We start from the raw sequence: 230,686 nt of genomic DNA, 5'->3' as shown, positions 1-230,686 counted from the left end.
ATTCTGCAACTCGGGGAAACCCTTGAGCGGCTGCAGGCTGAGGGTAAGACGACGGCGGTGGTGGCGATAGAAGGCATTGCCTCCGCGGTTTTTGGTATTGCGGACACCATCAAAGAGCATTCGAGCGAAGCGGTGCAGAGGCTGAAAGACATGGGAATCGAGGTGTGGATGATTACCGGAGACAGCCGCCGCACAGCCGAATCAGTGGCTGAGCAGGTCGGGATAGAACGAGAAAAGGTTTTGCCCGAAGTTTTGCCGGAAGAAAAGGCCAGGGAAGTAAGGCGGCTACAAGCCCAAGGCCGAAGAGTGGCCTTTGTTGGCGACGGCATCAATGATGCTCCGGCCCTGGCCAGTGCCGACGTGGGAATAGCCATGGGTACGGGAACCGACATTGCTATGGAAGCGGCGGACATCACCCTGGTCAAAGGAGACCTGTGCGGGTGTCCACGGGCTCTGGTGTTGAGTCGAGCTACCATGCGTAACATCAAGCAGAACCTTTTTTGGGCTTTTATCTACAACCTAATAGGGATTCCGGTAGCAGCTTTTGGATTCTTAAACCCGGTATTTGCGGGAGGGGCTATGGCTCTGAGCTCCGTGTCAGTGGTAACCAACGCTTTGAGGCTGAAAAGGGTGAAGGTTTACTAGTGACAGCCGTTTCAGGATTACTCGTTTGGTTCAAGCAATTCATTCAGGCTTCCGGTGCGATAGCCTTCGAGATCTACCGCTACGTAGCGAAAGCCGGTCGCTTTGATGGCCCGCACGATGTCATCAATTCCGGGTTGCTGGAACAAGCGCACAAGGTCCTGGCGCGGAACCTCGATCCGAGCTACTTCACCGTGATGTCTCACGCGACATGGGGAAAAACCGGCATCCGACAATACCTTTTCGGCTTTTGCTACTTGCTGCAGGGCAAGGGCTGTGATCCTCTGTCCGTAAGGAATGCGCGAGGCGAGACAGGCTTGAGCCGGGCGGTTCCAAGTGGGCAGATCCAGTTTGAAGGAAAGGGCTCGTACATCGTCCTTGGTCAATTGAGCTTCCTGCAATGGGGATTTAATTCCGAGTTCCAGAAGAGCTTTAATTCCGGGGCGGTAGTCAGCAAGGTCGGAGTAATTAGAACCATCGATAACGTTACGAAACTGCCGCTCGGCTGCCAGGCTCAAGAGCTGACGATAGCGCCGCAGCTTGCAGTAGTAACAGCGGTCGGGGGGATTAGTGACAAAAAGGTCGTTTTGGAGCTCGTTGCCTTCGATCACCAAGTGTTGAGCGTCCATTGATTGAGCAAGCTGCAGGGCGTGGGTCAGCTCGTTTTCCGACTGGATTTCCGAATGGAAAGTGACTGCCAATACCTTAGTTCTCCCCAAAACGTCTAAAGAGACCTTTAAGAGTAAAGTGCTATCTGCTCCCCCCGAAAACCCGAGGACAACGCTTTCCAATGATCCAACGATCTCCTGTAATCTTGCTAACTTGGTTTCAAGGATGTGCATACTGCAACAGCTCCTCACATGTACGCAGCAGGATCAGAGTAGCTCGATGGCAAACTTCGAGACTCTTCGTATTTGTGCTTAATTTCAATATCAAGGTATCATGGACAACATCATTTAGACAAGGTGAACACCAAAAACTCAAGGCTCCTTAAAAGGCAGGGTAGAAAGGCAATCCTGGGCTTTCGGGTGACTTAAAACTACTTGTTCTTATTCTTACAGCAATACTTGTTGAACTTTTCGGTAAGGAGCCGTATGTGTTCTTTTTCATCTTTTATGATTCTGGCGAGGATTGCCCGAACGTATTTATCATCTATAGCGTCCAGGTGGCGATGGTACTGAGAGATAGCGTCCTTTTCTCCTTGTATGTCGGCTGCCAACATGTCGCAGATGCCGCATCCATAGTAAATGCGGTCTCCTTTCCACCAACTGATAGTCTGGTTACAGGGTGCTCCGAACTTAGGCTTGCCTCCCAACCTGATAATAGCCTCTGCCAGCATTTCCATGTGGGTCATTTCGACCAAGGCGATACATTCCAAGAGGCTTGCCAGGTCTGGGTAATGTTCATTCAACAGGTGATGGTGATATAGATACTGAGTTATGGCCGACATCTCGCTTATGCGGCCGGCGTGGTCTTCCATTAAGAGTGTGGCATAAAAAGGATTGGGATTTTCGACCATGACCGGCGGATAAGGCAAATGCTCGGCGCACCACCTAGGCTTGTGTTTTTGGGTTTCAACATTCTCATGATCCTGCCTGCTACCGAATCCTTCTGTAGCGGTTGCATATTCTATGCGTATCACCACGACCTTTCCTCCTCTCAACAGTTCTCCTGCAGTAATCTATGTTAAGAGGAAAGAAGAGGTGACAATACCAAAGATTATCAGGAGGTGCTGGTTCTTAAAAAACTAAAAAACCTGTCTTGGTGACAGGTTTTCTCATAAAAATGATTCTGAGCTGAGATTAAATGACTATCCTTTGCCCGCTTCTTAATCGGTTCCCGCTGCGGACTTAAAACGCTTGGCTAACCTAGACTTCTTTCGAGCCGCCGTGTTCCGGTGGATAATTCCTTTAACTGCGTTCTTATCAATAACGGAAATAGCCTTCTTCAGCTTTTCCTGGGCCAGCTCCAGGTCCTTGCTAGCTAGAGCCGCTTCGAATCTTTTGATGGCGGTTTTCATGGCCGATTTGTTGGCAGCATTGCGAAGGCGGTTTTCTTCAGCTTTGCGGGCCCTCTTAGCCGGAGTCTTGCTTTTGGCCAATTTTCCACCTCCTTTTTATCCAAAAGTCAACAAGTTCACTATAGCATTCCTTCACCCAAAATGCAACTGAGGTTGCATAGTTTTTTGACGGTTAAGGAAATCTATGAGTGTAAGAAGGCGAGCAAGTAGTTGACCAATGCCATAATGATGAGTCTGCGAGGACTGTCAGGGTGAAAGGAGGTGAGTTTAGTGAATTGGCTCGGTGCTGTCGTCCGTTTCGTGGTATCAGCCTTGGTTTTGATGGCAGTCGGTTGGTTGCTTCCAGGAATAAAGGTTAACGGGTTTATAGGAGCCTTGATCGCCGCGGCTGTAATCGCTATTCTCGGGTACATCGTGGAGTTGATACTGGGAGAACGGATTTCCCCGCGCAGTCGAGGTATAGTAGGGTTTATTACTGCGGCCGTGGTAATCTATGTGGCCCAGTTTATCGTTCCGGCCTATCTTTCTGTCTCTCTGGTAGGAAGTTTGCTGGCCGCGTTTGTCATAGGTTTAATCGATGCATTCGTGCCTACCGAACTAAGGTAGCACATATATAAGTTCCAACTCGGGTTGGAACTTATACATAACTTGTCCTTCGAAAGCCGGACCTGTATCCGGCTTTTATTCTGGCATGGAGCTGTCCAACTTTTCGTAATATTGATGATGTTCCTACAATAAGATTTATTGAATGCGGGCATAAGGGGGAGGGGAAGATGAACAGAACCCATTTTTGGCATCTGGTTAAGGGACTAGTTTACGTGCAAGTGTTGGCAGCGGTCATAATCGCCGGGATAACTTTTAACCCTAATCGAGGGTTGACCCAGCTGTTCGACTGTGCGCTCGCTCTTATGAAAACCCTGCACACTGCTTACGGACTCAACCTGACAACAGAAACGGCTGAAACCGTGTTTTCCCAGTCCAGCATCGTGTTAGCGTCTCCTTCACCTTTAGTACCACCTGGGGTTTATGGATGGTTACGCGTATTCTTTGCAGGTCCAGAAGACATGCTCTTTTCCCATATTCAGGCTATGGCCAACGTTCAAGGGTCTAAGCTCGATTCAATATCTAAAAGTGAGAACAATGTTGATTCTCCACCTCAAGCTGTTTCCAATGACGAGAGTGTCAATAAGGAAGAGGCGGCTGACTTGAAGGGAACAAAATTGGCTTTTTACTGTACTCATAACGGGGAATCGTATCGCCCCGACTGCGGTGAATCGCGGCTCGAGGGGGAAAAAGGCCATGTCAATCTGGTAGCAGCCGCCCTTCAAGCCGAGACAGCGAAGCGGGGTTTTACCTCATTTCACGTGAAAACTGTGCACGATTACCCGGATTTTGCAGCTTCCTATGCCGAGTCCCGACAGACCGTCCGGAGTCTATTAGAGAAACACCCAGATCTTGCTGCGATCTTCGATGTGCACAGGGACGCTTATCCCCAGGCCCGCCCCGACTCTATAGAGATCAACGGGAAGAGCGCGGCTCGAATACTTATAGTGGTAGGCACTGACGAGAGGAAACCTCACCCTAACTGGAGGAAGAACGCAGAGTTTGCGCAGGTAATCTATGAAAAAGGGGAAACTATGTATCCGGGCTTAATTAAACAAGTGCGATTCAAAGCCGGAACCTATAACCAGGAGTTCCATCCCCACGCGCTTCTCATAGAGTTCGGAAATGACCAGAACTCATTGAGCGAGGCTCTTTATTCGGCTCAATTGTTTGCAGACATACTATACGAGGTGTTCAAGGAGGGTGAACGGTAACGTGCAACTCGTCATCCGGTTTTGTTTGGTACTGGTTATTGTGTTTCTGTGTATTGAAGGGCTCAACGTGGCGGCACAGGGGATATCCGCGATGACTTTAGAGAAAGAGGGCCCGATACTGGCGTGGTCGATAGGGCAAAAGGGGGAGGTGGTATTCACTTGTCTTGGCGAGAACCGGAGCTTAGAAACCGGCGAGATAAGAGGAGTATACAGGAGGCTGGAAAGGGTATTATCTCATTGACCGTGGCTGGGACGAATCTCGGTCACGGTTTTTGCTGATCAAAAGGTTGAGGGAGGATTGTTAACGGTCATGGAAGGATGATAGATTGAAGACAGTAGCCGAAATTAGGTATAATTGACAGCGTAACCTGAAGTCAGCGGCTGATACCGAATGTTTTGGGGGTCTAAGCTTGCGAGAGAGGATAAGGAATTTCTGTATTATTGCCCATATCGACCACGGAAAGTCCACTCTGGCTGACCGCTTGTTGGAGTTTACCGGAGCTTTGTCGGGAAGGGAAATGCGAGACCAGTTTCTCGACCAGATGGACTTGGAACGGGAGCGTGGTATAACTATCAAGTTACAGCCGGTTAGGTTGCGCTATGTAGCGGACGATGGGCAGGAGTATATTCTAAATCTTATTGACACTCCCGGTCACGTGGATTTCACCTACGAGGTGTCGAGAAGCCTGGCTGCCTGCGAAGGCGCTTTGCTGGTAGTGGATGCTTCGCAGGGTATCGAGGCGCAAACCCTGGCCAACGTGTACCTGGCCATGGACCAGAACCTGGAGATAATCGGAGTTATAAACAAAATAGACCTGCCAAGTGCCGACCCGTCCCGTGTTGCCCAGGAAATGGAGGACGTATTGGGGCTTGATAAAGAGGAGGTTATACTGATTTCGGCCAAGATGGGAATCGGCATCAAGGAAGTGTTGGAAGCAGTGGTGAATAAGATCCCGGTTCCCAGCGGAGAGCCTGAACAGCCATTGCGAGCGCTTATCTTTGACTCTTATTTCGATCCTTACCGCGGAGCTATTTCGTATCTGCGGGTTTTTGAGGGTACGGTGAAGCGAGGAGACCGTATCCGCATGATGTCTACCGGCAAGGAGTTTGAGGTCACCGAGGTCGGTGTATTTTCACCCTTTATGAGGCCGGTGGAAGGGCTAGGACCCGGTGAGGTGGGCTACCTGGCAGCCGGTATCAAGAATGTTCGAGATACGCGGGTCGGTGATACCATAACCTTGGCCGAAAACCCAGCGTCAGAAGCTTTGCCGGGGTACCGCCAAGTGAAGCCGGTGGTGTTTTGCGGTCTGTATCCCGTAGAAAACAGCCAATTCGAGCATTTGAGAGATGCCCTGGAAAAGCTGCGGCTCAACGATGCTTCTCTCCATTTTGAACCGGAAACATCAGAGGCGCTGGGCTTTGGCTTCCGTTGTGGGTTTTTGGGTCTGTTGCATATGGACATTGTAAGAGAGCGTTTGGAAAGAGAATATGACCTGGAGCTGATTGCCACGGCTCCCAGTGTTGTATACCAGGTTCACCTGACCAGCGGTGAGGTGGTAGGTGTCGAGAACCCGGCCAAATGGCCAAATCCTCAGTTTATTGTCAAAGTGCAGGAGCCGGTAGTCAGGGCGGTTATTATGATGCCTGATGACTATATTGGCGGGGTTATGGAGCTTTGTCAGGAGAGGCGCGGGCTGTTTAAAAACATGGAATACTTGTCCCCACACCGGGTTATGCTTACCTACGAGTTACCTCTGGCTGAGATCATCTACGATTTCTTCGATGTGTTGAAGTCACGAACCAGGGGATACGCATCGCTTGACTATGAAGTAATAGGCTACCAAGACTCTGACCTGGTGAAACTAGAAATACTGCTGAACGGGGAACCGGTTGATGCTCTTTCGGTTATCGTTCACCGGGAAAAGGCGTATATGCGGGCAAGAGGGTTGGTAGAGCGGTTACGGACTATCATACCGAGACAGTTGTATGAAGTTGTTATTCAGGCGGCCATCGGCAGCCGGGTAATCGCCCGCGAATCCATCAAGCCCAAGCGCAAAGATGTTTTGGCCAAGTGCTATGGTGGTGACGTCACCCGCAAGAAAAAGCTATTAGAGAAACAGAAAGAAGGAAAGAAGAAGATGAAGCAGATTGGCCGGGTGGAAGTTCCGAAAGACGCTTTTATGTCTGTTTTAAGCGTTGAATCTGAGAAGAAATAAACGGGCTTCGATGCTGGCAAGAGACCTAAGCCGGGCAGTTGTTTCGTCGGGTGTAGATGTTATGGAGGAAGGTATCGGATTTGCCTGCAAGCATCTATGTGCATATTCCGTTTTGCGTGAGAAAGTGTCGCTATTGCGATTTCTATTCCGTGTCTTACCACGAAGAATTGGTTGCTCGATACGTTAAGTGCTTGTGTGCGGAGATAGAAGAAAGAGCCCGGGATCTGCAACAGGCTGAGGCCGTCAGAACATTGTATCTAGGGGGAGGAACTCCTAGCCTGTTGGATCCGGCTTGCGTGGCCACGATTATCGACAAGATAGGGTCGGTTTTCGGGATACTGCCGGAGGCAGAAATAACCCTGGAGGTTAATCCTGGTACCGTCAACTTGAAGAAGATGGCCTCGTACCGGCACGCTGGTATCAACCGGGTGTCCTTGGGTGTGCAAAGTTTCTTCGACGACATCCTTCAGTGGCTAGGGCGTTTGCACAGCCGACAGGATGTAAAAACGGCTTTTGATGTATGCTTGAAAGCCGGTTTTGACAACATCAGCATCGACTTGATGTATGGGGTGCCTGGGCAAGACTTAAGCCGATGGAGGGAGGGCTTGGACAATGCTCTAGCTCTGAATCCTCAGCATGTGTCGGCCTATCTTCTCCAGCCGGAGGCAGACACCCCGTTGGGCCGTTCAGTAGCGGCAGGGGAAGTGGAGCTGCTTTCCGAGGAAGAGGAGCTGGCCCAGTACGAGTTGGCGGTCGATGTTCTCACCGGGGCGGGATATCGACATTACGAATTATCGAACTTCGCCCGGCCTGGATACGAATGTTGCCACAACTTGAATTATTGGCAAGGGGGACAGTACCTCGGAATAGGCGCAGGAGCGGTTTCTTTCTTGAAGTTAAATAGATACCAAAACGACCCAAACGTAGACGCTTACATCCAGAGCTTGAGCGCAGCTACTCAGCCCCCGAGGTCAGTGCTGGAATGTTTGAACGAAGAAGGTATTGTGCGCGACCGGATTGTGCTCGGTTTGAGGTTAATGGACGGAATTGATGTTGAAGGATTGAAGCGTTCATACGAAGTTGACTTTTCTTTGCTGTTCGGATCTTCAGTCGACAGGCTTATAGAACTGGGATTAATAAAAAGGAAAGGCAGCAAATTGTGCCTTTCAAGAAAAGGTTATTTCCTTTCGAACGAGGTTTTTCGCGAGTTTCTCTAAAAAGGAGCTGCCTTGACAAATAAAGGCTTGGGTGTTATTTTGAGAATAGCAGTGTTTAGCACTCAACTAACGAGAGTGCTAACAGAGGTGAACTGGTATGGTGTTAGATGAGCGAAAAAAGCTTATTTTAGAGGCGATTATCAAAGATTACGTGGAAACCGCAGAACCGGTAGGTTCCCGGTCCATCGTTCGCAAGCACCAGCTAGGGGTTAGCCCTGCTACCGTAAGGAATGAGATGGCGGATCTGGAAGAGATGGGTTTTCTCGAGCAGCCTCACACTTCAGCGGGCAGGATACCTTCTCAGTTGGGGTTCCGGTATTACGTGGACTGCATGATGGAAAAGGAAGAATTGGCGGAAAACGAAAAGGAACTGCTGCATAGGGTTTTATCCGATAGAATAAACGATATCTTTGAGGTAATAAGGCGTACCGGGGTTACTCTTTCTCAATTCACTCGTTATGCATCGTTTGTCATCAGTGGTCCTATCAAGGTGGCTGAGATAAAGTCGGTGCAGTTGGTGCGGATGCAAAAAGGCACTGCTCTGGTGGTACTGGTAACGTCTAGCGGGGTTATTCTTCATAAGTTAATTGACACGCCGGAATCGATTCAGGCCCATGATTTGGAAAAGATATCAGCCTTTTTCACCCGAGGCCTAGCCGGGGTCAAACTGGGTGAATTGAGTCGAACCAGTTTAAAATCACTGCGTGATGAACTGTTGAGCCAGAGGAGGGCCATTGATCGGGTTCTGGAGGCAATAGATGAGCTGCTGCAAGCTTCGGATGAAGAAAAGGTGCTCATCAGCGGTGCCATTAACATGTTGAACGAACCCGAGTTCAGAAACCCGGATAAGTTAAAGACGGTGCTGGGCATTTTGGAGGAAAACAGCCTGTTTAAGAAGGTTCTGAATGATCCCGGGCCCCAAGAGGTCAGGATCAAGATCGGGCGCGAAAACGAAGTGGAGGAGATTCAAGAGCTGAGCCTGGTGTTTACCAGCTATGAGATAAACGGCCAGGAAATGGGCAAGATAGGCTTGATCGGGCCGGTAAGGATGCAATACTGGAGGGCAGCAGGGCTGGTGGAGTCTTTTCGAGATGTCGTGGAGGACGTAATTCGCAAGCTGATGATGTAGTCGAGAGCGTGCAAAGTGAGCTTCTTAATATCAGGGCCCTGCTTTGTGCTGGCCCTGATTATGGTTTTGAACAATAATGTTGTATCGGTGCTTTGATTCAGGCAGGAATCAGCCCGTTTAAATTCGGGTTTCCATATCAATTAAAGGGTATCACTACTGTTGGAGTGAGGTGAAACTGGGTGAATTGGTTGGAGAAAGAGCCGGGGCACGAACTAGAAAAGAAAGATGAGTTCGGTAACGAGGATACGGAAAAACTTATTAATGATAATGAAGCCGGGGGAGGGCCGCCGGATCCGGGACACGCTGACCAGGCGACGGAAACCGAAACCGTTTATGAGATCGACAAACTGGGGCAATTGGAAAAAGAGCTAGAAGAAAAAACCCGTGAAAGCAGCGAAAACTACGAGAGGTTTTTGAGGGCTTTGGCAGACATGGAGAACATGAAGAAGCGGTTTCAGAGAGAAAAGGAAGAGTTGCTTCGTTTTGCCGCCAGGCCTTTAATCGAAAAGCTGTTGCCCGTAATAGACGACTTTGCGAGGGCTGTTAACGCGTCAAAAACAACCCAGGATTTCGACGGGTTGTGCCAGGGAGTGGAAATGGTTCAAAAGAAACTGCTGGAAGTTCTGAGGAGCGAGGGAGTAACTCCGATTGAAGCGCTGAACCAGCAGTTTGATCCTCAATATCATGAATCGCTGGTTGTGGAAGATAATCCCAACCTTCCGGATAATGTGGTGATAGAAGAATTTCAGAAAGGCTATATGATGAGGGGGCGCCTGCTCAGGCCTAGTCTGGTGAAGGTGGCGCGCAACCGGGACAACACTGAAGAGCCAGCAAACAACGAATAGGCTATAGTGTCATCTAATCTTCATCAAATGGAGGTGCAATCTATGGGTAAAGTTGTCGGAATCGACTTAGGTACTACAAATTCAGTTATAGCGGTTATGGAGGGAAATGATGTAACCGTAATTCCCAACGCTGAAGGAGAGAGGATCACGCCTTCAGTCGTGGGATTTGCAAAGAACGGAGAAAGATTGGTTGGAAGGGTAGCGAAGCGCCAGGCGGTAACTAACCCCGACCGAACAGTCCTTTCAATCAAAAGACATATGGGTACGGATCACAGGGTAAAGATTGATGACAAGAATTACACTCCGCAAGAGATTTCAGCTATGATATTGCAGAAACTCAAGACCGATGCGGAAAGCTATCTGGGTGAACCCATCACTAAGGCGGTCATAACCGTACCTGCTTATTTTACCGATTCCCAGCGGCAGGCTACCAAAGATGCCGGTACCATCGCTGGTTTGGAGGTGCTGCGGATTATAAACGAGCCTACCGCGGCAGCCCTGGCCTACGGCCTGGATAAAGAAGGAACCCAAACCATCCTGGTCTTTGATTTGGGCGGTGGGACTTTTGACGTTTCCATTCTAGAGATAGGAGACGGCGTTTTCGAAGTTAAAGCGACCAGCGGCAATAACCGCTTGGGCGGTGACGATTTCGACGAGCGCATCATTCAGTACCTGGTAGAAAACTTCAAGAAAGAATACGGAGTCGATCTGCGCAACGATAAAATGGCGATGCAGCGGTTGAAAGAGGCAGCCGAAAAAGCCAAACACGAACTATCGACCTTGATGACCACTAACATCAATATTCCGTTTATCACCGCTACCTCTGAGGGGCCTCTACACCTGGATACCAACTTGACCCGGGCCAAGTTTGAAGAGCTGACAGCCGACTTAGTCGAGAAGACCATGGGACCCACTCGTCAGGCTCTCCAAGACGCTGGCTTGACACCTGATAAAATTGACAAGGTCATCCTGGTAGGCGGTTCAACCCGCATTCCGGCGGTACAGAAAGCCATCCGGGATTTTATAGGCAAGGAACCGTACAAAGGGATTAATCCCGATGAGGTTGTGGCAGTCGGGGCTGCAATCCAGGCTGCGGTGCTGGCAGGAGAGGTTAGGGACGTGGTTCTTTTGGATGTGACGCCGCTTTCTCTCGGTATTGAAACCCTGGGAGGGGTGTTCACCAAGATCATAGATCGAAATACCACGATACCTACCTCTAAGAGCCAGGTATTCACGACTGCGGCCGATAACCAGACTTCGGTAGACATACACGTTTTGCAGGGCGAGCGGGCGATGGCCAAAGATAACGTAACCCTAGGCAGGTTCCAGCTAGTTGGTATCCCACCCGCACCGCGAGGGGTCCCGCAGATCGAGGTTAAGTTCGATATAGACGTGAACGGTATCGTGCACGTATCGGCTAAAGACCTGGCGACAGGCAAAGAGCAGAAGATTACGATTACGTCTTCCAGCGGACTGAGTAAGGAAGATATTGAGAAAATGGTTAAGGATGCGGAAAAATACGCAGAAGAGGACAAAAAGAAACGGGAAGAAGCCGAGATTAAGAACCAGGCTGACAGCATGATATACCAAGCCGAGAAGACCGTTAAGGACTTTGGGGATAAGGCAGACCGGGCGGACGTGGACCGGGTCAAAGCTGCCAAGGAGGAACTGCAAAAGGCTCTTGAGGGGGGAGACCTCGAAGAGATTCGAAAGAAGACTGAGAACCTGACGACAGCAGTCTACGAGCTGAGCTCGAAGATGTACCAGCAAGCTGGTCCCAATCAGCCGGGCAAAGACGATGTAGTCGACGCGGATTACAATGTAGGAGAAGAGGCAAAATGACTTGGGTTTGTTGCCAAGGGTATCTAAGATGATGCAAGGCGGACAGCTATCTGTCCGCCGCTTGTTCTAGATGGTATAATAACTTGATGAATCTTGTGTGAATTCCCACGCGCGGAAAGGTGTGGTCACATGACCAGTAAGCGTGACTATTACGAAGTGTTAGGGGTTTCTCGAGACGCGTCGCAGGAAGATATCAAAAAAGCCTACCGCAAGTTAGCTTTAAAATATCACCCGGACGTTAATCCGGATAAAAAAGAGGCCGAGGAGAAGTTCAAGGAAATCAATGAAGCTTATGAGGTCTTGAGTGATCCTGAAAAAAGAGCCACTTATGACCGGTACGGGCATGCCGCTTTTGATCCCACCCAAGGCCCAGGCGGCTTCGGAGCAGGGGGATTCGATTTTGGTGGGATGGGCGGTTTTGAAGATTTGTTCGATATGTTCTTCGGCACCGGAACCAGGGGTTCCCGCCGGCGGGGGCCGACTCGGGGACTGGACCGGGAGATGGAGTTAGAAATCGATCTAGAAGACGCGGTTTTCGGTGCGGAGAAAGAGATACAGGTATCGAGGTTAGAAACATGCGATACCTGTAACGGTTCGGGGGCACAGCCCGGCACAGAGATAAAGTCGTGCCCCAACTGTGGCGGAACAGGCCAGGTTAGGAACGTTCAGAGCACGCCTTTTGGACGTTTTGAGACTGTGAGAACCTGTCCTCGTTGCGGAGGACAGGGCAAGGTTATTGAAAAGCCTTGTATGAAGTGCGGGGGTTCAGGGAGAGTCAGGAAAACGCGCAAGGTGACTCTGAGGATTCCAGCGGGAGTGGACGCCGGCTCCAGGTTACGAATGGCGGGAGAGGGTGAACCGGGCCAGTACGGAGGCCCCCCGGGGGATCTTTACGTATACATCACCGTAAGACCTCATAAGGTTTTCGAACGGCAAGGAAACGACTTGGTATGTGAAGTGCCGATTTCCATGGTTGAAGCCGCTTTGGGAGCAGAAATCACAGTACCAACTATCGAGGGAGAACATAAATTGACTGTTCCTGAAGGAACCCAAACGGGTACGGTCTTTAGAATAAAAGGGAAAGGGGTTCCCAATCTCCGTACACACCGCCGCGGCGATGAATTAGTAAAGATAAAGGTCAAGACTCCTACTGGTTTGTCAGAAAGACAAAGGGAGCTTCTACAGGAGTTTGCCCGGGAAGAGCACCGGGAAAAAGAGCTGCCCAAAAAGGAAAAAGGTTTTTTCGATAAATTTAAGGATGCTTTCGGCGGTTAGCCGCTTGCAACGCCAGGGAGTATTAATCGAATACGCGGGGTGGTATTTTGAACTGGAAAGAAATCCGGGTAATGACTGATGAGGCTTGTGGCGAAGCGATAGCTGGACTTTTTCACGAGCTCGGTTGCGGAGGGGTCGTGATCGAGGATCCTTATCTGGCCCGGAGAAAAATCGAAAGCGGAGACTGGGATGCCTATGAACTGCCTCTTGAATTTATTAACCGCGATTTTATCGTGATAAAGGCTTATTTTCCTGAGGATCGGCATATCACGTCGCGGCTCATAGAAGGACTGGAACGGATAGAGAAATGCTTTGGACTTGAATGCCGTTTTTTAGTCGAAGATGTTAACGAAGAGGACTGGGCTAACTGTTGGAAAAGCTATTATCATTCTTTAAAGATTGGGAAACGTTTGGTGATAAAACCGAGTTGGGAAGATTACCGAGCAGAACCTGGAGAGGTGGTTATCGAAATAGATCCTGGGATGGCATTCGGAACCGGCACCCATGCAACTACCAGGTTTTGCCTGGAACTAATCGAGAAATACGTTAGCAAAGACATGACGTTGATAGATATAGGGACCGGTTCGGGGATACTTGCCATCGCGGCTGCAAAGCTTGGAGCAAGAAGGATCATAGCCTTAGACCTCGACCCCGTGGCGGTTCAAGTAGCAAAAGAGAATGTTGCGCGTAACGGGGTCGAGGAGCAGGTCGAGGTATGGAACCTCGATTTTAGAGAGATGCCTGAAACGAGGGCGGACCTAATCGTCGGCAATTTGACGGCTGAACTGGTGAAGGAGTTAGCGCCTAAGATAAGGACCATGTTGGTTAGGGGTGGACACTTCATAGCTTCAGGAATAACCGCAATACAATGGCCACTTGTGGAGGCGGCGATGGAAAGTGCAGGGTTCACGGTGCAGGAACTGACCGAGAACGAAGAAGAGTGGGTAGCGGTGGTGGTTCAGAAGGGATGGTAAGCTTGCACCGCTTTTTTGTTGCTCATGAAAGGATCAAAGATGGGTATGTAATAATCGAGGGGGATGAAGCGAAGCATCTCAGCAAAGTATTACGATTAGGACCAGGTGACGAAGTTCTGGTTTGTGATGGTTCGGGCAAAGAATTGCTGGTGAGGCTGGAGACAGCAGAAAAAGGCCTGATTAAGGGCCGAGTAGTAAACCAAAACCATCCAGAACGCGAGCCAGGCCTGACAGTCGGTTTGGTGCAGGGTGTCGGAAAAGGCGAGAAGATGGATTTCATCGTGCAGAAAGCAGTGGAACTGGGAATAAGTCGAATTTATCCGGTAATGACCGACCGCGGTACCGTAAGGTTGGACGGTGAACGTGCGTTTCACCGGGTCCAAAGGTGGGAGAAGATTGCCAAGGAAGCTTGCAAACAGTGTGGCCGAACAGTTGTGCCTGAAATTAAGGGCATTACGGATTTGACCGTTGTCATGGATGAATGCAGGGATATCCCGGGTCTTTTCTTTTACGAAGGGGAATGGAAGCGGCCGTTGAAGACGATTCTGAGAGAAAATGCCCGGATTTTGCGTGACAGGGGGGTTATCTTGTACATAGGAGCTGAAGGAGGGTTCAGCCTTCGGGAAGCAGAGACAGCTCGCAAAAGGGGAATACTGATGGCGGGGCTAGGACCGCGCATCCTTCGGACTGAGACTGCTGCTTTGGCTGCTATCACCGCGGTTATGTATGAACTGGGGGACTTAGGAGGGAATTGACATCAAGGCTAGGGTCACAGTTTACACTTTGGGTTGCAAGGTGAACCAGGTAGAAAGCGAAAACATAAAACAACAATTCTCAGATTACGGTTACCAGATACTCAGTGGAGACGAAGTGGCAGATGTTTACGTGGTGAACACCTGCGCGGTTACCCACGTTAGTGAGCGCAAGTCCCGGGCAATGCTTCGGAGGGCTAAGCGTAAGAACCCCAAGGCGGTAGTGGTAGCCACCGGTTGCTTAGCCCAGGTGGCGCCAAACTTGCTGGCTGCTATGCCTGAAGTAGATCTGGTTATCGGCAATAGCTCTAAGGATAGGATAGCCGAACTGGTACAAAACCACAGGGGTCAATCTTCAAAGGCGGTAGTTGTGGGTGAACTGTCCAAAGAACCGCTGCGTCGGGGAGCCTGGTGCCTACCTGCCTACGAGAGGACGCGTGCCTTCGTAAAGATTCAGGACGGTTGTGAAAGCTACTGTTCGTATTGTCTGGTTCCTTATGCTCGCGGGCCGGTCAGGAGCAAGCTCCCAGAAGACGTTGTGCGAGAGATAGACTGGTTAGTAAGCGCTGGATTCAAGGAAATAGTCATAACTGGAATTCATACTGGGATGTATGGAAAAGACTTGGCCGATTGGGATCTTGTCAGGTTGTTAGAAACGGTTCTGGTCAAGGTGCAGGGAGATTACCGTTTGCGACTGAGTTCAATCGAACCGACAGAAATCACGAAAAAGCTGATTGAGTTAATGGCTAGTGAAAAGAAGCTATGCCGGCACCTACACATTCCTCTGCAAAGTGGAAGCGACCGGGTGCTGAAACTGATGAACCGGCGCTACACTCGCGGTTTCTATCGGGATCTAGTTATGATGGTAACCGGCCGAGTCCCTGGCACGGCCGTGACTTCGGATGTTATGGTGGGGTTTCCAACTGAGTCAGAGGAGGATTTTCTTGATACTCTGAAGCTGATAGATGAACTGCCATTTGCAGGACTGCATGTTTTTCCCTATTCTCCACGGCCAAACACTGCGGCTACCGACCTTTACCCTCGGGTCGAGAATCAGGTAAAAGAACAAAGGAGCAAAGCCTTACTAAAACTGGCCCGGCACAAACAGCAACGGTTTATTGAAAGTTGTTCAGGCCAGACCTTAACCGTGTTGGTGGAAGAGGTTAAGGAGAACAGCAGGTGCGAGGGGCTAACCGACAATTACCTCAGGGCCGAGTTTTACGGCGGTCAGTTGGACCCAGGCCAGTTCGTATCCGTCAGGCTGGTGACATCATCAGGAATCCCTTCATGGGAGGTTGTGTCCGACAGGGTATCTTCCCATTTTGGGGACTAGTAGGTTTGCCGTGTTTGGCGGTACTGCTACTCTGGATTGTTGGTTTTGCTGCGTTCGGTGGAGAAGTTGAACAGGGTGTAGAGGGGACAGTAGGAGACGGCAGCAGTTATTAGGACAAACGCAGCCAGCAGCAGCATTATTGTGCTCCATGCAGGGCTAAGACTTGGTGAAAGGCCGATAAAGAGAAATACAACTCCTACGACAGCGCGAACAACGCGCTCAGCTTGACTTAGGTTTTTCGCCAATCTGTTCATAGGTTAATAACCTCCTTTGTGTCGTTGGTGTCCGTTCAATTCGCTGTTCCTCGAGATGGCAGAAATTGCCTGTCTTTAAAATAATTGCTTGATAAGTTTCTTTTGTAATTATTATTTGTTAGAATAGAAGAAAATATTTATCGCTAGTTCCGGCGGTTCTCTACATCATCCCTAAGTGTAGAAAATATTGAGGTTCTAACCTTTCATATTCGAAAAGCAGCTTCTGCCCGCATAAATCCTTCGGTAAATCTTTGTTTCAAGGAGGTGAAAGCTTGGAAAACTGTCTGTTTTGCCGAATTGCCGCTGGCGAGATCGAATCTAACAAGGTTTATGAAGATGAGCGAGTTTTAGCCATTCACGACATCAATCCTGTGGCCCCGGTCCACATACTTCTCATACCAAAAGAACACATAAGTTCTTTGCACGAGGTTGATGAGAGCCATACCGAGTTGATGGGGTACGTCCAGGTTATTGCGGCTCGACTGGCGAGGGAACTGGGGCTTGAAGGTTTCAGGGTGGTTAACAATTCCGGCGCTACTGCCGGTCAGAGCGTGTTTCATATTCACTACCATCTATTAGGTGGAAGGGATTTCAGGTGGCCTCCGGGCTAAACTTGACGCTGTTCACCTGAGTAAAGTAAAATAAGAAGGTGTGCTGTATGGTGATGGCTGACGGAGGGGAGGGAAAACGTGAGCGAAGTTAGAGTGGGGAAAAACGAATCTCTGGATTCGGCTTTAAAAAGATTTAAACGCTCTTGCCAGCGGGCTGGAGTTATGCAAGAGATTAGAAAACATGAGCACTATGTCAAACCCAGCGTGAAGAGAAAAAAGAAATCGGAAGCGGCTCGTAAGAAACGTAAATGGAGTTAGGCTTTTGAGGCAGGAATTGGATAACGAAGATTAAAGTCTGGTAGTTGAGTTACCAGGCTTTAGTTTTTTAGCGCCAACCTGTTCGAGGTTTGTTTTGCCGTATTTCGGTGACACTGTTGTTCAGGAGGAGCCTGAACAGTTTGAACTCTTTTCCGGTCAGTATCTTGACTATCTGTATATGCCGTTCTTGGGACAAATCGATTTTGAGCGCCGGGCACAACAGGCTTCCATCGGCATCCACAACTATGGCTATTTGTGGCCGGTAAGGATTGGCTTTGTTTGTAGACAAGACGACAGCAACCTGCCCGTTATTGAGCTTGACCATGCCTCCTACAGGGTAGGGGGCAATGTTGGACATGAATATGTCCAGGATATAAGGATCAAAGTAAACATCGGACAACTTGCGCAAGATAGTAAAGACGTCATCGATTGCGTAACCCTCGCGGTAAGGTCGGTCAGACACCAACGCTTCAAAAACGTCGGCTACGGCTACAATCCGTGCGTACTCCAGGATGTCATTCCCCCTCATTCCCCTAGGATAACCGGATCCATTCCATCTTTCGTGATGTTGGAAGGCCACGTGCGAGGATCGGAGGGGGATCTCTCCCTGGGCTCGCAGCACATTGAACCCGTTTTCCGGGTGCTTCTTCACCAATTCCGAATCGGCTGGAGTTAACGGTCCGGGTTTGTTAAAGACGTCAGGTTTCAGGAATGCCATTCCGATGTCATGAAGTAAGGCACCTACTCCCAATTCCATCAAGCTGAGTTCGTTGTATCCGAGAGAAATGCCGGTCATAATGGCCAGAATGCACACGTTGACTGAGTGAAAAAACAGGATATCGCTGTGGGTAGAAACATCATACATACCGAAAAGGACATCCCGGTTGCTCATGATATCATCAGCCAGTAGACTAACGCTCTTCTTGAGAGCCCGGGTATCTAACTGACCTTTACTGGGTAAGTTTTGGAAGGTATTCTTAAGAGTTTTGGTAACCGAAATGCGAACCGTGGATGAAACAACTTCGGGGATTTCTACGTCGCTCAGGTCATTCTTAACGTAAATCGATGTTAACCCCAAGGTTTTCAGTCGACTTATATAATGTTCGGTAAGGGCAGTGTTCTTAACAAGAAGCGGTTTGCCTTCGCTGTTTACAATGGTGCGCCCCACCAACATTCCCGGTTCCAATTCCTCTATACTGAGCCTCTGCATGAACGATTCTCCCCAGTGCTACTTTTTTTGTGTCACTAAGCCTACAAAAAAATAATATCGTTTTGTGAACCGAGAATAAAGTCCTAAATTTACTGTAAACAACATCTTAGTATAAACTGGTCGGTTGTGGAAGGTCGATGAATTCCGGTTCGTGCCTTGGCATACATTTGTATATGAACAACGTGGTTTCATTTTGGGAGCTGGGCGGGAGGGTACTATGGATAACCGGAGAGAAAAGCTGAACCAGGCTGTTACCGAATTACTCGAGATGCCTCGAGACCTGGTGATGGACCTGCCTAAACTTACGGTCATTGGCCAGGAGGAGCTTTATCTTGATAACCACAAGGGGATAATGAGCTTTGATGGGAACCTAGTTAGGATAAATTTGCCAAGAGGTTTTATCGAAATAGAGGGATCTAACCTTGAGATTAAGACGATTCTTCCCGATGAATTGAGCATTTGTGGGCTTATCCGGGCTATCAAGTATTTCCAGTGAAGGGGGAGCTGGAATGCTTAATGCCAGGTGGGGCAACTTCCTGGGGGGCTTTCTTACCGTAGCGGTCAAAGGTAAGTACCCCGAAAAACTCATGAATCTAGCTTTAGCCCGCGGGATATTTTTGTGGGACGTAAAACGGACTCCAGAAGGAATATGCTTTAGAATCAGAAACAGTGCTTACCAGGCTCTCCAAAACTTGACCGAGGAACATGGATTCGAGTTAGAAGTCATCAACACAGAAGGGTTTCCCTTTTACCGGCAGGTATTGCAGCGCAGAAGAATGTTAATGTGGGGCGCAGGGCTGTTCGTGTTGGCCCTATATCTGTTATCATCTTTCATTTGGGTAATCGAAGTCAACGGGAACGTCAACCTCTCTACTGAGACAATTCTCAAGGCCGCGGCCAGGCACGGGTTGTACGAAGGTGCGATGAAGTGGAACTTGGCTAAGACTGACGTCGAAGACGGTATATTGAAGGATTTACTTCAGCTTTCGTACGTCGAGGTTAACATCAAGGGGGTGAAAGCCCAGATCAAAGTAGTGGAAAAGGTTTTGCCTAACCAACCAGAGGGGCCCTGCCATATAGTTGCCCGGAAAGACGGAATTATTGAGAGTGTATTGGTGCTGAAAGGGCAGGCCCTGGTCAAGGAAGGAGAGACCGTAGCCAAAGGAGATGTCCTCATTTCGGGCATTGTATTTCCGGAAACGAGGTTAGATGGAGAGGATGGACAGGGCGTTATGCACCCGCAAATAGTCACCGCCCAGGGGCAGGTCAAGGCCAGGGTGTGGTATGAGGGTTACGGAGAATGCGGGTTGACCACCCAAAAATCAGTTTTCACAGGAAGATCAGCGGAGAGAATAGTCTTGGTGACTCCATGGGCTCGTTATACTTTGCGTGAATGCGGGGAGAAGTTTAATCAATCCGTGCGTAATCAAAAATCGTATACATTGCAATCTCCTTGGGGAAAGTGGGGGTGGGTGACTACCGTCAGCCGGGAAAAAGAGACCATTACTTTGTCTCATTCTCCTGACGAGGCTTTAGACAAGGCTCGAGGCCAGGCCTTAGAACGGCTAAAGCGAAAACTCGGTTCTGGCGGCAAAGTTGTTGATACTGGTATGAAGACTCTGTCATGTCCTGCCGACTCGGTAGTCAGGGTCAAAGCCTACGCCGAAGTAGTAGAAGAAATTGGGGTGCCGCAGCCCATCAACCTGGAGGCAAATGCACGTTAATGCAGGATTTTAAATATGATATAATGTTTTACGTCGATAAACAAAGTGCCCGGATCGGGCCGGCGGGAGGTCGAGTTTTTGTCCGAAAAAGAAGCCCGGATTAGTATTGTGGATAACCAGGATGCTGCCATATTCTTTGGAGCAAAAGATGCCAATTTTAAGTACCTAGCCAGTATATGTGGTGCTGGAGTCAGTGCCAGGGGTGCTGACATTATTATCAAAGGCCAAGAAGAAGAGGTGGATGATACCTTTGCCCTTATTCACAGCCTTTTGGATATTGTTAAGAACGAGAAACAGCTGACGATTACGGATATAAACTATATGCGTGAGCTCTTAAAGAGGGGTGAACAGCCCAGACATTTGGACATTGTTTCCGGGACTATATTGACAACCGCTCGGGGCAAGGCAGTGAAAGCTAAAACAGTAGGGCAGAAAAAGTATCTTCAGGCTATTATGGACAACGATATCGTTTTTGCTATAGGGCCGGCTGGTACGGGTAAGACGTATCTTGCCGTAGTCATGGCAGTTCGCGCACTACGCAACAAAGAGGTAAGCCGGATTATTTTGGTGAGACCAGCAGTAGAGGCGGGGGAAAAGTTGGGGTTTCTTCCCGGGGATCTGATCGATAAAGTAAATCCTTATCTGAGGCCTCTGTACGATGGTCTTTTTGATATTTTGGGGGTGGATGTGGCCCAGCGTTATATGGACAAGAACATCATCGAAATCGTTCCTTTGGCTTATATGCGGGGAAGGACGTTAAACGACGCCTTTATTATTCTGGATGAAGCCCAAAACACCACGCCCCAGCAAATGAAGATGTTCCTGACCCGGCTTGGGTTTGGTTCTAAAGCTGTAATTACCGGGGATGTCACTCAGGTTGACCTTCCTCGGGACAACTTCTCCGGGTTGATTGAGGTACAGAAGATACTCAAAGGGATTGAGGGTATTGCGTTTCAATACCTGACTAAAGAGGACGTGGTGAGGCATCCGTTGGTACAGCATATTATAGATGCTTACGAGCAGTACGAAGCTTCGATCGACGGGGCGGCTTCTCCGCGGGAGGAAGGCTGACGATGAGTTTATTTTCACGGGGCAGGGACTGGGCGTGGGGAAAACTGATAGGGGTTCTTCGCAGTACTACCACCCGCCGTGCCGTCGGGTACCTGTTTTTTTTCGTCTTATTGACCTTTATCTTATTTACTAATTTTCGTACTTATGGAGTACAGCTGCGACCGGGGCAGATCAGCCCTCGTGACATCAGGTCTCCCGTAACCAGAGTCATTGTAGACGAAAACCGGACCCAGGAACTCAAGCGACAAGCAGCACAGCGGGTCAAGAATGTTTACCAGGAAGATACAGAGGCATTGACCCGGGCTTCAGGGGATATAGATACTTTTTTCGGACAGGTAACTGATTTGAGAAACCCGGTAGAAGTTACTCAGACTCGGAAAGTGGAGGAGCTAACAAGTTTACTTCAGGGGGTTGTTGCGGAAAGAAACCTCAAGCAAGTTAACCCGAAGCAATTGGCTACCTATATTTTAAACGCAGGAGACGATGACCTGGAAAGGATACGGCAACAGTCTCACAAGATACTGGCTGATGTTATGGATAAACCCATAACGGAGGATGCTCTACCGTCGGTTTACCAACAGGCGTTTGAGCAGGCTCGTTCTCTTCAGTTTGCTTCTGAGGCTGAACAAATAATAGCGATAGCTGTGTGTCAAGCCGTAAGACCCAACATGATATTCGATGCCGAAGCCACTCAAAAAGCGGTAGATGAAGCGGTAAAAAAGGTTCTGCCGGTACAGAGAACCATCAAACAAAACCAGATTATTGTTAGAGCCGGGGATCCGGTGACCGAAGAGCACATCGAGATCCTGGAACAACTGGGGTTGCAGCGGAGCGGAAACTTAGGAATGGTTCTAGGGGGAACCGGTTTATTTGTGCTGCTAACCTTTTGGCTCGGAATCGAGTACCTGCGGCGCTATCACCGGGACATTTTGAAGGAAGACCGCTTAATGCTGCTCCTGGGCTTGGTTATACTGATCGTAGTTTTGTTGGCTAAGGTTGTGAGCATCCTGAACATTGGTGGTAGAACCGACGTAAATGCTCTCAATGGCTACCTGATTCCGGCTTCAGTCGGGCCGATGCTAGTAGCAGTCCTGCTTGATAGCCGTCTCGCTTATATGGTGGCGATGATCCTGGCCTTCTACGTGGGGATGATGACCACGGGAAACCAGTTAGGTTTTGCTCTGACCGCTTTTGCCGGGGGTAGCGTAGGCGTTTTCGGCATATCACAATTGAGCCATACCTCCGACCTGGCGAAGTCAGGGGTCTACGTGGCACTTGCCAATGTGGCTAGTTTGTTGACTGTGGGAGTGAGTTCTGGTAATCCGGAAATCAGCACTCTTTTAATCGGGAGCATCATGGGGGTTTTGAACGGTTTTCTTTCGGCTGTGCTGCTAATAGGTTTCTTACCTTATTTGGAGTCCGTGTTTTCCATAACCAGTATGATAAAGCTCTTAGAGTTGTCAAATCCGAACCAACCCTTGTTGAGAAAGCTGCTGGTTGAAGCTCCCGGGACCTATCATCACAGCTTGATCGTAGGTAACTTGGCTGAAGCGGCGGCCGAGGCGGTCGGAGCCCAATCTCTCTTAGTACGAGTGGGGTCGTATTACCATGACATAGGCAAATTGAAACGCCCGTACTTCTTCATTGAGAACCAGATCGGCTTTGAGAACCCTCACGAAAAGATAGCTCCTAGCCTCAGCGCTTTGATCATAACCTCCCACATTAAAGACGGTGTAGAAATGGCCAGAGAGGCTCGCTTGCCCAAGGTTATCGTGGATTTTATTGAGCAACATCACGGAACGAGTCTGGTAAAATACTTTTACAGCCGCGCCTTGGAAGAAGACGGGATTCAAAGAGTCAACGAAGAAGCTTTTCGTTATGAAGGACCTAAGCCCCAGAGTAAAGAGGCTGCTCTTATTATGCTGGCCGATGCCGTGGAGGCCGGGGTTCGCTCACTGACTGACGCCACTCCAGGCAAAATTGAGGGAATGGTCAGAAGAATCATCAAGGACAAGTTAAACGACGGCCAGCTGGAGGAGTGCAACCTGACCTTCCGGGACCTTGCCGTTATAGCCGAGTCGTTTGGTAAGATACTGAACGGGATCTACCATGCCCGCATCGAATACCCGGACAACCTGGCTGAGCAGATTGCAGCGAAGGAGGCTCGACGTGGAAATAACGGTAATAAACCGTCAGACGAAGGTTGATTGGGATCCTGGCCTCGAGATCAAGGTGATTCAGGCCTTGCAAAGAACGGGCCAGATACACGGTTTGCCTCCGGAGACGGAAGTGAGCCTGGTGCTGGTTGACGAAGAGGAAATACGTTCATTTAATCGAGAATACAGAGGGGTAGACAGACCTACCGATGTGTTGTCCTTTGCCTTAAACGAGGGTACCTCGGACGAACCGGGTTATGAGGCTCCTGAAGAGATGGAGCCTGTGCTCGGAGACATAATCATTTCCTTGGAAACGGCTGAAGACCAAGGAAGAGATTACGGGCACGGCCTGGCTCGGGAAGTGGCGTATTTGGCGGTTCACGGGATGTTGCACCTGTTGGGGTACGATCACCAGGATGAGGAAGCGAGGACCGAGATGAGGTTGATGGAGGAGAGAGTTCTCAAAGATGTAGGGCTGGACAGGTTATGAAAAACCGGAATCTGAAGGAAAGCTTTAACTGTGCTTGGGCCGGCATTATCAGTGCATTTCTCACCCAGCGTAACATGAGGTGGCATGGTTTGGCTGCAGTAGCGGCGGTAACATTGGGTTGGGCCCTGCATATCGAGCGTTGGGAATGGGGGTTGCTCTCATTTACTATTTTTCTCGTGTTGATCGCAGAAGTGATGAACACGGCAGTAGAGAAAACGGTTGACCTATATACTGATGCCTACCATCCGGTGGCTCGAGAGGCCAAGAACATCGCAGCCGGGGCCGTACTGCTGGCTGCAGTTGCGGCAGTGGTAACAGGTATCATTATTTTTGGCCCAAGGTTCATAGATTACCTGTCTTAAGGGGGCACTACGGTTGCAGGGAGAAGCCGGCACTGAACAGCTTTGGTTAATTAATATGGCGAGGAAGGCACAAGAGCGGGCATACGCGCCATACTCCGGTTTCAGGGTGGGTGCGGCATTACAGGGCATTTCGGGTAAGGTGTACACTGGGTGTAATGTGGAAAACGCATCATACGGGTTGACTATATGCGCGGAAAGAACAGCAGTGGCCAAGGCCGTTTCCGAAGGCGAACAGCAGTTTAAAGCCCTGGCTTTGGTTGGGGACGGGCAAGGGTTTGTCTTTCCTTGCGGAGCTTGTTTGCAGGTCATGGCAGAATTTGCACCTGATCTGGTAATACTTCTGAGCGATAGAAAAGGTCACGTTGCTACGTTTTCTCTGAAGGAACTGCTCCCGCACACTTTTGCTTTAGACAACAGGGAGGAAAGTAATGGAGACTAAGTCTGGATTTGCAAGCATAGTCGGCAGGCCCAATGTGGGTAAGTCAACCTTCTTAAACACTGTCATCGGGCAAAAGGTGGCGATCGTGTCGGAAAAACCCCAAACCACCAGGAACCGGATACAGGGGATATATACCTGTGAACAGGGTCAGATAATCTTTATCGATACCCCAGGGATTCACAGGCCGCGCCACAAACTAGGCGAATACATGGTTCGCACTGCCCACGCGACGGCGAGAGAAGCAGACGTGGTGCTGTATATGGTGAGCGCCAAAGACGGCATGGAAAAGGGAGACGAGGAAATCATCGAGTTTCTGACCAAGACGAGTGCCCCCGTGTTTCTAGTGGTCAACAAGATAGACCTGGTCGACCAAGATGAGGTATCGAGGTGTATAGGGTCTTTTCATTCAAGATTCCGCTTTGCGGAGACATGGCCTATTTCAGCTATCATGGGGACCAATGTGCATGCCCTTATCAGAAAAATACTCGATTATCTTCCGGTTGGACCCTACTACTACCCTCCGGACCAAGTTACTGACCAGCCGGAGCGGTTCATAGTAGCTGAGCTTATCCGGGAAAAGGCTTTGTATTTCACCCGGGAAGAAGTGCCGCACTCGCTGGCAGTCGAAGTGGAGGAGATGAAGGAACGCAAGGGTAACACCGTTTACGTAAGAGCGGTCGTGTTTACCGAAAGGGATTCGCAAAAGGCCATCGTGATAGGGAAATCCGGGTCTATGCTGAAGAAGATTGGGGAAGCTGCCCGCCTGGATATCGAAAGTTTACTGGGGGTCAATGTATATCTTGACCTCTGGGTTAAGGTTAGAAAAGGCTGGAGAAACGCAGACGCCTACCTGCGGGGTTTTGGGTATAAGTGAGGGGAGATAAAGTGCTGACCCGTAGTGAGATGAGCCGTTATATCGATTCGACGCTGCTCAGGCCGGACGCTACGGCCGAAGAGATAAGGAGGTTGTGCGAAGAAGCTGCGCGCTACCGGTTTTTTGCGGTTTGTGTCAATCCCGGACGGCTAGAGCTGGCAGCTCGCTGTTTGGAAGCTGAAGAGGTAAAACTGTGCACGGTCGTGGGATTCCCTTTAGGGGCGAATGCGACGGTGATTAAGGTAAAAGAAGCTGAAACGGCAATGGAAGCAGGAGCTACTGAGCTCGATGCGGTAATGAATATAGGTTTATTTAAAGATGGCAATTACCGGGCGGTTGAAGAAGAAGTGCAGGGCTTGGCCCGGTTGGTACACGATAGGGGTGGCATACTCAAGATAATAATCGAAACCGGGTACCTTAATCCTGAGGAGATACGACTTGCTACTAGATTGGTGGCCGCTGGCGGGGCTGATTTCGTCAAAACCTGTACGGGATTCGGGCCCAGAGGAGTTGCAGGCGATGATATTATCTATATCCGCAGTTCTGCACCGCCTTCTTTAAAAATAAAGGCCTCGGGGGGGATAGAGAGTTACCAACAGGCTCTGGGACTGATTGAACTGGGGGCAGATCGTATCGGAACTAGTCATGCCCGTTCCATAATATCGGAATTGATGGAGATATAACTTCAGATCACGAATATCTGGAACTGAATTTTGGGAGCATAACTTGGGGAATAATACAGCCATCTTAGCGGGAAAGGGGTTGGCGATGTGGCCATGCGAAGGGCAGTGGCCTTGACTTTCTTGGCTATGATGGTTGTTTTGTTGATCGGTTTGGGGTGGGAGCTTCATGCTAGAGCCGAGGTAAGGAAAGCTAGGGGCGACTATATTGCGGCCCTTCAAAGGTTTGAACAGAAAGCAAAGACCCCCGCAGAAATGGAACGCCTGCCGTGGGCGGCGCAGTACCTGTACCTGAAGTCGAAGGTCTATCCCCAACGGCAGGAAGACCTGGATGCTGCTGACCAGGCCTTGAAGCGGGTAAAGCAATACAAGGGGAAGATACTAGAGCCAGGATTGCGTTCAAGGTTGGGGGATTACATCGGGGTTGCAAACCGGTTGCTTACCTGGACCGAGGAAATGTGGGCCAACGAGAAGGAGATTGACGCGGCCTATTTTGCGAGGGATTGGGGGAGAAGACAGGAGCTGGCGTTGGACCGATCCGCTCTAGGAGAAAAAGGGCAGGAGCTGGTGGAGGCGGAGAGGCGGAAGTGGGAGAAGACGGGGCTGTAGGAAATCAGTTGGCCCAATCCTGCGCGGGACAGGTGTGTTATAGAAGGGCTGTAAGAGGAGGCGAAGCTGTGGGAAAAAGGTTCTTTTGTGGATGATACTGGTCGCGGGGTACGCGTACTTAGCCATAAACACCGACTGGTCGTGGGTGAAGAACAAGGCGTATTATAACATACTGGGGTGCTATGGGCGGGTAGTAGCCAGTCATGCACGGCTACAAATCGTATTCAATCCGGGCTTGAGAGAAGAGGTCGTGCCGGCTCAGGTGACCGGGCTGTTAAAAAACGGTCAGCTTAGCATCCTAGGCTGGGAAGACGTGTCCAAGCCCGGCATACCACGGCCTGGCCTGACAGTCGCGGCCATAACGCCGGAAGCCAGGGCCGATAGCCTGACTTTGGTCAACGGGGTGGTACAACGCCGGGTTCAAGTGCTAGTCGAGTGTTCTAAAATGGACAAATGGCACACGACATCGGAAGGATGGGAAAGCTTAAAACAGCTAAGACGTACCTGCTTGCGGGTGGTGGTATTCGACGGGGGGCACCATCTTTCTACGATCGGTACTTGTCCCGATATTATCCTGGTCCCGGTAGTCAACGGTTATGCTGCTCATTCATACATGAAGGATGGAATAAGGGTTGAGAAGCTTAAACGGTTACTGGTTCAAACAAGGGCTCCCAGCGCCATAATAGCGGTGCCCCGCTGGGCAGTAGTAAAATCGCCTTCGTGCTTAGGAGTGCTCGCGGCAAGGGCCTACCTGCAGCTTGTCAGGGAAGGGAAACGATGCGGAGTAGAATTCTCTCGGCCTGTAACGTCGCCGGGAATGAGCAAACTAAACGGGACGGTATTTTGTTACGTGAACGGGGAATCCGCCGAAGAGTTCTCGGGCAAACTTAGGTCGCTCGGTTTGAGAGATGTAAGAAGGGTTTATATTGCTCTTAATTACAGCCGCCTTGACCCGACAAACGCCTTGTCCTATGCCGAAAGATTACAGCAGCACACGGGTAAACCAGTAATGGTGGTGAACGAGCCGGTAAACGTCGTTGACGCTGTTGTGGATGGTTTTTGGCAACCTGGACTCAGACGGTTTGGCGAAGGTTGATAGGTGACCAAGTTATTTGAGCCACTCCTACTGTACAAGCGGGAGGGGTATAGTTGATTGACAAGAGGTCTGGCGGTTGTTAAACTTAAAAGCGACAAATCGATATATGGCGATGATAAAGAGGAGTAAGGAAGATGCCCTCTGGACAGAGAACCGGTGGTGGTGGGAATCCGGTCAGGGGACTTCCTGAAGGGCGCTTTGGAGCCGCAGGAGGAAAGCCGTTGGCGAGTAAAGCCTGCATTATCACGAGAGGGCCTGTTGAGGCCAATCAGGGTGGAACCGCGGGAAAAGCCCGTCCCTGTGTAGGGGACGGGCTTTAGTTTTAGGTCTAGTCGCATCAAATCGCATATAGATAGGAGGATTGAAGGTGACTTTTCAGGAGATAATCTTAGCTCTGGAAACATTTTGGGGTAGCCAAGGCTGCATCATTCAGCAACCATATGACGTGGAAAAGGGGGCGGGGACGATGAACCCGGCTACCTTTTTGCGCGCTCTTGGGCCTGAACCTTGGAATGTGGCTTACGTAGAGCCTTCGCGCAGGCCGACTGACGGTCGGTACGGCGAGAACCCCAACCGGCTTCAACACTATTACCAGTATCAGGTGATATTGAAGCCGTCTCCCGACAATGTTATTGACCTGTATTTGGACAGTCTTCGTACTCTTGGGATTGATCCGCGCAAACATGACATCAGGCTGGTGGAAGATAACTGGGAATCCCCTACCCTTGGAGCCTGGGGCTTAGGGTGGGAGATATGGCTCGATGGGATGGAAATCACCCAGTTTACGTACTTCCAGCAGTGCGGGGGCATTGACTGCTACCCGGTTTGCGCTGAAATTACCTACGGCATAGAAAGGATTGCTATGTACATCCAGAACAAGGAGAGCGTGTTTGACATCGAGTGGGTAGACGGCATTACCTACGGGGATGTTCACCACCAGAGTGAGGTCGACTATTCTTATTACAACTTCCAGGTAGCGGACATCGAAACCTTGGTGACAATGTTCGATCTCTGCGAGAAAGAGGCTAAACGGGTACTGGAGAAGGAATTGGTACAGCCCGCCTATGACTACGTTTTGAAGTGTTCGCACCTCTTTAACCTGTTAGATGCGAGAGGAGCCATAAGCGTAACTGAACGCACCAGCTACATTGCTCGGGTCAGAAATATGGCCCGCAGCGTGGCTCTGGCTTATTTACGGCAGCGGGAAAAATTAGGGTATCCTTTACTGAAAGATCTTGAACTCAGGAAGAAGACGTTAAAGGAGGGCTAGGTATGACCAGAGATCTGGTTTTTGAAATAGGCACTGAGGAAATACCGGCAGCCTATATGCCAAATGCTATCCGGGACATGGAAGCCCTGGCCAGAGAAAAACTGTCAGGAGCCAATCTCAGTTTCGGTAGCCTGAGAACTATGGGAACACCACGGCGACTGGTACTTTACGTTTATGACCTGGCTGAGAACCAGGCAGGCTGGCTGAAGGAGGTCAGAGGCCCAAAACGAGAGCAGGCTTTCGATGCAGAGGGGCGGCCTACCTCGGCGGCTCTGGGTTTTGCCCGAGCTCAGGGAGTGACGGTCGAATCTCTCGAGGTGCGGGAAATGTCCGGAGTAGATTACGTCTTCGCGGTAAAAAAGGAGTCCGGGAAGAAAACCGTAGAAGTCTTGCCAGGGGTTTTGCGGGAAATCGTGGTTGATCTCGGCTTCCCTAAGGCAATGCGCTGGGCCTACTCCGAGTTCAGGTTCGCCCGTCCCATCCGATGGATGTTGGCTTTGTTGGGTAACGAGGTCATACCGGTTCAGATAGAAAACGTGGAAGCCAGCAATGTTACCTTTGGACACAGGTTTTTGTCTGAGCGGCCAATTACGGTCAACGAAGCAGCCAATTACTTCGAATTAATGGAGAAAGCGTTTGTCGTCGTCGATCACGAACGCAGGCGGCAAATGATATGGGAACAGATATTGAACACGGCCGAGCAGGCGGGAGGTTATCCTTATAACGACGAGGAACTACTGGAAGAGGTTAATTTTCTTCTGGAGTACCCGACCGCGTTCTACGGGAAGTTTTCGCCGGAATACCTGGTGTTGCCGACAGAGGTTTTGACCACCACGATGATCGAACACCAGCGCTACTTCCCGGTGTTTTCCGATGACGGCAAGCTCCTCCCCGGGTTTATCGGAGTTAGAAACGGCGACGAGTACAACCTGGAGGAGGTTAAAGCAGGTAATGAAAGGGTTTTGAGGGCCCGTCTGGAAGATGCTCTCTTCTTTTACAGGGAAGACACTAAACAGCCACTGGCGAGTAAAGTAGAGCTTCTTAAGAACGTGGTGTACCAAGCCAGGCTGGGTACGGTTTGGTCGAAGGTAGAGAGGCTGCAGGATATCGCGGTATTCATCGGGAAGGAAACCGGCTTAGGGCGGGAAACCACAATTCGCAGGGCGGCTTACCTGTGTAAGGCTGACCTCGAAACCAACATGGTGTACGAGTTTCCGGAACTACAAGGGATTATGGGACGGTACTATGCCCTTGCCAGCGGGGAAGACCCGGAGGTGGCAGAGGCCATTTTAGAACACTACCTTCCACGTTTTGCCGGCGATAGGTTGCCCGAGACCCCGGCCGGGATTGCGGTTAGCCTGGCAGAAAAACTGGACAACCTAGTCGGGTGTTTCTGCATAAACATCAAGCCCAGCGGTTCTCAGGACCCTTATGCTTTACGGAGACAAGCCTTGGGGTTGGTTAACATAATCCTCAAGAGGGGATTAAGGTTGGACCTTGAAAAGGCCATAAGATTCGTATATCAGGGATTTGCGCCTATAAAACCTGACCTTAGCTGTGAAGAAACTGTTGGAGAGGTTCTAGACTTTGTTCTGCAGAGACTAAGGGGAATATTGTCAGACAGCGGCATCTCGTATGATGTACTGGATGCAGTCCTGGCAGTACCTCAAGGCGACGTGCTGGAGGTCAGAAAAAGGGCTGAGGCCTTGCAGGAGTTCAAGCAGAGCGAGTACTTTGAGGACGGGATGGTGGTTTTCAATCGCTGTTACAATTTAGCCAAAAAATGGGATAACCGAGACGTAGATGAAGTATTGCTGGAAACCGAGGCGGAAAGACGGGTTTATCAGTGGCTGGCGCAGACAGAACCGCTGCTGAACGAATTAAAGGAAAGAGGGGAGTATGGCGAGTACCTCATAACACTGTCGAAAGGGAGGGCGGGGGTTGACGAGTTGTTCGATGCGGTAATGATCATGGCCGAGGACCCGAACCTGAGAAGGAACCGGTTGAGCCTTTTGCGTCGTATCAGCGATTTGTTCTTGAATTTAGGAGATTTCAGCCGGTTGGTATAAGACTTTTTTCCTTTGACGAAGGGAAAAGCGATTCTTTATAATCAATAGTGTATATGATTTGATGTTTTGCTTCAAAAAAGTATAGCATAATTGGTGGGTGGGGTATGATCGAGCTCACTGAAAGGCAAGGTAAAATACTGGACATCGTGCGTAAGCACCAGCCTATCACAGGCGAGAGAATCGCCGAAATACTGGATGTTACCCGAGCCGCTCTCCGACCAGACTTGGCTGTTCTTACCATGTCTGGATATCTGGAGGCCAAACCACGGGTTGGGTACACCATCAAGTCCGAGGGAGCCCAGGGAGCTATCAGAAAAATCCTTTGCCAATATCGGGTTAAAGACGTGAAATCGATGCCGGTAGTGGTTAAGGATACTTCCAGCATATACGATGCTATTGTAACGCTTTTCACCGAGGATGCAGGTACTATTTACGTTACCGACCGCGACGGTTATCTGGCGGGGGTAGTTTCGAGGAAAGATTTCTTGAAAACGACTCTTGGCCATATCGATATATACAAGGTGCCGGTCAGTGTAATAATGACCAGGATGCCGAATATAATCGTAACGACTCCTGACGAGACGGTTATCGAAGCGGTGAAGAAGATTGTAGAACATGAAATCGATAGCCTGCCGGTAGTTAAGAAATACATTGACGAAAACGGAGACGAAAAGCTCGAGGTGGTAGGAAGGATAACCAAGACCAACATAGCCCGCTTGTTACTCGACTTGGCCAACCAGAAAAAGGAGGGGTAGATTTGAGTCATCGCATGCCCGGGGTGTACATAGTATCGGACTCCATCGGGGAAACAGCAGAGATGGTGGTTAGGGCAGCTGCCAGCCAGTTTAACTCCGGCAAGATAGAAATAAAGAGGATACCTTATGTTACCGACGAAGAAAGCATTGTCGAAATAATTAACCAAGCAGCCGAGGAGCGAGCGATTATAGCTTACACCCTGGTGATTGAAGAGTTAGCGCGTTTTTTGAAGACTAAGGCCCAAGAAGCCTCTGTTCTGACCGTAGACCTGCTTGGTCCGATGGTGGAGACCTTGCAGCTAGCCAGTAACGTGGAACCAAAACGGGAACCCGGACTCTTACGCAAGGTAGACGAGATATACTTTCGTAGGGTTGAAGCCATCGAATTTGCGGTCAGGTATGATGATGGCAAGGATGCACGGGGAATACCTTTAGCGGACATCGTACTTATTGGGGTTTCGCGGACTTCCAAGACCCCTCTTTCTATGTATCTAGCCCATAAGCGGATAAAGGTAGCGAACGTGCCGCTTGTACCGGAAGTGCCTCCTCCAGAAGAGCTCTACAGCGTCGAAAAAGGACGGCTCATAGGTCTTACCATACAACCGGACTTGCTTTGCGCCATTCGTAGAGAAAGGCTGAAGGCTCTGGGTTTAATGTCAGATGCGAATTATGCTAGCCCGGAGAGGATTGCCCACGAACTCGAGTTTGCTCACCAGATAATGCGTAAGCTGGGTTGTCCGATAATAGATGTCAGCAACAAGGCCGTGGAAGAAACGGCGAGTAAGATACTAGAAATATATTACAGGAGGTTGAGTCATGTCTAGAACCAAGTACGTGTATCTTTTCGAAGAAGGCCAGGCAGATATGAAATCATTGCTAGGTGGTAAGGGGGCGAACCTGGCAGAAATGACGCGGATCGGCCTGCCCGTTCCTCCGGGGTTTACTATAACCACAGAGGCATGCAAAGAGTATTATCGACTGGGTAAAGAATTTCCCCCCAACATGATGGAGGATGCATTGCAGGCTTTGCAGGCACTCGAAGAAAAGACCGGTAAAAGGTTTGGGGACAGGGATAACCCGCTCTTGGTGTCGGTCCGATCGGGTGCTCCTGTGTCCATGCCGGGGATGATGGATACTATTCTTAACCTGGGCCTAAACGACGTTACTGTGGAGGGTTTGGCTTCTCTTACTGGAGATGAACGGTTTGCTTTGGACTGCTATCGGCGTTTCATTCAGATGTTTTCTAACGTGGTCTTGAATATTGATCACGCGGTCTTCGATGCGGTAATGGAAAAGTATAAGAAAAGACACGGCTTGATATTTGATTACGAAATACCTGCTGATGGATTAAGATCTATTATCACCGAGTACAAGGGCTTGGTTCTGAAAGAAGCCGGCCGTGAGTTTCCCCAAGACGTATACGAGCAGTTGCAAATGGCAATTAAGGCTGTTTTTGAGTCTTGGAATAACCAAAGGGCCATAGTGTATAGGAAACTGAACAAGATACCGGATGATTTAGGGACGGCGGTCAATGTTCAGGCCATGGCTTTCGGGAACATGGGAAGCGATTCCGGTACGGGGGTAGCTTTTACCCGCAATCCGTCTACCGGCGAGCGTGAACTGTACGGCGAGTTTCTTGTAAATGCCCAAGGGGAGGATGTTGTTGCCGGAATCAGAACTCCTACTCCCATATCCAAGCTCAAAGACGAACTGCCCCAGGTTTACGAACAGTTCACCCAGGTGTGTCAGACCCTGGAATCCCATTATCGGGACATGCAGGATATCGAGTTTACAGTGGAAAAAGGTAAACTATACATGCTGCAGACCCGGAGCGGTAAGCGTACGGCCGCAGCTGCTATCAAGATTGCTGTAGACATGGTGAAAGAAGGACTCATTACTCGCGAAGAAGCGATCTTGCGGGTGGATCCCAATCAGATTAACCAATTGTTACATAGACAGATCGACTCCAAAGCCCAGTTGAACGTCATAGCTAGAGGATTGCCGGCTTCACCTGGAGCGGCTTCAGGGAAGGTCGTTTTTGATGCGGACGAGGCTGAAAGACTGGGCAACGAAGGGGAAAAGGTTATACTGGTGCGCAGCGAGACTACTCCGGATGATATTCACGGGATCGTCAAAGCCCAGGGGGTACTCACTTCGAGAGGCGGTATGACCAGTCATGCGGCGGTCGTCGCTCGTGGAATGGGCAAGCCATGTGTCTGCGGGTGCGAGGCCATTAAAATAGACCCGGCCGGGCAAGAGTTCTCGGTCGGAGACATTGTTGTCAAGAAAGGCGAAACCATATCCATAGATGGGGCTACCGGTAACGTGATGCTGGGAGAGGTACCGATGATAGAGCCCACACTGTCAGAGGAGTTTGAAACCCTCCTCAAGTGGGCTGACGACATCAGGAAGCTGGGGGTACGCGCCAATGCCGACACACCCGAGGACGCTGCCAAAGCCCGCGAGTTTGGAGCTGAGGGAATCGGCCTTTGCCGGACGGAACACATGTTCATGGCTCAGGATCGTTTACCTATAGTTCAGGAAATGATTCTGGCTGACACCGAGGAGGCTCGAAGGAAGGCCCTGGCTAAGCTTCTTCCCATGCAGCGCGAAGACTTTTACGGTATTCTAAAGGCTATGGCCGGTTTTCCGGTGACCATTAGGCTATTGGACCCGCCGTTGCACGAGTTCTTGCCCGGAGCTGAAGAACTCCTGACGGAAATAGCGGAAATGAATGCGAGAGGACAGAATAACGCTGTGCTGGCGGAAAAGAGATCGCTACTGAAAAAGGTTTATGCTCTGAGGGAATTCAATCCTATGCTCGGGCACAGAGGATGCCGTTTGGGTATAACTTATCCGGAGATCTATCGGATGCAGGCCCGTGCTATATTCGAAGCGGTTGTTAAACTGAAAAAAGAGGGAATCGAGGTTTTGCCCGAAGTGGAAATTCCTCTGGTAATGGATAGCAGCGAGCTGGCCATGTTAAAGCGCGAGGTACTGGAGGTTTATGAAGAAGTAAAAGCGGAAACAGGGGTTGAGTTCGAGTTTGCAGTGGGCACGATGATCGAATTGCCCCGGGCTTGTGTAGTAGCCGATGAGATCGCGGCTGAGGCTGATTTCTTCTCTTTCGGTACCAATGACCTTACCCAAACCACGCTGGGATTCAGCCGCGACGACGCCGAGGGCAAGTTTATACCGATTTATTTGGAGAAAAAGCTCTTGAAAGACAACCCGTTTGCGGTACTGGATCGCAAAGGTGTAGGAAGCTTGATGATAATGGCGATCGAGAAAGGACGCTCGGTAAACTCAGGACTTCTCATCGGAATTTGTGGCGAGCATGGCGGGGAACCGTCCTCAGTGGAGTTTTGTCATCAAATCGGCCTTCACTACGTGAGTTGCTCGCCCTACCGAGTACCGGTCGCCCGCCTAGCTGCAGCCCAGGCGGCGGTGCTGTACCCCAGGGAGTAATGGGTTTTCCTTAATGTCAAAGGCACCTAGGGAACAAAGCCCCTGCTTCTCAGCGGGGGCTTCCTAAGTTTTTACATCTCTAGGTTTTCCAGGCTCAGTTTGATCATGATGCTCTCTCCCGGTTCAGTTCTTGTCTCACGAATGGTCTCGCACGGTCAGACTCTCTTAGGCAGTTTGTCCAAATTGTTTGAAAAAGGATACCCTGTAGGTAAGGACAGGAGTGAAGGGAGAGGATATCATGTCGAACCGAAGCGTGATGCTCGCAGTTGTGTTCCTAGCCGGATTACTTTTAGCGGGAAGCCTTTTTATAACAGCAGGTAGTGCGTATGCCCAGGGTGCATACAGTGACAAAGATCTGGCTTTGGGTACATACGGAGAGGATGTTAGACAAGTTCAGCAGTGTCTGAGTCATTTGAATTACAACACCGGTGGTATTGACGGTATTTACGGGCCACAAACCGTCAGTGCTGTTTCAGCTTTTCAGAAGGATCAGCAACTTGTCGTAGACGGTATTGCTGGGCCTGAAACCCAGTGGGCCTTGTTTAAGATAGTCAGTCAGCTTCAAAAAGACTTGACCTTTGTTGGTTTTGATACCAAGGGTGTAGACGGTTGTTTCGGTCCAGCTACGGTGAGTGCCGTCTTATCCTTTCAAACTGCTAACAAACTCAAGGCTGACGGGATAGTGGGGCCTGAAACGAAAAAAGCTCTGGAGCAAGCAGTTGCGGCGAAAAAAGCCAACACCAGTGCTACTGTCGTTTATATAGTGCAAAAAGGTGATACCTTGTCGGAAATCGCTGTCCGGTACAAAACAACAGTCAAGGCCATCAAGGATGCTAACAAGTTGAGTTCGGACCTTATCAAAGTAGGGCAAAAACTGGTTATTCCTTCCGGTGGCAGTACTCCCACGGTGCCGTCAACTAGCACTACCCCTTCCCGGCAAGGAAGATTTGGCGAACTCGTTCCCTGGAGCGAGGCTCAAAAAATATTTAAGGTTGGGATGATCGCCACTATTACCGATTTTGACACCGGTTTGACCTATCAGGTGAAACGTCTAGGTGGCAGTAATCACGCCGATGTCGAACCTTTAACGGCTGCAGATACGGCTAAGATGAAGCAGGCCTATCACGGGGAGTGGAGCTGGGAGCGACACGCCATCCTGGTTACGGTCGCCGGCAGAACTATCGCTGCCTCTCAAAACGGGATGCCTCACGGGACTTCAACCATAGATAACAACTTCCCCGGCCATTTCTGCATACATTTCTTGGGCAGTATGACCCACGGCAATAATCAATGGGCTCCAAGCCCCGCGCATGTCGATGCAGCTCACCAGGCTATGGTTCGGAAAGCGGCGGGACTTTCGAGCTAAGACTAGGGTTCAGCAACATCAAGGATCACAAAGAAATATTATAATATTATAAATATTATAATATTATATAGAGACAAGCAGAGCCTTTGATCGGCGCTCTGCTTTTTCTGTCTTGTGCGCCAGCATACGCACATCGAAGCAGACACGTATCGCCCCTGGAATGCTTCCTCTATATTGTTGGTAAAAGCCTTGCCCGTGGTTTTATATGTGTACAAGTCCTTATTTGTGACCATTTATGTCTCATTTCATGAGTACAAATCAGGTTGAAGGAACATAAATAAAAGAGTCGTATATACATTAGGTGAGGAGGTGTAGCTGGTGTCAGATGTTTTCATAATTGCTTTGAATGGAAGTCCCAACAAAAACGGTAATACGGCCTTTATGCTTAACACTGCCCTTGCCACTTGTCGAGAAATGGGGGCGCGAACCGAGATGATTCACTGCCAAGAGGCTCTGAAAGGAATAAGAAACAAGTTTTGCGTTAACTGCGAGGTTCCTTGCTCAGGCAAATGTGGGAGGGGAAAACCGCTAGAGACAGCTTTCGAGCTTTTGCGCCAGGCTGACGGGTTGTTGATAGGGAGCCCGGTTTACTTCGGTACAGTTTCCGCCCAGCTGAAGGCTTTTTGGGACAAGAGTCGGTTTTTGCGCAATGAAAAAGCACTGCTTAATGTTCCGGGTGGGGCTGTGGCGGTTGGAGCTTCTCGGTTTGGGGGACAGGAGACGACCATCAGGGCTATCCATGACCTAATGTTGGTTCAGGGGATGTTGGTTCTGGGAGATGGTTACTGGGAGTATGACTGCGGGCATCAAGGGGCTGCGGCCCAGCGCCCGGCACAGACGGACGACAACGGGTTGCAAAGGACAGTCATACTGGCCAAAAGGCTGGTCGAAGTAGCGCGGGCAACTCGAAGCATTCGTACAAAAACCGCACGTTAAGAAAAACAATTTTAGGTGCGGAGATGATGAAGTGTCATTATAATATATACCAATATCGTTGGTATTGGAGGATGTATCTTCCGTGTCAGAACAAGGAAGGGGACAAACGAATCACGGCCTGGACAACCTCTGCATACGCGAAGAAATAGAAGCCAAGGAAGAATTGGTGTTGAGCCCTTATGCCTGTTTTTCTAGTCAAAGTCAGGGGAGAGAAAAACCTGAGCCTCCGGATCCGGTGCGGACCTGCTTCATGGTGGACAGAGACAGGATTGTTCATTCCAAGTCATTTCGTCGCCTCAAACACAAGACTCAGGTGTATATTTCGCCTGTCGGCGATCACTATCGAACCAGGTTAACCCATACCCTAGAAGTGAGCCAGATAGCCAGAACGATTGGACGGGGGTTAGGTTTAAACGAGGATCTGATAGAAGCTATCGCTTTAGCCCATGACATCGGTCATACCCCTTTTTCTCATGCTGGAGAAAGAGTATTGGATCAGCTGGTGCCTGGCGGGTTCCGTCACAACGAAAACAGCGTCCGGGTACTGACCAGGATTGAAAGAGGAAAGTTCGGGCGAGGACTGAACCTGACTAAGGAAGTATTGGACGGGGTGCTATACCATAGCGGTTACGGCGAAGGGGGTGCCCGAGCTCAAACTTTGGAGGGCCAGACCATCTTTTACAGCGACAAGATTGCTTACGTGCAGCATGACATTGATGACGCCATTCGCGCCGGATTGCTGAGGATAGAGGATATTCCCCGGGACTACCTTGATGTTTTGGGATATACCCACAGCCAGCGGATAGCAACGTTAGTCACCGACATCATAGTTCATACCCGTCAACAAGCAGCACGAAAAGGGGACAGGCTTGTGAGGGTTACGATGAGTCCAGAAGTTGAGAAGGCCCTGACTGGGTTGCGCGAGTTCATGTTTAAAAACATCTACAACGGTCCTTTTTGCATGGCTGAGAAGGACAAGGCGGCTGTGATAGTAGAGTACCTGTACAAATATTACTACTCTCACCCCAATAAACTGCCCGAATTTTATCAAGAGATAGCTAAAGAAGAAGGACTGGCAGTGGGGGTTGCCGATTATATTTCGGGTATGAGCGATACCTTTTGCCTGGCTATCTTCAACGAGGTTTATGTGCCCCAGTTTACTCCTGGTTTCAACTTTTACAGGGGGTTTACAGAGGAGTAGAAAGCCCTTGCCGTCAAAGGTCGGCAGTGTTGCATTGATATATACGATGCGTCGTGAATGGAAGTGACGACAAAATGAATGAACAGTTATTGAGGACTATTGAAGATAGGATCGACATTGTTGAACTCGTGTCAGAGAGCACGGATTTAGTGCGGAAAGGAAGCCGTTACTGGGGTCTGTGCCCGTTTCATTCCGAAAAAACCCCGTCTTTTTCGGTTTCGGCCGAAAAACGACTTTTTTATTGTTTTGGCTGTCATGTTGGTGGCAACATCTTTACTTTCGTTATGAAACGCGACAACCTGAGTTTTAAGGAAGCTGTCGAAGTTTTGGCTGCCAAAGCCGGTATCGAGTATGTACCGAAATCAGATGGGGCGAAGAAGCGAAAACGGGATGAAGAGAGAATCATAGAAATGAATGAACTGGCGGCTGCTTATTATCACCAATTGTTGAAATCGGACAAGGGTGCGAGGGCTAGAAGATACCTGGAGGAAAGAGGAGTTGACTGGGAAACGGCGGTTGCCTTTCAGCTGGGTTATGCTCCGGACGAGTGGCGGGGTCTCTTGGAATACCTGATTTCGAGGGGTTATTCGGGGCCTCAGTTAGTGGCGTCTGGCCTGATAAAGAGGAGTCCGGTCAAAGATTCGTATTATGATGTTTTTCGGGACCGGGTGATATTTCCAATAAGGAACAAGTCCGGGACGGTAGTGGGAATGGGAGGGCGCAGCTTGAACCCGGCCGACATTCCCAAGTATCTTAATACGCCGGAAACCGCGGTATTTTCCAAACGCGATAACCTGTACGGATTGTTTCAAGCCCGTGATCACGTTCGCCGGCTGAACGAAGCGATCTTGGTAGAAGGATATATGGACTGCATAATGTTGCATCAATACGGGATACGACAGGCAGTAGCTTCGTTAGGCACCGCATTTACGATTGAACAGGCCAGGTTGTTACGAGGGTACACGGAAAGAGTTGTTTTGATTTATGATGGCGACCAAGCCGGGCAAAGGGAGGCCTTGAGGGCTGCTGAATTGATGAGCAAGGAGGGCCTAAAAGTTGAAGTCGTAGTGTTGCCGGAGGATCAGGATCCAGACGAATATATTATGGTGAAAGGAAAAGAGGAATTTCTACAATATATCAAGAATAATAAGAAAAATCCGATGGAATTCAAGCTGGATTTTAAACTACGCGATGTTGAAGGTCAGAGTCTCGTGGAAAAACTGGCGGTGTTGCACGAAACTTTTTGCGACCTGCAACAGGTAGAGAGTCTGTTGGAACTGGAGAATCATCTTGCTTTTGTTGCTAGAAAACTAGAGCTGCCCGAGAATGCGGTTAGACGCGAATTCAGGGTTTGGCAGCGAAAAACCAGGTCAATTGGCATTATCAGGAATAGAAATTCTATAAATAGATATAATAAAGGAGACAAAGAGAAGTTTGCGTCACCGGAGTTTCAGGTCAGACTGTTGGCAAAGATGGTGAATGACGAAAATACTTTCAAGCGTGTATTCGAAACCTGTGGTACTAAGTTTTTTACCGACCCCGGTCTAAGGAAGGCAGCTGCGTTATTTCAAGAAAAAGGAAGTTTTCATCATGGTCAACTTATAGCCGAAGCGGTTCATAACTTGCCGGAATTGGCGGCAACTTTGGCCAGGGTTGAAATGGTTGAGGAAGAGAATTGGCCCTCAGATCATGAGGTAGAGAAATTTATCCGAGAAGTGAAAAGACGCAAGATGGAAAGGAAATGGCAAAGGTTGTTGACGGAAATCGAAGCTCAAAAGAATAAAGGGGACTTTTACGATATTCTCCGTTTGATATTGGAGACGGATCATCATCTCAGAATTCAGGAAGGGGGGGAACTATGAAAGACAAGAAGCTCGCCGAAGCTATCAGCGCACTGACCGAAAAAGGAAAGAAAAAGAAAAACCTGACTTATGATGAGATATCCGATGATCTTCAGGGTATCAAACTGGAAGCTGATCAAATCGAGGATATTTACGAGCATCTCCAGGCGATGGGTATTCGCGTAGGAGACAGCACGGATGAGTTTGAGGTGGAAGAGACTCCCGTAGAAGGCGAGGCTGCCGAAACCGAAGATGTTTTGGTCCCCGAAGGCGTGGAAATAGATGATCCGGTCAGGATGTATTTGAAAGAGATTGGCAGGGTTCCCCTCTTAAGCGCGGAGGAAGAAATCGAGCTAGCAAAGAGAATCGAAAATGGTGACGAAGACGCAAAACGCAAACTGGTAGAGGCAAACCTGCGTTTGGTTGTCAGTATCGCCAAGCGTTACGTAGGGAGGGGCATGCTTTTTTTGGATCTGATACAGGAAGGTAACCTGGGGCTGATGAAAGCCGTTGAGAAATTCGATTACCGTAAAGGGTATAAGTTCAGCACCTACGCTACTTGGTGGATAAGGCAGGCTATTACCAGGGCTATTGCGGATCAGGCCCGGACTATTCGAATACCAGTGCATATGGTAGAAACCATTAACAAATTGTCAAGGATACAGAGGGCCCTTCTGCAGAAGCTGGGCAGAGAACCCACACCCGCCGAGGTGGCCGAAGAGATGGACATTCCGGTGGAGCGGGTGATGGAGATAATGAAGGTGGCTCAGGAACCCGTGTCTCTAGAGACTCCTATTGGGGAAGAAGATGACAGCCATCTTGGAGATTTCATCACTGACGAAGATGCCGAATCGCCGGAAGAGTCTGCTTCCTTCGTGTTGCTGCGAGAACACCTGGATGGAATTTTGTCCACCTTGACCGATAGGGAAGAGAAGGTGTTGCGGCTCAGGTTTGGTCTAGATGACGGCAGGCCCCGCACTCTCGAAGAAGTGGGACAGGAGTTTGGGGTTACCCGGGAACGAATCAGGCAGATAGAGGCCAAAGCCCTGCGTAAGCTTCGACATCCGTCACGAAGCAAGAAGCTGAAAGACTATATAGAATAGAGTAATGATAGTGAAACCAATACCATCTGTGTTCATCAGCCCGGCACTCAGCGGGACGACATTGCAACATGCCGGTTGGTCGCGAAAACGCTAGTCGCCGGTCAAGACTTGAGCTGAGCGCCGGGTCTGCGCGCATCCGCCCCGAAAGTAGAATCTATTTTCCAGATTCTAGTGGTGACACCGTTAGGTGTCGTGAGGGTCTGTGGCTATTTTTTCGGGGCAGACACTGTTGACTTTTAAGCGGATTACCCCTTATAATAAGACTTGCCGATGGCGCTCCTCGATAGCTCAACGGTAGAGCATCCGGCTGTTAACCGGAGGGTTGCAGGTTCGAATCCTGCTCGGGGAGCCAAAGTTTTGGGCCTATAGCTCAGCTGGTAGAGCTACCGGCTCATAACCGGTTGGTCCCAGGTTCGAATCCTGGTAGGCCCACCATCCCAGAAACTTGGCGGTATGTTGATGCTCGAAGTTAGGACAGACTCGGGTACATGACATACGTATTTGAATGAGATTGTGGCCCCATGGTCAAGTGGTTAAGACACCGCCCTTTCAAGGCGGTAACAGGGGTTCGAATCCCCTTGGGGTCACCAACGGGCGATTAGCTCAGTGGGAGAGCACCTGCCTTACAAGCAGGGGGCCAGTGGTTCAAGTCCACTATCGCCCACCAAACCTAAACACAAAAAATCCCGATACGTCGGGATTTTTTTTAGTTTGCAGAAAAAAACACGGCAGAAGATCCGTCTTTCTACGAATCCCTCAATCTCGGCATTTCCTTCTACGCGGAGTAACAAGGGAGTAACAAATAGATTCACAAACTTGTGTTCGGCAAGAGTCTAAAAGAAGCGAAACAGCGGGCTTGGTTTAAGCGATTAAAAAAATCAGGGAAAACGGGGCAAAAAGCGGTTCCGGTTGGGCGTCAGAAAACTCGGCCGGAAAGGAGAGATGAAATCGTGGAGCACTCCTTTCTCTTTCTTAAAGGGATAAAGCTTTCCTTTGGAAAGCTGTTATTCTGTTTTCAGCAGCTCCGACAGCCGCTCCAGGAAATCGCCCGGCGTGCCGACTCTAAAACCAAACTCTTCTCCCTTAAGCCTTAAGAAATGCTTATCAAGGCTTACTAGCCAGTCCACTCTGCCGGAGATTGCCGCTGCCAGGACGGGGGCATCATGGGTGTTTATATGCTTGCAGGCGCTGGTTATTTCTTTCTGAGTAACCTGGACCAACTGAAAAGGCAATGTCTCAAACAGCTTTTCAAACAAAGGCAGAGCGTCAGGGAGTTTCCTTTGGATATTGCGAAGCACTTCGTTTATTACGTGATCGGAGATTACGGCCGTGACCACTTCTGCTTCGGCCATAGCAAGAAGTTTGTGAGAGCCGCCTTTCTTTGAGGCAAGAGCGGAGATGATCACGCTGCTGTCGAGAAATACCTTAATCTGCTTCGTACTCATGGTGGCCCTCTCGCAGTTCCTTCAGCAGATCCTCCAACTGGATGTTGTTCCGCTTCATTTCCTTGAGCACTGAGGATGCAAGCTTCCCAACAGTGAGGGGCTCCGGCATTGCGATTATCGCCCTGCCGGCTCTGAAAACTTCCAGAACTGTGTCCTCATCTATGTTGAGGTCCTTTCTGAATTCGGCGGGGATTGTGAATTGGCCTTTGCCCCAAACGCGAACTTTTTTTGTTTCTTGACCCGCAGGATTCATGGCGGACATCCTCCTTTCAGAATTCTGACTTCATTATAACGCTGGAACGTATTTTAATGAAGCACGATTAAAAGTAAACTGTTGCTACCGATCGAGACTTCCGCATAATTCGAAAAAACCGGACTCAAAAAGACCAAGAACAATCGTTACCGGGCCGAATATACGTAGGTGACTTCACCCTTTCTGGTTTTGTTGGTTTTGGGTTTTTGTCACCTTAAAAATTCGGCAAAACGGGGGGTAAAGTCCTTTTTTATCTACGATAAATCCCCGATTTTTAGGGGTTGGTTGGTGTGCAAAAGTCTCAGGTAATAGGTTATAGATCCCAAAATGCGCGTTTCTTGGCTTATCTGGTTCCGATAAGGGAGCTTATGAGAAGGAATATCCGTTCGGTGTGTCGAAACAATTTTCCGAAATTAACGTAACCAAATAGGAAAGGGTTGATGGTTATTGAGCAGCAGCGTGAGCAGTGCTGTGGCAGGAAGCTTTCTTAAAGGTCTGCTGATGGGCTTGAAAGCAGCGTGGCCGCTGTGGGTGTTGATTGCGTTGATCGTGTTAGGCAAACTGGCATGGAGAGCCTACGAAATGCAGCGTCTGGCCCGGTCGGGACTGGACGATATAGACAGAATGGACGGGAAGGTCTTCGAAAAGTATCTCGAAGCCGTGTTTCGAAAGCGGGGTTACAAAGTTCTGCGCACCAGATACGTCGGGGACTACGGGGCGGATCTCGTCATCGAAAAAGATGGCCTCAAAACCGTGGTGCAGGCAAAACGCCATAAAGGAAAGGTTGGCGTCAAAGCCGTACAGGAAGTAGTAGCTTCAAAGGGTTACTACGACTGTGACAGGGCGATGGTTGTGACCAACAGCATTTACACGGACCAGGCCCGGGAACTAGCGAAGGCCAACGGCGTCGAGCTGTGGGACAGAGATGATCTGATACGGGAACTGCTGGCCGCTGATGCCAAGCACGCACTTCAAGCTGAAGTACAGATACCTGCTGTCAACACAGCAGGTCAACCCAATCACGAAGATAAAGCCGTCTGCGCAGTGTGCGGGAAAGCAGTTTCAGAGAAGGTTAAAGCCTACTGCTTAACTCACACTGAACGATTCAAAGGTCAAATATATTGTTATGAACATCAAAAAACGATTACCTAAAGGAGTGAAACATGAACAAATCAATTTTCTTCCTTGCTCGATTTTGCTCGACAATAAATCGAGTCTAAACAGGAAGTGTCGAACTTGAGATTGACGGAAAGCAGTCCCTTTAGCGAAGTTACGAGACAACGCTGACAGGCTGCAAAACTTATAAGGAGTGTTCTTCGATGTCGGACAAAATTGTATGTCCGGAGTGTGGTTCAAACAACGTAGTTCCGATTGTTTATGGTCTGCCGACTTGGGAACTCCGACAAAAAGCAGAAGAAGGCAAAATCAGGCTCGGAGGATGCTGCATTTACGAAAACAGTCCCAGGTTTGCCTGCAACGACTGTAATTGCGCATGGGGAGGAGAAAAATCGTCGGGCAAAAAATACGAGGAAATAAGACGTATCAAGGCAAGCATTGGACATCATTGCGATTCAAGCCTCAATGTTTGTGTTGAAATCGACCTCATAGCCTGCAGAGTCAGTTGGAACCAGGGGCTTTACAAGCAGGTTAGCTTTGAGAAGCCGATAGACGCTGCATCCGCAAAGAAGTTTATCGAAAGACTCCGACAGTTAAGGGTGTTGAATTGGGGACAGAGGTACGATAATCCAGGTGTGCTTGACGGGACCCAGTGGAGCATAGAGGTGGGATTCGGCGAGGTTTGTACTGTCAAAGGCGGAAGTAATGCCTATCCGAAAGAATGGGATGGGTTCTGCCGGTTGATTCAAGATGTAGCGGGTAGGCCCTTTAAATGAGGATATTGATTCCCTGTTGCCAGTAGTCATCGTGGACGAAGCCCACCTTGTGGACAAGGAGATGTTAGAAGAAGTCCGGTTTCTTTTGAACTTCAAGATGGATTCCGAAAGTCCTATGGCCCTCATCCTGGTAGGTTAAAGCCAGTTGTGCTAGAGGTTTAGGTTCCAGGCTTATTCTGCCATCCGTCAGCGCATAGACCTTATGTGCATGATGACCCATCTGGACCGTGCGCAAACGCAAGAGTACGTGAATCAGCACCTGACTTATGCGGGGGTAGAACGCGAGATCTTCTCGGATGGTGCGCTTAATGAGATATTCCAGTTTTCTTCGGGTGTTGCCCGGCTTATCAACAAAGTCTGCACCCACTGCCTGATGTATGGGGCTCAGAACGGCCATCGCATTATTGACGACCACATGGTGAAACGGGTAATTCAGGGAGAACTGAGTTAGTTCTCCCTCTTCCCTTACCCGTGCTCTCCGGTCAGTTACTCCGTCATATTCCGGACAATTAACACCGTCTATCTCCGGACTTTTTAAGGGAGCAGTAACACCACCCTTTTCAAATACCACTACGATCCGAAGCAACTGGCACTGGAAAAACTTCAAAATTGGATTCACGTGGTGGAAGAGATGCTCGCCGACCCGGACAAAACTGGAAACATATTCTCCAAACTGGTGGAGGCCTTGAAATACTCGTACCGGGTTAAGCTCCAGTACTTCACAGCCTACAGCCAGGAGCTCACAGAAAGGCTGGTCAAACCCTACGGGCTCATCTGCAAGCGGCAGAACTGGTACCTGGTCGCCCATTGCCTGAAAAGAAACGACATCCAGGTATTCAGCTACCCGGCAACGACGGAAGCCGTGCTCCTGCACCTTGCAGACATGATATCTTCCAAAGTAAATGGAATCGACGGGGCGATAAAGTCTGCCAGGGATAACGGAGCGGTCGGGAGTTTCAGGCTGTACGACAGGAACATATATCCCTGGGTGAGTAAAGAAGAAGAAGACTGGTCGTCCGACACCGCGTCCGCGGAAATACCGGAACAGATAGATTGGTGAAGCGTGCCAGTTTAACGCAAAACCCAATGACGATGAGAAAACTGTCGATATTTGTCGATAAATTAGCTTATTCCTTTAAGAGGATAATAATTTCTTTCAGCGAAATTCTACGTAACAGTACACAATAAACCAGCGATCAGGCAGAAACCTCTGTTTCGAGCGGCTGGTTCAGTTGCTAGAAAAACGAACTATGGGGTAAGGATTCCTGAACGATGAACGATTTGGTGAGGATTTGCGTATGACAAAAACCAGCATAAAGTTTTAGCCGTCGAATGATAGGGCTCGGCAGCATTTGGTCGCCAGTCGATGATGTTTTAGGGAGCTAAAAGATAAGGCTTGCAGATGACCAATTTTACACCAAATCAGAGTGGTGGGTAAAGAAGGTCGGAAAAATGTCTGATAACACGTCAATAAAGGTGCTTTGGGCGTCAGTAATCATATTATTCATAGTTCTTGTATTTTGTATCTCTGCGATATTAGACCTTAAGAAACAAAACATGGAACTGAAGGCCTATGTGGCTAACTACTCTCGCACTGTTGATTATTTGGATTCAGATGTAGACGAGTTGGAGTTTAGAATAGACGACATGGATAGCCGCATAGAGGCTTTGGAGTATTAGTTGGAGGAAAAAAGAAAATGCCGCGGTGGGTTTTACCTGCAACAATTCTGTTCTTGATAGGAGTGGCATTCGTCTTTAGATGGGAATACGGACCGGTTCAGTATTACGGACTTAAAACAGCGGTGTACAAACATGATCGCTGGACGGGGCAAGACTGGGTGAAGATATACGAATCTTCTTATGAAGGAACCAAAATTAGAGAAAACCCCGTGCCTTATGATAGGGACGCTCGGAAAAACAGAGAAACGGCTACCAAGATTGGTGCGCTGGCGGCTTTCATAACATTTATTTGGCTGGTTCTTGCGGTACAGGCCAGCGTATATTCAACGAGGTCAGAAAAGAGAAATGCGATATAGAACGACGGCCGTTAGAAGGTGCAGTAAGTTCTTTGCTCATAAAAATGTCTAACAAAGAGCAACACAGGCTGATCGAAGTGATAATCGCGTTAGTCAAATAGATTTACATGCTTTTACATACTTTTGACTCAGTTGCTGTTGGGAGCCTACAGTACAAGGTTTACAGCCCCGCAAACCCTAAAGTATACCGGATTGATGATAGGATATCCTTATTTTCCGCTGTGGAGGTAGTTTATCTATGTTCAGACTGTTTAAGAAGAGAGAAACATTAGCAAAATTTAACTTTACCTACGGACCTATATTTTGTCACATAGAAGGTCTTTGCAAAGAACCCTCAGACGACTTACTCATCTTGTCCTACCTTATGTTTGTCAGCCGTTATTTCTTCATATGCGATGAACGTCAGATTGCTCCGATGCAAGCTTTTTTGAATGACTTTTCGTCCGGTGAACTGTGGTTTGAAGAGTATTCATACTTTCACGAAGCGGTTCAAGTTACCGTTTTTAAAACGTTCACCGAGGAAGAAAAAAGCGCCGTAATTAAACTTTTTTCGGGGATGTCGCCTCTTTTGTTAACTCAAGATATTAACAAAATAAAGAAACCAAGTTTCAAGTATTCTCTAGAAGTGTTTCGCACAGATAATGACGTTATTTCTGGTTTTCGATTGTCTGTTGGGCCTGACAAGATACTTTTGCCATTGACTGTTTCTCTTTTCTTTGAGTACGTTGTAAAACACTTCCGAGATGAAAGGAGTGTGGAAAGAATCATGAATGCGCTGAAAGAATTAATGGATTACTACGAACACCATGACTGCAGGAGTAAAGGAAGCTTATTTATCGCTCCTTCAATCTTAGACTCTGAATTAGGACGGTAGACTGAAACTGAACGAAGAAATTAGATTTCAACATTTGCAGGATATGTGAGCCCAAGAGACTGGGGCTGTAAGCAAAAACCGCGGCCTAGGTGTCTGGATAATTTATACATTGACGTATTTCATGCCCGATACATTAGGTAGAACGAGAATTGGGAGTGGTTTTTAGTGTGGTATGGCCTGGGTGAATTTTGTTGTTTCTGAGCAAGGCCTTGAGTTTGAGGCCGCCGAATCATGTGCAGGTAGTAACATGAGAAAACGACGTACCCCTACCAGATGTGTAGTGATACGTCTATATTCTGTTTTCGAAAACCGTTGGCATTGCGGGGTTTATGTTAAGGGTGTCCGCAAACTTGAGATTGACCAAAGTCCGAGATGTTCTCTGACTCGATGCGGTGGCCACCCTGGTGGACCGGATGCCCCACAGTGTTCATTTTCTAAACATCAACGGGCAATCGTACCGGCTGAAACAGCGGCGAAGAAAATCTGGGTTGGGAGCTAATTCCGATGTGGAAGGTGGGAATGACAGGTAGACAATGATAAAGGCTTTCTAATGAGTAGGGATCTGTTATAAACAAGGCGGATTCAGTGTCAAATGAGTGAAAGTGGATAAGTTTTTGATGAGTGGATTGGTTTACCTTTAAGTTGACAATTGCAATTAACGAAAAATAGTATTTAATGGTTACGCTTTTGGGGGGATAGAAGGTGGCGAGAAGGGTTTTTTACAGTTTTCATTATGAGCAGGATAACTGGAGAGCAGCACAAGTCAGAAATATGGGTATCGTTGAAGGAAATGTTCCTTTGTCTGATAACGATTGGGAACAGATTAAAAAGAAAGGTGACAAAGCGATTAAGCAATGGATTGATGATCAATTGGCTGGACGGTCTTGTACTATAGTTCTTATTGGAGAAAAAACAGCAGGGCGTAAATGGATAAACTATGAGATCGAGAAATCATGGAACTCTGGCAAAGGGCTTGTTGGCATTTACATACATAATCTAAAAGATAAAGACGGAAACCAGTCAACAAAAGGCAGAAACCCATTTGATAATTTCGTAGTTGGTAATGATGGGAAGAAATTATCAAGTGTTGTAAGGGCATATGATCCACCATGTACTACAAGCAAAGACGTGTATACTCATATTAAACAACATATTGAACAATGGGTCGAGGAAGCAATAAAAATAAGAAGCAGCTAGTCAATTGGAGGACCTATGAAAAAAAACACAGAAATAAGTTTAGACATAAACCAATCTGTCCAATTTCACATAAATATTCTCCAAGGTATTATACAAAGAATGTCTACCAATTGCGTTTCGTGCAAAGCATGGTGTTTGACTTTGGTTTCGGTGCAACTTACTTTGATTTTAAACAACAATAATCCGAATTATACTTTTATTACTATACTTCCAACCTTTTTATTTTTCGTATTGGATGCTTATTACCTTTCATTGGAAAAGAATTTTAGAAAATCTTATGATGTTTTCGTTCGAAAGTTTCACAACGGTTTGCTGAATACTTCAGATCTGTACGTGATTGATGTAGTTACTCCAAGGAAACATCGAATGAAAACATTTTTACAATCATTAAGATCAATCTCTGTTTGGCCTTTTTACTTAACTTTGTTAGTTCTGATTTTATCGGTAAGACTGCTTATACTTCATTGAAAGGTTAAGTGTCACTTCTCCCTTAAAAAGTCCGGAGATAGACGGTGTTAATTGTCCGGGATATGACGGAATAGTTGACCGGAGAGCACGGGTAAGGGAAGAGGGAGAACTAACTCAGTTCTCCCTGAATTACCCGTTTCACCATGTGGTCGTCAATAATGCGATGGCCGTTCTGAGCCCCATACATCAGGCAGTGGGTGCAGACTTTGTTGATAAGCCGGGCAACACCCGAAGAAAACTGGAATATCTCATTAAGCGCACCATCCGAGAAGATCTCGCGTTCTACCCCCGCATAAGTCAGGTGCTGATTCACGTACTCTTGCGTTTGCGCACGGTCCAGATGGGTCATCATGCACATAAGGTCTATGCGCTGACGGATGGCAGAATAAGCCTGGAGCTTAAGCCTTTCCCGAAGCTCGCTTTGACCAACCAGTATGAGAGCCATGGGGCTTTCGGAATCCATCTTGAAATTCAAAAGAAACCGGACTTCCTCCAACATCTCCTTGTCCAGAAGGTGGGCTTCGTTCACGATGACTACTGGCAACAGAGAATGAATACCCTTCATTAACTCGATTTCCCGGTGCAGCTGGCGCTTGGCATCACCCCGGTAGAACTTGGACTCACAGCCCAGTTGTTCCAAAAGCCCCTTGTAGAAATGCCGGGGAGTGAGCTTGGAATCAACCAGGTACATGACCATGAATCGATTCGGATTAAGGATGTCTTTGAACTTCCGGATGACCGTGGTCTTGCCCGTGCCGCTGTCACCAGTCAGCACCGCAAACAACTGCCGGCAAACGGCATATTCCAAGCGGCCAACAGCTTCTTGCAGGATTACGGACTGGTACAGATTTTCTGTGGAGATGTTCCGGCTAAACGGTGTTCGGGTAAAGCCATAGAAGGATTCAAACATCGGTCTTGTCTCCCTTTAAGAAAGGAAATCGCCGCTTTGTGAAGAAGATCTTGCGATTGTCAACATAAAAGTGAACCACTCCGCTCGTCAAAACTGATCCACTTTTGCTCATTTAAAACTGATCCGCCTTGCTCATACTGGATCACTAATCATCAGTAAGCCTTTATCGTTGTCTACCTGTCATTCCCTCCTCCTGCGTTTGAATTACTTTCCAACCCAGATTTTCTTAACCGCTGTCTCAGCCTATACGACTGCCCATTCATATTAAGAATGTGAGCACTGTGGGTCAGCCTGTCCACCAGGGCCGCCGTCAGCATCGAGTCGGGAAACATCTCGGACCACCGGGAAAACTCCAGATTGGTGGTAATAATGATGCTGCCCCTCTCATTTCGTTCCGAAACCACCTGAAACATCAACTCCGCCTGGTGACGGGTAAAACTCAAATAAGACAGCTCATCCAGAATGAGAAGATCAAGCTTTTGTAAAGACTTTACCAGGCGGGTAAGGTTGCGCTCCTGTTCAGCTTCTACCAGTTCCGAGGCCAGCCTGGCAGCGGTGTAGTATCTGACGTTAAAACCCTGGCTGACGAGCCTCCTCCCCAGGCCTATGGCGAGATGGGTCTTTCCTGTGCCGGGGTTGCCGATCATTATCACGTTTTCCCTCCGCTTCACAAATTCCCCGGCGGCAAGCTGCCATATATGGGCCTCCTCTACATGCTCTAGGTGCTTGAATTCAAAAGTGTCCAGGCTCTTTTCCAGAGGAAACCGCGCCTTCTTAAGCTTCCGCTTTTTTTGGTTTTCTTCTCTTTGGCTTAACTCCCTACGCAACACCTCGCACAAGAATTCTTCATAGCTTAAGCCCTGTTCTTCCGCCTGTCTGATCACGTCCTGGCACGAGGTCAGGGTGGGTAGTTTTAACTGACGGGCATAGACCTTAATCAGCTCCTGGCGGGCGGTCAATTGAAACCACCTCCCGCCCAGAGCGAATCGTAAGCCTTGAGGTCTACCGGTTCTACCTCAGGCCCCAGGGGCTTTAACTTTACCGGAACCTCTTCCCGGTTCAGGTAGTACTGGACTACATCTACCGAGTATTGGCCATTACTTGCAGCCGTCCTTACCGCATCTAGGACTTTTTCCAAATCGCTATCAAAGACCATCCTCAACAGCCTTACCATTCCCCGGTGAGGGTCAGGAAGCTTTTGCGCATACTGTTCAAGCTCTGCCGGTAGGCCCGCTTCTCTTACCGGCCTAGCGTTAAACACCGACCGGGGCCGCGCTTTGAGCAGGGGAAGATAGTGTTCTAACTGGTAGATGGTCCGGTGGTGGCCGTAGCTCCTCGGGTGAGCGGCTACCTCTTCGCCCCGGTAGTAGACCTTAATCGTAAGTGCACTGCCTTTGACGGTCACTGTCTTTCCCGCCAGCCGTACGGGTACTGAGTAGCGGTTGGTCTCAAAGGTTACGGTGGAGAAGTAGTCTACCTTCGCATCCAACGTCCTGGCCGTTTCGTAAGGTTTGACCGGAAGGGGCATAAGAGCCTGTTTTTCCATTTCATACGCTTCTTTTACGGAGAGGTCCCTGCCTTTTATCCGGTGGTGTTCTACGTATTCCAGGCAGCGCTTTTTAAGTAGCTGGTTTAGCTCTTCGAAGTTTTGTACCCGGGGAACCGGTACCAGGAAGTTGCGCCTTATGTAGCCTATCAGGTTTTCAATCAGGCCTTTTTCGTGACCTGCCCGGGGATTGCAGAACCGGGACTGGTAGGCATAGTGGGAGCGGAAGTTAAGGAATTTTTCCTGCTCCTTCGCGGTTTTGTCCCAGCCCTCCTTTACCGCTGTCTTAAGGTTGTCGTATATGATGTCCCGGCTTGTCCCACCGAAAAATTCGAATCCGGTTTTGTGCCCTTCCAGAAATGCTTCTTCCCTCTGGGAAGGATAGGCTACCACAAACGGAGCACAGCTGAAACAAAGCCGCATGCAGAACAGGTTGACTTCAGTCTTTTGTCCGGCCATAATCACGGTGGCGGTACCCCAGTCTACCTGGATGGCCTCCCCTGGAGAAAAGCTTAAAGGAACATACACTTTGGACGGTTTGGCTTTAAGTTCTCGTACCACCCGGCGGATGGTTGATTCTCCGCCCCGGAATCCTTTCTCCTGACGGAGCCGATCGTATATTCTCTTGGCTGTATGCTTCTGCCTTCGGTCAAGGGCATTCTCATCCTCCTTTAAGCATTGCTCGATGAATTCTATCACCTCAGCAGTTACCACCTGGGCTTTTCTGGGAGATGTTTTCCTCTCCCACGGAACGTGGGCACCGTTACAGTAACGCCTGACCGTGTTCCTGGATATTTTGAGCTGCCGTGCTATCGCTCTCTGTGAAAGCCCTTCCACGAGATAAAGATGTCTGATATGCTGATATTGGTCCACTCCTATCACTCCTTGAACCCCCATCCATTGCTTTGTTTTCCACTTACAATGGTAGGGGATCTGGTTGATGGAGTGGTCCACTTTTTTGTGAGCGTTTCCCCGCTTACTGGCTCAAGTTTAGTTTAGTGATCACATTACGAGCTATCCAAATCCGTCGATAGCTTTAAATCGTGGCAGGAGCGGCAGAGCAGGAAAAATTTCCAAAGAGACTTCATTCTTGCTTTAATATTCTACAACCGTGGGGAATGGATTTTCGGCGGGATTTATCAACAGAAAGATGTGAAGAGAAAAGAAGATCATTTTGAATACGTTACGGAACTCCTCGACATCCGGAAGGAATTGATCGGGCGGCTGATATTTCATTTTGTTAGACCAAGTAGGCAATCATACCTCGATTTAGAGAAATGGGCGGACAACCTGGAGGTTGTAGAGATATTAAGAGCGCCTTATGCGGTTGAACCGTTTCCAGGATACGAAAATGTACTTATAGATTTCAATCCCTTGAAAACCATCATAGAGAAGGAAGACCCTTCGTGGAAAACTGCTCTCTCTTCTGTAAAAGGGGTTTACATTATTACTGACAAAAGCAACGGTAAGATCTACGTGGGTTCCGCTTATGGGCAAGACTCATTCTGGACAAGATGGTCTTCTTACGTTCAGAATGGGCATGGAGGGAATAAAGAGCTGGCAGAGATTATCGGCAATGAAGGGATGGAATATGCCTCGAACTTTCAATTTTCTATCCTAGAGATTAGAACAAATACCACAAGTGAGGACGAAATAATAAGGCGGGAAGCCTATTGGAAAAATGTGCTCAAATCAAGAGAGTACGGGTACAACAAAAACTAATTGTCAGTCACATGATCAAGTCTAATCCCAAAGAAGCAAAGCTGATGCAGTAGAGCCGTTTCCCCCGTACCTACAGGGGAAGAAAGAAACCAGGCAGCACGACACTCGTCGAACCCGTCACTATTTCCCCGCACCTAAAGATAACTAAAACCGGTGCAGTAAAAAAATGAGGGCCTTTAAATGCTAAAAGGCCAGCAGTACAAGGTAGCCGGGCTGATCCTCAGTGGGTCTAAAGATAAAGACAGCGGCGAGGACCGTATTGATGGCGTTGTGGATAGCGGCTAGCAGAGAAACATAAGGCTTGTCGGGTCCGAGCCAGGGGAAAGGGCTGGCATCGATCTGGACGAGTTCGCCCATCCTAGCCCGGCGAGGTCTTGTTGAGCGATGAGTTTAGGTCTTCTCTTCTTTTTAGGGCTTTGGAAACCGAAGGTGACGATATCAAAGATCGACAACAGGAGAGGCCGAGTTGGGAGTGACCTCCTGATCAAGTTGTGATAAAATAGAAACACAGAAAAGACACAATCGAGAAAGGACAGTGGTTTTCATGCGTTTCGTAACGGTGCGCGACTTGAGGCAGAAAGGTAAGGAGATATGGAGTAAACTACAGTCAGGGGAAGAAGCCGTTCTCACCCACAACGGCAGCCCTGTTGCTCTTTTAATAGGTGTGCGGGAAGAAGAACTGGAGGAAACAATGCGGATGGTGAAACGCGCCCGAGCTGAAGCCGCGGTTCGACGCATGAGAGAGAGGGCACGCCGGGCCGGACTGGAAAATATGAGCGTAGATGAGATCGAAGCAGAAATACTTGCGGTAAGACAGGAGCGCAGGCCGTGAAGGTAGTGCTGGATACGAACGTGCTGGTTTCGGCTCTGCTCACTCCCTACGGCCCTTCAGCGCGGGTTTTGGATGCGGTTCTTGCAGGACTGTTGATTCCAGTGTTCGACGACCGCATCCTGCGCGAATACGAGGAAGTCCTTGGAAGAAGCCGATTTGGATTTGAGCCGCAGGACGTGAAGGCGCTCCTGGACTTCTTTCGTTTAGAAGGCGTGGCGGTTGCGGCTCCGCCTTTGAACGCTGAGCTTCCGGACCCGGATGATGTGATGTTTGTGGAAGTAGCCGCAGCGGGCACAGCCGATGCTATCGTCACGGGGAATCAGAAGCATTTTCCTGCCGAAGGTTGCGGCGGCATCGCCGTAGTGTCGCCAGGGGAACTGCTGTCGCTGCTTAGAGCAACTGGTGATGGTTCTTAATCCTTGACGAGGAAGTGATGCGCTGCCTCCGGACGAACCCAAGCGGATGGACCGCCTGGTTATGCGCGCGCTGGCCGAAGATTTGATTTCCGAATCCCGCGCCGCCGAACTGCCTAGAAAGCCACTGGAGAAGTTTCTAAAATTTCTAGATGAGATAGGCAGAAGGTAAGGCGTTATTCGCGTGCTAAAAAAGGAGCAGCTTGACAAGGGCGGCTGTTGAAGTCATTTTTCATTTTGCCTGATATACGGGGCTCAGAACGGCTATCGCATTATTGACGACCACATGGTGAATCGGGTAATTCAGGGAGAACTGAGTTAGTTCTCCCTCTTCCCTTACCCGTGCTCTCCGGTCAGTTACTCCGTCATATTCCGGACAATTAACACCGTCTATCTCCGAACTTTTTAAGGGAGCAGCAACACCGTATTTAGGAAAATTAGTTTTGCTGGACGTTGCACTTGCGGAATGTGCAGGCCATGAAAGACGGCCGACAGTACATTTGCGGGTTTTGGTCAAAAGAAAAACCCCGGAGTATCGGACCTGTCAAAAAGGTCGTACTGCGGGAACAAGCTAATATTCCTTCAAAATGTCATGATGTCCTATAGCGTGCAGGGTGAGGACATCTTTTTCGGCCTGGTAGACGGTGCGGACGTCCTTGTTAACGTAGGCTTCCCAGAACGGCGTCCCTCTTATCTTGTGAACCCGCAGTGATGGGTGTTTCGGGTTCTCGGCCAGGAAGCGGAGCGCCTTTCGGGCCTGTTTCTGTTCTTTGACCAACAACTTGAAAAAGTCTTCCTTGAACGGGTCAGTTAGAATTATCGTCGGCATTTTCTGCTTCCTCGCCCAGGCTTCTCAAAAGGTCTTCTGGACTGTGAAACACTTGATACCTACCCTCCTGCAGAGCCGTCAGGCTGCGGTCCATTTTGTCTTGCCATTCCTTTGTCCAGAAGTATTCCTGGCTCTTGTCGTGCCACCCTACCGGCCTGATGAATATGCCGCCGTCTCTTTCTTCGATCAGAACGTGGTCTCCTTCGCGGAGCCCCACTTTTTTAGCTACCTGTGCCAGGCTGACCAGCATCCGCTTTTGGATTTGCTGGATTATCTCAGCCATTGCAATAATTCCTCCTTTTCAGTTTATCTGTAATTACAGTATAGCGGATAGTAGAATGCTGTGCAATCTTTTGGCTCCTGATAGGTTTTGGACTTCCCTTTCGGGGGACCATTTCGGTCATGAACGAGGCGCGCAGGAAGTCGCTAGCGGTCGATGATGAGATTAAAAAGTGATTTCGCTGCATAAACCCCGTAATTAACATAGAGACCTTTGCATAATTCGGAAAAAACCGGGCTCAAAAAAACCAAGAACAATCATTACCGGCAAAATCATTACCAGTTATTGTCACAACGGTGCGGGGAAATTGTCAGAAGCCGTCCGCAAGGTCGCTGGTTCAGGTGCCCTCGGTGCAAAATGGTCAAGCACATTATCCAACGATAAATGACCAACTCCCGGTGTTCTTTGGCGGTTCTGACCAGTGAAAAGAGACAATCATGACAGGGCAAGAGATGAAGATTGTCTTGTTTTTAAGAGAACTTCCTGGGAAACTCGCAGCTGGTGCGCCTGTTGGAAGAGCGGTTTTTTGTCTTTTGCATCTTAAGGTCTTTGCACCGTTTAGATAATTGCGAGATAAATAGGGCTGTCAAGACGCGGTCAGGACTGCGACTGGGAAAATGTCAATGACAGATCTGGTGGAACCGTTGCTTTATATAGGCAGTAATGGTACTATCTGAACAAATGTAAATAATAAGGGGGGCTTCGTTTGAAAAGACTGGTTTGGTTGGGAGTTATGGTATTTGTTTTATCGGTTCTGGCAGGATGCCAGGCCAAAACCGAAACCGAGGGGTCCAAGGTAAAAGTTTCTGAATCGAAGGTCGAAGTGCAGAATGAACAGGGTAAGACCGAAATCTCGATAGGCAACGAGGGAGAGGTTTCCCTGCCGGAGGGATATCCTTCCGATATCGTACCGGTGATGGAGGGGGCAAAGATCACTTCGGCAACCAAGGGTGGCGATGGTTCGTACAATATATTGCTAGCGTCGGAAAAATCAGTAGCCGATATAAAGGCGTATTATGAGGGAGTTTTGGCCGGGGTCAGCGATCTGCAAAAGCAGGAAGCCGCGGGCGTAATCAATATGATGGGTACTAAGGGCGACAAGACTTTTGTCTTGAACATTGCTGAAGACATGGCCTCGGGCATCAACCAGCGGATAATAAGCATTTCCATAATTCCCGCGGAGTGAAGATTCGAAGGGGGCTTGTGTTTAGGTTGAGGCAGGACACAAGCCCTTCTTTTTTGTCTTTGTAGCGCGTATAGTTTATGGTTCGGGGAAAGGAGGCATTGCCATCGTGAATAGACATGCGGCATTCAGGCGGCTGTTTAACAGACTGGCCGCAGCCCTGCTCGTTCTCTTTTTCGCCGTTGGGATTGCAGGTTGCGGACAAAAGGAGCCCTCAAAGTCCTCGGGCAAAGAACAGGCTGTTCAGAAAACCGTTTCCCAAAAGGTCGATAGGCCCGATCTACCCGAGACCCCCCAGAGCAGAATCCAAGAGGATCTTCTGGCAGGCAAGATAACGGAAGAACAGGCGGTTGTCCTCGGCCTGAAGGCGGTATTTGCTCCTGAAGACCTGCCCGCCGAGTACAAGGTGAAGGGGTCGGTTGAAGTAAAGCCCAGCATAAACGCTGAACTGCAGTGGATATCTGACAATCTCGATAACATGGCCCCGGCAACTCGAGATAAACTAGAACCGTTCATTTTGCCACCCACCGACCCCAGGAGTTTCTTCTATCCCGGCAACAATGCCGAAGATTACGTTTCCAAGTTGTCTTTCCTCACGGCGGGAGCAGCTTATGCGGCACAGGAAGACACACGGGTTTGGGATAAGGTAGTTTATGAAGTGCCGGACAGTTCGGGAAAATCTGTTACGATACACTATTACACGTTGCCTGCGGCTTCAGATGCCGAGAAAGCCGCAATGAAACAGAGGGCCTTGCAGGTGAGAGAGGCTATTGCGACTGCGTGGCCTAAATTCAAAGAACTACTGAGGGTGGAACCAGACCAATCCTTCGATGCCTATATAACTGATCTGCGCGAAGATGCCTCTTGGGGCTTGGCCTGGTGGAACAGTCAAACCAGGCGCTGCGAGATGTCGGTCCACTACGAACTCGACGGAGATAAACTGAAAAGCACGACCGCACATGAACTCTTCCACTGTTTTCAGCTGTATATTCCTCACCGCTTTTCTCTCAAAGCCCCAGAAAAAAGCTGGCTATTTGAGGCTACAGCTACGTGGGCGGAACACTTCGTTTATCCCCGGCCCAATGTTGAGCACCGCTGGCTGAACTACTTTTTCCAGTCGCTTTACTGGAAGCGCGTAGCCTTTAACGGATGCCACGAATACAGCAACTACCCCCTGTTCTTTTTTGCCAGCGACTTTTTGAACGACAAAGATTACGTGCGCCGTACTTTAGCAGCAGCCAAAACCAAAGACGTAGCCACTTCTGTTATGGAAAGCATGCCGGATTTCGCGGACAAATACGCCAAATTTGCGGTATATAACTGGAATAAAGACCCGTTTCTCCTCTACAGGGATCCCCCGAAGTTTCCTTCTACTGGAGCATACGGGGCATCAGTCGGATCCTGGGAATTCAAGGGGCCTGACCTGCAGTACTACGACGAGTTGCTGAGGCCGGGAGCCATGAGCTACTGGCATTTTACATTCGACCAGGATACAAAAAAGATTAACAAAGTGGTTTTCAACCTCATGGTCAATATCTCTAACCCTTACTTCACCTGCCAAGCTTTATTGAAGGTCGGAAACGAGTGGGTAGTGGAAGACTGGACGGGGATTAAAGAAAGGAGCTTTTGCCGGGAAAGACCGGGGGAGAATCTCCAAGAAGCGGTGGTTATTTTCGCCAATGGCGATTTCCGGGCGACCCTTACCTTTCCTTTTCAGGTAGATACTACTCAAAAATGTCCTCATGTGCTCGGCGGCTACACCCGGATTACGGAAAAACACCAAGGAGAAGGCATGCAGTCGGAAATAGTTTACCAGACTCAAGAGGAAATAGAGTATGACCCGGTGCAAAAAGCTTATGTCGTTAAATCGATGACGGCGAGCTATTCGAAAAACGAGTCCATGGAAGGGCAGATGGTCCTCGGCATGGCTACCAGAACTAGCGGCAGCGGCAGCTTGCGCGAGACTTACAGCGAAGGGGAGCAGCCTATCAAGATATTAGAAAAGCCGAGCGAAACTATACTGATGCTGCAAACCGACACCAAAGAAAAGAAGTGGGTGACTTACACCCAGACCGCCACCGTGGAGTACGCGGGAACGGAGAGCGAAAGCTGGCAGGACGGACCAACTGGGTTTTGGCCTAAAAACATAGCCCTCACCAAGGAAGAGATCAAGTCTGACCGGATAAAAGGCAGGCGGGTGATGCAGACCACTTCTGAGTTCGGCACCAAAGGAGAGCTGGTTATTGAGTTTGAATATGAGTTGAAATGATGCCGCTGCTGGTTGTCAAGAGGTGTACTAACGCCTGCGTGAGGAACGCGGTTTTACCGAAGTTGATGCTACTATCAGGCGCTGTGCTGTGCTAAAGAATAACGAGAGTAGAGTGAAGTGAAATAGATTCAGACGAAGCCGACGATATTACTCACGAAGCTTTTTTGAAGGACTTTGAGAATTTGGAGAGGCTCAGGCGGGAAGCTAGCTTGCGTACATGGCTCTGCCGTATCGCAACTAACGTCTACCTCGGCAAGAAGAGGAACCAGCGCAAGCACGAGTCAATATCCTTGGGGGAAATGAAAGTCCCGGATCGTTCCTGTGACCCGGAAAAAACGGTGATAAGGAGGGATTTCAATGCACCATTATCACAGACTGCAGGAGTTGCTCAATACTCATCCGGTCGGGGCACCCAAGAGCGAAGAATTTATAGAAATCCTGAAGATTCTTTTTAGACCAGATGAGATTGAACTGGCTTTACTGCTAGACTTTAAGTTAAAGAAAGCTAACGAAATAGCCAAGCAAGCCGGCATTTCCCAATACGAGGTTATGCAAAGATTTGAAGCCATGGCTGATAGAGGAGTGATTTTAGCTAAGAGAGTTGAGGGCGAACCAGCCTATGCCCTTCTCCCTAATTACCCCGGTCTGTTTGAATACCCGATCATGAGAGGCGGGGATAGCGATACCCAGGCTAGACTTGCCGAGCTCTGGCAAGCTTACTATATGAAACATATGGCTGCCGAACTTTCCTTGGCTAACCCGCCCTGGTTAAGGGTATTACCCGCCGAGGAGGCTTTGACAGAAGATTTCGAGATTCTGCCTTTTGAGATTGCTTCGCAGATGATGGCTAAAACCAAGAAAATTGCTCTTGCCAATTGTCCCTGCCGGCTAACTGAGAAAAAGTGCTCAAAGCCCATCGATGTGTGTTTGTCTTTTGACGGGGCAGCTGATTTTCTAGCTGAAAGAGGAATAGCTAGGGAAATATCACTTGATGAAGCAAGAGAAGTATTAAAAAGAGCTGAAGAAGCGGGCCTGGTGCACACCGGTAGTAATAACCGTAATAATCTCCTCTTTATATGCAACTGCTGCCCTTGCTGCTGTCATATGCTGAGGCTTGTAACGGAACATAATTACCCTAATGGGTTAGCTAAATCCAGCTATTTGGCGAGAATAGATGCCCCTGAATGTATCGGGTGCGGGATATGCGCAGAAGAACGTTGTCCGGTCAAGGCAATAGAGATGATAGAAGACATAGCGGTGCTCAACAACGATAGGTGCATAGGCTGTGGTCTGTGCGTCTCAAAATGCCCCACTAACGCTATCTCACTTGTAAAGCGCGATGACTATGAGTTTCCACCAGAAACTGTGAGGGAATTGTCTGATAGGGTGGCAAGAAATAAAGAAACAAAAAGGGGAAAATAGTATGACATCTCGATACTAGTCTGTGTACGTCTGTGGCTCGGTTTTAAGGCAGACTTTTGTGTACGGGATATACATGCGATGCAGCACAAGCCTACCCGCATCCGGTTTGTCTGGTTCTGGGTAGTACCGGTGAAAAGGCGCCGGTGAGAGAAGGGAAAACCGGGCTCAGGGCCGAAACATTAAACATAGTATCATATCATTGCTAAAAACACAGTTCAGTAATCGAGGGGAGAATGCCGGTGCTGTCAGGATATTTGGATAAGGTCTTTTTAATGGACACCATGGATCTCTTAAGAGAACTACCTGATAGTTCTGTAGATATGGTCTTTGGAGACCCTGATTATAATGTCGGTGTTAAGTACCGCGGCAAGAGCTACAAGAGGTCTTTTGATGAATACATCGAGTGGTATGTGGAGCTTGCCAGAGAATCGCTGAGGGTCTTGAAGGAAACGGGAAATCTCTTTTTCATAAACTACCCGAAACAAAACGCGTACCTGAGGGTGAAGTACCTGGATGAGGCCTGCTATGAGGTGCACGATTACGCGTGGGTGTACAACAGCAACGTGGGACATTCTCCTAAGCGATTTACCACTGCTCACCGTAGTATTCTCCACGCCCGCAAGACCAAGAACAACGACTTTTACAAGGAAAACGTGGCCCAACCTTATAAGAACCCAACCGACCGTCGTATAAGAAGCAATCTGGCTAACGGATCCAGGGGTCGTATGCCGTATGATTGGTTCTACTTTGATTTGGTCAAGAATGTGAGCAGGGAGAAAACTTATCATGCTTGTCAGATACCGCAGAAGCTGTCCGAGCTCCTGATCAAATCTTGTACCCGGCCGGGAGATGTGGTACTGATCCTGTTCGGAGGGAGCGGCTCCGAGCTCGAGGTCTGCAAAAGGCTTGACCGACGATATATTTCAGCAGAAGTGGACCCTGACTACCACAGGATGATACTGCACCGGCTAGAGAATGGTGTTACTGAAGAGTACAGACTTATAAACCGGGGGAAAAAGTCAAACTGAATCCGGTGTGGGTGTAATTATTTGCCTTGGTTGACGGATTACTTATATAATTAAGTAATAAAAACTAATAATGATGGCGGGGGTGGGGGAGAATCATGAGAGATAGAGAGAGAATCTATCACAAATTCGAATTGGCCGAGAGTTTGGCCAAGGCTTTGATCAACGACATGAAGGAGTACCGCAAAGCAGTCCAAGACGAGAAAGCGCTTCAGGCAAGTGAGGGTGCTAATCCCGACGCGTTTGAAAGTTACCTAAGACGCATGGCTAGCAGGTTTGAGGGAATCGAAGTGACTTTAACCCGTCGGGAGTATTGGGGTTTTATTATCAAGAGCAAGATTGAAGCTGCCGGCTCTATTGGTAACCTTGATCTTTTACAAGCTGTATACGAGGTTTTGGGGGCCTTGCCTGACAATTCAGAGATTGGGTATACCAGCATGTTTGATGAGCTGGCTGACGGTATTTACGGCTGGTACCAAGTGGTGTAACACATAGGGATGATTGGGGAGCCTTCGGGCTCTCTTTTTTTGGTACGTAGTCGACGTGCCACCGTAGACCCTTATGACACTTTAAAGTGTAGCCGTCAGAAATTAAAAAATGCGTAGCGTTTTCGAGACAGTTGATTGATAACGCAATGGACTTGGGGTAGGTTATTGTGATGAACGTATCGAGAAGACTGACGCGGATAGCGGCTCACGTCGTTTCCGGGCAAATAGCCGCCGATATTGGAGCTGATCACGCGCTATTATCGGTGTTTCTCGTCCGCAACGGCATATGCCCGAAGGTGATAATCGGGGAATTGAACGAGGGGCCTTGGCGCCGGGCTCAAGCCTACGTAAAGAAAGAAGGCTTACACAATGTTATCGACGTCCGACGGGGTGACGGTCTACAGGTACTGGCTCCGGGTGAGGTTACTACGGTAGTAATAGCCGGCCTTGGGGGGAAGGTTATCGCCGACATCATAATGGGGTCTTTGACCAAAGCGTACAGTTACGCGCGTTACGTTTTGCAACCCCAGCCTCCGTTGTATCCATTACGTAAGGTGTTGACTGATCTAGGGTGGGAGATAGTAGAGGAGGAAATTGTCGAAGAAAAAGAGAATTTCTATACCATTGTAGTAACAGAACCGAGGCAAAAACCGGCTTATCGGTTGTCGGAACTAGAACTCGAGTTTGGTCCGGTTGTTTTGCGCAAAGCAGAACGGCCTGAAAATCAGGAGTTTCTGCGACGGGAACTGCGCAGATGGGAAAGGATGGTCGAGAGCCTGAGGGCTTCACAATCGTCCGAGGCCCGGGCCAGATTATCGCATTACCTGTTACTGAAGCGGGAATTGGAGGAGATATTAGATGCCGGTTACCGCTAGTCAAATATTTGCCTGCCTCGAGGAGTTTTTTTCAGGCAAAATAGCCGAGGATTGGGACAATGTCGGTTTACAGGTTGGTGACCCGACAAAAGAGGTCGGTAGAGTTCTGGTAGCACTGGATCCGGATCCGGAAACAGTCAAGATCGGAATCGAAAAAGAAGTAGACCTCATAGTTACTCATCATCCTCTTATTTTTAGGCCAGTGAAACGCCTGGATTTTAGCCAGCCGGCGGCATTGCTATTACGGAAGCTGATAAAAAACGAAATAACCGTCTACTCCCTTCATACTAATTTAGACGCTGCTCCCTACGGGTTAAACCAGTACTTAGCCGAAAAACTCGGTTTGAATAGAATCAAGCCTTGGGGTACGAACCGTTTTGAGATTCTGTACAAGCTGGTTGTTTATGTACCACGTGACCATGTGGAAAATGTAAGAAAAGCAATTTGTACCTCCGGAGCAGGACATACCGGCAATTATTCGGACTGCAGTTTTCGTGTAGCCGGGACCGGTACCTTCAAACCCTTGCCTGGTGCTAAACCTTATCTGGGTGAAGTGGGGAAGGTGTCGGAAGTGGACGAGTATCGTCTGGAAACGGTGGTTCCCGAGAATCGAATCTATAGGGTGCTTGACGCTTTGCACCGGGCCCATCCGTACGAGGAAATAGCGTATGATCTGATCAGACTTTCCAATCGCGGAACAAAGTTAAGCCCAGGCCGGCAAGGTGAACTTGCCCGTCCCGTTAGCTTGGGCCAGTTTGCGGTCGAAGTCAAAAACCGGCTGCGCCTCCCGCAGGTGGCAGTTGTGGGCCGGATAGATTCCCAGGTAAAGAAGGTAGCGCTGGTTAGCGGCAGCGGGGCTTCATTTTTAGGACAAGCGGCTTCGCAAGGCTTCGATGTTTTGTTAACAGGCGATATCAAATATCACGATGCGCGAGAAGCGCAGCTATTGGGGATAAACTTGGTAGATGCCGGCCATTACGGAACCGAGTGCCTAGCGGTGGAGCTTCTTGCTCGATTCCTGACGGAGAAAAGTGAAGAGCGAGGGTGGGACATCGAAGTTATTCCTTTTGAAGGAAGTTCGCCTTTCATTTTCGTTTAACCGACCAAGCGTGTGCAGGCGGTTCGGAGTAACTGGAACGAATGAGAGGTTCTTAAGATTATAGGGGGATTGGCAGGGAATGAAGAGGGTTAGCATAGACAAGCTGGAGCCTGGAATTGAGCTTGGCAAAGATTTGTATACCTTCGATGGTCAACTGCTTCTGGCCAAAGGAACAGTAGTTACCGAAAGACACTTAGAACGCGCAATCAATCTGGGAATACAGTATCTTTACATATTAGAGCCTAGTGGCGAAGTAGTTAGAAGAGAAGATTTTGAGACCATGTATCGAAGAGGATTGGATGCCATCAAGTCTTGTTTTCTTGAGGTTAAACTCGGAAAGCCTCTGCAAGAGGAAGAGATAGTGGGGTTGGTTGAGACATTGGTGGAACAAGTCTTAGACGAGGCCAACATCTTCAGACAGCTTCGCTTGATGAGGGACAAAGATGAGTATCTTTTTACCCACTCCCTGAACGTGGCAGCCCTATCTATTTTGACTGCCAAATGGCTTAAGTGTGATGCTGAAACCATAAGAGAAGCAGGAATAGCCGGGATACTCCACGACATGGGCAAGGTGTTTATTCCCCAAGAAATCTTGAACAAGCCGGGGCCGCTGACCCCAGATGAATTTGAAGAGGTGAAGAAACACCCGCTTTCGGGGTACAATCTGGTTTTGGAATATGACTGGGTGGCGCCAGCGGTGGCAGAGGCGGTTCTGAAACATCACGAAAGACTAGACGGAAGCGGATATCCAGCGGGTTTGACCGGTGATAGAATTGGGTTCATAGCTAGACTCGTCATGGTGGTTGACATTTATGATGCTATGACTTCTGACCGGGTGTATGCTTCAAAGCAGACGCCATACAAGGCCGCCGATGAGCTGTGGGATGAATCTTTTGGCAAGGTGGATCCTAAGGTCTCTAAGGTCTTTTATGATAGGGTCGCTGATTCTTTCGTAGGACAGCGGGTGCTTTTGTCCAATGGCGAGATTGGAGAGGTCGTGTTGGTAAACCGTAGTTGCCCTACACGTCCCTTGGTGCTGGCTGGAGACAAGTTCTACGATCTATCGATGGAGAGTGATATCAGAGTGGAAAGAATTCTCGATTAGAGGTGGGTTAAAGATGAACATTACTATCAAAGAAGTCTTACTAACTTTACTGGCTGCCTTCTTGCTGTATCTGACAGCAGTGGGGTTGGGTATGAAGGGCACTAAGAAGAAGCCGGGAGACGGGGAGTGAGAAAGGTGGAGCTTTATGAAGGCAAAAATAATTATGATAACTTTGGGAGCAACCAGGTTAACGGAGCGGTGCTAAGATTTGACGGTGAGCGGGAATTATCCATAACTTTTTACAGCAGTAAGAACCACGATCGATGCCAGGTCGTGCTGGACTGGGAAGAAGAGATCAGGTCCTTCCGGCAACTATTCGAGGAACTTTATCACCGAAAGGGAAAACAGTGTAAGTTATATCCTGACGACTTCCGGGGCTTGATGATGAGAGGAGCATATTCAACCCAAGGTTTTGAGCTGACCTTTCTCAAGAATTACCAGTGCGTGCAAGTAGTAATGGGCTTAGAAAAGGCGGACGCTTTTTTGGCCGGTGTGGAGAAGCTTTTTGCTCATCCGGGTGAATACCGGTTGGAGTGGTGACCGGGACCAAACAGGAGGGGTGATAGATGGAAGGTTTATGGGGCTATGCAGGAAAAATGTTGGAGGTGGATCTTTCTGCCAATAAGATTAAACAGAGACAACTGAGCCCGCGGTTTTGCCAAGAATGTTTGGGAGGAACAGGTTTTAACGCTCGCATCGTGTACGATGAGGTCCCTCCCGGAGCTGACGCTCTGGGACCTGATAATGTCTTGGTTTTCAGCGTGGGTACTTTGGTAGGTTCACCCTTTCCTACGGCTTCCCGGACCGAAGTATCGGCTAAGTCTCCGATTACAGGCTTATTTGGGACTTCCAACTCTGGTATGTTTTTCGGACTGGGACTAAGAAAATGTGGATATGATGGGGTTATAGTAAAAGGGCAGGCACCGAGCGGGGTGTATCTCTTGATAGAGGATGAGCGAGCAGAGATTCGAGATGCATCTGACCTGTGGGGCAAGGACGCGTGGGAGTCCTTGGACATTCTGAAGGCCCGTCACGGAGAATGCCAAGTGGCTCTGATCGGTCCTGCCGGAGAAAACCTGGTAAAATTCGCATCTATTGAAAACGGATATTACGACGCTTGGGCCCGTACAGGGCTCGGTGCGGTGATGGGTTCTAAGAGGCTTAAAGCGGTGGTAATCAAAGGAAACCAACGGGTGAAGATTTGCCAGCCGGATAAGATGTTCGAGGTTGCCAACAAAGCCCGGGAACTAATACAGTCGTCGCCGTTTTTCGTTCCGTTCAAGAGTTATGGTTCGATGAATGCCGCTATTCCTTATGGTAATTTCAACGCGCTAGCAGCCCACAACTTCACCCAGGGTTGTCTGCCTGACTGGCATCAGGAATTTGCCCGATCCAGGGTCGAAGGCTTTATAAAGAGGAACGTGGCTTGCCACGCGTGCATCATAGCGTGTGCTCATTGGGTAGAGATAAAGGATGGTAAGTACCGGGGACTGCGGATGAAGGACATGGAAGTGACACCGGTCGTATCTTTTGGCTCCCAGGTAGGGCTGAAGCTCGAGGCTGTAGTCAAGGCTTGTGAAATGGGGCAGAGGCTGGGGATGGATATGGTTAGCGCAGCCGGGGTGATTGCCATGGCCATTGAACTATTCGAGCAAGGGTTTCTATCCAGGGAGGAAGTTGGGTACGATCTGGCTTTTGGTGATGATGAAGCTGTGCTAAAGCTCATGCACGACATTGCTTACCGTCAAGGGATAGGCGACGTTTTAGCAGAGGGAACTAAACGTGCAGGTCACCGTTTGAGAGGCGGCGAAGAAAGAGCCATGCATGTAAAGGGCCTGGAGCTGCCAATGATTGACCCTCGGGGCAGGTGGTCAACCTGGACCTTGGGGATGCTGACCAACGTAAGGGGTGGGGACCATCTTCGGTGTCGAAACCCGGTAGAAAACTTGCGTTACAACGAGAACAGGTTTGAATATCAAAAAGAGCGGTTTGGGCTGGGGCGCAAGGTGTACCAAGAACTAGATATGCCACGTGGATTGAAGGAACAGACGATAGATATCGGAGATGATACCGTGGATGTCGCCCTTATGTCGAAGTGGGCCGAAGACCTGATTAACCTTTTTAATTCGGTTGGGGTTTGTATCCGACCGCCGGTATTACATGGGGTTGGGCCAACGGTGCTAGCTGAAGCATATACCGCGTTTACCGGACTCGAGATGACTCCGGACGCGTTGATGCTGGCGGCGGAAAGGGCATGGAACCTGATGAAGCTTTTCAACCTCCGGGAAGGCGAAAAGCCCGAAGACTCGGCATTTCCGCGCCGCTTCTACGAACAGAGAGTTAAGGGCAATGCATTAGATGAAGAAAAGACCCGAGAAGTTTTGAAAAAGTATTACCACGCTCGGGGCTGGGACCCCGAAACAGGAAAGCCAACCGAAGAGAAACTCCGCCAATTAGGGATAATTTTTTGACAGGGAAGGATGGAATCCCGAGGAATTGGTGATACTCTAAAAAAAAGTAGAAAAATATCGCTTTTAAAGAAGGAATTACGGACTTTGTGATGAATGGTTAAGATCAGGCCGAAAAATCTTACCAAGGGAGGATTATGCTGTGAACAAAGCGGAACTTGTCAAGTCATTGGCGGAGAAGGCTGGGGTAACTCAAAAGGAAGCCGGAAAGGTACTCGATGCTGCTGTCGCTTCGATTCAGGAAGCTTTGGCCGGCGGCGACAAGGTCCAGATTATCGGCTTTGGGACTTTCGAGGTGAGGAATCGTAGGGCAAGGAAAGTCATCAGCCCGGCTACAGGAGAGGAAATCGAAGTTCCAGCTACTCGTGTCCCCGCTTTTAAACCCGGAAAATCCCTTAAAGAAGCAGTGGTTATCAAGGAGGAACCCAAGAAAACGGGCAAAGGCCCTAACAAATCTAGGACGTCCAAGAAGAAGAAATAGGAAAACCGCGTAGACAAATAAACCGGGCTTTGACAGCCCGGTTTTTGCTGCTAAGGTAATAGGGATGCTACAGTGGGGCTTCCAAGAACTCATTGTAGTATCCCTAAAAAACCGGTGCGAGCAAATCTATAAGCGGGGTTCTGTATTAGATAGCCATCTATCTAGGATGCCAGTTGCCTGACACCTCCAGCGACCTAACCCGGAAGCGGAGCGGGCCACTCCATAGCTTCCCTATTTGGTCTTGCTCCAGGTGGGGTTTACCGAGCCAGTTAGTCGCCTAACTGCTGGTGAGCTCTTACCTCACCTTTCCACCCTTACCCGGCACTCAATGCACAGTTCAATCCTGTTAAGATGCGCATCGTAACGCAACACGGGAGGAGGTCCTTGAATTCGTTTGAACCGTACATTGAGTGCCGGGCGGTTTGTTTCTGTGGCACTATCCTTGGGGTCGCCCCCACTGGGTGTTACCCAGCACCTTGCCCTGCGGAGCCCCGACTTTCCTCGAGGTGTAACCTCGCGGCTATCTGATTTACTCGCACATAATATATTAACACCCTGGAGCACATACAATCAACGAAACTTCAAAAAAATATCTCAAAACAAGAAGGAAATCGGGTCTTCGTGGAGAAATGACTATTGGATAGTAAAGGAACGGTCCTAAGCTTGTGCTGAGCAGATTGAGTGGCTATTATATGGGGGTTTGATCAGCAATCAGTATTTAGAACAAAGGAGGTGACAAGATGGAGAACTGGTTTGTAACGGCTGCCATGGAATTCGGTATCGTAGTAATCGGGCTTATACTCTTCGGAAAGTTCTGTAGTTGGTCGAAGAAATTCTCCCTGCCTGGCAAGCTCAAGCTTTGGACTTATATTTTGTTGGGTTTGGGTGTGATCGGTTTTAATGTGTGGTACAAAATAGCAGAGAAGGATGTCACACAGATGCCAACGGTACTCGTGGTGTCTCTGGTGTTCGTTATATTCTTCTCGTTCGTTCTCATGGCTGAGACTAAACAGGAGTAACAAGAAAAAGCGGCTTATTCAGGCCGCTTTTTTATTTGAGTGTGCCTTTTGTTTTCTTGAAGCTTTGTCGACGTTTTCTTTACCGAAAGAGCAGCACTTGCTGCAGATCCGCAATAGGTTGGACGATCCACTCTTATCACTCTTATTCTCCTTGGAATTTTACAATTATCCGGGGCGAGAAGGCGGGGTGAGGGGGTGGTTTTGTTTTTGCTGATTTGACGTAGCAGCTGGGGATGGAATAAGATGTTGCTTGTAAAGGAGAGAAAAGAGGCTTAATATCATCCGGTATTTCGAACACGGGAGGATTACAAGTGGTTCCAGTAATCGCATTCGTGGGTTCACATAATGCAGGGAAGACGACCTTGTTGGAGAAGGTCATTTCCAGTTTACAGGATCGCGGCTTCAAAGTGGGCGTTATCAAACATGCTTTTCATCCCATCGTTTTCGAAGAAGGAAGTAAGGACAGTATGCGCCTTTTTAAGGCCGGCGCATCTTTGATGGCTGTTGTGTCGAACGAAATCGCGGTTGAGTACCGGCAGCAAGAGGGCAAGATGAGCCTTGATGAAATATTGAAGAAAGTGACGCCTGGACTCGATATCGTCCTGGTTGAGGGTTTCAAAAACGAAGACCTGCCCAAGATCCAAGTCATACGCCGCGAGGTAAGCAGCGAGCTTATGGAGCTAAACCAGACGATCGCGGTAGTGTCTGATTTTGACATCGGAGAATTACCGGTGCCCGTTTTTCAACCGAACGACAGCGACAAACTCGTCGATTTCATTATTAATTATTGTCTAAAGGGCAACCGAATTAGGAGAGCGAAGCCCGGAAATGGTTAGAGGAACTAAGTTAGAGGTTTACGTGGGTTCTCATCAGGCCGAAGAAATATGGACGTTACCGGGGCAGCTGCTCTGGGATATACTCGAGAGCCGCGGGCATCACGTAAAAGGAGAATGCGGTGGTAGAGGGACATGCGGGCACTGCTGGGTGCGGGTAGAAGGTGAAGTATCGCCTCCCGGGCCGGAAGAAAGCCGCTTCATGCTGGAGCAAGGCGTGTCGCCTGGTTTTCGGCTGGCTTGTCACTGCCGGGTGTTAGGGCCGGCGCAGGTATACTTATCTTCAATGGAACTGTCCCCATTTCTGAAAGCCGAAGGGCGTGCGCTCGGATTTGAAATCGCACCCGAGGTGAAGAGGATCAGCGGGGCTGTCCCTCCACGGACAGAAGAGGGCACTGAGACTCTTTGGGAACGCCTTGCCCAAGCCTTTCCCGAGTCTCATTTGTGCCTGACTTTCGATAATTGGAACCGGCTCAGCACTGAAGTTAGCAGGGGCGAGGTTTCGTTAAACGGCGTTGCGATCGGACCCTGTTTGGTCGAGGTGACCGCAAGCAGCACGCCCCGCGTGTTGGGAGTAGCGGTTGACATAGGAACTACCAGCCTGTATGCTGCTTTGGTTGACCTGGAAGATGGGCGACGGCTGTCGGTAGTGACTCGTGGCAATCCTCAGAAAACGTACGGGGCAGACGTGATTTCGCGCGTTAGCCGGGCCACAGAGAACAGGGGAGGGTTAACCCGCCTCAACGAGGTCTTAGTTGCGGCCGTTAATTCGATGATCGACGAACTGACCAGTTTTCACGGGGTAAGCCCTGCCGACGTGTATCAGGTGGTGGCGGTGGGCAATCCGGTAATGCTGCACCTGTTTGCAGGCCTTGATGTTCGTGGTTTTGGAGGGGCACCTTTCGTTGGGGTATTTAGGCACAGTTGGTCTGAAACAGCATCAACATTTGGGATCAGGATTCATCCCCGGGGACAAGTTAGAATCCTCCCCCAGGTCGGGGGTTTCGTGGGAGCAGACGTGGTGGCAGGTCTTTTAACCCTGGATCTGCACGGCCGAGAAACGTTTCTTTATCTCGACATAGGGACCAACGGAGAGATGGTTCTTTACCATAAAGGAGAGTGGTGGGCGTGTTCTGCAGCCGCTGGCCCTGCGTTCGAAGGCGGCAACATATCGTCAGGAATGCGCGCTGAGCCGGGGGCTGTTGACAGGGTATGGGTACAAGAAGATAAGATCCAGTTCAATGTTCTAGGAGAAGGCCCGCCGCTTGGCTTTTGTGGTTCCGGGTTGATTGACCTTGTGGCCGCTATGTTGGAATTAGGTTGGCTTAACCAGAACGGAACTCTGAGCCCAATCCAGGGCGGACCTCAGGGATCATTTGTTTTGAATGAGTCCGCTGCCCCTGAATTGAGGAGAGTAGGGATCAACCAAAATGACATCCGGCAACTGCAATTAGCCAAGGCGGCGATCAGGACAGGAGTTGACATAATGTTGGAGAGGGCGGGGCTCTCCGTATCAGACTTAGACCGGGTATACCTGGCGGGTACATTCGGCCAATACCTTCGCCCGGCCAGTATCCTTCGCTTAGGTCTCTTGCCGCCTGTCAGACCGGAAAGCATTATAGGAATCGGCAATGCAGCGGCTGAAGGTGCCATAATGGCCCTCTTATCTCGAGAAAAACAAAAAGAGGCTGACCGCCTTGCGCGTTCCATCCGCTACCTTGAGCTGGCTAGTCAGCCGGATTTTCAAGAGGTCTTTCTCAGAAGTCTGGATTTTCCAAGTTAAGCTTTAACCGCTGATGTTCTTGGCCAGGTGGTTTATGACCAGACCGGTTAACAGCTTGGGATAAAAGTAGGTTGCTTTTTGGGGCATCTTGTCACGGGCTTGGGCAACGTCTACCACTTCCTTGACCCGGGTGGGGTTGAGGAAGAAGGCGACTTGATAAAGGCCCTTGTCGACCTGTTGCACTGCCCACTGTGCGTCCTTGGTGTAAGCCAGGTATTCTTGGTTTTTGCGCTGCGAAGCCCCGATGCCCAGCATGTGGTCGAGTACGAGGTTATCGAGAACCGCAACGTCGAGCCGTTTCCAAGCCTCTGATTTATCATTCGGCAAGGCTTGTGTTATCTCGACGTTGGGCCTAAGGCTCAAGATGTACAGAACTCCGTTTTGACCATACATACCGAAAACCTGTTGATCTTCACCTTGTTCTTCCATGGCTTTAAGAAACGCTGACAGTTGGTCAGCCGAACCAAAGGGCCGAACGTTGAAATAGGAGCCGAGTTTTACCCGAAAAGCTTCCAGGTCGAAACCTTCCAGATTCTTTACCACGCGGTGAGTGGGAAGGATAATTAAACCCTGATCATACAAGTTTACCAAAGTTATCATTACGTAATCGTATCCAGGTAAGCCTTTAGCCTCCATTTCCTGGGCATATTCGAGGGCGGTCTCATACCGGTGATGGCCGTCAGCGATGAAGATCTTCTTGTCTTTTATGGCCTCGACCACAGTGCGGATGGTTTCATTATCGGTAATCACCCACAGACGGTGAGTTTCCCCGACTTCGTCGACTAGTTCAGAGGTGGGAGAAGTATCGCTTATGGCTGCTTGCAACGCGCTATCGATAGTCTTTTCTGGATCCGAATACAGCCCGAAGATCGAACTGAAATTGGCTTGGGTAGCCCGGAGCAAACGCAGCCTGTCTTCTTTGGGCTTGGACAGGGTCTCTTCGTGGGGTAGGATATTGCCTTTATCGTATGCTTCTACTTTAAGACCGCAGATAAAGCCGTTCCGGACGACGGTATTCCCCTGGATATTGAACTCCTGCTGGTAGAAGTAGAGGGCAGGTTTACTTTCATAAACCAGGATATCCTCTTCAATCCACCGTTGCATGTACTCGGCGGCCCGGGTGTAGCGGTTGTTGTTCTCATCGTCGTTGGGGAATTCGAGACCAAGTTCAAGACGGATCACGTTGGCAGGGTGCTCGGCATAGTACCGGACCTGGGCGGCTTCGTCGATTATGTCATAAGGCGGGGTGACTACAGAAGCCAGATTTGGTATCTTATTAGTGTTGTACCTTAAACCAATAAAGGGGATTATATTAGCCATGTTAACCTCCTTCGCGCGAAACCTGAACTTCGTTCCAATTGTATTACAATGGCCTTGGCGATGCAATAAATTATATTCGGTCACCGGTCAGGTTTTGATGATCAGACAATTTTGAGGCAGGGGGCTTGACGGATGCTGGTTGATTACCACGTGCACGTTCTCGCTCACGGAGAGTACGAGTACACAGAGGAGCGGATAAGACAATTCCTCGATCAGGCGCGAAGGCAAGGGATAACCGAAATCGGCCTGGCTGAACACGAAGAGTGGGGACGAAGGATAAGGCCGGAAGTCTTGGAAGTAGTGCGGATGAACGCCTCCGGTATATGCGTCCGGCAGGGGATGGAAATAGACTATAATTTTGAGCGGGAGGGGGAGATAAGGGGTATAATAAAAAAATGGGATCTCGATTTCGTCATAGGTTCGGTTCACTTTATTGACGGTTGGGGGTTTGATCGCCCCGACTCAAGATCCGGGTTTGATGGGGCTGACATCGATGAGCTGTACGAGCGGTATTTCCGTTTAGTAGCGCAAGCTGTAAGGTCGGGCTTGTTCGATGTCATCGGACACCTGGATCTCATCAAGATATGGGGCCACCGCCCGGCACGCAAGCGGGACCTCGAGTACGTGGAGCCTTTCCTGCTGCAGATGAAACGCTCGGGAGTGGTGGTAGAAATCAATACCGCTGGATTGCGCAAGCCAGTAAACGAGATGTATCCGAGCCCGAGCTTGCTTAAGGCTTTGTTCGAGGCCGACATTCCGATAACCTTTGGCTCGGATGCCCACGAACCCGGAGATGTGGGCCGGGATTTGGCGAAAGCTCGGGAACTGGCTAGACAAGCCGGTTATCGCTGGTGTGTAGGCTTTGACCGGAGACAGCGATATGAGGTCACTATAACCGATTGAGCAAGGGTTGGACAAGCAGAACCACTAGGGGGTTAGATAGGTGAACAGTGGAGTGTTGTTGGTTGTGAGCCTGGTTATTATACTTATCGGAGCCGAGATTTTCACTAATGGCATTGAGTGGTTAGGGGAAAGGCTTAATTTGTCGGAGGGAGCGGTCGGGAGCATCTTGGCTGCTGTCGGTACGGCTTTGCCTGAAACTCTAATCCCGATTATCGCGATCCTGCTGGGAGGCGAAGCTGAAGGGAAGGAAATCGGGATCGGGGCGATTCTCGGGGCTCCGTTGATGCTTTCGACTTTGGCCATGTTCGTTACCGGGGTAGGCGTAATTATCTTCAGGTGGCGGCGCGTGCACGGCCTGAAACTTCAAGTTAACAAGGATGTTATTCGGCGTGACCTCGGCTTTTTCTTAATAGTGTTCACGGCAGCAGTTTTGGTAGGCGCTCTTCCTTTGCGTCGCTGGCAGCTTATTATTGGAGTCTTCATGGTATTTTCCTATTTATGGTACGTTTACGTGACCATAACCGAAAGCAAAGGAGGAAGGGATGACGGGGAAGAACTGCGGCGCTGCTATTTTTGTTTCGGCTCCGAGTACCCCTTGTTAAGGACCATTTTGTTTCAGGTGGCGGTATCGCTCTGTTTAATAATACTGGGGGCAGACGGTTTTGTAACCGCTGTTAGAGATATCGCTCACGCGTATGGGGTACCCGCCTTCGTGCTGTCTCTGATAATTGCTCCGGTTGCCACCGAATTGCCAGAAAAGTTTAACAGCATCATTTGGGTGTCCAGGGGTAAAGACACGTTGGCTTTAGGCAACATTACGGGGGCTATGGTTTTCCAGAGTTCGTTGATACCGGCTTTGGGCATTTTTTTGACTGATTGGAGGCTCAGCGTCGGGGCTATGGTCAGCGCTCTCTGTGCTCTTTTGGCCGCAGCCGTGATGTACGTCGAGGTCACCCGAAAGGGTTACCTTAGTACTGGGACCTTGCTTTTCTGCGGAGTGTTTTATCTTGTCTTCTTGATGGGCGTTATTCAGGGTATCATACGATAGTGAGGGGGAATATGAGCATGGGAGTCGAGGAACGCTTAAAAGAATTAGGATTGGAGATACCATCGCCTCCCCGGCCTATAGCGGCTTACGTTCCTGGCGTCGTTGTGGGGGATCTGGTTTTCACCTCCGGTCAGCTTCCAACTTGTCGCGGAGAGCTGATATATAAAGGAAAGTTGGGAGTGGACTTAGATCTGGAAAAAGGGGTGGCCTGCGCCCGCCAGTCGGTTTTGAATTGTCTCGGAGTGGTTAAGTTTTTGGTAGGCAGCTTGGACCGTGTGGAAAGGGTAGTGAAAATGACCGGGTACATACAAAGCGCAGAAGGGTTCCACGAACAGCCGCGAGTATTAAACGGTGCTTCCGAACTGCTGGAAGAGGTTTTCGGCGAAGCCGGACAACATGCCCGAGCGGCGATAGGGGTTAGCAGTTTACCTCTCAATGCTCCCTGCGAGATTGAACTAATAGTGCAAATCAAATCATGAGAACCAGAGCTTTTCTTTTATTGGCAGGGGGTCACGCTTTGACCGACATGTATATCAATTTCCTGCCAGCCTTGCTTCCGGTTATGGCCCCCAGGCTCGACCTTAACCTCACCTTGGCCGGAATAGTCATCAGCGGGAGCCTGATTGCCGCAAATTTGGCCCAGCCGGTGTTCGGGTGGCTTTTTGATATTCACCCTTCATCGAGGTGGCTGGTTTGGCCTGTGGTGTTAAGTGGCTTGCTCATGTGCGCAAGCGTGCTTTCAACCGGCTACTATGTGTTTCTTGCACTGACTTTGGTAGCTGGGGTCGCGAACGGGGTATACCACCCGGCAGGCTCAACCTACACTTACCAATTGGATCCTTATAACCGGGGGGTTTTAATGTCCTTGTTTTCTTCGGCAGGAGCCTTGGGTTACGCCGTGGGGCCCGTGGTCGTCGCTTTATTGGTTGATCGCTGGTCATTAAATGCTCTCTTTTGGGCACTGGTACCAGCAGCGGTGTTTGTAATCGGGGCTTTTACAACAAGACTATCAGGTCTAAAACCGAACCCTAAGAGATGGAATATCAGGCAGGCGAGAACGGTTTTCAGAGGGGCAATATTGATCCTTACGTGGACTATGATACTAAGGGCTTGGGGGCACCTCGTTTTGAGCAATTACCTTGTTTTTTACCTGGAGAAGGCCGGGTATTCGTATCAAGCGGCAGCGAACCTTCTTACCTGGTTCCTGGCGGTAGGTGCCGTTGGGGGCATTATAGCCGGAAAACTATCGGATAGTTTGGGGAGAACCAGGATAATAGTCGTCAGCATGTTGTTGAGTGCGGTGTTCGCGGGACTTTTCTTGTATACTAACGGCCTTTGGTCGGTGCTGTTTTTGATGGCCTGTGGGCTAACCGTACATGCTCCCCTGCCTGTTATGGTTGTACTTTGTCAGGAGTATCTTCCGGAAAGTGTGGGTATAGCTGCCGGTCTGTCTATGGGTTTCGCGTGGGGCGTGGGTTCACTGGGGGCCCTGGTCAACGGTATTGTGGCTGACCACTGGGGGTTATCGGCAAGCTTTTGGGTTGCGGCTTTGATCCTGCTGGCAGGAGCTGTTTTGGCAACCGGACTTAAAAAGGTCAGAGTGATGGAAAGGGTTTAAAGTGAACGACCGGTGTTCAACCAATCCAATCTGTGATCGAGAATTTTACATAATTTCCAAAAATAGAACTAAACCAGAGCGATAACCAACATTACCAACAGAAACGTCTCCATTCATTGTTGAGCGCGTGTTAAACGGGATTATAAATTCAGGACAAATATTCCTCCAGGCAGACCGCGCTAAATTCCCGCCCTTTTTTCAAGTTGCGGATAACATCCAGCACCACCCTGGTAGTATCAAGAGAAGTCAAGCACGGAATACCGAGCTCCACTGCAGCCCGGCGGATTTGGAATCCATCGCTGTATGGTTTTCTACCCTTGCTGAGGGTATTAACGACGAAATCAACCTGATCTTGCCTAATTAGATCCACGATCGTCGGGTGCCCCTCGCTCAGCTTGTTCACCCTGTGCACCTCTATACCTGTTTTCTGCAAAGCCTCAGCCGTACCTGCCGTAGCCATTATGGTAAATCCCAGATCATAGAATCCTCTGATAATGGGCAAGGCTTCCTTCTTATCTTTGTCAGCTACCGTGACTAAGATAGTGCCGGATTCGGGTATGCTGATGCCGGCTCCTATCAGAGCTTTATATAAGGCTTTTTCTAAACAGACATCAATTCCCAATACTTCACCCGTAGACTTCATCTCCGGTCCCAAAGAAATATCGACTTCCAGCAGCTTACCAAAAGAGAACACTGGAGCTTTAACGGCATAGTACGGCGGAACGGGGTACAGTCCGCTCTCATAACCTAATTCGCTCAGTGTTTTACCCAAGATTATATCGGTAGCCAGTTTGACCATAGGTATGCCGGTTACCTTACTGATATAGGGAACCGTACGACTAGAGCGGGGATTTACCTCAAGGACGTAGAGTTCTCCCTCGAATTCCACGAACTGGATGTTGATAAGGCCCTTCACCGCGAGAGCCCTCGCCAGTTTGGTAGTGTAATCCACAATTTTTTCCTTTGTGTCTTGGGATATTTGGTGGGCAGGATAAACGGCGATGCTATCGCCCGAGTGAACTCCGGCTCTTTCTATATGTTGCATTATACCAGGAATCAGCACATCCTGCCCGTCGGATATAGCGTCAACTTCCAATTCCTTTCCTCCGAGGTACTTATCTACCAGAATCGGAAATTCCCTCGATACCTTGACTGCTCCGCGCATGTATTCGACCATTTCCGTTTCGTTATACACGATTTCCATCGCCCTGCCACCTAAAACGTACGATGGCCGAACCAGCACCGGGTAGCCGATGCGTTCCGCTACCTCCAAGCCCCCCTCTATCGAAGTTACGGATCCTCCAGGCGGTCGTGGAATACCTAACGATTCGACCAGTTCGTCAAAGCGATCCCGGTTTTCGGCCCGGTCTATGCTCTCGAAGCTTGTGCCGAGAATCTTCACTCCGGCTTGCTGCAGCTGTTGGGCGAGGTTGATGGCTGTCTGTCCTCCAAATTGTACAATAACTCCTTCTGGATTTTCCTCTTCGATGATGTTCATGACATCTTCCCATACAAGAGGTTCGAAGTAAAGCCGGTCCGAGGTGTCAAAGTCAGTGCTTACTGTTTCCGGGTTGTTGTTAACGATGATGGCTTTTATTCCGGCTTGGCGCAAAGCCCAAACGCAATGAACCGAGCAGTAGTCGAATTCGATGCCCTGCCCGATCCTGATAGGACCTGCTCCTATAACCAGTACCTTGCGCTCGTCCGTCTCTTGCCGGGCTTCATCTTCGTTTTCGTAGCAAGAATAATAATAAGGAGTTTCAGCCTGAAACTCAGCCGCACAAGTATCTACCAACTTGTAAGTCGGTACTATTCCCAACTCTTTTCTCAGGTTTCTGATGTCCGCCTCGGAACCGTTCTTTAAGGCCGCGATCTCTTGGTCAGCAAAACCCATCCGCTTGGCCTGACACAGAAGATCCTTTGTAAGTTTTTCCTCTTCTATCCTTTTCCTCATGTCGACTATGTTCCTCACCTTACGGAGGAAGAACTTATCGATGCGGGATAAGTCCCAAATCTCATCCACCGTCATGCCACGCCGGATAGCTTCAGCGATAACGAAAATCCTCTCATCATCGGCATGCTTCAGCCTGAATCTTATCTCGTCATCGTTCAAAGCCGTAAGTTCGGGTAGAACCAGTCCGCATACCCCTTGCTCCAAAGAACGGACACCTTTAAGCAGTGCCGCTTCCAGAGTACGATCGATGGCCATGACCTCCCCTGTAGCTTTCATCTGAGTACCGAGGGTGCGATCGCCGCCCCCAAACTTGTCGAACGGCCAACGAGGAATCTTCACTACTACATAGTCTATAGCCGGTTCAAAGCAGGCGCTGGTCTTACCGGTTATACGGTTTGGAATCTCATCCAGGTGATATCCTATGGCTATCTTGGTGGTAACTCTAGCGATGGGATAACCTGTAGCTTTTGAAGCCAGAGCGCTGGAACGACTAACTCTGGGATTGACCTCGATAACATAATACTCTGAACTGAAGGGATTAAGAGCAAACTGGATGTTACACCCACCAGCAATACCCAAAGCCCTTATTATCTTTAGAGAAGCGTTGCGCAACATCTGGTATTCTTCGTCGTTCAGGGTGAGTGCCGGCGCTACGACAATACTATCTCCAGTGTGAATCCCCATGGGGTCGATGTTCTCCATGCTACAGATGGTTATACAGTTGTCATTAGCATCCCTCATAACCTCGAACTCTATCTCTTTGAAGCCGGCAACACTCCTTTCAATGAGCACCTGGTGGATTACACTCATCTTCAGTCCCTTGGTGGCAATAACCCTTAGTTCTCCTTCGCTGTAAGCGGTTCCGCCCCCGGTTCCTCCGAGGGTATAAGCAGGTCTAACAATAACAGGGTACCCGATACGTTGGGCAAACTCGACGGCTGCTTCTACGTCTTCCACGATAGTGCTTTCCGGCACCGGCTCACCGATTTCTTGCATGGTCTTCTTGAACAATTCGCGGTCTTCCGCTTTCTGAATAGCCTCAAGAGGCGTTCCTAAAAGCGGTATCCCCGTCTCCTCGAGAATACCCATCTTGTGCAGAGCCAGGGCCATGTTCAATCCAACCTGACCGCCCAGGTTGGCAATGATGCCATCAGGCTGCTCTTTACGTAGAATCCGCGCTACTACTTCCGGGACAAGGGGCTCAAGGTAGACCCTATCTGCTATATTACTGTCGGTCATAATAGTAGCGGGATTGCTGTTGACTAAAACAACTTGTACTCCTTCTTCTTTCAAAGCTCGACATGCTTGAGTACCTGCGTAGTCGAACTCCGCCGCCTGGCCAATTATAATCGGGCCAGATCCAATGACCATAACTTTCTTGAGTTCACTCTTTAACGGCATACGAATGATTCCTCCCTACGCGTTTACTGTTGTTGCTTCCAAAGAGTTCGTATTAGGCATGCAGCTTACAGTGGTGAACCCTCCTGCCGCTGCTGCTCTGGTACCCGAGGCAATATCCTCCTCCCGTCATCAGATACAATAAAGCCATTCTGACCGCGACCTCGTTTGTGACCTGTTTTTTACCGGTTCTTGCGCCGCTTAAACACGATTTTCCCCTACTTCCTCATGCGGTGTATCAAATAAAAATGCCTTCCCCGCTAGCAGGGAAGGCTTGAAATCCACCTCCATCAACCTGGTACTAACCGGCCTCCCTTGCTAGCCTCTCAGGACTACTTTAAAGGGATGCTTCACGTCTCAACGATTTTTTCAATTACCACCTCGTCTCTGCCGTCAGTCTCTTTCATCCTTACCCTTTCGGTCTCTTTGATCTTCTGAGCAATCCTTTTCGCCAAGGACCCTCCTCGTCTTCGTATCCCAACCAGGGCCATATCAGCTACCCCAAGGCATAAATAAAGCCTACCTCCCGTAAAGAAGGAAGGTAGGCTCCAATCTCTCAGCGTTTCCCTTGCCAGCCTCACGGGGCTAACTTAAAGGTTTCTGTCGTCATTCTAAGACAAGGCCCACTTCGTGTCAAGCACCCGTTTTCTTTTACTGTTATCGTTCTATGATATTGGCAGCATTTACAGCGGACGAGGGAACGTTTCGTTCTTTCTTTTTGGAAGTTCCGCTAGGTGTCCAAAAAGAAGTAAAATGGAACTGAAAGGCGGCGGCTAATACTGGTACATTGGCGATGCGAGACATGGCCATACATGGAGGCGATAAGATGAGGAAGGAAAGCGACGTTCTGGGGGAGTTGTTTATCGAAGACGATGTGTACTACGGGCTCCAGACCGCGCGAGCAGCACTCTATTTTGCGGTCAGTGATGCCAGAGTACATCCGGAACTTATCCGGGCTATCGCTTTGATAAAAAAGGTGGCGGCCCAGACCAATACGGAGATAGGGGATCTTGACCCGGTGATCGGCCACGCTATCGTCCAGGCAGCGGAAGAAGTTATGTCGGGGAGGTGGGATGACCAGTTTCCAATCAGTGCCATTCAGGGTGGGGCCGGGACGTCAACCAACGCCAACGTTAACGAAGTCATCGCCAACCGGGCCTTGGAAATACTGGGACTGCCGAAAGGAAGCTATGACCGGATTCATCCCAACGACCACGTAAACCTTCATCAATCTACCAACGACGTTTACTCGACTGCTATGCGCCTAGCTGCTCTCCAATTGTTAGAGGAACTGTCTTGGCGTTTCGCTGAGCTTCAAGAAGCATTACAAGAAAAAGAAAGAGAATTCGCCCATATCATCAAACTCGGGCGTACCCAGCTGCAGGATGCGGTGCCCATAACCTTGGGGCAGGAGTTCGGGGCATATGCCCAAGCTATCGCTAGAGACCGCTGGCGCCTTTACAAGGTAGGGGAGCGACTGCGACAGGTCAGCTTGGGGGGGACTGCGGTCGGCACCGGCATTAACGCTCCTTTAAAGTACATTTACCTGGTGAATGAAAAACTGCGGATGGAGTTTCCTTTCGGCTTGGCCAGGAACGAAAACCTGGTTGACGGCATTCAGAACATGGATGTTTTTGTAGAGGTTTCGGGACTCTTGAAGGCGGCAGCGGTTAACCTGGCCAAGATCAGCAACGATCTACGCTTGTTGGCTTCCGGACCACGAGGGGGAATAGGAGAGATCAGGCTACCTGAGCTACAGGCCGGATCCACCATCATGCCAGGGAAGGTAAACCCGGTTATACCGGAGTTGATAAATCAGGTCAGCATAAAGGTAATAGCAAACGATCTGGCCATTACTTTGGCCGCAGAAGGTGGGCAGCTTGAGTTAAACGCTTTTTCTCCGACTATCGCCCACTGCTTGCTGGAATCGATGAAGTTGTTAAGAAAAGCAGTCGACATATTCATTAATTACTGCATAAAAGGAGTAGAGGCCAATGAAGAACGGTGCCGGGAACTCGTCGAAAAAAGCACCGTTTATGCCACGGTGCTTACACCTTATCTCGGGTACGATACCTGCAGCGAGCTAGCCTTGGAGTCTATAAGGCGCGGTATCAGTTTTCGCCATCTGGTTTTGGAAAAAGGTCTTATGACCGAAGAAACGCTCGACAAACTACTTGAAGTCGAACGTTTGACCAGGCCAGGCTGACTCACGAGTTCTAAAACCAGCCTTAAACCTTTTATATCGGCTGTCAGGCGGTTTGAGGTTTCTGTTTAGTTTCTTCCCAAGCCATCAAGGCCAGAGGAAACGGCTTCAGGGCTCTTTCCAGTATGCCGTGAACAAAAGCCAGAAGAACCCCGTAGTTAACTATCGGAACCCCGGCTTTTTTTGCCTGCTCGATACGGTGTAGCATCTCGCGGCGATTGATCATGCAGGCGCCGCAGTGCACTATCAGGTCGAATTCGGCCAGGTTTTCCGGGTAGCCGGTACCCGAAGACCACTCGAAGTAAAGTTCGCCCCCGACGTACTGGCGGAGCCACCTGGGAATCTGGGTCTTGCCGATATCGTCGGGCTGGCGGTGATGGGTGCAGGCTTCGGCGATCAGAACCCGATCCCCCGGTTTCAGTTCCTTGATTTTGGCTGCACCTTTGACAAGTTCCACCAGGTCTCCTTTATACCTAGCCATTAAGATCGAAAAGGAGGTCATGAGTACGTCTTCGGGAGTGTCACCTGCTACCTTCAGGAACGCTTGGGAGTCCGTAACCACGATCTTGGGCTTAATCGCCAGATATTTAAAAGCTAACCGGAGTTCGCGTTCCTTCACCACCAGTCCCATCATGTCATGGTCCAGAAGATCCCTTAAAGTCTGCACTTGAGGAAGGATAAGCCTACCCTTGGGTGCGGCCGTGTCGATGGGCACAACTAATATCGCCAGCTCTCCAGGCTGCAAGAGGTCACTGATTATGTTAGGCTCCTCGAACTGACGGGGGGCTGCTTTGATCATCTGCTGCTTTAGCTCTTCCAACCCGGATCTAGTTAGAGAACTCACGGGGATGATGGGTTTCCCCAGCACTTCTTCCCAGGTTTTGACGGTTTCGAGAGAAAACTCTGGAGTGTCGGCTTTGGACGCTGCGAATACTATGGGAATGTTTTTCTTTTCAATGGTCTCTTTTAAGCGGGTTTCGAATTCTCCTACTCCTAGGACCGGGTCGATGACCAGTACAGCCAGGTCAGTCTTGTTCAGGACCTCCATGGTTTTCTTTATACGTAACTGGCCTAAGAATCCCTCGTCGTCGATTCCAGCGGTGTCGATTATCTCTACCGGGCCTATGGGTAGTATCTCCATGGCCTTGTATACCGGGTCTGTGGTGGTGCCGGCCATAGGAGAGACCAGGGCAATATCCTGATTCGTTAGTGCATTGATAAGGCTGGACTTACCGACATTGCGACGGCCAAATATAGCTATGTGCAATCTCATTCCCCTGGGAGTAGTTTCCATCATTATCACCTCCTGGATAAAAGGGTTCGGGGTCGAGCTCCACAACTTCCCATCCGATAATAGCACAAAGTCAGGCTGATGGCCATATCATCCGCGAGGAGTGCAGTGTTGAGGTTGCAATTGTGGTAGGGCGAAAACATTTTCGAACGTTTAAGGTGGGCTAATACTTCCCATAGAGTTCCAGCAACATTCTTCATACGTTTTCATAAACATATGACAGGCAAAGGTGCCGCAGGAGAGTTGTCTCTTGCGTGCGCCTTTTTTTTGCACAAGACGACCTCAGACAGGAGTGATGAATATGTGCGGAATCGCTGGCTGGATTGATTGGAAGCGAGATGTATCACAGTACCGCAAGGTAATCGAGGTCATGACAGATACCCTTTCTCATCGGGGACCAGACGCACGAGGTTTTTGGTTGTTACCTAATGTTGCTCTGGGGCACCGCCGCCTCGTGGTGGTTGATCCCGAAGGGGGGTCTCAGCCCATGACTCGAAAAAAAGGTAAGAGGGAGTGTACCATAGTCTATAACGGCGAGCTCTACAACGGAGAGGAGTTGCGATCGGATTTAGAAGCTCGCGGGTATATCTTTCAGACTAGAAACTCCGACACGGAAGTTTTGCTTATGGCCTATATCGAATGGGGACCGTTGTCGGTCGAACGGCTCAACGGTATTTTCGCTTTCGCTGTATGGGATGAAACTGAACAGAGTTTGTTTTTAGCCCGGGACCGACTGGGCGTAAAACCATTGTTTTATTATGAGTACACGGACGGGCTGATTTTCGGCTCGGAGCTCAAGGCCCTGCTTGCTCACCCTGAAATTGAACCCCGCCTAGATGCAGAGGGACTGGCTGAGGTTTTGGTAATGGGACCAGCCAGAACCCCAGGGCACGGAGTTTATCAAGGGGTAAAGGAGTTGAAGCCCGGTCACTACATGGTGTTTAACCGAAAAGGCGTACACATTCACAGGTACTGGAGGCTGGAAAACCGCCCGCACGAAGACGATGCCGAAATTACGGCAGCACGCATTTTGGACTTACTGCAGGACACTGTATCAAGACAACTAGTGGCCGATGTCCCTGTATGCACTCTGCTGTCAGGAGGGTTGGATTCAAGTGCTCTGACTGCTTTCGCGGTTCGTGTCTTCGAACGAGAAGGTCGGGGAAGACTCCACACGTTTTCGGTTGCTTATGAGGGCAGCGAACAATACTTTACACCGGACCTGTTTCAACCAGACACTGACAATCATTGGGTGCAAAAAGTATCGGAGAGTCTAGGAACAGTTCACCACTCGGTTACCATTGATGTGAATGAGCTGCATGAAACCTTGGATTCCGCGCAATGGGCTAATGACCTTCCAGGCATGGCTGATATTGACTCGTCCCTGTACCTCTTTTGCAGGGAAGTGAGGAAAGAGGCTACGGTGGCGTTATCGGGAGAATGCGCCGATGAGGTGTTTGGCGGTTATCCCTGGTTTTATGGCAAGGGGATTCAGAATACCTCGGTATTTCCCTGGATGAGAATGTTGGACGAAAGGATGGATATGTTGTCCCCTGAGGTGGTAAACCATATTCGACCCAGAGAATATGTAGCCGATCGTTTACACGACGCTCTTGCCGAAGTACCCAGGCTTCGACAAGAATCGACTTGGGAAGCCAAGATGCGGGAAATGACCTATCTAAGTATAACTCGGTTCATGCCCACTCTGTTAGACCGGAAAGACCGGATGAGCATGGCATGGGGGCTCGAGATCCGGGTTCCTTTTAGTGATCACAGGCTGGTCGAGTACGTCTGGAATATACCTTGGGGCACTAAGACTTATGGGGGGATGCCCAAAGGTATTTTACGGAAGGCCCTGGAAGGAGTCCTGCCGGATGAGGTTTTAGCTCGACCAAAAAACCCGTATCCCAAGACCCATCACCCCAAATATGCGGCCCTTGTTCGCAAAAATCTACTTCGAGTACTGGATTCAACGGACTCACCACTCTTGCCCTTGCTCAACGTTGGTAAAGTTAGAGAAGCTGCACTCCGCGGAGACGAGGTCTTTAAGCTGCCCTGGTTTGGTCAATTGATGGGTGATACCCAGTATTTTGCCTTTTTACTTCAAGTACACTGGTGGTTGAAGAGAGCTCGAGTTCGAATAATTTAAAAACGGAGTTTAGCAGTATACAGTATAACCGAGTCGACCCCCTTGCCTACTTTCGACTCAACAGCTATACTAAACGTGGTAATTGCATAAGCGAGACAGGCAAAGGCGCTTGGGTGATCGTTGAGTATCACAAACAAGCGCCTTTTTCTGCTTCCGCTTTGAATACGAGGCACCATCAGGGTTTGAGGTGCTGGAAATTAAGGAGGAGGGCAGGGATGAAGAAAATTGAAGCTATCATCAGGCCGAGTAAGTTGGAGGAGCTCAAGGAAGCGCTGGCAAAACTAGAAGTCAGAGGTATGACTATCTACGAGGTTTCCGGCCGCGGGCTGCAGCGAGGAGAAAAGCAGTATTACCGTGGACGAGAGCTGTCAGTGGATCTCTTCCCCAAGGTTAAGGTTGAACTGGTGTGTCGGGATCACTGGGTGGAAAGAATCATAGAAACCATAGTGAACGTTTGTGCCACCGGCAATATAGGTGACGGGAAGATATTCGTATACCCTGTGGAAGAGATCGTCCGCATACGAACAGGAGAGCGAGGAGAGTCGGCCTTATAGGCTGAGGGTTGCCGGTAGTAAAAGAACGAAAATAGAGCGAGCGAAGGCGCTGGTGAGACCGGGGACCTCAACCGGTCGAAGATAACTAGCGCTTTTTTTACTCTAAACGAGGAGGGATTGATATGACGGGCATAAGGCGAGGTTTGTCGATGGCGTTGGTAAACATGGGACTCCTGATAGCAGCAGTATCACCGCCGGCTTGGGCTGCAGGGCCTTCATCTCTTGATTCTGGCGATACGTCGTTCATTTTGATTTGCGCTTCTCTGGTCTTCTTGATGACCCCTGGATTGGCCCTCTTTTATGGGGGCATGGTCCGGCGCAAAAACGTCCTGAGTATCTTAATGCAGTGTTTTGTCATCATGGGTCTGGTATCCGTACAGTGGGTGTTGGTTGGGTATTCCCTGTGTTTCGGTCCTGATATCGGGCACGTCGTTGGCGGGTTGGATTGGGTTGGCTTAAGAGGGGTCGGCACCGGACCTAATGCCGATTATGCCGCTAGCATACCACATTACGCGTTTTCCGCCTTCCAGATGATGTTCGCTATCATCACTGCAGCTTTGATTACCGGGGCAATTGCCGAGCGCATGAGGTTTTCGGCTTTCGTGTTGTTTGTCTTGCTCTGGACTACCTTAGTTTACGATCCCCTTGCCCACTGGGTCTGGGGTGTTGGCGGGTGGTTGAGGAACCTTGGAGCCCTCGATTTTGCTGGAGGAACAGTTGTACACATAAGCTCCGGATTGGCCGGATTAGCTGGTGCTCTGGTGCTGGGTAAGAGAGCGAATTTAGGAAAGGAGACTATGATCCCGCACAATTTGCCTTTTACGGTTATAGGGGCCGGCCTTCTATGGTTTGGATGGTTCGGATTTAACGCCGGCAGTGCCCTTGCGGCTAACGGCCTAGCTGCGAGCGCGTTCGTGGTGACGAATACCTGCGCGGCTACAGCAGCTCTTTCCTGGGCTGCAGCCGAATGGGTCCACCACGGAAAGCCTACGGTCCTGGGGGTGGCTTCTGGGATAGTGGCCGGTTTGGTAGCGATTACGCCCGCCGCAGGGTTTGTGGGGCCTGCTGCTGCGGTATTAATTGGTCTGGTGGCTGGACCTGCCTGCTATTTTGCTGTTAGCAAGGCCAAAGCCGCTTTGGGATACGATGATGCCCTCGACGCGTTCGGTGTTCACGGGGTTGGCGGCACGTTGGGTGCTATTCTTACAGGGGTTTTCGCTAGTACAACCGTGAACCCTGCTGGTGCGAACGGCCTTTTGTACGGTAATCCGCGTTTGGTGCTGATTCAAATCGCAGCGGTTCTTGCAAGTATAGTTTATGCTTTTGTAGTAACAGCTATCATATTGAAGGCAGTGAACCTGGTAACGCCTTTACGGGTGCCGAAGGAAGAAGAGGAGGTCGGCCTAGACGTAACCCAACACGGTGAAGAAGCGTATGGCTACGACGTGGCCTGACCGACGCTGTTAGCTTCGAGGGAGAGTGTTAACTGACCGGTTAACCCTCTGTAAAAGCGCGTGTGAGTGTACATGAATTAGGCGTCTTAGTTGCAGAGGTATAACCATGAAGTGTAATATATGCCTGTAGGATAAGCGGGGCGATGGGTTTGGACCGCCCCATAGTGCTTTCACCGCAAAAAATGCAAGAAACAAGCCGGACCTCGGGTGCCGACACCAAGCCAATTGGTGTACTCTGCTGGTTGGCCGTAAGATACGAGAGGAGGAGGTAATGAGCATGATAGTAGGCTTGGCCCAACTCAATCCTGTGGTAGGAGACATAGAGGGCAATTTAAAGAAAATCGAAGACACACTTGCCCAGTACAGTCCGTGTGGTGTTGACCTTTTGATTTTTCCGGAACTGTTTATAACCGGATATCCTCCACGGGATCTCTTGGAAAAGCCTTGGTTTTTGAAAAAGGTAGAAAAGTCTGTGACCAGGCTCAGGCAGTTATCTCTTAGGTATCCGGGCACAGGTATACTTATAGGACTACCGGTGCCCACGGATGGAACAGTTGGCAGGGGGCTTTACAACGGTGCGATTCTCATATACCAGGGAAGAGAGATCGGCAGGACTGCGAAGACGCTCCTTCCCATATACGACGTGTTCGACGAAGAGCGGTATTTTGATCCGGCTCCTAGGGTGGAAACTGTTCCTTTTAAAGGGGAAGTCCTGGGCGTATCCATATGCGAGGACGCCTGGAACGACCCTGAACTATGGCCCAGTCGAAGAATGTACTCTTTTGACCCCATTGAAGCCCTGGCAAAACAAGGAGCAACACTGTTGGTTAACATCTCGGCTTCGCCTTTTACGGTGGGCAAGGAAGAAATCCGATACCGCCTTATCCGTAACCATGCCCGTAGGCACAATATCCCTTTTATATACGTCAACCAGGTTGGCGGGAACGACGAACTGGTATTCGACGGTAGGAGCATGGCATTTAACCGGCGCGGCGAACTCCTGTATTTAGGGGCTCCGTTCAAAGAGGAGATCGGGATAATCGACACGGAAAAAGAAACAGACACATTCTTATACTCTTCTCAAGACCGGATCCAGTCGGTTTTCGAAGCATTGGTTTTGGGCACGAGGGACTATTTAAAAAAATGCGGGTTTAAAAAAGCGGTGATCGGACTTTCCGGGGGCATTGACTCCGCTGTTACTTGTTGCATAGCGGTGGAAGCACTGGGAAGAGAAAACGTGCTCGGCATCTCCATGCCGTCGCCTTATTCATCTGCTGGTAGCGTTACCGATTCTCAGAAACTGGCGTCGAATTTGGGTATCCAGTTTCTGGTCATTCCTATCACCCAGGTTTTCGAATCATACCTGACCATATTTGACGGTTTTTTGGAAGGACGAAGGCTGGACATCGCGGAGGAAAACCTGCAGGCGCGTATCAGGGGTAATATTCTCATGGCCTTTGCTAACAGGTTCGGTTACTTGGTGCTGTCTACTGGCAACAAGAGCGAACTGGCGGTTGGTTACTGTACTTTGTACGGCGATATGAGCGGGGGTCTGAGCGTACTGGCTGATGTGCCCAAAACCATGGTATATGACTTAGCCGGCTACATCAACCGCTCGAAAGAAATCATCCCTCTCGAAATCATCCACAAAGCCCCGTCGGCCGAACTCAGGCCAGGACAAACCGACCAGGATACTTTACCACCGTATCCTTTGTTAGACCAAATACTTTATCTATATGTCGAAGAGAATCTGGGGGTTGAGGAGATTGTCCAGCTAGGGCTGGACGAGGACACCGTCAAAAAAGTGGTAAGATCTGTCAATGCGAGCGAGTACAAACGGCGACAAGCTGCCCCGGGCCTAAAAGTGACCAGCAAGGCGTTCGGGATGGGGCGCAGGATGCCCATCGCTGCCCGAATTGAGGTGTAGAAAGTCTTAAAACTGCGGCGCCGTAAGGCAGTTTTCTTTTTTAGCGACAAAGGGATTCAGCATGGGACCCGGTTATGTTTTTTGCCTCAAGAAGAGTTAGAGAGACCGAGATGTACCAGGCGATTGTCAAACCCGAGTAGAACAACTTGGGTTATGAGTTTATACTGAGCTACAGTGGGCATAAAAAAGCAGGGATGTTTCCCTGCTCAAAAACAGATATTTGTTGTCGGACAAAGGGTTGCTGCAGTACCTGTTTACAGGTCGAAATACAGCTGAAACTCGTACGGATGTGGCCTGAGTTTAATGGGTTCGACCTCTTTTTCCCGCTTGTACTTGATCCAGACCTCGAGCAGGTCGGTGGTGAAAACGTTGCCTTTGAGCAGAAAGTCGTGGTCTTCTTCCAGGGCGTTCAAGGCTTCTTCAAGAGACCCGGGGACAGTTCTGATCTTGGCAGCTTCTTGTTCGTCGAGCTCATAGATGTTCTTGTCGACGGGATCTCCCGGATCGATTTCATTTTCGATTCCGTCCAAGCCGGCCATGAGCATGGCGGCGAAAGCCAGATACGGGTTGCAGGACGGGTCAGGCGGTCTAAACTCGATGCGCTTGGACTTTGGATTGTCAGTATATACCGGAATACGAATCGCCGCGCTCCGGTTCCGCATGGAGTAAACCAAGTTCACGGGAGCTTCAAAACCGGGGACCAGCCGCTTGTACGAGTTGGTGGTTGGGGCACAGAATGCCATCAGAGCCGGGGCGTGTTTTAACAGTCCCCCGATGTAGTACTTGGCCAGCTGGCTTAAAAGCCCATACCCTTTGGGGTCGTAGAAAAGGTTAACCCCATCCTTCCACAAGGACTGGTGGGTATGCATTCCGGAGCCGTTGTCCTGAAATAGCGGTTTGGGCATGAAGGTGACCACCTTGTTGTGGCGCCGGGCCACGTTTTTGACCACGTACTTGTACATCATGCACTTGTCGGCCATGCGTACGAGCGAGTCAAACCTCATGTCAATCTCGGCCTGGCCGCCACTAGCGACTTCGTGGTGGTGAACCTCTACTCCAATCCCAACTCCCATAAGCACTTTAACCATTTCGCTCCGCAGGTCCTGGTGTGAGTCGTGGGGCGGTACCGGGAAATACCCCTCCTTGTAACGGGCCTTATAACCTAGATTCGGGTTTTCCTGGCGCCCGGTGTTCCATTCTCCTTCAATCGAATCCAAATAGTAGTACCCAAAGTTGACGCTTTGATCGAAACGGACGTCGTCAAAGATGAAGAACTCCATTTCCGGGCCCCAATAGCTGGTGTCGGCGATCCCGGTCGATTTCAGGTAGGCTTCGGCCTTCTTGGCTACGTACCGCGGGTCGCGGCTGTACGGCTGGCGGGTAATCGGATCGTAGATGTCGCATATCATGGAAAGGGTGAATGCTTTACAGACCGGATCAATAACCGCGGTGTCGGGATCCGGGATGAGTATCATGTCGCTTTCTTGAATCTGCTGAAACCCACGAATACTGGAACCGTCAAATCCTACGCCTTCTCGAAATAGACCGCCTTCAGCGACGTTATCAACTCCTGTCAGTTCACTCGATGGCATGGAAAAGTGCTGCCACAGTCCCGGTAAGTCGTTGAACTTCAGGTCGATGAAGGTGATTCCTTTGTCCTTTATCAGTGCTGAAATTTCTTCTGGAGTCATCATGTTTGCCTCCTTTCAACTTGAATTCGGCGAAGCTCTCCCGTCTGCGACTGTTCTTGCCGTTGAAACGCCTTTTCACCTCCTTGCATCGTTCAGGAAACAGTCGCCCTGGTTTTGTACAGGGGTCCGCATCGCCAAAAAAAGAAAGCCCTCCCTTCGTTTGAAGGAAGGACTTCATCGTCCCTGGTTGGCGGCAAGCATATGCCGCTACAAACATATCTATATCCTTTTTAGCTTGATTATACCTAAGGGCCAACTAATGTCAATGCATCAAGAGCCAAAATCGTCAAGTATACATTATCCCCACATTTTGCTCGGCCGCGACTCATATTATATCCCGTTGACGGCGGCTCCGATGCTTAACTCCGTTAAGGGGCCAGGCATATTGAACCGGGTACGACCCTATGCAGGTATACTTTGCAAGTATACAGTATATGATAGATGCGGTTATTGATATTTGGACCAGAATTGATAGAATTGAGGTTGGTAACATGAAGGATAAGGATTTTTGGTGATTTTTGCGGACAATGGCGTCCCGACGGAGATCATACGGATTGATCACGGTCGAGACGGCTTTTTTTTTGAGAGGCGGTGATACGATTGTGCCCAGGATAAAGGTTCTCGTAGCAGACGCTTCAGAAACAAGACGCTCAGCTTTGAGGGACGGGTTGGTTCGGTTAGGATGCCAAGTACTGGCCGAAGCTAACAGTGTGCCGGACATGCTGCGCAAGGTGAGGACTGTATTGCCGGATCTTGTCATCATTGACGAAGGGCTGGAAGGTGGTAATGCCTTGGAGGCAGCCCGTATCATCGAGTCAGATGACTTGGCTGCAATCCTGATTATGGTCAGGCGAAGGGATAACCCCGACCTTAAAGAGTTCCATTACTGTTTTTACCCAGTAACCGAAACGAGTTTGGTGGCTGCTGTTGACGCCGCTCTTCTGTATCGTGAACGAATTCGGGGACTACGCAAGGAGGTTCAGAAACTGAAAGAGACCCTGAATACTCGCAAGGTTGTGGAGAAAGCCAAAGGTATACTTATGAAAACGATGAACCTAGATGAAGAACAAGCCCACCGGCTGATACAAAAGCAGAGCATGAACAAAGGGATTCCCGTCCGTGAGGTTGCAAGGGCGATTATTTTGACTTATGAAATCGGAAAAGAAACCAAAGATTAGGAAAGGGGAGTATAACTCAATGGAAGAGCATCGCAAGGCAGAAATAATGGAGAGGGTTAAGGAAAAGGGGGTTAGGTTCATACGGCTGCAGTTTACAGACGTTCTTGGAATCTTGAAAAACGTGGCTATACCTGTGAGCCAACTGGAGAAAGCCCTTGACGGAGAACTAATGTTTGACGGTTCGTCAATTGCCGGCTTCGTAGGGATAGAGGAGTCAGACATGTATTTGGTACCGGACCCGGATACCTTTGTGGTTTTTCCCTGGCGGCCTGCCGTAGGAGCTGTGGCCAGGCTAATATGCGATGTCTACACTAAAGACAGGAAGCCCTTCGTCGGATGTCCCCGTTACAACTTGAAACGGGTTTTGAAGGAAGCGGAAATGATGGGTTACACGATGTACGTGGGACCGGAGGTGGAGTTCTTCTTGTTCTTACTAGATGACCAGGGCAGGCCCACAGTGAGGACCCATGACGAAGCTACCTATTTCGATCTAGCTCCTACCGACCGCGGCGAAGACGCCCGCCGGGACATGGTTATGACTCTGGAAGATATGGGATTTGAAGTCGAGGCTTCACATCACGAGGTGGCACCAGGACAGCACGAGATTGACTTCAAATACGACGATGCTTTGAAAATAGCGGACGCAATAATGACCTTCAAACTGGTAGTGCATTCGATAGCTCAAAGGCACGGGTTGCACGCATCGTTTATGCCCAAACCGATTTACGGCCGCAACGGGTCAGGTATGCACACACACCAATCACTGGCTCGAAACGGGCAAAACGTATTCTTTGACCCCGCCCGGCCTGATGGACTGAGCGATACTGCTCGCTATTACATCGGCGGGATTCTCAAACATGCCCGGGCGTTTTCAGCTGTCACTAACCCGACAGTGAATTCATACAAGAGACTGGTTCCCGGATTTGAGGCTCCGGTGTACATGGCCTGGTCCGAAACCAACAGGAGCTGTCTTATCAGAGTTCCGGCCAAACGCGGCTCCAGTACCCGCATAGAGGTCCGTAATCCGGATCCGGCTTGCAACCCTTACCTGGCTCTTGCGGTCATGCTGAAAGCAGGTTTGGATGGGGTGATGAACCGTATCTCGCCACCAGAGCCTGTGAACCAGAACATCTACCACATGAGCGAAGAGGAAAGAGCCAGCTTGGGAGTTGAAAGCCTTCCTGCGAATCTGGCTGAGGCATTAGAGGAGTTGAAGATGAACCAGGTCATAAGAGACGCGATGGGTGAACACATTTACGAGCAGTTTATGAGGGTTAAATTAGACGAGTGGAACCGTTACCAGAGATTTGTACATCCCTGGGAATTGGATGAATATTTAGCACTTTTCTAGATACCTCATATCTGGCATCGAGTGGTTCTGGAAGAGGTGAGATGCAAAGGAGCGTTGTCACCGAACAGGATGGGGACAAAGGGGTCCTCCGGGGCTGGTGGGGCTAGATGCCGGCCTTAGAGTTTGAGGAGAGAAAGGAGGATACCTGGTGGTGAGGGAAGGATTGGCAAGAATACCGGCCGGGTGCGCGGTAGCTGGAATAGTCGACAGAAGAAGACAAGCCATGAAAGCGGACGGTATTGTGACCATGATAAGCTTGATGCATGACCGTTCCAACGGTTTAGGCGGGGGTTTTGCCGTCTACGGGTGTTATTCCGATATGAGCGATTACTACGCGTTTCATCTCTTCTATGAATCAAGCTCAGCTCAAACCGAGACGGAGCAGTTTATGTCAATCTACTTTAAAGTAGAGCAAAAGGAGCCGATTCCTGTTCGAAAAAACGGGCTGCAAAAACACGCCCCCCGAATATGGCGCTATTTTGTGAAGCCCAAAGTCAGCGAAATTAACGAGCAGGATCTCTCTGAAGAAGAATACATCATCAAAACAGTAATGAGCATCAACCGCGATATACCGGGAGCTTTCGTCGCTTCCAGTGGTAAGAATATGGGAGCGTTTAAAGCGGTAGGTTACCCGGAAGACGTAGCTGACTTTTACCGGCTTGAGGAGTACCAAGGTTACTTGTGGCTGGCTCACGGCCGCTTTCCTACCAACACTCCGGGTTGGTGGGGAGGAGCCCACCCGTTCACGTTACTTGATTGGTCCGTAGTGCACAATGGAGAGATATCTTCTTACGGTGCCAATCGGAGGTATTTGGAGATGTTCGGATACCACTGTGGTTTACAGACTGATACCGAGGCGATAACTTATTTGTTGGATCTTCTGGTACGTAAACACAGGCTGCCACTACTGACTGCATTAAATATATTTGCAGCTCCTTTCTGGGAAGAGATCGGCAGAATGGATCCGGAGAGACAACGACTGTGGAAGGTGTTGCGTTCTGTTTACGGAAGCGCTCTTCTAAACGGACCTTTTTCAATTATTGTCGGTTGTAGCCACGGCTTAATCGCAATGAACGACCGCATTAAACTGCGCCCCCTGGTGGCGGCGGTAAATACTGAAAAGGTATATGTAGCCAGCGAAGAAGCGGCGATCCGGGCTGTGTGTCGCCAGCCGGACAGGCTATGGACACCGGCCGGGGGCGAACCGGTCTTGGCATGGGTGGAACACCAGACTTCGAAGCACGGGTCGAGCAGCCTTTGCGATGGACTGGTGAGGGAGGTGTCTTAATGGCAATCACCATGAAAACAGCCTCTTATAAAATCATAAGGGATCATGACCGTTGCATTGAATGCCTGGTCTGTGTCAGACAGTGTAGTAACGGAGTGCACCGGTGGGATGAAGATTACATGTGCCTGGTGTCCGACGAGGCAGAATGTGTTAATTGCCACCGCTGTGTGGTTTTCTGTCCGACCCAAGCCCTGAATGTGGTGGCTAGTCCGTTGGATTTCAAAACCAACGCTAATTGGAGAAAACCGGACATCGAGCAAATATACCTGCAAGCGGAAACCGGGGGGACGCTTCTTGTAGGTATGGGAAACGACCGGCCTTACCCGGTGTACTGGGACCACTTGCTGCTAAACGCCAGCCAGGTGACTAACCCGTCGATTGATCCGCTGAGGGAACCAGTGGAGTTAAAAACGTTTATCGGAAGAAAGCCGGATACGGTCCACTTCGGATCCGAAGGGGTAGAGGGAGAGTTTCCTCCACAACTGGAGCTAGATGTCCCCGTTATGTTCAGTGCGATGTCTTTCGGATCCATCAGCTTGAACGCACAGAAGTCACTGGCCCGGGCTGCAGTCGAAACCGGTATTTACTGGAACTGCGGAGAAGGTGGTCTTCATCCGGAGGTGAGGCCTTACGCCGACCGAGCTGTAGTGCAGGTAGCTTCGGGAAGATTTGGGGTAAGTGTGGATTATCTAAAGAGCGGAGCGGCGATAGAGATAAAGATAGGGCAGGGAGCTAAGCCGGGCATAGGGGGACACCTGCCGGGCGAAAAGGTAGGACCAGAAGTCAGCCGGACTCGCATGATTCCTTTAGGTACTGACGCGATTTCGCCGGCGCCCCACCACGATATATACTCGATCGAGGATTTGCGCCAGTTGATTTTCTCACTTAAGGAAGCTACTGAGTACGCGAAACCGGTAGGGGTTAAGATCGCTGCGGTTCATAACGTGGCGGCCATAGCCTCGGGGTCGGTAAGGGCAGGGGCTGATTTTCTGGTTATAGATGGGTTTCGCGGCGGTACGGGGGCAGCACCCCTGCGCATACGAGACAACATTGGAATTCCGATAGAACTTGCTTTGGCCGCTGTTGATTCACGATTGCGGGAAGAAGGCATCAGGAATACGGTTTCTCTCGTAGTGGCTGGTGGTATCCGCAATAGCGCGGACGTGGTTAAGGCTATAGCCTTGGGGGCTGATGCTGTGTATATCGGCACCGCCGCTCTAATCGCGTTGGGCTGTCACATGTGCCAGAAGTGTTATCAGGGCAAGTGTAATTGGGGAATAGCTACTACCAATCCTTATCTTACAAAGCGGGTCAACCCCGAGGTCGGAGCCAGGAGGGCTGCTAATCTGATCCGGGCCTGGGCTCATGAGATAAAGGAAATGCTCGGAGGTATGGGTATCAACGCCATCGAGAGCTTGCGGGGGAACCGGCTGCATCTACGGGGCATAGGGCTTGGGCCCAAAGAGCTGGAGATACTACAGGTTAAGGCGGCAGGGGAATAGGGGGTAAGAGGATGCGCAGGCGAATTGTATGTAATTTCGATGTTTGCATAGGCTGCCGGCTGTGCGAGGTTTACTGTATTACTTCTCACTCCCGCTTCCCCCACGATGTTTTGAAAGCCTTCAAACTCGACGGGCAAAGGCCGGTACCACGCGTCACGGTAGAGGAAGAGGGGGTCTTATCTTTTTCTGTATCCTGTCGCCATTGCCAGGAACCGGAATGTACTAAGTCCTGTCTTACTGGTGCCCTCCAGCTCGACGCAGAACTTGGCATAATAAAGGTGGAAGAAGAAAGATGCATCGGCTGCTGGACTTGCGTAGTCGCGTGTCCCTACGGAGCTATAAGGCCGTCACCGGGGGAACGTAAAGTGGCGGTCAAGTGTGACCTTTGCGGAGGAACGGGTGAGGTTCCAGCCTGTGTGGCCAATTGTCCCAACGAGGCACTCCGGATGGAAGTATGGGTAGAGGAGGGGTAGGGATGCGTTACGTTTTGGTAGGTAATTCGGCGGCAGCTGTGGGCGCCATCGAAGGGATACGCAGCCTAGACAAAGAAGGGCAAATGACGGTCATTTCAGAAGAGCCGTACCCTGCTTATTCGCGGCCCCTGATCTCTTATTACTTAGAAGGCCGGGTTGACGAATCAAGGATGGGCTACAGGGACCCAGGGTTTTATGACCGGCACCAAGTTGAGTTAAAGCTGGGAGTCAGAGCGGTACGGTTGTCGTGTTCTTCACAGCGGGTACTTCTCGACAACGGGGAAGAACTAGAATACGAGCGGCTGCTGTTGGCTACAGGTTCAAGGCCAGTACTGCCGCCGGTAAAGGGATTAGACAAACAGGGGGTCTTTTTTTTCAACCGTTGGGAAGACGTGAAAGCCATCCGAACCGTAGCCGGTCCGGGGTTGAGAGCTGTGGTGCTGGGCGCTGGTCTGACTGGATTGAAGGCGGCCGAGGCTTTGACCAAGCTTGGCTTGAGGGTCACCGTAGTAGAGGTGGCGGACACAATTCTCGGGTCCATCCTGGATGAAGAGGGAGCCTGTATAGTCCGGAAACATCTGGAGGAAGCGGGAGTACACTTGCTCACTGGGATAAAGGTTACCGAGGTTTACGGGGGAAGGAGTACGGTTCCAGCGGACGTCTATGCTCTAAAGGATAAGTATCGCAAGTATTTGAACAGAGAACAGCAGGTAGAAAGTGTCGGGCTGTCAAACGGGTTTTCGCTTCCGGCAGACATGGTGGTGGTGGCGGCGGGGGTTGTCCCTAATCTTGATCTGGTCGCCGGTACCGATGTCAGGTGGAATCACGGGATACTGGTAAACGAGTACTTAGAGACTACTGTTTCTGACGTTTATGCAGCCGGAGATGTTGCCGAAGGACTTGATTTGCTATCAGGGGAATCCCGGGTGATAGCTACTCTACCCAACGCTTACAAACAAGGAGAAACGGCTGGGAAAAACATGGCCGGAGCCAGGGTACCCTACCCAGGGGGTCTGGCTATGAACTCGGTGAGCTTCTTCGGGCTGCCTATAGCCACCGCGGGCTGGAGCAACGTTCAGAAAGAGGGGATAAGGATAGTAAACCGAGCCGATGTATCCCGCAGGAGCTATCGCCGTTTGAGTATATTGGGGGATAGGCTGGTCGGCTTCATCGCCATAGGAGATGTTAACCGAGTAGGGATACTCACCGCTCTGGTGAGAAGCCGAGCATCAATCGATGGGTACGAAGACCGGTTGTTAAAACCGGATCTGGGACTTATCGACCTGCCGGAACAACTACGCCAGCGGTGGAACTTGTGGGGAGGGGGTGATTCTGAATGGAGGTCAGGCTATCAGCTAAGGATTTGAAATACCGCGAGTTGAACCGGGCTATTCGCCTAGCAGCCGCCGAGGGGGCCGATGCGATTCTCGTCGACGAAGTGAACGGTCAGTACTACTTAGGGGCGGGGATGAAGGGCAAGTTGAGATTGGTGGTGAACGGGATTCCGGGCAACGATCTGGCTTGTTATTTGGACGGCTCGGAGATACGAGTTAAAGGCAACGCTCAGGACGGAGTGGGTAATACCATGAACAGCGGAAGGGTGATTGTCGAGGGCAGTGTGGGTGACGTTCTGGGCTACGGGATGAGAGGCGGGGAGATCTTCGTCCGTGACGATGTCGGTTACAGGGCTGGAATTCACATGAAAGAGTTTGAAAACAGCTGTCCGGTACTGGTCATAGGAGGCTCTTCCGGCGCCTTTCTGGGTGAATACATGGCCGGGGGCCGCATCATTTTGCTGGGGTTAAAGACAGGGGGCAGGCCTTCGGTTGGGCCTTACTGCGGTTCGGGGATGCACGGAGGATGTATATTCATTCGCGAGCCGGTTGACCAAACGCGTATCAGTCCTCATGTGCAAGTATCTGCTCCGACGGAAAACGACCGGGCTTTTCTGTGGGAGTATTTTCTTCGCTACTGCACTTACTTCGGTTTCAAACCCGATATGTGGGACGACTTGTCTTTTGTCAAACTCATACCTCGGGGAACCCGTCCTTACGGCAGTATGTACGTTGGGGTATAAGGTCGGGTATAAGAAAATCATCGGGATCGAACAGAATCAAGAAGAAAGCGGTTATAACTGAGTATGCACAGTGTTATGTATTATTTTTGCTCAGGTATTGCTATTAAGGCTTGTGTGAGGTACAAATAATAGCGGGCTGATGACTGGGGAATAAAAGCTATAAGACCAAAGAAACCGTGAGGAGGCAAAGTGGTGAGGCAAAAAGGGTATCTCGTACTTGAAAATGGTGCGCTATTTGAGGGACTAATGTTAGGGTCGTCAAACGGAGCTGGAGGGGAAGTAGTTTTTAACACGGCAGTGGTTGGATACGAACAGGTTATGAGCGATCCGTCTTATGCAGGGCAGATCGTGGTAATGACTTATCCCCTTATAGGCAACTACGGAATAAACCCAGCCCATATGGAATCCGAGGTTATGTGGTTGCGAGGTTTGGTGGTCCGGGAATTATGTCTTGAGCCGGAGCATTACCAGTCACAAATGAGTTTAGACCAGTTCCTGGCCGACAAGGGTTTGGTATGTTTGACGGAGGTCGACACCCGGGCCCTTACCCGAGTATTACGAACCCGCGGCACCATGGGTGGGGTTATTGTCCCGTCGCTGGATGATATGGACGCTCTAAAGGAGAAAGCCCGAAGGGCAGCCGAACCTCCTCCCGGAGGTCACGTATTGAAGGTCACTTCTCGTCAGGTCAGGCGTGAAGGGAACGGCCCCAAGCGGGTAGTTTTGATGGATTTTGGGGTCAAGAAAAGCATAACCTCTGCTCTGGTGAAAAGGGGCTGTGAAGTCATTACCGTCCCTGCTGACACCGATGGCGATAAGATCATGGAATTCGCACCTCACGGGCTGGTCTTGTCAAACGGTCCGGGAGATCCTCGCGATTGCATGTACGCGGTAGAAACGGTAAAGAACCTGCTGGAAAAGGTTCCGATTTTAGGAATATGTCTTGGGCACCAGCTTTTGGCACTGGCTTTGGGGGCCGAAACTTACAAGATGCGGTTTGGACACCGAGGAGGAAACCACCCGGTAAAGGATCTCCATACCGGTAAGGTGCACATCACTTCTCAAAATCACGGGTATGCGGTAGATGAGACCTCCCTTTCCAGGGTCGGAGCATATGTATCCTTTCGCAATTTGAATGACGGTACGGTGGAAGGACTAAGACATGACGAATTGCCAGTTTTATCAGTTCAGTTTCATCCCGAAGCGGCTCCTGGCCCCCAAGATACAGAGTATTTGTTTGACAGTTTCTTGAATTTGATGTAAAAGTTATCTTCACAACGGAGGCAGTTTGAGCAAGCTGTAGAAATGTCATTATGGTGCACCTCGTAAACTAATGAACCATCTCCCTGTTCCTTCGCCAGCAAACCTTTTTCCTGCCGGATTAACGTACACATTGTGTTCTTCATCGTAGTTGATGATAAATACTGGAAACTAATTTTACCTCTTTTTCCGTAGGTTTCCTGCGTGCGGTACCTTGCTAACGTGGCCGGGATGCGCGCGGTCAAACTCGAGTTTGACAGTTCCGGGTCAAAAGTAGTGGTTCGAGGGGCCGGGAATCAAGGAGATACGGGGACAAGGGTCGGGGAAATTGAAAAATGTAGTGCCACACTACATGTTATCTTGTTGCTTATCTAGAAGTATAATGTCACAATGATAGTGCTATGTTTGTTAGAACCAAGACGCGCATCAACAAGGACGGCTCCAAAGTCGAATACCTCCAGATAGTAGAGAATACCAGGGTGAACGGTAAAGTCCGCCAGAGGGTCATCTGCACCCTGGGAAGGCTCGACCAGCTTCAGGAGGAAGGGCAACTCGAACGTCTGGTCGAAGGAATAGTCAGGTTCAAAAAGGAGCAGGCATTGATGCTCCAGGCTGAAGATACTCTTTGTGTTGAGTGGAGCAAGGAACTTGGGTTGGATCTCGTTTTCCGCCGCATCTGGGAACAGTGCGGGCTCAAAGAGATCATAGAAGCAAAAGTATCCAAAACGAAGGTAGAGTTTAACGTAGCAGAAGCGGTCTTTGGCATGGTATTAAACCGGCTGTCAGATCCCATGAGCAAGCTAGGGGTCGCAGGGTGGGCAGCTAACGATGTTTATGACCCACGATTTGAGGAGCTTAAGCTCTGGCATTACTACCGGGCGTTGGACTTTCTCTCTGAGCACAAGGATGAGATGGAACAGGAACTTTTCTTTAGGGGAAGGAACCTGTTCAACCAGAGCGTAGATTTGGTGTTTTTCGACACCACTTCCGTTTACTTTGAAGGACCGACTGCTGCCGGTGAGTTGTGCTGTTATGGGTATTCCAAGGACAAGAGGCCGGACAGGCTACAGGTCATAATAGGGCTTTTGATAGATCAGGACGGGATACCTATCGGCCATGAGGTATTGCCCGGGAACAGCGAAGCAGCATTGGCCTACAAGCAGTTGTGGATGGTAGAGAGGGCCTTCAGGGAGTTGAAGAGCAACCTGGAGTAAAACCCATGTACCACTGGACGGAATCGAGGATAAGAGGACATATCATGGTTTGTTTCCTTACGTTCTACCTGGAGATGGTGTTGCGGAAAAGGTTGAAAGAGGTAGCGCCGGATGCGAGCTACACCCAGGTGATAAAAGACCTGTCCAGGTTGAGGGCCACGAAGATAGTGAATGGGAAGAGGGTGGCGATAGTGAGGAGCGAACTTACCGGGGATGCTCACCTGGCGTTCAAGGCAGTCGGGATGCAGGTACCGAGTAGAGTGCTATACGAAAATACGGGGCACCACAAGTAGCGTAGTGGCACAAGCTCTTTTATGTTATGTCAAGAAACCGCCGGATTTGCAGGCGGTTTGAAAAATTAGCTGTCAAACTCGAGTCTTACACTACTGAAAGGGCTTAAGTTTGCCCGCCTTTGTTTTTGCCAACCGTCACAGGGATTTATCTGCAACACGCGCTAGGAATACAATACTAGGAATACAATATATTTGAGCTGCAAGTATTTACAATTGTTGGCCCAAACATTAATTTAATTATTGGGCATTAAGAGGAGTTACCCGAGTGGGCCTCATGAGGGGTAAGTATCACATCAAAATATCCTAATGAAAGGACGGGAGTACAGTGTCGTACGTAGAACAGGTTTATCAAAAGGTTGTGGAGAGGAATCCACACGAGCCTGAGTTCCTGCAGGCCGTTAAAGAAGTCTTGGATTCTTTGGAGCCGGTGCTGGACAGGCATCCGGAATATCAAAAAGCCGGCCTGCTGGAGAGAATAGTGGAGCCGGAAAGACAGATAATTTTCCGGGTGCCTTGGGTTGACGACCAGGGACGGGTGCAAGTGAACCGGGGTATGCGTATTCAATTCAACAGTGCTATCGGTCCCTACAAAGGGGGGATAAGGTTCCACCCCACCGTATATACGGGGATTATAAAGTTCTTGGGATTCGAGCAGATATTCAAGAACTCTCTTACCGGATTGCCGATTGGGGGAGCCAAGGGCGGAAGCGACTTCGACCCCAAAGGCAAGTCGGATGCCGAAGTTATGAGGTTCTGCCAGAGTTTTATGAACGAATTATATCGTCATATAGGTGCGGACGTAGACGTGCCTGCGGGAGATATCGGGGTTGGAGCTCGGGAGATTGGATACATGTATGGGCAGTACAAGAAACTTACCCGCCTTTATGAGGGGGTTCTTACCGGCAAGGGGCTGTCATATGGTGGCAGTCTAGTCAGGACTGAGGCTACCGGCTACGGGCTGGTGTACTTCGTGGACGAAATGATTAAGGCCAAGGGCAAGAGTTTTGAAGGTGCTACTGTGGTTATATCAGGGTCAGGCAATGTCGCTATCTATGCTGCCGAGAAAGTCTATCAGCTTGGTGGGAAGGTAGTGGCTATGTGCGACTCCAATGGATACATTTATGACAAAGATGGGGTTAACCTCGATACCGTAAAGCGTATCAAAGAAGTAGAGAGAGGACGGATCAGGGATTACGTGAAATCACATCCGAGTGCTGAGTACGTCGACGGCACTGGGATCTGGAACATCAAGTGTGACGTAGCGCTTCCATGTGCCACTCAAAACGAGTTGGATGAAAATGATGCTAAGAAGCTGGTAGCTAACGGTTGTTTTGCCGTGGGTGAAGGAGCAAACATGCCATGCACTCCCGAGGCTGTTCGGGTGTTCCTTGAGAATAAAGTCTTGTTTGCCCCGGGCAAAGCCGCGAACGCGGGTGGCGTAGCCACATCAGCTTTGGAAATGAGCCAGAACAGCATGAGGATGTCCTGGACCTTCGAAGAGGTAGATGCCAAGCTTAAGAACATTATGGTGAACATCTACAAGAACGTAAGCCAGACAGCCAAAGAATACGGGCATGAAGACAACTTCGTCGTCGGTGCTAATATCGCGGGTTTCCTGAAAGTGGCGGATGCAATGATGGCCCAGGGTATCGTTTAAACAAATCAAAAGTCTTGCTATTGCAGACCGAATCTGAAAATCTCGAGGGGAGGCTGAGGCCTCCTCGTTTGTTTTTAATACGTTCAGCAAAACGAACGACCTTGCAAGGGATTGAATTTGTGACTTCTCCTGCGTTATACTGACAACAGAGACTGATAATTATTCTCAAGATTGAGCGACAACCTTTTGGAAGGTGTAGAAATTATGGGCTTGCAATCCTTATACGACAAGTTGGCTGAGTCCAATTACAAGCTCACACCTCAACGCCGGGCTATCCTTCAAGTCCTGGAGGATAACCAGGGCGAACACTTATCGGCGGAGCAGATTTTTTTCATGGTGAGATCCAGGTTACCGAACATCGGAATCGCGACGGTTTACCGGACCCTAGAACTTTTTGCAGGGTTGGGACTACTGCGTAAGACCAGTTTTGATGAGGGTAAGTTTCGCTATGAATTCGATGATGTTGACCGTCACCGCCACCATCACCTGGTGTGTTTACAATGCGGCAAGATAGTGGAGATCGAAGAAGATCTCTTGCAACAGTTGGAGCGTGAAGTGGAAAAAAAGGGATTTCAGGTGATAGATCACTCGCTGGTGATATACGGCAGATGTCCTTCGTGTAAGTAGGTCCATTCCCGCGAATCGGAAAAACGTCGTCCGGTCGTGTCGTGAGAATGAAAATGATTATCGTTATTGGGAGAGGGGGGGGTGAAATGAAAGTCGTACTTGTCGGACAGCCCAACGTTGGCAAGAGTGCGATATTGCACCGCTTAACCGGGGCGGAAGTCATTGTTTCAAACTACGCGGGTACTTCAGTGGAGTTGACCCGGGGCAACGTACGGTTGGGGAAGAAAAACATTGAAATCATCGACACCCCTGGTATTTATAGCAGCCTTGCGGCTGTTTCCGCCGAGGAAACTATAACCAAGGAACTGCTATCTAAGGAGTCGGTGAATCTGGTGATCAACGTGGTGGATGCAACCAGTTTGGCGCGAAACCTGGCTCTAACCCTGGAATTGCTGGGAACGGCAAAACCTTTGCTGGTTTTATTAAACCAAATGGACCGCGTCAGAAGCAAAGGCATGGTGATAAGACACGCGGAACTTGCCCGCTGGCTGGGGGTGACGGTAATACCTTTCTCGGCCGTGACCGGAGAAGGAGTAGCTGAGGTTTTCGACTATTTGGACAGGGGTTTAAGCGAAGGATTTGCGCTTCCTAATCCTGAAGTCCATAAAGGTAATCTACAGGTGCTAGCTGAAGAGGGCGGCTTTAGTTGTGACGGTCTGTGCTGGGCGTGTTCGCACGAAAAGGCGAAAGTGTCCTGCCACGAGGAACAGATTTGGGGTTTGCAACTCCAGGCTCGAGCCCTGGCCAACAAGGTTTTGGACTATGAATCCCGGCGTCGGGTTCAGTGGTTGTCACGCCTCGAACAGTTAGTCGACCGTCCGGTACTGGGTGCGCTTGTGCTGATGCTCGTTTTATGGGTAGGCTTTAAACTGCTTCTGGCTTTTACTGGCTGGACCGAAGGCATCATAGAAGGGTTGTTTCAACCCGTGCAGCAGTTTCTTGCTTTCTGTATCACCAAGGTACTGCCTGACGGGTTCGTCAGCCAGGTCTTGAGCAAAGGTATTGCCGAAGGCTTGTTGATACCTTTTGCCCTGGTATTGCCGGCGATATTTATGGTTTCCATTTTTATGGCGGTTTTAGAGGATACAGGGCTTTTGGCCCGTTATGCAGTGGTGCTGGATCGGTTAGGAAGGATACTCGGGATATCGGGACAAGCCGTAATTCCACTGGCCCTCGGGTTCGGATGCCGAACCCCAGCGGTTGTGGCAACCAGGATACTTTCGAATCCCAGGGAAAGGTTGGTAGTAATCACCCTTTTGTCTATCGTCATTCCTTGCGCAGCTACCTTGGGCATGATTGTGGCGGTGATAAACGCGTTCAACGCCTACCCAGAAGCGATTGCCGGATCCATGTTGATGGCCTTCATAGGCTTGGGGTTGGGGTTGAAAAAGAGGTTCGGTGTCAAACAGGAGGAAATGGTTTACGAGCTTCCGCCCCTGAGAGTGCCTTTTGTAAAAACGTTAGTGGCAAAGGTCAGGATACGGTTCCGCGGGTTTTTCACTGAGGTTTTGCCCTTGCTGGTGATTATGAGCATAGGGGTTCGCGTACTGATAGATTCAGGGGTATTGAGGTTCGTGGTTGGGATAGAACGGGTGACCGAGTTCCTGTTTGGGGTACCAGCCGAGGCCTTTGTCGCCGTTTTGATAACCGTTATCCAGCGTTATCTGGCGCCTTTGGTGCTCCTCAATCTTGACCTCGACCCAAGGCAAGCAACCATCGCTATCTCCATGATAGCTCTTTCTTTACCCTGTCTGCCGGTAATGGTCACAAGCTGGAGGGAGGTAGGGGCCTGGAATCTGGGGAAAATCATCGCAACCGGCTTGGCCATTTCATTTACGACAGGTACAGTGTTGAACCTGGTGCTGCCGAAGTAGGAAAGGAGGACGACTTATGTCCCGTTGGAAACCGGTTGTCAGAAGGGGTGAACAAACGACGTTGGATAGAGTAAGACCGGGAACACGGGTCCGGGTTTCCGGCTTTCTGGGCGGGTGGAGAGGTTCCGAACGGTTGCTGAAGATGGGGATAGGCCCGGGGGTGGAGGTGTTAACCGTCTCGCAGTACCCGCTTAAGGGACCAGTAGTGGTAAGGGTAGATGAATCTCAAATCGCTTTGGGACGCGGATTAGCTCGAAAGATACTGGTAGAACGATTGCCATAAACGATAGTTATGTTATTATTAGGGTAAATCTTAATACTACCCGGAGGGATACGGAGTGCTTGAATTGAGAAACATAAATGTGGCCTTTGATGGGGACAACGGTTCCAGCAAAGAGATACTGAAAGATGTCAGTCTGAGCTTGGAACCAGGGAAGCTTTATGGGATTACCGGTCCCAACGGAGGCGGTAAGACCTCATTAGCCAAGGTAATAATGGGTATTTACACTCCCAACTCGGGACAAGTTATCCTAGACGGGGAAGACATAACCGGGCTAAGTGTTACAGAAAGAGCGCACCGGGGCATTGCCTATGCTTTTCAAAACCCGCCTCGATTCAAAGGGTTGTCGGTATCAGATATAATGAAGATCGCCGGTCCTCAGCTTGAGACTACTGAAGTCCGCGGGTATCTTCGGGACGTGGGACTGTGTCCGGAAGATTATCTTGATAGAGATGTAGGGCCCGGTTTAAGTGGGGGCGAAGCCAAAAGGATAGAAGTTGCACAGTTGCTGGCTCGGAACGCCCGGATCAGCATTTTTGATGAGCCGGAATCCGGAGTGGATCTGTGGACCATCCAGAAGTTGATTGACATAATACTAAAAAGGTACAAGCGGAACCCGGAAAAGATGGCAATAGTTATAAGTCACAACGAACAGTTCCTGCCTGTTTGCGACGAGATCATTCTCATCTCAGAGGGGAAAGTTCAACAGCGAGGAACCGCAGCCGAGATATGGCCTTTGATAAAAGATGAGATTTGCTGCAAGATGAGGGACCAGTGCGGAGGTATCGCTCATGGAGTTCAATAAGGTAGAAAGGGATCTCTTGCAAGCAGTAGCCGATTTGCATTCGATTCCACAAGGTGCCGTGAACATCAGGAGAGACGGGGAAGCGGTGCTCAGGCGTTCTTCTCCCAATATCGAGATTGTGGGTAAGACGGACAGGCCAGGCATAGACATCATCGTGAAGCCGGGCACGGTCAACGAGTCGGTGCATATTCCGGTTATTTTAACTCGAAGCGGGTTCAAAGACGTGGTATACAATACTTTCATTATTGGAGAAGGCTCTGACGTACTGGTGGTCGCGGGTTGCGGCATTCACAATGCTGGCCAGGATGTGTCGAGGCACGATGGGATTCACGAGGTCATCGTGAAAAAGGGTGCCCGTATGCGCTATGTGGAAAAGCACTACGGTGAGGGGAGACCCGAAGCGCAAAGGATACTCAATCCCAATACGGTGATAACCGTGGAAGAAGGGGCTCAGGCGGAAATGGAACTGGTTCAGATAAGGGGAGTCGACCACACGCGGCGGGTGACGACTGCCTATATTTACGATCGGGGGAGCCTGAAAATAGTCGAGAAGCTTTTGACCCACAGAGATCAAGAGGCAGAATCGACGATTGAGATTCACTTGGTGGGCACGGGGGGCGTAGCCCAGGTGATATCGCGTTCGGTTGCCCAGGAAAGTTCCCGCCAGGAATTTCGAGCGGCTCTGATCGGTAAAGCGAGGAGCAACGGGCATGTTGAATGTGATGCCATAATAATGGATCGAGCCCAGATCAGGTCAGTTCCCGAGTTGGTAGCCGAAAATGCGGAAGCAGTATTGACTCATGAGGCGGCCATAGGCAGGATAGCGGGGGAACAACTGATTAAGCTGATGTCTCTCGGGCTCACTGAGCAGGAAGCAGTAGACGCTATCTTGAGCGGTTTTTTGAGATGAGGGTTAGGGCGGTGAGGAACACTGGCTGGTGATGTAAAGAATATGAGAATCGACCTGTTTAAGACTTTCGTTAGAGTGATAGAAACCCAAAACTTTACGAAAGTCGCTCGCGAACTCGATATTTCTCAACCTGCTGTCAGCAAGCAGATTCAGGCGTTGGAAGAGATGTATGGGGTTCTCTTGCTGGAAAGGACAGGGAAGAAATTGAAACCGACCCAGGCAGGAGAGGCATTATACGGGTGTGCCAAAGATATACTGAGGGCAGTTGAAAAGACCGAGCGGGTGATGGGAGATCTGTTGGAGACTCGCAAGGGCAGGCTTCTCCTAGGTGCCAGCACCATTCCGGGACAGTACATCATGCCATCATTGATGACCGAGTTTAAGGCCAGGTTTCCCCACGTTGCTATTTACATGGAAGTCGGGGACAGCGAGGTTATTATGGGTAAAGTTGTTGACAAGCAATTGGATGTAGGTGTTGTGGGGGCTTGGGCTGGGGACAGGCGGGTCGATTTTTTTAAATGGATATCGGATGAACTTGTCCTCGTGGTTCCTGAAGGCCATCGTTTCTTGGAAATGGACGGTGTGACGGTGACCGATGCCCTGCAGGAACCGTGGGTTTTCAGGGAAAAGGGATCAGGGACCAGGATGACGTTGGAGGATGCTTTACAAGGACGGGGTATCAAAAGAGAAGACCTTAACGTGGTAGCGGAATTAGGTAGCACCGAAGCGGTTCTAGCTTCGGTAGAAGCAGGGATGGGTATATCGCTGGTATCTGAATGGGCTGCTAAAAAGGCTGAGAATTCGAGAAAGATTAGGGCTCTGAAGGTTAAAGACATTGATTTCAAGCGTAATTTCTATGTGGTTTTCCCTAAACAAAAGCAGCGGCGAAAAAGCGTGGATCTCTTCTTGGATTTTTTGAGGAAAGCAGAAATAAGGCCGGCTATGTGATGTAGCATGCTTGATTGGGGAAAAGCTGCTCTAGCTATCTTGAGAATGTGAGAGTATATGATAAAATAGATACCGTGCGCTCGGTCAAGCTGGGCTGGCTGCTGGTTGCAGCCGGTTATCCAGCTATATTTTATGTATGCGAACTGGGAAAGAAGGGAGGGCTTAGATCGATGTTGCGTTTGAGCTTCGATGAAGCTAAAAAACTTAAAGAGAAATGGGGAACCCCGCTCATGGTCGTTTCGCGGCGAGAGATAGGTGAAAAGTTTGCTATCCTCAACGACTACTTGCCGGGGGTCAAGATGTACTACGCGGTAAAGGCTAATGCCCACCCGGATGTTTTGAAAACCGTGAAGGAGTTCACCGACCGGTTCGATATTTGTTCGCCTCAAGAAATACTTGCGGCCAAGAGTATCGGAGTGCAAAGCGAGAACATGATCCACACTAACCCTGTAAAAAAGCCGGAGGATATCCGCTTTGCCGTAGAGCAGGGAGTAAGATGGTTCGTATTCGATAATGAGTACGAGTTGGAGAAGTTCAAACCTTACGGGTCAGATGTCAACCTGTTGCTAAGGCTGAGTTTTCCCAACCCAGACTGCGTGGTCAACTTGTCTTACAAGTACGGGGTTCCACCGGATGAGGCGACTGGACTGGTTATCAAGGCGGCCGAGATGGGCTTGGCTGTGCGGGGCTTGTGTTTCCACGTAGGATCCCAGAACTTGAATCCTTACAAATACACGGACGCCATTGCCGAATGTAAAAGAGTCTTTAACTCCCTGGCGTTGCACGGTATATATCTCGATTTTCTCGATATCGGGGGAGGCTTCCCGGTCGAGTACATCGAACCGATAATGCCCCTTCGCAGGTTTTTTTCGCCGATTCAGGAAGCGCTTGACAGCTATTTCCCTAACATCACGGTGATCGCCGAACCAGGCAGGTTCATAATTGGCGATGCTGTCAACTTAGTCATGACTGTTGTAGGCAAGTCGAAGCGAAACAACGTCTGGTGGTACTATGTGGACGACGGGCTGTACGGTTCGTTTTCAGGTCGTTTGTATGATCACTGCGATTATCTGATTCTGAGCGAAAGGGAAGGGCCGCGGGAACAGTGTATAATCGCGGGGCCGACCTGTGACTCTTTCGATGTTATCTACCACAACACCGTAATGCCACAACTGGAAATTGGCGATACCCTAATCGCTCTCTCCATGGGGGCTTATACGGCAGCCAGTGCCAGCAATTTCAACGGTTACCCACCCGCTCGTACGGTTGTGGTCGACTAGCTGCGGCGAATTCGGTCCGCGCACGATGACAGGCCCATGCGGGAAAAGCCGTACCGAGCCTGTTAAGCTGTTTTAACCGGGTGAATTGCTTGGCGGAAAGAGGTTGTGATATAGTTTTAAAACAAGTGGTAGTTTTTACGTAATGTCGGGAGGAGGAATAAAGTGTCGGAAGACATCATAAGAGAAGAGTCAATGGTGGATCTGTGGAACGTGTGGTACTCGGAACTGCATCAAGGAAGAGCGGGGCTGACTCTAAAAGTAAAACAGGTAATTTACAGCGGGCAAAGTCCCTTCCAGAGGATAGACATTCTCGAAACATACGAATTCGGGCGGATGCTGGTCCTGTACGGCTCGATTATGATAACTGAGAAGGATGAGTTTGTCTACCACGAAATGATTAGCCACGTGCCTCTTTTTACCCATCCTAACCCGCGCCGGGTTTTAGTGATTGGAGGCGGTGACGGCGGTACCGTGCGTGAAGTATTAAAACACCCAGAAGTCGAGCAGGTTACCCTGGTGGAAATAGATCAGATGGTGGTAGAGAAGTGCAAAGAATACTTCCCGCAGGTAGCGTGCGAGCTCGATAACCCTAAGACCAGGATACTGTTTCAGGACGGAGCGCAATTCATGGCGGAAACCGATGAGAAGTTCGACGTGATACTGGTCGATGCCTCGGACCCCATCGGTCCGGCAGAGGTTCTGTTCCAAAAGAACTTTCATCAAAACATTTACAACCGCTTGAACGAGGACGGGATCATGGTGACCCAGTCTGAGTCCCCCTGGTATCACCAGCGGACCTTGAGAAGGATGTACGAAAACCTGAGGAGCATTTTCCCGCTGGTCCGGATCTACTGGGCATATGTACCCACGTACCCCTCGAGCATTTGGAGCTTTACTTTGTGTTCGAAGAAGTACCATCCTATTAAAGACTTTAAAGCTGACCAGTACCGGGAACTGGGCATCAGTACCAACTACTACAATGCCGGGATTCACCAAGCCTGTTTCGTACTGCCTAACTTCATCAAGAAGGCGATATTGAACAGGGTATAAACTCAAAATATAGGGCAACGTCGTTGACGGGGCTGGTACCCCGTGCTATAATTAGTATTGCTTTGAGGTTCTGTACCTAACCGATTAGGAGCCGTGGTGGAGGGGTTACCATGCCGGCCTGTCAAGCCGGAGGTCGCGGGTTCAATTCCCGTCGGCTCCGCCATGCGTGCCTCGGTAGCTCAGATGGTAGAGCAGCGGACTGAAAATCCGCGTGTCGGCGGTTCGATTCCGCCCTGAGGCACCATTGTTGAGCGGAAGTGGCTCAGTGGTAGAGCATCGCCTTGCCAAGGCGAGGGTCGCGAGTTCGAATCTCGTCTTCCGCTCCATTTACTTTATTAGGACAACTGCATCAATGATGAGGGCGAGTGGCGAAGAGGCAACGCTGCGGTCTGCAAAACCGCCATTCACCGGTTCGAATCCGGTCTCGCCCTCCATTTCCGTTTTAACCTTTGTTACCGTTCACGACCCGAAAATCGATGCCGGGGTGGCGGAATCGGCAGACGCAACGGACTTAAAATCCGTCGGAGGGTGACCTCCGTGCCCGTTCGACTCGGGTCCCCGGCACCAGTGAATTTTGCCCCCTTCAGAATCCGTAACGACTGAAGGGGGTTTTGTTATGCCCAAAATGGGAAAAATTGCACGCTTCTTTCACCTCAGTAGCGTAATGAACTCCTCCACAGTGAGGCCCGCTTGCTTGACAACTGAGCGCAACGTACTGGGGGCGAGCTCATCATGCAAAGGCACTATGGCTGTTTTGCCGCTAGGGTGACGCATTTTCACATGGCTACCTCGCTGAGTGGTCGGGCAGAACCCCGCTTTTGCAAGGATTTTGATAACCTCCGGCCCGGATACTACAGGCAGTTTAGGGCTCATATTGCTACCTCAACCGTTGCGATTACGTGCTCGGGTAGGGCTTCCGGCAAGGGCTCACCCTCGAAATAGAGTTCCAGAGCCTCCTTCAAATTTGCGAGGGCTTCTTCGATAGTCTTACCTTGGCTTGCTATTTCTACCTCGACGGTCTTAGCAACATACCATTGCCCTTCTTTCGTGACCACAGCCGTAAAGCGCATAACCTGTAACCTCCTATTTCCCTCTTTCAACTATAAGTCTATTGTGCTTTTCCTCAAAGCACAACTCACTAGGCAAAATGCGCATGAACGTTTTCTGATCAGCTATTGAAAATGTCGAAATTTGACGACAAATTCTGGAAGGAATCGAAGAACCGGATGCATAATTAGTTTAAGTAAGCAAAGGGGAGGATCAGGTATGTGCGTTTACTATGCACACACCCGCAATTCTGAAGGTGCAATGCACCGGCTTGATGAGCACCTGCTTGCAGTGGCTGAGCTGGCTGGGAAATACTCAGAGAGGTTTTATGGAGGGATATTGGAGCCCTTGGCCTGGTTGGCAGGCGCCTTTCACGATATCGGCAAAGTATCTCCAGGTTTCCAAAGCTACCTGGAAGCTATAGAAGCTGGCCAGCCAAAGCGAAAAGTACCTCATTCGCCGCTGGGTGCGGTATTTATTCGCAGTGTTCTGTCCAGGTTTGAAGTCAAGGATGACCTGGCCCTTATAGTGGCCGGTCACCACTCGGGCCTCGAGGAAATCGGGACACTGACAAGCAAACTCGTAGGCTATAGTACTGACCAAGACCTAGTCCAAGAGATGACCGACATGTTGCAGAAATTGCTGAAAAGGACGGCGAGTGGAGGAATAAAGATTCCGTCTCTGAACGAATTGCAACGCGAACTCCTCATCCGAATGCTGTTCTCAGTATTGATTGACGCTGACAGACTGGACACCGAGCTGCACTTTTTCCCGGAACGCGCGAGACTCCGTGATCAGGGGCCGACTCTGGCTGAGCTGGCGATACGGTTTCGCAAAGATCAGGAGGAACTGCTGCGGCAGAGCGAAGATAGGCTGTCCGTTGTAAATGAAGTTCGAAGAGACGTTTACAGAGCATGCGTTGATGCGGCAAAGAGCCCTCAGGGATGGTACAGCCTGACTGCTCCTACCGGAGCAGGCAAAACCCGCAGCGCACTGGCCTTTGCCTTGGAACACGCCTTGGCTAACGGACACGAACGGATTATCTTCGCTCTACCGTACACAAGTATCATCGATCAAAACGCCGAAGTCTACAGGAGTATATTAGGACCGGATTCTGTTCTGGAACACCACAGTCAGGTAAAGACGAGCGATGAAGAGGACGAAGAGCAGCGAGTGCTGCGGATGCGCTTGGCAGAGGAGAACTGGGACGTACCGCTAGTCGTCACGACTACCGTTCAATTGTTGGAGAGTCTTTTCTCTAATAGACCTTCGTCATGCCGCAAGATACACCGCATCGCCAAAAGTGTGTTGATATTCGATGAAGCGCAGACTCTTCCACCAGAGCTTTTGAGACCTACTATGCAGGTATTGAAAGACCTGGCCGAAAACTACGGCACCACAGTGGTTTTGTCAACCGCAACTCAGCCGGCGCTAAAAGACGAGTTCTTGCCGGAATTGGAAGGAATCGAAATCCGAGAAATAATACCCGATTATCCGCGGCACTTCAAAATGTTGAAGCGAGTCGAGTACACGAGGTTAGAAGAGCCGGTTTCAATAGCAGAACTGGCCGGCGAAGTATCCAGATACCGGCAGGTCATGGTTGTAATGAATACGAGAAGAAACGCCCTGCTGTTGGTGGATGAGCTGGGAGAAAAAGATTGTCTGCACCTGTCGACGCTGCTCTGCAGTGCTCATCGCCGAAAAGTACTGGAAGAGGTGCGGAGACGTTTGCGCGAAGGAAAACCCGTGAATCTGGTTGCCACACAGGTGGTAGAGGCAGGCGTGGACCTAGATTTTCCAGTCGTCTATAGGGCAGTCGGACCGTTGGACAGGATAGTACAGGCAGCGGGCCGTTGCAACCGGGAAGGGAGACTACCGGGATTCGGCGAGGTCGTTATCTTCGAACTGGAAGACGAGAAGGTGCCCAGAGGGCCTTACAAGGCAGGTTTAGAGCAGGCAAAGCTGATACTGGCGGAGTGTGGTTCGCCTGATGTTCTGAACGAGCCGAATATATTCGAAGATTATTTTTCCCGGTTGTTCAGCGTCCTGGGGAAAAACCTCGACCAATACGGTATCCAGAAAAGCCGCTCTAGGCTGAACTTCCCCAAGGTGGCGGAGGACTACCGCATCATCGGAGAAGACACGGTGCCGGTCGTTGTCAAGTATGGGCAAAGCGAGGAGGCGCTGCAGCGCTGGCAGGCAGACCCTAGCCGGGATTCCTGGCGGGACCTTCAGGCTTACATGGTCAATATCTACGAAAGGGAGGCGAGAGAATATTTCAGGGACGGTTTGCTTTCTAAAATAACCGACGGTTTGTATCTGTGGGAAGGTGCTTATGACGATGTGAGAGGCCTCAGTGGAGTATGGAGAGACCCTGCAGACCTCATCGTTTAAAAGGTTTGAAAGGAGGTGACCTCTTGCTGGGTAACTACGATGTTGCAGTTAAAGTGTGGGGAGACCTGGCTTGTTTTACTAGGCCGGAGTTCAAGGTAGAAAGGGTTACTTATCGCGTAATGACACCATCAGCAGCTCGGGGAGTTCTTGAAGCTATTTTTTGGAAGCCCGAGTTTCGCTGGGAGATCAGGGAGATATGGATACTGAATCCTATAGAAGAACTGGTGGTAATGCGCAATGAGATTGACAGCCGGCAGAGCGCAGACACGGCCAGTTTCGTCGTTGAAGAGAGAAGGCAGCAAAGGACCGGTCTTTTCCTCAAGAATCCGTCATACCTGATTTTCGCGGACATCAGGCTGAAGAAAGAGACAGAACACCCTAAGAGAAAGTATACGGAACAGTTCCTTCGCCGTGCCGAACGCGGCCGGTGTCACCACCAGCCCTACCTGGGGACGAGGGAGTGTTCGGCGTACTTCAGCTTGCCCCAGGGGGACGAAAAACCTGTTTCTACCAGCATCACCATAGGCAACATGTTATTTGACATTGCCTACTGCCAGAGTTCTGAACGGACCGACATGAGCTTCTTCAGGCATGAAGACAATACGGCCAGCGTGGTTTACGGTTTTGCCCAGCCTCTGTTTTTCTACGCTAAGGTAGAGAAAGGGGTCATGCGGGTTCCGTGGGACAAGTATGAGGAGCTTTACAGATTGGAGGGGGTCCATGTTAAAGGAATTAGTTGACAAAGCGGAAAAGCTGGAAAAAGAGGGCAACAAGAATCCCATCGGGTACGACAGGTATTCACAACCCATAAAATGGGTGGTTCACATTTACCCTGATGAGGATAGGGTGGAGGTTGAAGAATACGCGGGGGAAAACCGCCCCCGGCCCAAGCCTGCAAACCGGACCAGCAACGTGTATCCGTGCCCGCTAGCGGATGAGGCTACATACGTGCTCGGTATTAATAGAATAAGTCAAGACAAGGTTGATAGGAAGGCGGCTGCAAAGCACCAGGCCTACAAGGCCATGTTGGAGCAGATAGCGTTGTCCCCGTGTATCGAGGACGATTTGTTGCGGGAAGCTGTAACCCGCGTTAGCGAACGGGTGGAAGACGGATCAGTAGCCAAGGCGTTCGGAAAACGCGACATTCTGGGAAAGCAGTGGATCACCTTTGTTTACGAAAAGGGACCTCTGCGGGGCAAACACCTACACGAGATGCCGCAGATCAAAGAATTCTGGGCGCGAAAAGTATCAGGCGACGTTGCCAGTAGTGCGGAACAACCCTGCTGCATCTGCGGTCGACGGGAGAGAATTGTCAGGAATATCCCTACTAAGATCGTTCTCAAGAGCGGAAACCGGCAGATCGCTAGTTTCAACAAAAGCGCATTCGTCTCGTTTTCTTTTTCGGAAGAGGGTGCCCCGGTGGGAATGTGTGTACCCTGCGCGGAAAATGCTTCCCAGGCTTTGAACTACCTGGTACAGCAGAACTCTCAGGTCATCTACGAAGACAGGACAGCTAAAGGCAAGGTCAACAACGATAGTCCGCGAAACCAGGTGGCAGTATACTGGCTTAAGGAAGACGCGAAATTCTCCCTGGAGGGGCAAGAAATCAGCTTTGAAAAACTGTTTGCGACGCCGATGGTTGTGCCCGAGTCGATGGAAGTCAAGACCACGGAGGAATTGATAGACCGGTTTCTTAGGGCCCCATTGGGAACTGGGGCAAATGCTCTCAATCTGGATGAAAACACTTTTTACCTGGCTGTGCTGTCGCCGAATACCGGCCGGATTGCGGTGAGGGACTGGATTGAGGTGGGGGCGGGGCAGGTTAAAGCCAACTTGGCGAGGTACTTTGAGGCCTTGCGATTAGTAGACGCGGCGGGCAACAAACGGGCTCCTTACAATATTTCACAGTTGCTGGCCCCGCTTCCGGATGCGGATCCGGGCATGGCTAAATCGCTTATACGTTCTGCCTATCGCGGGGAAAAGCCGCCGTCGTCTCTTCTGCTGTCGGCGGTGAGACGTGTCCGGGTTTCTGGCGCTCGGGATGGTGGTTTGGAAGCAAAAAAACGCGACAAAAGGAGGCTCGATCCGGTTGAGGTCTGGCAAAGGTTGTGCACCTTGATCAAGTTCTGCTTGACGTTTGGAAAGGAGGATGCCCAAGAGATGGAGACCTTACAACGGAGCCGCCGGGATTCGGCATACCAGGCAGGACGGTTGCTTGCCGTGCTGGAAGAGATACAGAAGCGGGCGGCGGGTAGCACGCTCTCATCTACCCTTATTGACCGTTACTACGGTTCTGCCTCTACGTCACCTGCAACCGTTTTCCCATTGCTCATCAGCATGGCTACAAAGGCCCATATGCCGAAAATCAGGAAGAAGTATTTCAATCTCTGCCGCGAGCTCGAAGCGTTACTGGAAGAGATCATGTTAGCCATAGACGAGCTGGGCGGATTTCCGCAGACCCTTCCTGTATCACAGCAAGGAGAGTTTGCTCTCGGTTTTTATCACCAGCGGGCAGATTTCGCCGCCACAAGGGCTAACAGATAGGAGGAGGTAGGTTTTATGGCTCAGGAGCTTTGTTTCAATCCAGACAGAAAGCACGATTTTGTTTTTCTCTTTGACGTGGTAAACGGGAACCCCAACGGTGACCCGGACGCGGGCAACATGCCTCGCATAGACCCCGAAACCAACCACGGTTTTGTCACCGATGTTGCCCTGAAAAGAAAGATAAGGGATTACGCGGCCTTGGTTCACGGTAAAGCAATATTTGTTCAGAGCAAGGTAGCTCTTAACACCTTATATTACAACTCAATGGCCGAGCACGGGTACGCCTTTCCGGAGGTAGAGGTTAACGACGAGGGACTATTGGAGTGGCTGGTAAACGAAGCGGCCGATGTTTTCGACGTGAATGAAGATCTCAAAAAGGTCAGGTATATCCGGGAAATGAAAAACCAGAAAGATATCCTGGACACCGTAAAGGAAGAAGTAGGAGAAGTCCCGCCTGAGATTAGGCCGAAGCTTGAGCAGCTGGTCAAAGACCTGGTTGCAGCCGGCAGGAACCTGAAGAAACTGAGTGCCTCGGACAGGGATGCAATCAAAGAAGTTATGACAAAGAGATATTACGATATGCGCATGTTCGGGGCTGTGTTGACAGCCGGGACTAACGCCGGTCAGGTGCGCGGACCTGTGCAACTGACATTTGCCCGGTCGATATCGCCTATACTGCCGATGGACGTGAGTATTACAAGGGTAGCTATTACAAGGGAAGCTGACAAGAGATCAAAGCAGACAGAGATGGGAAGAAAGCCTATAGTTCCCTATGGTCTTTATCGGTGTCACGGGTTCTACAACCCCAAACTGGCCGAGCGCTTGACCTCAAAGGGCAATCCCGTAACCAGTGAGGATCTTGCTGTCTTGTGGGAGGCGCTGGGGAACATGTTCGAATACGACCGGTCGGCCGCCCGCGGGGAAATGACCTGTAGGGGACTATACATCTTTTCCCACGACGATGAGAAAGGCTTGGGTAAAGCCCCTGCTCACAAGTTATTCGACTTAATTCGCATCGAACAGAAAGAGCCTTCGAAGCCCCCGCGTTCATTCGACGACTACGAAATCGTGGTGAACCAAAAGGAGTTGCCGCCGGGAATTGAACTGAAGGCGTATGTCTAGCCATGTACCAGGAACAGGAATTATTACCCGTCTCTGCTCTGCAACACCTAGTTTTTTGCGAGCGCCAGTGGGCTCTGATTCACCTGGAACAGTTGTGGGTTGAAAATATCCTAACGGCTCAAGGTAGAGTAATGCACGAGCGGGTTCATGAGCACGACCGTGAGGTTCGGGACGGTATTATCATCACCAGGGGTCTGCCATTGAAGTCCTTAAGATTAGGACTTACTGGGAAGGCCGATGTGGTAGAGTTCGTTGCCGTGTGCGTGAAAGATGGCCGTGAGGGCATTCCCATAGAGGGACAGCCGGGGTTGTGGAAGCCCGTGCCCGTCGAGTACAAACATGGGAAGCCGAAGGTTGATAGAAGCGATGAGGTTCAATTGTGCGCTCAGGCTTTATGTATTGAGGAAATGCTAGGCGTCAGTGTAACAGAGGGAGCTATATATTACGGGCGGCCCCGTCGCAGGCACTCGGTGTCGTTTGACGAGCCTCTGCGCGCCGCTACCGAAGAGGCTGTTTTGCGCCTGCATTACCTGACTCGCGAGGGCCGCACGCCGGCGGCGGTGTATAGACGGGAATGTAATAGCTGCTCGTTATATGAATATTGTTTACCCAGGGCCACAGGTGGCGGCAAGAATGTTTCCAAATACCTCCAACAAGTGTTGGACGAGCTTGACATAGAATAGGGGAGGGACCCGTGAAGAGGCTTCTCAACACTTTGTACGTTACTACACAAGGGGCGTATTTGTCCAAAGAAGGCGAGACAGTTTGCGTGAGGGTTGATAAGGAAATAAGGCTTAGGGTTCCAATACACACGCTGGCCAGCATCATCTGTTTTGGGCAGGTTTCCTGCAGTCCACAGCTTATGGGCTTGTGCGGTGAACGCAACGTTTCCCTCGCATTTTTTACTGAGAACGGACGTTTCCTGGCTCGAATAGAGGGGCCTGTACGGGGAAATGTTCTTTTGCGTCGTGCTCAGTACCGGAGGGCCGATGAGGAAGAGAGGGCGTCTGGACTGGCGCGGGCCATGGTACTGGGCAAAGTACTTAATTCTAGGACGGTATTGATGAGGGCCTTGAGAGATTACCCTGGTTGTTCAGGGGCTGCTGAGATTCAATCTGCCGTAGACAGGCTAGCCCAGATAGCCCGAACCTTAAAGCATCCACAGACCTTAGAATGGCTGAGGGGTGCCGAAGGAGAAGCGGCGAGGCTGTACTTTGGTGTATTGGGACATTTGATCACGGTTCAGACGAGCGAGTTTGCGTTTACAGGACGGTCGAGACGTCCTCCGACGGACAACGTGAATGCTTTACTGTCGTTTCTTTACACTCTTCTGGCACATGACGTAGCATCTGCCCTGGAAGGAGTTGGTCTAGATCCGGCAGTTGGGTTCTTGCACAGAGATAGACCGGGCAGGCCGAGTTTGGCTCTCGACCTCATGGAGGAACTGAGGCCGATACTCGCCGACAGGCTGGCTCTAACTTTGATCAATAGGCGGCAGGTGACAGCTAGAGGCTTTCAAAAGAAGGAATCAGGGGCTGTTGTTATGAGCGATGACACGAGAAGGGAGGTTCTCCAGGCCTACCAGGCTAGAAAAAGGGACCAGATTACGCACCCGTTTATTAATGAAAAGGTATCACTGGGGTTATTGCCTCATATTCAGGCGTTGCTCCTCGCTAGGCACCTGCGGGGGGACATCGACGGTTACCCGCCGTTTATATGGAAATGAGGTGATGCTGTGTGATGGTCCTTATCACTTATGACGTTAATACTGAAACGCCAGAAGGCAAGAAGAGGTTGCGGTTAGTTGCAAAAGAATGCGAAAATGTCGGACAGCGGGTTCAAAAATCGGTTTTTGAATGCCTAGTGGATCCGGCACAATTTGTAGCATTAAAACACCGTCTGGAAAAGATCATTGACAAAGAGCACGATAGTTTAAGGTACTACCGGCTGGGCGCTAACTGGCAACGACGGGTGGAGCACGTAGGAGCGAATCCGGGCTACGATCCAGAAGGGTTTTTGCACATCTAAAACGCTTCTAACTGGTTGCACTTCGGTTAGCATCAATTGGTCAGGCAAGAATGGCTTTGCACACTCCAAGAGCGCGAACCTATAGTGGTGGCTGTTTGCCTGGGAGGTTCGCGATGCGGAAGGTTGCGGTATTCTTAGCGTGGGACTGCTGTAATAAACGGATAAGCCGTACCTGAGCGCGGCTGGGGCGCGGAACCGCAGCCAGAAAGAGCCGAACGAATGGCAGCAATGGGCAATACAGTCGCTCCCCGCGCGGGAGCGTGGATTGAAACTTGCGAAATTTTGCCTCGACAACCTGTCTATCGCGGTCGCTCCCCGCGCGGGAGCGTGGATTGAAACAGACGCTCATTGTTGTATGTGATGATGTAATCAAGTCGCTCCCCGCGCGGGAGCGTGGATTGAAACAAGAAGCAACTACTGACACCGAATTTGATAAATAGTCGCTCCCCGCGCGGGAGCGTGGATTGAAACACTGGACAGCTAACACAGGGAGGGGCGCAAATGCCGTGTCGCTCCCCGCGCGGGAGCGTGGATTGAAACCCTTGACTGGGGTGGTTATAGCGAAGCGATGATGTCGCTCCCCGCGCGGGAGCGTGGATTGAAACACGAAGAAATTAAGAAACAGGTACAAGATCACGAGGTCGCTCCCCGCGCGGGAGCGTGGATTGAAACTTTGAATTACGGCGCAAAGAAGGCTACTAGAAGTGGGTCGCTCCCCGCGCGGGAGCGTGGATTGAAACAACTTGTGTTTTGGACTCCTATTGGTTAACCAACGTCGCTCCCCGCGCGGGAGCGTGGATTGAAACGCACAACGGATAATCGTCTCTACTATCATCGTAAGGTCGCTCCCCGCGCGGGAGCGTGGATTGAAACACTCTCAAAAGGTGGTACCCTCATTGGGAATGGTGTCGCTCCCCGCGCGGGAGCGTGGATTGAAACTTTTTATCAAACCATATCATCCGGCTTCCACAGGGTCGCTCCCCGCGCGGGAGCGTGGATTGAAACTCGGGCTTGACCCGTATAAATCGCCCTTTGACGTGTCGCTCCCCGCGCGGGAGCGTGGATTGAAACGCCCCCGGTTTTTTGTTGCGATTTACGGGAGGTGGGTCGCTCCCCGCGCGGGAGCGTGGATTGAAACTTTTGTAGGACTTCTCTCACCTTCTTTTCTATCCGTCGCTCCCCGCGCGGGAGCGTGGATTGAAACATTACATCACAGGAAGGAGGTGACGGAAATGTGGGTCGCTCCCCGCGCGGGAGCGTGGATTGAAACATTAGGAAATGCCTACAATGTAGAAGTACCAAAGGTCGCTCCCCGCGCGGGAGCGTGGATTGAAACATGCCTGCGGTTACAACTTGCGTATGACAAGGTGTCGCTCCCCGCGCGGGAGCGTGGATTGAAACCTGAGAACGTCGAATGTGGGCTACAAGCTGAAATGTCGCTCCCCGCGCGGGAGCGTGGATTGAAACAGTGGGCCTATGCGTTACGTGTATCTGCCCATTGATGTCGCTCCCCGCGCGGGAGCGTGGATTGAAACACGAGGAACTACAACCTTGAGAGTGACCTTCGGAGTCGCTCCCCGCGCGGGAGCGTGGATTGAAACAGCGTACCAAGCCTGAAGAATTTAACTTGCCCAAGTCGCTCCCCGCGCGGGAGCGTGGATTGAAACTTCATGGTTCATTCCTCCTTTTTATTTAAACGCCGTCGCTCCCCGCGCGGGAGCGTGGATTGAAACACGCATACGAACCGCACTTGACTCCTTCAAGGTGCGTCGCTCCCCGCGCGGGAGCGTGGATTGAAACATCCACTTACCGCGCTGGGTCATTCTCGCGGCCGGTCGCTCCCCGCGCGGGAGCGTGGATTGAAACAGCGCGAGGTAGCCAAAGCCGAGCAGGAATTGGGTCGCTCCCCGCGCGGGAGCGTGGATTGAAACGTCTCTTAGTGTCGCTATGGTGTCTAGCTAGTGCAGTCGCTCCCCGCGCGGGAGCGTGGATTGAAACTCACCCCTCCCGCTTTTGTCTTAATCTCCAATCCCGTCGCTCCCCGCGCGGGAGCGTGGATTGAAACTACTGGCAACTTTTTTATGTGAGTGCCCGACTATGTCGCTCCCCGCGCGGGAGCGTGGATTGAAACATCGTTTTTCCAGCGCAAATCTGCTTCAAGTTTCGTCGCTCCCCGCGCGGGAGCGTGGATTGAAACAGTTATGCGAATGGAACGCTTACTTTTGCGTCTGCGTCGCTCCCCGCGCGGGAGCGTGGATTGAAACTGGGGAGGACGAGAGTAGTGGCGCAATATAAACTCGAAGTCGCTCCCCGCGCGGGAGCGTGGATTGAAACTGCAATTACTCTTACAGGAACCATTAACCTACCGTGTCGCTCCCCGCGCGGGAGCGTGGATTGAAACTTTAACCCAAGCCCGAAGACTATTATGGTTAATGTCGCTCCCCGCGCGGGAGCGTGGATTGAAACACGAGATAATGCGACCTACCACAAATTAGTGAGGTCGCTCCCCGCGCGGGAGCGTGGATTGAAACAAGAATGTCCTGACCTTGTTCGTATGAACGAGGGGTCGCTCCCCGCGCGGGAGCGTGGATTGAAACTTTATTGACAGCAAAATCATCATAGCCGCCGTAAGTCGCTCCCCGCGCGGGAGCGTGGATTGAAACTCTGGCTTGCATCCCCAATCTAACATTTTGAAAGTCGCTCCCCGCGCGGGAGCGTGGATTGAAACCAATAGTCAAATACGTCTCCCGCGCATAGGATTGGTCGCTCCCCGCGCGGGAGCGTGGATTGAAACTTCTGCTTCTTCAACCCGCTCTAACTTTTCCTCCAGTCGCTCCCCGCGCGGGAGCGTGGATTGAAACTTCCCAATCATGGGAAAAAACTTTCCAAAAATGGGTCGCTCCCCGCGCGGGAGCGTGGATTGAAACCACGACCCGGAAGCCCGCTTAAATAAACAGTTTGCCGTCGCTCCCCGCGCGGGAGCGTGGATTGAAACAGTGCCTTTAAGCATCTGTTCTCTTTCGCCAACGTCGCTCCCCGCGCGGGAGCGTGGATTGAAACTTGTCAAAACAATAACCCCGAATCCCCAACAAATGTCGCTCCCCGCGCGGGAGCGTGGATTGAAACGAAACTAACCTGCCTTGCCTGCCCAATCCGATTAAGTCGCTCCCCGCGCGGGAGCGTGGATTGAAACACTGCCGAGAATGGACTGGACAGGGATAAAAAACGTCGCTCCCCGCGCGGGAGCGTGGATTGAAACGAATCAAGTAATGTCGCAGATACTACAACAGGGCGGTCGCTCCCCGCGCGGGAGCGTGGATTGAAACCGGCATCCTACTACAAACGGGGATTGACTTGGTCGCTCCCCGCGCGGGAGCGTGGATTGAAACCTGTTTACGATTCACAAGGAAATCTGCTTGGAACGTCGCTCCCCGCGCGGGAGCGTGGATTGAAACTCATTCCAGACCTCTCCTTTCCCTGTTTTGGAGGTCGCTCCCCGCGCGGGAGCGTGGATTGAAACATCAACATCAACTCCTAGATATGCCTCTCCTATGTCGCTCCCCGCGCGGGAGCGTGGATTGAAACTTTTTGTTACCTAATGGAATTGCGAGAGGAAACTGGTCGCTCCCCGCGCGGGAGCGTGGATTGAAACCACTGTAAAAGGAATTGGCGGACGTTTAATGGGGTCGCTCCCCGCGCGGGAGCGTGGATTGAAACAGGTTAATGGACAGAGATTCTCAAATTGCAGTAGGTCGCTCCCCGCGCGGGAGCGTGGATTGAAACAGAAGTAAAATTGCTTCTGAACAACATCTAGGACGTCGCTCCCCGCGCGGGAGCGTGGATTGAAACCTGTTTCTCATTAACGACGCCGAGGACGACATAAGTCGCTCCCCGCGCGGGAGCGTGGATTGAAACCCGTTTGAATAAACTCCACCAATAACTATTTCATGTCGCTCCCCGCGCGGGAGCGTGGATTGAAACTGCAATTACTCTTACAGGAACCATTAACCTACCGTGTCGCTCCCCGCGCGGGAGCGTGGATTGAAACGGCAGTATGCAATTGAGCGTTACAATGAGTCCAAGTCGCTCCCCGCGCGGGAGCGTGGATTGAAACTTTGGCGTAGCACCTCAACTCCTCTGCTGACAAGGTCGCTCCCCGCGCGGGAGCGTGGATTGAAACGGGGGACATTATCAATCGTTCATGGTCCTTCCGGGTCGCTCCCCGCGCGGGAGCGTGGATTGAAACTATTGGCTTCCTAAGCCAATCAATATATTGTTTAGTCGCTCCCCGCGCGGGAGCGTGGATTGAAACATTCTCATTAAAGCTCCAATACAAAGTTGTTTTGGTCGCTCCCCGCGCGGGAGCGTGGATTGAAACGATATGGCTGTATCTGTAGCTACAGGTACGTCGTGTCGCTCCCCGCGCGGGAGCGTGGATTGAAACTTGCTTCAGTAGCGGTAACACCGACTTTAGCCAAGTCGCTCCCCGCGCGGGAGCGTGGATTGAAACTTTATTCCCCTGTGCGGTTCTATCGTGGTAGTTTGTCGCTCCCCGCGCGGGAGCGTGGATTGAAACAAATTGTATAATAATATCAGAGAGGAAAGTTAATAGTCGCTCCCCGCGCGGGAGCGTGGATTGAAACGGGAACTTGGTCAACGAAGAAAGAAAGAAGAACGTCGCTCCCCGCGCGGGAGCGTGGATTGAAACATTGAGGGGATACACGGACCCCCTCGTGGTATAAGTCGCTCCCCGCGCGGGAGCGTGGATTGAAACTTGCGTTTCTTGCGGTTTGTATAAATATGTAGAAGTCGCTCCCCGCGCGGGAGCGTGGATTGAAACGGGTCTAGTGGGGCGTACGCAGTAGCCTCGTATACGTCGCTCCCCGCGCGGGAGCGTGGATTGAAACCTGGCCTTCTTCGTCCTTACAACGGAACCTTGGAGTCGCTCCCCGCGCGGGAGCGTGGATTGAAACCTGAAGCAGAAGTTGAAAAAGGAACTATCTATGGGTCGCTCCCCGCGCGGGAGCGTGGATTGAAACCACCTGGGGATAAACCTATATCAACCAACGGCATCGTCGCTCCCCGCGCGGGAGCGTGGATTGAAACTGTATTAGCTCAGCTTCTGCTCGCAAAGATTTCTGTCGCTCCCCGCGCGGGAGCGTGGATTGAAACTCTTTTCTTGGAATTCTTCCTCAATCTCGTTCCAAGTCGCTCCCCGCGCGGGAGCGTGGATTGAAACGCTTTCACCGCACCTTTCATATTCTCCAAACCAGGTCGCTCCCCGCGCGGGAGCGTGGATTGAAACACCTTTCCCATGGTGTAGAATATGGAATCTGGTTGTCGCTCCCCGCGCGGGAGCGTGGATTGAAACTAGAATCCCCTGAATTGAAAATCGTTGCGGGCTGGGTCGCTCCCCGCGCGGGAGCGTGGATTGAAACGGGCTTCCAGCTAATTATGTTGAGGTGGAGGCGTGGTCGCTCCCCGCGCGGGAGCGTGGATTGAAACTTCGAGGCGGGCGATATGACCGAGGAACAGGTATGTCGCTCCCCGCGCGGGAGCGTGGATTGAAACGTTCCATAATCTTTATATTGCTTCAATTTAATTGTCGCTCCCCGCGCGGGAGCGTGGATTGAAACAATTGTTCCTGAAGGGTTATATCAAATTGCAGTTGGTCGCTCCCCGCGCGGGAGCGTGGATTGAAACTTGTGGTGTGCATCCCCAATCTAACATTTTGAAGTCGCTCCCCGCGCGGGAGCGTGGATTGAAACTGAAAGTTTAACCCCATAGCCCCAGCTTGATATTGTCGCTCCCCGCGCGGGAGCGTGGATTGAAACAAACTTGAAAAACCTGTCATAACGGTATCACCTGAGTCGCTCCCCGCGCGGGAGCGTGGATTGAAACGTCCTAAAACTTTCCTTGCCCAGGTCGTCCCAGGTCGCTCCCCGCGCGGGAGCGTGGATTGAAACATAATTTTTTTAACCCTAAAAGTTCAAGAAATTGAAAGTCGCTCCCCGCGCGGGAGCGTGGATTGAAACCGTGTTGCCTTTATGCTCATGTACTGGCTTGGCCTGGTCGCTCCCCGCGCGGGAGCGTGGATTGAAACTTGTAGTAGTCTATCTTTGTGTGTAACAGGGCCGTGTCGCTCCCCGCGCGGGAGCGTGGATTGAAACCAGAGTGTCAGCAAGAATAAAGCCGGCCGCGTCGGGTCGCTCCCCGCGCGGGAGCGTGGATTGAAACGCGAAGGTTATAGTCATCAGCCACGTCGAGGAGGTCGCTCCCCGCGCGGGAGCGTGGATTGAAACGATTGAGGGCGGTTATTAAGCGGGCTAAGTCAAGGTCGCTCCCCGCGCGGGAGCGTGGATTGAAACACTTGAGGGCGGATTGGACAATTTGCAATGCAAGTCGCTCCCCGCGCGGGAGCGTGGATTGAAACTGGCGGTTTATCAGGAACATCGCCGGAAATTAGAGTCGCTCCCCGCGCGGGAGCGTGGATTGAAACCTGGGGCCATAGGATTTATGAGTGGGAGCTGCTGGAGTCGCTCCCCGCGCGGGAGCGTGGATTGAAACAGCTAATACAAACGCCCAGGCAGGAAGACAAACGGCGTCGCTCCCCGCGCGGGAGCGTGGATTGAAACGCGGTTGACCCTAAAAACCCACGCGTTGAAGTGGGTCGCTCCCCGCGCGGGAGCGTGGATTGAAACTCTTTCCTCCCGGACATGGAGCATGACAATCCGGTCGCTCCCCGCGCGGGAGCGTGGATTGAAACGGGACCCTTGTGGTGCACTAAGGAGGTGGCATAGATGTCGCTCCCCGCGCGGGAGCGTGGATTGAAACATGATGCTCTGCTATAAAGTCCGGTGGAGGCGGTAGTCGCTCCCCGCGCGGGAGCGTGGATTGAAACATCATCCCATCGTCCCTGGTTGAGCCAGGTTGTGTCGCTCCCCGCGCGGGAGCGTGGATTGAAACAAGCTGCAGGATGGCCGGGTAATAACCCTCCGCAGTCGCTCCCCGCGCGGGAGCGTGGATTGAAACGACATTGACCTGTGCACTCTCGTGCTCTGGGAAAGTCGCTCCCCGCGCGGGAGCGTGGATTGAAACAGTTGGTTTATTATTGGAAGCCTTTAATTCAACTGTCGCTCCCCGCGCGGGAGCGTGGATTGAAACTGTGTGCCCAGCATGATAAAGTCGGCCAGCACCGTGTCGCTCCCCGCGCGGGAGCGTGGATTGAAACCTTTTCCTCCCTTTTTATTATAGTCCACAATCCGTCGCTCCCCGCGCGGGAGCGTGGATTGAAACTTTTCGCAAGGTAGCCCATAAAGCCTTATACGGGTCGCTCCCCGCGCGGGAGCGTGGATTGAAACATCACAGCCAAAGCGCCTTCTCCCTGGCAGGAGGGTCGCTCCCCGCGCGGGAGCGTGGATTGAAACAGGTAAAATATCAATCCAGTTACATTCCCACGTTGTTTGTCGCTCCCCGCGCGGGAGCGTGGATTGAAACTTTTGAGGGGTTCTTCCCCGGGGAAGCAAGGAAGGGTCGCTCCCCGCGCGGGAGCGTGGATTGAAACATCACCGCTATGTCGAACGCCACGCCCCAGCAGTGTCGCTCCCCGCGCGGGAGCGTGGATTGAAACGTCTTGGTCGAGGGCCTCGACTTGGGGCTTAGCAGTCGCTCCCCGCGCGGGAGCGTGGATTGAAACCCGAGCCAACCCGTAATCGACCCCGACTCCGCCTCGTCGCTCCCCGCGCGGGAGCGTGGATTGAAACACGTGAAACATTTTGCGCTCCAGCCGCGGAGCTCCGTCGCTCCCCGCGCGGGAGCGTGGATTGAAACGTGTTTTTGACGGTTCTTAAATTATATCTCGCTAGGTCGCTCCCCGCGCGGGAGCGTGGATTGAAACACGTCTTTCAGCTTTATATGCCCTATCGCTGGCGTCGCTCCCCGCGCGGGAGCGTGGATTGAAACATCCATCTCGCCTATAGCAACAATTGATGTCGGCGTCGCTCCCCGCGCGGGAGCGTGGATTGAAACAACAGCTTGGTAATCTACACAGCTACCCATCCTGAGTCGCTCCCCGCGCGGGAGCGTGGATTGAAACAGCCTTGTAATCTGTTGCATTACCGCTTGCAGTGCGTCGCTCCCCGCGCGGGAGCGTGGATTGAAACGACTCGGGTCCCCGGCACCAGAAAATAAAGGCCCCGCCCAGGTTGGCGGGTTTTTTACTTTGGTGCACTAGTTTTTCACCAAATCTGCACGCATATCTTCGCGACACACAGCGGTGTCGCCACTAGAGAACGATAACCTCATTACTAACGAAGACCGAGAAGTTTTTGAGTAAGACATCATCTGTGTTTATCAGTGTTAATCTGTGTTAATCTGTGGCTATTTTTCGGGGCAGAGGAAATTGAAAAAGTCGGGCTAGGCATTAAGCTCTTTGTACGACGTTCTTGCGTTGTTTTCCCATTTATAGGTATCGCTTATAGCAGCTTCTCAAGTTCTTCTGGTGATAAACGGGCACTCTTCAAAATAGACTTAATAACTTTAGGCGATAGCGTCTCTTTGCCATGTACAGGCACTGTGGCCCAGCGGGTTCGGTCCTTTGGGTGGCTAAGAAAATGATGACTGCCTTGAACGCGTGTAATTACGAACCCGCTCCGCTGTAACGCCTGTAACATCTCTTTTCCAGTTACCCGGGGGAGCTTGCTCAAGCAGGTATCACCACTTCTGCTACTGAAATATCGACATCGGTCGTGGGAACAGGCTGGCCCGCAGCCTTGAGTCCTGCCACAGTCACGGCTATAGCCTCTTTAGCCCGTTCCAATGCTTGTTCTTTAGTTTTCCCCTGGGTAGCGCAACCGGGTAAGGCCGGAACAGTAGCCACATAAACGCCGGTTTCATTATCCCACTCAAGCAATACCTTGAAGCGCATTATCCGGTCCTCCTCTACTAACCAAAACAAATGCCGACCCTGCTTCCTACATTCTAATTCTTTTCAAGGGTGCAATCAAACCTAATCAAACTCCACCAGAAGCATCGTGTAAGGCCAATAGGCATTCCTTCTGGAGGTAGTCCGGCTGCCTTTTGGACAAAGACTTTCGGAGCACTTCTTTGGCCCATTCTTCGGAGATGGAACCCAGGGTTCTTATGGCCAAGACCCTGGGAAAGAGCGAGGGCGCATATACCCTGTGTATCCGCTTGTTGTGCAGGTTGAAGAGCTGGATGTAGCCTCTGCGCATAGGTTTGCCGTATACGTGAATGGTGACTGTTACTTTGTCATCGGCAGTCTCCATCTGGTGCAGGCCCAGAAACTCTACATAAGTAGTCTGTCCCGGATCCAGGACCGCATCTGCTGTCATCTCGATCTCTGCATAATCTTCATTACTCCCGTCATCGGTTCTTACGTATTTGCGCTCGCGGATGCGGTTGATATGGGCTCCTACCAAGCCCCAGGAACCGTGATCGTGCACCGGGTAAAACACACCGGGCTCCCAAATGAAAGCCCTTACAGTGAAGAGCTTCTCGGGATGGCGGTACAGGACAATGTCGTTAGGGTCGATGGCGTGCCACTGCGAGTTGAGGAAATCGTCGTCCAAAACCAGGCGGGTAAGGGTGTCGTTCAGCCACCCTGGGCTGGAAACAAGCTCGCCTACCATGCTGCGCCCGGCGGAGAATATCTCCTCCAGCGGCGGATCACCTTTTAAGAAAATTTCGAACTTCTCAACAAACTGGTTCAGGTTCATTAAATATTCATCCTCCCTCCGGTTTCAGGTCAATCGCGGGTTCCGAACCTGCGTACAACGGTCCACGACTTGTAGTCAGGGTGGTCCGGGTTATCTTTAAGTAACTCTTCTTCTTTTTCGTATTTTTTGACTATGCCTTTTTGACGGTAAAGCAGCCGGTCTTTTCCGACCGGGCACACTTTGGTACAGATGCCGCACGGGTAACGTTTCTTTCTGGTAAGCTCTATGTGCCGTTCCAGGCACGCTTCGCGGTCGAAATTGCCCGCCACGCTTCCTTCTACCGGAATAATGGCGTTAACCGGGCACAAGCGCGCACACGCCCCGCACTGGATGCACAGGTCTTTTTCTATCATAGGGTCGCCGGGGATAGACGCCACTGTGAACACCGATACGAAGCGGACTCTGGAACCGAATTCCGGGGTCAAAATGAGATTGCTCAAGCCGACTGTTCCCAGTCCAGCATACCTGGCAGCGGGGATGTGGTTGAAGGCTATACCCGGCTTCTCCTTTATGGCCCCCAGGCTGCCGAAGCCGTCGCGGCTGAAAAAATGGGAAGCGTGACCCCGGGCGTTCAGGTGGCGCACCAGGGCCAGGGCCAGGCTGTCTAACTGCCGGTTGGTCGTGTCGTAAGCCTCTTTATGAAGTATCGAAGGTGTGGTCTCAACCACCGGCAAGGGCATGGACAAACCGATGACTATAACCGTTCTCGCTGGGGGAAACAGGGTCTGAGGCCGGTGATCCGGCGGCACTTCGTTATGTTCGTTCCAGCGTTCCACAGGGGCAAACCCTACTAGGTCGGCTCCTTGCTGGCGACAAAAGGACACCACGGCCGATTTTAGCTCAGTAGTTTCAGGGTTGGTTTTGTACATTTTGGGTATGCACCGCTTTCCGGGTTTTTGTTGGTTGCTGGGCTAGGATCCGATTTTAGCTTCCCATAATCCGTGCAGATTGCAGAACTCCCTCAGTCGGAAGGTATCCCCTTCAAATAAGAACTCGGCCACGGGTTCTTCCCCCGGCTTCAGGTGTTGGCGAAGCACCCGGTCTTCGGTTATCAGTTCTATCCACTCGATGAAATGTTCGGGCATCATGGGATGGGGAGTTGCTCCCACCCGGACTGTAATCTTTGCGCCGTTTCTTTGCACTATTACCGGGACGTGCTTTTCATAAGCCGTCTCAGTCGTCTGCGGGACCATGAGCTGCATAGGTTGTCCGCAGCAGACCAGTTCGCCTTTGCCGGATCTAACCATTTCCACCATGTTTCCACAGACATTGCACCTGTATACCTGCTTGAGTTCCGTCATTACGAACCCCTCCTCAGATTAAATTCACGATACAGACCGCAGCTAGGTCATTCTATCGGTACAAACATATTCTTGGGAGCGCCGCAGACCGGGCAGATGTCGGGGGGCTCCGGTCCTTCGTGGATGTAACCGCAGCGCAGGCACTGCCAGCGCTGGCCCCGCCGCTTCCTGCCACGGCTGCGGCTCCGCTTCCGACAATAATTATCGAAAGCGCAGCATCGGAGGTAAATTCTATCTCTTCGTCTTTCACCCGGACGAAGTTTTCTTGAGAAGCCCCGCAGGCGGGGCAGACGGCAGGCGGTTCCGCCCCGGTGAAAACCTGTCCGCACACGGTGCAGCGCCACTTGCGCTCCTCCTCCGATTTTGCCGCTTCCAAGAGCTGCTGGCCGAACTGGTAACCGAACATGAAAGCCTTATCCAAGTCCGGAGGCGAAGGCTTGAAATTGATTTTCAGTCCGGGCAGGACCTTCATACGCAAAGAGCGCAGGCGGTTTTCGATGTTGGGAACAGCTTCTCCGCTCCAGCCGTACGAGCCAAAAGCAGCGGCTATCTTCCCTGCGTCTATGATGGGGCTAAGCCGTGTTAGCAGTTTCCACACCGGTGGGAGAGCATCGCCCATAATGGTGGGAGAACCGAGTAAAAGCGCGCCGGAGCTTCTAACTGCTTTTACCGCGGTGTCGATATCTGTCTTTTCGAGGTCGAGGGTTTGCACTTCAAATTCCCCGGCCGTTTGCAGCCCTTCGACGATATAAGAAGCCATCTCCCGGGTGTAACCGTAGGCGGAAACGTAGAGCACGGTGACCCTGCGCTGCCTGTCACCTAATGGTTCTTCGCTAGCCCACTCCCGGTACAAGTTTACATAATGCCGCCAGTCTTGTCTCAGTATCATACCGTGCCCCGGGCATATGCAGGATATGGGCAGAGACTCGATTTTAGCCAAAGCCTCGAGCACGTAAGACTTGAAGGGTTTCATAAGAACGTCGAAGTAATACTTGTAGTCCGGCAGGTAATCTTCTTCTATTTGGTCAACAAACAACCGCTCGTCGGAATAATGGGCACCGAAAGCATCACAGGTGAACAGGACCTGCTTTTCGGGGAGATAGGTGAACATGGAGTCGGGCCAGTGCAAAAACGGGGCTGAAATGAATTTGAGGCTAACACCTCCGATGTCGAGAAGGTCGCCGTCGCCGACCTCGCGGGCGTTGAGTGGTTGGTTCGCTATACCCTGCAAGAATTTTAAGGCGGTAGCCGAACCTACGATCTCTAGTCCGGGGATTAGTTCGACCAGTTTGGCTACACTTCCGGAATGATCGGGTTCGGTGTGGTTCAATACGAGGTACGCAATCTTCGACAGGTCGGTCAATTCTCGAAGTTTTTCTAGGTATTCGTCAAAGAACTTCTCTTTTACCGTTTCAATCAGAGCGACCTTGTCCTTACCTTGGATCAGGTAAGCGTTGTAGGTAGTGCCGTGAGGGGCTTCCATTACTACGTCGAATACCCGAAGAGATGGGTCAAGAACCCCTACCCAGTGAACCCCAGAAGCGATTTCGACACTTTTCAAGTCTTCCACCTCCTTCTCGATTGATTCAAGCATTATTAGCTTGCTTTTTAATTATACCCTAGTTGGCAAGTCTTGGCATTCATAATCGCTCAGGAAGAGGAGTAACAGCCAAGTACCTGCAACAGAAACCGTAGCCTTAGATCAGGCAATACGTAATCGCTGTTCTTGTTTCGTCTAGCCGGATTGACTCCAGGCAAGCGCAGGTATAAAATCGGGGTCAGGTGCGAATGGACCCGGATGGAAAACCGGCCTTTTCAAGACCCGGAGAGGGCTAGGTTCTTTCTTCCAGGTAGGTAATGCCGAGCGACGTGTAACAGGCGTTGCGAGGACGTGTAAGGTTGTGACATTCTGAAATTATAAAATTGTGAACGCGGGGGTGTCCAGGTGAACGCTCAGGGAAGACGAGTGGCAAAAGCGGCAGGACTCATGATGGTTACTGCTTTTTTATCACGGCTGCTCGGGTATGTTCGGGACTGGTTCATATACACTCATTTTGGTGAAACCTATGCTACTGACGCCTTCAATGCCGCTTTTTCCATCCCTGATTTCATATACATGCTTCTGGTTGGCGGGGCCTTGAGCTCGGCTTTCATTCCCGTCTTTTCATCGATGATCGCTACCGAGAGGCGGGAAGAAGCCTACCGGACGGCCGGGGTAGTAGTGTCGTACATGCTTGTAGCTATGGCGGTTCTCATCAGTATAGCTTTCATATTTACCGAGCCTTTGGTCCACCTTTTGGCCCCCAAACTACCGGCGCCTTTTCTGAAACTGGCTGCTCATCTTACCCGGATCATGTTCATCCAGATGTTTTTTATGGCCTTAAACGGTATTGCCATGGGGATACTCAATTCGCACCACCATTTTACAACTCCAGCTTGGGGCGGCATTCTCTACAACCTGGGGATAATTACGGTTGGCGCGGCCTTGGTAAGTAAATTAGGCATAGCCGCGTTTTCCTGGGGGGTGGTAGTAGGTGCCTTCTGCAATTTCGTTATACAAATACCGGCTCTAAGAAGCACGGGGTTGAAACTGTACCCTTCGCTTGACTGGAGAAACGAGGGGTTTCGACAGATTCTGGTATTGATGCTCCCGGTGGCAATGGGGCTTGCGGTTACCCAATTCAACCTCTTCGTTAGTCAAAACTTGGCTTCTGGGTTGGCCGAAGGCACGATTACCGCTCTGAGAATCGCCCAACGCATAATGCAGCTTCCGATAGGTATATTTGCCATCTCCATCGCCATTGCGGTTTTCCCTACCTTGACCTCACAGGCAGCTCGCGGTGAGACTGATGACTTCAAACGCACGCTCAACCTGGGCTTGCGTCAAGTGTTTTTCATAACTATACCTTCGGCCTTGGGGTTGATGGCGATAGGGGAGCCGGCCATCAAACTCATGTTCGAATGGAGGAGGTTTACGGCTGAACACACCATAGCCACTGCTCAAGCACTTTTCTTTTACTCTCTAGGACTGATCCCTTATTCAGCTCTTCAAGTCTTGAACCGCGCTTTTTACGCCATCAAGGACACGGTTACGCCGGTGAGCGCGGCAGTGGTAACTATTTTTGCGAACATAGTTCTATCGATATGGCTGGTCAAACCTTTGGCCCATGTGGGGCTGGCCCTTGCTTACTCCATGGCCGGGTATATTAATATGATTATTCTTATGTTCATGTTGAGAAAAAGGCTTGGTTCTCTGGGCGGACGCCAGGTCGTGACCAGTTCAGCTCTGGCATCAGCGGCAGCCGTGCTCATGTACCTGGCCGTGCGCGGCGCCATACTTGTGACTGTTGGTACTACCTGGGCTACAAAGACTGTTCAACTGGAGGCAGTGGGTGTGGGCCTCGTCGTAGGCACGTTGGTCTATGGCGGGCTTGCCTTAGTTCTGAGAATGGAAGAAGCCCGGGTGGTGAGCAATTTGGTCTTAAAGAGGTTTGCCTGGAAGCAGTTGGGCAAATGACCATCTCCCTCGCGGCAAGGGATACGCTTTCTTGTATTGTCGAGGTTAAGTTGGGAGAAAAGTTTTGTCTTCGAAAGAAGGAGATTCGTTTTCTTTGTCGTATATATAAACTTTGGACATTGGGCGCAAAGCGCTAGTACTGGGAGTGGCGGCGTTCCTAGGGTGGGAACCTTTGGAGAGATTTAGAACAATTAGTGTTAAGAATGCACCGCAGCACTAGAAAGTGCTCCTGGTTATTACTATTTATTACATTTATTACCTCCGGTAACAAAGGGGAAGTCATCTAATAAAGCTGGATTAAAGGGCCATGAAGGACCCGACTGGCATGAGGCCAGGGCTGTCTTTCATGGTTTTTTATTTTGTTGCCTGTTGATTGTGTGTCAGGGAGGTGATAATGGCAGAAATAAACATCAGGATTGGCAGGAACCAGTCGAATGGCCAAAAACGGTGAGCATCGAGAGGAGGTAAAGACATTGAGCTTAACCGCAGCGGATACCGGTATCATAAAAGTCACGTCTGATTGCCACGGCTGCGATCACTGTACGTCAGTCTGTCCTTCCCATGCCATCAAAGGGAGGATCGGGGAACAGCACCACATCGATACCAGGAAATGTTTGAACTGCGGCCAGTGCTTGATCAGCTGTCCCTTTGGGGCTATTGAAGACGCGAGCATGGTGAGTCAAGTCAAGAAAGCTCTGACTGATCCTGATATCTTTGTGGTAGTCCAAGAAGCGCCTTCGGTAAGGGTTGCGTTGGGTGAAGAGTTCGGGATGGCTCCGGGGACGAATGTCAAGGGGAAGATGTACGCGGCTTTGCGCAAGCTCGGGTTTGATCGTGTATACGACACGGAATTTGCGGCAGACCTCACCATTATGGAAGAAGGGACAGAGCTTATTCACCGCATATTCAAACATCTAGGAATACCTGGATACGAGCATGTGGGGCCGCTGCCCCAGTTTACGTCCTGTTGCCCGGCCTGGGTCAAGTACGCCGAGGACAACTACCCTGAGGTACTGCCGCACATATCTTCGGCCAAGTCGCCGCAGCAGATGTTCGGAGCGGTAGCCAAGACCTACGCCGCCCAGAAACTGAACGTTGACCCAGCCAATATGTTTGTGGTTTCGGTCATGCCTTGTACTGCCAAGAAATACGAGTGCAACCGTCCGGAGATGATAGCGAGCGGATACAAGGACGTCGATGCTGTTATTACTACCAGGGAGCTGGCACAGATGATAAAGGAGGCAGGCATTGATTTTGCCAGCTTGCCGGACGAAAAGGCGGACAAGTTTGTAGGGCTTTCCACCGGAGCAGCGACCATATTCGGGGCTACCGGGGGAGTTATGGAAGCCGCGTTGAGAACCGCTTATGAAGTGTTGAGCGGGCAGTCTCTTGAGCAAATCGACTTCAAGAATGTCAGAGGGCTCAGACCGATAAGGGAAGCCAGCGTGGAGATCCCGATTAAGGACCTAGGGAAAACGCTGCCGGTCAAAGTATGTGTTGTATCGGGCACCAAACATGTAGACGGGGTCATAAAAGATGTCCTTAAGGGGCGCAGCCCTTATCACTTCATCGAGGTCATGAACTGCCCGGGCGGTTGTGTCAACGGTGGCGGCCAGCCCATCCGCAGAGACACTTATTAGGGGGTGACGAGAGGTGACTGTGTTTTCGGAAAAGGGTGGAATAACCCGACGTCAATTCTTTAAGGGAGCCGGGATATTGGCGATCACCGCAGTATTGACCGGGGTATTTTCTAAAATCGGGATCGATATGACTAAGGCGGGCGACGATTACATCGCCAAAAGGGCGCAAGGGCTGTACACCTTGGACGAGAAGATGACCATAAGGAAGTCGCACGAAAATCCGGAAATAATACAGCTGTACAAGGATTTTTTGTCTCCGGGAGAAGTGAAGCCTATGAGCGAAAAAGCCCATCACCTGCTGCATACCAGATACGGGCAGGATATTCCTGCTTTCATCGAAGAGTTAAAAGGGCAGCATGAAGAAGCTGCGTAGTTTACGGAAGGAGGGCCGTAGATGAGTACAGTAAAAGGGAAAGTTCTGAAACATGCAGAGCAAACCAGAACCATGCACTGGGTACACCTGATATGCTTTATTATCCTCGGATTAACCGGTATAGGGTTTCACTGGCACGTAAGCTGGATTAACAACCTGTTCGGCGGGCCAGCCAACGCCTCACTCGTGCACAGGTGGACGGCGGTTGTATTCACGGCCGGACCCGCCGTGTATATTCTATTAAATTTTGAACGTTTTTCCAAGTTCATCGACACCATTTCGAGCTTTTCGGCGGACGATTTCAAGTGGCTGAAGACCATGGGCGGCTACCTGCCGTTCCTTAAAGGGGAAGTTCCTCCTCAAGACAAGTACAACGCCGGGCAGAAGCTGTTGGGATGGGTGGTAATCTTCGGGTGCCTGGTGTTCATCCTAACTGGGTATCCCATGTGGTTTTGGCGCCACGACGTATCCCCTGCTTTTCTCAACTTTTGTTATAATGTTCATTTTTGGGACGCGATTATCATGATATTGGCGGTAGCAGGACACTTCTTCCTGGCCGCGATTCATCCGAAGTCGAGGGTTGAATTCAGTTCCATGATGCTGGACGGATACGTTGATGCCGAGTTCACCGCACACCACAACGGCAGGTGGTTTGCCCAACTATCAAAAACGGAATAGGTCTATGCACTCCATCTAAAACCCTATAAAGAGCCGATGCGATGAGGGACGGGCTGGTCTTACAGGGGCGGCCTGCCCCTGCGCTTTTTAGCAGACCCGGCATACTCAAGTCAACTGCTCTTTCCCGCAACCATCTTCTCACGCCAGGATCTGGCGGAGGGCGGAGGCCACGTCGCGTATGGTTTCGGTATAAAACATGCGGTCGACTACAGTTTTAAAGTTTTTAATAGTCTCCTGGTAGTGAGTATCGGTCAAGTCTTTAACTCTGGGATCCGGGTTAAACAGGTAGAGATTCTTAACCCGGCGTCTCAGGTTGTTCAGCGGGGCTAAGGCGAAGAACCTTTCGTAAAACTGGCAATCGGTCAATAGGATGACCGTGGTTTTCGATCTCAGTAAGTGAGAAAAGTTATTTTTGAGCTGGGCTAGAGGGCGCCAGAGCTCGGTGCCGCCGAAATCCCACTGCGGCAACTGGCTCATTCTAAGCATAAGGTCTTCGAAAGTGAGATGCAGGTAAGGGGTCACATAATTGAGTTCGTTGCCGAAAATGAAAACCTCTAGCTGCCGGAACTCTTTTTTGAGCGCATAGAGGAACTGGAGCATGATGGTAGCGCTTTTCATCATGGACGACGAGGTATCCAGTATGAGGACTACCCTTGGTTTAGCCGGCTTTTTCATCTTCCAGCGCAGCTTGAGCAGGGTGCCGCCTTGCAGGGTGCTACGGTGTATAGTGGTTTTTAAGTCCAGGTGCTTGCGCTTGTGACCGCGTTTTCGACGCCGCGATATAGGGGTGGCCAGCTTCTTCACCAGTTTCCCCGTTTCCCTAGTCTGTTCAAAATCGATGGACGAAGGCAGGTAATCACTTTTCTTGCCCCCGCTCAGCCCCGGCTGCATCGCTCCGTCCCTGGAAGGGTCCCTGTAGGTTACAGGTGACCCGGTAAGGCCCTTGCTGCTGCTCGGTTTTTGTTGGCTGCCCTGGTCTAATCGTTCTGGAGAACTTCGAGGGGGTGGAGGCTGGGGACGGAAACGGCCACCTTGTAAGCCTTTGCGCCCGAGTCTCAACCACGCTTTTTTTAGCCGGTAAAGAAAAAACAATCCTAGAACCCGCCAATCCATTTCCCTTCTCCTCGCTTGCGGAAGGCGGTTATGTCTTCCTTGGTTTTCAAAAGAGCGGGCAACAACCTGTCCACTACCTTGTCGTCAACAGTTGTAATACCTTCCATAGTCAGGGCCTGGGCAAAATCGATGCCTTCGGCTATGCTCGGCTTTTTGACCAAGTCTGTTCTTTTTCGTAGGGCGTTCATCAATTCAGCTACCTGGTGAGCCAGTTCTTTGTCGATGCCCGGTACCCGGTGAAGGAGGATTTTTTCCTCTTTTTCTACGGTCGGGTAATCGATGTAAAGAAAAATGCACCGTCTTTTCAAGGCGTTGGTCAGTTCCCGGGCATCGTTGTTGGTGATAACGATGTACGGAATTGTCTTAGCCTTAACCGTGCCGAACTCGGGGATTGAAACCTGAAAATCAGACAAGACCTCCAAGAGAAAAGCTTCGAATTCTTCATCAGCTTTGTCAATCTCATCGATTAGGAGTACCGGGGCCGGGTCTTCAGCCAGTATGGCCTTTAAGAGCGGCCGAACCATCAAAAACTCCTCGGCAAAAACGTCCTCCGCCGCCTTGTCTTTTCCTTGAATGTACAGAAGCTGTTTTTGATAGTTCCACTCGTATAACGCCTTACTTTCATCAAGTCCTTCGTAGCACTGGAGGCGAATCAATTGGGTGTTGAGCATCTTGGCCAAAACCTTGGCGATCTCGGTTTTGCCCACTCCGGGCTCTCCTTCTACCAGGAGCGGCTTCTTAAGCAGCAGGGCCAGGTAGACGGCTTCGGCAATAGTCTCATCGCAGACGTAATCGAGAGAAGTGAATTCGTTCATTATTTTTTCTGGGCTAAAATGGTTCTTTACTCTCATAGATACCCTCCACTTATACAAGTAATAACGGAAACGGCGGGCCGGCCGAGAAGCAGTTTGCAGCCATTCTCGACCATGGGCTAGAGCTTCTATAACACGCCTGCGCAATTGCAGGTACTCTTGGCCGCCCGCCAGAATGGGATAAACGTCTAAAGGTTTGAGCAGGCCGCTGGCTACGTCGTAGTGAAGCTCACGTTTGAGATTCTCCATATAAAGCTCGTCGTCCTTCGACATTGGTCTATTCACCGTTTGTATGATTCCTCCAAAAACAAGTTTGCGATACGTGTAGACCGTGTACATTCACCCTAAATAGATTATAGCCAAAAAGGACCACAAAAGGAACCAAAGTTTTGAAAACAAAAGTTGAGAAAATTTCCCGATGCAAATGGGGGTCCTTTTCGAGCCAAAATCTTAAATACAAGACAAGCTTCACGATTCGCATTTTAGTTGGTATAATCTGTGTTCATCCATCCACATCTGTGCAAATCTGTGGCCTATTTTAAGAATGAAACCGGTTTCACCCGCTGGCCTGATTTGATCTTATCCGGCTCCAGTATCACCTTATCAGCAGGGGAGAGTCCCTTTACGATTTCTACGTACTCGCCGTCCGTTATTCCGGTTTCCACTGTCTTAAGCGCGACCTTTCCTTTATCGACTACCAGTGCCTGGTGCTTGGTTCCATCTTCTAACACGGCCGACACCGGGATAGCAGAGACATTTTCCTTTTTGGCGGTGATTATGGCGAGGTCCAGTTTAAACCCGGGTTTCAGCCGTGAACTGTCATTAGGCAGAATCTTGACCATTACTTTGGTTTGCTCGACCCCCAGACTGGAAACAACTTTTTCGGCGGCCGGTGCTACGTAAACCACATGCCCGTAGAGAACGGAATCACCGAGGACAGGACCGGACATTCTGGCTTCCTGTCCTTGTTTTACCCCGGGAGCCTCTTCCTCCAGTATGTATGATTTGACCACCATTTCTTGTTCCCGCCCTAACATGAAAAGAGCTGTACCCGGATTTACGTATGAACCCGGATCAACGTAGCGGTAATAAACGCGGCTGTCGAACGGAGCGGTAATCACCGCCTGCTGTAACCTGGACCTGGCCAGATCGAGGTTGGCCAACGCTTCTTTTACTTGAAATGACAGGGTTTTGATTTCATAGCCGCCAGGGGATTGGACTTTTTTGGCTTCCTGTTCAGCTATGGTGACGGCAGTTCTGGCTTCTTCCAGAGACAATTCATATGTTTCCAGGTCCGACTTAGAGATGGCACCTGCTTCGAACAACAACTGAGCCCGTTCGTACTGCCGCTCGGCGGATTGAAGGGCTGCCTTGGCCTTGGTAAGGGCTGCCTCGGCTTTAGCCGGTTCTACCGCTTGGATACCGGCTAACTGAGCAACTAGAGCCTGGTAGCGGGCTTCGGCTATTGCCGTTTCAAGTTTCAGCTCTGTCGTGTCCAAACTAGCCAAGACCTGGCCTTTTTTGACCATACTCCCGGCTTCTACCGCTACCGTTTCTACTTTACCTGAAGTTTTACTGGTCAATATCAGCTTTTCCACAGGTTCGATTTCACCCGAGGCTTTGACTTCACTGGTGATCGTCCTTTTTTCAAGTTGTGCAACTGTTACCGGGATGGCTCTCAGATTATACCATGATACCAGTCCAATGAATCCTGCCATCGCCACCAGCAACCACTTGGGTATTTTGGACAATTTGTGTCGGGGTCGCATCAAAAATCACTCTCTTTCTTTTATCAGTTCTACTAGGTCCCAGTGCCTTAGGTTGCGCAAGGCTATGGCTTGGGATATCCACAGCAACAAGAGCAATATGAACAATGTCAGAACATAGGTGCGGGGATAAATCACAAAAGGCAGCTGCATCAATTCGGTCGAATAGCTGTTAGCAAAAAGCCAGGATACCCAGAAACCCAGCGGGAACCCGATGGCCGTGCCTGCTACTCCTATGAACGTGTTTTCCAACAGGACCAACCGCTTTATCGCCGCGCCTGAGAGCCCCAGGACCATCAATATTGATATTTCCTTTTTTCGTTCCCAGAGATTAATCGTAGTTGTGTTGAAAACGATTGCAGCACCCATGACCAGCGCAAAAGTCAGCATAAAAGCCAAGAAAGTATAAAAAAACTTCAAATAGGTTTTGAAGTCGCTCTTAGCGAATACCTGATCTTGAATATACAGTACCCGCGGTGAATCGGCTAGATAGTTTTTTACCGCCAGCCGCTTGTCGGGTTTGACCGCCACCATGCAAGAGGTGTAACCTTCGCCTTGGCCCAGGACAGACCAAGCCTGGCGAAAGGTGAGGTAACCTGCGTGCCCGACCATTTCATCGGTAAACCCGATGACTTTGAGAAGGCTGGCTTCGGCATTGGCAGTCAAGGGCTTAGCTGTTATGTAGTCTCCGGCTTCGACCCTAAGAGCGTTGCGCAAGGTCTCGGTCAGGACAATCCCGTTTTCTTTCACCGATATAGGGCGGTCCTCTTTATCATGTAGCCGGTGGAGGCGGCTGTGCGGCACTAAGGCGACAGCCAGCGAATCGACCGACTTGTTTTCGTGGGAGTACCTACACGGAAATTCCAAGACCGGTTCTGCCTGTTCTACCCCGTCAAGCCTTGCGATTTCGTCTACCGCATCCAGTCCTAATGGCCGGTCGAAATAAACCTGGAGGTCGAAGGTCTGTATCTGGTCAAAATACCGTATCATCAGGAAGTCGACTTCGTCCCAAAAAGACAGTGAGACAACCAGCAGGAGCACAGCAAAAGAAACCCCCAGAGCGGTTAGAAGAAAACGCCTTTTGGTTCGGGCTAGGTTGCGCAGGGCCATCCGGCTAATTAGGCTTGCGCCCGAAGTCAGACGGGTGAAGAGAGAAGAAAACATGACTCTAGCCGATTCCGGTGCCTCCTTTCGCATGGCCTGGGCGGGCGGTAGCTTGCTCGCCATTCGCGCCGCACTGTAGGTGGCCGCAATAAGGGCAAACCAGGTTAGAAGTATGGCGATGGCAAATACGGAGGCGTGATGGACGTGCTCAACGTAAGGCAGGTTATAAATATCGGCATAAAGGCCGGTCAGACCGCCAGAAAAAACTTCCCCTACCAAGACCCCGACCACAGCTCCGGCCAAGCCCACGACCAGGGCAAATGAGAGGTAATAGAGGAAGATGCCTCGCGCCGGTATCCCCAGAGCCATGAACAACCCTATCTGCTGCTTTTGCTGGTTGACCAGGCGGAAGAGCAGGATATAGATGGTGAAGCCGGCAACGGAAAGGAAGAGAAAAGGGAACATGACAGCCATCTGTTCCAAGCCCATTAACTCCATTTCGATCGTCATGGCTGATGGCTGGTAGCGACGCGGGATGGTTCGTAACAATCCGTACGGCTCCAGGATTGTTTCTATGTTTTTGGTAACTCTTTCCGAATCAGCTCCTGGGAGAAAACGCACGCTTATGTCGTTGAAAGAGTGGGTAAGTCCCAGTATCTGCTGGGCCTGATCTTCTGGCATGAAAAGAATGGCAAAATTACGGGTGCTGGGGGTTATGTCCAGCTGGCCCTTCATGGGATAAAGGTACTCGGGAGTGCGGATGACCCCGGCTATAGATATATCGTACTCTTGACCGTTTACTTCTACCCTCAGTTTGTCTCCTATTTTCAAACCATAATAAAAAAAGAAGTCTTCGTGGATGAGCCCGCCGTACCGGGTACGGGGATAGGAACCTTGCTCGATAACGATCCGGTTCACCTGGGGGAGGGGAGAGGGCATGGAGATGATGCGGCAGGTAACCTTGTCCTTCACTTTAAAAGGGAGTTTGAGAGAGACATCTTGAACAACTCTGCCTTCAACCGCGGCCACACCTTCCAGACCTTTTATGAACGGGACTATGGTGTCCGGGGCTTGATACACGGAGAACCAGGCATCGCCGAACAACAAACGGTCGTATGAATAATCTGCCGAGGACTTTAGATTCTGAAACGAGGTGTAGACTGCGGCGAAGAGGGATATACCCAAGACAACCAGCAGGGTTACAGCAGCAAACTGCGCGCGGTAGGCTACCAGATCGCGCATAAAAACCCGGGCCAAGGCCCGCATTACCATTTCACCTCTTCCGGCTCGACTGGGGAAGAGTTGACCTCAACCCGGTCGATTCTTCCGCTGCGGAGGAAAACAACCCTGTCGGCCATGGCTGCTATGGCCGCGTTATGGGTTATGACCATGACGTTATGCCCAACTTGGCGGTTGATATCAGCCAGCACTCTTAGCACCACGATCCCGGTTTCGTAATCCAGGGCTCCAGTCGGTTCATCACAGAGAATTATCTCCGGCTCCTTAACTAAAGCCCGGGCTATGGCTACCCTTTGCTGTTCACCTCCCGACAGTCTAGAAGGAAAGCTATCGGCCCGGGGTCCCAACCCGACCAGGTCCAGGTATTTTTTGGCGTCTCCTTTTAGTCCCGCAATGGCTGCTGCCAATTCTACGTTTTCAAGCGCGGTCAGAGTAGGAACCAGGTTAAAAAACTGGAACACGAAACCGACTTTATCACGCCGAAACTTAGCCAGTTCGTTGTCTGATAGCTCGTTTAAGTCTTGGTCGTAGAAAAGGACACGGCCATGGGTAGGGCGGTCGAGCCCGCCCAGCAGATTTAGCAACGTGCTTTTACCTGAGCCGCTAGGGCCAAGGACAACTGTGAACTCCCCTTTAAAAACGTCTAGATCTACTCGATCGAGGGCCCGGACTTCAACCTCGCCCATCTCGTAAAGCCGGGAGACATTTTCCAGGTGATAGACCCTGGTATTGGTGTCGATCAACTTCTACCACCTTCGTTTTTATGGATTTTCTCAAGACGCTGTTACAAATCGCTTTTAAGCTTTAGTTGTTAGTTGGCTTCTATGAGGTCTGCCGGGGAAGCAGAGAAACAGTACCGGCATTCCGATTTATGGACAAAGTGTAAGCTAATACAATGCGAACCAACCGAAAGCAGGAAGAATAGTATGTAAAAGGATATAACCCCATTCCATACCAAACGAAAGGAGGCATACCGGTGGGCATAAACAGCCGTCTCAGGATGTTCAACGGTTACGGTGGATACGGGTTTCCCGGCTTGATGGGGCCAGGAGCAGGGACCTCGTTCTTGTCCTTGTTACACAGCTTGCTCAATTTTAACGTTTCCATACTAACCGAAGGCGATGTGGCCCCCACAGTCGGTCTCTTGGTCGGCATTACCCCGCATTACGTCACTGTTGCCGGCGGAAATGCCCCTGTTACCTACATCCCTATCAACAAGATTACCTTAGTGACCAGAGTAATCTAATTCTTTTTGCACGTTGACGGCATCGCGTGTAATTCCCTAAACCGTGCTGAGGCACGGTTTTCCTTGTGTTATCGTGCTTTTCGGATTTGGCTTTTTATTTCTTTCTGTCTGCGTCTTCCCTCTCCAGGATTTCCAAGAAACGCTTACACAATTCAATATCACGCTGGCGACCTTTAAGCCTCTCTAACTCCACGATCCTCTTTTTGCACACGTATCTTATTGCAGAGGTATCCAAAAGATCAGTAACCCGAAAACCCTTCATGTACCCGTCGATCAATTCTTGGAGTGTGTCGTAAAAAGCCCTATCATTGACATCATTAATGTCGATATCCGGCACTCCGCTCCCTCCTTCCGGGTCTTAGACAGCCTGTAATTCGGCCCTTTGCGTTAATTATACTCCAGTTCTCGAGAGGGAGCCACAGATAAATAGATAATCACCGACCTATACAGGTGTCGTGAAAACCGGCTTTAATGAAGAGGAGTTTTGGCTTGTTTATGGAAATCTATAAAAATAACGCGAACGTATGCTCGCAGGTGTGGTGAACCAAAAGAACAGGAGGCGTCTCAGTTGACGATAAGAGAAGCAGTAGATTTCTTGTGCCGAGACAGGTACTTTGCTTCCGGGATAGTTTTCAGGCACTACTTATCTCCCTCTGAGGGCAAATACCAAGAATTCCCTGAAGCTTGTTCCAAGCAACTGGTCACCGTATATAAGAAACGAGGTATCGACAAGCTTTACTCGCATCAGAGCGAGGCTTACACGGCGGTAGTTGAGGGAAACCATGTGGTAATCGTAACCCCTACTGCTTCGGGGAAGACCATGTGCTACAACCTGCCAGTGATTGATACTATCATAAAAGAACCGGAAACCCGGGCTCTGTATATCTTTCCTACCAAGGCTTTGGCCCAGGATCAGCTAAACGAACTCGAAGAGCTGTGTTCGCTTGTGGGATCCGGCATCAAGGTTTTTACTTATGATGGAGATACACCAGTAGATGCGAGGCGGTCGGTCCGACGGATGGCCAACCTGGTGATAACCAACCCCGACATGCTGCACACGGGCATACTGCCTCATCACCCTCGATGGATTACTTTGTTTGAGAACCTGAAGTTCGTTGTTATCGACGAGATGCACAGCTACCGGGGAGTATTCGGTTCCCATATGGCACACGTTATACGTCGCCTTAAGCGGATAGCCAGGTATTACGGGAGTCAACCCGTTTTCATAATGTGCTCTGCTACCATCGCCAACCCGGAGGAGTTAGCGAGCCGGCTGACGGGGGAAAGGTTTCACCTGATATCCGAATGCGGGGCACCGAGAGGTGGGCGTTATTTTATATTCTATAACCCACCAGTTGTCAACGAGGAACTGGGAATCCGGCGGAGTTCTCTCAATGAAGCCCAAAGACTGGCGGGACATTTTTTGGACCGGGGTTTCAAGACTATTGTTTTTGCCAAAAGCAGGCTGATGGTTGAACTATTGGGTAGGTACCTGCGGGAAAGGGAAAAGAAAAAGGCCAGGGGCAAAAACGTCAAGACTTACCGGGGAGGTTATCTCCCCAAAGAACGACGGGAGATAGAGAAGGGACTGCGTTCAGGGGATATTGACGGTGTTGTATGTACTAACGCGATGGAGCTGGGGGTTGATATCGGCGAGCTAGATGTCAGTATTATGGCAGGGTATCCTGGTAGCATTGCCAGCACATGGCAGCAGGCCGGACGGGCTGGGCGGCGCAACAAGGAATCGGTAACGGTTTTGGTTGCGTCCAGTGCACCGCTTGATCAGTACCTGGTTCGCCATCCCCGTTATTTCCTCGAACAATCTCCGGAGATGGGCCTGATAAATCCCGAAAATTTCATTATAAAGGCTGAGCATCTGAAGTGCGCTAGTTTTGAATTACCGGTGGCTGTTGAGGAAGTCGAAGATGATCCTGAGGCCTTAGAGATACTCGAATACCTGGTAGACAACCGGTTTCTTCACTCTGTTGATGACCGCTATTACTGGATAGCAGATGCATATCCGGCCCATGAGGTGAGCCTGCGTAGCGTTGGTGCTGCCAACGTAGTGATTATGGATGTTACAGACCCGAACCCTGTGGTTATCGGAGAAATGGATCGCAGCAGTGCCATGACGATGTTGTATGAAGGGGCTATATACCTGCATCAAGAAGGACAGTACCAGGTTATCAGGTTCGATTTTGATAATGGCAGGGCTTATGTTAAGAAAGTCAGGGCGGACTATTATACGGATGCCGATCTTGCGGTCGACATAAAGGTGCTGAACGTTTTTTCTCAGCAGGAAACGGGAGCAGCCGTGAAAAAGTGGGGAGAGGTTATGGTCACTCAGATGCCTATGGTTTACAAAAAGATAAAATACCGTACTCACGAAAACGTGGGCTACGGACCGATCAACCTTCCGCAAGAAGACATGCATACCTCAGGTTTTTGGTTGAGTATAGGTTCTGAGGTAACACAGAACATGTCTAACGAAGAAAAAGAACTGGCCCTGCTAGGTCTAGCCAACCTCTACAAGAACTTGACCCCCATTTTCCTTATGTGCGATAGTCAAGACATAGGCGTTGCTCCCCAGGTCAAAGCCGTCGAATCAGGGTTGCCTACAGTATACGTTTATGACCGGTATCCGGGCGGTATCGGCTTAGCAGAGGGATTGTTCAAGACAAATGAAGAGGTTATGGAGGCGGCTTTGGATATGGTCAAAAATTGCGGGTGCCAAGGGGGTTGTCCATCTTGTATTGGACCGCCTGTTTCAACCACCAGAAGTATTAAAGAAGTGGTGGTGAGTATTCTGACAAGATGTCTGGAATGAGTATTTACGAGCGGCTGAACGCTATTTGGAAACCTAAGAAACAGGATAGAGCGCCTCTACAAACCGGCCTCTGGGAAGAGTTAGGCTTCGCGTTTTCGAACAACCGGGCAGGAACTTTCCTGGTCCGAGAGGTTCCGGCTTTAGGGATACGCATCGAGGATGGCGCGACAGCGTACATTTGGGGCGTAATTGGGAAGAACCATGCGCCTAGAGAACCCGAGTTGGGGAAGATGTGCTTCATTGACTTGGAGACGACAGGTTTGAACCTGGGAGCCGGAGCTTTTGCTTTTACTATAGGTATAGGTTATCTAGATTCCGGGAAAGCCAAGGTGAGGCAGTATTTCTTGCGTGATCACCGGGATGAGCCTGCTGCTCTCCATGACTTGAGGGAGTTTATGGAGCAATTCGAAGGTATAGTCAGCTACAATGGCAAGTGTTTCGACTGGCCTCTGTTATCGGATCGGTTTCTTTTTCACCGTATGAGTGTCCCAGAGCTGGAAGGGCTACACCTGGACCTTTTGCACGCAGCCAGGAGGGTATGGAAGGGCGTCCTGAACAGTTTCAGCCTCAGAGAAGTGGAACGCTGTATCCTGGGGCTGGAGAGGATAGATGATTTACCCGGATACCTGGTTCCGGCTGCTTATGCTAATTTTCTCCGTACCGGTTCCACCCGGGAAATCCCTCCGATTCTAGAACACAACTACCGGGATATTGCCAGCTTGATAGAATTGTTGCAACGGCTAGGCCGTGTCTTTTTGGGAGCGGATCAATGTTGTTACCGGCAAGAAGTAGTGAATGCTGCCAGGATATGGGCGGATAAGGGGGACTATGTTCGGGCTACGGACTACCTGGAGAATTACCTGGCCCAAGGAGGAGATCTTACAGCATCTGAACTTTGTTTTTTAGCCCGGTTACACAAGCGTCAAGGGGACTATGAGCGAGCAGTTGAGCTCTGGGAAAAAACAGCGGCGACTGCCGGTCTCAATTCCGAACCCTGGATCGAACTGGCAAAGTACTATGAGCACCGGCGAAGAGATTATCCGTCTGCCCGCCAGTGTGCCCTGAGGGCTATGGAGATAGAGAGACAGTTGGCCCGGTTGACCGGGAGAGATACCGAACATTCGGACCTGGCAAAACGTTTGGCGCGGTTGGAGACGAAGCTGGGGAAAAAGGGAAGTGAGAATTAAGAATTAAGAATTAAGAATGAAGAATGGAGAATGAAGAATTGGGGAGTTTGGATGCTAAGGAGGTGAAACTGATGTTTACTGTGAGTGTTAAAACGAGACAGAGAACGGAGATCATAGATATTACCGGGAATATTGAGCAATTAGTTGCATCATCAGGGGTTACCAGCGGAGTCGTAACAGTGTTTGTGCCTCATACCACCGCGGGCATCACCATTAACGAGAACGCGGATCCCACAGTAAAACAGGACATACTGGCGACTTTGGCCCAGATAATTCCGGCCAAAACCGGCTATTACCAGCACCTGGAAGGAAATTCGGATGCTCATATCAAGGCCAGTTTAGTTGGGTCCTCGGTAAACGTATTGATACATAACGGTCATTTAGTGTTGGGTACGTGGCAAGGCGTAATGTTTTGTGAGTTCGACGGACCTCGCCAGCGCCAGGTGTGGGTAAAAATATTGCCCTCGTCCGGCACTCAATAAGGCTGACATGAGTGAGAATGTTAGCCAGGGCATGGATAATGGGTTACAATCGCAAGCAAATCAGAACAATCTTTGAGTGCCGTACGAGGACTCTCAAGACCAAAAATCTTTCATCACTGTTAAATCGACCAGGTTTTCATTCTCCGTTGGTAGCACCGCGGGGTGTCATGAGGATCTGCATCTGTATCAAGTCCCGGATTAGGTTCCCTTTATGCCCAGGCTGTAATAAGTCTGGGGACCTGCGATTCCATCTGCGGCTATGCCGGCATCTTTTTGAAATTTTATGACTGCCGCTTCGGTTTTGGGTCCAAACTTACCGTCACAAGGTCCTGGATTATACGACAAAGCTACCAGCTTTTTCTGCAAGGCGAAAACATCGATGCCGTTCCTGCCTTTTTGCAAATTCCTGCCTCCCATAAAGGTACGGGTGAAAAGCTGATCGAACGTTACCGGACCCACTACTCCATCAACAGAGATTCCAGAATCTCCCTGGAAAAGCTTAACCGCGGTTTCGGTCTTAGGACCGAAGTTGCCGTCAGCCGGGCCTCCCAGAGCAACGGCGTATTTCTTGGCCTTGGCGTTAAGCCGGTTTTGGAGAATCCATACATCTGTGTGCCTGCTGCCTCGCCTCAGAGTGCGAGACCCGAACACCCTGCCCTGTGCGTACTTGCCCGTCGGTTGTCCCAAACACCAATAGGTCTGAGGGCCGACAATTCCGTCCACGCTTATTTGGACATATTGCTGAAACTTGATTACTGCTGACTCGGTTTTCGGCCCGAAGATACCGTCTTCGGTCAAAAGCTGTATACCCAGAGGATCTTTGAAGTAGTTGAGCAGCGATTGCAGGACTTTCACATCGGTGCCGCGGGTATAAGGGCTGGTCAAGCGGAGAAGTCTGCTCCCGAAGTAATAGTAAGTTAATCCGTCGCTGTAGGGCATAATTAACCTCCTCTCGTGTCGGTTGCTATATAATATGTGGATTAGGGCAGAACGGTTCGTGTTATGGTAACACTCTGGGTACAGACCACATATAGTACTGTGTAATGGTACTGTGTAGACCCGAAGACCCTGCTCAGTCTTATTCTCTTTTGTGACAACGTTGAAGTTTTCGTGGACACTTGATTTGCCTGCCCGTCAGATTGTGCCAGGTCTTCACAGTTGAGTACGGGTGGGGGGGCGCTAGGGCTAACTGAAAAACAAGCGAATCATCAAGGGGGCGAAGTTTTTGGCGGTAAGCGATGGTTTGCGTCTTTTCTTGCTGGCTTTCGGGGTCGTGTTTTTGTCCGAAATGGGTGATAAGACTCAAATCACCACCATGCTGTTGGCCGGGGCTAAACCAGCACACCTGTGGTGGGTTGGCTTGGGATCAGCCCTGGCTCTGGGCTGCGCCTCTTTTATAGAGGTGATAGTTGGTACCAAGATAATCGCTAGGTTTATCAAGCCGGACACTATTAGGATACTTACAGGTATCGTATTTGTGGCTTTGGGCTTGATGTTGGTTGGCGGAATGGTGGGACAAATCCAAGCGATGAAGCTCGGCTAAAAAGTGAGGGGACGCGCGGTGCATGACCAGATCATCACGTTGGTAACAACCTGTATTCTGATTGCCATGTGTGAATTAGGGGACAAAACTCAGGTGGCAGTTCTCCTTATGAGCAGCAACAGCCCCGGTAAACGCTGGCTCATCTTGGCCGCAAGTCTTTTGGCTTTAACCTCATGCGTGATCATCGAGGTTACCGTAGGAGCACATTTAGCCCGACGCATAGGCCCGGGTACTTTTAACCGGATTACCGGCTTCATTTTTTTGGTTTTGGGTGGACTAAACCTCATCAATCATTTCCGCGTACGGGCCAGAACTAACAGCCGGCAGCCAGTTCAACAGGGCGGTATGCTACACGGTTAAACAGGAGCCGGGAACATCGATGGGCTCCCGGCTTCACCTCGCAAGCACTACCAAAAAACCTATCATCCCCGCTACGAGCACGATTGTGGTGAGCACGAAAAAGAACAACTCTTTTCTAGATTTCATAGTTGGCCTCCATTCTCGTCTGCGTTCTAATTCAGCCAACCGGGGTTTCGGAACCTGATCCCAAATCAGGAGGCGATATTTCGTATACCCGTACCTTGAGAATTCTCATACCATCCACTTCAGAAATTTCAAAACGGTATTTACCTATGTCAACGTAATCGCCCGCTTGCGGTTTTCTACCCAGGAGGGAGAATATCAAACCGCCGATGGTATCGACTTCATCGTCCTCATCGAAATCGATGTCCAGGAAATCTTCCAGTTCCTCTAAAAGGACGCGCCCACTGATGACGTACTCTCCTTCCTCATTCTTGACAATTTCCGGAGGCGTCAGATCAAATTCATCATAAATCTCGCCCACGAGTTCTTCCAAAATATCTTCCATGGTGATCAGACCCGCAGTTCCGCCGAATTCGTCGGCTACGATGGCCATATGGGTTCGAGATTGGCGCATTTTCTGCATTAGTTCAGCGATAAGCATCCCTTCAGGGACGATGAGTATGTCACGCTTAAGGTCAGCGATGTTTAGGGGAAGGGGAGATCCCGCGAGCTCGAGGATGTCGCGGATATGAATGAGTCCGATTACGTGGTCCTTGTCGCCTTCGCAGAGGGGATAGCGGGTATGGCCATGCTGCCGGATGAGTTCCAGCACCTCTTCATAAGTGTCATCTGTATACAAGCAGATTATGTCCTGGCGTGGTACCATAACTTCTCTAGCCACGCGATCCGAAAAAGTGAATACCTTACTTAGAAGATTGCCTTCAACGATGTCGAGGTAGCCTTGTTCCTGACTTGCCGAAACCAGCATGCGCAATTCTTCCTCGGTGTGGGCGAGGTCAGCTTCGTTTGCCAGCTTAATGTTCATGGTTCCCAGTATAAGACGAGCAACTTCATTAAAGGCCCATACAATTGGGTAGAACAAGCGATAGAAGAACCGCAAAGGGCTGATGACGAAGAGGGCAATCCCCTCTGCTTTTTCTATGGCAACGGACTTGGGCACTTGTTCTCCCAGAACGATGTGAAACAGAGTTATCAGAATAAAGGCTATTATCCCGGCGACCGTGTGTGTGTAAACTGGCGACCATTCTGTCAAGTCGACAAACAACGGGCTAATCAAGCGGGCAATAGCAGGTTCCCCTATCCAACCCAATCCAAGCGAGGCCATGGTGATTCCCAACTGGGCTGCCGACAAATAAGGGTATATCTTTTCAACCGCTTCCAGAGCCAGTCGCGCTTTACGGCTCCCTTTGTCGGCGAGTTCCTGCAAGCGGGTTCTTCGAACCTTTACTAGCGCGAATTCACTCATTACAAAAAACGCGTTCAAGGCTACTAACCCCACGGCCAAAAGCAACATGGATATACTCCAGATGTCTATCGTTGATTCCTCCTTCTCGTAATCCCGTCGCTCCTGCATCTAATATATTCAGTTATCAATATCCAGATCTGGACAAACCGCACTGTTGTTATTGACTATGATTTTATCATTCTTACTGACGAATATAAAGTACTGCATTAGCAAAACGATTCCAATATTATACAATCAGCACTTTGCCTCAGGCAAACCACTATGCAGCTTTTCGCCGGCCGGGTAAGGGCCCAGTCAATCAGCTTGCCCCGAATGACTAACTAGGTGAAACCAGTAAAAGTCTACACGGGTTACTCCGTGTTGAGAAGCTTGCTGAAAGGTCCAGCTGCTGGTAGGGCCGTAATAAACGTCGATCCAAAAAGGCGATTCCCCGCGTAGGGACCAGTTCACATCGCCAGTATCTGTGACTTCAAAGTCGGTGAATTTCTGCCCCCCAATAGTCATGTATCCCGGGTTGAGAAGGTGAATGGTAGTGCCGAAAGGGATGATCGGGTCCAAGGGGTTACCTCCAGGTGTTTTTGGGTGTACGGCTACTGAACCAAGACGATAAGGCTGGCCGCTGGCTGTGGGCCGGGAACCGGGTGACTCTGTATACGCGGTAGCCAATTGTTGCTTGGCCAGGTTAATGACCATTACCCATGTGGGTGAGGGCTGGGAGGGAGCGGGGGGCACAGGTTTCTTTGCCGGTGGGGGGAAGGGTACCAGCCAGCGAGAGACGATCAGGGAGATGATAAAGCACGAAAGGAAAAGAGCAAAAACAGTAGACCAGTTCTTTTGCACGCCGTGACCTCCTAACGACCGCGGGTTTCGGTATGATTTATCTTTACCCATTTTTGTTGTATTCTATATAAAACGCGTGAAAAGCCAGGGGGTTTATTTGATCTAAACGGTGACCTGGGGGGAGCGTGCGTGTTGAAAACCAGTGAGGTAGCTAAGAAACTGAGAATTACTAACAGTCAGGTCCAAGATATGGTGGACTACGGTTATCTACCGGTGGCCGATACTTATCGCTGCAGGAGCGGAGGAATCGGGTATTTGTTTGCCGAAAACCAGCTGGAATCGATAGATGTGGCTGAAGTACTGGCTGAGATAAGGGAAATAAAGACCAGGGACAAGGCGAGGACTAAGGTCTCCGCCTGGGAATGGAAAAAGCGGCAGGTTGTTGCCCGGCGCCACGATAGATTTATAGGAATGATAGCTGATCTCCCGGATTTCCACCTGTTAAAAGCCTGCTACTACCTTTTTCACTTGAATCATTATGCCAAGGCTTATCCAGAAAAACGCGATGAACTATATCCTTTGAAAAGCCAGGTTTTGGAGCGTATAGTTAACCGGTACCCGGATCAGGTCCGGTGCGTGTATTTGATTGGTGAAGACAAGGTTCACGTATGGTTGTGCGAGGACTGTTGTAGTACAGCCCGGTCGAACGGGTACTCGTATAGGGAATACGTTGAACACCACGGCTATTGTTCGAAGTGCGAGGTGCAAGTTCTGGAACGGGAGTATTATTCATTGGTAGAATTCATCATCGAAAGCGATAATTATCGGTTCTGCTTCCACCTGCCTTTGTCGATTGCCAGAAAATGGCTGTCCGGGATAGAGGGTTTTGCCCGCGCTGACCGAGGTTTGGGTGAGCGGAGAGACGAGATGTACTTCTACGGCCGCAAGGTTACCCGGGTGGAGGAAAGAATAGTTCCACTGCCCGTGGTGGTGAGAGAGCTGCGAGATTTCCTTCAGTCTGCCGATGGGCTGAAATGAATAGCGCAAACTGTTGGTTGGACGGATGGTGGACCGGTTAAGATTTAACAGCCGGGAAAAACTCCCGGTTTTTCTGATCCGGGCCTTACATATATTAGTAACAAAAAGATGAAATTGATTATGGACAAAGGGGAGGAATTAGAGTATGGTATAATCTGAATGGGGTCGGTTGTAGTGTTAGCTTTGGAGGTGAGGCTGGTGAAAGACAGATGGAAAAAGGGTGAACCAGTGAACTTGTCGGATCTGTTGAAGATAACCCCAGTGGCAAACGAGATTCTTCGTCTGCGGGACGAGATGAACTTGAGTTGCTCGGACATACTGTGGATAGTATCAGAGATATTGGATGAAAATGAAAACATGCAGTTAGGAGAGGCCGAAGAATTCTACGACTCCATCGATGAAGACGAGGAACTTGATGACGAAGACTGGGATGAAAACGATGATGAGGGTTTAGAAGCCGACGAAGGTATAGATAATGCTTATTGCACTATAGAAGTGAAAATCAGGAGCCGCGGGAAGTTCCCAGAAATGGGCTTCAAGGCAGGAATCCGGGCTCGGGAGGACTTGAAGCCGTTCTTACGAATGGTGTTAGAAATGATAAATAGGTTTGGTGAATAGAACTAAAGCTGGGCAATGAAGCCCAGCTTTAGTTCTGTATGTGTATTGCAAGGATATTTCCCGGAACATCAATGTTTCTCTGCTTCCCTAAGTAATTCAGAAACCGTTACCAGTTCGTAACCTTCTCTTTTCAGTCCTTGGATTATTCTAGGCAGGGCCTCGGTAGTCTGCTTACAGGTATCACTGGCGTGCATTAGAATAATAGCCCCAGGGTGGACCTTCTTGGTAACTCTTTCCACTATGATGTCGACGCCGGGATTCATCCAGTCTAACGAATCAACACTCCACTGGATAACTCGGTAGTTGCACTCTTCTGCGGTCTGTATGACTGTGTCGTTGTAATCGCCGTTAGGGGTGCGGATTAGATTCGGTTCTATCCCGGTTACCTCTTGAATAGCTTTGTGAGCTTCTTCAATTTCTTTCTTGATCTCCGCTTTGGAGAGGGTAGAAAGGTTTACATGACGATTGCCGTGACTTCCGATTTCGTGCCCGTCAGCTTTTATCCTCTGCGGTATATCCGGATACTGTCGTACCCAAGGACCTGACAAGAAAAACGTGCACCTAACTGCCTCTTTTTTAAGGATTTCGATTACAGGCATAGGTGTTGTATTACCCCAGCTGATATCAAAAGTTAGTGCAACGATTTTTTTATTGGTAGGGACTTCGAATATTGGCTTCAACTTGTGATAGGCCTGTACATACACCACGCCGGTGGTGAAGAAGACTGTCACGGCAAGGGTGAGAATTGTAAGTTTGGCCTTTCGAGTCATATGATAGAAACCGAAGACTGCCGGTCTCATCGTCATCCCCCTTTTTTAATGGCTAGACGTGAAAAACGGGCGTGTGCTTCGCCTCACGCTGAGGGCCTTATGAGGATAAGGTGGCCGAAAAATGAACTCTCTTGTTACGCTATAGGCCATTCTTACTCTAATGGGTATTTACTATCGTGTGTATTTATTCCTAGTTTCCCTTCATCTGAATGAGCTCGCTGACGGTTACAAACCGATAGCCTTGGGAGGCTAATTTAGCGAGGCACATGTCCACGGTCTTGATAGTCTCCCCGCGGTTGGGCCCGCCGTCGTGAAAAATCAGTATTTGACCAGGTTTGGCGTAGTGTAGGATGTGTCCGGCTTGAATATCGGCTGGTGGCGAACGCCAGTCTTTGGTATCTTGTATCCAAGACCACGTGATGACTGTGATGCTTTTTTTAGCTAGGGCCAGGGCTAGTTCCTCGGAAATATACCCTCCAGGAGGACGGTAAAGAGCAGGCCGACGACCGGTCAAACGATAAATGAGGTTTTGGGTTTCTTCAATGTCTTTCATAGCTTTCGAGACATTCCGGTAAAGCGAGTAACTGTGAAGATATCCGTGATTACCAATCTCATGCCCCTCAAGGTGAACCCGTCGAACTAGGTCCGGATATTTTTCGGCTTGTTTGCCTATCATAAAAAAAGTAGCTTTAGCCTGGTGTTTGCTCAGAACTTGTAAGACGGCAGGTGTCCCTTCAGGATCAGGACCGTCGTCAAAGGTCATGGCAATGACCAAGGTGGATGTTTTCACTTCTGGCACCACGTTCGGAATCGCAGTACTGGGCACAGTCTTACAAGGCAAGACAAATCTCACCAACAATGAAAGCGTCAGAAGAAATAAAAGCCCCAGAATAACGATACATGTTCTTTTGCGGAGCAAGAGAATCAAGGTTCAACACCCCTATCGATAGACCGAATTTGCCGATGAAGGTGTTTCAGGGCGAACCCTTCTTATCAAAATTCTATTTTGTGTACTACTAGTCAATGCCGTGAATAATTTCCAGTTTCATATGGTCGACTTCTCACCAAACTATGATAAGGAAAGGAGGTGAAGGCTGAAATGAAAAAAAGCTGGCTTCGCGTGTTAACTTTGATTACAACGTTGTTGTTCATTCTTACCGGGGCAATTGGGTGTGAGAAGTCGCAAAAGACGACTCCAGCCAAGAAACCCGCCACCGTTCGAAAAACGGTAACGCAACCCCAGAAGAAGCCCGTAACATCAACCATTACCGCAACCGAAGCCGACCGAATAGCCAAATGCTTGGCTCAGGAAGCGGTGAAAGTGAAAGGCGTCAACAAAGCTTACGTAGTTATCGATACCACTGGAGCCAAACCGAACGCCTATGTAGGTGTGAATCTGACCCCGGACGTTAAAGGAGCCCAAACCGATAAGGTTAAAAAGGAAGTGGAGAAAAAGCTCAAGTCAGCTGAGCCCCGGCTATCGACCGTTAACGTGACCAGTGATCCGGATTTGGTCAAGCGCATCCGCGACCTGGCTAGTGCGATCGCTAAAGGGCGGCCTATATCCGGGTTTGCCGACGAGATAAAGGAACTGGCGAGGAGGATTAAACCTACATCCAGGTAATGAAGACCGGGTGGAACCTCGGTTAACAGGAGAGAATGAGCAATTCGTATTGAAACAAGCACCGGGAATGGTGCTTGATTTTTAGAAAATACGTGGTAATATTATAAACGTGGAACAAGTGGGCGCTTAGCTCAGAGGGAGAGCACTTCCTTGACGCGGAAGGGGTCACAAGTTCGAGTCTTGTAGCGCCCACCATATTGAACACGAGAAAATCCCGATATGTCGGGATTTTTTTTAGTTTGTAGAAAAAATACGGCAGAAGATTTGCCCTTCGACAAATTCCTAGATATCGGACTTTCCTTCTATGCGGAGTAACAAGGGAGTAACAAATGGAGTCACAAACTCGAGTTCGAAGAATAGCCGCAAACGGCCAAGCCCCACGAAATTGTTAAAATAATCCTGAAGCTGTTACTGCAGCCGCCGGTCTATGCGCTGCTTTTCTTCCAGGACACCCCTGAACAGATCCCCCATCTTTTCCAGCCTTTCAGCCATGTTCCGGATTTTGAACATGGAGGGCACCGCGCCGCTTTCCAGTTCATCCCATGTGACCGGTGCGGAAACCGTTGCTTCTGCCAGAGGCCTTGGGCTGTACGGTGCTATCAGGGTTTTGCCCTTCACGTTTTGCAGATAATCCAGGTACACTTTACCCCTGCGGTCTTTTATACTCCTTTCCGTCGTGGCTTTTTCCGGAAAAGTCTTTTCCAGCACCCTACAGAAGAATTCGGCAAAGGTCCTGACCTGACGGTAGGTGTACCTGGCCTCCACCGGCACGTAGACCTGCAGGCCGGTAGCGCCGGAAGTCTTGGGGAAGCCCTTCAGCCCTTCCATTTCGAGCAATCTTTTCAAGGCTAGCGCCAGCTGCCGGGCATCTTCGAAACCTGTATTTTCCATGGGGTCAAGATCGAAGACCACGAAGTCCGGGTGGTCGATGGTCCCCGCCCGGGAAAGCCAGGGATGCATCTCCAGGCTGGCCTGGTTGGCGGCCCAGACAAGGCTTTTCAGATCCTTTATGAGTACATACCTGACCAGCTTCCTCCGGTTGCCGTCATTAATTTCTTCATCGTAAGTCATGAGCCAGTCCGGAGCGTAATCGGGTACGTTCTTCTGGTAAAAAGCCTTTCCGTATATTCCATCGGGGTAGCGCGTGAAAACCAGGGGGCGATCCTTGAGGTGGGGTAGAATGTAGGGAGCTATCCGCACGCAGTAATCGATAAAATCAGCTTTTGTTATATTTTCCTCAGGCCACATCACCTTTGAGAGGTTTGTCAGTTCCAGCTTTTCGCCTTCAACGACTACCACCGGCAAACACAACACCTTCCCAATACTACTATAGTATTTACCTTGTTTCTTTATTCTTTATGAAAGGGGCAGAATATGTATGGTGATGCCTGTGATAAAGCCGGGAACCCCCTTCATTCCCATGGAACCGGTCTTCCACCCGGAGGCCTTTGACGATGAAAACTACGGTTTTCAGATAAAGTGGGACGGAACAAGGATAATAGCCCACCTGGACGGGCCGGTGGAACTTTTCAACCGGAAGATGAAAAAGCGCACCGCCCAGTATCCCGAAGTGGCCGATGCGTTGAAGGAGGCCCTTAGGGGCACAAGCGCCGTGCTGGACGGGGAAATCGTAACCCTTTCCGGCGATAAGCCCAATTTCCACCAGCTGATGAGGCGTGACCGGGCCACCGACGCGCGCACCATAAACCACCTGGCCACCAGAATACCGGTGACCTATGTGGTCTTTGACATCCTGTACCTAAAAGATAAGTGCCTGGCGGACCTTCCCTTTTGGCAGCGGGACGGGATATTGAGATCCACCTTAAAATCTTCGGACCCGGTGGTGGTAACCGATACCTTCAAGGGACGTGGGAAGGCCCTTTTTGCAATCGTCAGGGAAAAGGGTCTGGAGGGCATAGTGGCCAAAAGACTGGAAAGTACCTACCAGATCGGAAAGAAAAGTGCAAAATGGCTTAAAATTAAAAACCGCCAGCGGACCACCGCCCTGGTGGGGGGGTTTGTAGCAGAAGGGAAGCAGGTGCGGTCCCTCTTTCTCGGCCAGCTTGTGGAAGGGGACTTAATCTATATAGGCCGGGCTTCCAGCGGCCTCGATGAGGAAACGGGCAGGGCTCTTTACGACTTTCTATCCCGGAGGGCCGAAAATACCTGTCCCTTCGTCAATCCGCCCGCCGTGGAAAGAAGGGAAAATCTCGTATGGGTACTACCGTCAGCTTCCGTTGAAGTGGAATTTTACGACTACACGGAGAAAGGTTATCTCAGACACCCGGTCATCAAGCGGGTGGAACTGGGGTTATGAAGTGGCCCTCTTTTTCCTGCCCCGGCCGGCAGTCTGTTTTTTCCTTTTTCCTCTTCCACCATGGCCAGGCTCGCCTTCAGGGCTTCCATGAGGTCCACAACCTTCTCCTCCCGGGGAGCGGGTATTTTTATCTCCTGGCCCTCCACTTTGGCCCTTATTATATCGAGCAGGGCCTTCCTGTACTCGTCGGTGTATTTTTCGGGCCTGAATTCGGCAGCTAGGGAATCGATAAGCTGCACCGCCATTTTGATTTCGTTTTCATGCAGCTTTATTCCCGGCGAGACGGTTATTTCCCCCGCATCCCGGACCTCGTCGGGATAAAACATGGTCTCTATCACCAGCTGGTTTTCACCGTAAGGCCTCAGGCACGCCAGGCTCTGTTTGGCTCGGATCGTGACTTTTGCTATGGCGATTTTTCCAGTTTTTCTCAGGGCTTCAAAGAGCAGGAGGTAAGCCTTTTGCCCGGTTTCCTCGGGCCCGAGAAAATAGGAGTGATCAAAATATACCGGGTCTATTTCTTTAAGGTCCACAAAATCTATAATATCGATGGTGCGGGTGGTTTCGTCGGGTATGGCTTCCAGGTCCTTGTCCTCGATTATTACAAACCTTCCCTTTTCGTATTCGTAACCCCGAGCTATCTCATCTTCCTCGACCTTCCGGTTGCACGCCGGGCATACCTTCTCGTAGCGTATGGGAGTGCCGCATTCCCTATGGATCTGTCGGAAGCTTACGCTTTTCCGCTCGGTGGCCGCATACATTCTTACCGGCACGTTTACCAGGCCGAAACTGATGGAACCTCTCCAGAGAGCCCGCACCGTTATCACCTCCTGTTTTAAGATATCTCATTTTGAAACTGATTATCCCTGGAAATCCTTCCAGTAACATGGGTTTATTTTTGAAGGTGACCCGAACGTTCGCCTGTGCGCTCGTAGCGTTTTGCTTGCAGCTGTTCGGTAGCTTGGGCATCCAATACTTCCATATTAAGACTGATCGAAGCAGTTGTGGTAGTCCTTACCTCCCCAGCACCCGATAAGAAATTATTGAGGCATTACAATCAATACCATTTAACGGGAGCCTTGCTCTGGCTCAATGGTTCTACACAATTAGTCAGTTTTTGACTTTACGAATGGCAACATGGCAGGGAAACATCGAAACGCGTCGAGCAGGATAGGGAAAGCACTGGTTCCTGTTATACGGTGATTGTTCTAAGTTCCTTAGCCCGCCGATCGCCTCTTCGTTATTCACTTTGTGTCTGTTCATAGCCGTCTTTGTCTTTCGGAACCCCTTTTTGCTTCGCGTATTCCCTTTACTTGAAAAGTCAATGCGTCCTAAAAAAGGCAGTCGAAGACCGGCACAAAATCGTCAAAGTGAAAGCGAAGAAAGCAGTAAAGCCTGTCAAGAAGTAGTGTGAAGAGGGATAATGCGGAAAACTAAAGTACAGCCGGAGCAAGTATCCTGCTCCGGCTGTATTAGTGAGTAAAAAGGAGGATACCCTATGTTTGGGAACGTTGGTCCGTGGGAGTTGATATTGATCCTCGTCAAACAGACCCTGAGGAAAAGCAACCGGTCGATACACGAGACTAGCTTCAAAGGACATTTGAGGAGGTAGTAAAGCCGCTTTTTCTATCGTCTCCTACGAAGACACGGTTCAGGCGGAAATCCTTATGAGAGATTTGTGCAGACAACTGGTTCGCTTCAGCATTACCGGGGTAGTCAACACCTTCATCGATTTCGGGCTGTTCAATATTTTGGTTTTTTTCACCGGCGCACGCAGTGGTTGGCAGGTCGGTCTGATAAACATCGTGGCTGTTGGTGCTGCGGCCGCCAACAGCTATTTCATGAACCGACGCTGGACCTTTCAAACCAGGGGGAAGCATGCGCCTAAAGAGATAGTTCGGTTTATACCGGCCACTATTGTCGGTATGCTCATCAATAGTGCGGTGGTCAGCGGTATTTCCGCGCTGGTATATTGGATACCTCTTCCTGTGTACATCGTGCTCAACGCCGGCAAGTTGCTGGGAACCGTGTTCTCCGCGACATGGAACTTCGCGGCCTATCGGCTGTGGGTTTTTGTTTCTACTGAGACTGATGAAGCAGACGGTACAGTGCGACTGGCTCCAGAAGTAATGCCTGGCCTGGTCAGCATTGTGATCCCCGCTTATAATGAGAAATCACGCTTGCCAGGACGCTTGAAGCGCTTGGCTGAATTAGCACCGCGGCGTTTTCCGGTGGAGATTATTGTTGTAAACGACGGCAGCACAGATAATACCAGGGATTTGGCCGAGATGTTGGCCCTGGAGTACCCGATAATCAGGTGCATCAGCCACCCGCGTAATCTGGGCAAGGGAGCGGCAGTAAGGACCGGAGTTTTGGCTTCTCGAGGAGAGTATGTGGTTTATACTGACGCGGACGAGACGTTCTCCGTCGAACACATTGAACAGATAGTGACGGCCTTACGAGAAGGGCACCAAGTAGCTGCAGGCTGTCGTAATGCCGGACGTGGCAAGCGGTTAAGAAATGAAAAAGCTCTGCGCCACCTAATGGGACGCGCTTTCAATCTGCTGGTTCAGGCTTTGGTTCTGCCGGGAATAAGGGATTCGCAGTGCGGTTTGAAAGGCTTTACTCAGGCAACAGCCCGCGAGGTGTTTGGGCGTCAACGAGTGAACAGGTTTGCCTTTGATGTGGAGGTTTTGGCGCTGGTGCGGGCACTGAATTTCGACCTGGTGTTAGTTCCGGTTACAGCAGTGGACTGTGAGGGATCAAGCGTAAACCGTCTGCTGGCACCACTGCAAATGACCTGGGATGTCTTTAGGGTCCGGCTAGCTCTAGAGATGAACGTGTACGGGTTACCCGACAGAGGCAACTGCCTTACGGAGCTGTTGATTGCGGTGATGTTGTTCGCAACCGCCCTGGCGGTGCGCTTGCCTTGGTTGTGGCAGGTTCCGCGGTATATAGATGAACTGAAAGAGGTAAATTTGGCATACGCTATATACCGGGGCCAGATTCTGCCGTTGCACAATGTGGCTCACGATATTGGAGCCATGCATAACTACGTCCTGGCAGGACTTTTTAAGCTGTTTGGCCCTAACATATACCTTCCCCGTTTATACGTCGCAGTAACTGGGGCTTTAACTGTGGTCGTTGTTTACTTTCTAGGGAAAAGAATGTTTGACCGGTATACAGGCATTTTAGCAGCTGCACTTTTACTGACCAACGGAATGCACATGCTGGTTACGCATATGGCTTGGGCCAACAGCACCACTCCATTTTTCTTTTCCCTGGCTCTGCTGGCAACGCTGAAGGCTAAAGACGAAAAGAACGGTAAGTGGTTGCTGGCAGCCGCGCTTTTGTGGGCCGCCACTCTGCAAACCCATTCCTCGGCGATTATTTATGTTTTAGCAGCAGCTGTCTATGTATTTTCCCCTGCCTTTCGCCGCAAAACCCAACTAACCGCGCGATGGTACGCGGCTGCAGTGGTGGTTTTTATAGCTGGCTATGCCAACATGATTTATTACAACATTATTTCGCGTGGCGGCAGCATTACTTGGCTTTCCCACAAAGGTTATGCCTTGGAACATCATCCGGGACTGCATTCATTCCTGGTTAACCTTACCCAGCTCTTGGTCGAATTGATGCGAGCCGTAAGTTCGACGTATGCTAGTCACAACCATCTGTGGGAATATCTACAAAACCCCTTACTGGTGTTGGCATCTGTGTTGCTTCTGGCCGGATGCTGTTTTGCTTACCGCCAAGGAGAGCGATTGCTGCTGAGTATGCTGCTTTCAGGGATACTCGTCATTCCTTGGATAAATCATCGCTACACCTTCTATCTGGCTACGCGCTATATTATGCCGGAAGTTATCTGCGCTGTGGTGCTAATATCGCTGGGCTTGGTAACCGGTGCCTTTTTCGTAAGGCAGAAACTGAAGGATGTAGTTGTTAACACGAAAACAATCGCGGCACCGGTAACAGCCGTTTTGTTATTGGTGATAGGCTGTCAGGTCATACCATTTTATACTTACTGCCGGCGTTTGGATTCCACTAACCTGTCAAATCGCGCGGCCTTGAAGGTGATGTCCATCGTGGACGAGGAAGCTGGGAGCAACAGCGTGGTATTGCTTGACCAGCGGTTGCCTTTAGAAAATCAGCCATTACCGTACCTGCTTACTTTGAGCCATCAAAGTTATGTGTTGGTTTCGGACAAGAGCGGGAGAGAAGCAGCTCAGGTAAGGGTGACTTGGGTGAAAACGGTAGGCCGTTATTCCCGCAGAAAGCTGATTGCGGTCCTAAGCCAGCAAACATACAGTGAGATTAAGAACTACATACCGGAGGGAAGAACATATTCTGTCAAGTCTCGAATGATATTTCCTCGGGTTGTGGCTGCGCCCCGGGTTATCTACGTGGTAGAAATACGCAATGCAGATGCGCCAAAAGGGGGCAACGAATCTTCTTCTCCTAAATTGACGGAGGCGAAACCGCCACCTGCTGCTCGGCTTCAACCCGACAGTTAAGCGGTTTTCTCCAGTTCCGGTTTGCTAGTTCAAAGAAACCCCCTGTACCGGGTTCGGCGCATTTTTCTGTAACCTACCAGCTTGACAGCGGACTAATAATTTGGTTTCCTAAATATACGGGAGGCTAAATAATGAGCGAATCATTTGACAAGGTTCAGGAACTACAGCAGATACTGTGGCGGGTATTTCAGAGGATCAACCTGTACACCAGGAAGTTTCTTTCCGAGCAGGGGCTTACTATGGCCCGGTTTATTGTTCTTCAAGACGTAAACGAAAATCACCCTACAACCATGGGGGACATCCAAAAGCGATTAGGAATGGCTCCGGCCACGCTGACCGGTTTGGTGGATGGCCTCGTGGAAGCTGGGCTGATAAACCGCTGGCGGAAAGAATCGGACCGGCGCTCGGTGTACCTTGCTCCCAACCCAAAAGGGCAAGAACTGTGCAGGCAGGTTTTCGAGTACCGAGCCTTCATCTTAAGAGAAGCAGTTGCTCAAGGCGACAGCCTAAACCTGGATGCCTTGAATGAGAATCTTATGGCTCTGTTGAATGGGCTGAATGTTATTATAAGGACCAAAGGAAAATGCCGAGACGGGGCAGACCTGGAAGGGCCTTGCTGCGGGAGGGATAGGCTTGGTAAAAAACGGCGAGGATAGCGGCGCATACACTCTGCGGGTAGAAGGCTTGAGCAGGGTGTTTGGAACCAAGGTGGCGGTCGATGGGGTTTCTTTTTCGGCGAAGGAAGGGGAGATTTTCGGGGTAGTAGGACCTAACGGTGCGGGCAAGACTACTACTGTCCGGATGCTCACGACCCTTTTGCCTCCTACTTCTGGTGTTGCCTGGATTATGGGCTTTAACATTGTTACCGAACCTAGCCTAGCCCGTAGATACATCGGTTACGTGCCCCAGGCTGTCTCGGTCGACGGGTATCTTACCGGCTACGAAAATCTGATGATCTTCGCCAAGCTTTCTGGGGTCCCCAGAAAGTGCCGCAAAGAGAGAATAGACGAGATTTTGCAGTTCCTCGGTCTTCAGGACGCGGCCCACCAGCTGGTTCGCTACTATTCAGGCGGTATGGTGCGTCGGCTTGAAATCGGGCAAGCCCTGCTTACGCGGCCGAACCTGTTGTTTCTCGATGAACCTACCGTAGGGCTGGATCCCGTTGCCCGGCGCTCAGTCTGGGATATGCTTAAAGGCATCCGTACCGGCCAGTCGCTCAGTATACTGATAACTACCCACTATATGGAGGAAGCCGAATCACTATGCGACCGGGTTGGGATAATGAACCAGGGCAAACTGGTGACGGTGGGGAGTCCCGAGGAGCTGAAACGCGCTACCGGCAGGACAGATGCAACTCTAGAGGACGCATTTCGCTTTTTCACTCAAGAGAGTTATGACGAAGGAGGAAGTTTTCGTGAACTGCGGCGAACCCGACGCTTTGCCCGGCGTCTCGGCTGAATACCGACCCGATTTACCATCCCCCATGACCCTGGTGCTGGACTGGTTGCGTGGGGTAACCACGGTAGCAGAGATGGAGCTCTTAAAGATCAGGCATGATCCGACTGAACTATTGGTGCGATCCGTGCAGCCCTTGTTGTGGCTTTTGATTTTCGGGCAAGCCTTTGGGAAGTTCGGTGTTCTTTCTAATCGATACGTTTCCTACCAGGTCTTCATAACTCCTGGGATTTTGGCCCAATCCATGATGTTCACGTCCATTTTCTTCGGTATCTCTATTATCTGGGAGCGTGACTTGGGACTGATGCAGAAGTTTCTCGTGCTGCCGCTTCCCAGGAGCTGCTTTGTGGTAGGAAAGGCGTTGGGCGCAGGCATAAGATCCTTGGTTCAGGCGTTCTTGATAGCCTTATTGACATTACTGGCCGGTATTCACTTGAACTGGGGCTTGCTCCAGGTTGTGGGGGTATTAATAACCATTGTAATGGGGGCCATGTTTTTCTCCTGTTTTTCCATGAGCATGGCTGCTTTGCTGAAAACAAGAGAACGATTCATGGGAGTGGGGCAGCTATTTACCATGCCGTTTTTCTTTACATCAAATGCCCTTTATCCACTGGACATTATGCCGCACTGGCTTCAATTGATTGCCAGAGTAAATCCTTTGACGTACGTGGTGGAACTGCTACGCTCGTTTCTGGTCACGGGTAATCCGGTAGTATTGAGGTGCTTCGGTATACTGGTTCTAGATGTGCTGGTTATTGCCACCATTAGCGCCTGGCTTTATCCCAAGGCCGTTTATTAAACGCGTCTACTGTTTGGTGTTTCCAGATAGGGAGTACGGTTACGCCCGGTTTGGTGGGGATAGGAATAGGGCAAAGAAAGTCACAAGCATGAAACACGAGTCAAAATAGGAGTGTTTTTTGTGAGCAAGACGAGCCAGGTCATATTACAGGTGATTGTTACCTTGGCTGCGATGATCACAACCGGGGTCTGGCTGAAGGAGAACATATGGGCCTATCCCGCCGACAACATCTATTCCGGGCAAAACCTGTTCGTTCTCAGGTACTGGTTCGACTCTCGGGTGATACATCACGTTCACACCAAGGAAAAGTTGGTAGCTTTAACCTTCGATGACGGGCCGGATCCTCGCTATACTCCTCAAGTGTTAGACATATTAAAACAACACCGCGTACACGCTACTTTTTTTGTGGTAGGCGAGTCGGTCCAAAGGCATCCTGATATAGTAAAGAGGGAGTTACAAGAGGGACATGAGATAGAGAATCACAGCTATACTCACCCGGATTTGGGTAAAAAGAACGGGGCGGAGATATTGAAGGAGCTGGAGACTACCCAGAAAGTCATCGAAATTACGGCTGGAAGCGCTCCCCGATACTTCCGGCCACCCCGAGGCTTATTCAATACCCAGGTTGTGGAAATTGCGCAGAGGCTGGGGATGAAAACCGTTCTATGGGACATAGGAGTGGAACACCGCGCTTTTAGGGATCCCAGGGACATGGCCTATAGGGTAGTAGGGAAGGCTCATCCTGGAATAATCATTCTTGCCCACGATGGCCGGCTTGACCGGAGTTTGACAGTAAAGGCTTTGCCTATACTGATAAATGAATACCAAAAAATGGGTTACAGGTTTGTAACTTTAACCGAGCTTTTAGCTTCTGCCGAGACATCACCGTGATAGACAATACAACTATAAAGACCCCTCAAAGGCACACCTTTCATGCAGTCTGGAGACAGAGACCTGTTGTGTTCAGTCGTACCTTCTCAGGTAGTTTTTTCTGGGGTTGGCGTGTTCGTATAGGAGGATTGGCCCTCACATATAATTAGAGTATCAACTGCAGGGAGGGCTAGCGATGACTTACAGGATGCGAATAGCCAGTAGTATAGCAATTAATAGTCTTGAACGAGAATTGCACCATAATTTCAACTGGCTTAAAGAAAGGGGTTGTTCGATAGAGACCAGGTACGAGCAGCAGGACAGGTATCACTGTTTGCTGGTGACCCTGCATTATCCACGGAAAGGGGTTTTATTTCGAGAAGAGGACTTCGTGTACATTTTTAAGTACCAGTTGGCTGAGATTGTGGCGGAACATATCATCAGTTTGTGGGAAGAAGAGTTGGTTAAACGCAGGCTGGACAAAACGTACCGAGGCCTTTTGCCGGAAGAAAGGTCGTTGATTCTGGAAAAGGCCCTTAGTTTCATGAGATGTTGCGATGACAGCGAGAGCCTGAGTCTTTTGATGCGGTTTGGCCGTAAGAGCAGGATAGCTCACCGGGTCCTTGATCACCTCTTAGAGCATGACATGCTCATTTTGGACGGTTTTGTAAGCTTTTACTTAAGGGATTACTTGAAGGAAATACAGTTTGCAGTTGACTTGGCATGGGAGGAAGTGAACAACGAGAAGAAATATAACGAATTTGTCAAGTTACTGCGCTATTTTGTCGACTCGCAGCCATCCCGCGTGCTGGAAGTAAATTTAATGATGACAGGTGCGGGGGGGTTCTCGATGTGGGATGAAAGTGGAAATTCCTTAGACGAAACCTATGTGCGGGGATGTCTGGAGGAAATATTCACTGACGATATAAGCACTGACGACGTGTTGGTGAGCGTGTTGATAACGTTAGCACCCCGCCGGGTTGTCTTGCATGGAAGCAGTGGAAAGCTGCCTTGCAATGAGTCGATAAAGATCATAAAGAAGGTCTTCAAGGAGAAAATCGTTACCTGTACCGGATGCGATCGTTGCCGCGAAAGCTTGATCAAGAAAGGCGACGTTTAAGTTTTTGTTCCGAAAATGTAACCACAGATGCACACTGATGTTCGCGGATGAACACTAACATACCATGTAGCCATAATGGACCTTAGCATTACTGCTATATCTGGTCGTGACATCAGTAGTGTCGTGGCAATTTGGCTGTCTTTTCCTGCCGTTCAAACATCTTCTTTTGTCGCTTTCCTATGTCACTTTCCTAGGTTTTGGTTACGGATGTTGTCTGTAATTCCGACATTTTCCCAACGTTTATAAAGGATTTGTACGACCTAAAGGCGAATATCCTGTTAGATGTTGTGCGAAGGTAGGTCTACGAGAAGGGTCGGGAACAACTGCTTGCACTGAAATCAGCGATGTCACTTCAACTTCACGGGAGAGGAGGAATAGGCGTGAGCCATGTGGTCTGGATGGTCATAGCTTTGGCGTGTGGAATCGTCGAAATACTAACAGTCGGGTTTTGGTTCTTGTGGCTGGCTTTGGCTGCGCTTTTGGTGGCTTTGTTCACCTGGGTTGGCCTGACTAAATCGCTGGCGGCACAGCTGGCCGTTTTCGCAGGATTTACCGTCTTTTTTACGGTTTTCACCAGGCCTTTGGCGATGAAGTTTTTTGAAACCAGGGACGTGAGGAGTAACGTGGATTCGCTTATCGGCAAACGAGCGGTTGTCATCAAAGCTATCTCTCCGCGAGAAACGGGTCAGGTCAAGGTCTACGGCGACGTGTGGACGGCTGTAGCCGACCAGGACATTCCTGAAGGTGTGCCTGTAATTATTCGTTCGGTGGAAGGAGTCAAGGTAAGGGTCCAACCCGCAGACCAGTAAGCTCCTTTGAGGAAGGTTTGTTAGGCAAAAAACCGGAGGTGAAAGGAATGGAAGTTATTTCCTGGATTCTACTAATATTTGTTCTGGTCATCCTGTTCAGGTCGATCAAGATCATCAGACAGTCGACGGTAGGGATCATCGAAAGACTGGGGAAGTTTCATGGTAAGGCCGAACAAGGCATAAATATCGTGATACCCTTTATTGACCGGTTCCGGGCCATCGTAGACCTGCGCGAACAGGTCGTGGATTTTCCTCCCCAACCGGTGATAACCCGAGACAATGTGACTATGCAGATTGACACGGTGGTGTACTATCAAGTTACCGACCCATTTCGCTATGTGTATGAGATTGCAAACCCGATAGCGGCTATCGAGAATTTGACGGCTACTACCCTCCGCAACATCGTGGGCGAGTTGGAATTAGACCATACCCTCACTTCACGGGACATCGTGAATACGAAGTTGCGTCAGGTATTGGACGAAGCAACCGACAAATGGGGGATTAAGGTCAACCGGGTTGAGCTGAAAAACATTCTGCCTCCGGCCGACATACAGCAGGCGATGGAGAAACAGATGCGGGCGGAGCGCGAAAAAAGGGAAGCTATCTTAAGGGCTGAAGGGCAAAAGACTGCGGCTATCCTTACCGCGGAAGGGGAAAAACAGGCAACCATCCTCCAGGCTGAAGCCAAGAGAGAAGCTGCTATTCGGGAAGCGGAGGGAATCAAGGAATCTACGATTCTAAAGGCTGAAGGGGAAGCCCAGGCTATTCTGAAGGTTCAGCAGGCCTTCGCTGACAGCTTGAAAATGATTAAAGAAGCGGGGGCGGACGAGAAGGTTCTCGCTTTGAAATCTCTGGAGACCTTGAAAGAACTCGGTTACGGTAATGCTACCAAGATCATCATTCCTAGCGAGCTTTCAGGGCTGGGTGGGGTTTTTGCGGCTTTAAAGGAAACCGTGAGCAAAGATTGCGGTCCTTCCTCAGCCTAAACTACTCGTGAACCACTCGCGGTCGGTTGCGGCACCAGCCAAAGTCTGCTATATTCATTAACAACGTTCAGGACATCCATGTCCTACGCGGACTAGCAGCGGTTCACGTTGTCGAGGTTATTGTTATGGGAGGCGACCAGTCGATGTTGAGGATCACGCTCGGGGATGGAAAGGTTAGAGATTACCCGGAAGGAACGACTTTTGCTCAAGTGGTTCAGGACCTAGGTGGAAGGTTGATGAGTGAGGCTCTGGCCGTTCGGTTTAACGGGAAACTGATGGACCTCGCTGCCCCTATACCTGCGGACGGGAGGCTGGAGATACTGACTTTTGAGGATGAGGACGGGCGGGAAGTATACCGCCACTCGAGTGCTCACGTTATGGCCCAGGCGGTGAAGCGGTTGTTTCCCGGCACGCGACTGGCGATAGGCCCGGCTATAGACAAGGGTTTTTATTACGATTTTGATCCGGAACAGCCGTTTACTCCTGAGGATTTTGATCGTATTGAGCAAGAGATGCAGAGTATTATCTCCGCCGATTACCCGATCGTGAGAAAGGAAATTTCCCGTGAAGAAGCGCTCGAGCTTTTCTCTGGTTTGGGTGAAACGTATAAGGTGGAACTGATCGAGGGACTGGCAGAAGGGGAGACCATCAGCGTTTACCAGCAGGGAGAGTTTATCGACCTCTGCGCCGGCCCTCACCTGATGTCCACCGGCAAGATCAAAGCCTTCAAGCTGATGAGTTTGGCTGGGGCTTACTGGCGCGGGGATGAACGGAACAAGATGCTGCAGAGGATCTACGCCACCTCTTTTCCTAAGAAATCTATGCTCGATGATTACCTGTATAAATTAGAAGAAGCCAAGAAGCGGGACCATCGCCGTTTAGGGCGAGAGCTAGGTCTATTCGTGGTTCTGGATGAAGGGCCGGGGTTCCCTTTCTTCTTACCCAAGGGAATGATAATCAGGAATGAACTGGAGAATTTCTGGAGACAGGAACATGTTAAGGCCGGCTACCAGGAGATCAAAACCCCGATAATCCTCAACCGTTCTTTGTGGGAGAAATCCGGACACTGGGAGCACTACCGCGAAAACATGTACTTTACCACCATCGACGAAGAAGATTACGCGGTAAAGCCCATGAACTGTCCGGGGGGGATACTGGTTTACAAACAGAACCTACACAGTTACCGGGAGTTGCCTATACGTCTGGGCGAATTAGGCTTGGTACACCGTCACGAGAAATCAGGGGTACTGCACGGGTTGATGAGGGTCAGGGCTTTTACCCAAGACGACGCCCATATTTTCATGCTACCTTCGCAGATAACCCAAGAAATCAAAGGCGTCATCGACATGGTTGATCATTTTTACCGTCTGTTTGGCTTCAGCTACCATGTTGAGCTGTCGACCAAACCGGAGAAGGCGATGGGATCCGACGAAATCTGGGAAAAGGCGACCGGCGCGTTGCGGCAGGCATTGGAAGAGAAGGGGATGGAGTACAAGATCAATGAGGGCGACGGCGCTTTCTACGGCCCCAAGATCGATTTTCACCTGCGGGACTCGTTAGACCGGACCTGGCAGTGTGGGACCATCCAGCTTGATTTTCTTATGCCGGAGAAATTCGACCTAACCTATGTCGGTGAAGACGGTGAAAAACACCGCCCGGTTATGATACACCGGGTTATTTACGGCAGCTTGGAAAGGTTCATCGGAATACTTACCGAGCACTTCGGTGGCGCCTTTCCTACTTGGCTGGCTCCGGTGCAGGTACGCATAATTCCGATAACCGAGCGGCATCACGGGTACGCTGTGGAACTGGAAGCCGGTTTCCGGGAAGCTGGGCTCAGGGTAGAGAGCGATCTCAGGAGCGAGAAGGTGGGTTACAAGATTCGGGAAGGGCAATTGCAGCGTATACCGTACCTCTTGGTAGTGGGAGACAAGGAGACGGAAAACAAGACGGTCTCGGTTCGCAAGCGCAAGGAGGGTGACCTCGGGGCGCAACCGGTTGCCGAGTTCTTGAATCGGATAAAGAAAGAGATCGCAGGAAAAGTAGTAGGGTAGAAAAGAGGCAAGGGAGCTATTGACAAGGCGGTTGCAAGAAGGTAGACTAGTATCTGGCAATGAGCATAGTTGTTTCTAAGTAGAAGCTCCGCTTCTCACCTTATGGCGATCAGGGTGCTTATAAGGTACTGGGTTAGTAGATGCTAGGTGCTGGGCAAAACTGTTTTGCGCCACGGGGAGACATGATTGAGCGGGCTAAGCGGGCCCGCTTGTAGTTTTCAGGAGGTGAATTTCTTATTAGCAAGGACTGGCGAATCAATGAGGAAATCCGGGCTCGAGAGGTTAGGTTGATCGATGAAAACGGGGAACAGATCGGTATAGTACCGGTGAAAGAAGCATTACAGAGAGCAATTGAGAAAAACCTTGATCTAGTAGAAGTCGCACCTGGGGCCAAGCCGCCGGTTTGTCGTTTGATGGACTTTGGAAAGTTCAGGTATGAGCAGAGTAAACGGGATAAGGAAGCGCGTAAAAAGCAAAAAGTAATAACGGTCAAGGAAGTTAAGATGCGTCCGAAAATCGATCATCACGATTTCCTCGTCAAAGCTAAAAATGCCAGGCGGTTTTTGCAGAATGGAGATAAAGTTAAAGTAACGATAATGTTCCGGGGTCGGGAAATCTCGCATGCCCAGCTAGGACAAGAATTATGTATGAGGTTTGCGGAAGAACTGTCTTCTTTGGCCTCGATTGAACGCGAGCCCAGGGTTGAAGGCAAGAACATGATAATGATACTTACTCCCCGTAATGACACGGTTAATGCTTGATTACGCAAAGGAGGATACTGGACGATGCCCAAAATGAAAACACACCGGGGTGCAGCCAAGCGTTTCAGAAAGACTGGATCAGGTAGGATTAAGAGAGCCAAGGCTTTTCATAGCCATTTGCTGGGAGGGAAAACTTCCAAGAGGAAGAGGAATCTGCGCAAGTCAACTCTGGTCAGCAAAAGTGATACCAAAAGGATTGCCAACCTGATTCCTTATAAATAGAGGAGGTACGGATTATGCCAAGGGTAAAAGGTGGAGTCACTACCCACAGAAGACATAAGAAGATTCTCAAGCTAGCCAAAGGGTACCGCGGTGCCAAGTCCAAGCTGTTCAGGGTAGCGAAGCAACAGGTGATGAAGTCGGGCAATTACGCATACATTCACCGCCGGCTGAAGAAGAGGGATTTTCGCAAGCTCTGGATAGCACGCATCAACGCAGCTGCCCGGAATAACGGTATATCCTATAGCAGGATGATGTTTGGCTTGAAAGTGGCAGGAGTTGGAATTAACCGGAAGGTACTGGCCGACCTGGCTGTAAACGATCCGGACGCGTTTTCGGAACTGGCAGCTTTGGCCAAGAAGAACCTTTAGTACAGGGTAGGCTAGGAACATACAACGGCGATTTCATAGAAAAGCGTGGTATATAGATACCATGCTTTTTTTAAGCAAGGTGAGAGTTGAGTGTTGGTTAAGAACAATGGCGTTTGGAAGTTATCTCCGGCCAAGCTTGTGGTTCTCGGATTTGCGGCCGTGATCTTCGTAGGCTCTGTTCTCTTAACCTTACCGGCGGCCGTGGCGGGGGCACGGGACAACTCTTATGTCGATGCTCTGTTCACAGCGACTTCGGCCGTGTGTGTTACCGGGCTGGTCGTCGTAGATACAGGGACTTTTTACTCCCGTTTTGGACAAGTAATTATACTCTTGCTGATTCAAGTGGGCGGTTTGGGTATAGTAACGGTTGCCAGCATATACGCCTTTCTTCTGCGCAAACGTATAGGCCTTAGGGAACGCCTGGTTATGAAGGAAGCGCTTAATGTGGAGAGCCTAGGGGGTATAGTCCGTTTAGTCAGGGCCATTTTGTTAATGACTTTTCTTATCGAGGGCGTCGGCGCTTTGTTACTTACTCTTACTCTGTGGAACTATTTTGGTTTTGGCAAGGCCTTATATTACGGGGTGTTCCACGCTGTTTCCGCTTTCTGTAACGCGGGGTTCGATTTGTTCGGGCGGGAGTTTTATCAGTACTGTAGCTTGATTCCGTTTCGTCATGACTGGCGGGTGTTAGGCATAATAGGCAGCATGATTCTTCTGGGAGGATTAGGATTTCCAGTCCTGGTTGATCTGCGGAGGCAGAGACGTTTTAAGACTTTGAGCCTGCACAGCAAGGTTGTGCTCATAACTACCGGCTTGCTAATAATACTAGGTTGTTTCTTGTTTTGGGGAATTGAACGTGACGGCGTCTTGCAGGGAACAGGGGTATTCAAATCAATGGTAAACTCGTTGTTCATGAGTATTACCCCTAGGACCGCTGGCTATACCAGTGTTGATGTTGCCAAACTGGAACCGTCTACTCTTTTGGTATTGACAGTCTTAATGTTTATCGGGGCTTCGCCCGTCAGTACCGGCGGTGGTATAAAGACCGCGACCATGGCGGTGCTGGTTATGGCGGTGTATTCCCGGTTACGGGGGAGGTTTGATACAGAAGCTTTCGGGCGCCGTATCGACAGCGAGATAGTCTACCGGGCTTTAACCGTAGCTGTACTTTCAGCATTGTTGGTTGGAATTGGGATTATTGTTCTAAGCCTGGTTTGTCAGGTAGACATTATGAAACTTATATTTGAAGCGGTTTCTGCTTTCGGTACAGTAGGGCTTTCTACCGGTATAACCCCTCAGCTGAACACCGGATCCAAGGTAATACTAATTGTTCTGATGTTTGCCGGCAGGCTGGGGCCCTTGACCTTGGCATTTAGCCTACTGCAGCAAGAAAGGAAAGAAACCGCGAGATACCCGCGCGGCAACGTGATTATAGGTTAGGGGGTAAGGTTTTGGGTAAGAGACAATTTGCCGTTATCGGTCTCGGTAGGTTCGGTACGAGCGTGGCCCTCACGCTTGCGGAAATGGGCTTCGAAGTTATGGGAATAGACAGAAACGAAGAACTGGTAGAAAACGTTAAAGACTATATCACCTATGCAGTGTGTGCTGACGTTCATGAGGAAAAAGTGCTGGAGTCCTTAGGAATTAGGAATTTTGACGTGGTTATAGTAGCCATAGGCGATGACCTTCAGGCTAGCATTCTTATTACCCTGATTTTGAAAGAGATGGGGATCGAGCACGTTGTCGTAAAGGCTGTCAATGACATTCACGGCAAAGTTTTAGAGAAGGTGGGGGCGGACAAGGTGGTATTTCCAGAAAGAGACATGGGGATGCGTCTTGCTCACTACCTGGCTCGGGCTAATATCTTAGACTTTATTGAGATCTCTGAGGAATACAGCCTCATCGAAGCCAAGGTTCCGGCCAAAATGGTGGATAAGACCCTGCGGGAAATCGACCTGCGGTCGAAATACGGAGTCAGCGTTTTAGCTATCAAGAGGGGACATCAAGTAATAGTTTCTCCTCCCGCCGACCAGCGATTGAGTGCCAGCGACGTTCTTATTTTGGTGGGCGGGAACCGCGAGTTGGACCGGTTTTCCAGGATGTGAATAGGCAGTGGACATGATAACTTCGCGGCGTAACGCGCTCATCAAGTACGCGTCTCGATTATTAGAACGCAAAGCTAGGGACAGAGAGGGAAAGTTCCTGGTTGAAGGGGTACGCATGGTAAGAGAGGCCATGAAAAGGCCGGAACTGGTTGAGTATGTACTGGTTGCTTGTGATGTAACTGGTGAAATGGAGGAAGAGTTCTGGCGAGATGCCGCCTCGGTTTATAGAATTAGACCGGAATTGGTAAAGGAAATAACCGACACTGAAAACCCGTCCGGAATCGTGGCTGTTTGTCGCAAGCCAGTTTGGGACTGGGAAAGCATTCCCGAGTCGGACGGATTAATCTTGATTGTCGATAACCTTAGGGATCCCGGCAACTTGGGTACTATCCTGCGTACAGCCTGGGCAGCCGGGGTGGATGCGGTTTTTCTTTTAAAGGGCACGGTTGATATGTATAATCCTAAAGTAATACGGTCCAGCATGGGAGCGGTGTTTCATTTCCCCGTTTTTGAAAGGGTTGGGAACGATGAAGTTAGAGAGCTTTGCCACCGGGGGTATCGCCTAGTAGTAGCCGACCCGAAGGCATCGTTGGTATTCACCGACGCCGATTATTATGGGAATGTGGCGGTAGTTATAGGTGGCGAAACAGCCGGGATCAGCGCGGTTTTTGAAGAGTTGCCGGCATCGAGGGTAAGGATTCCTCTCCGTGAGGGCGTGGACTCGCTCAACGCGGCCGTTGCCTGCGGCATAATTCTTTATGAAGCCTGGAGCCAGCGCCACCTTGTACGCGAAAATACCAGTATGATATAATTAGACTCAAATCTACCGTCAGGTGTAAGAAAGGTTGGGCTGATATGCTCAAACCCGCTGATTTATTTTGGAAACTTTTTGAGAACTCGGGGCTTGTCATTTACTACCTGTGGTATAAAATGTATTCTTACCAATAAAGTTCAACCGATTGTAACAGTTTAATGGCTATGAACAGGAGTAGTAACCGGCCAGGAACCTTACAGGGAGGCTGCACCGGCGACTGGAAGTGCGGCCAGGGAAAGGCCGGCGAATTCGCCTGGGAGCCGGGGGCTGAACTGGCAGTAGGCCAACCTCGGGGGCCCACCGTTATCGGGCTAGAGAGAGCAGCGGCACGAGCTGCTAAGTAGGGTGGTACCGCGGAAATACATCCGTCCCTTAGGGACGGATTTTTCGTTTTAGAAGCTATTGACAAGGGAGGTAGCGGTTTTGAGAGAAAGGCTGGAAGATCTAAGACGAGAAGCAGAGGAGGCTATTGCCGGCGCTTCGAGTCTAAACGAAGTAAAGGAGGTCAGGGTGAGGTTTCTCGGGCGCAAAGGGGAAATAACCCAGGTTTTGCGGGGGATCAAGGACTTACCGGAGGCCGAGCGGGTGACGGTGGGAAAGATTGCTAATGAGCTGAAACTTCGCTTGGAAACTTTGTTAGAAGACAAGCTGGAACAATTGAAACAGGCGGAAGAAAAGCTTCGGTTATACAGGGAATGCATTGATGTGACGTTACCTGGAATCCCGGTAAACGCCGGGAGCAAACACCCTCTTACCCAAATTCTGGAAGATATTGAGGAAGTATTCACTACCATGGGATTTGAGATAGCGGAAGGGCCGGAAATAGAGCTAGACTACTATAATTTTGAGGCTTTGAACATTCCTCCCGACCATCCGGCTCGTGACATGCAGGATTCTTTCTATGTCACGGATCAAGTGCTCCTCAGAACTCACACCTCGCCGGTGCAGGTGCGCACGATGGAGCGGAAGAGACCGGCGCTTCCGGTGCGTATTATCGCTCCGGGGACGGTTTACCGTCGTGACGACGATGCTACCCATTCCCCGATGTTTCACCAGGTCGAAGGACTAGTCATAGACCGAGGGATAACGTTTGCGGATCTTAAAGGCACCTTGATGTTGTTTGCCCGTCAGTTATTTGGTGAGGACCGCAAGGTAAGATTCCGTCCCAGCTTTTTTCCTTTTACCGAGCCGAGTGCGGAAATGGACATTTCCTGTGGAAGCTGTGGGGGCGAGGGGTGCCGTGTTTGTTCGGGAACCGGCTGGTTAGAAATACTGGGCGCGGGGATGGTACATCCGAAGGTGTTATCCATGTCCGGATATGACCCGGAAGAAGCGACCGGCTTTGCGTTTGGGTTGGGCATCGAGAGGATTGCCATGCTAAAGTTTGGGATCAGAGACTTGCGATTGTTTTTTGACAATGACGTGCGTTTTCTCAAACAGTTTTAGGTAGTACAGGGATAAGGGGGACATTTGACTGTGAAAGTACCATTGGAGTGGTTAAGGGAATATGTGAATATCCAGGCTGGGGTGGAAGAACTGGCGGAATGCCTTACTATGAGCGGCATAGCCGTGGAAGGTTGGGAAGAGGTCGAAGGGGACGCAGTGCTGACCTTGGAATTAACTCCCAACAGAGGAGACTGTTACGGTATGATCAACGTAGCCCGGGAGGTGGCTGCGGTTTTCGGGTGCCAGATCCGGTTGCCGCAGGTTAGTTTGAAAGAAAGCCCGGCAAAGGTTGAGGAACATGCGAGAGTCGATATCCAGGATGAAGACCTGTGCCCCAGGTACGCAGCGCGGGTAGTGAGCAACGTAGATATCAAGCCCTCACCGTCCTGGATGCAGAGGAGATTGATACAAGCAGGCATCAGGCCCATAAACAACATCGTGGATATTACTAATTATGTGATGCTGGAGACCAACCAGCCGTTACACGCTTTCGATTATGACCTCCTGGCGGGGGGGCGCATTATCGTCAGGAGGGCTTGCCCCGGCGAACAGCTGGTAACCCTGGATGGGGTTCTGCGAACGTTGGACCGGGACATGCTGGTTATCGCCGATGCTGATAAAGCGGTGGCTCTGGCAGGCATCATGGGGGGACAGGAGACTGAAGTCACTGAGAAAACCACCACGATTCTGTTGGAGTCCGCTAATTTTTCGGCCCCCAGTATTAGAAAGACTTCGCGCCGGCTAGGGCTGCGGACCGAGGCCTCTATTCGCTTTGAGAAAGGAGCGGATGCAGAAGGGGTAGTCTGGGCAGTTGACAGGGCGGCACAGTTGATAGAGGTGTTGGGAGCAGGAGAGGTTTTGCGTGGAGTATGCGATGTGTATCCAGGTAAGACTGAACAGCGAGCCATCAGGCTGAGGCCAGCAAGAGTCAACCACCTGCTCGGAACGGAGCTTAGCCGAGATCAGATTAAGGGTTATTTGGCCAGGTTAGGTTTTTCTATCACGGCGGAGAATGGTGTTTTGGTGGTAGAAGTGCCTTCTTATCGTCCCGATCTTCAGGTCGAAGCTGACCTAATCGAAGAGATTGCGCGGTTACATGGGTACAACAACATTCCTTCAACTCTTCCCCAGGGCGCGATTACCCAGGGTATTCGGACTCCTTTTCAGCGATTCAAGGACGCGACGATCGAGGTTTTATCGCGCTACCTCTGCCAGGTAATGAACTACAGCTTTATAAATCCGGGTTGGTTTGACCTCATGAGATTGGACGAGCGGCATTACTGGCGGAATACGGTAAAGCTTGCCAACCCGTTGTCAGAGGAGCAGTCGGTTATGAGGACGACTTTGATCCCTGGTATGCTGGATACCGTCCGGCGTAATCTGTTCCGCCAAAACGAAGACCTGGCCCTGTTCGAGGTGGGAACGGTATTTATTCCCCGGCCAGGGAGCCTTCCTATCGAAGAATTGAAGGTTTGCGCGGCAACAACCGGCAAGACGGAAATGCACTGGTCAGGGATGCGCCTAGATATGGATTATTTCTTCCTGAAGGGCATTGCCGACAGGTTCCTGTTTCTTATGGGTGTCAATGGTTGTAGTTATGAAGGCGTGTCCGACCATCCCAGCTTTCATCCTGGTCGCACGGCGAAGGTCGTAAAAGGCCAAGCCGAATTAGGGATTATAGGAGAAATTCACCCCGAGGTGTTGTCAAACTACGATATAAAACGGCGGGTCTGCGTTTTCGAATTCGACCTGAAGGCTATTTTCGAGTTAGCTGAAAGCCGAAAGATGACTGACGACATTACCCGGTTCCCGGCGGTACAACGGGACCTGGCTTTGTTGATACCGGAACAGACGCCTGCAGCAACCGTTACCTCCATGATAAAATCAGCGGGCGGCGAGCTTTTGCGGCAGGCTGTTTTGTTCGATGTGTATCAGGGGCCACAGGTACCGGAGGGGTATAAAAGTCTGGGGTACAGCCTTGTTTTTCAGTCGTATGAAAGGACCCTGCAGGAGGAAGAAATAAACCTTCTCATTGACGGTATCTTAAGAAAAGTAGAGCACCGCGCGGGAGGTAAACTCCGGTAAAGCGTTACCAAAAGTGCCAGGGGGCGCAGGAGGACTTCGGGCGGGCTCGCCGAATTAGTGAGTCTACGCCGGTTAAAGGCCATACCGAGTCCGGGCTGTTCGAGTCTTAAAAGGGGCGAGAAGCCCTATTTTTTCGGCTTATTTTTGCCAAGGGTTTTGATATTTTTAGGCCAGACACGAAGGAATCGGCACAGCCCCGTAGTAATACTACTAGTATAAAAAAGGTGAAAAAGTTCCGGAGGATGTTTGAGATGGACCAGCTTCCGCTCTGTGTAACGGTTCTTTATTCCATTCCCGAAAGCTTCTTAGTCTGCTGGTTAGGGTTAAGCCTGGTGAATGAACGCCGTTGCTTATGGAGGCTAGGCTTGGTAGCCGTGTTAGCAGCTTTTTTTTCGTTCATAGCGCGAGGATTGTCACTACCCTATGGATTTCACAGTCTCTTTCACCTAGCGTTTTTAGTATTAGCAGTTACTTTATTGTTACAGACATCCTTTTGGAACAGCCTGCTGGCAGTCCTTTTTGGTTTTATGTTTCTGGCGTTGGTAGAAACGATCAATGTTCCGCTTTTTTGTTGGGTTGTCGGCCTTGACCTCGAGAATATTCTCCGGCATCCGTGGCTGAGAGTAGGCATGGGTTTCCCGCAGCTCCTGATCTTAGGCCTAATGGTTTGGGCTGTGAACCGTTTTGACCTCAGGTTAATTAACCGTAAGCCTGTTGGGAAGGATATGGTTCAAGCTACTGAATGGGAGCACCGGAGGACGTTTCTCTTCTATTCGTTGGTAGCTATTCTGGCTCTCCAGGTGATACTTGTCACTTTTATCAGGTGCCGGGAATACCTGATACGGGTATTTCCGCTCCTACCCGCCTGCGTATTTGAAGACGCCATAATACTGCTGCTGGTACTGGTTGTATTCATTTCATTAAAGATTGTTCTGAGGCTTCTTCGCCTCACCGAAGAACTCGCTCAGTATCAATGTGAAGTTGAGAGCCTGAGAAATGTGGGAGAGTTGTTTGCCAGTATGCGGGCTCAGAGGCATGACTTTTTAAACCATGTTCAGACTCTATACGGGATGCTGCAGTTGAGATGTTTTCAGGATGCTCAAGACTACATTCGAGAAGTATTCCAGGAAACGGTGGCATTGAACAATGTGGTAGTGACTGGTAACCCAAGTTTGGCAGCTCTTCTCCATGTCAAGGCGGGTGCGGCAGCTGCCCGGGGAATCGAGTTTCAGGTATCAGTAGAGTGCGAAGTGGGCGGTTTGCAGATCCCCTCACACGAATTGAGCCGCATACTGGGCAACCTAATCGATAACGCTTTCGATGCTGCGGAAATGGAAGAACCGTCGCGGAGGAAAGTTTCCATGTCTGTACGGAAGGAGCAAGAAAGCCTTGTATTCGACATCGAGAATTGCGGGTTCCTGGATCCGAAGGTCAAGGAACTCATTTTTTACCGGGGGTTCAGTACGAAAAAGGGGGAACACATGGGTATGGGTCTGAGCATCGTTCAAGAGCTACTCCAGAAGTACGGGGGAACTGTAACCATCGACGATACGGGACACGGGTCAGTATTAAGCCAGGTTTCTATTCCCTACTCGAGATGACACGTTTTCCACCTGTCTCTTGCTCGGGAAATACGGCGACTACTGATATATTAGGAATCTTCACAGATAAACAACGACCATCCTAGTGTCGATATATGTCTAGAAAATAGGACAAATGTTCTAAATATTTTCGACCCAAGGCGACAAAGAAGCCGGCTTTTGCATGTTACCATAAATACGAGTTGTGTAAGGCACACACTTGATAAGAAGAATTACAGGAGGCAAAGAATGCGCCCGTTGATGGTTAGACTGGCAGCCCGGCTTGCGCAGCAAACCGGTACCCCGTGTGATATTCAGTTGGTGGCTTACGGGCTAGAAATACTGGTTGACGGAATAATTCAAGTACTGGCTATTCTTATTCTTGCACTGATTCTAGGAGTGCTAAAACCCGTAGCGTTGGTTATGACGGTAGCCATGGTATACCGGCGGTTTTCAGGAGGAGTTCACTGTACTGGTTTTTATCGGTGTATGACTACCAGCGCAGTAGTTTTCCTGGGATTAGGGTACTTGGCTATCCAGCTGGCGGCAACGAATTACGCTTATGTTTTTCAAGGATTCGCCGTAATAGCATCTTCGTTCGCTGCTGTCAAGTGGGCGCCTGGGGATAATCCGGTCAAGCCCATTACGACTGAAGCCAAGAAGTCGGAGCTGAAACAAAAGAGCCTGTTGACAGTTGTAGGCGTTGCGCTGATTGCCCTTGCTAACTGGTATTGGTCGTTGTTTTCACCTTTAACCCTAACAGCGATAACCTTGGGTTTGCTTTGGCAGAGCTTTACCATCACGCCGTGGGGGTACCGTTTGATCGGTTGGGGGGACCGAATTCTAACCGGAGTGCGGGTACCAGAAAGGGGGGGAGAGTAATGTTTAACCGGATTAAGTCTGTGATAGTGAAGTTTGCCGTTTTGGTCGCAGTGGTGGTAGCGAATGCCAACTTAGATGCCGCCTCAATTTTTATAATCTATGAGCCAGAGTTGCCTCGATAAGAGAAAGATCAGAGAAGACGAAAATAAGGAAACATGGATAACACCGAAGGGGACGAGTCCCCTTCTTTTTTGTGTCATCGAGTACGGCATGGTCCTCCGGAGGTTATCGGTTTATCGCCTCTGAATCGCGAGCTTACGGGAAAAGTGTTTATGTGTTCGGGTTTGTGTGCTAAAATTAATAAGAATTCATTAGAGGCGGGAAATTGCAATTATGAAGATTGCTATCGATGGTCCGGCTGGGGCAGGGAAAAGTACCCTGGCCCGGAGAATAGCTGAGCGACTCGGAATTCTGTATGTTGACACGGGGGCGATGTATCGGGCTCTGACATGGAAGGCCCTTGCTAATAAGGTGAACTTGAAAGACAAGGCCGAGCTACGGAATCTGGCTGTTCGTACTGACATAACCCTTGCCTATAACATGGGGCAAGTGAGAGTGTTTTGCGACGGAACGGAAGTAACCGATGAAATCAGGTCACCGGAGGTATCGAGGTGGGTACCCGTGGTGGCAGCGGATGAAGAGATACGCGCGATAATGGTGGAAAAGCAGCAGGCTATTGCGCGAGAACAGAGTGTAGTGATGGACGGGCGAGACATCGGGCTCTGTGTATTGCCTGATGCTGATTACAAGTTTTACCTGACAGCCAGCTTGGAAGAGCGGGCTCGCAGGCGTGCCAAGGAGTTAGTAAAGAAGGGCTACAAGGTCAATTTCCAGGAGGTAAAGGAAGAGATTCGCGAGCGGGACAAACTAGACACGGAACGATTAGTTGGGCCCCTCACGGTTCTTCCGGATTCTATCGTTATCGATACCAGCGACATGAGCCCCGACGAGGTGGTATCCCGTGTCCTCTCGTTGATCGGGGAGGATGGCAATGTTATACAGGTTTCTTAGGTGGTTAAGCAGGTGCCTTTTTTTTCTGTGCCGATGGAGGGTAGAGGGAATAGAAAACGTTCCCGCCAGTGGTCCCGTGATTATAGCGGCTAATCACGTCAGCAACTGGGACCCGGTTGCTGTCGGAGCGGCGTTAACGCGAACCGTGCACTTCATGGCCAAGGAAGAAATGTTTGAAAATCAGGTGCTGGCCAAGTTTTTCACTGCTATTCATGCTTTCCCGGTTAAGCGAGGAGCGCCGGATCGCAAAGCCATCAGGAGGGCATTGGAGTTGCTGGGCGAAGGGCAGGTTGTGGGCATGTTTCCGGAGGGGACCCGCAGTAAAACGGGTGAACTTCGAAAGCCGCAGCCCGGGGTTGCAATGATCGCACTAAAGGCTCGGGCACAGATTGTGCCCGTTGCTTGCATTGGAACGCGAGGCCTGGTGCCATGCGGATGGCGTCGGCCTTTTATCATTCGGATTGGGAAACCGGTCGAGTACGGCGAATACTATGGATCGAGACTGAGTACCCAGGTTATCGAGGATGTCAGCCAGGACATCATGAAAAGGATTCAAGAGCTTTTAAATTAAAATAAGAGAGCAGGATTTTTTGATTTTTTGTTCGAATACTAAATAATGCTTGTGGGGTGACCATGCTTGCCGATTTTGGCTCCCTATGCTGGTTTTTGCCAGGGGGTTCAAAGAGCCTTGGATGTAGCTCTTGAGGCCAGTAGACAGGGTGGTAAATGCTACAGCCTTGGCCCACTCGTTCACAATGATGCAGTTGTGGCTTACTTATGTGAGAAGGGGATAGCGGTTGCCGAAACATTGGATGAAGTCGAGACGGGTTCGGTTATTGTCATCCGCTCTCATGGTGTAAGTCCGCGGGTTTTGGAAGAAGCCCGTTTGCGTGGACTAAGAGTCTTCGATGCTACCTGCCCTTTGGTAGGTAGAGTACAGTCCTTGGCGAGGCAGCTCCGCGAAGAAGGGTACGAGTTGGTCGTTTTTGGCGATAGGACTCACCCTGAGGTGTTAGGTATACTGGGGTGGGTAGGAGAAAAGGCGACGGTGATCGGGTCCCCTGAAGAAGCTCGGTCTTTTGCCGCGGTCAAGAAATTGGGAGTAGTTGCCCAGACTACCAAGAGCGAAGAGGATTTTTATTCTGTGGCAGCAGAGTTGCTACCTAAAGGACGTGAGATAAGGGTTTTTAACACTGTCTGTGAGGCTACTAAGAAGAGGCAACAAGCGGCACTCGAGCTTTGCGGCAAAGTAGATATAATGATAGTAGTTGGGGACAAAAAGAGTTCGAATACCAGGACATTAGCTACGATGTGCCAGCGGACCGGAGTGAAGACTATTCAGGTCGAAAGTGCCCGAGATCTTAGCCCGGACTGGTTCCCGGCTGGATGCCGGGTTGGCGTGACGGCAGGAGCCTCCACTCCGGATTGGATAATTAAGGAGGTTTTGGACAAGATGGTTGAGTTTGAGGGAAACGTAGCTACCGACGAAATAAGGGAAGACGCCCCCACTCGTGAGCAGTCCTTTGTGGAGATGGAGGCTGAGATGGCTGAGTCTCTAGGGAAGGGAATGGACCGGGGTAGTGTGGTCACCGGGGTCGTTATTCAGGTAACTGACGATGAGGTCATGGTGGACGTGGGCGGTAAGTCAGAAGGAGTAATCCCCTTGCGCGAGCTTTCGGTAAGAGATGTCAGTTCGGCGAAAGAAGTGGTGAAAGAAGGGGATACGATAGAAGTATATGTCTTGCGATGGGACGATGACGGAACCATCCTTCTTTCTAAGAAAAGGGTCGATATGAAGAAGGCTATGGACCGTCTAGAAGAAGCATTCCGAAACGGAGAAGTTATAGAAGGAACGGTACTCAAAAGTGTAAAAGGCGGTTTATTGGTTGACGTTGGAGTGGTGGCTTTTTTGCCCGCTTCCCATGTGGACCAAGGTTTTGCACGGAACCTGGAAGAATATGTAGGGCAGACCCTACCGGTAAAGGTCATTGAGTTTAACCGAAACAAAAGAAGAGGTTCCCAGGTTGTCGTTTCTCGTAAGGAAGTACTTATCGAAGAAAAGGAACGAAAGCGCAAGGAGTTTTGGGATAACATCGAAGAAGGGCAGATCCGACAGGGCGTAGTGAAAAGGCTTACCGATTACGGGGCTTTTATTGACTTGGATGGATACGAAGGGTTACTTCATATTTCGGAGATGGCGCACTCTCGGGTAGAGCATCCTTCTCAGGTGTTGACAGAGGGAAGCGTTATCGAGGTTTACGTTTTGGGAGTAGACAGGGAAAAAGAGCGGGTTTCACTGAGCCGCAAGAAAATACTAAAAAGTCCCTGGGAAACTGTAGCCGAAAGGTACCATGAAGGAGACGTCGTTGCTGGAAAGGTAGTACGGACTGCGCCGTTTGGAGTTTTTGTTGAGCTTGAACCCGGTGTAGATGGGTTGGTTCATATATCCCAGTTGTCTCGGAAGCGCGTAGATAAACCCGAAGACGTGGTTGAGGTCGGAGAGGAAGTCAAGGTAAAAGTCTTGAGCGTAGATCCGGCTGAGAAGCGGATAGGGCTTTCTATAAAGGAGCTCCAGGAAGGAGCTGATCCTGCTTTTACCCAGGAGTATTTGGAAAACCAGAATACCTGATCTTCTATGGAGGGGTGTAGGCCGTGCCGTTCTTTGATTTCAAATGCGAGGAATGCGGGCATGAATTCGTCAAGAGAGTCTCGAATGAAGAGAAGAGCAGCGTAAAGTGCCCGCAGTGTGGTAATACTAAGGTGAAGCAGTTATTATCTCCGTTTTTTGCGCCTGGATCCCGTTCTGGCGGAAACAATTTTACTCCGTCGGATGCTTGTGGCGGTTGTGGTGTAGCAGGAACTGGGTGAGCTATAAGGTGAAAAGCTGCCAGGAGGCAGCTTTTTTTGTAACTTCAACAGGAGAGGAGCATCTATGTTAAACGCTAGTGGTGTGATATTATCCGGGGGTATGAGCTCTCGGATGGCGGAGAACAAAGCGTTTTCTAGGGTTGGCGGAAAGAGGATCATAGACATCATCGTTGCCAAATTCAAAGACCGTTTTGAGGAGATTTTCATCGTGAGCAATCAGCCGGAGCTGTATGATGACCTGGGAGTCAAGGTGGTTTCCGACATCATACCGGGCAAAGGTCCTTTAAGCGGGTTACATTCTGGATTATCACACTCTAGGGCCCCCGCAATCCTGGCAGTTGCCTGTGATATGCCGTTTATAAACCTGGCGCTAGGGGAGTGGATGATAAAACTTCTACCAGGGTACGATGTGGTCGCGCCTCTTATTGGCGGCCGGTTTCAGCCACTGTTTGCTGTTTATGCAAAGTCCTGTTTGCCGGTTTTTGAGCGGTGTTTAAGCGAAAACAAGCTAAAGATTAGCCGGATATATAAGGAAGAGCTGGAAGTGAGGTATATCACAGAAGAAGAAGTGGCTCTGTTCGGGCAGGCAGAGATAATGTTTTACAATGTCAACAGTCGGGATAACTTGCTCAAGGCTCAGGAAATAGCAAAGGAAGTGATAACATAAGAACTCGTCGTAAGCTGGAACACCTCCGGTTAGCTTTGGAGCTTCCACTAGGTCCCGGGGCCACCGGTTTCGAAGATGTATTTCTGGTTCACAATGCGGTCCCCGAGCTAGAATTGAACCAGATTGAGCTTGGTACCGAATTTCTAGGTCGCCGCTTGCAAGCTCCCTTACTCATCAACGCCATGAGTGGAGGTATAAATGAGGCTCGCGATATAAACGAGAGCCTGGCCATGCTGGCTGCGGAGTATGGGCTGGGTATGGCGGTGGGGTCACAGATCATAGGCGTGGAAGAAGATGCCTGCCTAGAGAGTTTTCAAGTTGTGCGGCAGGTTAATCCCGGGGGTCTGGTGCTGGCCAACGTCAGTGCCCTTGCCAAGGTTTCGGTGGCTATGCGGGCGGTGGAGATGGTCGAAGCAGACGGGTTGCAGGTTCACCTCAACGTTCCGCAGGAATTGGCTATGGCGGAGGGCGACCGGAAATTTGAGGGGGTTCTAGACAACATTCATGAACTGGTTGAGCGTTTGCCGGTACCTGTGATTGTAAAAGAGGTTGGCTTCGGGATGTCACGTGAGGTAGCGGACAAGCTTATTTCCGTTGGGGTAAAATACCTCGATATAGGAGGACATGGAGGTACAAATTTTATTGCCATAGAAAACGAGCGCGGTGGGCTTTTCGACGAAGAGATGGCGCTTTGGGGCATTCCGACTGCTGTCAGTTTAATAGAAGTGCTTTCACTGAACCGTGAAGTCAAGGTTATCGCTACTGGAGGGATCTCGTCTCCCCTCCGGGCAGCCAAAGCCCTGGGCTTGGGAGCAGACTTAGTGGGGGTGGCTGGTATTCTGCTCAAGGTTTTGCAAGGAGGAGGTAGAGAGAAGCTGAGTAGATGGATGGATACTTACCTATACCGGCTGAAGGCTATTTGTCTGATGACAGGAGCCCGAACCCCGTTCGAATTGAGAAGACAACCAATTGTAATAGTAGGGAAAACAGCGGAATGGTTAAGGGTCAGAGGGATAGATGTGAGTTCTTGGGGTAGGAGACAATAGTTCGGGGAGCCGTTTGGGCGAAAGAAAAAAGTGGTGATTACGAATGCTGATCGTCGATAGAATTGAAGACGATTGGGCGGTACTGGAATTGGACGGTACGGTCTTCAACGTGCCACGTCGCTTGCTCCCGGCAGGGGCCAAGGAAGGGCAGGTTCTATTATTGAGTGTAACCATTGACCACGAAGCCAGTGCTCGCCGCTTAACCGAAATGCAAAAAATGGCCGATTCTTTGTTCGAAAAAGGGGGAGAGCGCTCATAGGTATAGTGAAGTGGCTTTGCAAGCTTCTGGTGGTGTTGGTTCTAGCCATCGCTCTTGTTTCAGGATGTGAGTTCGAAAAAACCACGAGCGACGACAGTAGCCAGCATCTTTCTACTAGCAGCGTGTGGGGACCAACGGCGGATGAGAAAAGGCCTGCCTCCCGGCAGTTAATAGTGCATTTCATCGATGTCGGTCAGGGGGATTGCATCTTGGTTCAGTTTCCAAATGGCAAGGTGATGTTGATAGACGCAGGCGACGACCAGAATGCTCCCTTTATAGTCGATTACTTGCGGGAACACAGGGTTAGAGTTATTGACTACCTAGTAGCTACGCACCCTCATGCTGATCATATCGGGGGACTGGACGAGGTGATAGAAGCGTTTGACATCGGCAAAGTGTATATGCCTAGGGTTACCCACACTACCAGGAGTTTCCAAGAAGTGTTACTAAGCCTGCAGAGGAAGGAGCTGGCAGTAACTGCTGCGGAAAAGGGGGTTCTGATCGTAAAGGATAGAGGAGTGGAGGCCCGAGTGCTAGCCCCGGGCGCGAGCAGTTATGAGGACCTCAACGACTATTCGGCTGTCATAAGAGTAGTTTACGGTAGCACGGCCTTCCTATTTACAGGTGATGCTGGCAAGACATCTGAACAGCAAATGATTGAATCGGGAAGCGACCTCCGAGCCGATGTATTGAAAGTTGCTCACCATGGAAGTTCAGATGCCACCACGGAGGCTTTTCTTCAAAGGGTTTCGCCGAAATATGCGGTCATTTCCGTGGGGCGAAACAATGACTACGGGCACCCTCACCGTGAAACCCTGGATGCCTTGAGCCGAAACGGTATCCAGGTTTACCGTACCGACATTGACGGAACCATCGTGTTTTCGTCCGATGGCGAGCAGCTTGCGGTAAATAACTGAAGCAACCACAACCAGGGGGACGGTTCCTGCGGTTTATTTGAAAAATAAACCGCAGGAACCGTCCCCCTGGTTTACCCTATCTTCTAACCACGGCTAGACCGTGGCTATCGGAAACCTTCTTTGCGATTTCGGCCAAAGCATCCTCATCGAAGGAAAGGATACCAAGTTCCTGCAAACACAACTGAAGAAAACGTAGTTCCCAATTTTCCAATCCCTCCAGGGCTTCTACGGTTTCTATATTGGCTGCAGGCGGGCAACCTTTCAAATCGTAATGTGCTAAGATATTGACGCTTAGATTGTACCCCGCTTCCTCGGGTAAGAAAATGAAGTCGTCTTGCCCGCTCATCATAACTAGAGAATAAGACAGGCCTCCTCTCCTGACAGGCAGTTCTACTTTTTCGGCAAATATTTCGGTGTTATGTGTATTTGTGATGTACTGGCGCAGTTCTTCTAATTCTTGGAGAGTGAGAAGCTCTTTAACAACCAAGTGATCGTAAACGATTTCGGCATCATCGGAGTCATAGTCCTTAATAAGTTCTTCATAGGGTGCGACTGGTTTTTCCCTCCCTATTACAAACCAGTTAAGTCTAACTCGATCGTGCCCCCGAAAACCGTCTACCACCGACCACGCTCTGTAAAGATCCACCAGATATCAACCTCCCCCGAAAACAATCTCATATTGAACAGTAAAGAGTCGGCTCAAGGTCGACGCTTATTAACGCGACCGTTCTCTCTTCTAGCCTTAATTTTATTATGTTTTTCTGGGTTTTCATAGTCCAAGGAATTTTCTAGCCTTGCGAGCGAGAGGGGAAAATAGCCGCGTTATTTCGCAAGGAACATCGACTTTCAAGTTAACAGGTAATCGCGATGAAACACAAGCCAGTCATTGCATAATCCTGTACGGTGGGGGAAACCTATCTTTGGGAACAAGGCGGGAAAGGAAGGGATAGAGTGACGAATTTTCCTGTAGGCATGATTACTTTGTTAATTGTCTCGATTCTAATATACTTCGGAGTAGCGCACCGGGTTTTGGACCGGATGAGACTGACCGACCGGGGGGCACTCGCGGTTGTAGCTCTTATTATTGTTGGCAGCTTCATAGATTTACCGGTTACCGGAAGAATCACCGTCAATTTAGGCGGCATAATACCGGTAATCCTCGCTTTTTATGTATTGGCCCGGGCTGGAACCAGTAAGGAGTGGGTTAGAGGTATTGCTGCCGCCGTAGTAACTGCCTTGGTGTTGTTTCTCACCTCCAAGATCATGGGAGCAGAACCTGAGAGCATGTTCGTGGATCCGTTGTACGTATACCCGTTAGTGGCTGGCGTGGTTGGCTACCTGGCTGGAAGATCGCGGCGGGGAGCCTTTTTTGCCGCGGTGGTTGGGGTAATGGCCCTTGACATAGGCCAGTATTTTTGGCTGGTACGGGTTGGGGGGCCGGGGATAGTTCACATCGGCGGAGCAGGAGCCTTTGATGCTTTGGTACTGTCAGGGATTCTCGCAGTGTTGTTGGCTGAAGTCATAGGAGAGATCCGTGAAAGGCTGCAAGGGGGACCTCGAAGCCGAGGGCGTTCCGAAGCCTTGGTGGAGAACCTAAAAGAGCCTCACCCTGATCCCGCACGCAAACCGCTCTTAGGAGAACAGGGGGATGAGCAGAGGCATGAGTAAAAAGTGGTTAGTCAAGCTGCTGGTGATAACAATCTTGACAACGGTTCTCAGTGCCGGGCCGAACGTAAAGACTGTCCTGGCCGAAACAGAGAGAACCGATGGCAGTTATTTTACCCTTATAGGTGAAAAAGGGCAGGTACTGGACTGCACCGCTCTGACCGTAAGTGTAGGAGACGAATATATTACCCCATCGAACGACCGGTATAAGGTCACGCGAATAGTCGGCAACAAAGCCTACTGTGAGTATGTCGGCAAGGAAAAGATGCCGGAATTCAACAACAATACAGTGAAAAGTTCGGTTTTATCCGTGTTGACGGCTTTTAACAAGAAGCGACCGCTGGTAGCGATTTACCACACTCATAACGACGAGGCTTTTGTTCCCAGCGATGGAACCGAAAGCCGCCGGGGAGGCGGTGGCATTATCGACGTAGGAGAGACCCTGCGAAAGAAACTGGAAGCGATGGGAGTCCGGGTGATCCATGACACGACAAGCCACGAACCGCACGATGCCAACGCTTACTACCGTTCCCGGCGAACCGCGGTCAAGTTGCTGAAGAAAGGTGCAAGCCTGCTGGTGGACGTCCATCGTGATTCCGTACCTCCAGACGTTTACAGGACCACGGTGAAGGGAAACGACGTGACCAAGGTCAAGCTGGTTATAGGACGGCAAAACGCTAACATCAATTCAAACCTGGAGTTCGCCAAGAGACTGAAGGCTCAGATGGACCAGGCAGCCCCTGGCCTCTCAGGCGGGATTTTCTTGGGGAAGGGCAACTACAACCAGGACTTGACTCCGCGGGCTGTTTTGGTCGAAGTGGGAGCGGACTCCAATAGGAAGACAGAAGCCGAGAAAGGGGTAGCACTTTTTGCCCAGTCGCTGGCTCCTGTGCTGGGCATTGACGCCAAGGCCGCCGAGAAGCCGTTGCTTAACCAGGAAAAAGGACAAAGGAAATCAGATTGGACTACGGTGCTTTGGGTTGTCGTGGCAGCCGGAATTATCTACGCCGGGTACGTATACTTGAACCGTAACCGGGCATGATGGACGACGGGTGATAAATGGAGGCAAATACTGGCCCGCGGTAGAGGTTTGGTTCTATGAAGATCATATATCACTGTTATGGAGGAGCTCACTCGTCGGTAACTGCCGCCGGCATCCATCTAGGTTTATTGCCAACCCACCGTTTGCCCACTGGGGACGAGTTGATGAGACTCCCATATTTTGATAAGACTGATGGGAACGATTTCGGTCTCATCCGCATGATGGGGGTAGACGAGTACGGTAATGAAGTCTATGTGTTGGGAAAAAAAGGGATGGGAGAACGGTTCAGCCGGACACTGGAGGGGATGGCCAAAATAATCGGGGCCGAACAGGAACTGAGAGTAGTAAACACGATGGCCTGCGTGAACTGGATTATGATGATAGGCGGGTATCTTTCGCGCCGGATGGGACTGTTATCTATCGGCCGACCGCTGGTAATATACGGTACCAGAAAAGCGTTTTTTCACCTAGTCAAGATGGTAAAGGACTGCCAGCTGAAGGCTAGAGACAAGCATTTTCACGTCTCGTTGCCGAGAAACAAAAAATCTACGGATGTTGTGATTTTGGGTACTACAACCGCGCATCACTCCATACTAGCCGCACGCATGCTTCTGAATGGGATCAGGAATAGTGATCTCGTGGTCGACACTTGCTGGGATGCCTGGCTCGAGAGTGACGGGTCCCCCGTTTTTGTGGGGACCGATAAAGACGGCAACCGGGTTTACACCATCGGGGTAGGGCGAGAAATGGAGACAGGGGCTAGGGCTTTGGCCTGCCTGGTTCAAATGTTTGAATCGGATTGCCGTCCGATATTGATTACAGCGGTGAGGATAAAGAACGAAACCTGGGTCAGAACGGCGGCTGCACTCAGCCGGTGGCCCGGAGGACAGTGGCTGAACCGGGTTGTATCGAAGCGTATTGTTAGCCCCCAGTTGGACACCATCAGAGAGCAGGTGGAAAGCATTGAAAAAGCCTTGCATACCGCCAAAGCCTGGGACCCGAAGTCTGAGTTTGTACTTTTCGATGAGGGAACTTAGAACTTCGATAGCTTGCTTGGCTACCATCTTTATTAGATAATTAGGTGGAAAAAGTATGAGGTGAGTTGCGCCTTGGGGAGAAGAGGAATCAGGATCGAGAAAGTTGTTCCCGCAAGCATAGCCTCCGAGCTAGGCATAGAAGCAGGGGACAAGTTGCTGGCCGTGAACAGAAGGCCGGTCAAGGACATCTTGGAATACCAGTATTACACCAGCGAGGAAGTCGTGGTCCTCGATATTGAAAAAGCCGATGGAGAGGTCTGGAGTATTGAAATAGAAAAGGAATATGATGAAGACCTGGGGCTTGTGTTTTCTGGAGCTGTGTTTGACAGGCTCCGGACTTGCCGCAACCGGTGTCTTTTTTGTTTTATGGATCAATTGCCCTCTGGGGTTAGAAAATCCCTGCGGACCAAGGATGATGACTATCGCCTTTCTTTTTTGTACGGGAATTTTATAACTCTTACTAATCTGGATCGGGAGGACTGGGAGGCGATAGCGGCTCTGCGCCTCAGCCCCTTATATGTCTCGGTTCACGCGACGGACTCCCGGGTCAGGGCTTGTATGCTGGGCAACGAAAAAGGCGGCCAAATCATTTCTGATTTAAACAGGCTTCGCGACTTGGGTTTGCAAGTTCACACACAAGTGGTTCTTTGCCCAGGGATTAACGACGGCGAAGTGCTGGCCGAAACGGTTTCTACCTTAGCCAGCTTTTGGCCCACGGTCTTATCGATAGGAATTGTGCCCGTAGGACTAACCAGGTACAGACAAGGTTTATACCCGTTGCAGGCGGTAGATAAGGTTAAGGCTCAAGACGTGATAACCCGGGGACAGGCTTGGCAGCGCCAGTTTAGAGCTGAGCTTGGGTTAGGGTTAGTGTACCTGGCGGATGAGTTCTTTATCAAGGCTGAGCAAGACTTTCCACCAAACGAGTATTATGACGGGTATCCGCAGATTGAGAACGGTATAGGTATGGCCCGCGAGTTTTTGGACCGGCTAACCGAATTAGATAACGACTTACCGCGCGAATTGCCGGAAAGAACTAGGCTTACTCTGGTGTGTGGCCATGGTGCCCGTCTGGTATTGGAGAGAGCTGCGCGAAGGTTGAACCGGATCAAAGGGCTAGAGGTTGCCGTGATGCCTGTTAGTAACCGTTTCTTCGGGGAAGAAGTGACGGTCACGGGTTTGTTGACCGGCCAGGATATTGAAAGGGCGCTGGCTGATTCTTCGGACGAAAAAGGCATAATCCTTATTCCAGATGTAGTCCTAAGAGAAGACCACGATTACTTTCTGGATGATATGACAGTAGGGGAACTGATGGAACGGAGCGGTAAGGCTATCGACGTGGTCGAGGCTACTGCTGATGGGCTGGTGAATTATGTGCGGAGAATGGCACGCGAAGGGGGTGGGGTTCAATGGCCAGGGCGATAGTGGCGTTGGTAGGGAGGCCGAATGTAGGTAAATCTACGCTGTTTAACCGTATGGCTGGTTTGAGAAAAGCGATAGTGGAAGATACTCCTGGTGTAACCCGAGACCGCATTTACGAACAAGCCGAGTGGGCGGGGAGAGAGTTTATCGTGGTTGATACAGGAGGGATCCGGTTTGAAGAAGGGGACATTCTCGCACCCGAAGTCAAGAAACAATCCGAACTGGCCATAGAAGAAGCGGACGTAATAGTGATGGTGGTAGACGCTCGGGAAGGGGTAACGCCGGAGGATGAGATGGTAGCCGGGATTCTGCGGCGAGCCAACAAGCCGGTAGTACTGGCGGCCAACAAAGTGGAAGATTTCAAGAAGCACCTGGGGTACCTGGATTTTTATCGTTTGGGTTTGGGCGAGCCGATCCCGGTTTCTGCTATTCACGGCATGAACACGGATGAGCTGTTGGACGCCGTCATTGCCCTGTTACCGCCGGCCGAGGAAGAGGAAAAGGATGAACTGGCAGTCCGTATTGCGCTCGTGGGTCGTCCTAATGTGGGAAAATCATCTCTATTGAACCGGCTCATCGGTGAGGAAAGGGTGATAGTCAGCGAGATTCCCGGAACTACAAGGGACGCGATCGATACTCCTTTTCGGTATGGGGGCAACCGCTACGTTTTGATCGATACCGCCGGTATCAGGCGCAAGTCGCGAATCAAAGAACCAACAGAGCGGTATAGTGTTCTAAGGGCCTTGCGGGCGGTGGAGAGATCGGATGTGGTTTTAATAATTCTCGATGCCACCGAAAGAGTAACCGAACAGGACAAAAAGATTGCAGGATTTGTACACGAAGCGGGCAAATCTAATATAATTATAGTCAACAAATGGGACCTGGTTAAAAAAACCGAAAGGACCATGAAGGAATTTGACGACCTCATTCGCGAAGAACTCAAGTTCCTGGCCTACTCACCCATTCTATACATATCCGCGTTGACCGGTCAAAGGGTGAAACAGGTTATAGAAGTTGTCGATTTCGTCGCAGAACAGTACTGGCGGAAGGTGCCCACCGCCGAGCTAAACAAGGTGTTGCGCGAGGCGGTGGCGGTAAACCCCCCTCCGGGTGGAGGGAAGAAGAGAGTTAACATCTTCTACATCACCCAGATAAAGACAGGACCACCTTCGTTTGCTTTGTTTGTTAATCATCCAGAGGAATTGCACTTTTCTTACTTGCGGTATTTAGAAAATACATTGCGGGAAAATTTTGGGTTTGAAGGGACGCCAATTCGTTTAGTGCTCCGGCAGCGAGAGAGCCGGTATCAGAAGTGAATTGAATTTGGATGTGGGGATGGGTTAGGATGAATGTTTTGGTGGTGCTGGCAGCCTATCTTATCGGGGCAATACCTTTTTCTTATTTGGTCGGGAAGTGCTTTGCAGAGGTTGATGTCAGGGCTCGGGGCAGCGGCAATGTTGGTGCTACCAATGTTCTTCGTACCGCTGGGGTCAAATGCGGTTTATTGGCCGCGGCTCTGGATATAGCGAAAGGGATTTTCCCGGCTTGGCTGGGTATGGTTCAGGGGGGCGTGCCCCTAGCTTGCGTTTGCGGGGTAGTAGCGGTGATCGGGCACTGCTGGCCGGTGTTCTTGAAATTCAAAGGAGGAAAAGGGGTAGCTACTTCCGGCGGGGTGCTCATATACCTGGTTCCGAAGGCAGCAGTGTTTCTGATAATTCTCTTTTTGGTCACCGTTGCCGTGTCTAGGATAGTATCGTTGGGGTCTCTTGCCGCGGCTGTGATTAACCCCATAATGGTGGCAGTCATTTACCAATCGTGGGTGTTGGTGCTGGCAGGCTTCGTATTGACGTTGATTGTCGTATACAAGCACCGTGAAAATATCGAACGCCTGCGCAGAGGGCAGGAACCGCGCTTGGGTCGGGGCAGTTTGGGAGGGTAACGGGTAGTAATGAAGAAAATTGCGGTACTGGGAGCAGGAAGCTGGGGGACAGCTTTGGCCGGGTTGTTGGGTAATAAAGGGTATTCGGTTTGCTTGTGGGGTCGCCCTGAAGACGGCGTTTTGGATATAGAAAAGACGAGAGAGAATCGCCGGTTTTTACCAGGAGTGTTTCTTCCGGAAACGGTTTCGATGACCACTGATATGAAAGAAGCGATAAGCGGGGCCTGGCTGGTTGTCATTTCGGTGCCCTCACAGGCTGTGAGGGAAGTGACCCTAAAATTAAAACCTTGGCTAGGGCCTCGAACTGTAATCGTGAATACCGCTAAAGGATTGGAACTCAAAACCTACTTGCGTATGAGCCAGGTAGTGGCCCAGGTCTTAGGCGAGGAAATCATCAACAGATACGCGGTGTTATCAGGCCCCAGCCACGCTGAAGAAGTCGGGCAGGGTATGCCGACCGCGGTGGTTTCCGCTTCTTATTACAAGCGGACAGCTTTCTTGGTTCAAGAGGTTTTTATGACTTCGAATTTCCGGGTGTATACAAACCCAGATGTAGCTGGAGTTGAATTGGGCGGTGCGTTAAAAAACATCATAGCTCTCGGTTCGGGTATCACCGAGGGGCTAGGTTTTGGCGATAACCCGAAGGCAGCGCTTCTAACGCGAGGCCTATCAGAAATGGCACGCATGGGAGTAGCCATGGGAGCGCGTAGCCAAACTTTTGCTGGTTTGAGTGGAATAGGAGACTTGGTCGTTACCTGTAACAGCTTGCATTCACGCAACCGCAGGGCTGGAATGCTTATTGGGCAGGGTAAGACTCTCAAGGAGGCATTAGATGAAGTAGGGATGGTGGTGGAAGGGGTGACCACGGCGCGAGCTGCTTACGAACTAGCCCGCCGAATCAAAGTGACAATGCCCATAACCCGGGCCACTTATCAGGTTCTATTCCGCAATAAAGACCCATTAGAGGCGGTATCGGACCTGATGCGCAGAAAGAAGAAACACGAGATTGAAGAAATCGTGAAAATGACAGAGGGATGGTAAGCAAGTGTGGCAAGATGCCGCACTTTTTTTATGGCAATAGGTTATATATACCGGACGTCATCCATATATTTGTACTGTTAAACAGTACCAGGCATCGGCTGGGGGTTGGGTATACGGTGGAGGTCATCTTGATTTAAGTCTATTCCGAGGAGGGAAGGTCAGTGGAAGGAAACAATATATTGAAAGATATTGCCGAAAGAACGGGGGGTGATATTTACCTGGGAGTAGTAGGCCCCGTTAGAACCGGAAAATCCACCTTCATCAAGCGTTTCATGGATCTCTTAGTTTTGCCCAATATCAAAGATATCTATGATCGAGAAAGGGCCAGGGACGAGCTGCCTCAGAGCGGAGCCGGTAAAACGATAACCACCACCGAACCCAAGTTTGTACCCAATGAAGCGATAGAAATAAATATGAGGAACGGCATAAACCTCAAAGTCAGACTGATCGACTGCGTCGGTTACGCTGTAGAAGGGGCTCTCGGCTATATCGAGGAAGACCAGCCGCGCATGGTTAGGACTCCTTGGTATGACTACGAGATTCCGTTCGAAGAGGCGGCCGAGATAGGTACCCGTAAGGTAATCACCGATCACTCTACTATAGGGATAGTTGTCTTCACTGACGGTTCTATAACGGATATACCCAGGGAAAACTATGAAGCGGCCGAAGATCGGGTTGTCAGCGAACTAAAAGAATTGGGGAAACCTTTCGTAATTCTTCTCAACTCTACTCAGCCCTATTCCAGGGAAGCCATGGAGCTAGCCGATATCCTGGCAGATAAACACCAGGTGGCGGTCATACCCATTGACTGTGCTCAGGCTTCGGTAGAGGATCTTTACGGGGTGCTGGAGGAAGTACTGTACGAATTCCCGGTGCAAGAGGTTCGCGTGCGGTTACCGCGCTGGATAGATGAACTGGATGAGGACTTTTGGCTCAGGATTAAACTCGACACCTCGATCAGAAACATTTTGAACGATGTGAAGAAAGTCAGGGACGTTGAACGAGCGGTTGAACGGTTGGGTGATATCGATGTCGTCGGTTACGTAGAAGTGGAAGAGATGAACTTGGGAACGGGTGCTGCTTCCCTGGAGATTGTGGTACCAGAAGAGCTGTTCTATAAGGTTATCAGCGAGATCAGCGGGTTTGCAGTCGAAGGAACTCACGACATTTTGAGGCTTATGAAAGACTTGAGTGTGGCCAAACGCGAATTTGATAAGGTTTCGTCTGCCTTAGACGAAGTAAAACAAACCGGGTACGGCGTGGTAACCCCTAGCCTGGACGAGATGCTTTTGGAGGAACCTGAGCTCATCCGGCAGGGCAGTAGGTTTGGAGTAAGACTAAAAGCCAGGGCTCCGTCTTTGCATGTCATCAGAGCGGACATTACAACCGAAATTACCCCCATCATCGGTACAGAGAAACAGTGTGAAGAACTGGTAAAGTACATGTTGGAGGAGTTTGAGGAGGATCCCAAGAAGATATGGGACTCCAATATTTTCGGAAAATCACTTCATGACCTGGTGAGAGAGGGAATACAGAACAAGCTTCACCGGATGCCAGAAAACGCCCAGGTCAAACTCCAAGATACCCTTCAGCGGATAGTAAATGAGGGTAGCGGTGGGTTAATCTGTATCATCATATGATATCAGTTTAAAGAACGAGGCCAAGGCAACTGCGAGAGCTCTGTGTGAGGCTGGTCGATACCAGCCTTTTTTGCTGTACTTGAAGCTTCCCGAACAGATTCAGTGGTCCGAGTTTGAGCTGCCCCCGTTGGGGCAATAGATGGAACAATATCTTATGAAGATTGCCCAAGCAGGAATGAGAAGCCAGCTTGGCGAAATAATAAAAACGTAGTGAGAGGGGGGCTTGTCAGGGTGAAGCGGTTGATAACCTTGAAGAGCAAAGTTCCTAATTTTGAGTCGGAGATCAACCAGTTGATTAAAGAAGAGATATACAGGGTGCTGGATATTTTATACCTGGACTGGGACAAGATGGATAGGTCGTTTACTCTGGCCTTGTTCATTCAGGAAGAAGAGAAGTTTCTGCGCCAGAATTGTGTAGTTTTTGAAACCAAAAAACTGATAGACCTTGGAAAAGATCTGGATGATTTTTCTGAAGTGATGAGCAATGCCAAGAATGTCCCCTATGAGGTTCAGTTGGTGAGGGTATTCAAGGTATCGCTGCCGCGAGGAGATAAGTTCCTGGCCTATGTCATATTTGAGGATTAGGGCTGTTGCTGGCTGTCTCTTCGAGCAAGCGAGAGGCGAAGGGGGGCATGGTGGTGAACCGGGTAAGTTACCCGGTTTTTTGCGTGGCAAGTGTCAAATCCAGGGGCCGGTATGCTATAATGTCACCGTCGGGCGGATGAAAGTTCGACCGTTTTCCCTGCATTTAGAGTGATCAAGGATAGGGTTATCAGTCACAGAGGAGGTAGTATCGTGGTTAATATTGGCCTCTTGGGTTGTGGAACGGTTGGATCCGGTGTGGTCAAGCTTTTAGCCTCAAACCGGGATGTTATTTCGCTCCGTACCGGACAAGGAGTCGCGATCAAGCGAATCCTCGAAAAAGACCCGGAGAAGGTTTTGAGTCTAGGTTTAAGCGAAGACGTCCTTTGCGCCGATATCAAAGACATACTGGATGATGACCATATAAGTGTTGTTGTAGAACTCATAGGAGGCATCGAACCGGCTCGAACCTTTATTTTGCAGGCGTTACGCAAAGGCAAGAACGTGGTGACTGCCAATAAAGATTTAATAGCGGTCCACGGGCAGGAACTGCTGGCCGCAGCTGAAGAGAACAAGGTGGACTTCTTTTTTGAAGCCAGTGTTGGTGGGGGCATCCCCTTAATTTATCCTTTGAAGCATTCGCTAGGTGCCAATCGAATCAAAGAAGTAATGGGGATTGTTAACGGGACAACCAACTACATCCTTACTAAGATGAGCGAGGAAGGCCTAGAGTTTTCGAGGGCTTTGAAAGAGGCGCAGGAACTGGGGTATGCTGAAGCTGATCCTACTTCAGACGTAGAAGGCTATGATGCTGCTCGTAAAATTGCCATCCTGGCTTCGATCGCCTTCAACAGCCGGGTTACGTTCGAAAACGTTTACGTTGAAGGAATTACCCGTTTAAGCCCTTTAGATATCAAGTACGGTTATGAATTGGGCTATGTGGTGAAGCTCCTGGCTATCGCGCAGGAAATCGACGGCCGGGTGCAAGCCCGGGTCCACCCGGCTTTCATACCTATGCACCACCCTCTGGCCGCGGTAAAGGGGGTTTACAACGCCGTATTCGTGAACGGGGACGCGGTGGGAGAAGTCATGTTCTTTGGAAGAGGGGCAGGGCAGATGCCCACTGCTAGCGCGGTGGTGGGAGACATAATGGAGATATGCCATAACCTCAGTCATGGTACCACCGGCATGCTGGGCTGTACTTGTTTTGAAGCCAAGGAGATTATTCCTATCGACAAAGTGGAGAGCAAGTTCTATATTCGGATGCTGGTTAAGGACCGCCCTGGGGTATTGGCGGCCATCGCCGGGGTTTTTGGCAGCCATCAGCTGAGCATAGCTACCGTGCTGCAGAAGACAAGCGGCGAGGAGTTCGCCCAGCTGGTCTTAGTGACCCATAGAGTTCCTGAATCTGACCTGCGAGATGCCCTGATGGTGTTGGGAGAAATGAGTATAGTGGCAGAGATTTGCAACGTCATCCGGGTGGAAGGCGAAGATAGTAAAGTTTGAAAGGGGCAAGTGATTAGATACATCAATACAATGATAGTGACCATCATATTGCAAGAACGAGCCGCAAGGGAAAAGGAGTGACCATGAATTGTCTTTAGTTGTGCAGAAATTCGGCGGTAGTTCCGTAGCTTCGGTGGAGAGGATCAAGAACGTAGCCAGGAGGGTTAAGGCAGAGAAGGACAACGGCAACCGAGTGGTAGTCGTGGTTTCGGCTATGGGGGATACGACTGACGAGATATTAAATCTCGCGAAGCAGATAGGACCGTTACTCAGCGAGCGCGAAATAGATATGCTTTTGGCTACAGGCGAGCAGCAATCGGCGGCTTTGTTGGCCCTGACGCTCAATAACATGGGCTGTAAAGCTGTTTCCTTGACCGGTTGGCAGGCAGGTATCTATACTGACACCCTTCACACCAAAGCTCGGATTAGTAAGATCCACCCCGACCGCATATGGAAGGAATTACGAGAGGGCAATGTGGTTGTGGTCGCAGGGTTTCAAGGCATGACTGGCGATGGCGATATTACCACTCTCGGACGCGGTGGCTCGGATACCACGGCGGTGGCTTTGGCAGCGGTGCTGAAAGCGGATATCTGCGATATATACACGGACGTGGACGGGGTTTACACGGCGGATCCGAGGGTTGTGCCTAACGCGAAAAAGTTGTCCTGGATATCTTATGACGAAATGTTGGAGTTGGCCAGCCTGGGGGCGGTAGTAATGCAGCCGCGGGCGGTTGAGTTTGCCAAACTGCACGGGGTAAGAGTCCAGGTTCGCTCTAGCTTCAACGGGGGAAATGGTACTACGATTATGGAGGGTAGGGAGATGGAGAACGGGAGAATAGTAACCGGTGTCGCTCACGATTTGAACGTAGCTAAACTCGCTTTATTCGATGTGCCTGATGTTCCAGGGATGGCAAAGACTATTTTTAAAGCTCTGGCCCAGCAGGGGATAAACGTGGACATGATAATTCAGAGCGCGACTCGCGACGAGCGCAATGACATATCATTTACTATTACCCGGGATGACCTGGCCCGGGCTTTGCCGGTGGTAGAAAAGGTAGCCGGCGAGATCGGGGCTAACGGGTTTACGTACGGTGAAGACGTAGCCAAAGTGTCGATAGTAGGAGCAGGGATGCAGAGCAATCCGGGAGTAGCTGCCAGCATGTTCGAGGCCCTAGCCGATGAGGGGATTAATATTCAGATGATCAGCACCTCAGAGATCAAGGTTTCCTGCATAATCGACGCCGATTCGGTGGAAAAGGCGGTAAATGCTTTACATGCCAAGTTCAGGCTGCACGAAATAGAGGAATAACGGTGTGGATAAGAGGGCTAGGAGAGACGGGCAAACACTACGGGGCTCGGGCTTATCCGTACCCGAACAAGCAGGCAGTTAACGTTGTTTCGGCTTTGTATGGCAGCCAGGAAATCGCCCCGATTTCTTGGGCTTTACTAAAATCGGAGCACAGGTTAGCCGGTTCCCCCGTTGTGGGCTTGGTTGCACTCTCCGTCGGGTTTAGTAGACTCGCTGATTGTTCTGAGGGGACGGCTACTCTTCAAAAATGGGAGTACCCGCCAGGAGTCAGCCGAGCTCTGACTCCCGATTTCTCGAGGAAAACCCCTTCCCCAGTCATCACCTCGCCGATCACATGGACGGGCACATCCAGTTTCTGACAAATCGTGCGTATGAGTTCCCATTCTCCTCGGCTGAACGTTAATACCAGTTCGTAGTCCTCGCCGCCGGTAAGGGCCATAGGCAAAGGGTCCTGACCGAGTTCGATTGCTACAGCTGCGGCGGCAGGAGATACAGGAATAGTCTCTGCCTTGATCAGTATCATCTTTTTGCTGGCGGTAGCGATAGTATTCAGCTCCTTCGCTAAGCCGTCACTTATGTCTTTCATGGCGTGGACTCTGCCGGTTGCGGCGAGTTCCTGGCCTGCCTCTACGCGGGGCTGAGGGCGGAGATGTCTGGTCAAAGCAAGTTCACGAGCAGGTGAACTGACTCTCGGCAACTCGTTTAGTAAAATAGCCAGCCCGGCAGCAGAACTGCCCAGCTCGCCGGTCACAGCTACCAGATCACCTTCAGCCGCTCCGGCCTGGGTTACCAAGTGCGCCGGATCTACCTCGCCCACCACCGTAAGGCTGACTACCAAACTCGAGGGGGAAGCCGTGATGTCCCCCCCGATAATGTCTACTCCATACCGTGAAGCGAGTTCCTCCATCCCGTCATAAAAAGCGTCGATATCTTCTACCTGCAAAGAGCTGGGTAGGCCCAGCGCAACCACAGCGTGTAAAGGTTTTCCTCCCATGGCGGCCACGTCACTAAGATTCACGGCCAGGGATTTGTAACCCAGATCACGGGCCGATATCTTTTCCCAGATGAAATGGGAACCTTCTACCAGCATATCGGTGGTTATCACCAACAGCTTATTGCCGCTAACCTCAACGACAGCGGCATCATCCCCTATGCCGAGCACTGTACGCTGGTTAACCGAGTTCAAGCGGTTCGTAATTCGTTGGATCAACCCGATTTCACCAATCTCATTGAGCTTCATCTCAAAATCTCCAAACCCGAGTACTTTGATCTATAAATTCTATCAGATGTACGCTATTTTGGCCAAATTGGTGACCTGATCCGGTTGGAGAGCAGCTATGGCATCGAGAAAGGCGGTTTTAAAACTTAACGGGCCCGAAGGGTTACTGTAGGCCGCCAGTTCAGCTGCTACGCCAAAACAGGCTAGAGCGGAGACTGACGCGGCAAAGGCATCTTCCGCTACTGCGGAGAAAGCAGCGACGGCGGTTGCGGCCATACAGCCCGTCCCGGTTATGCGGCCTAGGAACGGGTGACCGTTACTAACAGTCGCGGCACCCGAAGGAGAAAGGATTAAGTCGGTAGCTCCTGTCACCACCACTACTGCACCCAGACGTGCAGCAAGTTTCTGGCCGGCTTGAACCAGGTCACCGGTTACGTTCCCGGATTCCACACCACGAACCTCAGCTTCAAGACCGGCTATGGTACCTATTTCCCCCGCGTTGCCTTTGAGCACGGTTACACGTACTTCCTCGAGCAGCCGAAGGGTAGTTTGGGTTCGATAAGACGTAGCTCCGCACCCCACAGGGTCAAGTATAACCGGTATGCTTAGCTCGTTAGCTTTCTTTGCGGCTTTGAGCATAGAGTCGACGATCCTTTTGTTTAGAGTGCCGATGTTCAGGACCAAGGCCCCGGCTAGGGAAACCATTTCTTCAACTTCTTCCACCGCATCTGCCATTACCGGAAGCGCCCCTAACTGCAAGGCGATGTTGGCACAGTCATTAACCGAAACGTAGTTCGTGATGTGGTGAATCAAGGGGTTGATTTGGCGAACTTTTTCTAAGTGTTGACCGATACTGTTTGACACCACTACCTACCTCCTAAACAAAAATAAAAGCGGACCACGTAGGTCCACCTTAAAAACCAAAACCTGCACGCTTCCCTACGCTGGTATTATCCAGATCAGGTGCAAAGGGTCGCGGGCTTGCCGCCCGTATCTCAGCCCCGCTACCAGGAGCTCCCCTAGCGTCTGTTCTGCAGACGTGTATAGAGTTTATGTTTAAGCGCAACCGTCTTTTTTAAATTTATCGTGGGAAGGACGGGGAGTCAAGAGGGATTCGAGGGTAACTATAGTTTCCATCCCGTTACGGCATACTAAAATTGTGGACTCCGTGGTCAGTCGCTACATAGGAAGCGGCGTTTTCAGTGTTTAGCCGTGATACCGGTTGCGGCGTAAGGTCCCGCTCGTCATGAATACAACTTAGGTCCGGGTGTGGAACCATTGCAAGGCAATACAAACTAATCTATAATTTGATTATAAAAAATTAAAGAACAGAAATAGAATTCTCTTAGAGAAAGACATGTTATGTTTATGCGCTTTTTGTTGGCTGAGGGGGTGAGGCCACATCTCGCGATCCGCATCGTTTTGCATTCCCACTGTGCTGGTTTGTGCTGGCTATTGTAACTAACATTAGCTGCCCCGAACTTTTCAGTTCCGGTAGTCTTTCCAGTTTGATTCTTGATTAACGACCGATACCTGCTATTGATATATAAGTGCCGACGAAACACCGTTATGTACAGAGATGGAAACTGCTCGGGTTAACTCATAGTTTGGACCGGCACGGTGAGCGAATGTTATGGTCGTGGCGGTAGTGCATTCATAGGAGGGGACGCAGGTGACTGAAGGCAAGGAGGAAAAAAAGGGTTTAGTACTGGTCATAACCGGGGACGGGAAAGGTAAGACCACTTCGGCTCTTGGGCAAGCTGTGAGGGCTATGGGTCACGGGTTTAAGGTATTCTTCCTTCAGTTTATGAAGGGGAGGACCTACGGCGAACATATATGTGCGGAAAAATACCTGCCTAACCTGACGGTTCGCCAGTGTGGCTTGGAGAAGTTCGTTATCAAAGGTAAGGCAACTCCGGCCGACATCGAAGAGGCCCGGGAAGGGTTAGAAATGGCCCGGCAGGCTATGTTTTCTGGGGAGTACGACATGGTGATACTGGATGAGATCAACATCTGCATGGATTTTGGACTGATTCCGGTGGAAGAGGTAGTAGAACTGGTGAAGAATAAACCGCCTCAGTTAGACTTGGTTTTAACTGGAAGAAGAGCTCCAGCTGAGATCATCGAGCTGGCCGATACTGTAAGCGAAGTAAAAGAGATTAAACATGCTTATGCTAAAGGGATCAAAGCCAGGGCCGGGATTGAGTTCTGATTTTATGTATCCGGTTATTTTTTGGGGAGGCGAATATAATGAGCGAGGATCTGGTTCAAAAGGCTAAGGACAACGCGCGGCAGAATTTCCGCGAGGGTCTGAACTGCGCCGAATCAGTACTGAAGGCTATTCTGGACACAGGAGTTACCGATTTTCCACCTGAGGTAGTGGCTATGGCTACCGGTTTCGGAGGCGGAATGGGGCTTTCAGGCAACAACTGCGGGGCTCTTATCGGTGCAGTCATGGCAGTTGGAGCTGTCCACGGCCGCAAGAACCCGTTGGAAGGCGAGTTCCAGGAGAGGGTGGACCGGCTCTACGGAAACCCGGGACTATACCGTTTCTTCAACGGTCTTCCCCACGAGTTTAAAGCCAAGTTTCAATACCTCGATTGTGCTAAGCTGAATGAAAATTACCCAGAGTGGCAGGACAAGGAACGTTTCCGCCAGTGCATGAAGATGGTCATCGAAGCAGCAGGGATGGCTATGGAATACATCATCAAGGGTAAGGAGGAAGGGTATATTCAGCCCTTCGGGCCAAACGTAGCCGGTAAGGAGTAGAAATGTTGGGTATCCAAAAATAGAATACTATCGGACAGGTGCCCGTATGGGGATAATAGGGAAGCCGGTGAACCAGCCGCATAGGTTCGTAAGCCGGCGCGGTCGCGCCACTGTAGCCGGGGAGCAACGCCTGCAACCTCGCAGGAGCCACTTTCCGGCACTCAGGTCGTATCGGAACTCGTTCCAAGTGGTAGGTATATGTAGAAACCGCAGTTACCACCCGGTTCCTGAATCGACTTGAGTGCCGGATGGGAAGGCGCAGGCAAAGCGAGGATCCGGGAGCCAGGAGACCTGCCTGTTCTAATTCTTTACCACCTTCGCGGAAAAGGGGTAGGAACCGAGATGATGGTAAAGTTCTCAGTCGATGGCTAATCGACTGGGAACTTTGCTTTTGCCCTGTGAGATCACCAACCACTTCAAGCCAATACCAAAATACTGAGGGAGATGGTGACCTTCAGGGAAGGAGAAATATCTGGAATTTCATAAAGGGCAAGATGTCGTGCAGAGAAGGAGAATTGTCAATATGTATGACGAAAAGGAGACAAAACTTTCTTCGATTGAACGGGTTCTACAGGACCATGGGGGCCACGTAGCGCGCATTCCAGCCCGCGAAATAGTTGTTGATCCCCGAGTACGGCTTAAATGCCTGGTCCCTGTGTGTGACAGCTATAACCGAGGACTGATGTGTCCTCCTAACCTGCCCATGGTTAACGAGTTCCAAGAGGCTCTCAGGTTATATAACATTGCTTTGCTGGTACAGTATCGCCAGTTTTTTGTTCCCGAGAGGGAAAGACATTACGCCGACGTGTTCGGAGGAGCCCGAAAACTGCATTTTATGATTAACCTGGGAGAAAAAGAAGCGTTTAGGTTAGGGTTCCGTTTTGCTGCGGGACTTATCGGTGGCGCGTGCCATCTGTGCGACGAGTGTGTTGGTATTGCTTCCGGCAAGCCTTGCAGGCATCCTTTCGAAGCCCGGCCGTCAATGGAGGCTATGGGTATAGATGTCGTGGCAACAGCAGAAAAAGCCGGGTTGTCTTTACGATTTCCGGTCTCAGATGAAGTTGTTTGGAATGGGCTTCTTCTTATCGATTAAAACAGACGTTAGCATAAACAACATGTTCAGAGTCTAGTATACTCATACAGCTACTGGAGGGAAGAGGATGAGAAAAACGGAGCTTTTCACTAAGCTAGTAGTTGTGCTCATATGGCTGGCTTTTTCGGCATTTTTATCCGGCTGTTCGGGACAAGGGGGTTCGCAGACGAAACAGCCAACGCCGGATAAGGGGTTTCCGGTAACAGTTACCGACGACCTGGGTCGCCAAGTTAAGATCGAAGCGGAACCACAGAGAATAATCTCTTTATCACCGAGCAACACCGAGATATTGTTTGCCTTGGGATTAGACAAACGCATTGTTGGGGTTACGACATTTTGTAATTACCCCCCGGAGGCGCAAGACAAAGAGAAAGTAGGAGGGTTTTCGGATCCCAGTATCGAAAAGATAGTTAGCCTCAAACCGGACTTAGTAGTAGCGGGGGACCTGCACGCTAAGATCGCAGACGAGCTTCAAAAGCTTTCTATCCCGGTTATTGTTGTCAGCCCTAAGAGCATCGAGGGAACCCTGGAATCAATAGAAATGGTGGGAAAGGCTACGGGATGTGCGACCGAAGCTCGCCAGGTAGCGCAGTCTATACGCAGCAAGATGGACGAGGTGAAGGCAAAGGTGCAGCAAACAAAAGACCGCCCCCGTGTCTACTATGAAGTGTGGTACAATCCGCTAGTTACTGCTGGACCCAAGACGGTCATTAACGATTTAATCAGCTTGTGTGGAGGCCTCAATATAGCAGATGACGCGGCTACGGCATGGCCCCAATACAGTGAGGAGATGGTCATAGCGAAAAACCCGGATGTAATCATCCATTCATACGGACATGGAGATCTTCAGGCTGCTAACCTTTACGACAGACCCGGCGGATGGCGGCAGATAAACGCAGTTCGCCAGGGGCATATCTACACGGTGAATGCGGACATCGTGAACCGTCCTGGGCCCCGGTTGGTCCAAGCAATTGACGAGTTTGCCCGGTGTATTCATCCAGAGCTATTCAAATAACAGGAGGCAGTGAATTGCCTGACTTCGGAAAAAGATTCGCGATACCGATATTGATTCTGGCTTTGTTTTTAGTTTCCTTGGTTTTTCTTGGAACCGGAGCGGTACAAATTCCTCTTAAAACAACTATCAAGATATTGTTTTCTCAGCTTCCCGGAACGCAAGAGGGATTCTCAGACGTGCCTCCTACTTTTCGGGAGATCATTTGGTTTATTCGTCTTCCTCGGCTGGTGCTGGCTATGGTAGTGGGGGTTTGCCTCGCAGTAGCGGGAACCATTTTTCAGGGGTTGTTTCGAAATCCCATGGCCGATCCTTATGTCATAGGGGCTTCTTCTGGAGCTGCTTTAGGAGCTACGGCGTCTATGGTTTTGGCTGTCAGTTGGACCTGGATGGGGCTAGGTTCTGTACCGTTAGCCGCGTTTTTGGGAGCCCTGGTGACTGTAATCGTGGTTTACAACCTGGCGCGGGTGGGTAATGTTATTCCGGTGCAGAACCTGCTACTGGCGGGGATAGCGGTCAGCGCGTTTCTCTCTTCGCTAGTCTCGCTACTGATGTACTTCAGTGATGACCGCCTGCATGCTGTGGTCTACTGGCTTATGGGAGGGCTTTCGGGGAGGTCGTGGGATTACGTAATGTGGTCGCTGCCGTACCTCGTGGTTGGTGTGGGCTTGGCCATATACTGTGCTCGTGATCTCAATGTTATGCTCCTTGGAGAAGAAGCAGCCGAACACCTGGGGGTTGAAGTTGAGACTTCGAAGAGAATACTTCTGGTCGCCGCTTCTGTTCTTACGGCAATTGCAGTTGCTGCGAGCGGGATTATAGGTTTTGTCGGATTAATCGTTCCCCACGTGGTGAGAATATTGATTGGACCCGATCACTGGAAACTTATCCCTGCAGCAGGCGTGGCGGGAGCGATACTGGTGGTCTTGGCGGACTTAGCAGCAAGAACCTTATTGGCCCCGGTGGAGATCCCCCTGGGGGTAGTGACTTCTTTATTCGGGGCCCCGTTTTTCATCTATCTTCTTCGCCGGCATCGCAGAACTTATTTTTCTTAACCGTATGATAATTGACTTAGACATGGCAATATCTGTTAAGCATTAACGGTGGTACAACATGTGAGAATGAGTTTGGAGAAACCGCCTTTGTCATGTCCCTCGGGAATTACAGGGGTGGCGATGGCATTTAGGACGAGACCGTCTGCTAGTTTGGAGGATAGGTCGGTTATGACGGATTTAATAAAGATTGAAGACCTTGTTTGCGGGTTCAATGACTGTAAAGTGTTGAAAGAAATCACTGTTGCAGTAGACCGAGGGGCATTTATCGGGATAATCGGGCCTAATGCTTCGGGCAAGACAACCCTGCTCAGGACCGTTAGCGGAGTACTGAAACCCATCAGCGGAGAAGTCGTACTGGAAGGGCAAAATGTCCACCGAATGAAGCGGTCTCAGCTGGCAAAAAAACTGGCTTTTGTGACTCAGGTAGCGGAGATCGATTTTGACTTCACGGTGGAAGACATCGTGACCATGGGTAGAACACCCCACTGTAACCGGTTCCAGCGCTTGACCCCAGCGGACAAGGCGGTAGTAAAGTGGGCCCTGGAGATAACAAGAACCGGCCATCTAAGCCAAAGAAGTGTAACCGAACTCAGTGGTGGGGAGAAGCAAAGGGTACTCATTGCCCAGGCCTTAGCTCAGGATCCTGATGTTTTGTTACTGGATGAACCTACGTCCTACTTGGACATTAATCACCAGATCGAGATTATGGATGTACTTAAACGGTTGAACCGGAAAGGTCTGACCGTGATCATGACCCTTCACGATCTCAATTTGGCTGCCCAGTATTGCAACTACTTGTTGCTTTTATCGGATCACCGTATCTATGCATCCGGCAAGCCGAAGGATGTGATCACAGCCGAGAACATCAGAAGGGTTTATGGGAACGACGTGTTAATTACGGTTCATCCGACTCTTGGTTGCCCCCAAGTAACTTTGTCACCCAAGCTTAACCCCACCGAATCCAAAGGATTCAAGGTTCATTTGGTCGCGGGGGGAGGAATGGCATCTCAGTTGATGGGGCGGTTAGTGATGGAGGGATATGAGGTTACGGTGGGTGTGCTCAATCACGGCGATGGTGACTGGATGTTGGCCAAAGAACTAGGCTTGTTCATTCTCGATATACCCGCTTTTGTTGACGTGGACGACGAGGCGAGTCAACGTAATCTAGAGATGATGACCAGCGCGGATGTAGTATTAGTTGGAGATGTTCCTTTTGGGCATGGGAACCTTGGCAATTTAAGAACAGTATGCGAATCGGCACGGGCTGGTGTACCGATTGTGCTACTGGAGAAAAGGAGCATGGAGGAACGCGATTACACTGGTGGTGTAGCTTTGAACCTTTACTCAGAACTGCTGAACACAGGATGTATTAGGGTTGACAATGAGGATAAGGTGATAGAGGTATTGCATACTTTGGCTGGCAGAAAAAGTACTTTGCAGAAACCCTGTGAGTTAGAGGTAGCAAGTGCCTAGTTTTCGTATAACAGCTAATGGGAGATGGTAAGCGCAATGCAAGAGCCCCTATTGATGGATTTGCGCAACAACGTTTATCTAGAAGATGACAGCCTGGTTATTATTGACCGGCGGAAATTACCGACAGAACAGGTGCCGGTGGTGTGCCGCAATTACGAAGAGGTGGCTCGGGCAATAGAAGATATGGTTGTGCAGGGAGCAGGAGATATTGCCATCACCGCCGGTTATGGCTTGTACCTTGCGACCAAGGCCTTAGAAAGACAGGGTAAAACCGTTAAATGGGAGGAATTGGAACCGGTGATAAACCGGTTGAAATCAACGCGTCCTACTGGCTTTCATCTGGCGGCTTTACTGGACAGGTTGAAGAGGGACTTGGCAGAAACAAATGAAGAGAAAGAAATACCTTTATCAAACCGCATTCAGCAGTACCTAGAAACGATTCTTGACAAACAAAAGGTGCGCTCAGAAAAAACGGGCAGAGAGGCCGAGTCTTTGGTGAAAACCGGGGAAACGGTTCTAACCCACTGCTTTGCCGGGCCAGCCCTGTTTTATATGCTCAGATATGCTCGGGGGAACGGCAAAGACGTCAAGGTGATGTGTACGGAAACCAGGCCTTACCTGCAAGGAGCAAGGCTGACCGCGTGGTCGGTAAGCCAGTTGGGGGTTGATACTACTCTGATAACCGATAATATGGCGGCCCACTTTATGTCGCAAGGCCTTATAAATCGCGTTTTTGTTGCGGCTGACCGCGTGGCCATAGATGGGGTGGTTGCCAACAAAGTTGGTACTTTGCAGCTGGCTATTGTTGCTAATTACTACGGCATTCCTTTTCATGTTCTAGGATATGGAGGGCCTGACCGACGTACCCGTTCCGGGAAAGAGATTCCGATCGAGTACCGGGACCCCTCAGAAGTATTGGAATTTCGTGGGATCCGCATAACTGGGCCGGAAGTCAAGGCGGTTTATCCCGCATTTGACTTGACTCCGCCTCAGCTGGTCACCTCCATAATTACTGATAAAGGGATTTTTAGACCGGAAAACATAAACGACTATTGGACGGCTTAGATAGGGTCCTTGTTGGGCTGGGTTGATCTAAGCAAAACCTCCCGCATCGCTTGACACCGCGGTATCAGGATCGTACAATATAATTGCTTCGGAAGCATATGGTTAGACAAACATGAATTACGAAGCAGATCGGGGCGTAGCTCAGCTTGGGAGAGCGCTTGCTTGGGGTGCAAGAGGCCGCTGGTTCAAATCCAGTCGCTCCGACCATGGGGAAGCGAGCCTTCTGGAGTATTTTCCGGAAGGCTTCATGTTTTTTGTAGGTTTTTTTCGGCGAGGGGGAATTGAACATGAGTGCTGCGGTGAGAAAGGCCAGCGAATCCGAGGTCATCGAGTGGGCAACTAGCCAAATTAGTAACGGGCCGGTTGCCGACTATCCGTGCCGCATGGCAGAAAGGCACGGTGCACCGGCGGAGACCGGTGTAGCGTTGGTTGAGGCCTTGATCGACCGTTCTGTTGCTTTAGCTCGTGCGGGTATCCTGTGGGAACTGTACCGGCTATCTAAATGGGACAACGATGAAAGGCTTCCGTACGTCTACCTTATTCTGTGGCGAGAGGGAGAAAACAAGCCTGAAGTTTGCGGTTATTGGGTTTCGGCTGCAACGTGGGTTGAGGAATACCACCAGTGGCAAACCCGAACCAGGAAGGCGAAAGAATAATAACCATTAACCTGTTAAATTGCCTTTTATAATTAAAACCCTCGCGGTTGAGGATGGCTGTCGACGCTTGTTCTTCAGATGGGTGATACGCGAGGGAAATATGTAATTGGGACATATAATTAGGTTGCAATTGCCACTGCAATCTTTTAATTTTTTTCTTGGGAGTGATGTGCTACTTGTTGTTTCAGAAGTAAAACAAACCCGGAGAACGGCGGAGCCTTTACGGCAAGAGCGTGAATAGTTGTCTTGGTGACAGGGAGGGGTGACAGGGCTGGATTGGAAGACTTGGACGGTCATCGGGTTACTGCTCGCGGCGGCGGCAGGTCAGGCTTTTGTGTATCTTAAGAGGCAGCAGGCAGGACGCAGGGCTGCGGATGCCGGGAATATCTTCTCGTTGCGTCAGGAACGTGGGTACATTTTTTTCCCGGCTGGTGTGTCTTACTATCGAAGCCTTTACATAGACGACGAGGGCATGAAGGTGGAAACCGAAGGGCAAAGCCAGGAGTTAGTATGGTCGCAAGTGGGGTACGTGGTTAAGGCCTTGAACCCTGGCGAAAAAACTTTGAGAAATACTTACAGACTTATCTTTTATGTTGAGGGGCAAGATAAACCTTTGATTCTCCATTTAGGGAGTTTTCGGGAGGAAGAAATCAGGTCAATCGTGAAGCTGATAAAAAAGCGAGTACGGCTGGTGGAACAATGAAACGAGTTTGCGCTTGGAGCAGGTCGGTTGTGGTTGGCTTTTTTGTCGTGAGTTTGTGTTTGTGGATGGGTACTGGTCAGAGTTGGGCCTTTCAGACCAGGATCAGTGACACCGTTTATGTCGGTAGTGGCAAGGTCCTGCATGGTCCCTACTTGTTTTGCGGCGATTCAGTACGCCTGGATGGAGAAGTAGACGGGGACGTGTTCGTGATAGCCCAAAAAGTGGTGGTTAACGGAGCGGTTAGGGGTGACTTCATCGGTGTGGCCAACTCAGTTGACATAAACGCTCCCGTGGCGGGAGACGCGAGAGTTGGGGCAGGCGAAGTTACTTTAAGATCGGCGGTTGGAGGATCGTTTACTGCCGCAGCCAGCAGTTTATACATTGAGAAGAATGGTAGGGTTGGCAGGGATTTGGTCTTTGCGGTGAACAGGTTCGGTCTGGACGGAGAGGTAGGAAGACATGTGAGCGCTACCGGGGAAACCGTTTACTTGGACGGGAAAATAGGAGGGAACGTTCGCCTTTCTGAGACCTCAAGTTTGAGGCTGGGGAAAAAAGCCGTAATTGAAGGGGATTTGGTATATTCTGGGCCGAGCAAGGCAGTCTTGCAGCAAGGGGCTCAGGTCAAAGGAAAACAACACTGGACCAGGACGGAGGGCAAACAGCGGTACCGATACGAGAAATACCTAGACGTGATATCAGGGTTTCTTAGCTTGATACTGACATGGATTGTCCTTCGCTGGTTGTTGCCCGGGGTATGGGAAGGCCTTGGAAGTGAAATAGCCGACAAACCCGGCAAAAGCCTGTTGATGGGAGGACTCGCTTTTTTTACTATACCGCTTCTGGCCATTACACTGATGTTTTCGGTAATTGGTGTTCCTTTGGCTCTGATCCTGGTTTTTTTCTACCTGCTCTTGATTTATTTGAGCAAGATTATTGTGGCAACGGCCTCAGGAATGGCCATAGGCCGTTATACGGGCTGGCAGGAGAACATCCACCCGTTTTGGCTGTTCTTGCTGGGACTTTCACTTGTGCAGCTCCTGACTATGATTCCCCAAATTGGGTGGGCTTTTGCCGTGACCGTGGTTTGGCTGGGCACTGGGGCTGCTATTTCCAAGCTGTTCAAGCCTAAGCAGGTCTGACTCTTTTTTGGGGTGTAAGACTAAGGAGAACTGAGAATATGTTGGTGTATTTGGTCCGTCACGGAGAAACCATATGGAACGAGAAGGGGAGGTATCAAGGAGCGACCGATGTTCCGTTAAGCGAACGGGGTATATGGCAGGCGACGAGACTTGCCAGCAGGTTTAGGCAAGCTCCCTTATCGGCGGTGTATTCGAGTGACTTGTCACGAGCCTACCAGACGGCATGCATCATAGCCCAGCCTCACGGACTAGAGGTTGGCGTCATGCCGGAGTTCAGAGAAATGAACTTTGGGGAGTGGGAGGGATTAAGTGCGACCGAGATAGAAGAAGGATACGGGTCCTTATACCGTCACTGGCTTAAGGATCCGGGAACTGTCACTGTCCCTGGGGGTGAATCCCTCGAGTCAGTATTAACCCGGACTTTGGCGGGCCTGGGGCGGTTAACCGCCCTCCATCAGAACGACACCGTACTGGTTGTGACGCACGGCGGCGTTCTTATGGCCTTAGGGTGTTATCTTAATGGGGAGTCTTTTTCATCGTTCTGGCGCTACTACCAGGGAAACGCTGCCGTGTGTTCGCTGGAATTCAAAGGCGGGCTCCCGGTTTTATTGAGCGTGAACGATTTAAGCCACCTGCATGAAGAGCATGGCGGTTAGAGCACATTCAGTTCAAGGAGCGATGTTTTTTGAAGAGAATAATAGCTGTAGCGGCTCTGGTATGTCTACTGGTTTTGTCTTTATGTTTAACGAACCCGGCCTGGGGCAAACAAGAGGAGCCAAAGGTGGTCCTTATCCTTATTGATCGGCTGTCGTTTCAAGATATCGAGAGGACGTCTTGCCCGAACATCACGGGTTTATGGAACCGGGGCTCGGCCGGCTTAATGAATACCCGCACTTTAGGGGCTAAAGACACAGACGATGCTTGTGTTACTATAGGGGCTGGCAGGATGGCCCGTTCGGGCCCGAATGAGCTCTTGGGATTTGATGCGGATGAAGGATACCGTTTTCACCAGCGAAGAGCGGGGGATTTATACCAGGGGCTGACCGGGTACAATCCAGGGAAGCACGAGGTGCTGCTGTTGAATTTACCTGAGATAATAGCGGTTAACCAAGAAGATTCGGCCAAGACCGTTCCCGGGGCTCTGGGGGAGTCACTAAAGCAAGCCGGATTGAAGACCTGTGTTCTGGGGAACGGCGATTTACCCGGGGTTTACCGTAGGAACGGGGTAGCAGTGGCTATGGACGCTTTGGGGTTGGTTGACTTCGGGGAGGTCGGGGAAAAATGCCACGTCTTATCTGGACGCGCTCCCGGAACCTGGGAAACGGACTACACTTTTCTTTGGGACCGGTTTCGCTATTATTGGGATAAATCAGACTTTATTGTAGTCGAGTTGTCTGACCTAACCAGGCTGGAGGCAGGAGAGGCGGCCTTGCCCGATGCTTTCCTCCGCGAACGCCAGCGGCTTCTTCACGAGATCGATTCCTTTGTAGGAGAGGTTTCGCGACAGGTCAACCCGCTGCGCGACCTCTTGATACTGGTCAGTCCCAGCCCTTCTCAGCTTGACAAGGATAGCAAAGTAACTCTGACCCCTTTAATTGTTTACGGGCCTGGGTTTGAAAAAGGGATTATCTACTCCGCAACGACGCGGAGAGATTACCTGGCCGCAAACTTAGATATAGCTCCGACCATTTTAAAGTTTTTGGGAGTAAAGAGTTCGTATCTCATGGAAGGACGAGAAATAGAGACACATGCGTTCATCGGTGAGAACAAGCTAGGGGAGGTAGCCGCTTTATTCAAAGAAACGGCATTTGTCAATCAGTTGAGGGCACCCTTAGTCAAGGGTTACGTAGGGGCCGAAATCGTAGTTTTGCTGTTAATGTTGTTTGTCTTGTTTTTTACTAAGCAGGATAAATACGCACGATGGGTGGAATTCTTGGTATTTGCTTTAGCCTGTGTACCGTTGGTTTTGCTTGTTGCTCCGTTCATACCCGTACGAAATCCCGTAGGTTTTGTAGGATTAACTGTCGTACTGTTGTTAGCGGCAGTTGGAACCATCTTTCGCGCTGCCGGATCCTCAGTATTGAACCGGTTTCTTACCATAGCTCTGTTGACTGTTTTGCTATTGGATATCGATGTTATTACCGGGTGTCAGCTTATCAAAAGCTCAGTTTTGGGATACGATCCTTCGTCTGGAGCTAGGTATTACGGGATTGGCAATGAATACATGGGGGTTCTGATCGGGACTACCATCATCGCCGCCACCATAGCATATCAAAAATGGCGCAACCGGTTTTGGTTGGTCGGGACCGGGGCTTTCTTTGCCTTGCAGGTCTTTATTCTGGCAGCTCCCAACTTGGGAGCAAACGCGGGAGGCACGATTGCTGCGCTTGCGGCTTTTGCCCTTACGGTGATTCTAATGAGCGGATTGCGGCTGCGGGCGAGAACTGTGTTGGGAATTGGGCTACTAGTTGTGTCTCTGGTGGTGTTGATGGCAGCTTTGGATATGCAGCGACCTCCTGAGCTCCAGTCACATATTGGGCGTGCCGCTAATATGATTATTTCCGGAGGGTGGACAGAGGCTTACGGGATAATAACGCGGAAGCTGGCAATGAATATCAAGCTGATTCGCTATACTATATGGAGTCGTGTTTTCTTGGTTTCTCTGGCGACTTTGGCAGTATTGCTTTATAGACCTCATGGTGTGATCAAAAGCATAGGTGAAGAATATCCCTACGTTTTGCGGGGGCTGGTAGGAGTAGTAACCGGGGCTTTTGTAGCTCTGGTATTCAACGATTCTGGGATTGTGGCAGCGGCAACCACCACAATTTTTGCCGCTTCCCCGCTTTCTTGTTTAACTTTAACTTACATGAAAGGGGGCGCAAGAAAGTGAAATTAAGAGATTGCAAGACATAAAGTCGACTAAAGGGATATTATTGCAGAAAGTTGACATGTTCTGCCTATATGATAAAATTACTCTTGTTGAAAATACCTTAAGGAGGTAGATAACGGGTCAAGCTCCAGCTTGATCTCAGTAAAACTTGAGAGGAGGCGGGATAGGTGCAGTCTTTAGGGCGTCACATTTTAGCCGAAATATCTGGATGCAGCTTTGATATTCTCAACGACATGGCATTGGTTCAAGAAATAATGATAAACGCGGCTTTAGAGGCTGGTGCCGAAATTCGGGAGTATGTCTTTCACAAATTTAGCCCTCAGGGGGTGAGTGGGGTAGTAGTCATCTCGGAGTCTCACTTGGCTATTCACACCTGGCCGGAGTTAGGCTATGCAGCAGTCGATATTTTTACGTGTGGACAGAGGGTGAATCCGTGGGATGCCTGTGACTACTTGGCCGAAAGGTTCCAAGCCACTACCGTTAATGCCAGAGAAATCCAGAGGGGTATCCTGGGGGAAGTCCCAAAGCAGGTTATAAATCTTTAGGAGGGATACTATTTTAGTAGACCGAAGAAGCTTAACAGTTGACAGTTTTGCAAGCTAGCGGCCTTGCTTTACTCGATGAGAGGGAGCAAGGCCAAAAGTTTTTTATGAGCACAAAACTGTTGACAAACGATTTTCCGATGTAGGAAGATATTAATAAGTTTCTACTCATCCTTAAATTACCAATTTTTGATGTTTTTTTGTATAATCGGGAACGGGATGAGGAAGTTATAAGGAATGAAACCTGGCGTTGTTTAGGAGGAAAGTTTGATGAGAGCGCAGATCCTTGGCACGGGTTACGCGTTACCAAGCCGAATTTTATCTAATGACGAGCTGGAGCAAATGGTAGACACCAGCGATGAATGGATTGTGACCAGGACCGGGATCAAGGAGAGGCGTATATGCGATAGCAACAAAGCTGCATCAGACCTGGGCTACGAAGCAGCCCGAATGGCAATTGCCCGTGCAGGAATTTCTCCCTTAGAGCTTGACCTAATCGTTGTAGCTACCGTAACGCCGGACATGCTGTTCCCTTCGACAGCGTGCTTGATTCAGGATATGCTAGGGGCTGCTAATGCGGCCGCTTTTGACCTATCAGCTGGTTGCACTGGATTTATTTACGCATTGGCGGTGGCGGAACGCTATTTAGTGTCCCCCAATTGCCGGCACGTTTTGGTGGTGGGGGTTGAGATACTGTCCCGAATCACCGACTACACCGACCGCAATACTTGCGTGTTGTTTGGAGATGGTGCGGGGGCAATGGTGTTGGGAAAAGGGGAAGGTCCCTACGGCATACTCTCTACTCGCCTGGGAGCAGATGGCAAGGGCCGGGATCTTCTCTATATGCCTGCCGGGGGCTCGCGCCTGCCATCCAGCGTAGAGACTGTTGCCAACCGACAGCATTTCATCAAGATGGCCGGCAACGAGGTTTTTAAGTTTGCTACAAGGGTTGTGCCCGATTATGCTTTAAGAGTGCTGAAGGACGTGGGACTGGACACAGGCGACGTTGATCACGTGGTTCTGCACCAGGCCAATATCCGTATTCTTCAGGCAGCAGCCAAAAGATTGAGGGTGCCGTGGGAGAAGATGGTAGTTAACATTGACAGGTATGGCAACATGTCTTCCGCTACGGTTCCGGTGGCGGTGGCGGAAGCGGTTGAAGACAACAGGATAAAGACTGGGGACTTGGTGCTAATGGTGGCTTTCGGTGCCGGCCTGACCATGGGCTCGGTATTAGTGCGATGGGGGAGGGATTGACGTGCTGAGAACTAGGGTGACTGAGCTTCTAGGAATCAAGTACCCCTTATTCCAAGGAGGAATGGCCTGGATAGCAACGGGGCAGCTGGCAGGAGCAGTATCAAAGGCGGGCGGTTTAGGCATCATAGGCGTGGGAGGTGCTGATTCCCGCTGGCTTAAGAAAGAGATTGAAACGGTACGTGGCATAACCGATAAGCCTTTCGGCGTGAATTTGATACTGACGTCTCCTTACATAGAAGAGAACGTTAAGACTGTAATACAAGAGAAGGTGCCGGTAGTTACTACCGGTGCGGGCAACCCCGGCAAATACATTTCTAGCCTGAAAGACCAGGGCATAAAGGTGATTCCAGTAGTGGCCTCAGTAGCTCTAGCCAAGCGTTTGGTCCGACTGGGAGCAGACGCGGTGATTGCGGAGGGGATGGAGTCAGGCGGGCACATCGGGGAGATGACTACTATGTGTCTCGTACCGATGGTAGTAGATGCAGTGGATGTTCCGGTGATTGCCGCAGGGGGGATAGCCGATGGACGAGGGTTTGCGGCGGCCTTGGCCTTAGGCGCTGAGGGAGTGCAGATGGGTACCAGGTTCGTTTGCGCTGAAGAGTGCCCGGCTCACCCGCGTTATAAGGAAAAGGTTTTAAAAGCCAAGGATAGAGATACGGTCGCATGTGGACTTTCTACCGGTCACCCGGTTAGAGCTATATATAACCAGTTTATCCGTTACTACCTGGCCCGTGAAAAAGAAGGGTTGAGTCCTCAAGAACTGGATGAACTTGCCTCCGGCAAGTACCCGGCGGCCGCCCTTGAGGGGGACACTGATAACGGCACAGTCCTGGCAGGACAGATAGCCGGTTTGGTGCACAAAATTCAGCCGGCTGAAGAGATCGTGCTGGAGGTTATGGAACAAGCGGAGAGTGTTTTGAGAAAAATGGGGGGGTACTTGTGCTCCGATTAGCCTTTGTTTTCCCGGGACAGGGTGCTCAGTATGTGGGGATGGGCAGAGATCTGGCCGAAAATTTTAAGGAAGCACGCGAAGTATTCGAACAGGCCGACGACGTGTTGGGCTATAGCCTGAGCAGGGTTTGTTTTGAGGGACCAGTCGAGGAGCTGGACCGCACAGAGGTAACTCAACCAGCCATACTCGCTACTAGCATCGCCGCTTTTGAAGTACTGAAGTCTCGAGGAATACTGCCTTGTGTAGCGGCTGGTTTGAGTTTGGGCGAATACAGTGCTTTGGTTGCGGCCGGTGCCCTGGATCTTGAGTCAGCTCTGAAACTGGTGGCAAAGCGGGGACGGATCATGCAGGAAGCGGTTGCTGAAGGGCGGGGAATGATGGCGGCGGTCGTGGGCATGGATTCCGGGGTAGTTGTAGAGGCCTGTCAAGCCAGTTCTTCATATGGAGTGGTGAGTGTCGCTAATTATAATTGTCCCGGGCAAATTGTGATATCAGGCGAAAGAATAGCTGTGGAAAAAGCGATGGAGCGCTTACGGCAAGCTGGCGGGAAAGTGGTGCCCCTGGCAGTCAGTGTACCTTCTCACTGTTTGCTGATGAAGGACGCGGCTGCCTTGTTGCTACAGGAGTTAAGCCTTGTGGACTGGAAGGAGCCTAGTTTTCCTGTTATAAGCAACGTAACCGCCCGCGAGATCCGTTGGGAAGAGATCAGAGAATCATTGACACAACAGTTGTTTCACCCGGTTCTATGGGAGCAATCGGTCGCATATATGTCAGGGCGAGTAGACTATTTTGTAGAAGTGGGACCCGGGAAAGTTCTCTCCGCTCTCATTAGAAAACAAGCCAAGAAACAGATGCTAGGGAATGTCGAGGACGCGTCTTCTCTGAGTAGACTCCTGGCAAAATGGGAGGAGGTTGACCATGGTCAGCGAAAATAAGGTGGCTGTAGTTACGGGAAGTGCCCGCGGAATAGGCAAAGCCATAGCTATGCGTCTGGCCCGCGAAGGGTTCAGGGTAGTGCTCAATGATGTGGGGGCCCAACAAGAATTGGATGAAGTCGTGGAAGAAATCAAGAGTTTAGGTACGGAGGCCATAGGAGTCCTGGCGGACATATCCGATCCCAAACAGGTAAAAGGACTTTTCCAGCAAGCCGTTGCAGCCTTTGGAACAGTAAACGTTTTGGTTAATAACGCTGGCATAGCCCGGGATAACCTGTTGGTTCGAATTTCCGATGAGGAGTGGGAGCAGACCCTGAGGATAAACCTTACCGGAACTTTTCTCTGTACCAGAGAGGCAATCCGTATTATGATGAAAAATAAGCAAGGCAGGATAATTAACCTTGCTTCGGTAGTGGGCTTGTCGGGTAACGTAGGTCAAGCTCATTACGCGGCTTCAAAAGCGGGAGTTATAGGCTTCACGCGTTCGGTTGCCAAAGAATACGGAAGCCGGGGTATCACGGTAAACGCGGTTGCACCGGGATACATAGAGACAGCTATGACGGCTAGTTTTTCTCCTGAGGCTCGGCAGTCCTTGGTATCCCGTATACCGTTAGGAAGGCCAGGCACTCCGGAAGAAGTGGCCGCGGTTGTGGCTTTTTTGGCCTCTGACGATGCTTCCTATGTCAATGGGCAAGTCATCCCCGTAGACGGGGGCATGACATAAAAACAACTTTCAAGGAGGAGATACTGTGTCGGTTTTTGAAACCATCAAAAACGTAATTGTAGAGGTATTGGACATCGCTCCGGAGGAAATTACCCTTGAATCCAGTTTCACCGATGATTTGGGGGCGGATTCGCTTGACGTGGTGGAAATGTTGATGCTATTGGAGGAAAAGTACGAACTCGAGATACCGGAAGAGGTTGCTGAAAATATGAAGACGGTTAAGGACGTAGTCGAGTACCTGGAAGCAAGACTGCAGGGAAAATAAGGGTGAGCTAGAATGAAGCGAAAACGGGTAGTGGTCACTGGGTTGGGGGTTATCAGCCCGGTAGGTAACGATATTCCCTCGTTTTGGGATAGCCTGCTCCGAGGCCAAAGCGGGGTGAGCGTTATCGAACGATTCGATGTCTCGGCTTACCCTACCAGAATTGCGGCTCAAGTAAAGCATTTCAACCCGGGGGATTTCTTTAGCCGCAAGGAAGCACGGCGGATGGACAGATTTGTCCAATTTGCCTGTGCGGCGACCAAGATGGCCTTGGAGGACTCGGGCATAGTGGTCGATGCGACTCTGGCGGATCGAACAGGCGTATGGATTGGGTCGGGTATAGGAGGACTGGAGACTTACGAAACCCAACACAATAATCTGATCAACAAAGGGGCGGGTGGTGTCAGCCCGTTTTTCATACCGATGCTTATCCCTAACATGGCTTCAGGTCAGGTGTCGATAATGTTTGGTGCCAAAGGACCCAACGGCTGCACGGTAACTGCCTGTGCCACCGGCACTAACTGTATTGGCGACGCGTTCCGTATCATCCAACGCGGCGATGCAGACATTATGATAGCAGGAGGTGCAGAAGCAGCCATAACTCCTCTGGGCATAGCCGGTTTTTGTGCTATGAAGGCCCTGTCGACGAGAAATGATGAACCTGAGAAAGCCAGCAGGCCTTTCGATGCCGAGCGAGACGGTTTCGTTATGGGAGAAGGCGCCGGCATCGTGATACTGGAGGAAATGGAGCGAGCCCTGGCACGGGGGGCCAGGATTTACGCAGAAGTTATCGGGTATGGGAGCACCGCGGACGCTTATCATATCGTTCAACCCGCGCCGGACGGTGAAGGGGCGGCAAGGGCCTTTGCCCTGGCTCTCAGAGATGCGGGAATTGAGGCCAAAGACGTGGACTACATTAATGCCCACGGTACGAGCACTGATATGAATGACCCCATGGAAACTAAGGCTATTAAGAGGACTTTTGGAGAACATGCTTATAACGTGGCTATCAGTTCTACCAAAAGCATGACCGGGCATATGCTGGGCGCTGCAGGGGCGGTAGAGTTGATGGTTGCCGTTTTAGCTTGCAAAAACGACATTATTCCCCCGACCATTAATTACACGACTCCGGATCCCGAGTGCGACTTAGATTACGTGCCCAATACTTGTCGGAGTCGAACTGTACGAGTGGCGGTTTCCGATTCCCTGGGGTTCGGCGGGCATAACGCTGTGCTGGTCGTTCGTAAGTTTGAACAATAAGGTGGTTTTATGCTGAGTGCTGGTGATATTCAAACCATACTTCCCCACCGCTATCCGTTTTTATTGGTTGACCGCATTATCGAGTTAGAGCCGGGAAAAAGGGCGGTTGGGATCAAGAACGTAACGGTCAACGAGCCCTTTTTCCAGGGGCATTTTCCCGGTGTGCCGGTAATGCCGGGGGTGTTGGTGCTGGAGGCTCTTGCCCAGGTAGGGGGTTGCGCTCTTTTGTGCCAGGAACAATACCGGGGACGGCTGGCTTATTTTGCCGGGATCGACAAAGTAAGGTTTAAGCGCATGGTGGTTCCGGGGGATCAGTTATTACTAGAAGTGGAGTTGACAAAGATGAAGAGCCTCATCGGCAAAGCCCAGGGTCGGGCTACGGTCGGGGGCGAACTCGTGGTGAGCGGAGAGTTCATGTTTGCGTTGGAAGACGGGAGGGCATAACTGATAGATGTTGAAGGATGTATTTGACCGTAAGTCTAACAAAAAAAAATACGTTACCCTTCCGGTTCATACTCCTGACCTCCCGCCCATAGAAATACCTGCGGTCAAGCGGTGTCCCAGATGTGGAAACCGAACCAGGCAGGAGGAATTGGATACCAACCTCAAGGTGTGTCCGCAATGCGATTATCACCATCCTTTGTCAGCCGGAGAACGGATATGGATGATTACGGACGAAGGCAGTTTTACCGAGATGGACCGCGGATTAACTTCGGTTGATCCGATAGCTTTCCCTGGTTACCGGGAAAAACTGGATGCGGCACGGGAGCTTTCCGGTTTGCCAGAAGCGGTAGTTACCGGCAAAGCCACCATTGACGGTATTCCGGTTTTCTTAGGGGTTATGGACGGCCGCTTCATGATGGGAAGTATGGGGTCGGCGGTTGGGGAAAAGATAGCAAGGCTTTTTGAAAAGGCCCTTGACGAAGAATTGCCGTTGATCATGTTCACCACTTCGGGTGGGGCTAGGATGCAAGAAGGGATGCTTTCTTTGATGCAGATGGCCAAAACCGCGGCGGCGGTTGGGCGATTTGCCGGAAGAGGACTTCTCTACATAGCGGTGCTGACGCATCCCACCACTGGGGGAGTGACCGCAAGTTTTGCCACTTTAGCGGATATCATTCTTACCGAGCCGGGAACGATGATAGGTTTTGCCGGGCCCAGAGTCATAGAGCAGACCATAAGGCAGAAACTGCCACCCGACTTTCAAAAGGCCGAGTCTATGCTCAAACACGGGTTTATCGACAAGATAGTGCATCGTAAAGAAATGAAACAGGTGCTGGCGCTGCTCTTGTCATTGCATGCAAAGGGGGCGGTATAGTGCCAGATATTCGCCCTTTGGATTTTGAGAGGGATTATCTAGAACTGAAGGCCAAGCTGGAAGAGCTGAAAGACATAGCCGAACAGAAGAACATCGACCTGGCCGAGGAAATATCCAGTCTGGAAAGTAAGGTAGCTCGTCTCAAGGAAGAACGCTACCAAAATCTTACTCCTTGGCAGAAGTACCAGATAGCAAGACACCCTAACCGGCCGACGACTTTGGACTATATCGGAGCCATATTTACGGATTTCATTGAACTCCATGGTGACCGCTGTTTTGGAGAAGACCCGGCGATTGTCGGTGGATTGGCCAGGTTCGAAGGCTTGCCGGTAACGGTGGTTGGTCACCAGAGAGGCAAAGACACGAACGAGAACCTGATGCGCAATTTTGGGTGCCCGCACCCGGAAGGGTATCGTAAGGCTCAACGGCTGATGAGGCAGGCTGAGAAATTCGGACGTCCGGTTATATGCTTTATCGATACCCAAGGGGCTTTTCCCGGGATCGAAGCGGAGCAGCGAGGACAGGGATGGGCTATTTCTCAGACGATAATGCAGATGGCTAGCTTGAAGGTCCCCTGTATCAGCGTTGTTATTGGTGAGGGAGGAAGTGGCGGGGCTTTAGCCTTGGGAGTCGCGGATCGGGTGTTGATGCTTTCTTATAGCGTTTACTCGGTGATTTCTCCTGAAGGTTGTGCATCTATCTTGTGGAATGATGCTTCCCGGGCAGAAGAGATGGCGCGGTATCTGAAGATGACCGCACCGGATCTCGCGGCTATGGGTGTGATCGATGAGATTGTCCCGGAACCCTTAGAAGGTGCCCACCGGGACAATGAAAGCACGTTCGAGGTAGTAAAATCTAGGTTAAGATTGCATTTGCGTGAACTGATGGAGAAAAACCCTCAAGAACTAGTCCATATGCGGTACCGGCGCTTGCGGAAAATCGGAGTTTTTTCAGAAGACGAGATGTGATTATTTGACACAGAATGACGCTGATCATTAAGTAAATTGTGATTTAGACGCTGATTAATTCGTTAATCAGCGTCGAAATTATATAATACCCGTGTTAATCAGTGCCCATCAGTGCCCATCTGTGGCTCCACCTTCATAGCAACCCCTTCCGCCCCTTTTTCACTTCCAAGCCATGTACCTTCTTTTCATACAATCCCTGATGGTTTAAAATCTAATAGGTACCTCAAGCTGTAAGTTAGCGGGTTTCAGTAAGAGACGGATCCGGCTACAGAGGTCATTTGGGGGAAGAAGGGGGATCAATACATTCAATGAACCTGCCGGTCGTTGCCGAGGTCAGGGATGAATTAGCAGCGAGTAATGTGCTGATGGACAAGAACTTAGGTCCGTGGCCTCTGGAAGTGGTTTGTTTTTTTCGAGACATGGAAAACGATTTACACTGGCGCATGCTACCGCAAGTGACAGCTTTGGTTTATCGAGGACTAAAGGTAGGATTTCGGTGCACGGTATACATGGTCACTATATTTCGCCTTGCTTATCTCGCTAACCATATTCATGATATGGTGGGCGACGATGAAGAGGGGCAAGGATATGACGGACGTCTCCAGTTCAACATCCTGATCGGGGACTACCTTTTCGGGAGGGTGTTGAAACTCTTAAGTGAGAATGATTCGCAGTATCTGGCTCATACTTTTGCGGAAATGATAATGGAGATTAACGAAGGTAGGGTCATCCGAAAAATGAAGGGCGGAAATAAAAAGGATCTGGAAGTAATAGCGAAAGAAAAAGCAACGCTATACAAAAACGCTTTCCTGACGGCTTCTATGGTGGCTAACTTGCCAGCTGCGGAACAACTAATCTATCGAGAGGTCGGAAATAAACTGGGACTTGCACTGGGCGTAGAGTACGAAAAATTGCGTCACGTTTCATCCCTTTCTTATTTGGAAGAAGCCCGAGATTTGTTATTGCTTACCAGTGACGATTTCAAGGATGAGCTTCGCTTAATCGATAGGCTTGTCAATGAGGTCTGGAACTACACGTGGCAACTGAGGGCTATTTCGAAGTCGGACTCCGGCGGCGGTGTACCCGCCCAGGTGTTTTAGGACGGCTAGGTATTTCACGATGTCTGTGGCCGTTGAGGAGGAATGATAGGTGTCTTACAGAAACTTACGCGATTTTGTAAGTGCTCTCGAATATCGTGGATGGCTTAAGCGGATAGAGGCAGAAGTTGACCCTGAGTTGGAAATAACGGAAGTTACTGACCGTGTTAGTAAGGCCTGCGGGCCTGCTTTGCTTTTCGAAAAGGTGAAGGGGTCGGACATGCCGGTATTGATAAACTCGGTTGGCAGTTACGAGAGAATGGCCATGGCCCTGGGAGTGGAGCGCTTCTCCGATATCTCCGGAAGAATTGAGGAACTGCTTGGTATGATTGAAAACGTTCCCGACTCCATGCTAGGGAAGCTGAAGATGTTGCCGAAGCTGGCCGAACTGTCTACCTATATGCCCAAGAAGGTAAAATCCGGTCCTTGCCAAGAGGTGGTCGTTTCAGATCCGTCTTTGGATATTCTTCCTGTATTAAAGTGTTGGCCGGGCGATGCGGGCAAGTACATTACTCTGCCTTTAGTCTTTACTAAAGACCCTGAAACCGGAAAACCCAACATGGGTATGTACCGAATGCAGGTTTATGACAGCAAAACTACTGGTATGCACTGGCACGCTCATCATGATGGAGCTCAAAATTATCGCAAGTACTGCGCTTTGGGCAAAAGAATGGAGGTGGCGGTCGCAATCGGAGCCGATCCAGCTACCGTCTATTCGGCTACCGCTCCGCTACCGAAAGACGTTTACGAGCTGGTTTTTGCCGGTTTTTTGCGCAGACGGCCAGTAGAAGTGGTAAGATGTCGGACAGTAGATTTGGAGGTGCCTGCAGAAGCGGAAATAGTCTTGGAGGGGTATGTAGAGCCAGGCGAAACCAGGGTGGAGGGGCCATTCGGGGATCATACCGGGTATTACTCGCTGCCCGAAGAATTTCCTGTTTTTCATATCACTTGTATAACCCATCGAAGAAATCCCATTTATATGACTACGGTTGTAGGGAAGCCTCCCATGGAGGATTGCTACATGGGAAAGGCGACGGAGCGGATATTTCTGCCTCTGTTACGGCTTCAGCTACCTGAGATCGTGGACATCAATATGCCGTTAGAAGGGGTTTTCCATAACTGTGTCTTGGTTTCGATAAAGAAGAGCTATCCCCGGCATGCTAAGAAGGTGATGCATGCCCTGTGGGGTATGGGACAGATGATGTTCGCAAAGTTCATCGTGGTGGTGGATGAAGACGTGAATGTTCAGAATACGTCCGAAGTAGCTTGGAAGGTTTTCAACAACACCGACCCGCGGCGCGATATAGAGATAGTGGAAGGCCCCCTAGACGTTTTGGACCACTCGTCTCCCACTCCTCTATACGGAACTAAGGTAGGCATAGATGCTACTAAAAAGTGGGTAACTGAGGGACATCCCCGGGAATGGCCGGACGACATTCGAATGTCACCAGAAGTCAAGAATCTAGTCGACCGCAGGTGGAAGGATTATGGTTTTGAGTAAAACACGGCTGTTCTTGCGTATGATCGATTTCGAACATACGCTTTTCGGGCTGCCTTTTGCTTATCTGGGGGCTTTTCTGGCGGTCCGGGGCATACCTGCGGCTTACCATTTGATCTGGATCACGGTGGCCATGTTCGGTGCGAGAACCGCTGCTTTGTGTTTAAACCGCCTCATCGATCGTGAGATCGACCGGCGGAATCCTCGAACCGCAAACTGGACTATGGCCAAAGGCGAGTTACCGGTGCCATTAGTGTGGGCTGCGGTGTTTGCATGCCTGGGGTTGCTGTTCTTTGCCGCCTATCAGCTAAATCCTCTTTGCGTTAAGCTAGCTCCCCTGGCGGTTGCCGTGCTTTGGGTTTATTCTTATACCAAGCGTTTCACGTGGTGGTGCCATCTGATCCTCGGATTGTCAGTAGGAATGGGGCCAGTCGGGGGATGGATTGCGGTTACAGGTAGTCTAGACTGGCAGCCCTTTTTATTGTGGCTAGGGGTAGGATGCTGGATTGCCGGCTTTGACACCATGTATGCTTGTCAGGATATTGAGTTTGACCGTAAGGAAGGGCTTTACTCAATACCAGCTCGTTTCGGGGTAGAAGGGGCCTTGAGGTTTGCTAAAGCGTTTCACGCTTTGACGGTTGTATTTTTTGTCTTGACCGGGTTAGTTTTGCGCTTGGGGACCTGGTATTATGCCGGGATCCTTTTTGCCATCGGGATACTGCTGTACGAACATAGTCTGGTACGCCCCCAGGACCTTTCTTTAGTGACCTTGGCTTCATTCAAGATTAACCACTATGTTGGCCTGGTGGTCTTTCTCATGACCACCATTGATCTACTGAAATAAGCAAGATATAGAGGTGAAATGTGGATAACAGGTTCATTCTCGGGATAACTGGGGCTAGCGGAGTGATATATGGGGTACGTCTAGCCGAAGAACTCCTGGCACGGGAGTTCGAGGTCCACCTTATCGTGAGTAACCCAGCAAGGGTGGTTCTGGCCGAGGAACTCGGCTGGGATATTGAACAAGAAGTGGTGGCTGCTTGCCGGCAGGGAATTCGGGGATGTTTTGAGAATGGACTTTTTGTCTACGAGAACCATGAAATATGGGCTCCC

The 230,686-nt window shown here is 50.3% G+C and carries 217 protein-coding genes, 11 tRNA genes, 1 other RNA gene, 3 pseudogenes, 1 CRISPR repeat array, 2 riboswitches and 2 other annotated features (2 of these 237 running past the window's edge); of the genes and pseudogenes, 188 read left to right on the top strand and 44 right to left on the bottom strand.

The features are described 5' to 3' along the window. Positions 1–645, top strand: the 3' end of a protein-coding gene (locus tag SLIP_RS08255) for a heavy metal translocating P-type ATPase (protein ID WP_013175823.1). It extends 1,554 nt beyond the left edge of the window; only the last 645 of its 2,199 coding nucleotides appear in the window; its start codon lies beyond the left edge, outside the window; the stop codon is at positions 643–645. A 17-nt stretch (positions 646–662) separates the two neighbouring features. On the opposite strand, the gene larE is transcribed toward SLIP_RS08255, so the two are convergent. From larE to rpsT, 3 genes are all read right to left on the bottom strand, one after another. Beyond that, positions 663–1,484, bottom strand: coding sequence for an ATP-dependent sacrificial sulfur transferase LarE (gene larE, locus SLIP_RS08250; RefSeq protein WP_013175822.1), 822 nt, complete (start codon positions 1,482–1,484; stop codon positions 663–665). 197 nt (positions 1,485–1,681) lie between these two features. Then, complete coding sequence (locus SLIP_RS08245; protein ID WP_013175821.1) at positions 1,682–2,284, bottom strand: ferritin-like domain-containing protein; 603 nt, start codon at positions 2,282–2,284, stop codon at positions 1,682–1,684. Between the two features lie 186 nt (positions 2,285–2,470). After that, positions 2,471–2,743, bottom strand: coding sequence for a 30S ribosomal protein S20 (gene rpsT / locus SLIP_RS08240; protein ID WP_013175820.1), 273 nt, complete (start codon positions 2,741–2,743; stop codon positions 2,471–2,473). A 189-nt stretch (positions 2,744–2,932) separates the two neighbouring features. Here rpsT and SLIP_RS08235 point away from each other — a divergent pair, with 189 nt between their 5' ends. From SLIP_RS08235 to mtaB, 12 genes are all read left to right on the top strand, one after another. Continuing rightward, positions 2,933–3,268 carry a phage holin family protein gene (locus SLIP_RS08235; protein WP_013175819.1) on the top strand — a complete coding sequence of 112 codons (336 nt, stop codon included), beginning with the start codon at positions 2,933–2,935 and terminating at the stop codon, positions 3,266–3,268. Positions 3,269–3,435: 167 nt separating this feature from the next. Further along, a complete protein-coding gene (spoIIP, locus tag SLIP_RS12125; protein WP_013175818.1) occupies positions 3,436–4,479 on the top strand; it encodes a stage II sporulation protein P in 1,044 nt (347 codons plus the stop codon). Between the two features lies 1 nt (position 4,480). Further along, positions 4,481–4,720 (top strand): hypothetical protein, encoded by a 240-nt coding sequence (locus SLIP_RS08225; RefSeq protein WP_013175817.1) that lies wholly within the window; start codon positions 4,481–4,483, stop codon positions 4,718–4,720. A gap of 169 nt (positions 4,721–4,889) precedes the next feature. Beyond that, positions 4,890–6,695, top strand: a complete 1,806-nt coding sequence (gene lepA, locus SLIP_RS08220; protein ID WP_013175816.1) for a translation elongation factor 4 — start codon at positions 4,890–4,892, stop codon at positions 6,693–6,695. Between the two features lie 80 nt (positions 6,696–6,775). Beyond that, on the top strand, positions 6,776–7,912 hold the full coding sequence (hemW, locus tag SLIP_RS08215) for a radical SAM family heme chaperone HemW (protein ID WP_013175815.1): 1,137 nt from the start codon (positions 6,776–6,778) through the stop codon (positions 7,910–7,912). Between the two features lie 97 nt (positions 7,913–8,009). Continuing rightward, positions 8,010–9,041, top strand: a complete 1,032-nt coding sequence (gene hrcA / locus SLIP_RS08210; protein WP_013175814.1) for a heat-inducible transcriptional repressor HrcA — start codon at positions 8,010–8,012, stop codon at positions 9,039–9,041. 179 nt (positions 9,042–9,220) lie between these two features. Continuing rightward, positions 9,221–9,886: a nucleotide exchange factor GrpE gene (grpE, locus tag SLIP_RS08205; protein ID WP_013175813.1), complete on the top strand. Its 666-nt coding sequence runs from the start codon at positions 9,221–9,223 to the stop codon at positions 9,884–9,886. 42 nt (positions 9,887–9,928) lie between these two features. After that, the gene (gene dnaK, locus SLIP_RS08200) at positions 9,929–11,728 is read left to right on the top strand and encodes a molecular chaperone DnaK (RefSeq protein WP_013175812.1); all 1,800 of its coding nucleotides are present in this window, start codon (positions 9,929–9,931) and stop codon (positions 11,726–11,728) included. Between the two features lie 129 nt (positions 11,729–11,857). Continuing rightward, positions 11,858–13,003, top strand: a complete 1,146-nt coding sequence (gene dnaJ, locus SLIP_RS08195; protein ID WP_013175811.1) for a molecular chaperone DnaJ — start codon at positions 11,858–11,860, stop codon at positions 13,001–13,003. A gap of 47 nt (positions 13,004–13,050) precedes the next feature. Beyond that, the gene (gene prmA, locus SLIP_RS08190; RefSeq protein WP_013175810.1) at positions 13,051–13,977 is read left to right on the top strand and encodes a 50S ribosomal protein L11 methyltransferase; all 927 of its coding nucleotides are present in this window, start codon (positions 13,051–13,053) and stop codon (positions 13,975–13,977) included. Continuing rightward, positions 13,971–14,732, top strand: coding sequence for a 16S rRNA (uracil(1498)-N(3))-methyltransferase (locus tag SLIP_RS08185; protein WP_013175809.1), 762 nt, complete (start codon positions 13,971–13,973; stop codon positions 14,730–14,732). The genes prmA and SLIP_RS08185 overlap by 7 nt, the downstream gene beginning before the upstream one ends. Next, positions 14,728–16,062, top strand: a complete 1,335-nt coding sequence (gene mtaB / locus SLIP_RS08180; RefSeq protein ID WP_013175808.1) for a tRNA (N(6)-L-threonylcarbamoyladenosine(37)-C(2))-methylthiotransferase MtaB — start codon at positions 14,728–14,730, stop codon at positions 16,060–16,062. Before SLIP_RS08185 ends, mtaB begins: the two co-directional genes overlap by 5 nt. Positions 16,063–16,088: 26 nt before the next feature. Here the strand turns inward: mtaB and SLIP_RS08175 are convergent, their stop codons facing one another. Further along, positions 16,089–16,316 (bottom strand): YgaP family membrane protein, encoded by a 228-nt coding sequence (locus SLIP_RS08175; protein ID WP_013175807.1) that lies wholly within the window; start codon positions 16,314–16,316, stop codon positions 16,089–16,091. A 272-nt stretch (positions 16,317–16,588) separates the two neighbouring features. Here SLIP_RS08175 and SLIP_RS08170 point away from each other — a divergent pair, with 272 nt between their 5' ends. Both SLIP_RS08170 and rpsU read left to right on the top strand, forming a co-directional pair. Then, positions 16,589–16,927: a histidine triad nucleotide-binding protein gene (locus SLIP_RS08170; protein ID WP_013175806.1), complete on the top strand. Its 339-nt coding sequence runs from the start codon at positions 16,589–16,591 to the stop codon at positions 16,925–16,927. A gap of 78 nt (positions 16,928–17,005) precedes the next feature. Then, positions 17,006–17,185: a 30S ribosomal protein S21 gene (gene rpsU, locus SLIP_RS08165; RefSeq protein ID WP_013175805.1), complete on the top strand. Its 180-nt coding sequence runs from the start codon at positions 17,006–17,008 to the stop codon at positions 17,183–17,185. Between the two features lie 67 nt (positions 17,186–17,252). Here the strand turns inward: rpsU and SLIP_RS08160 are convergent, their stop codons facing one another. Continuing rightward, entirely contained in the window at positions 17,253–18,395 is a 1,143-nt protein-coding gene (locus SLIP_RS08160; RefSeq protein ID WP_013175804.1) for an HD-GYP domain-containing protein, read from the bottom strand. Positions 18,396–18,612: 217 nt separating this feature from the next. Here SLIP_RS08160 and yqfC point away from each other — a divergent pair, with 217 nt between their 5' ends. The 25 genes from yqfC to SLIP_RS08030 all read left to right on the top strand — a co-directional run bounded on the left by yqfC (position 18,613) and on the right by SLIP_RS08030 (position 42,572). Next, positions 18,613–18,891, top strand: coding sequence for a sporulation protein YqfC (gene yqfC / locus SLIP_RS08155; RefSeq protein ID WP_013175803.1), 279 nt, complete (start codon positions 18,613–18,615; stop codon positions 18,889–18,891). Between the two features lie 13 nt (positions 18,892–18,904). Then, on the top strand, positions 18,905–20,119 hold the full coding sequence (gene yqfD / locus SLIP_RS12120) for a sporulation protein YqfD (protein WP_013175802.1): 1,215 nt from the start codon (positions 18,905–18,907) through the stop codon (positions 20,117–20,119). A gap of 78 nt (positions 20,120–20,197) precedes the next feature. Beyond that, positions 20,198–21,190 carry a PhoH family protein gene (locus SLIP_RS08145; protein ID WP_013175801.1) on the top strand — a complete coding sequence of 331 codons (993 nt, stop codon included), beginning with the start codon at positions 20,198–20,200 and terminating at the stop codon, positions 21,188–21,190. A gap of 2 nt (positions 21,191–21,192) precedes the next feature. Then, on the top strand, positions 21,193–23,397 hold the full coding sequence (locus SLIP_RS08140; RefSeq protein WP_013175800.1) for an HD family phosphohydrolase: 2,205 nt from the start codon (positions 21,193–21,195) through the stop codon (positions 23,395–23,397). Continuing rightward, entirely contained in the window at positions 23,360–23,836 is a 477-nt protein-coding gene (gene ybeY, locus SLIP_RS08135; protein ID WP_013175799.1) for an rRNA maturation RNase YbeY, read from the top strand. The genes SLIP_RS08140 and ybeY overlap by 38 nt, the downstream gene beginning before the upstream one ends. Further along, positions 23,833–24,198 carry a diacylglycerol kinase family protein gene (locus SLIP_RS08130; RefSeq protein ID WP_013175798.1) on the top strand — a complete coding sequence of 122 codons (366 nt, stop codon included), beginning with the start codon at positions 23,833–23,835 and terminating at the stop codon, positions 24,196–24,198. Before ybeY ends, SLIP_RS08130 begins: the two co-directional genes overlap by 4 nt. A 13-nt stretch (positions 24,199–24,211) precedes the next feature. After that, positions 24,212–24,637, top strand: a complete 426-nt coding sequence (cdd, locus tag SLIP_RS08125) for a cytidine deaminase (RefSeq protein WP_013175797.1) — start codon at positions 24,212–24,214, stop codon at positions 24,635–24,637. Continuing rightward, positions 24,627–25,511 carry a GTPase Era gene (gene era, locus SLIP_RS08120; protein WP_013175796.1) on the top strand — a complete coding sequence of 295 codons (885 nt, stop codon included), beginning with the start codon at positions 24,627–24,629 and terminating at the stop codon, positions 25,509–25,511. Before cdd ends, era begins: the two co-directional genes overlap by 11 nt. Before the next feature lie 11 nt (positions 25,512–25,522). Further along, positions 25,523–26,194, top strand: coding sequence for a deoxyribose-phosphate aldolase (gene deoC / locus SLIP_RS08115; protein WP_013175795.1), 672 nt, complete (start codon positions 25,523–25,525; stop codon positions 26,192–26,194). An 87-nt stretch (positions 26,195–26,281) separates the two neighbouring features. Beyond that, on the top strand, positions 26,282–26,800 hold the full coding sequence (locus tag SLIP_RS08110; RefSeq protein ID WP_013175794.1) for a hypothetical protein: 519 nt from the start codon (positions 26,282–26,284) through the stop codon (positions 26,798–26,800). Between the two features lie 91 nt (positions 26,801–26,891). After that, positions 26,892–27,896: a hypothetical protein gene (locus SLIP_RS08105; protein ID WP_013175792.1), complete on the top strand. Its 1,005-nt coding sequence runs from the start codon at positions 26,892–26,894 to the stop codon at positions 27,894–27,896. Positions 27,897–27,999: 103 nt separating this feature from the next. After that, positions 28,000–28,199 (top strand) — a binding site (T-box leader). Positions 28,200–28,263: 64 nt separating this feature from the next. Then, entirely contained in the window at positions 28,264–29,166 is a 903-nt protein-coding gene (gene glyQ / locus SLIP_RS08095; protein ID WP_013175790.1) for a glycine--tRNA ligase subunit alpha, read from the top strand. A gap of 2 nt (positions 29,167–29,168) precedes the next feature. Next, on the top strand, positions 29,169–31,235 hold the full coding sequence (gene glyS / locus SLIP_RS08090) for a glycine--tRNA ligase subunit beta (RefSeq protein WP_013175789.1): 2,067 nt from the start codon (positions 29,169–29,171) through the stop codon (positions 31,233–31,235). A 104-nt stretch (positions 31,236–31,339) separates the two neighbouring features. After that, the gene (gene ccpN / locus SLIP_RS08085) at positions 31,340–31,990 is read left to right on the top strand and encodes a transcriptional regulator CcpN (RefSeq protein WP_013175788.1); all 651 of its coding nucleotides are present in this window, start codon (positions 31,340–31,342) and stop codon (positions 31,988–31,990) included. A gap of 2 nt (positions 31,991–31,992) precedes the next feature. After that, a complete protein-coding gene (locus SLIP_RS08080) occupies positions 31,993–32,814 on the top strand; it encodes a pyruvate, water dikinase regulatory protein (protein ID WP_013175787.1) in 822 nt (273 codons plus the stop codon). Next, complete coding sequence (gene ppdK / locus SLIP_RS08075; protein ID WP_013175786.1) at positions 32,807–35,458, top strand: pyruvate, phosphate dikinase; 2,652 nt, start codon at positions 32,807–32,809, stop codon at positions 35,456–35,458. Before SLIP_RS08080 ends, ppdK begins: the two co-directional genes overlap by 8 nt. A gap of 238 nt (positions 35,459–35,696) precedes the next feature. Beyond that, positions 35,697–36,824 carry a peptidoglycan-binding protein gene (locus SLIP_RS12115; RefSeq protein WP_049765033.1) on the top strand — a complete coding sequence of 376 codons (1,128 nt, stop codon included), beginning with the start codon at positions 35,697–35,699 and terminating at the stop codon, positions 36,822–36,824. Positions 36,825–37,142: 318 nt separating this feature from the next. After that, entirely contained in the window at positions 37,143–37,760 is a 618-nt protein-coding gene (locus SLIP_RS08065; protein WP_013175784.1) for a flavodoxin family protein, read from the top strand. An 82-nt stretch (positions 37,761–37,842) separates the two neighbouring features. Next, positions 37,843–38,961: a deoxyguanosinetriphosphate triphosphohydrolase gene (locus SLIP_RS08060; RefSeq protein WP_013175783.1), complete on the top strand. Its 1,119-nt coding sequence runs from the start codon at positions 37,843–37,845 to the stop codon at positions 38,959–38,961. A gap of 74 nt (positions 38,962–39,035) precedes the next feature. Then, on the top strand, positions 39,036–40,823 hold the full coding sequence (gene dnaG / locus SLIP_RS08055) for a DNA primase (protein WP_013175782.1): 1,788 nt from the start codon (positions 39,036–39,038) through the stop codon (positions 40,821–40,823). Continuing rightward, positions 40,820–41,905, top strand: a complete 1,086-nt coding sequence (gene rpoD, locus SLIP_RS08050; protein ID WP_013175781.1) for an RNA polymerase sigma factor RpoD — start codon at positions 40,820–40,822, stop codon at positions 41,903–41,905. Before dnaG ends, rpoD begins: the two co-directional genes overlap by 4 nt. Positions 41,906–42,182: 277 nt before the next feature. Beyond that, positions 42,183–42,257 (top strand) — tRNA-Asn (locus tag SLIP_RS08045). Positions 42,258–42,264: 7 nt separating this feature from the next. Next, positions 42,265–42,340 (top strand) — tRNA-Ile (locus SLIP_RS08040). An 80-nt stretch (positions 42,341–42,420) separates the two neighbouring features. After that, positions 42,421–42,495: transfer RNA gene (locus SLIP_RS08035), tRNA-Glu, on the top strand. Positions 42,496–42,497: 2 nt separating this feature from the next. Beyond that, positions 42,498–42,572, top strand: a tRNA-Val gene (locus SLIP_RS08030). A 337-nt stretch (positions 42,573–42,909) separates the two neighbouring features. On the opposite strand, the gene SLIP_RS08025 is transcribed toward SLIP_RS08030, so the two are convergent. Further along, positions 42,910–43,350 (bottom strand): putative toxin-antitoxin system toxin component, PIN family, encoded by a 441-nt coding sequence (locus SLIP_RS08025; RefSeq protein WP_013175780.1) that lies wholly within the window; start codon positions 43,348–43,350, stop codon positions 42,910–42,912. Then, on the bottom strand, positions 43,331–43,603 hold the full coding sequence (locus tag SLIP_RS08020; RefSeq protein WP_013175779.1) for an AbrB/MazE/SpoVT family DNA-binding domain-containing protein: 273 nt from the start codon (positions 43,601–43,603) through the stop codon (positions 43,331–43,333). The genes SLIP_RS08025 and SLIP_RS08020 overlap by 20 nt, the downstream gene beginning before the upstream one ends. A 447-nt stretch (positions 43,604–44,050) precedes the next feature. Between SLIP_RS08020 and SLIP_RS12110 the strand changes: the two genes are divergently transcribed. The 9 genes from SLIP_RS12110 (at position 44,051) to SLIP_RS07980 (ending at position 49,602) form a co-directional block, all read left to right on the top strand. After that, positions 44,051–44,755: a restriction endonuclease gene (locus SLIP_RS12110; protein ID WP_049765032.1), complete on the top strand. Its 705-nt coding sequence runs from the start codon at positions 44,051–44,053 to the stop codon at positions 44,753–44,755. Positions 44,756–44,922: 167 nt separating this feature from the next. Beyond that, on the top strand, positions 44,923–45,495 hold the full coding sequence (locus tag SLIP_RS08010; RefSeq protein ID WP_013175777.1) for a hypothetical protein: 573 nt from the start codon (positions 44,923–44,925) through the stop codon (positions 45,493–45,495). A 61-nt stretch (positions 45,496–45,556) separates the two neighbouring features. Continuing rightward, the gene (locus SLIP_RS12930) at positions 45,557–45,634 is read left to right on the top strand and encodes a hypothetical protein (protein WP_242649159.1); all 78 of its coding nucleotides are present in this window, start codon (positions 45,557–45,559) and stop codon (positions 45,632–45,634) included. 108 nt (positions 45,635–45,742) lie between these two features. Then, positions 45,743–45,946, top strand: a complete 204-nt coding sequence (locus tag SLIP_RS12925; RefSeq protein WP_242649092.1) for a general secretion pathway protein — start codon at positions 45,743–45,745, stop codon at positions 45,944–45,946. 180 nt (positions 45,947–46,126) lie between these two features. Beyond that, positions 46,127–46,555, top strand: coding sequence for a WYL domain-containing protein (locus SLIP_RS08000; RefSeq protein WP_041432899.1), 429 nt, complete (start codon positions 46,127–46,129; stop codon positions 46,553–46,555). Between the two features lie 497 nt (positions 46,556–47,052). Further along, a complete protein-coding gene (locus SLIP_RS13025; RefSeq protein WP_278078293.1) occupies positions 47,053–47,175 on the top strand; it encodes a hypothetical protein in 123 nt (40 codons plus the stop codon). Positions 47,176–47,192: 17 nt separating this feature from the next. Further along, on the top strand, positions 47,193–47,531 hold the full coding sequence (locus SLIP_RS07990; RefSeq protein WP_013175775.1) for a hypothetical protein: 339 nt from the start codon (positions 47,193–47,195) through the stop codon (positions 47,529–47,531). Positions 47,532–47,769: 238 nt separating this feature from the next. After that, positions 47,770–48,405 carry a hypothetical protein gene (locus tag SLIP_RS07985; protein WP_013175774.1) on the top strand — a complete coding sequence of 212 codons (636 nt, stop codon included), beginning with the start codon at positions 47,770–47,772 and terminating at the stop codon, positions 48,403–48,405. Positions 48,406–49,107: 702 nt separating this feature from the next. Next, on the top strand, positions 49,108–49,602 hold the full coding sequence (locus SLIP_RS07980) for a TIR domain-containing protein (RefSeq protein WP_013175773.1): 495 nt from the start codon (positions 49,108–49,110) through the stop codon (positions 49,600–49,602). Between the two features lie 577 nt (positions 49,603–50,179). On the opposite strand, the gene SLIP_RS07970 is transcribed toward SLIP_RS07980, so the two are convergent. The 3 genes from SLIP_RS07970 to istA all read right to left on the bottom strand — a co-directional run bounded on the left by SLIP_RS07970 (position 50,180) and on the right by istA (position 53,399). Continuing rightward, on the bottom strand, positions 50,180–50,980 hold the full coding sequence (locus tag SLIP_RS07970; protein WP_013175771.1) for an ExeA family protein: 801 nt from the start codon (positions 50,978–50,980) through the stop codon (positions 50,180–50,182). 173 nt (positions 50,981–51,153) lie between these two features. Beyond that, a complete protein-coding gene (istB, locus tag SLIP_RS07965) occupies positions 51,154–51,939 on the bottom strand; it encodes an IS21-like element helper ATPase IstB (protein WP_013175769.1) in 786 nt (261 codons plus the stop codon). Then, entirely contained in the window at positions 51,936–53,399 is a 1,464-nt protein-coding gene (gene istA / locus SLIP_RS07960) for an IS21 family transposase (protein WP_013175768.1), read from the bottom strand. Before istA ends, istB begins: the two co-directional genes overlap by 4 nt. 279 nt (positions 53,400–53,678) lie before the next feature. Between istA and SLIP_RS07955 the strand changes: the two genes are divergently transcribed. Continuing rightward, positions 53,679–54,248 carry a GIY-YIG nuclease family protein gene (locus SLIP_RS07955; RefSeq protein ID WP_013175767.1) on the top strand — a complete coding sequence of 190 codons (570 nt, stop codon included), beginning with the start codon at positions 53,679–53,681 and terminating at the stop codon, positions 54,246–54,248. Between the two features lie 183 nt (positions 54,249–54,431). On the opposite strand, the gene SLIP_RS12745 is transcribed toward SLIP_RS07955, so the two are convergent. Further along, positions 54,432–54,605, bottom strand: a complete 174-nt coding sequence (locus SLIP_RS12745) for a hypothetical protein (protein ID WP_169303759.1) — start codon at positions 54,603–54,605, stop codon at positions 54,432–54,434. A gap of 187 nt (positions 54,606–54,792) precedes the next feature. On the opposite strand from SLIP_RS12745, the gene SLIP_RS07950 reads away from it, so the two are divergent. Both SLIP_RS07950 and SLIP_RS07945 read left to right on the top strand, forming a co-directional pair. Continuing rightward, positions 54,793–55,080 (top strand): type II toxin-antitoxin system Phd/YefM family antitoxin, encoded by a 288-nt coding sequence (locus SLIP_RS07950; protein WP_013175766.1) that lies wholly within the window; start codon positions 54,793–54,795, stop codon positions 55,078–55,080. Further along, positions 55,077–55,496, top strand: coding sequence for a putative toxin-antitoxin system toxin component, PIN family (locus tag SLIP_RS07945; RefSeq protein ID WP_013175765.1), 420 nt, complete (start codon positions 55,077–55,079; stop codon positions 55,494–55,496). The genes SLIP_RS07950 and SLIP_RS07945 overlap by 4 nt, the downstream gene beginning before the upstream one ends. 568 nt (positions 55,497–56,064) lie before the next feature. On the opposite strand, the gene SLIP_RS07940 is transcribed toward SLIP_RS07945, so the two are convergent. Further along, on the bottom strand, positions 56,065–56,322 hold the full coding sequence (locus SLIP_RS07940; protein ID WP_013175764.1) for a type II toxin-antitoxin system RelE/ParE family toxin: 258 nt from the start codon (positions 56,320–56,322) through the stop codon (positions 56,065–56,067). After that, the gene (locus SLIP_RS07935) at positions 56,300–56,605 is read right to left on the bottom strand and encodes an AbrB/MazE/SpoVT family DNA-binding domain-containing protein (protein WP_013175763.1); all 306 of its coding nucleotides are present in this window, start codon (positions 56,603–56,605) and stop codon (positions 56,300–56,302) included. The genes SLIP_RS07940 and SLIP_RS07935 overlap by 23 nt, the downstream gene beginning before the upstream one ends. Before the next feature lie 703 nt (positions 56,606–57,308). Here SLIP_RS07935 and SLIP_RS07930 point away from each other — a divergent pair. The 12 genes from SLIP_RS07930 (at position 57,309) to SLIP_RS07880 (ending at position 69,017) form a co-directional block, all read left to right on the top strand. Continuing rightward, a complete protein-coding gene (locus SLIP_RS07930) occupies positions 57,309–57,788 on the top strand; it encodes a hypothetical protein (RefSeq protein WP_013175762.1) in 480 nt (159 codons plus the stop codon). A gap of 106 nt (positions 57,789–57,894) precedes the next feature. Further along, positions 57,895–60,054 (top strand): hypothetical protein, encoded by a 2,160-nt coding sequence (locus SLIP_RS07925; RefSeq protein WP_013175761.1) that lies wholly within the window; start codon positions 57,895–57,897, stop codon positions 60,052–60,054. A 122-nt stretch (positions 60,055–60,176) separates the two neighbouring features. Continuing rightward, positions 60,177–60,509 (top strand): RNA polymerase sigma factor, encoded by a 333-nt coding sequence (locus SLIP_RS13125; RefSeq protein ID WP_083761999.1) that lies wholly within the window; start codon positions 60,177–60,179, stop codon positions 60,507–60,509. After that, entirely contained in the window at positions 60,412–61,476 is a 1,065-nt protein-coding gene (locus SLIP_RS07920) for a 4Fe-4S binding protein (protein ID WP_013175759.1), read from the top strand. The genes SLIP_RS13125 and SLIP_RS07920 overlap by 98 nt, the downstream gene beginning before the upstream one ends. A 233-nt stretch (positions 61,477–61,709) precedes the next feature. Then, entirely contained in the window at positions 61,710–62,504 is a 795-nt protein-coding gene (locus SLIP_RS07915; protein WP_013175758.1) for a DNA-methyltransferase, read from the top strand. A gap of 95 nt (positions 62,505–62,599) precedes the next feature. Next, entirely contained in the window at positions 62,600–62,989 is a 390-nt protein-coding gene (locus SLIP_RS07910; protein WP_013175757.1) for a hypothetical protein, read from the top strand. A gap of 170 nt (positions 62,990–63,159) precedes the next feature. After that, positions 63,160–63,864 (top strand): tRNA (adenine(22)-N(1))-methyltransferase, encoded by a 705-nt coding sequence (locus tag SLIP_RS07905; protein WP_013175756.1) that lies wholly within the window; start codon positions 63,160–63,162, stop codon positions 63,862–63,864. Next, positions 63,848–64,963: a Nif3-like dinuclear metal center hexameric protein gene (locus SLIP_RS07900; RefSeq protein ID WP_013175755.1), complete on the top strand. Its 1,116-nt coding sequence runs from the start codon at positions 63,848–63,850 to the stop codon at positions 64,961–64,963. The genes SLIP_RS07905 and SLIP_RS07900 overlap by 17 nt, the downstream gene beginning before the upstream one ends. 79 nt (positions 64,964–65,042) lie before the next feature. Then, positions 65,043–66,068 (top strand): HD-GYP domain-containing protein, encoded by a 1,026-nt coding sequence (locus SLIP_RS07895; RefSeq protein WP_013175754.1) that lies wholly within the window; start codon positions 65,043–65,045, stop codon positions 66,066–66,068. 126 nt (positions 66,069–66,194) lie between these two features. Beyond that, complete coding sequence (locus SLIP_RS07890) at positions 66,195–66,608, top strand: hypothetical protein (protein WP_013175752.1); 414 nt, start codon at positions 66,195–66,197, stop codon at positions 66,606–66,608. Positions 66,609–66,634: 26 nt separating this feature from the next. After that, complete coding sequence (locus SLIP_RS07885; RefSeq protein ID WP_013175751.1) at positions 66,635–68,539, top strand: aldehyde ferredoxin oxidoreductase family protein; 1,905 nt, start codon at positions 66,635–66,637, stop codon at positions 68,537–68,539. Positions 68,540–68,678: 139 nt separating this feature from the next. Next, positions 68,679–69,017 (top strand): HU family DNA-binding protein, encoded by a 339-nt coding sequence (locus SLIP_RS07880; RefSeq protein WP_013175750.1) that lies wholly within the window; start codon positions 68,679–68,681, stop codon positions 69,015–69,017. A 113-nt stretch (positions 69,018–69,130) separates the two neighbouring features. Here SLIP_RS07880 and rnpB read toward each other — a convergent pair. Further along, an RNA gene (gene rnpB / locus SLIP_RS12220) (RNase P RNA component class A) lies at positions 69,131–69,553 on the bottom strand. Between the two features lie 204 nt (positions 69,554–69,757). Between rnpB and SLIP_RS07875 the strand changes: the two genes are divergently transcribed. From SLIP_RS07875 to SLIP_RS07865, 3 genes are all read left to right on the top strand, one after another. Continuing rightward, entirely contained in the window at positions 69,758–70,036 is a 279-nt protein-coding gene (locus tag SLIP_RS07875; protein ID WP_013175749.1) for a hypothetical protein, read from the top strand. A gap of 311 nt (positions 70,037–70,347) precedes the next feature. Beyond that, positions 70,348–70,872, top strand: a complete 525-nt coding sequence (gene mobB, locus SLIP_RS07870) for a molybdopterin-guanine dinucleotide biosynthesis protein B (protein WP_013175748.1) — start codon at positions 70,348–70,350, stop codon at positions 70,870–70,872. Next, positions 70,865–72,652 (top strand): ASKHA domain-containing protein, encoded by a 1,788-nt coding sequence (locus SLIP_RS07865; protein ID WP_013175747.1) that lies wholly within the window; start codon positions 70,865–70,867, stop codon positions 72,650–72,652. The genes mobB and SLIP_RS07865 overlap by 8 nt, the downstream gene beginning before the upstream one ends. Positions 72,653–72,655: 3 nt before the next feature. On the opposite strand, the gene SLIP_RS07860 is transcribed toward SLIP_RS07865, so the two are convergent. Further along, positions 72,656–73,972: a DUF1015 domain-containing protein gene (locus SLIP_RS07860; RefSeq protein WP_013175746.1), complete on the bottom strand. Its 1,317-nt coding sequence runs from the start codon at positions 73,970–73,972 to the stop codon at positions 72,656–72,658. Between the two features lie 132 nt (positions 73,973–74,104). Between SLIP_RS07860 and SLIP_RS07855 the strand changes: the two genes are divergently transcribed. From SLIP_RS07855 to SLIP_RS07840, 4 genes are read left to right on the top strand one after another with little or no spacing between them, the layout of a single operon-like run. After that, complete coding sequence (locus SLIP_RS07855; RefSeq protein ID WP_013175745.1) at positions 74,105–74,875, top strand: histidinol-phosphatase; 771 nt, start codon at positions 74,105–74,107, stop codon at positions 74,873–74,875. Positions 74,876–74,915: 40 nt separating this feature from the next. Beyond that, positions 74,916–75,923: a sodium:calcium antiporter gene (locus SLIP_RS07850; protein WP_013175744.1), complete on the top strand. Its 1,008-nt coding sequence runs from the start codon at positions 74,916–74,918 to the stop codon at positions 75,921–75,923. Positions 75,924–75,940: 17 nt separating this feature from the next. After that, on the top strand, positions 75,941–76,402 hold the full coding sequence (locus SLIP_RS07845) for a RidA family protein (protein ID WP_013175743.1): 462 nt from the start codon (positions 75,941–75,943) through the stop codon (positions 76,400–76,402). Between the two features lie 38 nt (positions 76,403–76,440). Next, a complete protein-coding gene (locus tag SLIP_RS07840) occupies positions 76,441–77,541 on the top strand; it encodes an MFS transporter (protein WP_041432891.1) in 1,101 nt (366 codons plus the stop codon). 148 nt (positions 77,542–77,689) lie between these two features. On the opposite strand, the gene carB is transcribed toward SLIP_RS07840, so the two are convergent. Both carB and SLIP_RS13175 read right to left on the bottom strand, forming a co-directional pair. Further along, positions 77,690–80,896: a carbamoyl-phosphate synthase large subunit gene (gene carB / locus SLIP_RS07835; protein ID WP_013175741.1), complete on the bottom strand. Its 3,207-nt coding sequence runs from the start codon at positions 80,894–80,896 to the stop codon at positions 77,690–77,692. A 45-nt stretch (positions 80,897–80,941) separates the two neighbouring features. Further along, positions 80,942–81,019: pseudogene (locus SLIP_RS13175) on the bottom strand (hypothetical protein); the annotation flags it as partial. A gap of 700 nt (positions 81,020–81,719) precedes the next feature. Here SLIP_RS13175 and SLIP_RS07830 point away from each other — a divergent pair. Continuing rightward, positions 81,720–83,099 carry an aspartate ammonia-lyase gene (locus SLIP_RS07830; protein ID WP_013175739.1) on the top strand — a complete coding sequence of 460 codons (1,380 nt, stop codon included), beginning with the start codon at positions 81,720–81,722 and terminating at the stop codon, positions 83,097–83,099. Positions 83,100–83,142: 43 nt separating this feature from the next. On the opposite strand, the gene hydF is transcribed toward SLIP_RS07830, so the two are convergent. After that, complete coding sequence (hydF, locus tag SLIP_RS07825; RefSeq protein ID WP_041432888.1) at positions 83,143–84,390, bottom strand: [FeFe] hydrogenase H-cluster maturation GTPase HydF; 1,248 nt, start codon at positions 84,388–84,390, stop codon at positions 83,143–83,145. A gap of 298 nt (positions 84,391–84,688) precedes the next feature. Here hydF and asnB point away from each other — a divergent pair, with 298 nt between their 5' ends. The 4 genes from asnB (at position 84,689) to SLIP_RS07805 (ending at position 90,471) form a co-directional block, all read left to right on the top strand. After that, a complete protein-coding gene (asnB, locus tag SLIP_RS07820; RefSeq protein WP_013175737.1) occupies positions 84,689–86,536 on the top strand; it encodes an asparagine synthase (glutamine-hydrolyzing) in 1,848 nt (615 codons plus the stop codon). Between the two features lie 215 nt (positions 86,537–86,751). Next, positions 86,752–87,090, top strand: a complete 339-nt coding sequence (locus tag SLIP_RS07815) for a P-II family nitrogen regulator (protein ID WP_013175736.1) — start codon at positions 86,752–86,754, stop codon at positions 87,088–87,090. A 122-nt stretch (positions 87,091–87,212) separates the two neighbouring features. Next, a complete protein-coding gene (locus tag SLIP_RS07810) occupies positions 87,213–88,544 on the top strand; it encodes an ammonium transporter (protein ID WP_013175735.1) in 1,332 nt (443 codons plus the stop codon). 277 nt (positions 88,545–88,821) lie between these two features. Continuing rightward, a complete protein-coding gene (locus tag SLIP_RS07805; protein WP_013175734.1) occupies positions 88,822–90,471 on the top strand; it encodes an NAD+ synthase in 1,650 nt (549 codons plus the stop codon). A gap of 254 nt (positions 90,472–90,725) precedes the next feature. Here SLIP_RS07805 and glnA (SLIP_RS07800) read toward each other — a convergent pair whose 3' ends face one another. After that, positions 90,726–92,162 carry a type I glutamate--ammonia ligase gene (glnA, locus tag SLIP_RS07800; protein ID WP_013175733.1) on the bottom strand — a complete coding sequence of 479 codons (1,437 nt, stop codon included), beginning with the start codon at positions 92,160–92,162 and terminating at the stop codon, positions 90,726–90,728. A 554-nt stretch (positions 92,163–92,716) separates the two neighbouring features. Here glnA (SLIP_RS07800) and SLIP_RS07795 point away from each other — a divergent pair. From SLIP_RS07795 to SLIP_RS07680, 23 genes and pseudogenes are all read left to right on the top strand, one after another. Further along, complete coding sequence (locus tag SLIP_RS07795; protein WP_207635736.1) at positions 92,717–93,340, top strand: ANTAR domain-containing response regulator; 624 nt, start codon at positions 92,717–92,719, stop codon at positions 93,338–93,340. 19 nt (positions 93,341–93,359) lie between these two features. Further along, positions 93,360–94,691 (top strand): type I glutamate--ammonia ligase, encoded by a 1,332-nt coding sequence (glnA, locus tag SLIP_RS07790; protein WP_013175731.1) that lies wholly within the window; start codon positions 93,360–93,362, stop codon positions 94,689–94,691. A 145-nt stretch (positions 94,692–94,836) separates the two neighbouring features. Further along, positions 94,837–95,979, top strand: coding sequence for a class II glutamine amidotransferase (locus SLIP_RS07785; protein WP_207635768.1), 1,143 nt, complete (start codon positions 94,837–94,839; stop codon positions 95,977–95,979). Then, on the top strand, positions 95,979–97,481 hold the full coding sequence (locus SLIP_RS07780) for a glutamate synthase-related protein (protein ID WP_013175729.1): 1,503 nt from the start codon (positions 95,979–95,981) through the stop codon (positions 97,479–97,481). Before SLIP_RS07785 ends, SLIP_RS07780 begins: the two co-directional genes overlap by 1 nt. A gap of 11 nt (positions 97,482–97,492) precedes the next feature. Next, positions 97,493–97,954, top strand: a complete 462-nt coding sequence (locus SLIP_RS07775; protein WP_013175728.1) for a 4Fe-4S dicluster domain-containing protein — start codon at positions 97,493–97,495, stop codon at positions 97,952–97,954. Positions 97,955–97,956: 2 nt separating this feature from the next. Further along, positions 97,957–99,321 (top strand): NAD(P)/FAD-dependent oxidoreductase, encoded by a 1,365-nt coding sequence (locus tag SLIP_RS07770; protein WP_013175727.1) that lies wholly within the window; start codon positions 97,957–97,959, stop codon positions 99,319–99,321. After that, positions 99,291–100,031 carry a GltB/FmdC/FwdC-like GXGXG domain-containing protein gene (locus SLIP_RS07765; protein WP_013175726.1) on the top strand — a complete coding sequence of 247 codons (741 nt, stop codon included), beginning with the start codon at positions 99,291–99,293 and terminating at the stop codon, positions 100,029–100,031. The genes SLIP_RS07770 and SLIP_RS07765 overlap by 31 nt, the downstream gene beginning before the upstream one ends. Before the next feature lie 192 nt (positions 100,032–100,223). Next, positions 100,224–101,294, top strand: coding sequence for a glutamine-hydrolyzing carbamoyl-phosphate synthase small subunit (carA, locus tag SLIP_RS07760; RefSeq protein ID WP_013175725.1), 1,071 nt, complete (start codon positions 100,224–100,226; stop codon positions 101,292–101,294). Positions 101,295–101,692: 398 nt separating this feature from the next. Then, positions 101,693–102,798, top strand: a pseudogene (locus SLIP_RS07755) (IS1634 family transposase). Positions 102,799–103,123: 325 nt separating this feature from the next. Then, a complete protein-coding gene (gene gdhA, locus SLIP_RS07745) occupies positions 103,124–104,455 on the top strand; it encodes an NADP-specific glutamate dehydrogenase (RefSeq protein ID WP_013175724.1) in 1,332 nt (443 codons plus the stop codon). Between the two features lie 204 nt (positions 104,456–104,659). Further along, positions 104,660–105,082: a Fur family transcriptional regulator gene (locus tag SLIP_RS07740; RefSeq protein ID WP_041432879.1), complete on the top strand. Its 423-nt coding sequence runs from the start codon at positions 104,660–104,662 to the stop codon at positions 105,080–105,082. An 86-nt stretch (positions 105,083–105,168) separates the two neighbouring features. Then, positions 105,169–106,956 (top strand): ferrous iron transporter B, encoded by a 1,788-nt coding sequence (locus tag SLIP_RS07735; protein ID WP_013175722.1) that lies wholly within the window; start codon positions 105,169–105,171, stop codon positions 106,954–106,956. 16 nt (positions 106,957–106,972) lie between these two features. Then, on the top strand, positions 106,973–107,239 hold the full coding sequence (locus SLIP_RS07730; RefSeq protein WP_013175721.1) for a FeoA family protein: 267 nt from the start codon (positions 106,973–106,975) through the stop codon (positions 107,237–107,239). A gap of 55 nt (positions 107,240–107,294) precedes the next feature. Continuing rightward, positions 107,295–108,041, top strand: coding sequence for an ABC transporter ATP-binding protein (locus tag SLIP_RS07725; protein ID WP_013175720.1), 747 nt, complete (start codon positions 107,295–107,297; stop codon positions 108,039–108,041). Further along, positions 108,028–108,951 (top strand): SufB/SufD family protein, encoded by a 924-nt coding sequence (locus SLIP_RS07720; RefSeq protein WP_013175719.1) that lies wholly within the window; start codon positions 108,028–108,030, stop codon positions 108,949–108,951. Before SLIP_RS07725 ends, SLIP_RS07720 begins: the two co-directional genes overlap by 14 nt. A 42-nt stretch (positions 108,952–108,993) precedes the next feature. Beyond that, on the top strand, positions 108,994–109,899 hold the full coding sequence (locus tag SLIP_RS07715) for a selenium metabolism-associated LysR family transcriptional regulator (RefSeq protein WP_013175718.1): 906 nt from the start codon (positions 108,994–108,996) through the stop codon (positions 109,897–109,899). Between the two features lie 170 nt (positions 109,900–110,069). Continuing rightward, the gene (locus tag SLIP_RS07710; protein WP_013175717.1) at positions 110,070–111,179 is read left to right on the top strand and encodes a type III PLP-dependent enzyme; all 1,110 of its coding nucleotides are present in this window, start codon (positions 110,070–110,072) and stop codon (positions 111,177–111,179) included. Between the two features lie 192 nt (positions 111,180–111,371). Beyond that, positions 111,372–112,229 carry a polyamine aminopropyltransferase gene (speE, locus tag SLIP_RS07705; RefSeq protein ID WP_041433524.1) on the top strand — a complete coding sequence of 286 codons (858 nt, stop codon included), beginning with the start codon at positions 111,372–111,374 and terminating at the stop codon, positions 112,227–112,229. Between the two features lie 87 nt (positions 112,230–112,316). Beyond that, a tRNA-Asp gene (locus SLIP_RS07700) sits at positions 112,317–112,392 on the top strand. Between the two features lie 5 nt (positions 112,393–112,397). Beyond that, a tRNA-Phe gene (locus SLIP_RS07695) sits at positions 112,398–112,473 on the top strand. A 7-nt stretch (positions 112,474–112,480) separates the two neighbouring features. Continuing rightward, positions 112,481–112,555 (top strand) — tRNA-Gly (locus SLIP_RS07690). Positions 112,556–112,588: 33 nt separating this feature from the next. Continuing rightward, a tRNA-Cys gene (locus SLIP_RS07685) sits at positions 112,589–112,663 on the top strand. A 44-nt stretch (positions 112,664–112,707) separates the two neighbouring features. Next, positions 112,708–112,796, top strand: a tRNA-Leu gene (locus SLIP_RS07680). An 81-nt stretch (positions 112,797–112,877) separates the two neighbouring features. Here SLIP_RS07680 and SLIP_RS07675 read toward each other — a convergent pair. Further along, positions 112,878–113,102 carry a type II toxin-antitoxin system HicA family toxin gene (locus SLIP_RS07675; RefSeq protein WP_013175715.1) on the bottom strand — a complete coding sequence of 75 codons (225 nt, stop codon included), beginning with the start codon at positions 113,100–113,102 and terminating at the stop codon, positions 112,878–112,880. Further along, complete coding sequence (locus SLIP_RS07670) at positions 113,099–113,299, bottom strand: type II toxin-antitoxin system HicB family antitoxin (RefSeq protein WP_013175714.1); 201 nt, start codon at positions 113,297–113,299, stop codon at positions 113,099–113,101. The genes SLIP_RS07675 and SLIP_RS07670 overlap by 4 nt, the downstream gene beginning before the upstream one ends. Positions 113,300–113,495: 196 nt before the next feature. Here SLIP_RS07670 and SLIP_RS07665 point away from each other — a divergent pair, with 196 nt between their 5' ends. The 7 genes from SLIP_RS07665 to cas2 are packed head-to-tail and all read left to right on the top strand — an operon-like array spanning position 113,496 to position 121,364. Then, entirely contained in the window at positions 113,496–115,670 is a 2,175-nt protein-coding gene (locus SLIP_RS07665) for a CRISPR-associated helicase/endonuclease Cas3 (protein WP_013175713.1), read from the top strand. Between the two features lie 23 nt (positions 115,671–115,693). Next, entirely contained in the window at positions 115,694–116,410 is a 717-nt protein-coding gene (gene cas5c / locus SLIP_RS07660) for a type I-C CRISPR-associated protein Cas5c (protein WP_013175712.1), read from the top strand. Next, on the top strand, positions 116,391–118,214 hold the full coding sequence (gene cas8c / locus SLIP_RS07655; RefSeq protein WP_013175711.1) for a type I-C CRISPR-associated protein Cas8c/Csd1: 1,824 nt from the start codon (positions 116,391–116,393) through the stop codon (positions 118,212–118,214). The genes cas5c and cas8c overlap by 20 nt, the downstream gene beginning before the upstream one ends. Positions 118,215–118,229: 15 nt before the next feature. After that, positions 118,230–119,336, top strand: coding sequence for a type I-C CRISPR-associated protein Cas7/Csd2 (gene cas7c / locus SLIP_RS07650; protein ID WP_013175710.1), 1,107 nt, complete (start codon positions 118,230–118,232; stop codon positions 119,334–119,336). Between the two features lie 2 nt (positions 119,337–119,338). Beyond that, complete coding sequence (cas4, locus tag SLIP_RS07645; RefSeq protein WP_013175709.1) at positions 119,339–120,019, top strand: CRISPR-associated protein Cas4; 681 nt, start codon at positions 119,339–119,341, stop codon at positions 120,017–120,019. A gap of 11 nt (positions 120,020–120,030) precedes the next feature. Then, a complete protein-coding gene (cas1c, locus tag SLIP_RS07640; RefSeq protein WP_013175708.1) occupies positions 120,031–121,062 on the top strand; it encodes a type I-C CRISPR-associated endonuclease Cas1c in 1,032 nt (343 codons plus the stop codon). An 11-nt stretch (positions 121,063–121,073) separates the two neighbouring features. After that, a complete protein-coding gene (cas2, locus tag SLIP_RS07635) occupies positions 121,074–121,364 on the top strand; it encodes a CRISPR-associated endonuclease Cas2 (protein WP_013175707.1) in 291 nt (96 codons plus the stop codon). Positions 121,365–121,604: 240 nt separating this feature from the next. After that, positions 121,605–129,526: a CRISPR direct-repeat array (repeat unit 32 nt; unit sequence GTCGCTCCCCGCGCGGGAGCGTGGATTGAAAC). 312 nt (positions 129,527–129,838) lie between these two features. Here the strand turns inward: cas2 and SLIP_RS12410 are convergent. The 7 genes and pseudogenes from SLIP_RS12410 to SLIP_RS07610 all read right to left on the bottom strand — a co-directional run. After that, positions 129,839–130,036, bottom strand: coding sequence for a type II toxin-antitoxin system HicA family toxin (locus tag SLIP_RS12410; protein ID WP_242649156.1), 198 nt, complete (start codon positions 130,034–130,036; stop codon positions 129,839–129,841). Positions 130,037–130,065: 29 nt separating this feature from the next. Next, positions 130,066–130,290: a type II toxin-antitoxin system HicB family antitoxin gene (locus SLIP_RS07630; RefSeq protein ID WP_041432873.1), complete on the bottom strand. Its 225-nt coding sequence runs from the start codon at positions 130,288–130,290 to the stop codon at positions 130,066–130,068. A gap of 85 nt (positions 130,291–130,375) precedes the next feature. Then, positions 130,376–131,101 carry a cysteine dioxygenase family protein gene (locus SLIP_RS07625; protein ID WP_013175704.1) on the bottom strand — a complete coding sequence of 242 codons (726 nt, stop codon included), beginning with the start codon at positions 131,099–131,101 and terminating at the stop codon, positions 130,376–130,378. Positions 131,102–131,130: 29 nt separating this feature from the next. After that, the gene (locus SLIP_RS07620) at positions 131,131–131,970 is read right to left on the bottom strand and encodes an epoxyqueuosine reductase (protein WP_013175703.1); all 840 of its coding nucleotides are present in this window, start codon (positions 131,968–131,970) and stop codon (positions 131,131–131,133) included. A gap of 42 nt (positions 131,971–132,012) precedes the next feature. Next, a complete protein-coding gene (locus SLIP_RS07615; protein WP_013175702.1) occupies positions 132,013–132,402 on the bottom strand; it encodes a desulfoferrodoxin in 390 nt (129 codons plus the stop codon). Between the two features lie 47 nt (positions 132,403–132,449). After that, entirely contained in the window at positions 132,450–132,731 is a 282-nt protein-coding gene (locus tag SLIP_RS13120) for a rubredoxin-like domain-containing protein (protein ID WP_423218584.1), read from the bottom strand. Then, positions 132,671–133,885 (bottom strand): annotated as a pseudogene (locus tag SLIP_RS07610) (FprA family A-type flavoprotein); the annotation flags it as partial. The gene SLIP_RS13120 and the pseudogene SLIP_RS07610, both read right to left, overlap by 61 nt. Positions 133,886–134,347: 462 nt before the next feature. On the opposite strand from SLIP_RS07610, the gene murJ reads away from it, so the two are divergent. From murJ to SLIP_RS07590, 4 genes are all read left to right on the top strand, one after another. Further along, positions 134,348–135,919, top strand: a complete 1,572-nt coding sequence (gene murJ / locus SLIP_RS07605) for a murein biosynthesis integral membrane protein MurJ (protein ID WP_013175700.1) — start codon at positions 134,348–134,350, stop codon at positions 135,917–135,919. Between the two features lie 473 nt (positions 135,920–136,392). Then, on the top strand, positions 136,393–137,559 hold the full coding sequence (locus SLIP_RS07600) for a [FeFe] hydrogenase, group A (protein ID WP_041432870.1): 1,167 nt from the start codon (positions 136,393–136,395) through the stop codon (positions 137,557–137,559). Positions 137,560–137,572: 13 nt separating this feature from the next. Beyond that, positions 137,573–137,932 carry an iron hydrogenase small subunit gene (locus SLIP_RS13055; RefSeq protein WP_013175698.1) on the top strand — a complete coding sequence of 120 codons (360 nt, stop codon included), beginning with the start codon at positions 137,573–137,575 and terminating at the stop codon, positions 137,930–137,932. A gap of 21 nt (positions 137,933–137,953) precedes the next feature. Next, a complete protein-coding gene (locus SLIP_RS07590) occupies positions 137,954–138,610 on the top strand; it encodes a formate dehydrogenase subunit gamma (RefSeq protein ID WP_013175697.1) in 657 nt (218 codons plus the stop codon). 138 nt (positions 138,611–138,748) lie between these two features. Here SLIP_RS07590 and SLIP_RS07585 read toward each other — a convergent pair whose 3' ends face one another. The 5 genes from SLIP_RS07585 to SLIP_RS07565 all read right to left on the bottom strand — a co-directional run bounded on the left by SLIP_RS07585 (position 138,749) and on the right by SLIP_RS07565 (position 145,387). After that, positions 138,749–139,723 (bottom strand): VWA domain-containing protein, encoded by a 975-nt coding sequence (locus tag SLIP_RS07585; RefSeq protein ID WP_013175696.1) that lies wholly within the window; start codon positions 139,721–139,723, stop codon positions 138,749–138,751. Then, positions 139,705–140,808 (bottom strand): AAA family ATPase, encoded by a 1,104-nt coding sequence (locus tag SLIP_RS07580; RefSeq protein ID WP_242649091.1) that lies wholly within the window; start codon positions 140,806–140,808, stop codon positions 139,705–139,707. Before SLIP_RS07580 ends, SLIP_RS07585 begins: the two co-directional genes overlap by 19 nt. A gap of 260 nt (positions 140,809–141,068) precedes the next feature. Then, positions 141,069–142,304, bottom strand: a complete 1,236-nt coding sequence (locus tag SLIP_RS07575) for an efflux RND transporter periplasmic adaptor subunit (RefSeq protein WP_013175694.1) — start codon at positions 142,302–142,304, stop codon at positions 141,069–141,071. A gap of 6 nt (positions 142,305–142,310) precedes the next feature. Next, complete coding sequence (locus SLIP_RS07570; protein ID WP_013175693.1) at positions 142,311–144,671, bottom strand: ABC transporter permease; 2,361 nt, start codon at positions 144,669–144,671, stop codon at positions 142,311–142,313. Next, positions 144,671–145,387 carry an ABC transporter ATP-binding protein gene (locus SLIP_RS07565; RefSeq protein WP_013175692.1) on the bottom strand — a complete coding sequence of 239 codons (717 nt, stop codon included), beginning with the start codon at positions 145,385–145,387 and terminating at the stop codon, positions 144,671–144,673. The genes SLIP_RS07570 and SLIP_RS07565 overlap by 1 nt, the downstream gene beginning before the upstream one ends. Before the next feature lie 233 nt (positions 145,388–145,620). On the opposite strand from SLIP_RS07565, the gene SLIP_RS07560 reads away from it, so the two are divergent. Further along, positions 145,621–145,890 (top strand): hypothetical protein, encoded by a 270-nt coding sequence (locus tag SLIP_RS07560; protein ID WP_013175691.1) that lies wholly within the window; start codon positions 145,621–145,623, stop codon positions 145,888–145,890. 94 nt (positions 145,891–145,984) lie between these two features. Here the strand turns inward: SLIP_RS07560 and SLIP_RS07555 are convergent, their stop codons facing one another. After that, positions 145,985–146,227: a hypothetical protein gene (locus tag SLIP_RS07555; protein WP_013175690.1), complete on the bottom strand. Its 243-nt coding sequence runs from the start codon at positions 146,225–146,227 to the stop codon at positions 145,985–145,987. 231 nt (positions 146,228–146,458) lie between these two features. Here SLIP_RS07555 and SLIP_RS07550 point away from each other — a divergent pair, with 231 nt between their 5' ends. From SLIP_RS07550 to SLIP_RS07540, 3 genes are all read left to right on the top strand, one after another. Beyond that, on the top strand, positions 146,459–148,717 hold the full coding sequence (locus tag SLIP_RS07550; RefSeq protein WP_013175689.1) for a DEAD/DEAH box helicase: 2,259 nt from the start codon (positions 146,459–146,461) through the stop codon (positions 148,715–148,717). Beyond that, a complete protein-coding gene (locus SLIP_RS07545; protein ID WP_013175688.1) occupies positions 148,714–149,904 on the top strand; it encodes a ribonuclease H-like domain-containing protein in 1,191 nt (396 codons plus the stop codon). Before SLIP_RS07550 ends, SLIP_RS07545 begins: the two co-directional genes overlap by 4 nt. Before the next feature lie 71 nt (positions 149,905–149,975). Next, complete coding sequence (locus SLIP_RS07540) at positions 149,976–150,386, top strand: secondary thiamine-phosphate synthase enzyme YjbQ (protein ID WP_148216549.1); 411 nt, start codon at positions 149,976–149,978, stop codon at positions 150,384–150,386. A gap of 198 nt (positions 150,387–150,584) precedes the next feature. On the opposite strand, the gene SLIP_RS07535 is transcribed toward SLIP_RS07540, so the two are convergent. After that, positions 150,585–151,325 carry a peptidoglycan-binding domain-containing protein gene (locus SLIP_RS07535; protein WP_013175686.1) on the bottom strand — a complete coding sequence of 247 codons (741 nt, stop codon included), beginning with the start codon at positions 151,323–151,325 and terminating at the stop codon, positions 150,585–150,587. A gap of 286 nt (positions 151,326–151,611) precedes the next feature. Here SLIP_RS07535 and SLIP_RS07530 point away from each other — a divergent pair, with 286 nt between their 5' ends. Continuing rightward, positions 151,612–151,929 (top strand): TMEM165/GDT1 family protein, encoded by a 318-nt coding sequence (locus tag SLIP_RS07530; protein WP_013175685.1) that lies wholly within the window; start codon positions 151,612–151,614, stop codon positions 151,927–151,929. Between the two features lie 18 nt (positions 151,930–151,947). Further along, complete coding sequence (locus SLIP_RS07525) at positions 151,948–152,289, top strand: TMEM165/GDT1 family protein (protein WP_013175684.1); 342 nt, start codon at positions 151,948–151,950, stop codon at positions 152,287–152,289. 157 nt (positions 152,290–152,446) lie between these two features. On the opposite strand, the gene SLIP_RS07520 is transcribed toward SLIP_RS07525, so the two are convergent. Together SLIP_RS07520 and SLIP_RS12605 are read right to left on the bottom strand one after the other, a co-directional pair. Next, a complete protein-coding gene (locus tag SLIP_RS07520; protein ID WP_013175682.1) occupies positions 152,447–153,766 on the bottom strand; it encodes a hemolysin family protein in 1,320 nt (439 codons plus the stop codon). A gap of 246 nt (positions 153,767–154,012) precedes the next feature. After that, positions 154,013–154,276, bottom strand: coding sequence for a hypothetical protein (locus SLIP_RS12605; RefSeq protein ID WP_148216548.1), 264 nt, complete (start codon positions 154,274–154,276; stop codon positions 154,013–154,015). Positions 154,277–154,343: 67 nt separating this feature from the next. Here SLIP_RS12605 and SLIP_RS12600 point away from each other — a divergent pair, with 67 nt between their 5' ends. The 3 genes from SLIP_RS12600 to SLIP_RS07505 all read left to right on the top strand — a co-directional run bounded on the left by SLIP_RS12600 (position 154,344) and on the right by SLIP_RS07505 (position 156,154). Further along, positions 154,344–154,565, top strand: a complete 222-nt coding sequence (locus SLIP_RS12600) for a hypothetical protein (RefSeq protein ID WP_148216547.1) — start codon at positions 154,344–154,346, stop codon at positions 154,563–154,565. 122 nt (positions 154,566–154,687) lie between these two features. Continuing rightward, positions 154,688–155,536 carry a hypothetical protein gene (locus SLIP_RS07510; RefSeq protein ID WP_013175680.1) on the top strand — a complete coding sequence of 283 codons (849 nt, stop codon included), beginning with the start codon at positions 154,688–154,690 and terminating at the stop codon, positions 155,534–155,536. A gap of 198 nt (positions 155,537–155,734) precedes the next feature. Beyond that, positions 155,735–156,154: a hypothetical protein gene (locus tag SLIP_RS07505; protein ID WP_148216546.1), complete on the top strand. Its 420-nt coding sequence runs from the start codon at positions 155,735–155,737 to the stop codon at positions 156,152–156,154. Positions 156,155–156,222: 68 nt separating this feature from the next. On the opposite strand, the gene pdaB is transcribed toward SLIP_RS07505, so the two are convergent. Both pdaB and SLIP_RS07495 read right to left on the bottom strand, forming a co-directional pair. Beyond that, positions 156,223–156,954 carry a polysaccharide deacetylase family sporulation protein PdaB gene (gene pdaB / locus SLIP_RS07500; protein ID WP_013175678.1) on the bottom strand — a complete coding sequence of 244 codons (732 nt, stop codon included), beginning with the start codon at positions 156,952–156,954 and terminating at the stop codon, positions 156,223–156,225. 160 nt (positions 156,955–157,114) lie between these two features. After that, positions 157,115–157,765: a polysaccharide deacetylase family protein gene (locus SLIP_RS07495; RefSeq protein WP_169303758.1), complete on the bottom strand. Its 651-nt coding sequence runs from the start codon at positions 157,763–157,765 to the stop codon at positions 157,115–157,117. Positions 157,766–158,023: 258 nt separating this feature from the next. Here SLIP_RS07495 and SLIP_RS07490 point away from each other — a divergent pair, with 258 nt between their 5' ends. Next, positions 158,024–158,548 carry a YhcN/YlaJ family sporulation lipoprotein gene (locus tag SLIP_RS07490; RefSeq protein WP_013175676.1) on the top strand — a complete coding sequence of 175 codons (525 nt, stop codon included), beginning with the start codon at positions 158,024–158,026 and terminating at the stop codon, positions 158,546–158,548. A gap of 120 nt (positions 158,549–158,668) precedes the next feature. Next, positions 158,669–158,743, top strand: a tRNA-Val gene (locus SLIP_RS07485). Positions 158,744–158,956: 213 nt separating this feature from the next. Here SLIP_RS07485 and ligD read toward each other — a convergent pair. Then, positions 158,957–159,847 carry a non-homologous end-joining DNA ligase gene (gene ligD / locus SLIP_RS07480; protein ID WP_242649155.1) on the bottom strand — a complete coding sequence of 297 codons (891 nt, stop codon included), beginning with the start codon at positions 159,845–159,847 and terminating at the stop codon, positions 158,957–158,959. 79 nt (positions 159,848–159,926) lie between these two features. On the opposite strand from ligD, the gene SLIP_RS07475 reads away from it, so the two are divergent. Continuing rightward, entirely contained in the window at positions 159,927–160,865 is a 939-nt protein-coding gene (locus tag SLIP_RS07475; protein ID WP_013175674.1) for an ATP-dependent DNA ligase, read from the top strand. Here SLIP_RS07475 and ku read toward each other — a convergent pair. Further along, positions 160,820–161,680: a non-homologous end joining protein Ku gene (gene ku / locus SLIP_RS07470; protein WP_013175673.1), complete on the bottom strand. Its 861-nt coding sequence runs from the start codon at positions 161,678–161,680 to the stop codon at positions 160,820–160,822. The genes SLIP_RS07475 and ku overlap by 46 nt on opposite strands. 849 nt (positions 161,681–162,529) lie before the next feature. Between ku and SLIP_RS12105 the strand changes: the two genes are divergently transcribed. From SLIP_RS12105 to SLIP_RS07335, 28 genes are all read left to right on the top strand, one after another. Further along, positions 162,530–165,376, top strand: a complete 2,847-nt coding sequence (locus SLIP_RS12105; protein WP_013175671.1) for a glycosyltransferase — start codon at positions 162,530–162,532, stop codon at positions 165,374–165,376. Positions 165,377–165,507: 131 nt separating this feature from the next. Further along, positions 165,508–166,032, top strand: a complete 525-nt coding sequence (locus SLIP_RS07460; RefSeq protein WP_013175670.1) for a MarR family winged helix-turn-helix transcriptional regulator — start codon at positions 165,508–165,510, stop codon at positions 166,030–166,032. Beyond that, the gene (locus SLIP_RS07455; RefSeq protein WP_013175669.1) at positions 166,010–166,834 is read left to right on the top strand and encodes an ABC transporter ATP-binding protein; all 825 of its coding nucleotides are present in this window, start codon (positions 166,010–166,012) and stop codon (positions 166,832–166,834) included. Before SLIP_RS07460 ends, SLIP_RS07455 begins: the two co-directional genes overlap by 23 nt. Then, positions 166,791–167,630 (top strand): ABC transporter permease, encoded by an 840-nt coding sequence (locus SLIP_RS07450; RefSeq protein WP_013175668.1) that lies wholly within the window; start codon positions 166,791–166,793, stop codon positions 167,628–167,630. The genes SLIP_RS07455 and SLIP_RS07450 overlap by 44 nt, the downstream gene beginning before the upstream one ends. A gap of 120 nt (positions 167,631–167,750) precedes the next feature. Then, entirely contained in the window at positions 167,751–168,521 is a 771-nt protein-coding gene (locus tag SLIP_RS07445; protein WP_013175667.1) for a polysaccharide deacetylase family protein, read from the top strand. 175 nt (positions 168,522–168,696) lie between these two features. Further along, complete coding sequence (ytxC, locus tag SLIP_RS07440) at positions 168,697–169,620, top strand: putative sporulation protein YtxC (protein WP_013175666.1); 924 nt, start codon at positions 168,697–168,699, stop codon at positions 169,618–169,620. Positions 169,621–170,000: 380 nt separating this feature from the next. Further along, on the top strand, positions 170,001–170,429 hold the full coding sequence (locus SLIP_RS07435) for an NfeD family protein (protein ID WP_013175665.1): 429 nt from the start codon (positions 170,001–170,003) through the stop codon (positions 170,427–170,429). A gap of 47 nt (positions 170,430–170,476) precedes the next feature. Beyond that, positions 170,477–171,415: an SPFH domain-containing protein gene (locus SLIP_RS07430; RefSeq protein WP_013175664.1), complete on the top strand. Its 939-nt coding sequence runs from the start codon at positions 170,477–170,479 to the stop codon at positions 171,413–171,415. A gap of 143 nt (positions 171,416–171,558) precedes the next feature. Then, positions 171,559–173,469 carry a threonine--tRNA ligase gene (gene thrS, locus SLIP_RS07425; protein WP_013175663.1) on the top strand — a complete coding sequence of 637 codons (1,911 nt, stop codon included), beginning with the start codon at positions 171,559–171,561 and terminating at the stop codon, positions 173,467–173,469. Positions 173,470–173,705: 236 nt separating this feature from the next. Continuing rightward, the gene (gene infC, locus SLIP_RS07420; protein ID WP_148216543.1) at positions 173,706–174,230 is read left to right on the top strand and encodes a translation initiation factor IF-3; all 525 of its coding nucleotides are present in this window, start codon (positions 173,706–173,708) and stop codon (positions 174,228–174,230) included. Between the two features lie 24 nt (positions 174,231–174,254). Then, positions 174,255–174,452, top strand: a complete 198-nt coding sequence (gene rpmI / locus SLIP_RS07415; RefSeq protein WP_013175661.1) for a 50S ribosomal protein L35 — start codon at positions 174,255–174,257, stop codon at positions 174,450–174,452. A 14-nt stretch (positions 174,453–174,466) separates the two neighbouring features. Next, positions 174,467–174,820 carry a 50S ribosomal protein L20 gene (rplT, locus tag SLIP_RS07410; RefSeq protein ID WP_013175660.1) on the top strand — a complete coding sequence of 118 codons (354 nt, stop codon included), beginning with the start codon at positions 174,467–174,469 and terminating at the stop codon, positions 174,818–174,820. A gap of 90 nt (positions 174,821–174,910) precedes the next feature. Continuing rightward, the gene (locus SLIP_RS07405) at positions 174,911–176,260 is read left to right on the top strand and encodes a TrkH family potassium uptake protein (protein ID WP_013175659.1); all 1,350 of its coding nucleotides are present in this window, start codon (positions 174,911–174,913) and stop codon (positions 176,258–176,260) included. Between the two features lie 11 nt (positions 176,261–176,271). Next, positions 176,272–176,925 (top strand): potassium channel family protein, encoded by a 654-nt coding sequence (locus tag SLIP_RS07400; RefSeq protein WP_013175658.1) that lies wholly within the window; start codon positions 176,272–176,274, stop codon positions 176,923–176,925. 13 nt (positions 176,926–176,938) lie between these two features. After that, on the top strand, positions 176,939–177,736 hold the full coding sequence (locus SLIP_RS07395; RefSeq protein WP_013175657.1) for a TrmH family RNA methyltransferase: 798 nt from the start codon (positions 176,939–176,941) through the stop codon (positions 177,734–177,736). A gap of 158 nt (positions 177,737–177,894) precedes the next feature. Then, positions 177,895–178,115: a binding site (T-box leader), on the top strand. 47 nt (positions 178,116–178,162) lie between these two features. Next, the gene (pheS, locus tag SLIP_RS07390) at positions 178,163–179,185 is read left to right on the top strand and encodes a phenylalanine--tRNA ligase subunit alpha (RefSeq protein WP_013175656.1); all 1,023 of its coding nucleotides are present in this window, start codon (positions 178,163–178,165) and stop codon (positions 179,183–179,185) included. A 30-nt stretch (positions 179,186–179,215) separates the two neighbouring features. Further along, complete coding sequence (gene pheT / locus SLIP_RS07385) at positions 179,216–181,270, top strand: phenylalanine--tRNA ligase subunit beta (RefSeq protein WP_013175655.1); 2,055 nt, start codon at positions 179,216–179,218, stop codon at positions 181,268–181,270. Between the two features lie 251 nt (positions 181,271–181,521). Then, a complete protein-coding gene (locus SLIP_RS07380) occupies positions 181,522–182,871 on the top strand; it encodes a sensor histidine kinase (protein WP_013175654.1) in 1,350 nt (449 codons plus the stop codon). 228 nt (positions 182,872–183,099) lie between these two features. After that, entirely contained in the window at positions 183,100–183,732 is a 633-nt protein-coding gene (locus SLIP_RS07375; protein ID WP_013175653.1) for an accessory gene regulator ArgB-like protein, read from the top strand. Further along, a complete protein-coding gene (locus tag SLIP_RS12405; protein WP_013175652.1) occupies positions 183,732–183,854 on the top strand; it encodes an AgrD family cyclic lactone autoinducer peptide in 123 nt (40 codons plus the stop codon). The genes SLIP_RS07375 and SLIP_RS12405 overlap by 1 nt, the downstream gene beginning before the upstream one ends. A gap of 211 nt (positions 183,855–184,065) precedes the next feature. Beyond that, entirely contained in the window at positions 184,066–184,743 is a 678-nt protein-coding gene (cmk, locus tag SLIP_RS07370; protein ID WP_013175651.1) for a (d)CMP kinase, read from the top strand. Beyond that, on the top strand, positions 184,724–185,314 hold the full coding sequence (locus SLIP_RS07365) for a lysophospholipid acyltransferase family protein (RefSeq protein WP_013175650.1): 591 nt from the start codon (positions 184,724–184,726) through the stop codon (positions 185,312–185,314). The genes cmk and SLIP_RS07365 overlap by 20 nt, the downstream gene beginning before the upstream one ends. Positions 185,315–185,380: 66 nt before the next feature. Continuing rightward, positions 185,381–187,372 (top strand): bifunctional 4-hydroxy-3-methylbut-2-enyl diphosphate reductase/30S ribosomal protein S1, encoded by a 1,992-nt coding sequence (locus SLIP_RS07360; RefSeq protein WP_148216542.1) that lies wholly within the window; start codon positions 185,381–185,383, stop codon positions 187,370–187,372. A gap of 23 nt (positions 187,373–187,395) precedes the next feature. Continuing rightward, the gene (locus SLIP_RS12400; RefSeq protein ID WP_013175648.1) at positions 187,396–187,611 is read left to right on the top strand and encodes an FmdB family zinc ribbon protein; all 216 of its coding nucleotides are present in this window, start codon (positions 187,396–187,398) and stop codon (positions 187,609–187,611) included. A gap of 64 nt (positions 187,612–187,675) precedes the next feature. Continuing rightward, entirely contained in the window at positions 187,676–188,278 is a 603-nt protein-coding gene (gene mobA / locus SLIP_RS07350) for a molybdenum cofactor guanylyltransferase (RefSeq protein WP_013175647.1), read from the top strand. Further along, on the top strand, positions 188,275–189,324 hold the full coding sequence (gene fni, locus SLIP_RS07345; protein WP_013175646.1) for a type 2 isopentenyl-diphosphate Delta-isomerase: 1,050 nt from the start codon (positions 188,275–188,277) through the stop codon (positions 189,322–189,324). Before mobA ends, fni begins: the two co-directional genes overlap by 4 nt. Before the next feature lie 43 nt (positions 189,325–189,367). Then, on the top strand, positions 189,368–189,583 hold the full coding sequence (locus tag SLIP_RS07340; protein WP_013175645.1) for a DUF3006 domain-containing protein: 216 nt from the start codon (positions 189,368–189,370) through the stop codon (positions 189,581–189,583). A 5-nt stretch (positions 189,584–189,588) separates the two neighbouring features. Next, complete coding sequence (locus tag SLIP_RS07335) at positions 189,589–190,500, top strand: ComEC/Rec2 family competence protein (protein WP_013175644.1); 912 nt, start codon at positions 189,589–189,591, stop codon at positions 190,498–190,500. Between the two features lie 76 nt (positions 190,501–190,576). Here SLIP_RS07335 and SLIP_RS07330 read toward each other — a convergent pair whose 3' ends face one another. Beyond that, on the bottom strand, positions 190,577–191,146 hold the full coding sequence (locus SLIP_RS07330) for a hypothetical protein (protein ID WP_013175643.1): 570 nt from the start codon (positions 191,144–191,146) through the stop codon (positions 190,577–190,579). A 305-nt stretch (positions 191,147–191,451) separates the two neighbouring features. On the opposite strand from SLIP_RS07330, the gene SLIP_RS07325 reads away from it, so the two are divergent. The 11 genes from SLIP_RS07325 to SLIP_RS07275 all read left to right on the top strand — a co-directional run bounded on the left by SLIP_RS07325 (position 191,452) and on the right by SLIP_RS07275 (position 203,686). Beyond that, entirely contained in the window at positions 191,452–192,168 is a 717-nt protein-coding gene (locus tag SLIP_RS07325; protein ID WP_013175642.1) for a DUF1614 domain-containing protein, read from the top strand. Further along, positions 192,161–193,207 (top strand): stage II sporulation protein P, encoded by a 1,047-nt coding sequence (spoIIP, locus tag SLIP_RS07320; RefSeq protein WP_169303756.1) that lies wholly within the window; start codon positions 192,161–192,163, stop codon positions 193,205–193,207. Before SLIP_RS07325 ends, spoIIP (SLIP_RS07320) begins: the two co-directional genes overlap by 8 nt. Before the next feature lie 56 nt (positions 193,208–193,263). Further along, the gene (locus SLIP_RS12100) at positions 193,264–194,244 is read left to right on the top strand and encodes a DUF3189 family protein (protein ID WP_013175640.1); all 981 of its coding nucleotides are present in this window, start codon (positions 193,264–193,266) and stop codon (positions 194,242–194,244) included. Positions 194,245–194,316: 72 nt separating this feature from the next. Further along, entirely contained in the window at positions 194,317–195,669 is a 1,353-nt protein-coding gene (locus SLIP_RS07310) for a DUF512 domain-containing protein (protein ID WP_041432857.1), read from the top strand. Continuing rightward, positions 195,654–196,982, top strand: coding sequence for a ribosome biogenesis GTPase Der (der, locus tag SLIP_RS07305; protein ID WP_013175638.1), 1,329 nt, complete (start codon positions 195,654–195,656; stop codon positions 196,980–196,982). The genes SLIP_RS07310 and der overlap by 16 nt, the downstream gene beginning before the upstream one ends. Positions 196,983–197,011: 29 nt before the next feature. Continuing rightward, complete coding sequence (plsY, locus tag SLIP_RS07300; protein WP_013175637.1) at positions 197,012–197,605, top strand: glycerol-3-phosphate 1-O-acyltransferase PlsY; 594 nt, start codon at positions 197,012–197,014, stop codon at positions 197,603–197,605. 9 nt (positions 197,606–197,614) lie between these two features. Beyond that, positions 197,615–198,646 carry an NAD(P)H-dependent glycerol-3-phosphate dehydrogenase gene (locus SLIP_RS07295; protein ID WP_013175636.1) on the top strand — a complete coding sequence of 344 codons (1,032 nt, stop codon included), beginning with the start codon at positions 197,615–197,617 and terminating at the stop codon, positions 198,644–198,646. Positions 198,647–198,807: 161 nt separating this feature from the next. After that, complete coding sequence (gene spoIVA, locus SLIP_RS07290; protein ID WP_013175635.1) at positions 198,808–200,286, top strand: stage IV sporulation protein A; 1,479 nt, start codon at positions 198,808–198,810, stop codon at positions 200,284–200,286. Positions 200,287–200,517: 231 nt separating this feature from the next. Continuing rightward, entirely contained in the window at positions 200,518–200,871 is a 354-nt protein-coding gene (locus SLIP_RS07285; RefSeq protein WP_013175634.1) for a hypothetical protein, read from the top strand. A gap of 210 nt (positions 200,872–201,081) precedes the next feature. Next, positions 201,082–202,374 (top strand): homoserine dehydrogenase, encoded by a 1,293-nt coding sequence (locus SLIP_RS07280; RefSeq protein ID WP_013175633.1) that lies wholly within the window; start codon positions 201,082–201,084, stop codon positions 202,372–202,374. Positions 202,375–202,462: 88 nt separating this feature from the next. After that, entirely contained in the window at positions 202,463–203,686 is a 1,224-nt protein-coding gene (locus SLIP_RS07275) for an aspartate kinase (protein ID WP_013175632.1), read from the top strand. Positions 203,687–203,927: 241 nt separating this feature from the next. Here the strand turns inward: SLIP_RS07275 and thiL are convergent, their stop codons facing one another. Both thiL and thiM read right to left on the bottom strand, forming a co-directional pair. Further along, the gene (gene thiL / locus SLIP_RS07270) at positions 203,928–204,926 is read right to left on the bottom strand and encodes a thiamine-phosphate kinase (protein ID WP_013175630.1); all 999 of its coding nucleotides are present in this window, start codon (positions 204,924–204,926) and stop codon (positions 203,928–203,930) included. Positions 204,927–204,968: 42 nt separating this feature from the next. Further along, positions 204,969–205,769 (bottom strand): hydroxyethylthiazole kinase, encoded by an 801-nt coding sequence (gene thiM, locus SLIP_RS07265; protein ID WP_242649089.1) that lies wholly within the window; start codon positions 205,767–205,769, stop codon positions 204,969–204,971. 55 nt (positions 205,770–205,824) lie between these two features. Further along, positions 205,825–205,936, bottom strand: a riboswitch (TPP riboswitch). A gap of 641 nt (positions 205,937–206,577) precedes the next feature. On the opposite strand from thiM, the gene cobO reads away from it, so the two are divergent. The 27 genes from cobO to SLIP_RS07130 form a co-directional block, all read left to right on the top strand. Then, positions 206,578–207,117, top strand: a complete 540-nt coding sequence (gene cobO, locus SLIP_RS07260; RefSeq protein WP_013175628.1) for a cob(I)yrinic acid a,c-diamide adenosyltransferase — start codon at positions 206,578–206,580, stop codon at positions 207,115–207,117. Positions 207,118–207,155: 38 nt separating this feature from the next. Then, positions 207,156–207,674, top strand: a complete 519-nt coding sequence (locus tag SLIP_RS07255) for a C-GCAxxG-C-C family protein (protein WP_013175627.1) — start codon at positions 207,156–207,158, stop codon at positions 207,672–207,674. A 19-nt stretch (positions 207,675–207,693) separates the two neighbouring features. Then, positions 207,694–207,987, top strand: a riboswitch (cobalamin riboswitch). Positions 207,988–208,197: 210 nt separating this feature from the next. Further along, a complete protein-coding gene (locus SLIP_RS07250; protein ID WP_013175626.1) occupies positions 208,198–208,767 on the top strand; it encodes a DUF2284 domain-containing protein in 570 nt (189 codons plus the stop codon). A 67-nt stretch (positions 208,768–208,834) separates the two neighbouring features. Beyond that, positions 208,835–209,782, top strand: a complete 948-nt coding sequence (locus tag SLIP_RS07245; RefSeq protein ID WP_013175625.1) for an ABC transporter substrate-binding protein — start codon at positions 208,835–208,837, stop codon at positions 209,780–209,782. A 14-nt stretch (positions 209,783–209,796) separates the two neighbouring features. Then, positions 209,797–210,834, top strand: a complete 1,038-nt coding sequence (locus SLIP_RS07240; RefSeq protein ID WP_013175624.1) for a FecCD family ABC transporter permease — start codon at positions 209,797–209,799, stop codon at positions 210,832–210,834. A gap of 66 nt (positions 210,835–210,900) precedes the next feature. After that, a complete protein-coding gene (locus SLIP_RS07235) occupies positions 210,901–212,307 on the top strand; it encodes an ABC transporter ATP-binding protein (RefSeq protein WP_242649154.1) in 1,407 nt (468 codons plus the stop codon). Positions 212,308–212,343: 36 nt separating this feature from the next. Next, a complete protein-coding gene (mtnA, locus tag SLIP_RS07230) occupies positions 212,344–213,372 on the top strand; it encodes an S-methyl-5-thioribose-1-phosphate isomerase (protein ID WP_013175622.1) in 1,029 nt (342 codons plus the stop codon). Between the two features lie 130 nt (positions 213,373–213,502). Next, positions 213,503–213,579 (top strand) — tRNA-Pro (locus SLIP_RS07225). An 80-nt stretch (positions 213,580–213,659) separates the two neighbouring features. Beyond that, positions 213,660–214,028, top strand: a complete 369-nt coding sequence (locus SLIP_RS07220; protein ID WP_013175621.1) for a hypothetical protein — start codon at positions 213,660–213,662, stop codon at positions 214,026–214,028. Between the two features lie 262 nt (positions 214,029–214,290). Beyond that, entirely contained in the window at positions 214,291–214,731 is a 441-nt protein-coding gene (locus SLIP_RS07215; protein WP_013175620.1) for a hypothetical protein, read from the top strand. Beyond that, complete coding sequence (locus tag SLIP_RS07210; RefSeq protein ID WP_013175619.1) at positions 214,728–215,870, top strand: DUF8173 domain-containing protein; 1,143 nt, start codon at positions 214,728–214,730, stop codon at positions 215,868–215,870. Before SLIP_RS07215 ends, SLIP_RS07210 begins: the two co-directional genes overlap by 4 nt. A gap of 38 nt (positions 215,871–215,908) precedes the next feature. After that, positions 215,909–216,526: a histidine phosphatase family protein gene (locus SLIP_RS07205; protein ID WP_013175618.1), complete on the top strand. Its 618-nt coding sequence runs from the start codon at positions 215,909–215,911 to the stop codon at positions 216,524–216,526. A gap of 29 nt (positions 216,527–216,555) precedes the next feature. Beyond that, positions 216,556–218,760 carry an alkaline phosphatase family protein gene (locus tag SLIP_RS07200; protein WP_013175617.1) on the top strand — a complete coding sequence of 735 codons (2,205 nt, stop codon included), beginning with the start codon at positions 216,556–216,558 and terminating at the stop codon, positions 218,758–218,760. Between the two features lie 167 nt (positions 218,761–218,927). Next, positions 218,928–219,305, top strand: a complete 378-nt coding sequence (gene speD, locus SLIP_RS07195) for an adenosylmethionine decarboxylase (protein ID WP_013175616.1) — start codon at positions 218,928–218,930, stop codon at positions 219,303–219,305. 267 nt (positions 219,306–219,572) lie between these two features. Then, positions 219,573–220,559 (top strand): beta-ketoacyl-ACP synthase III, encoded by a 987-nt coding sequence (locus tag SLIP_RS07190; RefSeq protein WP_013175615.1) that lies wholly within the window; start codon positions 219,573–219,575, stop codon positions 220,557–220,559. A 1-nt stretch (position 220,560) separates the two neighbouring features. Next, positions 220,561–221,511: an enoyl-[acyl-carrier-protein] reductase FabK gene (gene fabK, locus SLIP_RS07185; protein WP_013175614.1), complete on the top strand. Its 951-nt coding sequence runs from the start codon at positions 220,561–220,563 to the stop codon at positions 221,509–221,511. Then, positions 221,499–222,446: an ACP S-malonyltransferase gene (fabD, locus tag SLIP_RS07180; RefSeq protein WP_013175613.1), complete on the top strand. Its 948-nt coding sequence runs from the start codon at positions 221,499–221,501 to the stop codon at positions 222,444–222,446. The genes fabK and fabD overlap by 13 nt, the downstream gene beginning before the upstream one ends. After that, complete coding sequence (gene fabG / locus SLIP_RS07175) at positions 222,430–223,170, top strand: 3-oxoacyl-[acyl-carrier-protein] reductase (protein ID WP_013175612.1); 741 nt, start codon at positions 222,430–222,432, stop codon at positions 223,168–223,170. The genes fabD and fabG overlap by 17 nt, the downstream gene beginning before the upstream one ends. 25 nt (positions 223,171–223,195) lie before the next feature. Next, positions 223,196–223,435, top strand: a complete 240-nt coding sequence (gene acpP / locus SLIP_RS07170; protein ID WP_013175611.1) for an acyl carrier protein — start codon at positions 223,196–223,198, stop codon at positions 223,433–223,435. Between the two features lie 12 nt (positions 223,436–223,447). After that, positions 223,448–224,692, top strand: coding sequence for a beta-ketoacyl-ACP synthase II (gene fabF, locus SLIP_RS07165; RefSeq protein WP_013175610.1), 1,245 nt, complete (start codon positions 223,448–223,450; stop codon positions 224,690–224,692). A gap of 9 nt (positions 224,693–224,701) precedes the next feature. Beyond that, on the top strand, positions 224,702–225,136 hold the full coding sequence (fabZ, locus tag SLIP_RS07160; protein WP_013175609.1) for a 3-hydroxyacyl-ACP dehydratase FabZ: 435 nt from the start codon (positions 224,702–224,704) through the stop codon (positions 225,134–225,136). Positions 225,137–225,143: 7 nt separating this feature from the next. Beyond that, positions 225,144–226,010, top strand: coding sequence for an acetyl-CoA carboxylase, carboxyltransferase subunit beta (gene accD, locus SLIP_RS07155; RefSeq protein WP_013175608.1), 867 nt, complete (start codon positions 225,144–225,146; stop codon positions 226,008–226,010). Further along, entirely contained in the window at positions 226,010–226,978 is a 969-nt protein-coding gene (locus SLIP_RS07150; protein WP_013175607.1) for an acetyl-CoA carboxylase carboxyltransferase subunit alpha, read from the top strand. The genes accD and SLIP_RS07150 overlap by 1 nt, the downstream gene beginning before the upstream one ends. Before the next feature lie 308 nt (positions 226,979–227,286). Continuing rightward, complete coding sequence (locus tag SLIP_RS07145) at positions 227,287–228,078, top strand: polyprenyl synthetase family protein (RefSeq protein WP_013175606.1); 792 nt, start codon at positions 227,287–227,289, stop codon at positions 228,076–228,078. A 49-nt stretch (positions 228,079–228,127) separates the two neighbouring features. Beyond that, the gene (locus SLIP_RS07140) at positions 228,128–229,576 is read left to right on the top strand and encodes a menaquinone biosynthesis decarboxylase (protein WP_013175605.1); all 1,449 of its coding nucleotides are present in this window, start codon (positions 228,128–228,130) and stop codon (positions 229,574–229,576) included. After that, entirely contained in the window at positions 229,563–230,417 is an 855-nt protein-coding gene (locus SLIP_RS07135; protein ID WP_013175604.1) for a 4-hydroxybenzoate octaprenyltransferase, read from the top strand. Before SLIP_RS07140 ends, SLIP_RS07135 begins: the two co-directional genes overlap by 14 nt. Before the next feature lie 20 nt (positions 230,418–230,437). Beyond that, a protein-coding gene (locus SLIP_RS07130) for a UbiX family flavin prenyltransferase (protein WP_013175603.1) crosses the window boundary here: on the top strand, positions 230,438–230,686 show its start. It continues 372 nt past the right edge of the window; 249 of the gene's 621 nt are visible here — the first part of the coding sequence; its start codon is at positions 230,438–230,440; its stop codon lies beyond the right edge, outside the window.

Origin of the sequence: Syntrophothermus lipocalidus DSM 12680, from assembly GCF_000092405.1 — a bacterium.
Lineage (GTDB): Bacteria > Bacillota > Syntrophomonadia > Syntrophomonadales > Syntrophothermaceae > Syntrophothermus > Syntrophothermus lipocalidus.
This window is presented reverse-complemented; position numbering and strand designations above follow the sequence as displayed.

Excerpts from the sequence above, each read along its gene's own strand:
- SLIP_RS08175 (WP_013175807.1), bottom strand. The coding sequence starts at position 16,316 with ATGAACAGATTGGCGAAAAACCTAAGTCAAGCTGAGCGCGTTGTTCGC.
- cas8c (WP_013175711.1), top strand. The coding sequence starts at position 116,391 with ATGTTAAAGGAATTAGTTGACAAAGCGGAAAAGCTGGAAAAAGAGGGC.
- SLIP_RS07985 (WP_013175774.1), top strand. The coding sequence starts at position 47,770 with ATGTTCAGACTGTTTAAGAAGAGAGAAACATTAGCAAAATTTAACTTT.
- era (WP_013175796.1), top strand. The coding sequence starts at position 24,627 with ATGGAGACTAAGTCTGGATTTGCAAGCATAGTCGGCAGGCCCAATGTG.
- SLIP_RS08130 (WP_013175798.1), top strand. The coding sequence starts at position 23,833 with ATGAAAAACCGGAATCTGAAGGAAAGCTTTAACTGTGCTTGGGCCGGC.
- SLIP_RS07970 (WP_013175771.1), bottom strand. The coding sequence starts at position 50,980 with ATGTTTGAATCCTTCTATGGCTTTACCCGAACACCGTTTAGCCGGAAC.
- rpoD (WP_013175781.1), top strand. The coding sequence starts at position 40,820 with ATGAAAGACAAGAAGCTCGCCGAAGCTATCAGCGCACTGACCGAAAAA.
- SLIP_RS12115 (WP_049765033.1), top strand. The coding sequence starts at position 35,697 with ATGTCGAACCGAAGCGTGATGCTCGCAGTTGTGTTCCTAGCCGGATTA.
- fabF (WP_013175610.1), top strand. The coding sequence starts at position 223,448 with ATGAAGCGAAAACGGGTAGTGGTCACTGGGTTGGGGGTTATCAGCCCG.
- glnA (WP_013175731.1), top strand. The coding sequence starts at position 93,360 with ATGGAAGAGCATCGCAAGGCAGAAATAATGGAGAGGGTTAAGGAAAAG.
- SLIP_RS07145 (WP_013175606.1), top strand. The coding sequence starts at position 227,287 with ATGAACCTGCCGGTCGTTGCCGAGGTCAGGGATGAATTAGCAGCGAGT.
- SLIP_RS07630 (WP_041432873.1), bottom strand. The coding sequence starts at position 130,290 with ATGCGCTTCAAGGTATTGCTTGAGTGGGATAATGAAACCGGCGTTTAT.
- SLIP_RS07855 (WP_013175745.1), top strand. The coding sequence starts at position 74,105 with ATGCTGGTTGATTACCACGTGCACGTTCTCGCTCACGGAGAGTACGAG.
- SLIP_RS07665 (WP_013175713.1), top strand. The coding sequence starts at position 113,496 with ATGTGCGTTTACTATGCACACACCCGCAATTCTGAAGGTGCAATGCAC.
- SLIP_RS07730 (WP_013175721.1), top strand. The coding sequence starts at position 106,973 with ATGTCCCGTTGGAAACCGGTTGTCAGAAGGGGTGAACAAACGACGTTG.
- SLIP_RS07535 (WP_013175686.1), bottom strand. The coding sequence starts at position 151,325 with ATGCCCTACAGCGACGGATTAACTTACTATTACTTCGGGAGCAGACTT.
- SLIP_RS07430 (WP_013175664.1), top strand. The coding sequence starts at position 170,477 with ATGGAAGTTATTTCCTGGATTCTACTAATATTTGTTCTGGTCATCCTG.
- SLIP_RS07815 (WP_013175736.1), top strand. The coding sequence starts at position 86,752 with ATGAAGAAAATTGAAGCTATCATCAGGCCGAGTAAGTTGGAGGAGCTC.
- SLIP_RS07210 (WP_013175619.1), top strand. The coding sequence starts at position 214,728 with ATGAAACGAGTTTGCGCTTGGAGCAGGTCGGTTGTGGTTGGCTTTTTT.
- fabG (WP_013175612.1), top strand. The coding sequence starts at position 222,430 with ATGGTCAGCGAAAATAAGGTGGCTGTAGTTACGGGAAGTGCCCGCGGA.
- mobA (WP_013175647.1), top strand. The coding sequence starts at position 187,676 with ATGTTAAACGCTAGTGGTGTGATATTATCCGGGGGTATGAGCTCTCGG.
- SLIP_RS08140 (WP_013175800.1), top strand. The coding sequence starts at position 21,193 with ATGAGTTTATTTTCACGGGGCAGGGACTGGGCGTGGGGAAAACTGATA.
- thrS (WP_013175663.1), top strand. The coding sequence starts at position 171,559 with ATGTTGAGGATCACGCTCGGGGATGGAAAGGTTAGAGATTACCCGGAA.
- SLIP_RS12405 (WP_013175652.1), top strand. The coding sequence starts at position 183,732 with ATGTTTAACCGGATTAAGTCTGTGATAGTGAAGTTTGCCGTTTTGGTC.
- SLIP_RS07235 (WP_242649154.1), top strand. The coding sequence starts at position 210,901 with ATGAGTTTGGAGAAACCGCCTTTGTCATGTCCCTCGGGAATTACAGGG.
- SLIP_RS07740 (WP_041432879.1), top strand. The coding sequence starts at position 104,660 with ATGGGCTTGCAATCCTTATACGACAAGTTGGCTGAGTCCAATTACAAG.
- accD (WP_013175608.1), top strand. The coding sequence starts at position 225,144 with ATGTTGAAGGATGTATTTGACCGTAAGTCTAACAAAAAAAAATACGTT.
- SLIP_RS07830 (WP_013175739.1), top strand. The coding sequence starts at position 81,720 with ATGAGGAAGGAAAGCGACGTTCTGGGGGAGTTGTTTATCGAAGACGAT.
- SLIP_RS07365 (WP_013175650.1), top strand. The coding sequence starts at position 184,724 with ATGTTATACAGGTTTCTTAGGTGGTTAAGCAGGTGCCTTTTTTTTCTG.
- glnA (WP_013175733.1), bottom strand. The coding sequence starts at position 92,162 with ATGACTCCAGAAGAAATTTCAGCACTGATAAAGGACAAAGGAATCACC.
- SLIP_RS07570 (WP_013175693.1), bottom strand. The coding sequence starts at position 144,671 with ATGCGGGCCTTGGCCCGGGTTTTTATGCGCGATCTGGTAGCCTACCGC.
- SLIP_RS07950 (WP_013175766.1), top strand. The coding sequence starts at position 54,793 with ATGCGTTTCGTAACGGTGCGCGACTTGAGGCAGAAAGGTAAGGAGATA.
- SLIP_RS07575 (WP_013175694.1), bottom strand. The coding sequence starts at position 142,304 with ATGCGACCCCGACACAAATTGTCCAAAATACCCAAGTGGTTGCTGGTG.
- SLIP_RS07670 (WP_013175714.1), bottom strand. The coding sequence starts at position 113,299 with ATGCGCTTTACGGCTGTGGTCACGAAAGAAGGGCAATGGTATGTTGCT.
- SLIP_RS12100 (WP_013175640.1), top strand. The coding sequence starts at position 193,264 with ATGAAGATCATATATCACTGTTATGGAGGAGCTCACTCGTCGGTAACT.
- SLIP_RS07720 (WP_013175719.1), top strand. The coding sequence starts at position 108,028 with ATGGAGTTCAATAAGGTAGAAAGGGATCTCTTGCAAGCAGTAGCCGAT.
- SLIP_RS08000 (WP_041432899.1), top strand. The coding sequence starts at position 46,127 with ATGCTCGCCGACCCGGACAAAACTGGAAACATATTCTCCAAACTGGTG.
- SLIP_RS07615 (WP_013175702.1), bottom strand. The coding sequence starts at position 132,402 with ATGACGGAACTCAAGCAGGTATACAGGTGCAATGTCTGTGGAAACATG.
- SLIP_RS07900 (WP_013175755.1), top strand. The coding sequence starts at position 63,848 with ATGCCGGTTACCGCTAGTCAAATATTTGCCTGCCTCGAGGAGTTTTTT.
- pdaB (WP_013175678.1), bottom strand. The coding sequence starts at position 156,954 with ATGAGACCGGCAGTCTTCGGTTTCTATCATATGACTCGAAAGGCCAAA.
- SLIP_RS08010 (WP_013175777.1), top strand. The coding sequence starts at position 44,923 with ATGTCGGACAAAATTGTATGTCCGGAGTGTGGTTCAAACAACGTAGTT.
- hydF (WP_041432888.1), bottom strand. The coding sequence starts at position 84,390 with ATGGAAACTACTCCCAGGGGAATGAGATTGCACATAGCTATATTTGGC.
- ytxC (WP_013175666.1), top strand. The coding sequence starts at position 168,697 with ATGACTTACAGGATGCGAATAGCCAGTAGTATAGCAATTAATAGTCTT.
- SLIP_RS07805 (WP_013175734.1), top strand. The coding sequence starts at position 88,822 with ATGATAGTAGGCTTGGCCCAACTCAATCCTGTGGTAGGAGACATAGAG.
- SLIP_RS07770 (WP_013175727.1), top strand. The coding sequence starts at position 97,957 with ATGCGTTACGTTTTGGTAGGTAATTCGGCGGCAGCTGTGGGCGCCATC.
- SLIP_RS07905 (WP_013175756.1), top strand. The coding sequence starts at position 63,160 with ATGAACGTATCGAGAAGACTGACGCGGATAGCGGCTCACGTCGTTTCC.
- SLIP_RS07245 (WP_013175625.1), top strand. The coding sequence starts at position 208,835 with ATGAGAAAAACGGAGCTTTTCACTAAGCTAGTAGTTGTGCTCATATGG.
- SLIP_RS07845 (WP_013175743.1), top strand. The coding sequence starts at position 75,941 with ATGGGAGTCGAGGAACGCTTAAAAGAATTAGGATTGGAGATACCATCG.
- mtnA (WP_013175622.1), top strand. The coding sequence starts at position 212,344 with ATGCAAGAGCCCCTATTGATGGATTTGCGCAACAACGTTTATCTAGAA.
- rpmI (WP_013175661.1), top strand. The coding sequence starts at position 174,255 with ATGCCCAAAATGAAAACACACCGGGGTGCAGCCAAGCGTTTCAGAAAG.
- yqfC (WP_013175803.1), top strand. The coding sequence starts at position 18,613 with ATGGATAACCGGAGAGAAAAGCTGAACCAGGCTGTTACCGAATTACTC.
- SLIP_RS07735 (WP_013175722.1), top strand. The coding sequence starts at position 105,169 with ATGAAAGTCGTACTTGTCGGACAGCCCAACGTTGGCAAGAGTGCGATA.
- asnB (WP_013175737.1), top strand. The coding sequence starts at position 84,689 with ATGTGCGGAATCGCTGGCTGGATTGATTGGAAGCGAGATGTATCACAG.
- SLIP_RS07220 (WP_013175621.1), top strand. The coding sequence starts at position 213,660 with ATGAGTGCTGCGGTGAGAAAGGCCAGCGAATCCGAGGTCATCGAGTGG.
- SLIP_RS07585 (WP_013175696.1), bottom strand. The coding sequence starts at position 139,723 with ATGGATTGGCGGGTTCTAGGATTGTTTTTTCTTTACCGGCTAAAAAAA.
- SLIP_RS07810 (WP_013175735.1), top strand. The coding sequence starts at position 87,213 with ATGACGGGCATAAGGCGAGGTTTGTCGATGGCGTTGGTAAACATGGGA.
- spoIIP (WP_169303756.1), top strand. The coding sequence starts at position 192,161 with ATGAGTAAAAAGTGGTTAGTCAAGCTGCTGGTGATAACAATCTTGACA.
- SLIP_RS07920 (WP_013175759.1), top strand. The coding sequence starts at position 60,412 with ATGCACCATTATCACAGACTGCAGGAGTTGCTCAATACTCATCCGGTC.
- SLIP_RS12930 (WP_242649159.1), top strand. The coding sequence starts at position 45,557 with ATGTTAGAAGAAGTCCGGTTTCTTTTGAACTTCAAGATGGATTCCGAA.
- SLIP_RS07520 (WP_013175682.1), bottom strand. The coding sequence starts at position 153,766 with ATGTTGCTTTTGGCCGTGGGGTTAGTAGCCTTGAACGCGTTTTTTGTA.
- SLIP_RS07990 (WP_013175775.1), top strand. The coding sequence starts at position 47,193 with ATGCCGCGGTGGGTTTTACCTGCAACAATTCTGTTCTTGATAGGAGTG.
- rplT (WP_013175660.1), top strand. The coding sequence starts at position 174,467 with ATGCCAAGGGTAAAAGGTGGAGTCACTACCCACAGAAGACATAAGAAG.
- thiL (WP_013175630.1), bottom strand. The coding sequence starts at position 204,926 with ATGAAGCTCAATGAGATTGGTGAAATCGGGTTGATCCAACGAATTACG.
- SLIP_RS07590 (WP_013175697.1), top strand. The coding sequence starts at position 137,954 with ATGAGTACAGTAAAAGGGAAAGTTCTGAAACATGCAGAGCAAACCAGA.
- SLIP_RS07460 (WP_013175670.1), top strand. The coding sequence starts at position 165,508 with ATGAGCGAATCATTTGACAAGGTTCAGGAACTACAGCAGATACTGTGG.
- SLIP_RS07765 (WP_013175726.1), top strand. The coding sequence starts at position 99,291 with ATGGAGGTCAGGCTATCAGCTAAGGATTTGAAATACCGCGAGTTGAAC.
- fabZ (WP_013175609.1), top strand. The coding sequence starts at position 224,702 with ATGCTGAGTGCTGGTGATATTCAAACCATACTTCCCCACCGCTATCCG.
- SLIP_RS07895 (WP_013175754.1), top strand. The coding sequence starts at position 65,043 with ATGAAGAGGGTTAGCATAGACAAGCTGGAGCCTGGAATTGAGCTTGGC.
- SLIP_RS07935 (WP_013175763.1), bottom strand. The coding sequence starts at position 56,605 with ATGGCTGAGATAATCCAGCAAATCCAAAAGCGGATGCTGGTCAGCCTG.
- SLIP_RS13025 (WP_278078293.1), top strand. The coding sequence starts at position 47,053 with ATGGAACTGAAGGCCTATGTGGCTAACTACTCTCGCACTGTTGATTAT.
- glyS (WP_013175789.1), top strand. The coding sequence starts at position 29,169 with ATGACCAGAGATCTGGTTTTTGAAATAGGCACTGAGGAAATACCGGCA.
- SLIP_RS07545 (WP_013175688.1), top strand. The coding sequence starts at position 148,714 with ATGAGTATTTACGAGCGGCTGAACGCTATTTGGAAACCTAAGAAACAG.
- cas4 (WP_013175709.1), top strand. The coding sequence starts at position 119,339 with ATGTACCAGGAACAGGAATTATTACCCGTCTCTGCTCTGCAACACCTA.
- SLIP_RS08160 (WP_013175804.1), bottom strand. The coding sequence starts at position 18,395 with ATGCAGAGGCTCAGTATAGAGGAATTGGAACCGGGAATGTTGGTGGGG.
- SLIP_RS07780 (WP_013175729.1), top strand. The coding sequence starts at position 95,979 with ATGGCAATCACCATGAAAACAGCCTCTTATAAAATCATAAGGGATCAT.
- dnaJ (WP_013175811.1), top strand. The coding sequence starts at position 11,858 with ATGACCAGTAAGCGTGACTATTACGAAGTGTTAGGGGTTTCTCGAGAC.
- SLIP_RS07860 (WP_013175746.1), bottom strand. The coding sequence starts at position 73,972 with ATGGCTAATATAATCCCCTTTATTGGTTTAAGGTACAACACTAATAAG.
- ppdK (WP_013175786.1), top strand. The coding sequence starts at position 32,807 with ATGTCTAGAACCAAGTACGTGTATCTTTTCGAAGAAGGCCAGGCAGAT.
- SLIP_RS07540 (WP_148216549.1), top strand. The coding sequence starts at position 149,976 with ATGTTTACTGTGAGTGTTAAAACGAGACAGAGAACGGAGATCATAGAT.
- hrcA (WP_013175814.1), top strand. The coding sequence starts at position 8,010 with ATGGTGTTAGATGAGCGAAAAAAGCTTATTTTAGAGGCGATTATCAAA.
- SLIP_RS07340 (WP_013175645.1), top strand. The coding sequence starts at position 189,368 with ATGCTGATCGTCGATAGAATTGAAGACGATTGGGCGGTACTGGAATTG.
- carB (WP_013175741.1), bottom strand. The coding sequence starts at position 80,896 with ATGCCGTTAAAGAGTGAACTCAAGAAAGTTATGGTCATTGGATCTGGC.
- SLIP_RS07910 (WP_013175757.1), top strand. The coding sequence starts at position 62,600 with ATGAGAGATAGAGAGAGAATCTATCACAAATTCGAATTGGCCGAGAGT.
- SLIP_RS07295 (WP_013175636.1), top strand. The coding sequence starts at position 197,615 with ATGAAGAAAATTGCGGTACTGGGAGCAGGAAGCTGGGGGACAGCTTTG.
- SLIP_RS12745 (WP_169303759.1), bottom strand. The coding sequence starts at position 54,605 with ATGGGCGAACTCGTCCAGATCGATGCCAGCCCTTTCCCCTGGCTCGGA.
- SLIP_RS07250 (WP_013175626.1), top strand. The coding sequence starts at position 208,198 with ATGTATGACGAAAAGGAGACAAAACTTTCTTCGATTGAACGGGTTCTA.
- plsY (WP_013175637.1), top strand. The coding sequence starts at position 197,012 with ATGAATGTTTTGGTGGTGCTGGCAGCCTATCTTATCGGGGCAATACCT.
- SLIP_RS07580 (WP_242649091.1), bottom strand. The coding sequence starts at position 140,808 with ATGTCGAAGGACGACGAGCTTTATATGGAGAATCTCAAACGTGAGCTT.
- der (WP_013175638.1), top strand. The coding sequence starts at position 195,654 with ATGGCCAGGGCGATAGTGGCGTTGGTAGGGAGGCCGAATGTAGGTAAA.
- SLIP_RS07710 (WP_013175717.1), top strand. The coding sequence starts at position 110,070 with ATGTTGCGTTTGAGCTTCGATGAAGCTAAAAAACTTAAAGAGAAATGG.
- speE (WP_041433524.1), top strand. The coding sequence starts at position 111,372 with ATGGTGGATCTGTGGAACGTGTGGTACTCGGAACTGCATCAAGGAAGA.
- SLIP_RS07205 (WP_013175618.1), top strand. The coding sequence starts at position 215,909 with ATGTTGGTGTATTTGGTCCGTCACGGAGAAACCATATGGAACGAGAAG.
- SLIP_RS07395 (WP_013175657.1), top strand. The coding sequence starts at position 176,939 with ATGATAACTTCGCGGCGTAACGCGCTCATCAAGTACGCGTCTCGATTA.
- SLIP_RS07915 (WP_013175758.1), top strand. The coding sequence starts at position 61,710 with ATGCCGGTGCTGTCAGGATATTTGGATAAGGTCTTTTTAATGGACACC.
- SLIP_RS07620 (WP_013175703.1), bottom strand. The coding sequence starts at position 131,970 with ATGTACAAAACCAACCCTGAAACTACTGAGCTAAAATCGGCCGTGGTG.
- ccpN (WP_013175788.1), top strand. The coding sequence starts at position 31,340 with ATGATCGAGCTCACTGAAAGGCAAGGTAAAATACTGGACATCGTGCGT.
- SLIP_RS07475 (WP_013175674.1), top strand. The coding sequence starts at position 159,927 with ATGGTGATGCCTGTGATAAAGCCGGGAACCCCCTTCATTCCCATGGAA.
- cas7c (WP_013175710.1), top strand. The coding sequence starts at position 118,230 with ATGGCTCAGGAGCTTTGTTTCAATCCAGACAGAAAGCACGATTTTGTT.
- SLIP_RS08025 (WP_013175780.1), bottom strand. The coding sequence starts at position 43,350 with ATGAGTACGAAGCAGATTAAGGTATTTCTCGACAGCAGCGTGATCATC.
- SLIP_RS12410 (WP_242649156.1), bottom strand. The coding sequence starts at position 130,036 with ATGTTACAGGCGTTACAGCGGAGCGGGTTCGTAATTACACGCGTTCAA.
- SLIP_RS12105 (WP_013175671.1), top strand. The coding sequence starts at position 162,530 with ATGAGAGATTTGTGCAGACAACTGGTTCGCTTCAGCATTACCGGGGTA.
- SLIP_RS07135 (WP_013175604.1), top strand. The coding sequence starts at position 229,563 with ATGGTTTTGAGTAAAACACGGCTGTTCTTGCGTATGATCGATTTCGAA.
- dnaK (WP_013175812.1), top strand. The coding sequence starts at position 9,929 with ATGGGTAAAGTTGTCGGAATCGACTTAGGTACTACAAATTCAGTTATA.
- SLIP_RS07255 (WP_013175627.1), top strand. The coding sequence starts at position 207,156 with ATGAGCGAGGATCTGGTTCAAAAGGCTAAGGACAACGCGCGGCAGAAT.
- yqfD (WP_013175802.1), top strand. The coding sequence starts at position 18,905 with ATGCTTAATGCCAGGTGGGGCAACTTCCTGGGGGGCTTTCTTACCGTA.
- SLIP_RS07940 (WP_013175764.1), bottom strand. The coding sequence starts at position 56,322 with ATGCCGACGATAATTCTAACTGACCCGTTCAAGGAAGACTTTTTCAAG.
- SLIP_RS07625 (WP_013175704.1), bottom strand. The coding sequence starts at position 131,101 with ATGAACCTGAACCAGTTTGTTGAGAAGTTCGAAATTTTCTTAAAAGGT.
- dnaG (WP_013175782.1), top strand. The coding sequence starts at position 39,036 with ATGAATGAACAGTTATTGAGGACTATTGAAGATAGGATCGACATTGTT.
- SLIP_RS07775 (WP_013175728.1), top strand. The coding sequence starts at position 97,493 with ATGCGCAGGCGAATTGTATGTAATTTCGATGTTTGCATAGGCTGCCGG.
- SLIP_RS07875 (WP_013175749.1), top strand. The coding sequence starts at position 69,758 with ATGGAGAACTGGTTTGTAACGGCTGCCATGGAATTCGGTATCGTAGTA.
- SLIP_RS07715 (WP_013175718.1), top strand. The coding sequence starts at position 108,994 with ATGAGAATCGACCTGTTTAAGACTTTCGTTAGAGTGATAGAAACCCAA.
- SLIP_RS07865 (WP_013175747.1), top strand. The coding sequence starts at position 70,865 with ATGGTTAGAGGAACTAAGTTAGAGGTTTACGTGGGTTCTCATCAGGCC.
- SLIP_RS08185 (WP_013175809.1), top strand. The coding sequence starts at position 13,971 with ATGGTAAGCTTGCACCGCTTTTTTGTTGCTCATGAAAGGATCAAAGAT.
- SLIP_RS07190 (WP_013175615.1), top strand. The coding sequence starts at position 219,573 with ATGAGAGCGCAGATCCTTGGCACGGGTTACGCGTTACCAAGCCGAATT.
- SLIP_RS07380 (WP_013175654.1), top strand. The coding sequence starts at position 181,522 with ATGGACCAGCTTCCGCTCTGTGTAACGGTTCTTTATTCCATTCCCGAA.
- SLIP_RS07885 (WP_013175751.1), top strand. The coding sequence starts at position 66,635 with ATGGAAGGTTTATGGGGCTATGCAGGAAAAATGTTGGAGGTGGATCTT.
- SLIP_RS07490 (WP_013175676.1), top strand. The coding sequence starts at position 158,024 with ATGAAAAAAAGCTGGCTTCGCGTGTTAACTTTGATTACAACGTTGTTG.
- SLIP_RS08105 (WP_013175792.1), top strand. The coding sequence starts at position 26,892 with ATGATACTGGTCGCGGGGTACGCGTACTTAGCCATAAACACCGACTGG.
- larE (WP_013175822.1), bottom strand. The coding sequence starts at position 1,484 with ATGCACATCCTTGAAACCAAGTTAGCAAGATTACAGGAGATCGTTGGA.
- SLIP_RS08020 (WP_013175779.1), bottom strand. The coding sequence starts at position 43,603 with ATGAATCCTGCGGGTCAAGAAACAAAAAAAGTTCGCGTTTGGGGCAAA.
- SLIP_RS07675 (WP_013175715.1), bottom strand. The coding sequence starts at position 113,102 with ATGAGCCCTAAACTGCCTGTAGTATCCGGGCCGGAGGTTATCAAAATC.
- cmk (WP_013175651.1), top strand. The coding sequence starts at position 184,066 with ATGAAGATTGCTATCGATGGTCCGGCTGGGGCAGGGAAAAGTACCCTG.
- SLIP_RS07375 (WP_013175653.1), top strand. The coding sequence starts at position 183,100 with ATGCGCCCGTTGATGGTTAGACTGGCAGCCCGGCTTGCGCAGCAAACC.
- spoIIP (WP_013175818.1), top strand. The coding sequence starts at position 3,436 with ATGAACAGAACCCATTTTTGGCATCTGGTTAAGGGACTAGTTTACGTG.